The organism is Paraburkholderia sp. MM5496-R1 (assembly GCF_050436205.1).
Classification (GTDB): Bacteria; Pseudomonadota; Gammaproteobacteria; order Burkholderiales; family Burkholderiaceae; genus Paraburkholderia; species Paraburkholderia tuberum.
Genome location: NZ_JBNDLT010000002.1, coordinates 1,259,311 through 1,487,497, shown reverse-complemented (window position 1 = coordinate 1,487,497; position 228,187 = coordinate 1,259,311). Strand labels below are relative to the sequence as shown.

Here is a 228,187-nt window from a genome sequence, read left to right as displayed (position 1 = left end):
GCCGGGCTCACGCCCGCCCTTGACCCGCCAAATCACCCACTCGGGTTTCAAAAGAGGCATTTTTTGCAGATGCTCTTGAACGACAAGACCACCGTAAACGTATTCCTCGTGAACGGTATCAGACTGAGCGGTCAACTGGCCGCCTTTGACCAGTTTGCAGTTCTGCTCGAGTCTGGTCCGGGTGCGCAACTTGTTTTCAAACATGCCATTTCGACCGTGCTGCCGGCCCATGGCAGGAGCCAGGCACGTGACCCGACCGAGGTGCCGGTGAATGGCGACAAGCCGAACCGCGTGCGAGGCCGTGTCCGATGAGAACTGCCATGACATGCTGTCGCTTACGCTTGACCTGCACATAGCCAGACGACGTCCACGTCGAGAAGTTCAGAAAGGCGCGCACAATCCGTGCTCTTCGGAACGGTAACTCCGGCGCGCCAAAGGGTCACCTCGTGTTCCGATACGCCGAGTGACCTGGCCACCCGACCGGAGGTCACCTTGGCGCGCTTGATGGTCATGTCCAGTCGTGCAGCGAAGGCCCGCCTGGAGCCGTTGTGTTTGAGAGTGCCTTGCAGATGGACATCAAGATTCAGACGACGATTCATGACCTGCAATGCTCCGTGTAACTCATCGTGACCAAACCTACGTACTTCAGGCTACGAAGGTGTGACACGACTTCGATGTTGATGCTTGCGGTCGAACGCCATCACTCGGGCTGGCATGTCGTTCGTGTGAACTTCACTGCACCTGAACGCCCGTTGCGGCGCGTCTTCCCCGCTCTGAGTTAACGCTTTAAATGCCCGGTGTAATCGATACGTATGCCGTTTTCGCTATCCCGTACACAGCAAGTCACTCCGCCGCTTTCTTCGAGTGAAGTAGCCGCTCAATGAGAGCGCTCGCAGACGTAGGTGTGTCGGAAAACTTACTTACCCGAAGGTCGGCACCTGTTCGTGCGTCACCGGCGTTGGTCACCAGCGGGTGCCGGAAGTTCCACTGGCGAAATATCTGCTTGCGTGGAAAAGAGCGGCGCGCTGTTCCACGACCTCGTCACACATCGCGATGATGGTCTTCGGCGAAGGCGCCATCGCAATGAGCGTGCAGACGCGTCCAGCAGGTGGCGGCGAGAGAAAAAACATCCTTCTTCAAGGGTGCCCCAGATAGGCAGATTCAATTGGCACCCCGACCGCTACCGTCCTCTAATTGAATTTTCGTCGTTTGTAGCTCGTGCATCTGTTGACGTCCGCAGAGCACCCCTTACGCAGCCCAGCGCTGAGGACGTTGTGCGGGCTCGCGGCCGAGACCAATACGCCTGCGGAGCCGGTGTCGAAAATGCAGCCGACCCGGGAGCTTCCAGACGACGCGCTTCATCAGTTGGTCACCGTTGCGGAACATGCTGGCGTTGGGCATACATCTTCCGGAGGCGAACATGACTGATTTTCAGAGACAGGCTGCTACAACCCAGCAAGCCAATCTTGACTTCTTTTTCGGCCTGGCCAGCAAAATGCTGGAGGGCGAGGAAAGGCTCGTCAGACTGAATCTGGATACGGCGAAAATGACGCTTGCCAATTGGCACCAACACGAGCAGGACGGGCTGGCGAAAAAGGACCGACAGGAAGTTACCGGTCTGCAAGACGCGCTGGCGCTGCACTCGGCGGAGAAGGTCCTGACGTACGAACGTCAGGTTGCGGAGATTGCGTCGACCACGCAAACGCAGCTAGCAGAGGTCGTCAACGCGCGGTACCAGGAGGTCAGCCGCCAGGTTCAATCGTTCGTCGAGAATCTTGCGCAAAACGCCCCGGTCGGCTCCGAAGCCACAATCGCATTTCTGAAACAAGCTATCACGCTGGCCAACACCACTCAGGAAAGCGTGCAAAAGGCCACGAAGCAGGCAGTCGAAGTCGCGCAAAGTAACCTGGACGCCGCAACAAAAGCCGCATCAGAGGTGACCGAAGCGGCTGACCAGGCAGTCGAGAAAGCAGCAAAAGCGGCGAAGCAGTAATTTCAAGGAACGTTGAACCCGGGGTCGCACGGCGCGGCGAGCTAAGGTGAACACGCAATGCGTGGCGCCTTGGCAGCCGTGCGCGCCGGTCTAGCTGCTGGTTAGAGGAACAGACTCACTGTTCCAGTTGCCATCGTCCGTTCCCGACAAAATTCGAAGAGCGCATTTACTTCAGTGAGCGTGAGTGTTGTAAGCCTTAGCCCAATCACAGTTACCAATGTACTTTGATGAAGGAGCCGTGTCTTCAAGGGGCGGCGGCGGCGGGTGAGCTGTCGCCTTGCTTTCCCGGCTCCGATGAATATCTTGTGTGCCCGGATTGCACCGGCATCATGCACATCAACCGGTTCCCCCTCCCATCTCGACGACGACAATCGGCGTCAGATTTGTTCGACATCCAGTTCCCGTCGCTCGGGGGGTCGTCACCTGCATAGCTCACACTTGCTCGATTTGTGCCGAGACGACCGACGCGCCGTGCAGTGGCGCCCTACGTGTCCGTGGACTTCGCCCATCCTGCGAAAATGCGGCTCAATAGCCGTGCACCGGCCCGAAACCAGATTGAATCCCGAGCGCCTCGATTGAGCGCGGCGAACTCGTGACCGTCATCAAAAGGTGGGGGCGGCCACCTGCACCAGAGGGTGCTCTGCAGTTGACTTCCGCCTGTTGGCAGTGGGCGGGAACACGCTCCACCTGCCGTCATCGTGCCTGAAGAAAAACAACGCGCGCGCTCCGGCTGGTGACGACGTTTCGACGCACACGTAGCGTCTCCCATTCCCTGCGGTGCGACTGAATCTGGTTACATGAACGTGCATCGTGGGAGACGGTGCGGGCCACTTTTCGACCTGACAACGCAGGGACTGCTCGTTCGTGTTTTTCATGTTCCCCTCCAGCAAGTTTTCCGTTCAGGTAACGGGACGGTTTTTCACCGTTCATCTCCTTAACGCCGCAGACGCCCGCAATGTTGGCGGGGATTTGTGATTTCTGAAACCGGATATTTCGAGGTGAGTGGGCCTCAGAGAATTGCCAAGAGCTGGACGGCCGACGGCACAGTCCGGCTCGAACCCTGACCATCGACATCCGCGGCGCCCGCGTTGCCTGAGGGCGACTCCTGTCGCCTCGCCATGCATCGGCAGTTCCGGGTTGCTGATAAATTGACAAAATGGACGCTTTGTCAGACAGGTCCGCGGAGAAGTCCGAGTTTTTGCAGCTCGAGGCAAGGCGAAGACCGTCCCTCTCACAGCGCTGCGCGACCGGCGAGCTAGAATTGTGCTTCGACTCACGTAGAGAGAAATGAGCAGATGAATGATGCATTCGAGCGCCGTGCCTTGTTGCTTCACCTCGGGGACGTACTGGAGGTTGTTCACCTCCTCCTGAAATGTGGTGACGGCCACAAGACCGTACGCGAACTGGCCGCAGCGCACGACCCGCTTGGAGGCTTCCCGCTCCTGGAACAGGTATCGCCGCGGATGACAGCAGAGCAGTTTGTTCAGCGAGTGTCAGACGCCTTCCTCGCATGGCCACGGGAACTGCTTGAGCCTGAGCTGAATCGCAAGCGTCTTGCTTCCACTGTTCGACGGACCTTGTTCGCGGACAACGCAGCGGGATGGGGTGCGTACGTCGCTGCGTTGCGCAGTGAAGTTCGGTGGTTCGGCGTGGGCCTGCCGTCGTTGAAAGCTGGCGAGGGCGTGCGCCCGGATTCGACCGATGGCAACTCCGAGAGCTCGCAGGCGGACGAGGCTCCGAGCGCTGGCGATGTCGAGCGCAACGGCGGACAAACCGAGGAGCGCCGGGAGAGCGTTGAAAGCAGCGGGCGAGTCTACCCCTCATGGCCGTGGAAGTCCGACGCGTAAGTTGTGGAGACGGCGTGAGAGTAGATGAACGGTTCTCTTGACCTGACTCCACGTCGCCGGTGACTTCGCTGCGTTCGTCGACGTCCACAGGGTCCGGATTGTGCGCGCCGATGCTCTACGGGAGCGTTACGCTTGGGGCGCTGACAAACCGTGTTGGTAGTACCCCTCGACTGCTTATATCTGTCGTATCGCTCGGAAAGACGTAGTACCAACGGACGCGCCTGGTCCCTCCCGAAATTGGAATTCCTCCTGCAGAGTCAGGGAATTTCGCATGCGACGGGCGCCTTTGGGTGGCCGTTGGTTTTGCGGATTCGTGCCACAGCCGATTGGCTCGTGCATCCTTCTTTCTCGCATATCTCAAACGCACGCCATGTCCAGCCAGTCACCACTTCACGACATCATTAGCCTCGCCGAAATCCAGTCGCTCGCGGACACAAAAACGTTCGGGCGCGGCAAGGCGTATTTTCACGAGGGCGCCGTCTCGCGCCTCGAAGAGCGCGATGGTGTCCTTCGCGCGAACGTACGCGGCACGCACCGGTACAGCGTCGAGCTTGGCGTAGGCGGCGACGGCGAGCTGACCTACGAATGCGACTGTCCGGTCGGCGAGGACGGTATCTTCTGCAAGCACGTGGTCGCGGTCGCCCTGTCGTGGCTCGAGAATACCGGCGCGGAAGTGTTTCATGCCGATGAGTCAGAGCCGGCAAAGCCTCGTAAAAAGCGCAAGACATACGAGGAGCAGATTCGTGAATATGTTGCGACGCTGAATGCGGAAGCCGTGCGCGAACTGTTGCTGGAAGCGGTCGAACGCGACATGGCGCTGCGCGACAGGCTGTTGCTCGCGGCGCGTGCGGCGAACGCCAGTGACCTTCCGAGCATGAAGACTGCGGTACGACAGGCGACGCGCATTTCGCGGCCGCTCGACTGGCGCGAAGCCGGCGCGTACGGCGACGGCCTGATGTCGCTCGCGGACATGCTGCGGCAGCGGCTTGCCAGTCCTCAGGCCGCCCAGGTGGTCGAGCTTGCGATTGCCGGCGCCGAAGCAAGTCTCGAGCAGATTGATGACTCCCGGGGGTGATGTGATGCCGGCCATCATGGAGCTTGCCGCCGTACATCTCGAAGCATGTCGTCAGACGCGACCGGACCCAACGAAGCTCGTGGAGCGACTGTTCCGGTTTCAGACCGACGGCGTGTGGGATACCTTCTACGATGTGTTGCCGGCTTACGCCGAACCGCTCGGCGACCTTGGGATTCATCGGTACCGCATGCTTGTAGAAAACGGGTGGGACGGCCTGCCGGCACTGGCGCCGAGCAATGAATTTCGCCGGTCGTTCGAACCGCTCCGCATGCGACTGGAACGCGCGATGGAGGCGCTGGCCGACCTCGACGGCGATGTGGACGCACTGGTTCGCATCCGGTCAAAGGACCTGTCGAGTCCCTACCGTTTTTTGCTGGTCGCAGAGCTTTGCGCGAAGCACGGGCGCTACGACGAAGGACTCGCGTGGGCCGAACGCGGCCTCACAGAGTCTGGCAAGAACGTGGACCAGCGTCTGCTTGACTTCTGCATCCAGGAGCACCTGCGGCGCGGCGAATTCGAGAAGGCTGATGTGCTCGCGTGGCAGCGTTTCGGGATGCACCCGGGCGCAGAAGCATTCGCCGCCCTGATGGGTGTCGCCAGCGCGACTGGCCAGCATGATATGACACGCGAGCGTGCGCTCAATCATCTGTGGAGTCTTGTTCGCGCTGAAGAGGCGCCGACCAAAGCGAAGCGCAATTCCTGGCAGATGCCGACGCGAACCGAACTGGTCAAAATCTTTCTCACCGGGCGCGAGCACGACACGGCATGGAAGACGTTCTGCGGCGGTCCAGTGGCGACAACTATGTGGGCAACGATGGCATCCATTCGCTCAAAGACCCATCCGCACGACGCCATTGTCCTGTATCACCGCCTGCTGCCCATCGCCGCCGAAAGTGGCACGCGTAACGCCCGTTATGAGGAGGCGTTCGACATCGTGCGGACTATTGGGGGACTGCGAGCGCAACTGAACGAGCATGCGCAGTTTGGCGATGAACTCGAGTCAATCCGACAGACCTATCGCGCCAAGCGCAATTTTATCAAGCTACTGGCAGTGCTCGGTTAGGTTCGCCAGGGCGAATCCTTCCCCTTCGGCGCGACTGTGACCGCTTTCGGCGCGGTCTTGAGCGCAGCAACAATCAACATACGCCAAAGTCCCACGCTGAGCTGCCATGTCGACATGATTGGTGTTCCACCAGCGTAGTGTTAATACTGGCTATGTGGCCGAGGGTTTTGCTGGAAAATGCTCCGAGCGCGTCGAGTCCAGTTCTCGCGCGACGAGGGAGACGTCCGACGTTGCAGCGAGTTCCAGGACGAGCAAGCACCTTGGGCGCGAGCGCGGATGCGATGGTACTCCGCGTAGGTGTTAATCGCGGCACAAAACTGCATGACATCGCAAGGTGAGGCGACTGCCCTCGCGTGTTCTGCATGTTGGAGTACTTTCCGATGAAAGTTCTTCTGGTAGACGACTACAGCGCTACAACTGACCTGCTGGCCGACGTCGCATGCTCGATGGGGCATGCTGTGACGAAGGCGTATTCCGGTGCTGACGCATTGGTTGCGGCCGGCGGTGACGGCGCTTTCGATTTCATTCTCGTGGACATTGGACTGCCCGACATTAACGGCCACGAGTTGTGCCTGCGGCTCCGTGCGTCCGAGAAATATGCGTCCCGGCGCATCTTTTCAATGACCGCGTATGATGACGTCCGCGAGCGCTTCGACATGTCGTGCTTTGATGGCCAGCTTTTGAAGCCGCTATCGCTGGAACAATTCGAGTCTCTGCTCTCAGGTTGAAGCTGGCCACAGCCGTGCTCTTGGTAGACGGCGCGGCGACGTTCACTTTTGCGGCTTCAGTTGTCTCGATAGAGACAACGGTCGTAAGGGTACGCTAGCCGTGTTCTGACAGCCGTCGTGAGTCGACCAACGGCTTCGAGCAGGGGGTACGACGGCTTTGCGAGAATACCCCTGAGTGATGCGCCGCAGAAATTAAAAGAGCGTCGCTCGGGTACTGCGGAGAACGCGTGTGCTTATGACACGAGAGGTTAGAAAATCCGACGCCGCTTCTACCCGTCTAACAGCCCGAGCGCGCGGGCTAGGACGTGGCTGTGACGCACGACGAAGCATACGGGCATCATCGTTCTGCAAGCGCGTCATCAATAAGCCGTTGGGCGGCACTAAACCCCGCCATCAGCGCTTCAGCTTCGGTGGCGAAAGTCGGTTCACCTTCGTCCGAGAGTTGCGCGGGGGGAAACTCGCGCCCGGACAGCCGGTGTCGCACAGCAACCTTCACCACAAGACCTCCGGACGCGACTATCGAGCCCGCGACAATAACAGCCGGCACCGACTCGACTTCAATGGTTGCCTCGAAGCTCCGATAATCATATGCACGCCGCATTGCAACCTCTCGTGACGATTAGTGCGTTCATGGCCAGTCACGCAATATGGGTCCGCTCGCCGGTCTCCAGCGTCACTCATTCCGCGTGAGCGGCGGTTTCGTGACCGCCTCCCCGTCAATTTAAGCCTTGGCGTACGCGGTGGCGAATTTGAGTGCGTGCAAAGTCCGAGGATTATTCGGACAGTTTCCGGCGCGGAACCGCCTCATCGGTTGAGCGCACACCTCTGCGAGCCTGTTCGCCATGCTGGCACGATGCCCTCGCTGCTACGTTACCTTGCCTTGACGCCTGTGCCGGCGGGCGGGACACTCATCCGGAGTCGTTGTGCGGCCGACGTCTTGCAAAGCGCTGGGTAACTCAAACCTCCGATATTCCAACCGGACGGGTTACGTCGAACGCCGACTGGAATATAGGTTGCGAAAAGGAGAAGCTCTGTGGCGTATGCACTGTCATTTTCGCAACTGTATTCAGACGCCGTCGGTGAAAGTCATTTTGCGTCGCTTAGCATCGAGCTGGTCAGCCGCAACTTCGCGCCGCCCGCAGATTCCTTTGACGTGTCGGATTTCGCGGCAGCGACCCACTACGGATTTGTGCGCCTGCCGAGCGGATGGGTCGGCGACGTTCATCCTTCGCCCAAGTGTCTGTGGGTGTTTTTTCTCAACGGGGAGATTGAGTTCGAGGCCAGCGACGGCGAGCGACGTCGTGTCGCCGCAGGAGGCGCGATACTGCTTGAGGACACGACCGGCAAGGGGCATCAGAGTCGTGTCATCGGCGACGGGCCAGCGCTTCTCGCCGTGGTTCAACTTTGACGTCGTGGTTCCCTTTGGCAGCGGCGCGAGCCCAAGCCGTCGCGGTTAAGTCGTGCGCGAGAAGGTGTAGGGTCCGAGCCGTGGATGCGCGCTGTATCTCACGGTCGAGCCGCCCTGAACCCGGCGAGGGCCACTTCGGACACGTGCGCGACGCCCCGCATGACTCTGAAGCGCCGTTTGCTTGTCATCAGAGCGGATAGCGAATAGATACGGCCAGGTTAGTCAGGGACGCTGCTGCGGCGAATTCGACTACTAATGCACACCCTCGTCTCGCGGGGCGATACGAACGCCGAAATTATCCAGCTCGTGTCGAGCTTCAACGGATTCAATCCCGCCTCCGAAAGCAAGGTGAAGGTCAGAGGCGTGTGCGGCTCCATTGTTATCTTTTCGATTTAAACGCGGCCCCCTAGATTGGCGACCGTCCTGCTCGTCGATGACGACCGAATATTCTGCGTCCGCTTCGGCTGCTGGTCGAACGGGAAGGATACCGCGTGCTCAGGGCCGGGTGTAGCGAGACCCATAATTCGAGATTTTTGACCCCGCCAGACAAGGCTTCTTCGACCCTGAGAAGCATCGGTTGAGATTTCTGGAACCAACGGGTGAGATTTCTTTCCTCGCCGTCGAATCTGATAGTCGTCTGGGACCGTCCCGACGAAAATCTCCCATCACCATCGCCCATCATGGCGTAGGCGAGAACCACGCAACCATCGACAAATCAGGAAGAGCGGTAGCGGCGGTCCATATCGCGTACGATGTGAGCCGCGAGACGAACGCCATCGGGTTCACCTCGGCGAAATATGCGAGCGAATACACGGTGCGTCGCGCATTGGCGGGCAGACGTTTCGGGATTTCCGGCCAGGTGTTCAAGCCAATAAGCCGATACCGGGCCATCGAGGGGAAAGCCTGGATTCGTGTTTTGTCGACGCGCCGCCGGGCACGCGTGCCGCCCAACCCATACGCTCGGAATCGGGCGCCTCCTTGCTCATCGCCGTATCATCGTGTCTGTACGCCGCCCGTCGCGGCATTATCCGTTTTTCACCGGTCACCCGATGTCCCAGTCTGCAAAGCTTTCCGAGGTTCTCACTCTTGCTGAAGTCCAGTCGCTCGCCGACACGAAAACCTTTGCGCGCGGCAAGGCCTATTTTCACGATGGCGTCGTTTCCCGCCTGGATGAGCGCGACGAAGCTGTTCGCGCCACCGTGCGCGGCACGCACCGCTACCGGGTTGAACTCGCCGTCGACGATGGCGAGCTCGCGTATGAATGCAACTGTCCGGTGGGCGATGATGGCGTTTTCTGCAAGCACGCTGTCGCCGTTGCGCTCTCCTGGCTCGAAAATTCCGGTGAAGAAGTGTTTCACGCCGAAGAACCGGCGCCGGGGACCCCACGCAAAAAGCGGAAAACCTTCGAAGAAGTGATTCGCGAATACGTGGCGACACTGGGCAAGGATGAGCTTCAGGAATTATTGATGGACGCCGTCGAACGCGACCTGACGCTGCGCGACAAGCTGCTGTTCGCTGCGCGTGCCGCGGGGGCATCCGATTTGCCCGGCATGAAGGCCGCCGTCAGGCAGGCGACACGCATTTCCCGTCCGCTGGACTGGCGCGAGTCTGGTGCATACGGCGATGGCCTGATGTCGCTGGCCGACATGTTGCGTCAGAGGCTTGCCGGGCCACACGCCGCACAGGTGGTCGAACTTTCGGAGCTGGCGATTGCGGGCGCGGAAAAGAGCCTCGAACAGATTGACGACTCCGGTGGGGACGTAATGCCGGCCATCTTCGAGCTGGCGTCTGTTCACCTCGATGCCTGCACGTTGACGGGCCCCGACCCGGTGAAGCTTGCCGAGCGACTCTTCCGCTTCCAGACAGAAGGCAAGTGGGACACGTTCTACAACGTCCTTCCGGCCTATGCGGAGCCATTGGGCAAGAACGGGTTGAGCCGCTATCGCGAACTCGTCAACGAGGCCTGGGAAGCACTGCCCGCGCTCGCACCGGGCAAGGAATATCGACGGTCATACGACTCGCCGCGCATGCAGCTCGAACACGCGATGGAGGCCCTGGCCGAACTCGACGGAGATGTGGATACGTTGATTCGTATTCGCTCGAAGGACCTCTCGAGTCCGTACCGCTTTCTGCTGGTGGCGGAGCTTTGTGTGAAGCACGGTCGCCCGGACGAGGGGCTCGTGTGGGCCGAGCGCGGCATCAAGGAATCCGGCAAGAGCTTTGACCAGCGCCTGCTCGACTTCTGCATTGATGCGTATCTGCGTCGCAGCGAATTCGACAAGGCCGATGCGTTCGCGTGGCGCCGTTTCGAGATGCACCCGACGGCCGAGGCGTTTCCCACCTTGATGAAGGTCGCTACGGCCACCGGCAGGCATGACGAAACCCGGGAGCGTGCTCTCAGGCATCTTTGGGCGCTGGTCAGCGAAGAGGAGTCGGTCGCAAAATCGAAACGCAGTGTCTGGCAGCGCGCGACGCGGACCGAACTGGTCAGGGTTTTTCTGGCCGGGAAAGAGAACGACGTCGCTTGGGAAACGTTCACCGGAGGTCCGGTCGCAACCCAGCTGTGGCCTGAGATGGCGTCTGTCCGCGGCAAAACCCATCCGCACGACGCCATCGCTCTTTATCACCGCCTGCTGCCGGTCGCTGCCGAGAACGGCTCGCGCAACGCCCGATATGACGAGGCCTTCGAAATTGTGCGGGCCATCGGCATGCTGCGGGCAAGGCTGGATGAACGTGCGGAGTTCACCAGCGAACTGGAAGCGATTCGGGCAGCGTATCGTGCGAAGCGCAACTTCATCAAGCTGCTCGCCAAACTGTCCTGAAGTCGACGTCAGGCTTTGACGGGCCGATAGCAGTACAGCGTCGTCGCCGTCGGCATCCGTAGTGCATCAATCCTGCGAGTCTTTGTTTCGAGGAAGTTCGCAATCTCATATTGCTGCTGGATGGGTGGCACAGGCAACAACTGCATCGACGTCCACGCATCCATCCGCAACGCCTTGGTGCCATGTCCGGCCTCATCACGTCGAAGCAACGACTCGTCAGCGGTACCTCGCAGAAGCCAAGCGAGGAATTTACCGTTCAGCCCCTCGAGAGGAATACCCCACTATGAAAGGGTGCGCTGTTGTCGCGCCGTGTGACCAAGCGATTATTTGAACGGCACGCTGACCGATGCGATATCCCGTCCGGTCGTTCGCCAAAGCCCTCAAGACTGCCTAGTCTACAAGGCTTTGTCGCACACATTTGGTGCGTGACTCGATTTCCGAAACGCAATTTTGTTCTCCAAGAGGTGCATGGTTACCGCTCGTTCTGACCTGACCCTTCCGAATTTTGATTGTGAGGCGCTTACAGAAGAAGTGGCACGATTCCTGCTTTTCCTGTGCATAGGTTGGCCGCTATGGCTCGGCAGCACAGCAACTGCCGTGACTAGCCCGACCGCCGAGCGCTCGAATTTGAGTGCGAATAGAAAGAAGGTGCGCAGCGCGGGGCAGCGCATTGTAGTTCGCTTAGCAAAGGCAAGACATGAACGTGTTCGACGATTTGACAGACAACGAGTGGGCGCTGGTTGAGGCTTTGTTCGATGCTCAGCCCGCAACCACTGAACGACGCGGCCGGCCTCGCGCGGAAGCTCGTGCGGTTGCCAATGGCGTGTTGTGGGTTCTGGCGTCGGGAGAAGGTTGGACCAGGCTGCCGGGCCGCTATCCGTCGCCGCCGACCTGCCGCCGCCGCTTTGAAGAGTGGCAAGCCGACGGCACGCTTGCCGAAATAGTCAAACGGCTCGGTACGAGCGGTCGCAAAATTTCGCTGCGTGGCCGAATTGGCGCAACGGCTGCAAAGCCACCGGCACCGCCGCGCCCCGAGCGCATCCGCGGCGCGTTCTGGACCAATCCGGAATCCTGGCGTGTGCCGGCGGCAATGGCCTGACCGAGCTGTCGCCAACCCTATCGACGACGACCGCCCGGAAGGTGCTGCACCACGCACCATGGTCTATGCACTCCGTCGACCGGTTTGCAGATGTCCGATACGGCAGTCGAGAATGCGGGCCGCCTGCATTGGTGCTTCTGCACCAAGCGTCAAGTCTCGCCCGTCATCGCATCTACCGGGCGCACCACGGAAAATGTTTGACTGCCCTAAAGACGACAGCCCCTTCTCGCGCATCTGTTTGAGGACGTCGAAGGAGCCCGACAGTTTTCCCGCCTGGCGCTCAGCGCCGGCGTTGTCATCGTCATCGTCATCAGCGTTAGCGTTAGCGTCGCAACGATGGGGCGCAGGCGGCAGAAGCGGCCTGGTCGGGGTTACAGACGGAGCGCTTTATGCCGGGCGACTCGGGCGGAAGCGAACCTCTTTAACCAGGGCCAATGACGAAACGCCTTCATCAGCGCATTCGATGAGGGAATGCACTTACGCGCAGCGCACGTGCATTACGCGCGCGAGGTTCTCGCGCGACTCTCTTCCGCATTGGCAAGCGACCGTGGCGCCGGCTCCCCTGTGTTTGGCATCACCCGTAGAGATTGCGCGCTTGAATAGCAGCTGGCGGCCAGACAGGGACTCCAGGACGGCAGCGTTTGGGGTGACCGCTTGACACCATGAAAGGCCCTTGATTCGGGGCGTAGTAATCTGATGTGAAGTTGAGGATGAGATGCTTGCAATGAAAGGACGTCCCGGGTTTTTTGCCGAAGGACGGCTGCTGACCTTCACCCTGATGTCACAAGGTCGGGACATCGCGTGCGCGGTAACTCGCGATGCACTGGAGCGACATCTCCTATTGCGGCGGGAGTCGGATGACACGACTTTGGTCGCAGCCTTCGAGCGCGGACTCAGACGAATACTGGAGGTAGCGGACAGAAAGAGTCGGGCATTGCGGGGCGCTCGCGTTCTGGTGACGGCCGCGGACCTGCGTGCAACCTAAAAAAGGTAACCCACGACGGCTTTGGCTCTAGTTCCATCCTGTGGTCATCGCATAGTCAGGTTGTCCGATGGTGGGCAGGTGCCGCTCTCTATGGGAGTGCCGCAGCGGCCCGCGCTGTCACTGCTCGCAACATTCGAGCTGTAATGACCCGCGTGTTCGCAACGCTCGCTCGGCAAGGAGAGTAAGAGTGAGCGAAGGCTGATAGTCAACCAGCTTCGCTGCGGCCAGTTATCAGCGCTTGCTCACATGCCAGCTGACATAACGAAACTGCCGAGACAGTCATGACAACGCCATACGAAAGGACCCTATCACTCCGACGGGCGCGGGCTGCTTTCGGAGTTGTCGTCCGGAACAGCGAAAATAGAGGCCTTGCGGGGAAAAGCGGCGACCATATTGAAGCACTACCCAAATGACATGGACATCGAAATTGCCGCCAGGCAGGCGCCGACAGTCTTTGCTACGAAGTTCTTCGACGCTGACTCTTGAAGCTGCCGAACGAGGTACGACATGGAATCGCACAACGCTTTTGCTGAATGGCTTTTGCGCTTCGCCTCGTCGCAAAAAAATATTGGCCGGGTCGCGCTTCGGCTCGGGGGGACTGTCTCAGTCCCTGCGGCAGCATTTGCCGTCGTAGTCATGGCCACGCCACGCTGCATTTTTGTTCTTGATAAGCTCTGGTCACGGTGCCGAGACCCAAGGTCTGGAACTTAACCGGTGAATACGGCGCTGCGCCCCCCGTTTTCGGGGGCTTTGGCAGTCTGATGTAAAGATGAGGATGAGATGCTTGCAATGAAAGGACGCCCCGGGTTTTTTGCCGGGGGACGGCTGCTGACGTTCACCCTGATGTCACAAGGTCGCGACATCGCGTGCGCAGTGACTCGCGACGCGCTGGAGCGACACTTCCTGTTTCGACGGGAATCCGACGACGCGACGCTTGTCTCAGCGTTCGAGCGCGGAGTAAAGCGGATACTTGAGGCAGCGGACAGAAAGGGCCGCGCGTTGCGGGCTACTCGTATTCTCGTGACAGCCGCGGACCTCCGCGCAGCGTAGAGTAGTCGTCGTTGATGACTTGTATTAGCCGGCCCGGCAGCATGTTCGCTATCGTGTTTGACGAGCACGGAGGCTTCTTCGACCACGTGCGACCTCCGCCAGGTGTGCCGCCGGCGCCAGCGAGAATCCGAGGCTCAAGACGCACAACTTTCCTTTCGACCGCCTCGGTGTGCGTGTCCCGGCTCTCGTTACTTCACCGTATGTTCCGGCGGGGACTATCGACCATACCCAATATGACCACACGTCGATATTGAAAACTGTCGATAAGGTGCCCGGATTGAACGGCTCGCTGAATCTCACTGCCCGCGCGCGTGCTGCCGCCGACTTTTCGAAGATGCTGGCGTTACCGACTGCGCGCCCGGACATTCCAACGCGCCCATCGCCTATCGCTGTTGGAACGGGCCGCCCGTCGAGCGCCGGAGCGCCGCTTGCCAAAGACCCATTCCTGCCGCTCTACGCGCATCGGTAGCATGCGGAACGGTTCGCGGACGTTGGACGTTCGCGTTCGGTTTCAGTTGGCCAAGGCTGCGTGCTCGAGCCGGTCAAGGGGTACATGGCGTACATCCCGGCCTTTGACCACATAGACAACGAACTCAGCGATATTGGTAGCGTGTTCCCCGATACGCTCAATGGCCTTCGCAATGAACATGTATTCCAGGCCAACCGGAATTGTCCGGGGAGCTTCCGTCATCTGCATGACCAGCCTGCGACCGAACGCCCGGAACGAGTTATCGACTGCTCCGTCGTCGCGGACAATCTGCGCGGCCGCCACGGCATCCATCCGCGCGAACGCATCGAGAGCCCTGCGCAGAATCATCAAGGCCAGCTCGCCGGTCCTTCTTAGCTCCGTCGTATTGATGGGCCCTGTCTCGCCGCTCTCATGAATTCGGCGAAGCCGTTTCGCAACCTTGCGAGCCTCATCACCTGCCCGTTCGAGGTTGGTAACACACTTCGAGGCAGCCATCAGAAGCCGGAGGTCACGCGCAGCGGGTTGTCGACGGGCAATGACATTGCAAATCTCTTCGTCGAGTTCAAGCTCCATTACGTTGAGCCGCTTTTCGTCGTCGAGAACCTGCAAGACCAGGGCGGAATCATATGTGTTCATCAATCCGAGCACGCGCTCAACTTGCGACTCGACCAGTCCGCCCGTCTCGAGCAGTCGCGTCGAGAGCAGGTTGAGGTCAACGTCAAACTAAGTGGAAAGATGCTTGTCCGGCATGGGCGCTCCTCACGCAACGTATTCAGTCATACAGGCGCGGTTGCCGGGAATGTCCGGGCGACGTTGCAACGCAAACTCATATAGAGACGTCGGGTCGGCAACAAAAACAATATATACAGTATTATCGTATATCGGCAATTAACCGAACGCAATAATGCAGAATCATTGCCGCCGTAAAATTCCGAGCATTCTGCGCGGCTGACCTGGTTTGTCCCTTGCGGCATAGCCTGACGAAAGGCCACAAGCATCCGACTGTCGCATCTTCCTGCCGCCTTGTTCCTCATCTTTGTTGGCGCGTGCATTGTGATGCCAGTAATATCGCTAGCAAGCAAAGACGGTGGAGTACCGGATGCCTGTCACCGCACTAACCCCGAAGAATTCAGTGACGCGTAGGATTTGTGCTTACAGTTGGCTAGTGGGAAAGCCGGTGCTGGTTATTGCAGTCGCCTACTGTGTACTGTCAAACTTGGCCTTTGAATACTCGTTCGATGGTTCATTGTCGATGCCTCGAGCGGCCCAGCTCGGCCTGGTCAGCGTGCGCTTCGCGATACGACATGCATCGGACGTCGTGCTGTTCAAGCGGATTGGACCTGGTATGTTTGAATATAGGGTACGGCGCCCGCTAGTCGCTTATTCGGGCATCCCGTGGCTGGTCGCGCATCACACCGGGCTAGACCTGCTTGCGATTTGCAATGTCACCGGGAAGGCCGGCTGCAAGATTCAGACTGGCTGAGGCTGCGGCGACGTTACCGCGTGCGTCTCATCGAAATGTTTCTCCAATGCCGCTGGCGCAGCCTGAATACACCTTGCCGCAGTTGAAAAGCACCGCAACGCAATAGCCCCTCGATTTCGGTCGTGAGCGCTGCCGTGGCTGAAGCTAGTCGCCATCTCCAGAACCTGCTCCTGCGTTTTGCCAACAATCCCGTCGGGCGCGCTCGCTGGAACCAGCTGCAGTCCCCAAGGAGGCCCAATCACTACATCCAGTCCGGAAACAACGTCCATAATGGCAGTGCGGGCTCTATTTTGAACACGATTGGTCCATTGTTCTTCCAAATGGAAAGTTTTGGGAACTTGCGACCCATTCGGTCTGGTTCAGGCTCTTTCGGCCTACGGGGTCAGGCAGGTGTCGGCGACAGCTGTCCAAAAGTAAAAAGGGCGTCGAAATCGGCTCGGGCAGTGCTGAGTTCCAGTATCGCTGCTTCGAATCTGACTAGCTCAAGCATCGGTGGCTGTGCGTCGCCATCGGGTGAGAAGTGTTGCTGTAGAGCGACAGACGCCGCTTGCACTTCATGAGCAGCATTCGCGACCCGCTCCAGGGCTCGCGCCTCGTTGAACCGCGTCATCCTCGTAGACATATGGCCTCCCCACACAATTTCGCCCCCGCATGCGTCCCGCTATGTCAATTTACAACTGGCGAACGCATGCGTCTCGGGATAATCGCTGTGTGCAATGCCCCTCTGAACAATCCCGTATGAGAGGGTCTCCAAAGAACACTTCACCCCCTCAGCATCACTGCGCTACTCAAGGACTGCTGGTACAGCCGTCGCCCCCGTGCTCGACGCGGCAACGCTGTCATCGGTTTCGGTAACATCGCCGGCCAGTTTCGCTGTCCCGCGGCTTCCGGTCTGGCGCTGCTTCAACCTCGCTTCTGCGAGCGACGTGACCCCGGCCACGGTGCTGGAGAGGATTCCGTGAACGTGGCGCCAGTATGACTGTGCTTTCTCCAGGGCCGGTGTAGTCTGGGTTGCCTGTTGCAGGAACAGCTGGCGTGGCTTCTTGGCCGAAAGCGCCGTGGACAGGACTTCCTGATTTTCAGCGAGCATCGATTTGACCGCCTGCACGTTCAGCTCGACGAGCTTTGCAACGCCGTCCACTACCTCGTTAAGGACTGCAAACGTCATGTCTACACCAGCTTTCTGGGCGGCAAAGATTTGTTTGGGGGCAAGACTGCTCATCACTCACTCCGCGGAAGGAAAACCTGGCTAAAGCCTGAAAGTCAACTGGACCTCACGGCCTGCGAGTCCAGTGGAATGGTTGGTGCGATGCAGCAATTCCATTCTAGGGACGGGTGGCTGAATGTCAAATTGTTTGTTCCATCGGGCAGCACCGCCGAGCGCAAGCGCAGCGGCATCGCCTTGTCTGCATTGGGCTGCAAACGTTCTCCAGGTGAAAACCCGAGGTATACATCGGACCATCGCACAGCCACACTCGACCGCCCAGCCTTGACAGTGCAGTGCGGAAAAAAGATGCGGTCCTTTGCCGATTGAACATGCGCGGCAGCGATTCGCGTTTATCCAGTCAGACAGCACGGACCAGATTATTTTCCATTTGACGTCGATGCCGCCGCCGTTAAATAGTGACGCAAACGAGTGGCAGGCAAGCGTCTGTTCCAAGGAAATAAAGTCGCAGCAGCAAGGTCACAACGCTGTCACGACCAACATGTAGCTTCATTCGACGCCGCCACCCAAGCGGCGCCGAATTGCATAAAACTAGAAACTAGAGACCTGAGAGCCGCTAAGTATGACGAATCGATATTCAATGAATGGCCACCTCGAGCGCAGCCTCCAGAGTGACCGCCTCAGGCGCGCCCTGGCTGCGCGCCTCGACCGGGGATTCAAGCGCGCTGGCATCAGTTCAGCGCGCGCAGCGAGGTGGCTGGACGTGAGCGAATACGACGTGCACTACTGGCGGCATGGAATCACCGCGCCGCCGCTCAACGTCTGTACGCGTCTGGCCGCAGTCCTGAATCTCGACATTTACTGGCTTTGTACCGGGAAGCATCAGGCCGCGTAATCCGCCTTTCGTGACACCGGCGGCCCATGGAGTCGGTGTGCCTTGCATCCCTATTTTTCCTTGTCAACATGGTCGGACTAACGCGCGACGACGCGCAAGCAGCCATTTGCAAGTCGGCGCGGCATGTGCTTGCCACAAAACCGGGGTATCGATGTGAAGGCAGCTAAACGCAAACGGTCGTCTGATGACGTCTGGCGCTTGACTGGTTGCGAGGTAGAACTGGCGAGAGGCGCTTCGCATATCGCGAGCATGCTGTACGAGCACAGCATTCGCGCGGCGGTTAGGGAAACCCTTCTCCAGTTCGAGGCATGTTACGGACCTCAAGACGTGAAAGCGTTCGCGCATGCCCTTCTCGGCAGACTGGAGGAGCGCGGCAAGCCGGAGGCAGTGAAGGTGCTTCACGACTTTATCGACCATGGTCGCTTGCCAGAGCAGACATCCGGCGCGTCGCCCGGACCTGTGTCTACCCGGAAGCCCGTCGCCCCAAAGCAGCGAGTAGCCCCGTCACTGAGGGGTGGGGTGGCTGCAACCGCTGAAGCTGTTTGATTGCCATCGGACGGCGCGGCGGAAAGAAGCCTCGTCTGACGCGCACATCGGAAACGCGGGTTAGCTACCAGGAAAAAGTATGTTGGTCCTTTAACCGTAGCAAGAACCGGGGGTAGAACATGTCAAAGCGAATCGCTTACGTAACCGGTGGTATGGGTGGGATTGGAACAGCGATATGCCAGCGGCTTTACACAGATGGGCTGACCGTTGTGGCGGGATGCGGGCCCAACTCTCCGAGACGGGAACGATGGCTGGCCAAGCAGGCCGAGCTTGGATTTTCCTTTATCGCCTCGGAGGGCAATGTCGGTGACTGGGAATCGACCGAAGCCGCCTTCGCCAAGGTAAAGAAGGAGGTCGGTGACATTGACGTGCTGGTGAACAATGCCGGCATTACGCGGGACGGGACGTTTCGCAAGATGTCGATGGAGAACTGGAACGATGTCATTGATACGAACCTGACCAGCCTCTTCAATGTCACCAAGCAGGTCATCGAGGGGATGGTTGGCAGGGAGTGGGGGCGAATCATCAACATCTCGTCGGTGAACGGGCAGAAAGGGCAGTTTGGCCAGACCAACTATGCGACTGCGAAGGCGGGCATTCACGGCTTCACGATGTCGCTTGCCCAGGAAGTGGCAACGAAGGGCATCACGGTGAATACGGTTTCCCCCGGATACATCGGCACGGATATGGTTCGTGCGGTGCGTCCTGAAGTACTGGACGCAATTATTCAGGGCATTCCGGTGCGCCGTCTCGGAGAGGCGTCGGAAATTGCTTCAATTGTCTCGTGGCTCGCCAGCAATGAGTCCGGCTTTGCGACCGGTGCTGATTTTTCGCTCAACGGTGGACTCCACATGGGTTGAGACCTCGATGGACGCGTGCTTTACGCGTGCCGCTAGCAGTCCAGGCCCGCGTTCCCGTCGAAGTGACGACGAGATGCAAGCCGTTTTGCGGCACGCACATCGACGGCTCAATACAGGACCATTCGCGACACCTTAACGACCGATGTGACGCGCAGAAACAATGTCAGCGTGGTAAGACTCTTCCTCCTGATTCGCTGCGCTGTGAAATCCAGCAAACGCGAATGCGACATCAAACTTTTGTGGAATGAATATGGCAACCGGAACAGTAAAGTGGTTCAACGACGCCAAGGGCTTCGGCTTTAGCACGCCGGACGACGGCGGAGAAGACCTGTTCGCCCACTTCTCTGAGGTTCAGGGCAGCGGCTTCAAATCATTGCAAGAGAGTCAGAAGGTCAGCTTCGACGTAAAGCAGGGGTCGAAGGGCAAGCAGGCTGCCAACATCAAGCCGCTGTAACAAGCCCGACGCTCGCCGCGTCGCGATGAATGGGCCGTTATGCGGTCCATTTCGCAAAACGTACGGACAACCAGCTGGAGACCCGCATGCACGATGTGCCGCATACCGAACCCTCGTCCTGCCTCGCCACCCGGAAGACGTTGCGCTTTCTCGAACGCGACGCCAAAAATCCCAGCGCAGCCCTGGTTTACTGGCTGGGTGTGATAGAACCTTCATTGGAGTCCAGCTTCTTCCACGCCATGCAAAAGTACGGTCCGCTGATGCAGCTGGTTCTGCCCGATGAACGTCCAGGCGTCTTCGTGAAGCGGGACGCGGTTCAAAAAGTTCAGGATTCCGGAATTCTAAAGCGACTTGTTTTCAAGGACGAGTCATCACTCGACGTTCGATATGGCGGGCCGTGCCGCGACCTCTTCAACGAGTGAATGACGCTGGCGTGCCCCTGTTGTCGCGGGAGACGGATAGCGTCCGTGAATACGGCAACGGAACGGCGATGCGACTTCGCAGCTAGCGGTGCCAGTGCGCTGCGATTGTCCCCGGGTGGCGTAATTGGATGCAGGTGTACTTCCACCGTCTACCATTCGGCGTGCGCACGAACGGCTCGCCCCGACGGTAGAGCAGATGACAAAGGAAAGGCCGCCTAGGTCAGCATGTTACCCGTAGCCTGACCTCCGAAGTCTGTGAGCACGTACATCGGAGCGCGATGAGGATAAAGTGCATTAGATACGCAACGTTTGTTGTTGTCTGCATTCAAATGCGAAGCGTATGATGAAACGGTATATACGGTTTTTGTCCTGTTATGACGACGTGGAACTAGACCGCAATGGGACGCTGGCGCCGGGACGAGTGAACGCATTTTCGCGAGGCGGACACGGCAGGCAACGACAACGACGTCACTGGCGTTTTTTTGGAGAATCGAACATGTCGGAAAAGCACCTTTCCAGCAGGTTCGAGGCGGACCTTGACCTCCTTTCATCGAAGCTGCTCGAAATGGGCGGACTCGTGGAATCACAGACGGCACACGCGCTGGCGGTTCTGAACGACTTCGACCCGGCGCTCGTGGACAACGTCCTCGAGGGCGAACGTCGCCTCAATGCGATGGAAATCGCAATCGACGAAGAAGTCAGCCAAATCATTGCGCGTCGACAGCCCGCCGCTCGTGACCTGCGATTCCTGATGGCCACTTCGAAGTGCATTACGAACCTCGAGCGCGCGGGCGACGAGGCGCGAAAGCTGGTAAAGCGTATGCGCCGAATCCATCGGGATGGCGTTGCCCGAGAGCTCAACATCGCAGAAATCAGGGTCTCCGGCGAAATGGCCTTACACCTCCTGCGCAGAGCGCTGGATGCATTTGCGCGGATGGATGCGGTGGCCGCCGCACAGATTGTCCGGGATGACAAAGCCATCGATAACGAGTTTCGAGCATTCGTGCGCAAGCTCGTCACATACATGACGGGAGACCCTCGAACCATCTCGATTGGACTGGACTACCTGTTCATAGCGAAGGCCATCGAACGCATCGGCGACCACGCGAAGAACATCGCCGAATTTGTGGTCTACGCTGTCAAGGGTGCCGATGTCCGCCCATGTATCGCAAGCACAGCTTGAGCGCGACGCCTCGGGTAGTTAAGACGCGAGCAGGAAATGCAGCCGCCGCAGCAGTCTGATTGTCGAAATGTGGGGGCATCAATAGGACAGGCGGTGACGCCCCGGGGCGGCGGTTCAAGGCACAGAAGCGCTGATGCGCTCAAGCAGTCGTTCCAGTCGCTGCTGTTGGACTGGATGAGTCCGGGTGTCGCGAACGCCTGAATGACTCGCTCATGCAAATAGGCTCTGGGGAAGAACGAATCTGACTGTTTTCCGAGCACGACCCGTTCAAGACGGTTGATTGCGACATCAACGTTTTGCGGCGTGTAAGGGCTCTTGCTTTTTCTGCCTTTACCAGCGGATTTCGCTGCCTCGCCTCCATCGAGGCGAGTACTTCCATCCGAATCGTGGCCACCATCGGTACGGCTTGTCCGGTGGTGGCCACATCGCAGTGTGGCCAAGCTCGTTACCGCGCCGTGCGACAACGCGGTTTCAGAGGTTCTTCAAATTACTGCTTTGCCGCCTTCGCCGCTTTCTCGATTGCCTGTTCAGCCGCTTCGGCTACCTCCGATGCCGCTTTCGTTGCGGCGCTCAGGTTACCTTGCGCGACATCGACTGCCTGCTTCGTGGCTTTTTGCACGTTTTCGCAGGCGGTGTTGGCGAGTGAAAAACCTTGTTGCAGAAATTCGGTTGCGGCTTCGGCTATGCGCACGTCAAGCGTAGGCCACAGCATGTCATGACAATTCTCATCGGACGCGAACTCACAAGTTGTTCGGCTTGTCCCGACTCACCGCCGAGCCGGAACCGCGGCCGGGGCCCTGCCATTGACCGGCATCACGGTCGGAATGGCATGTTTGAAAACAGGTTGCACGCCTGGGCCAGACTCCAACAGAACTGCAAACTGGTCAAAGCCGGCCAGTTGGCCACTCAGTCTGATACCGTTCACGAGGAACACGCTTACGGTGGTCTTGTCCTTTGCGAGCGTCTGCAGAAAATCGTCCTGTACGCATGGAGGTACGGTCGTATTCTGGGTCAAAGCGATAGGTTCTTTGATTCTACCGGCGATACCTGAAGCCGCGAGCCAGTCCCTAAGCGGTGCGTTACAGCGACTCAAGGGCGTCGAGTCGCACTTGCGCAATCTCGCCCGGATGTTGGCCGCGGTATGCATCGAAGAGCTGTGAGCATAGCTGGGCGAGCGAATCAAGGCCTACGGCCTGGTCTGCGTGGTCGACCTCGCCTGTGCTGAGAATGTCGTCGAGAACCGGGGCGAGACGGCGTAGTCGCACGAACGTGGCTGCCTCAAGTTTCATATTGAATCTCCTGTGGTCAGGCGGTAGTGAGCACCCTGAGACCGCCTGTGTTCTGGGGATGCTTTTAGCGAGTCCGAGTCCAACATACATTAACTCCAGCGCGTGTCCGGCACCTGTGCGGGCTTTGACCAGCTCGCTGGCGAGAATCATTGCGTCTCTGTTAAGTGGTATGACTCGTCCGCGGACTCGGGGACGGTAGACTGAGTCGCCCAGATTGATATGCTTGCCGGATAGGGCGCAACACCCTGACGCGCGAGCGAGACACGCCGCCCAGACCTGCTCTTCGTAGTTGCAAAGCGTCGCGTCACGCCAGCGCAGCACGAAGAGACAATTGGACAGTTCCTCAACTACGGTCACAGTGAAGGGTCGCACGTCGCCGCCGCCCGTCTGCCGGGGACGGAACGGCTCGCCCATGGAGCGGGGACGGCCGGACAGGTCCGGAGCAGTTCGCATCGGGTCTGGCGGGGAAGAAAATCGATGGATGGCTGCGAGCGTCGATGCCCAGGGGTCCATGCCATTCGGCGACGAAGTGCCGCAAGCGGACTTTGACTGGGCGAGCCGGCCCGGCCGGTGCGGCGACGGATAGTGGGCTGAAGGCAGCGCGGGGACAATAGACGTACGATTGGAGCCACTCTCTGACAGGATGGTGGAGCCCGTATTCGGTTCAGCGTTCAACATCGTCTTCCTCCCTTTAGCACTGTTTCCGGCGGCTGCGCTTTCTTCGAAAATGCGGTACTCCTCGATGGAGGCAGGAATGGCTTTCCATTGGCGGTATATCGAAGTGACCAGTCACAGCGATTGGGCCTTACTGTGACTGTGCAGTCGAAGCAGTTCGAGCAGGCGCGGGGCCGCGACTGGCTTTCTGAGAAATGCCGCCACCTGCAGGTGGGCCGGTGGTGTCGCCACCGCTGAGTTTAAAAGGACAGGAATAGTTGCGAAGTCCGGCTCGGCCGCGAGCGCACCTATGAGGGTGGGCCCGTCCATGACCGGCATCATGAAATCCGAAACCACGATGTCAGGGCGCCTTCGGCGTGCTGCCTGCAGTTCCTCATCCCCGTTCAACGCAGTCATTACCTCGTAACCTTCTCCGCAAATCAACGTTTCAAGCGCCTGAAGCAGGCTCATGTCGTCATCGACCAGTAACACCATCACCATGACCCGCCCCCGAAGCGGTGGTCTTTCACTTCGTCTGTTTGCCGGCAACAGCTATTCCGCTGCTCGCACGCGTTGAAAGCAGTGCGTTGGACGGGAGCGTTCTCGCGGCAGCTGACGCCGCCGACAGCACAGTCTGTGCTAACGTCTTCATCAGGTGCGCATGCTTGCCCGGTGGGTGCAGCCTGACTCGCGCGCCTTACCGCGACAAGCGATGGCCGACATTCCGACGCTGACTTTCCGGCTGCGAGCATTTTCTGTTCAAACGCCTCTAGCAGAAACTCTGGGACCGCGTCGCTTAGCGCCTGCGACAGACGGTCGAGCGTCCGTTTTCTTCCGTCGTCGAGAGCGGCTGCCAACAGCGCCGCGAGTTCTTCCGTCAGTGCGGTGGCAATGGGCGCGAGCCGTGTTTTGAGGTTTTCGCGTAGAGTCGGAATTCCCGATGGGGTGATGCATCCTCAATGCAGACTTGCGCTTTGCGGCCATTGGTGGCTCGCCAAGGTCTTTCGGTAGCGTGCCTCCGCGCGGTGCGTCAGTGCCGGAAGACGTTGGAATGTCAACAACCTGCACAACAGAGCTTCACAGTACGTGGCTAGAGGTTGAATAATCCCTGACTTGCGGCTACTGGATGCATATTGCGGAGAGGTCGACGGTACGGCGATAGATGTTCCTGTCAAGCCACGGCACGAACGTGTACTCCGCATACGCGTTACTGCCGATATATATCCAGTTGTGCAAAACAGCTGACACGATGAATCCTTGAAGACGTTAAAAGAGCGAACGGGTCGGGCCACCCAAAAGGCGATGTCGTGGTCGGGCCGAACCGCGAGTTTGCACTGTCATAACGGCAACGCTGTCTCGATGAGAGAAGAGTAGGTTTTGCCGAACGGCAAATCTACTATGCGGTCGGATATGTCGATACCGCGTTGGCGTTACCTGGTTATACGGGCGTATAACTTCGCTCTGGGGTGTCCATTTAACCGGAGTTGAGCGTAGACAGGGGCAACGGAAGGTCCCACGCCAGCACCCAATACCCTAGGTTCCTTAGGAGTTTCAGGCTTGGTTCCCGACTGATGCAGGCTGCTGGACTGTGGAATGGCTGCGATGGCCTTGCGGCTTCGTCAGCCCGTCCTGTGGTCATCCGGGAGGATGGCGGAGGCAACGCGGATATCCACCCAGCTTAGAGCGACCTTCCTGAGCCGCCCGCAGAGGCAAATCGCTAACTCCGGTTAAATGGACACACCCCAGACTTCGCTTAGGAGATTTAACGAACGGTGCCCGAACCGTGCATAGTCCAGTCCCGCCTTGACCCTGAAGGCGATGTTGTCGCCGCGGTTAAGGACCCGGGGTCCGGTATTCGCGAGGGAAAGCTTCCGCGACCTTCGAACCGTTCTTCACGACTTGCATTTCCGGCAGGGTGATGGGTCTGCGATTTCCAGTTCTATTCATGCAGCCCATCGTGGGCAAATCTGGGCCCCACGTTGTTCTTAAGGCGGCGCAACATTCTGATTCAGCCTCTCGCCCGCCCTGACACGGGAGGTGGATACTAAGGCGGCATGTAAGCGCTCCGCGCGGGTTGCGTCTACAAGGATGCGAAGAGCAGCGTCTGCGTACTCTCGCGACCGTTCGGGTCAAGCTGAATCTTGCACTCGCGAATAGGCATCCTGCTTGCTCGCCTACGCTCACGAACCGTATTAATTGAAGACGCGCCGCATGTTGCGTCGCATCAGACCCCGGAGCTGGTCATGAAAACGCTGGACGCAACGTCGCGCGGGGCGGCGTCGTTGCGGTGGTGGTCCTGTCCGCAGCTCTGTCCGGTTGCTACTACTACGTGCCCTTCGGCTACGTTCCGTACGGCGAGGTGCCGGCGGCGGCGCCGCGGCAGCAATATCCTTTCTCGATGAGCGACGTAGCCGCGACCGGTGCGGCCGCGTCAGATGTATCTGCATCGACGAACACCTATATCGCACCATCCGCGCCTGTCTTCGTCATGCCTGCGGATTACCCCGTCGCGTATCCGTACTACGGCTGGCCCGCGTGGTGGGGAACATCGGTGTCACTGAGTTTCGGCTATTGGGGCGGCTGCTGTTACGGCGGGGGCCACCATGGCTACTGGGGCCACCACGGCTATTGGGGCCACGGATATCGAGGCGGTTGGGGCGGTCATGGGGACTGGGGTGGCAACGGATACCCCTGGCGTGGTATGGGCGGCGGCCATTACTGGGGCGGTGGCGGCGGCCACGGGCGTTCGCATTGAACGCTAACAGAGATGCGCTCGTGTTCAACAGTTCCCCGACAGTTGAGGCTGTGGGTTCAGTGGACGCAGCTCGCCCACGCGCAGCAGTGTCGGTCCGTGCGGTGACCAGTTTCAGCCTCCATTGCACGTCGACGGGTCTTTCAACACCTCCACTATCAATTCAACTAACGTATGACGATAAGCAGAACTATCTGCCAGCGGAAGAGCGCGGACGCCGAAATTTGACTACAAGGCGAAGCGAAGACCTGGGGCTTTGGGGCTCCGCTGCTTCCATTAGTCCCCGGTTGCATTGTCGACCTTTTCCTTCGCGTCGTATGGCAGGTATTTAAACGCCTGCTGAACGGGTCCGTGGTTATATACTTATGAATTAATCTGCAAGACTAAAATACAGGCAACGCCATTTAATAATATTTTATTACATAAGAAGCATTCTTGGCAGCGCCGCGAACTTCGCGTAATAAGGATATTGAATGAATGTGCTCGTCGTCGACGATAATGAGTTCGTCGCGGACAGTCTGGCTTTCCTGCTGGACTGCATTGGTCACCGCGCCGTTATGGCGCACGACGGGGAGACTGCGCTGGAACTGCTCCATGCCAGCGCTTTCGAACTCGTTTTCCTGGACGAAAACCTCCCCGACATCAACGGCAGCGCCGTCGCGCTGTCGCTGCTGGACAGGCCAGTCTTCCCCCGGCCCTTTGTTGCCTCCATGACGGGTGACAGCGATAGCAACGAAGAGTTTGCCGGGCTCTTCGATGTGTGTCTGCAAAAACCCTTCTCTCCCTCGAAGCACTCATGCAAGTCATCGAAGATGCTCGCTGCAGCAGCGATGCGAGCGCTCTCCTGGCCGCCTAGACTCAAGCCAAGCTGAAGTGTCGACGGCGGCTCTCAGTACGAGTGCCGCTTACGTCGGCGTAGCTCAGCGCCGTGAGTCCCTTTTGGTCGATTGTCTTCGGGTCTTGTTGGCGTCACGTTGCAAGCAGGTTCCGGACAGGACCCTTTTATGCCGGTGCATTCGTTGGCGGAGCTTTCGCTTCCGACCGCGTGAGTCGCCGCTACAGACTTTGAGAAATAGTTAAAACATCATTCGCTAGAGATGTCTTTACATCTTCTTCAATCAAAGACTTGTTCTGACATATAAAGCCATGAGTTGCATGGGACTCTTTTAGCGGGGGACCTCCGCGAGCGCGGGTCTCCCGCGAGCAGGTATCAGAACAGAAAAGAGGTGCTCAGCGATAAATGCGACACCGGATGAGGCGACCAGCGAAACGTTAGGGCACCGACCAAAGTTGCTACCCGTGGCTATCTATCCAGGCCAGCGCCCAGGCAAGTCCGACTTGCCGTGCTTCATTTATCCGAGACTCCAACAGTGACGTTGTAGTCTGCGGTATGACGTGGACAATCCGGGTAAAGCGCCGGTATGGACAACTCGATATTGCAACAGGAACCCGTCGCGGTCGCGTCGAGATACGTCTCAGCCGCAACACCAGAGTTCGTTCGGCCCAAGGCTGAACAAGCCGGCGCCGGCGTCTCGGGCGGCGGCCTGTCTGGGGACAAACTGCGCGCATGCCCGCGCTGTTCATTCGGCGCACAGGTCGCTACACGGCCTGGCATACCGAACAGGAGACGAAATCGCACAGCCGTATAAAAATACGTTCGGGAGCGCACCAACGCAGGGCTGACCCGTATCGCTTTTTGACGGCAGGGTGCGGGAAACTGGGATTACGCGTACGATGGTCTGACCGGTGCGCCGTACTCCTCTTCGCGAGGCCAAAATGAACAGTCCTCAATGGTATGAGCAATCAGAGTTAGGGTCATCATTAGGCACACTAGACCTCGATGCTTATGAAGCTGCGGCACAGCCCTTGCGGCGCAAGCTCGTCGAGGACGGCAAGCTCTTGCCTGTCGAAAAAATCAGGGACAAATGGGTTGCGCGGGCTCCTGAACTCGCCCTAGCAGACGCGCAGCGCTTCTTCACTGTTAACATTGACCAGCGGACCTTCGCGCCCGCATTTTACTTGGACCCTTTAATCGACCCGCGAGAGCTGGCCGCGGTCAGTACACTGCTTGGAGAATTGCACGGTTGGAGCAAGTGGCATTTCTTCACGGCGAAGAACGGGTCGCTCGGGGGTGTCGCACCGCTCGAGGCGCTTCGGGAGGGTCAGGTGGAACGTGTGAAGCGGGCCGCCCGAGCATATGTTGAGTGCTAGGGGGTTCCTTGCTGAGCGCGCCCAATCCACAAAAATTCCCCAGTGCTAATCTAGAGACGGAAACGTTCGACCCAACAACCAAGTTCATCCGCATTTCCCCGAAAAACGTCAATGAGCCGTTTTTCGGTCACACCGGCGCCAACCGGTTTGATGATTCTACGTGCGTGTACGGGACAAGCTACATGGGCTTTACGTTGCACTGTGCTTTCGCCGAAACTGTTCTGCACAACGAAGTCGCTGACCCGGTGAATGGATTTTTGATACCAAGTTATGAACTTGGCCGTCGTTTCGTCATTACATTCGACGGCAGTTCAGTTGTGTTGGCAAAGCTGTGCGGTATCCCTCTTAAGCGGCTAGGCGGCGACGGTTCGTTATCGACAGTTCTGCCGTACGATGTCCCGCAGGCGTGGGGACAGGCGGTGTACGCGCACCCCAAGAAAGTCGACGGGATTTTGTATGTCTCTCGCCACTTGAACACGGAACAGGCTGTTGTTCTGTTTGAGGACCGGGCGAAGTCAAAGGTTCACATGACAAGCGCGACGCCGTTCCCGAAGTATGCGGGCTCAGCGAACGTCCTCGTTGATTTCAATGTCACGCCGAGTTAGTCGGACAGCGTGCGGGAGTCAGCGGCGTTCGTCGGTGTATCTACTTTGTGGTCAGTTGTTGCTGGACGACCAACACCTCCCCCTCGCGGGCCGCTGAATACTGATGTCATCGTCAGCTGAGTTTTGATTTCGTGAGGGAGCTCGGACGATTTTTTGCAAACTGCCATCAGAAGCTTTGTTACGTCCACGTAGCTTGCGACTTTGTCGCACCAGACGCCATGGTTTTCCCACAAAGATTTATCGGCGTCTCCGCGCTTGTAAAGCCGGGTTGCCCAATACAGATGTCCAGAGCCAAGCAACACGCGAGACCTTTTCACGTCGGCAAGAACACTCCGCAGATTCGGGTCGTCGCGAGATAGACCTATCAGCAATGGCGTTGAACTCTGAAATAGGCCGAGCATTTTTTCGCGCCAGGGTTGGTTGACTGACCGGTTTCTTCGTCAAAAATCGAGCACCTTAAATGTGATGGTCTTACTAGACGCGACAAGGGCTGGGGCCACTCGGTATCCGGTCGCCGCTCTCGCAAATCAGCGAGCGAAGTAGCCACCGGTTCCCAGTGACCAGTTTCGTACGTCCGCGCCGACAGGTTTTCCCCACCAGCCATCAATTGCAGAGTCTGCTTGTACGTGGGCTGATTGGCTACGGGGATGTGCTCCACCCAGCGAGCCAAAAAGGTCTGAAAGGTAGTGACGCGACAAGCGTCGTATTTGTAATCAACGGTCTTCAGCACGGTCCTCAGTCGCTCGACCGCTAACTGCAGCAACGAGCGGGTGCTCTTGTCTACCTGCACCCGGTTTAGCTCGCGCATGCCCTCGTTTCGTTTGGTCGATTCGGCTGCCGCCAAAAGAAGCATGAGCAACGACTCTCTCGGATGGCCCATAATGTGTTCACCCGATGGCCGAGCAGGAACAGCCCGGAGATATGAATCGTCAAACGTCTACAGGGAAAAGGGCTCACTAATTTCACGAGGGCAGTTGGTTGAAGAGCCGAATTCCTCCAATTTAGGCCACCCCGCGAGATTCTGCGCGGAGAGTATTATATAAACACGCAAGGAGGCAGTTTCCAGAAATCCGGTGGCGACTCCGTGAGGGCTCCCTTCTCCGCCGCCTTAACTTCTCTGGTGAGGCGGTAGCGCGTTTCTTAGGACCCTCTTGCTCTCATTATTTGTCTTAGCGGCAGCCTCCTCCCAAGGTGCAGCGGCCTTCATCAGCTCAAACACTTCGTAGCCGACAGGAAGCACTACATAGCTGCATAGGTCCAATGGACGTACGTAAAGACAGCAGCAGAGACAAAAGTCAAGGCAACAGTGAAAGCAGTGAATTCGCGCCGGCCACCATCACCCCACGGCTCTCTTGCTATTCCAGTAACCGCGGTTCCAATCGAAATGAAGAGCAACACGACTTCCAAGACACACAAGGCTTCAATCTGTGCCGAAAAAAGATGAGTCTTCGAGCAGCGGTCAAAGAGTTCATACCAACCACCTGACGCCCATCCAGCTGCTAGCCAAGGCAGTCCAAGAACGATAGCGAACAAGCCCGGACTCTTTCTTGACGTGGGCGGCCCTGGAAATAAGCGCCCCACCCAGAACGCGCCAAGGAATGGCAGCAATATCGGCGCGACGACAAATGTCAAAGTCCAACACATGAAGCCCATTTTCCAGCTCCCCTGCTAAAAGGTCATGCAGATAAACCTAGAACCAAATTAAACATCGTTACGATGAATCCCTTCAAGTAGAGGCACCTTCCTAAAGATTAGGTTCAGGTGTTTTTCGTCTGTGTCCGCCGACATACGGCTCCCCTCCCGAAGCGCTAATCGCTGGGAACATAGGTCAAATATGTTTTGAGACTGCGGAAATCGAAAGGCCCTCACCGCGAAGAGCGAGCTTACAGCGGCCGGCGTTCCAACACGTGCCAATTAGAGGCACAGCATCATTGTATTCAATTCACGAATGATAAATGTGACCTCTAACACGAAGTCAAATGGTATGGTCCACCCTCAACGCAAAATCCATTCCAACTCGAATCTACAAATTTACATCTTTCCTTATAAGGATGCTTTTCCATATTCGCTAGAGACAATGATACGCGCGAGTAGACGAAAAGAAGTATTTCTGCCGGGACGATGGTGGAAGAGACAGCAGAAGACGACGAGAGGGCGGAATGGGAGCGTTACTACGACGGCCACGCCAGCGAACCCAGCGGCTTTCGGAATGACGAGGTCTGACCTTGCCCCTGTTTGGCGAATCCCTTAACCGAGGAAATTACGCAGCCTCGCCTTGCTGGGCTGCGAACCAGTTTTTCTCGAATGTCATGGGACTGACGTAGTCGAGTGTCGAGTGTAACCGGCGTGCATTGTAAAAGCCCAGCCAGTCAATCACCTCATCCATTGCGGCACGCCGCGTGGCGAAGTGCCGGCCATGCATGCGTGCTACCTTCAGCGAACCCCACAGACTTTCGGTCGGCGCGTTATCCCAGCAATCGCCGCGTCGGCTCATCGACGAACTCATGCCATAGGCCTTCAACGTGTCCTGGAACAGGCCGCTGCAATACTGGCTACCCCGGTCGCTGTGCACGATTACGCCGGCTTCCGGGTGGCGCCGGAACCACGCCATACGCAGTGCGTCCGTGACCAGCTCAGCCTTCATGTGCGGCTGCATCGACCAGCCCACCACCTGCCGGCTGAACAGGTCGATGATGACCGCGAGGTACACCCACCCCTCGGCTGTCGCCAGATAGGTGATATCGCTCGTCCAGACCTGGTTCGGTGCAGTGGCGGTGAAATTGCGCTCCAGCAGATTCGGCGCCACCGGCAAATCGTGGTTCGAGTTCGTCGTTGCGATGTACTTGCGCTTGTGGCGAGCGCGAATGCCATGCTGCGCCATCAGCTTGCGAACCCGCTCCTTGCCCACGCGCACGCCACGCGCGAGCAGTTCCTTCCACATGCGCGGCCAGCCGTACTCGCCCTTGACCTGCGCGTGAATCGCCTTGATGTTTGCGAGCAGTGCATCGTCGCTCACGCGGCTTCGGTGCGGCCTGCCCTGCGCGGCGAGTTGCCGGCGCTGATGATATCCGCTGGGGCTGACCTCCAGCACTTCGCACAGCACCGAGACCGGCCAGTGGCGTCGATTGCGCTCAATGAATGCGTACTTCACATCGATTCCCTGGCGAAGTACGCAGCGGCTTTTTTTAAAATATCTCGCTCCATCTTCAGGCGAGCTACCTCCGCACGCAGCCGGGCCAGCTCCATCTGTTCCGGGCTTACTGGCCTTGTCCCAGCTCCCGCCAGCTTGCCTTCCCGCTCAGCCTTCACCCAGTTGTACAGCGTCTGTTCAACCACACCCAGTGTCGCCGCCACTGCTGCCATGCTTTGCCCGGCCTTGACCAGTCGCACCGCTTCCAGCTTGAATTCGAGCGTGTACTGTGCCCGCTTTGCCTTGCCTGTCATCGTTCTTCTCCTTGCGTGAGTTTACCTGCTCAGCAAGGGATTCGTTTTTCGGGGGCAAGCTCAGCCGTTGGCTGTATGAAGCACCGGGCGCGGCGTCACTTCTGCTGTCAGCAGCGAGTCGAATCGTTGGTTTTTTGCCTCAATCGCGACGAGCGCGGCCGCTCGCTTGCGCTGGTACCCGAGATACGTTGAGGCCGCTGTTGCTCGATTCTGTCGGCGGGATTCTGGACCGATGGTTCTCCATTCCTTGGTCGCTCGCAGATAAATCGAGGTCGGACAGAGCAGATAGTTGGGACGACCCGGCGCGTACACAAGCGCACTACGCGTTAGTGCAGGCGAGAAAAGCAGGAAGCTTGAAAGACACTGCGGGCGCTGTGCGTACCTAGGAATATGTTCGGTAGTACCGATTTGACAGCTTCGGTGAACACCTTTGCTCCGCTCTGTCGACGGACAGCTGCTGACTGACGAACGTCGCAACCAAAATTAAAAATAGCGCTGTTCTATTGTGAAAAATTGGGCCGTAACGTCTCAAAGCACGTTCAAGATAAACTTTTTCGGGCTAGCTGTCGGTACGGCCAAAGTGAGATTTCACGATAGAAGTGAACGGTTTCAATCCGTCTCTCCGAATGTAGGTTGTTAAGAATGACTGCCGTCATCGGATTCCGACTCCAGTCCGTAGAGAGGCGCACCACCTACGCGGTAGGGCGACTTGACCACAGACCCCCGAGTGAACAATGGATGCCCCCATCGCTCCCCCAGCGCCGAGACTTTCCTACGTGCGGCTGCACGAGCGCCTTTGATATCAACTACGAGACGAGCGGCTTCTCGGAGTTCGCGGCAATGCGGGCAGTTGAGAACGTGGTCATCGTCGTACTGCCCGTAGTCCATCAGATGGCCAAATGATTTATCGTTTTCCATCAAGGACTTGAATCGAGGTCCTAAATCTAGCATTCTCTGAGCGAGCGCGTTGGTTTCTAAATCTATATAGTCAAAATGGCAAAAGAGATTTTCGGCTAATCTGTCAAACTCTGTAATTATCCAAATTGGATTTTTGGTGATATCTTCGTTTTCCGGCATATAAATAACGTAGGTTTCGCGGTGTTGACTGTGGATTTGGTTTTGGTGTTGAAGTACTATCGCCCAAATCGCTCTTGGAACGCTAGTTTCTTCAGGCAGGGTAAGGTTATCTGGTGTATAAAGCAATAGTTTGCGAAAAATATCCAATTATTTATATTGCTGCTACCTTGCATGACTGAATAGTTAAATGGATGTGCGGTGAGATTGAGTAACTTCTCCGCGCGCCGCGCTTGGCCCTTTCTCTTCGTCGCCAATCAACTAATCCTTTTCGCTTTCGGTCGGTGATGCTGCCGCAGCCCGCTTTATGCCTTCTGCAAGTCTTCACAGCAGCCTACCGTGAGATAAATACGACGGCTAGCCGTCATTGCAGTCAATGCTGCGGACTATGGAGTTTCACAAAAGCGAGAGAGAGTCTTCGTCGGCGGGGTACGAGTCGACTGCGGCTCGCTAAGGCCTTTTCCCGCTCCCACCCACAGCTTTAGACGGCTCGTATGGGAGAAGTGGGTCTCGGGCTCATATTGGAAGCGACACAATATCCCGAGCCCGGAATCGGGCACAAAGTCTCGTATCGAGCAATCGATACTCCTCGAGTTCGAGGCAACCGGTCGGGAGCCGAAAGAGCTGCCTTGGCGAACCTGTCGGGACGCGTTTTCGGGGCTCGGCGAACCGGTTCTCGGGTTCAGTCCGTCAAGGCACGAGTTTCGAAGGGGGGCAAGAGCTTATCCCGGGCATGACGGCAGTCTAATAGATGCGCCGTCCAAAGCTCTGAAGGCAGGAACTCATGGAGTACCTGGAGGAGAGAACATGCTTGTCGACAATGGGGGCCGCGTTCGGTATTTCACGATACGAGAAGCTGCAAGATTGCAGGGCATGCCGGATTCATTCACGCCGTCGGGAGCGTGGAGTCAAGCAATGCGACAATTGGGTAACGCGGTGCCGGTGCAGTTGGCAGAAGCCGCTGGTCGGTGGATTCGAAGCTGCCTTGACTGATGTGCTCTGTTACCCTCGCGCCGAAGTAGACCTGCCTGCGAGAGGATGGCGACCTTCTGCCGCCGATGCTTACTCAGTAGCAAGCAGTGGAAATCAAGGTAATGGCAAGACGGGGGAGGGGGCGCGGTCAAAAAAGACGTGACAATGGTCGTCGCTGTCCCAGCGCGGACCTCGTTGTCAAGAACGACACGCTGGAGAAACCACCCGCGGCCCGGAAAATTAGGTTGAAGCATTGACTGCCGCATGGGTGAAGAGCCGGCTCCGATGTAAGATGGTGTCTCTCCCAATCGCACGTTTCGCGAGCAGTTCAACGACATGGACCTGACGAAAGACATATCGCTGGAATCTCTGGAGGAGCGGCTTTTCACCTTGCAGCGTGCCGCGAGCCCAGTGCTGCAGCTCATCACAACTCCGCAGCGGCCGACGCCATTTTGCGTCGAAGCAATGACGCTCCAATACATCGTTACGGCTGCGCGCAAGGTCGGCGAACAGCTTGTTTCTCGCTTCATGGACGTTTCCGCCTCCAGCGAACACCTCAACGAGGTCTTGCGGCGGGCGTTCGGCAACCCTCACGTACTTGTGGCGTGGGTGATGGCTCATGCGGCGGAGGATGCCGGTGGCGTGAAGATTGAACGGTCTGTCGCTGCGCACTTCAATTCGTATCTTGACGCCATGGAGTCCTACGACTTCATGAATACACATGAGACGGCGGAACTGAGGGCCAACCTTATTTGTGTACAGCGCGCGCAACGTGAATACGTCCGCTCGTTGTATGCTCAGGTGGATGGTCGCAATGTCATGCGGCCATACCCGGAAATTCGGCTGGTCGTGCAAGACATCCTGAGTCAGCTCGCTCCACAGTGGAGTGGGCAGCAGCTGCGCGAAATCGCCGGGCCTTTGGCAAGTCTTGTGCGTGAGCTCATGGAGAACGCTGACTGGTGGGCCCGCACCGATGTAAATGGTGGCCTGTACCACAACGGCGTCCGGGCCGTTACTTTTCGCTTGGTCGAACTCGACCAGGGCAATCACGAGGTGTTCGCCGGTACTAACAGCCACCTCCAAGCCTATCTCGCCCATATCCTCGGAGAGAGCGCAAAGCGGACACAGGGCGACCGGCCACGCCGGACGTTTATCGAAATGTCCATAGTGGATTCAGGGCCGGGCCTTGCGAGGCGCTGGCTATCTTCAAAGGCGGATTGGCAGCTTGGTCAGGACCCTCTCGAGGTAAATGATACTCAAGCGGAAAGTCACGCTATAGCGGAATGCTTCAAAAAATGGCGGACGTCGTCTAACGATGCAAACCGCGGCGTGGGACTTTTCTCCGTTGCCCGCATCCTGCGCGAAAGAAACGGGTTCATGCGGCTGCGTACTGGGAGGCTTGCGTATCTCTTCGGAACCGAGTCAGCGATTCGCAATGTCGCGGCACAGGCATCGAAAGCTGCTCGTGAAGGTGACTATGCCTGCCTTAAAGATGGTACGCACGTATTCTTCGAGGGAAGCGACGTCAACTTCTTTTTGCGCCCGTGGAGCGACCGCGAATGCGCCGTCGCTGAAGGAACATCTTATTCGATTTTGTTGCCGGTAAAGAACTAACATGGAAGCATTCTCGGTTTCATCCAAAACGTTTCCCGGCCCCTACTCGACACTGGTGTTGTTCCTGGGGAGCAGAATACTTGATAGCGCAGAGATTGAAGCGCTGTTTATCGGCTGGGCAAATGCCCACATCGTTGAACTCGAAATCATCGTAATTGGCGAGCAAGCAAAGGTTCTCGAGTTTCTGGCGCAAAACACGCATGGTGAGAAGGTTGATGGATTAGAGCGGTTGACTCGGCACAGCGTATTACGGTTCGCCGGTTATAACGGTGACGGCCAGGTGCTTGAGGTCATAGCGTTATACATAAGTCCTTAGCCGAGCCCGTCGCGGAGCGCGCGTAGCGTGTCAGCGGCAGCGAGTACCTGATCGAGCCCTCGCCAGATGGTCTTGGCACCCGGTTCACCGTCGCTCTTTCGGCCGAGGAAACCACCGATTTGCGCAATCAGCCGCACGACCTCATTCACAGTGGGCGGCGGCGTCGGCATCTTCTTTTTGGCCAGCAGGTGGGCGCCACGAATTTCGTCCGGATCGAAGAACAAGGCGGCATCCAGATCCGGACAGGTCCGGCCTTTGCGCATCAGATACGTCACACGCCATGCCACTACCAGGAACAAGGCCAGCGCACGCTCGATCCGGTCGACAGCGGCCAATTGCAGGGTCTCGACTTCGCAGCCGTTCTTGAGCACATGGAAATAGATTTCGATTTCCCATCGGGCCCGGTACCAATTGATCAGTTCGACCGCGTCTTCCTGGGTTGCGACGGCTCGGTTGGTCAGCAAACGCCACTCAATCGGCTTGATGCCAGCGGGCGCCCCCACGTCGCGTGCGATTACGCAGTGAACCTTGAGCTTGCCGCGTTCGCCGTCCACTATCTCGACTTCGCGAGCCCACAGTTGCTGGCGTACGGTGCGGCTCTTCTGAGTCTCGCGGGCGCCGGTCATGAAGGTGATTTCACCCAAGGGCTCAGCGCTGGTTGTACTCGCCCACAGCCTGGCGCCGTCACCGCCGGGCAGGCAGCGGTCATGTTGGGCGCGCACCAGCCAGTCCGCTGGCGTGCCCAGTTCGTGCGCCCGGCGCATCATTTCCACCATGTCCGCCTCGCGGTCGGCCACGTACACCAGTCGCGTGTGCGGCATGTCCGGCGCCATTTCCGCCACGCGCTCGTAGCCTTCGATCCAGCGCGTGCTTTCTTTCGGCCCAGGACGGACACCATCGGCGTCAAGCTCCTCGCGCGCCCACATCCATGCATCGAGCACGCCCAGCGGTTCGCGTTCGGTCGTCACCGCATAGGTCGGGTGCAAGTACAGCCCGCGCCTTGCTTCGTAGTTCAACGGCCCCAGACCGTCGATGTCCTGGCCGTTAAAATCAAGCTCGGTGGTGTCCTGGATGCACAGCACGACCGACTGGCTGCGCATGCGTTCCTGCGTGCTCGCCCAATGCGGCTCCAGGATGGCTTCCCAGGCCACATCCGTATTGCGCAAAAATCGGTACGCCGCGCACGTCTCGCTCCAGCTATCGCACGCCTGGGGGATACTGGCCGTCGGATTGGCCGCAAGTCGTTCCATCAATTTCTTTGCCCTCCTGTCCAGGCGGGCGTCGCCAAGGTCCAGCCCCGCAAATTCCTGCTCGATCCACTGCTGTGCCGCCTTCGTCACCGCGTCCGCCCAAATTACGAGAGTAGACGCGATCCGGCCAAAGTTTACAAGCACGGCTTTCAAGTCATTGAATGTAAACGGCTTGCTGGCGCGGGCGGCTGCCGCAGCGAGATGTGTATAACGCTATGGCTTGAGGTGACGAAGGATGGCGTCAAAATGGACGTCGACTTCACTGAGTGTTACCGAAAAGCGGTTGCTGAGCGTATCGAGCAGGAAGTCCGCCAGAGCGACATCGTCGTACCAGCGCCGCCTAATTTCTGGTTCGAAAAGCTCTCCGGGCGGTACGCCAGCCACTTCATTAGAGCTGAATCTCTACTGCAGAGCACCGCGACCATCGAGTTGCTGGCACTTGCGTTACTTAAGCCGTTCCACGATTGGTGGGCCGCCCAGAAGTCCAGTCAACGTGTGCGGACAAGCGTCTACATTGACACGATGGGTATCTGGCCTCTGGCAGAAAAACTCGCGCAGCTTCATCGCTGTGAAGGCCGTGGCGACACCGAATACATTATCGAAAGTTTTAAATCCTACGAAGGACTCGATAGGTGGACACCGCTTGGGCGACCGGCTTTTGTACTTATTTCTGCTTCTACATCGGGTAGCCTGGAGGCACGGGTCCGCGAGCGCCTAAGTCCGGCAGCGATTCACGTCTACACTCTTGTCAGACTCAAATCCGGCGAGAGAGGCGCGGTTACGGACGGGAGTGATGTACTCTACGAACTACCTGTCAAGCTGGTAGGTGCTCCCGCGCTGAACGACATGCGCAGCGAGTTTGTTGCGTCCGCGAACGCCCTGCCGTTAGGTGATGAAAGTATTCAAATATCGGGTGAGCGTTTTTTGAGCCGGTACGCGAAACCTCGCTTGGTTCGACTTGTTTATAAAGCGCTTTCGGAAGCCACTCGTAGCTCGTTGCCCGAGTTGGCGACGACGAATCAACTCTCGGCAGGACAGGTTAAGTTCGATGGTGCAAGCCGTTGGTCCATCACGTTCGACGGAAAGCTGACGCAGAAGGCTATCTCTAGCGCACCTACGGGCAAGGCGTCATTGCTGAAAGACTGGCTGAAGAACTATGCTTTCCCCGGGCCGGTCGCTGTCGTCTATCCCGCGTCAGGCGGGTCGGCGTCCCGAGAGGTTACAGCCGATGCGAGAGCGGTCGCCGACGCGGCGGCGCTTGAGCTCAATCAGTATCCAGGTACGGATGCTGTTGTGCTCTCAAGCGATGATTTACTCGCAACATCGAAGGTGCAGCAGTATCAGCTGGATTCTCGCGGATTCGTCGTCATCTGCCCGGTCATCGGCAGCGGCTTTGTGTTCAAGCAAATCTCAGCGCTGCTGCGCACGATTCAAAAGTCGGGTCCGCGCCTGTTCTTGAGCTATGTGGCGCTTCCTGAATCGGAAGCGCAGTTCAGCCAACTGAAGCAGGACCTCTCAAGGTCGGACGCGAGCGTTTCCTACACGTTCGTTTGCCAGCACGCATTCCCTGTCGGCAGACTTGAGCAAGCACTCAATTGGCAGGCGGAACTAGAGGTTCTGAGGCAGCTCATCGAAGACTTGAAGGAACAACGTCTCCACGTGCCGACATTGCTTGGAGAGCGCGTTTCGGACCTCGAGGGCGGCGTGCCGTTGGCGGGGAATAGAGTCTTTCTACCTACACTGGCGGGTGTCGCGCCCAAGTTGTCGAGCGGATTCGCGCTTTGGACTGGAAGCGACAAGATTTTTGGGGAACATCTTGGTGCTGCGGTCCTGCTCACGGTCGCAGCGCTCGTTGAAGCGACGCGAGCAGCGAACAGTAAGACGCCTGCGACGACGCTAGGCAAGAGCCTGTTCCAACAGGCGCTGTTGGACCCGGAGAACTTCACTCGATACAACGATGGCGTAATTCAGGCCGCGATGTTGCGCGCCGGGTATCCCTCAGAATTGGACTATCGGTCGCATCCGGGCGCGAGCAACGATATGGCCCGACTCATGACGAAGTGGATTCAGCTGGCGTCGCACCCGATTGGCGACGCCGCCCCGGAGTTCCTGCTCGCAATGGCGACAGGAAAGCTGCGACTTTGCCCTCATCACGAGCGAGCCGTCCTGCAGGAGGCGATGAACTTAGAGACGACGTCTTGGCTAACCGTGCTCGCAAAAATTTGTTGGACGCGCTGGGCGTACGACAAGCAGAGTCCGTCCAGCAAATCGGTGAATGACGAACCTATGGTTGAGCAAGAGCCGGTGTCGAAATTGCAATAGGCATTGCGGCGTGTACTTGCCGGCCCTATTGGGGCCGAGCAACCGACGTTCTCGGCTCGCGCGATGAACGCCAGGCTCCCCGCTCCTGTATCTGCGCCCGTGGCGCACCGCTGGCAAAGCCGAAGTCATATCCCTGCAGCGCCTTGATGAGGGGCAGCGACCCGAGCTTCGTGAGCGTCTGGCGCTTGCGCTCTCGCAGTTCGCGACAATGCGTGCAAGTGAGAACGGGGTCAGCTACTCAACAAAAAAATCGTTTTTGGCGTCCGGGACACGGAGGATTACTTATTTATAAGGGTGAAGGAAGGCAAAAGAGCAAAAAGAATTTTATTTCTTGATTTGTAAAGAAAGCGTCCCCCAATTATCGACTTTACAAATTGAGATTCGAGAATTTGATAATCCTCTGGCGAGGAGGATTTGTCTTGAATTCCGCTGCAAGTGAGTTGCTGTCCATTGACGAGTCGGGACACAAAGACTAGTTTTCCCTATCGCTTGTAGCGTTTGAGTGGAACTGGGACTTGCGCTCACCTTCGTCAAGATTCATGTGAGCAAATGCATGAACGCAGGGATTGGGTAGAAAAAATGGCGACTGTGGACAACTCGGAATTGGAACGGTTACGGAGCCTCGACGCACTGGCTGTACTGGACCGCCTTGCGACGCACGTCAAATTCGACCGAGACTTCGTTCCTCGGCAGTCCATTTCGACGCGGCGGGTCCATGTCAACGCCGCAGGCGCTGATTGGGAGCTGCTGGTCGATGGTCCACGGTTTTACGACACCCGCGCGGACAAGGGCGGAGGGGGGGCCATCGACCTCGTCATGTACTTATGGCGTGTGCCATTTAAGAAGGCCGTTGCCACGCTGCGCGAGGTTAAGACGTGAGACTTGTCTTTACGACTGAGGACTTTGCATATGCCGGGCGTCCTCGCCCCGGATTCCCGGCCATATTGGCGGACGACATGACGCCGGCACAGCCGTTTCACGGGTACCTTCGTTGGCTTCTGTTGGAGCGCGGCAAGGCGCTCGATATTAAGACTTGGGAAAACTATGGCCGACACCTTTGGGACTATGCTTGCTTTCTGCAGGCTAACAGTTTCGCGTGGAATCGCCCGTTCAATTACGCGGGCGAAAGCGTTGTGCGTATCTACCGTGACTGGCAAGCCGAGGATTTGAAACTGGACCCGGGGACCGTTAATCGCCGACTTAAAATCGTCGCCGGCCTCTACCGACGGGCGTTGGAGCTCGGAATGATTGAGCGACTGCCTTTTACGTACTCGGACGTCAAGGTGCACGGAATCGGGCATGACTTGGCTCATGTGACGGGCGGCAAACAAGCGGTAAGTAAGCTGGACCTTCTGCTGGACGAGTGGGAAAAGGAGCCGGTGTTTCTTACTGCTGGGCAAGTAAAAGTAGCGCGGTCGGCCATCCGCTCGACATCACAACGATTGCTCTTTGACCTGATGGCCCGTGTCGGATTGCGGTCTGTTGAGGCTCGAACGTTCCCATTAACGTCTGTGTTCGACCCTGCGACACGACCGGACATTAAACCTGGGTCGCTTATTGATGTGAAGCTAGACCCGCGCTATACGAAAATCAAGTTCGACAAGCCTCGCACGGTACATGTCCCATATAGCCTCATGGAGGAGTTGTGGGCGTACGCACGATTTGAACGCAATCGTCACGTTACCTTAGGGCGGGAGCCAAAAGCGCTGCTATTGACGGTGTACGGCAACGCATACAGCAAAGGGTCGGCGTACAAAGTCATGAAGGACTTAGGAGCCAAGGTCGGTTTCGCCATTCGACCGCTGATGCTGCGCCACAGCTACGCCATCCACACTTTGCTGCTGCTTCGAGCGCATCCAGAAATCGAACTAGAACCTCTGATGTATGTGCGCGACCGTCTCGGTCACGCAAGCGTGCAGATGACGATGGTTTACCTTCAGCAGATTGAACGGCTGATGGGCGCTCACGCGCTGTCGATGATGGACGAGTTCGACCAGCTCTATGACGAATGGCACTTACTTAAGCCTACATGGAGGAGAAGACGCGGGTAAGTGCTTGAAGAGAAAGGGAGGGGGCTGATCCAGGGATTGATACGATGGTTGTTACCAGGCAAACACCGTCTCATTCCAAAGATCAGCCCCCATGGATCGTAATGCACGAAGTCATCACAGGCAAACACGAAGCAGGGTTCAAAGCCGGGCGTGCAGGGCCCAGGCGGTAGACTACTTCAACATACTGACGAGCCCGGGGCTGTTGGGCATAACGGAAGCGTATTTGCCAGAACATCGGGAACGGCTGTATCCGCCGACGGTGACACTGTCGATGTTCATGCGCCAGGCGCTGGAAGAGGACGCCTCCTGTCAGAAGGCAGTCAACGGGTGGGCGGCGCAGCGAGCTGCCGACGGGCTGCGGCCCATGAGTGTGCGTACGGGAGGCTACTGCCGCGCTCGCCAGAGACTGCCGCTGACGATGGTGCGGGAGTTGGCGCGCGAGACGGGGCGCCAACTGCATGAGCAGGCCGAGGCTGCCTGGAAGTGGCGCGGGCGCCCGGTCAAGCTGGTTGACGGCACCGGGATCTCGATGCCCGATACGCCGTCGAACCAGGCCCGTTTCCCGCAGTCCAGTGCTCAGGCCGAAGGAGTGGGCTTTCCATTGGCCTATCTGGTTGCGGTGATCTGTCTGGCAAGCGGCGCAGTACTGGAGTCGGCGGTCGGAACTTACGCGGGCAAAGGCAGCGGGGAGCTGACGGCGTTTCGCATGCTGCAAGGCACGTTTCGCAAAGGTAACGTGATCGTCGCCGATGCCTTGTACTGCCACTACTTTCTGATGGCCTCAATGATCGCCGCCGGGGTGGACGTCGTGATGGAACAGCATGGGGCACGCCGCACCGACTTTCGGCGAGGCCGGTCCCTGGGCACGCGCGATCACATTGTGACGTGGCCCAAACCCCGGCAGCGTCCTGACTGGATGACGCATGAGCAGTACCAGGCCTTCCCCGATGAGCTGATGGTGCGCGAGTCCAGGCTGCATCACCGGGTGCTGGTCACCACGATGCTTGATGCACGCAAGACCAGCAAACAGGACCTCTCGCAGTTGTACGCCAGGCGCTGGAACGTGGAACTGGATCTACGTAACATCAAGACGACGATGGGCATGGATGTGCTGCATTGCCAGACTGCCCACATGAACGAAAAGGAGATCTGGGTCCATCTGCTGGCCTACAACGTGATTCGGCTGCTGATGGCTCAGGCCGCCAGTCACCATGCCACTGACCCGAGAACACTGAGTTTCAAACACGGTGCAGTTATGGACTGAATGGCTGGCCAGAGGTCTGACGGCAACTCACAACCAGAGTCTCCTGTTCAACCTGATCACGCAGTCTTGCGTTGGGAGTCGCCCCGGTCGCATCGAACCACGAATGCGCAAACGAAGACCGAAGTCCTACCCATGGCTGAAAGAGCCTCGTCACATCGCACGTGAGCGCGTCCAAAAATATGGGCACGCTCCACGGGCTTAAGTAAGTGCCATTCCCTCTAGGACGAGACGGTGCAAGTCGCCACACTAGCTTGAGCGATGCAGAGCAGGAGCGTCTGGCGAAGGCAATTAAAACGGACCTTGTCGCCGTTCACCAAGGACATCTGAAGCTCAATCCCGGCGACGTGCAGGCCATGAGACTGTTACTGATTGCGCATCGACAAGGAACCTCTCCTACGCCGCTGTTGGAGTTGCGACGCGATGCCATGGCTCCGGGCCCGTTGCCGGGAACGATACGACTGCGCACAGTGAAGTTTCGCAGTAAAAAAATCAGGTCCAGTGTTGCCCGCGCAGAGGCTAATGATTTAACTCCCACGATTGACTCTGACGGGGACGAAATCGTCTTCAACCTAGCCGAGGGCGCCGTGCTGCAACAGGCCATTACGAGCACCGATGCTCTAGTGCGCGAGGCGCCTGCCCGTTATAAAAGTCGTATATGGCTGTTCCGGTCCCAAGAGCGAGCCACAACGAGGGCGGGCAAGGTCACCTGCCTGACGTCTCGCACCTTGGCAAAGGCCATCAACGCGCTGATTGCCCGGCACAACTTGGTTGGCGACAACGGAAAATTACTGCGACTAAATCTTAGTCGCACCCGCAAGTCGTTCTTTGACCGCGCGTTCCGCCATGCCGATGGGGACTTGGCGAAGACGGCCAACTTAATGGGCAATACGCCACCAGTCGCCGCCCTCAATTACCCGTCAATGAACGAGGCCCGAAAGGCCGAGGCGGCAGGGTTCATGAACGAGGACTATATCGACCGCATGCGCGGGGCGAAAGCGGCATCGACTAAGGCCAAGGGGCGCGTTATCAAGATTAGACCTGGTACGGCCAGCACTGACGGCTCGCCGTCCGTAAGTACACCTGTGTCAGGTTGTCGCGACACGCTTAACGGCGAGCATGCGCCGGGAGACGGGCATAACCACTGTGACCGATACGTGATGTGCCTGTTCTGCTCTAGCTTCGCAATCGTGGGAACGGTCGATGAGCTTTGGAGGCTGTTCAGCTTCCAGGTATTTGCGAAGAACGAGTTAAACAGTCTGGATTCGGCACTTGGCCCTGAACGTACCGGCGACGAGGCGTTAGAAGATTTGCGGGACCGCTACCGTATTGCCATTCCATACATCGACAACTTTACCAAACGCCAATTCGCAGCTCGTATCGTCAAAGAGGCACGAACTAAAACAAAGCAAAACCTGCATCCGTTCTGGGTGCATCAAATGACGATGAGTCGGAGGGCTCGTGCCCACAGATAGGACTTTTTAGAACACCGAACGATGTTGAACGGAAAGGAGGAAAACAGATATGGCTCGCAGCAAGAACACTGAACGCCGACGCGTTCATGACCGCTCCTCAAAGGAGCCTGGGGGCGCTAATAATGTGGCCGCTGAAGCTTTCGAAGCCAAAACAAGGAGCGCTGGACGGCCCCTGGCGCCAATTGTCAGGTTTCCTGTCCATCAACGTCCTAGGGCCTACGAACTCTTGTCTGCGCAGCCCCTGAGTCTGGCGGGGATGTCGCAGGCTGAGCGGGACCTTGTCGTCGTTACCGCTGTCGCAGACGGGCTCGGTAAAGAATACCAGGTGAGCCGATTTGCGGACCCCATTTGGGTCTTGTCATCGGAATCGAAGGCAAAAAACAGAAAGGCTTCACAGCATCGAGTTATCTGGCCTACTGACGCACCGAAATCCCTAGTGGACGATGCGAAAGCAGCGCTTTATTGCGCACTCCGTCGTGGGCCCCTCGGAAAGCCCTGGTCAGGAAGTTCTGTGTCGAGAACTGGAAAAGGACTGGGCGTCTTGCTCCGACATTTGACATCGCTGGGGATTTGCTATTTCAGCCAAGTCCGCGCACTGCATATGTCGGACTACATCACAGACCTGAAACGCAGGCTCGCGCCTACTACAATTAGGCTCCAGCTGGAGATTATCGACTTAGTCTGGCACTTCCCCATGGAGGTGTTTTATCCGCTTCCGGAGCATCCATGGAGCGGGGAGACTCTCCCTGGTGCCTGCGGATGCAACGTCAACGATGGTAGTTCGGCCGCCCGTACCAGCAAAACGCCTGTGATTCCGCGCTCGGTGCAACAAGCCCTGTTTGCGTATTGTGAGGCCGGTCTTGACAACGCGGAAGCCCTGTTTCAGGCCCGAGACGCCGAGAGGATTTCTGCTCAATCAAGTGAGCTTACCGAAGTCCGCGACGTCGTGTTGTACCTTACGCAGATTACGTCGGGAATGCGAAATAGCGAAAGCACGTGTGTCACCAATGATTGCTGGCGAAGCGAGGTTGTGCGGGGAGTGACGTTCCATTGGGTACGTACATATGAGGCAAAGACAGGCAAGGGCTTTGTAGAGTATTTGGTGCCGCCAGAGACAGTGCGAGCGCTCACCATCTTGCAGCGTTACGCTGCGCCGTTGCAGGCGCGTCTTGCTGCGGAGGCCCGCTGGCTAAGAACGCAGCTGCGACGAGTGAGCGATGAAACCGGCGTTTTGGAGAACGGAATGACGGTCGCAGATGCGGTCGAGCGTCTCAACCACATCCGCGAGATTCGTCACCATATGTTCCTCGGTTTGGATAAACGTCGGACTGACCATCTTGGGAGTGGGTCGCGGGTAGAGGTGATGAGTGTGGAGGCTTGCAACGCCCAGCTCAAATCCCTCGCCGTTTCTGCAGGCGTGGACTGGCCCTTGGCAAATCACCAATGCCGCCGTACCTTTGCGTATAACGTGGCCAATTCGCGACTAGGGCGTATGGGTTTGGTGTTCGTGATGTGGCAGCTAAAGCACTCGTCAATGTCTTGGAGTGAACTCTATGCCTCTAACCCGCATCAGGACGTCGCGCTATACCGAGAACTGGAAGACGAACGGATTGAGGCTCGTCTCGAGTTGATGGAAGGCTGGATGCAGTCCGACGCGCCGCTCAGTGGCGGCGCTGGCAGAAAAATTATGCAAACCCGGGCAACGCCGGTCCGAAGTATCAACGACCTGTTGCTGCATACGGCGGAAGCAGTCGATATTCGTAGTACGGGCCATGCATGGTGCCTAAGTGGTACTGAGGGGTGCCACGGGCAAGGAGTGTATGACCCCGCCATGTGTGGCAGGTGCTCCCATGGGGTCATCGACCGCGACCAGGCAACGACGTGGCAGATGATTCATCTCGACAATCTGCGGTTAGCGGCTATTACAGATTGCGGGCCGGCAGTCGTTCAAAAGGCGCAACGCGCAATACGACGTTCCGAATCGGTGCTAAGCGACCTTTGTGTTCCTCTGCCGTCTGCGGCACAAGCTGCAGCTTACGCCAACTCGGGTCAATTCTCGTGAAGCCGTGCGGCACTGCCACAATGAGCAAGTCTCGCCCTCGTAACCGAAAGCAAACAAAAGATGAACTGAAGCGTGCGATTCAGCGGGTCAAGGACGAAGGGCTAAAGATGAGCATAACCGCTGTCGCCGCTGCGGCGGGTGTCAATCCGAGCCTCATCCATAACACATACCCCGACGTTGCCGAAGAAATCCGCGCGCAGATTGGTCGTTCCACACGTAAGCAGCATGATGCCAAGGCAGCGGCATTGTATGAAGCGCAGGCCGTTCTCAAGGATTTAAGAGAGGAGCTTCGCGTAGCAAAATTTGACATTGCCAAACTTACGTCGATTAACGAAACGCTGCGCGAAGAGATAACCTATCTCAAGGCGCAGATAATGGGCAAAGTCCTCACTATGCCTACTCGACAGCGAGAGCCAAAATCGTAATTCCTGTTAGCTAAAGCCACAGGCGTCGTCTTTCCCCCGGCCCCCTATCTGCTGCTCGTCTCGAAGAGACGAAAGACTGACACCATCGGATAGTTCATATTTTGCGAACTAACGACTGCTGATTGACGGACCGTGCAGCACAGTCTCATAATTTTTGTTAGTCGTAAAATATCGTTTAGATACAATGGCTTGGAGCTTGCTAATAGTGAGTAGTATTCAGAACGGTGGGATGCGCAACCGCAATGGCTGACACGCCGCCGCACGCCACCTCGGCACCGTACTCGGTCGAAGCCGACTATGCGGCGCTTGCGCCGCGGGCGCGCGAGGTTCTCGACTGCTGGTTCGGTGCGCCGGGCACGCCGGAGCGCGGCACGGAGCGCAAGTTCTGGTTCAAGCGCGATGACGCCGTCGATACGATGCTGCGCGAACGTTTCGGTAACCTGATCGATGCGGCGAACGCGGGTGAGCTCGACGCATGGCAGAGCACGCCGTTGGGTGCGTTGGCGCTCGTCATCGTGCTGGACCAGTTTTCCCGCAACTGCCATCGCAATACGCCGCGCGCCTTCGCGACCGACGGCAAGGCGCTGCAAACCGCGCAACGGATCATCGCGAGCGGCGCCGATCGGCTGTTGCCGGACGTGCAGCATCGCGCGTTCGCGTATCTGCCGTTCGAGCACGATGAAACGCTCGCGAGCCAGCAGGAGTCGCTGCGTCTGTTCAAACAGCTTGCGGCGGAGCCGGGCGGTGACGGCTACTATCAGTACGCGCTGCGCCACGCAAAAGCGATCGAACGATTTGGCCGCTTTCCACATCGCAACGGGTTGCTCGGACGTGAATCGAGCGACGAGGAGATCGCGTTCCTGCGCGAGCCCGGTTCGTCGTTCTGAATCGACGCGGACGCGCGCGCGAGACACTCGGCCGGCGCGACGCGTTGCGCGGCTCTACTCGTCGCCGTGCAGCTTGCCCGCCATCGGCGTGCGCACGAAGACGCGCAACAGCTCATCCGAATCGCCCGGTCGCGCACCGGACCAGAATAGCCGCCATTCGCCGGCCGGCGGCCGCGCGTTGTCGCGGCGGCTTTCCTCGATCAGCCAGGTGCAGGCGGTCGTGCGCGGATCTTCGCTCGGCTGATGCACGATGCCCGTGTAGTAGAAGAGCATCGGCGCTTCGGATTCGCCGAGTCCGGAGCTTGCCATGCAGTCGCCGTCGTTCCATTCGATATCCATCTTCGCGCCGAGGTCCCGGAACACCGAGCGGTAGCTTTTCGCGTAGTCGAGCCACGGCAGCAACAGCGTGCTGACGAGCCCCCAGACGAGCATCGCGCCCGCGCACCAGCTGAGCGCGCCGCGCCATTTGCCCGCGTACTTGAACGACGGCAGCAGCCACAGCCAGCCGATCGTCAGCAGCAGCGCGCCGACGATCAGCGCGGGCGAAATCGGCAGCACCCAGTCGAGCGGCAGCCAGCGGCCGAGCAGATGCAGCGACGCATGCGTGTTCGCGGGGGTCGTCATGATCGACCAGACGATCCACACGAGCGCGGCCGCGCTGCCGAACAGCACTCGGCTAGTCATATCCCAGCCGGTATGCAGGTGCGCCGGCAAACGTTCGACGCCCTGCATCGCGACCAGCGCGAGCGGCGCGATGAACGGCAGGATGTATAGCTCGCGAACCGTCGCCGAGCTTTGCAGCACCGCAAAACCGATACCCGCGAACAGCACCGGCAACGCGACGCGCGGATCGCGCCAGCGCCGCCATGCGCCACCGGCGAGCGCGGCCAGCGCGAGCGGTACGACCGGAAAGCCGACGCTCAGCACGGTGCGCAGCACGAACAGGTGGCTCTCGTTTTCGGAGCCGAGTTCGGCGACCGAAAAACCGAAGAAACGCCCGACGTTGTTATCCCACAGCCACACCTTGAAGAGTGCCTCTGAGCGCAGGTAGAAGCAGATCGGCCAGATCAGCGCGAACGGCGCGCAGACGAGCGCGGCGAGGCCGAGCGCGCCGGCGAAGCCGCGGCTGCGGCATGCGGGATAGAGCAGCAGCGCCGCGCAGGTGGTGGCGCCGAACACGAGCGGTACGAACAGCCCCTTGGCGAGCAGCGACACGCCGACGCCCGCGCCGAACATCGTCGCGCCGCTGATGATCGCGTGACGCCGCTCGCGGGCATCGAGCGGTTCGGTCTGCCGGGCGGCTTGCGAGTGCATCGGTAAATACGACGCGGCGCGCGGGTCGTCACGCAGATGCACGAGTACGAGTTCGAACAGTCCGCAAAAGCCGAGCGCGGCGCCGGCCATCAGCGCGACGTCGGTCATCATGTCGTGCACGTGCTTGACGACGACGAGCGTGCCGCCGAACAGCGCGAGCGTGCCGATCACGCGCAGGTCGAACCAGCTCGACGCAGCGACCGCGCGACGCGCGACGCGCGCGGTGTAATACACCGTCAGGCCCGCGAACAGCGCGCTCGCGAGCCGTGCCGCATCGTGCAGCGGCAGATAGCGGCCGAACATCCACGCGAGGCCCGTGGCGACCCAATCGTAGATCGGCGGCTTTTCGACGAAGGGCTGGCCGGCATTGGTCGGCACGACGAGGTCGCCGGTAGCGAGCATGTGCTGGACGATGCCGAATGTGTAGGTTTCGTCCTGCTTCCACGGTTCGTGGCCGAGAATGCCGGGGGCGAGCCACGCGCACAGGATCGCCAGCGCGACCAGCCACAGCAGCGGGCGGATCGCCGCGAGCGCGCGCCAACGCTGCAGGCCGCGCGTTGCGCGGTCGGCAGAAACGGCGGAGCCCGATGGATGGGCGGTGTCGGCGCTGTATGCCGCTGCGGCCGAAGCCGCGGGGTCCCCGGCCGCCGGCTGGCTCTGCGCGCCGGCAAACGGGTGCGCGGTGCTGGCGGAAAGCGAAGCCTCGTGCGCGCCACCTGCTGGAGCGGCCGAGGTCGGGGCCGTCGCGTTGGCACTGTGCGCGCGCCAGCGCGTGGACTGCTTGTGTTGCATGAAAGTCTCTGGTCAGCGTACGCGGCGGCGTTGGCCTCGTACTTATGCTTTGCTTACGTCGCCTGCAGATGCATACGATCTGGTCAATTGTAGCGCCGCATTATTACTGAAGATTACACACGAACGAACGCGCGCGCATTCGCTGCGCGGCTGTGCCGGTTTCATGAGAAATCGACCAGGGTTCGTGGGGAAAGAGGAGAGGGGGAGCGGGCTGGAAAGGTGCGGCCGTAGTGGACCGCGCCAGGTGTTTAAGGCTTGCGCCGCGTTGCGTGCGGCGTTCGCTCAGCGGCCGCCGGCGACGTCGAACAGCGCGCCCGTCACGTACGACGACGCGTCGCTGAGCAGCCACACGATGGCCTCGGCGACTTCGTCGGCGCGGCCGGGGCGGCCGAGCGGCGTGGTCGCGCCCAGTTGCGCGGCGCGCTCGGGCTTGCCGCCGCTCGCATGGATCTCGGTGTCGATCAGGCCCGGACGCACCGCGTTCACGCGCACGCCCTGCGGGCCGAGTTCTTTCGCGAGGCCGAGCGTCATCGTGTCGATTGCGCCTTTCGACCCCGCATAGTCGACGTATTCGTTCGGCGAACCGAGCCGCGCCGCCGCCGACGAAACATTGACGATCGCGCCGCCCGCGCCGCCGCGCTGGGTCGACATGCGCCGTGCCGCTTCCCGTGCGCACAGATAGGCGCCGAGCACGTTGACGTCGAACATGCGTTTCAGACGCGCGAAGTCCATATCGGCGAGCTGGCTCGACGGCGCGACGATGCCCGCGTTGTTGACGAGCGCATCGATGCGGCCGAAGGATTGCTGCAGCGTATCGAACATGCCGGTCACGTCGGCTTCGTTCGCGACATCGCCGGCGATCGGCACCGCGCGGCCGCCCGCGTGTTCGACCTCTGCGACCGTCTGCTGCGCGGCGGCGAGGTCACGCACGTAGTTCACGCCGACGCACCAGCCGCGCGCGCCAAGCAGACGCGCGGTGGCACGGCCAATGCCGCGGCTGCCGCCGGTGATCAGAACAGCTTTCGTCATCGCAACCTCGTCGTTGGGGTGGTGCGTGCGCGGCGCGCTTCGCTCGGGTTCGGCGGACCCGGGATTCAGATCGCGTCGCTTTGGACCGCCGCCCATTTGTCGCGCGCGGGCGGCGCGTAGCGTTGCAGCTTGCCGATCAACGCGAGCGGATCGGCGTCGATCTGCAGCATGTCGAGATAGGTCTTGCGCATGAAGCCTTCGTCGACCGTGTGCTGAAGCAGGTCGATCAGCGGCGCGTAGAAGCCGTCGGTGTTCAGGAGTGCAACCGGTTTGCCGTGGTAGCCGAGCTGCGCCCACGTGAAGACCTCGAACAGCTCCTCGAGCGTGCCCGCGCCGCCGGGCATCGCGACGAACGCATCGGACAGCTCGGCCATCATCTTCTTGCGATGATGCATGTCGGGCACCACGTGCAGTTCGGTCAGGCCGTTATGCCCCACTTCCTTGCTGACGAGCAGCTCGGGAATCACGCCGATCGCGCGGCCGCCTTCGGCCATCACGGTATCGGCGATCACGCCCATCAGCCCCACCTTGCCGCCGCCATAGACGAGCGCGAGATCGGCCTCGACCAGCGCACGGCCGAACGCGCGCGCCGCCTGCGCATACAACGGTTTGGCTCCCATCGAGGAGCCGCAATAGACACACACCGACTTCATGCTCAACTGTCCTTCGATTCGTTGCGAGGCGCGGCGCCTTCACGCGGCGGCAGGTAGTCGTAGAACTCGCGCTTGGGCAGCCTGCCCGATACGAGATCGTCGAACAGCTGCCGCGAGCGGCCGCGCAGGTAGGGCGCCATCAGCGAGACGATCTGCACGCTGACCTGATGCAGCTCTTCGCGGATCGCTTCCTGCTCGTTGTATTTGCGCGGATTCATCACGAACTGATATGACAGCCAGTACGTGCCGATCACGCCGACGTTGGTCGCGATCACCTGCATTTCCTGCGGTGTCGCGACCATTTCGCCGTCGGCGACGAGCTGTTCGCAGAACTGGCTCGCGAAGCGCACCTTATGGCTGATGATCTGCTTGAAGTGCGTCTCGAGCGTGCGGTTGCGCGCAAGCAGGTCGTTCAGGTCGCGGTACAGGAAGCGGTAGCGCCACGTGAAATCGACCATGTACTGCAGATACGACCACATCTCGTCGATGGTCGCGCGATGGTCGTCGGGGAAACGCAGACGCTTCTCGATCTCCTGCTCGAACTGGCTGAAGATGCTGTTGATGATGTCGTCTTTGTTGCGGAAGTGGTAGTACAGGTTGCCTGGGCTGATTTCCATTTCCTCGGCGATCGTCGTCGTCGTGACGTTCGGCTCGCCGATTTCGTTGAACAGCTTCAACGACAGTTCGAGAATCCGTTCGCGCGTGCGGCGGGGAGGTTTGGCTTCCATGTCGTCCGGCCCTGGTTATGCCGGGCTGGGCGCGTGGCGGCGTGCCGCTGCTGCGTGTTCCACCCGGATGCGGTTGGTATATTGAGCTCTCCCGAACCCGCCGACACGCGGCGGGCCCCCCGAAAGGGCAGGATGAGGCGAGGCGCGGATCCGTTTGCGCGAGCGCTTTCCTGTGAGACCGTCAAACGATTATAAACCGAGCGTTCTAATCCCCAACCGCCTGCGCGGATTTTCATCCTGTGGGGCGTGGCGAAGCGTGCGCTTCAACCCGCATCGAACCTCAAAGCCACGCGCGAACCCAGCCGACGACCAGCGGCCCGACGATGACTCCCCACGTCATCACACACATGCCGAGCGCGACCATCACGGCCGCACTGCCGAGATCCTTCGCGCGGCGCGACAACTCGTGACGTTCGAGCGAGATCCGGTCGATTGCCGCTTCGACGCTCGAATTGAGCAGCTCGACGATCAGCACGAGCAGTACCGAGCCGAGCAGCAACACGCGCGAAACGGGATCGACGGGCACCACGAGGCCGCACGGAATCAGGATCGCGGCCAACGTGAGTTCCTGACGAAACGCGCTTTCCTCGCGAATCGCAACGCGAAATCCGGCCAGCGAGTTTTTCATCGCGTGCCATGCGCGCGTGAGGCCGCGGTTGCCTTTGTAGGGGTTGAAGGGCAGCGGGGCGAGCGGGTCGTCGGGGCTGAGCGGTTCGTTGGGGGCGTCGTGGCTTGAGTCGCGAGTCGTGTCCTGGGTGGCGTCAGGTTGCACGCCACCCGCGACGCTGGCGCCGCCGGTCATGGTCCTCGCGCCGTTCACCCGATGCACGGTATCCGCATGCCCGGTCATACCCGGCTCGCGTACGTCGTCGAACGGTTCGATGCTGGTGGTGTCGCGGGTAGACTCGACGGCGCGCAGTGCGCCGTTCGACGCGCCTTCGGCGCTGGATCGACTGCTTCGCATGGATGGCTCCGCGCGCCGCATCACGCAGCGGCGCTTTCCTCACGATACGCTGTGTCGCGCAGCGGCTTCAGATGCGCGGCGAATTGTGCGGACGCCGCTGCCCACGAGAAGCGCTCGGCCCATGCGCGCGCATGCGACCGATCGATCTTCAGTGCCTCCAGACACGCTTCGCGCAGATCCTCGTGCATTGCACCGGCGCCGCCGTCGCCGAGCACGTCGATCGGGCCGGTGACCGGATAAGCGGCCACCGGCGTGCCGCATGCGAGCGCTTCGAGCAGCACGAGTCCGAACGTGTCGGTGCGGCTCGGAAACACGAAGACGTCGGCGGCCGCGTAGACCTTCGCGAGTTCGGCCTGCGACAGCACGCCCAGATAGTTGACCTGCGGATAGCGCGACTTCAGTTCGGCGAGCGCCGGACCTTCGCCCGCGACCCACTTCGAGCCGGGCAGGTCGAGCTGCAAGAATGCCTCGACGTTCTTCTCGACCGCCACGCGTCCCACGTACAGGAAGATCGGCCGCGCGGTGTTGAGCACCTTCGAGTCCATCGGATGGAAGATTTCGAGATCGACGCCGCGCGTCCACAGCACGACGTTCGTGAAGCCGAACTTCTCGAGGTCCTGCTTGACGATGGGGGTCGGCGCCATTACCGCGAGCGACGGCTTGTGGAACCAGTGCAGAAACCTGTAGGTCGCCGCGAGCGGGATGCGAAAGCGCGCCTGCACGTACTCGGGAAAGCGCGTGTGATACGCGGTCGTGAACGGCAGCTTGTGGTCGAGCGCATACGCGCGCGCGGCCATGCCCAGCGGACCTTCGGTCGCGATGTGCAACGCGTCGGGCGCGAAACGGCCAATGCGCTCGCGCAGCCGGCGGCGCGGCAGCAACGACAGGCGTATCTCCGGGTAAGTCGGGCACGGGATGGTGCGGAATTCGAGCGGAGTCAGCAGATCGACCTGATGGCCGAGCGCGGTAAGTTCGCGCCGGGTGTTCTTCAGCGTGCGTACGACACCGTTGACCTGCGGCTCCCATGCGTCGGTGACGATCATGATCTTCATCGCGTTGTTCATCGCTGCGGGCCCTGTGGAAGTGGAGAGTGGAAGTGCTCAGGCAGTGGCGCGGGCTTTTTGCGTGCCCGCCTGGGGCGCGCGAAGCGCAGTCCAGAAGATCACCTTGAGCTCGCCTTCATAAGTCTCGACGAGCGCCGACAGGCTCTCGACCCAATCGCCATCGTTGCAATAGAGCACGCCATCGATCTCGCGCATCTCGGCCTTGTGGATGTGGCCGCAGACGACGCCGTCGCAGCCGCGGCGACGCGCTTCGTCGGTCATTACGCGTTCGAACGACGAGATGAAGTTGACCGCGTTCTTGACCTGATGCTTCAGGTATTGCGACAGCGACCAGTACGGAAATCCGAGCTTGCTGCGAATGCGGTTGAACCAGCGGTTCAGCACGAGGATCATCGTGTACAGCGTGTCGCCGAGATAGGCGAGCCATTTCGCGTGCTGGATCACGCCGTCGAACAGATCGCCGTGCACGATCCACAGTCGCTTGCCGGCGAGCGTCGTGTGGAACGCTTCGCCGCGTACGTGGATGTCGCCGAACGCGAGGTCGCAGAACTGGCGCGCGGCTTCGTCGTGATTGCCGGGCACGTAGATGACCTGAGTGCCTTTGCGCGCTTTGCGCAGCACTTTCTGCACGACGTCGTTGTGCGCCTGCGGCCAGTACCAGCCTTTCTTCAACTGCCAGCCGTCGATGATGTCGCCGACGAGGTACAGGTACTCCGATTCGTTGTGGCGCAGGAAGTCGAGCAGATATCCCGCCTGGCAGCCGCTCGAGCCGAGATGGATATCCGAGAGCCAGATCGTGCGATAGCGGTGCGGATCGTCGTGGCCGTCATCGGGATGATCGGCGCGGGCATCGAGTGATGGCGTCGCGGGCAGCGGCAGGCCGTGTTGAGTAGAACCCGGGGCGGGCCGGAACGCGACGGGGTCGACGCTCGGTCCGGTTTGACGAAACAGGGAAGTCGCGGACGTATTGGGGTCCATGGCTCACGCGTCGAGTGGCGGTGCCCGTATTGGGCCGGGGGCGCGTGACTGCGGCGTGACAGTCATGAGAAGTTCTTATTACGGAGGGGCCTTGGCGGGGCCTGTTTTTTCGTTGTTCTGGCTTTGTTGGCCTTTCCTTGTTGTCTTATCGGTCTATTAGCGTTGCCCCTGTGCGGGGCGGCACCTACTTTCTTTGCTGCTGCAAAGAAAGTAGGCAAAGAAGACAGCTCAAACCGCAAACTTTTAAGCGGGTCCCCTTGCTTGGAGGGGGTAGTGGTGCATCTGGAATCCGGGCCCCCGCACATTCCCCCGTTCGTGACAAAGCCATCATCCCTCCCGCTCCGCACTGCGTGCGTCGCGGACGGGTCTGCCAGGGAAACCAATGGTTTTGCCCGCTCAGCGGGGACCCTCGGCTGCGCCTCGGCGACGCGCCGAAACGACCAGTGGTTTTTGAGCGGGGATTCGGCGCGCGTAGCGCCGCCGGAAGAATGACTGCCTTGTCACTAGCGCGGAATGTGCGGGAGCACGGATTCCAGATGCACCACTACCTCACGCGGACCGAGGGACCCGCTTAAGAGTTGGCGGTTTGAGCTGTCTTCTTTGCCTACTTTCTTTGCAGCAGCAAAGAAAGTAGGTGCCGCCCCGCACAGGGGCAACGCTAATAGACCGATAAGTCGGCAAGGAAAGGCCAACACCGCACGAACAAAGGCAAAAAAGGCCTCCCCCGCCCAAGGAGAGCACCGCATTCGGCCCATCGCCCACGCGCGCTAGCGCCCAACCGCTACCACCCGCGTCCCCGCGAACCGATCATGCAAAAACTGCCGCTGCGGATCAAAACGCCCACTCGCGGCCCACACCACGAACCAGACGCCCGCAATAACAAGCGTCTGCGGCACCCGCAACCCAAGAAGTGGATGCAACGCCAGCGGCGGCAAAAACCACAACCAGGCGAACACATACCGCGCAATCGCCCGCCCAACCGAAACCGGCGCGCCATCAGCGCCAACAACCCGTAATCGCCAGGTTTTCATCGGCAGCGTCTGGCCGCCGTGCGTCCAGAACCAGACGAAGTACACGCCAACCACGAGGCCGATCCAGCCGGCGAGCAGGTTGTGATGCGCGAGCCCGTTACGCTGCTGCGTCAGCGTGCTGAACAGATAGCCGGCGACAAACACGACGCCGAACAGAATGACCGCTTCGTAGAGCAGTGCGGCGAGCCGTCGCCGGACGGTGGGCGCCGTGCCGCCGGGTGCGGCGGCAGGCAGGGTGGGGGTGGCGAGCGGCTGGGACACGTAATGGGTTCGGGTCGGAATCAGGAGCCGTGGAAGATTGCCGGCGCTTCGGCAGGCGACACGGGCACCGGCGTCGCCGGTACGAAGCTGCCCGCCGCCGGAATCGCAGGCGTTGCCGGCAGCGAGGCCGCGGCCGGCGCGGAGGCAGCCGGCGCGGCGCTCGCCGCCGCGGCAGCACTGGCGCCGTGCTCGCGCGCATTCACGAACCGGTCGATGCCCTTGATCTCGTTGCGAGCCGATGGCGGCGCGCTGACGACGCTGGGGCGACGCTTGTGTTCGCTCGCGGCGAGCCGCTCCTTCGTTTCTTCGGGCAGTTGTTGGTACGCTTTCCACGCCTTCTGGCGCGCTTCGCGCGGCAACTCCTTCGAAACCTGGTAGTTTTCGCGCGCGACGCGGCGCTGATCGGGCGTCATGCGCACCCATTCACTCATGCGCTCTTGTAGACGCTTTTGCGCATCCGGCGACATCTTTGCGTATCGCGACGCAATCTTGATCCACTTTCGCTTGCGTTCGTCGCTAAACGAATCCCATTGCGATGCGAATGGGGCCAGCGCGGCGTGGTCGGCGGCGCTCAGGCGTGACCACGCGAGGGGGCTATTGCTGCCCGGCAGGCTGGGCAATTCGACGGAAAGTGCGGGGGCGGGCGCGGGCGGGGCGACGTTGACGCCGGGCGACGGATTGCCCGCCGACGATGGGCTCGGGTGAAAGCGCGGATAGGTCGCGACAAACGACACCAGGGCCGCGATCGTGCATCCGAAAACAACGGCCAGGCCGCGCTTGTAACTCACCCGAGGAATCTCCCGCTCAGTGGGCGCGTGAAAGATACGCGTTGAAGCCGTGGTCGAGATAGGCATTGAGCGGCAGGTCGTCGCTTAGCATGGCGGCATCGATATCGGCAAGTTCGGCGGTGCGCTGGTGATCTTCCCAGTAGGCGATGCCGATCAGGCTCACGACCAGCGCGGCCAGCGGCCACGCGAGCGCGAAGCGGCGCAGAGGCCAGCGGCGGCGCGGCTCGAAGCCTCCCTGCGGTAGCCCCGCTATCCCGGCCGGCATGCCGGCGAACGCAGGCACGAACACCGGCGCGCTGACGGCTTCGGGCTTTTTGCGCGCCAACGCGGCACGACGTGCGGCAGCGAGCCGCTCGACGGTGGCGGGAGGGAGGCTGGCGGTGTTTTCGTCAAGCGCGCGGCGCAGTTGACGCGCAAACTCGAGTTCTGTGTTTTCAAGGGAGCTCATAGCGTGATTCCTTTCGCCTTGAGCGCTTGCGCCAGCGTGTGAGTGGCCCGGGAGCAGTGCGTTTTCACGCTGCCTTCGGAGCAGCCCATTGCGGCGGCAGTCTCGGCGACATCCATATCCTCCCAATAACGCATGAGAAACGCCTCCCGTTGACGCGCCGGTAATTTCTGGATCTCGTTGTCGATCGACTGCAGGACCTGCTCTCGTTCGAGCTTCTGTTCGTTGCTCTCGGCGCCAGCCGAACCCGCCTCGGCCTCGAAAGTTTCCAGCGGATCGAACTCGTCGTCGTCGGCATTGCCGAGCGACGAGAATAGACTAACCCAAGTGTTGCGTACTTTGGCACGGCGGAAATAGTCGTGCGTCGCATTCTGCAGAATACGCTGAAACAGCAGCGGTAGCTCGGCCGCCGGACGGTCGCCGTATTTCTCGGCGAGCTTGATCATCGCGTCTTGCACGATGTCGAGGGACGCATCGTCGTCCCGCACGGCGTAGACCGTCTGCTTGAATGCGCGCCTTTCGACGCCCGCCAGAAAATCGGCGAGTTCCTTGTCTGATGCCATCCGGTTGGGGTCGGCGCAGCAAGCGTGCGCGTAATCGGTCGAAAAATGTCGTAAAACTCGCGGATGCTAACAAACTTTTGCTCCGATAGGGGTGAAACCTGCTCAAGCTTGCATTTACATGACGGTCGTCATTCCGTCCGATCGCGCGCTCCTACGCGCGAGCCAATGGCAATATTTTCTTGACCGCGAGCGCGTCAGAAGCTATCGTCGCTGGTTCGCAACATAAGTGAGTTGTCTCAATTGAGGTGTGGCCCAAGAAGCCCGCCTGTCAACTGGACGCGCCGCTTGAACCCGAGCCACAAGCCCGGCAGAGAGCACCCGATCAATTTTTTGCCGAAAATTCGAAAGGTGAATCAATGAATATGCCCAGCGCGGAATTCTCCACGTCGGATACGACCCCCCCACACGAAGCAGACTCTATCGGCGCCACCGTGCTCATGAAGGCACTGGCCGACGAAGACGTCGAGTTCATCTGGGGCTATCCCGGCGGCTCGGTACTCTACATTTACGACGAGCTGTACAAGCAGGACAAGTTCCAGCATGTGCTCGTGCGCCACGAGCAGGCCGCCGTGCATGCCGCGGACGCCTACGCGCGCTCCACCGGCAAGGTCGGCGTGTGTCTCGTGACCTCCGGCCCCGGCGTCACCAACGCGGTGACCGGCATCGCGACCGCCTATATGGATTCGATCCCGTTGGTCGTGATCAGCGGCCAGGTGCCGACTGCCGCGATCGGTCAGGATGCATTCCAGGAATGCGACACGGTCGGCATCACGCGTCCATGCGTGAAGCACAACTTCCTCGTGAAGGACGTGCGCGATCTCGCCGCCACCGTCAAGAAAGCTTTCTACATCGCCCGTACCGGCCGTCCCGGCCCAGTGCTGATCGACATTCCGAAGGACGTGTCGAAGACGCCGTGCCAATACGAGCCGATCAAGAGCGTTTCGCTGCGCTCATACAACCCGGTCACGAAGGGCCACTCCGGTCAGATCCGCAAGGCGGTGTCGCTGCTGCTGTCGGCGAAGCGTCCGTATATCTACACCGGCGGCGGCATCGTGCTCGCGGATGCGTCGCGTGAATTGAACCAGTTCGCCGATCTGCTCGGCTATCCGGTCACCAATACGCTAATGGGTCTGGGCGGCTACCGCTCGAGCGACAAGAAATTCCTCGGCATGCTCGGCATGCACGGCACGTACGAAGCCAATATGGCGATGCAGCACTGCGACGTGCTGATCGCGATCGGCGCGCGCTTCGACGACCGCGTGATCGGCGATCCGAACCACTTCGCGTCGCGGCCGCGCAAGATCATCCATATTGACATCGATCCCTCTTCCATTTCCAAGCGCGTCAAGGTCGACATTCCGATCGTCGGCGACGTGAAGGAAGTGCTGAAGGAACTGATCGAGCAGTTGCAGACGGCCGAGCATGGCCCCGACGCCGCGGCGCTCGCCGACTGGTGGAAGGACATCGAAGGCTGGCGCGCGAAAGATTGCCTGAAGTTCGACCGCAAGAGCGACATCATCAAGCCGCAGTACGTGGTCGAAAAGGCGTGGGAGCTGACCGACGGCAACGCGTTCGTGTGCTCCGACGTGGGCCAGCACCAGATGTGGGCCGCGCAGTTCTACAAGTTCAACAAGCCGCGTCGCTGGATCAATTCCGGTGGCCTCGGCACGATGGGCTTCGGCTTACCGGCCGCGATGGGCGTGAAGATGGCCCATCCGGACGACGACGTGCTGTGCATCACGGGCGAAGGCTCGATCCAGATGTGCATCCAGGAGCTGTCGACCTGCAAGCAGTACGACCTGCCGATCAAGATTATTTCGCTGAATAACCGCTATCTGGGCATGGTGCGCCAGTGGCAGCAGATCGAATACAGCAAACGCTATTCGCATTCGTACATGGATGCGCTGCCGGACTTCGTGAAGCTCGCCGAAGCGTACGGACACGTGGGCATGCGCATCGAGCGCACGGCCGATGTGGAACCGGCGCTGAAGGAAGCGCTGCGCCTGAAGGATCGCACGGTGTTTCTCGACTTCCAGACCGATCCGACCGAAAACGTCTGGCCGATGGTTCAGGCCGGCAAGGGCATCACCGAGATGCTCATGGGTTCGGAAGATCTTTAACGACGGGGCGTCTGGATAACTCCAGCGCCGGCTTCGTGATGCGCGTCTTCAAAAAAGGCGAGGGCAGACGAAGCGGCGCCGCTCCGCTCGCAGACATCGACACATCATCTGGAAGAAGCGAAACATGAGACACATCATTTCCGTCCTGCTGGAAAACGAACCAGGCGCGCTGTCGCGCGTGGTGGGTCTGTTCTCCGCACGCGGCTACAACATTGAAACCTTGACGGTGGCTCCGACCGAAGACCGTTCGCTGTCGCGCATGACCATCGTCTCCGTTGGCTCGGACGACGTGATCGAACAGATCACGAAGCATCTGAACCGCCTGATCGAGGTGGTGAAAGTGGTCGACCTTACCGAGGGCGCCCACATCGAACGCGAGCTGATGCTGATCAAGGTGAGGGCGGTCGGCAAGGAACGTGAGGAGATGAAGCGGATGGCGGACATTTTCCGCGGCCGCATCATCGACGTCACCGAAAAGACCTACACGATCGAATTGACGGGGGCGAGCGACAAGCTCGACGCTTTCATCGAGGGGCTCGATTCCACGGCGATTCTCGAGACGGTCCGCACGGGCAGCTCGGGCATCGGTCGCGGCGAGCGCATTCTGAAGGTCTGACGTCGCGTTTCGCAAGGCCGGGCAACGCGGTATCGCCCGGCTGGCAATAACAACATTCGCAGTACCCGAATTTCTCTGAATCATCGAATCTAGCCAAGGAACCGACATGAAAGTTTTCTACGACAAGGACGCCGATCTCTCCCTCATCAAGGGCAAGCAGGTCACCATCATCGGCTATGGCTCGCAAGGCCATGCGCACGCGCTGAACCTGAAGGAAAGCGGCGTGAACATCACGGTCGGTCTGCGCAAGGGCGGCGCATCGTGGAGCAAGGCTGAAAACGCCGGCCTGCAAGTCAAGGAAGTCGCGGAAGCGGTGAAGGGCGCGGACGTCGTCATGATGCTGCTGCCGGACGAGCAGATCGCCGACGTGTACGCGAAGGAAGTCCACGCGAACATCAAGCAGGGCGCAGCGCTCGCGTTCGCGCACGGCTTCAACGTTCACTACGGCCAGGTGATCCCGCGTGCCGACCTCGACGTCATCATGATCGCGCCGAAGGCGCCGGGCCACACGGTTCGCGGCACCTACTCCCAAGGTGGCGGCGTGCCGCACCTGATCGCGGTTGCGCAGGACAAGTCGGGCGCGGCGCGCGACATCGCGCTGTCGTACGCAGCGGCTAACGGCGGCGGCCGGGCCGGCATCATCGAAACGAACTTCCGCGAAGAAACCGAAACCGACCTGTTCGGCGAGCAGGCCGTGCTGTGCGGCGGTACCGTCGACCTGATCAAGGCCGGCTTCGAAACGCTGGTCGAAGCGGGTTACGCGCCGGAAATGGCGTACTTCGAGTGCCTGCACGAACTGAAGCTGATCGTCGACCTGATCTACGAAGGCGGCATCGCGAACATGAACTACTCGATCTCGAACAACGCCGAGTACGGCGAGTACGTGACGGGGCCGCGCATCGTGACCGCTGAAACGAAGAAGGCGATGAAGGCCGTGCTGACCGACATCCAGACCGGCGAATACGCGAAGAGCTTCATCATCGAGAACAAGGCTGGCGCACCGACGCTGCAATCGCGCCGCCGTCTGACGGCCGAGCACCAGATCGAGCAGGTTGGCTCGAAGCTGCGCGCGATGATGCCGTGGATCGCGAAGAACAAGCTCGTCGACCAGTCGAAGAACTAAGCGTCTCGACGTAACGAGGTCCGGCGCGGCGCTTCGGTGCGGCGGCCGGACCAGTCAAAAAGCCGTCCAAGGGTGCTGAACCCTGGGCGGCTTTTGCTATCCTACGGTTTTACAAAAACACAGAAGCCATCCATGAATTACCCTCATCCGATCATCGCGCGAGAAGGCTGGCCGTTCATCGCCATCGCGGCCGTCGTTGCATTACTGGTTCACGCCTTCGGGGGGTTCGGCTTTGCGTGGCTCTTCTGGCTGATCCTGATCTTTATCGTGCAGTTCTTCCGCGACCCGGCGCGTCCGATTCCGACGCAGGCCAACGCGGTGCTGTGTCCTGCCGACGGTCGTATCGTCGCGGTAGAAACCGCGCATGATCCTTATGCGAATCGCGAAGCGCTGAAGATCAGCGTGTTCATGAACGTATTCAACGTGCACTCGCAGCGCTCGCCCGTCGACGGTGCGATCTCGAAAGTCGAATACTTTCCTGGCGCCTATCTGAACGCGGCGGTCGATAAAGCCTCGCTCGAAAACGAGCGCAACGCGGTCGTGATCGAAATGGCCGGCGGCCAGACGGTCACGTCGGTGCAGATTGCCGGGCTGATCGCGCGGCGGATTCTTTGCTACGTCCGTGCAGGCGAGCCGCTGACCCGCGGCCAGCGTTACGGATTCATCCGCTTCGGTTCGCGCGTCGACGTGTATTTGCCGGTGGGCAGCCGTCCGCGCGTGTCGATCGGCGAGAAGGTGTCGGCGTCGTCCACAATCCTCGCCGAGCTGTAAAGCGGCATACAGGAGGTTGTCCGAATGGCCGCATTCAAACCGCGTCGACCCCGCGGCAGTGGACCGCTGCCGCGGCCGTTTCGTCGCAACAAGCCGCCGGTGGTCACGGAGTCGCCGGTCGCCGACAGCCGGCGCGCGCAGCGTCAGCAGTTCCTCAGAAAACGCGGCATCTACCTGCTGCCGAACGCATTCACCACGGCCGCGCTGTTCTGCGGCTTCTTCGCCGTCGTGCAGGCGATGAACGTGCGCTTCGAGATCGCGGCGATCGCGATCTTCGTCGCGATGGTGCTCGATGGCATGGACGGTCGCGTCGCGCGCATGACGCATACGCAAAGCGCGTTCGGCGAGCAGTTCGACAGCCTGTCGGACATGGTGTCGTTCGGTGTTGCGCCCGCGCTCGTGATGTACGAATGGATCCTGAAGGACCTCGGCCGGTGGGGCTGGCTCGCGGCGTTCGTCTATTGTTCCGGCGCGGCGCTACGGCTCGCGCGTTTCAACACGAATATCGGCGTGGTCGACAAGCGTTTTTTCCAGGGCATGCCGAGCCCCGCAGCGGCGGCACTGATCGCCGGTTTCGTGTGGCTCGCCACCGACAACCGCGTGCCGCTGAAGCTCGTCTGGCTGCCGTGGGTCGCCTTCGTGCTGACCATCTACGCGGGCGTGACGATGGTGTCGAACGCGCCGTTCTATAGCGGCAAGGCGCTCGACGTACGGCATCGCGTGCCGTTCGGCGTGATCCTGCTGGTGGTGGTCGCCTTCGTGCTCGTGTCGTCCGATCCGCCGTTGATGCTGTTCGGTCTGTTCGTGCTGTACGGTCTGTCCGGCTACGTGTTCTGGGCGTATCAGGCGGTGCGCGGCCGGGCCAATCCGGCGCGTTCGATGTCGCACGACCGTTGAGGATTTGAACCGCGCTGCATCGCAGCGACGTACGAAAAACGGCAGCCTGCAGGCTGCCGTTTTTCGTTGGTTGGTGCCGTTACGCGGTCGCTTCGGACAGCGCCGCAGGCCGCCCCGGCGCGCATTGCGCGGTGGCTGGAATGCCGCTATAGTCGTCGGATCAGTGCGTGGGCGTGGCCGATTTTGCCGGGTCGGCGAGGCCGTTCGCTGCGCCGCGCCATCATGCTTCGTTCACGCCCTTATGCGGTTTTGCGTCCCATCCGCACCGGCCGCGATCATCGTGATCGCCCTACCTTGCCAGCGGCGGCGCTCATCGTCCCATTCCAAAACCAAGTCCCACATCTGAACGACTCCCGAGGAGGCCCGACATGTCCGACAAACTGATCATTTTCGACACCACGCTGCGTGACGGCGAGCAATCGCCCGGCGCGTCGATGACGAAGGAAGAGAAGATCCGCATCGCCCGGCAACTCGAACGGATGAAAGTCGACGTGATCGAAGCGGGCTTCGCGGCCAGCTCGAACGGCGACTTCGACGCGATCCATACGATCGCCGGCCTCGTGAAGGACAGCACGATCTGCTCGCTTGCGCGCGCGAACGACAAGGACATACAGAAGGCCGCCGACGCACTGAAGCCGGCCGATCATTTCCGCATCCACACGTTCATCGCAACGTCGCCACTGCACATGGAGAAGAAGCTGCGGATGACGCCCGAGCAGGTATTCGAGCAGGCCAGGCTTGCGGTGCGTTTCGCGCGCAAGTTCACCGACGACGTCGAATTCTCGCCGGAAGACGGCAGCCGCTCGGATTTGGACTTCCTGTGCCGTGTGCTGGAAGCGGTGATCGCCGAAGGCGCGACCACGATCAACATCGCGGACACCGTCGGCTACGGCGTGCCGGAACTCTATGGCCAACTCGTGAAGACGCTGCGCGAGCGCATTCCCAACTCGCACAAGGCGGTGTTCTCCGTGCATTGCCACAATGACCTCGGCATGGCGGTCGCGAATTCGCTCGCCGGCGTGCAGATTGGCGGCGCGCGCCAGGTCGAATGCACGATCAACGGTCTCGGCGAGCGCGCCGGCAATACGTCGCTCGAAGAAATCGTCATGGCGGTGAAGACCCGCAAGGATTACTTCGGACTCGACGTCGGCCTCGACACGACTCAGATCGTGCCGGCCTCGAAGCTCGTGTCGCAGATCACTGGCTTCGTCGTGCAGCCGAACAAGGCCGTGGTCGGCGCGAACGCTTTCGCGCACGCGTCGGGCATCCATCAGGATGGCGTGCTGAAGGCGCGCGATACTTACGAAATCATGCGCGCGGAAGACGTGGGTTGGGCCGCGAACAAGATCGTGCTCGGCAAGCTGTCGGGCCGCAATGCGTTCAAACAGCGTCTGCAGGAGCTTGGCATCGCGCTCGACAGCGAAGCCGAACTGAACACCGCGTTCGCGCGCTTCAAGGAACTCGCCGATCGCAAGGCGGAGATCTTCGACGAAGACATCATCGCCATCGTCAACGAGGAATCGGCGGAAGCGCACGAGAAGGAGCACTACAAGTTTCTGTCGATGTCGCAGCATTCCGAAACCGGCGAGCAGCCGCACGCGAAGGTCGTGTTCTCGGTAGAGGGTAAAGAGATCACCGGCGAAGCGCGCGGCAACGGACCGGTCGACGCCACCCTCAACGCGATCGAAACGGAAGTGGGCAGCGGCTCCGAACTGCTGCTGTACTCGGTCAACGCGATCACGACCGGCACGCAGGCGCAGGGCGAAGTGACCGTGCGGTTGTCGAAGAGCGGGCGCATCGTCAACGGCACGGGCACTGATCCGGATATCGTCGCGGCATCCGCGAAGGCATATTTTTCGGCGCTCAACAAGCTGTATTCGAATGCGGACAAGGTGAATCCGCAGCGCTCGGAGTAACGCGAGCATGGCGCGCCGGTAGCGCGCGATCGCTTGTGTGGATCGGAGGAGAAGCCCCGTGGTGCTCGGCACACGGGGCTTTTTTCTGCCGTCATCGCGCAGCTGCGGTGGCGCGATATGACGAAACTAGTCCGCCGTCGTGCGCCGCAGCGACCAGCCGCGCGTTGCGCGGGCCTGCTCGCGGACTTGAAATCTGACGTCGACGGTAATCCCACGGCGAGGCGCATCGGCGACGAACGCGTCCAGCAGTTCGCGCACGTCGTGGTCGACGAAATCGGCGCGTGTCGCATCGACGATGACGGTGGCGCCATCCGGAATCTGCTGCAGATAGTGCTTGAGCGGCACCTTACCGAGAAACGATACGTCCTTGCGAAACGACAGCAGGTAGTGATCGCCATGCTGCGCGAGCACGATCGGGCCGCGCAGGTTTGCGTACAGCGCGAACAGCATGCTGCATAGGATGCCGAGCACGATACCGATCAGCAGATCGGTGACGAGCACACCGACGACCGTGACGATAAATGGTGCGAACGGCGCGAATCCCTGCCGCGCGAGCCCGGCGAACAACGACGGCTTGGCGAGTTTGAACCCGGTGAAGATCAGGATCGCGGCAAGGCAGGCGAGCGGGATCAGGTTGATCACGCTCGTGAGCGCGAACACGCTGACGAGAAGCAACACGCCGTGAACGATCGCCGAGAGTCGGCTTTTTGCGCCGGCATGGACGTTCGCGGAGCTGCGCACGATCACCGCGGTGATCGGCAGGCCGCCGATCGCACCCGCGATCAGATTGCCCACGCCCTGCGCCTTCAGCTCGCGATCGGGAGGCGCGCGGCGGCGCTCCGGATCGATCTGTTCGACCGCTTCGAGGCTCAGTAGCGTTTCGAGACTTGCGAGGATGGCGATCGTGATCGCAACGCGCCATATGTCGGGATTGACGAGCTGGGCGAACCGTGGGCCGAAGTCGGCCGACGCGAGCACGGCCTGCAGTGCCGCGAACGATTCCAGCGACGGCAACGCGACCCGCCCTTCGGCGGGCGGTGCCAACGATGGCGCGACGAGATTGAGGGCGAGCGTCGCGCCGATGCCGAGCAGCACCACCGCGAGCGGCGCGGGCATGATGCGCACGACAGCGAAGCGGCGCAGCGCGCGCGTTTCCCAGCCGGCGAGGATCGCGAGCGACAGCAGTGTGATCAGCACGGCGGTCAGTGAGATTGGGCCGAGCGGCGTTGCGACCGCCGCCGCCGACTGGCCGGAGTCGGCGGTGCCGGACAGCCCCAGCGCAACGGGAAACTGCTTGAGGATCAACAGCACGCCGATGGCCGCGAGCATCCCCTTGATCACCGGCGACGGCACGTAGGCGGCGAACCGGCCGGCCTTGAGCATGCCGAAGCCGAACTGGATGACGCCCGACAGCAGTACGGCCAGCAGGAAAGCGGAAAAGCCGCCAAGCCGTGCGATGCCGTCGACGACGATCACGACGAGGCCCGCGGCCGGGCCGCTCACGCTCAGACGCGAGCCGCTCAGCGCGGCAACCACGAGCCCGCCAATGATGCCGGACACCAGTCCGGCAAACGGGTCGACGCCCGATGCGTGAGCAATGCCGAGGCAAAGCGGCAGGGCCACCAGAAAAACGGCCGTTCCGGCGAGCACGTCGCTCTGGAGCGCGGAGAAAGAGGTTTGATTATCCATGGTGTCGAAGAGCGAGAGGTGGGACGATGGGCGACGAACAGGTATGGCCCGATGACGATTCCGCTGTCGGCTCCGTCCGCGGTTCGAATGGGACGGGCGACGCGCTTCGCTAGGCCGCGCTGTGCGCCGCGGTCGTGCAGGTCATCGCGTCGTCGGCGGTATAGCCGGAGGTGAGAACCTTGATGCGCCCGTCGTCGAGCGCAAAGATCCAGCCGTGCACGAGCGGCGCCGGCTCAGCCTCGTGCACGATCGGGCTCGCCCGTAGCTGCCGCACCTGTTCGAGCACGTTCAGCTCGGCGAGGCGATTGACGCGATCCGGCTCGGTCGCTGCGCCGTCCAGCTCCGAGTGATGCGTTTTGGCGAGTGCGCAGAGCGGCGCGATACGGCGGTTCACATGGGGCAGCGCGGGGTCCGGCGGCAGCAGCGCGGCGCGCACGCCGCCGCAGCCATAGTGGCCGCAGACGATCACATGGCCGACCTTGAGCACCCGCACCGCGTATTCAAGGACGCTCGCGACGTTATCGTCGCCGGGATGAAACAGGTTGGCGATGTTGCGATGGACGAACAGATCGCCGGGCTCGCAATGCGTGATCGTTTCGGCGGGCACGCGGCTGTCCGCGCAGCCGATCCAAAGAATGTGTGGATTCTGTCCGCGCATCAGGTCGCGAAAAAATGCCGGATTACGCGTCGCGGTTTCATGGGCCCACGCGACGTTGGCGACCAGCAGGTGTTTGGGTCGGTTCATCGTAGCAACTCCGTATGAGAGGCAATTGACCTGGCACCGGACCGAAACCGCGTCTGCACGTGATTGCGAGCCGGTGCTCGAACGGCGTTTACAATAACCTTTCTTTCGCAAAATTGTGGACGTAAACAGGATAAAATTCTGTTTTATGCTTAAACAATAAAAAAGCCGCCTATCGAAGGCGGCTTTTTTGAGATTTGGTGCTTCTTCCGAAGAGGGTGCTCAGTGCTCAGAACAGGTTGCGGCGGTCGGGGTCGTGCAGCGGGTCGGGGGTCTTCTGCGTGAGGCGCAAGATGCCCTGGTCATCGAAGTAGAAGTTGTACATCATGTACCAGACGTTGTCTTCGAGATAGCGATAGGTCCAGACTTCGCGCCTCATCAGCGGGAAGTACGACGTTTCGACCGGGCGGCCGAAGTTCACCAGCACGTCGCCGCGTGTCCATTTGCCGATCTCGGCGCGGTAGAACTCGTTGGGCTGCAGCACCTGGCGCATGTTGATGATCTTGCCGGCTGCGTTGATGTCGGCGGCGGTGGTGGTTTCGCCCATCGGTTGGGTCGGCCACATCAGACGCTTGCCGCCGTCGGGCAGATCATAGGTTTCGCGCGGCGGACCGAGACGCGCGATGACCGTCGATGCGTCCGCTCCCGGTTGATACTGCTGCCACGGCTGGGCGCAGCCGGCGAGCGCGAGCACGCTCAGGCAAACGAGCGCGGCGCGGCGCAGACTGGCGCCGGCCGGGGCTGTGATAGCAGCGGCCGTGGGGTGGTGGCGGTTCGGCATGTATTCCTCCGATGGCGTTTGAATAGCGGTTCTTATCATCGAAACGCACCATTTTGACACGCGCTGTGGCGAAAGAACGGCGTTGCTTGCACGTGCGTCGCCATCAAACGGTAACGGATGCGCCGGCTTGCCTATTCCGTGCGCGTCATCCTATGATCCGCGCTTCGAAGATTCAGGCGGGACGACCATGACGGCGATGTGGCGAGGGGCGGCGGCGGTTGCGCTGACGGCGATTTCGATGGCGGTGGCGGGAGTTGGCGTGGCTGAGGCGGCGAATCCGGCCTCGACGGGCGCGAGTCAGGCGTCCGCGCAGGAGACCGTTCCGCCCACCGGCAAGCCGGGGAGCCGCGCGGCCACGCTGGCGGCAAGCCCGGCCGGTAATCACGCAAGCAAGTTCGCCAGCCTGCCGGCCGGCAAACTCACCGGCACGCCAATCCAGCTCGCGCTGATCGAAGGCATGTCCGGCCCGTTCGCGAACGCGGGCGCGGCAGTCGAGCGCAATCTGCGTTTCGGTGTCGAGCAGGTCAACGCGCACGGCGGCGTGGAACTCGCGGACGGCGCGCATCCGTTCGAACTCGTCGTGCTCGACAGCAAGGGCAGCACGGAGGAAGCGCTGACGCAATTGCGCGCGGCCGCGGATCGCCATATCGGCTACATCCTGCAGGGCAATAGCTCGGCGGTCGCCGCGGCGCTGATCGGCGCGATCGAGAAGCAGAACAGCCGCGAGCCGGACAACCGCGAACTGTTCCTCAACTACTCCGCCGACGACCCCGCGCTCACCAACGCGGACTGCAGCTTCTGGCACTTCCGCTTCGACGCGCACGCCGGCATGCGGATGGCCGCGCTCGCCGAGGTGATCGAGCGCGACAAGGCGGTGAAAAAGGTGTACCTGCTGAACCAGGATTACAGCTTCGGACACGACGTGAGCAGCCTTGCGCGTTCGACGCTCGCGGCGAAGCGTCCCGACATCGCGGTGGTCGGCGACGAATTTCACCCGATCGGCCGCGTGAAGGATTTCGCGCCGTACATCGCGAAGATCCGCGCGAGCGGCGCGGACGCCGTGATCACCGGCAACTGGGGCAACGACCTGACGCTGCTCGTGAAGGCGGCGCGCGAGCAGGGCCTCGACACGAAGTTCTACACGTTCTACGGCAACAGCCTCGGCGCGCCGGCCGCGCTTGGCGACGCAGGCGTGGGTCACGTGATCGCGGTGGCCGAGTGGCATCCGAATGTCGGTGGCGCGGCCTCCGACGCGTGGTACGCGGCGTTCCGCGCGCGCTTTCCGGCCGCCCAGGACGACTATCCGGTGCTGCGCATGCCACTGATGATCGAAACGCTCGCCGCCGCGATGAGCCGCGCCGGCAGCGCCGCTCCGACGGCGGTCGCGAAAGCGCTCGAGGGCATCCGCTTCGACAACGGTATTCACGCATCGTGGATGCGCGCCGATGACCATCAGCTGATCCAGCCCCTCTACGTGATGCAGATGGACAAAGCAGGCACACCCGGCGTGCATTTCGATAACGAAGGGTCGGGCTATGGCTTTCGCACGGTGCTGGCGATACCAGCCGAACGCACCCTATTGCCGACGGTCTGCCGGATGCGGCGCCCCTGAGCGCCCGCGAGCGACACTCAATCCGCCTTGCTGGCCCGGGGTTCGCGGCCGGAATCGGCTGTGCTACAATACGCGTCCCGTTGCTGGGCTGGGTTCTGATTCAGTTAATTCAGCCACGAACGGGACTCAGTAAATTGTGAAACGGGTATCCCACGGCACGGCCTTTCTTCCGTGACCGCCTGTCCAGTTATCAAGGAAATTGACATGTCCGCAGTTGAAGCAAGCAAGAAGTCCGAAGTCGTCGCGCAATTCGCACGCGCAGCCAACGACACCGGCTCCCCCGAAGTTCAGGTCGCGCTGCTCACGACCCGTATCAACGAACTGACCTCCCACTTCAAGGAGCACACGAAGGATCACCACAGCCGCCGCGGTCTGCTGCGCATGGTGAGCCGCCGTCGCAAGTTGCTCGACTACCTGAAGGGTAAGGACGCGGATCGTTACCGCAGCCTGATCGAGAAGCTGGGTCTGCGTAAGTAGTCGGCCAGTCGTTCAGCAAGATGCCTGTGTCAGTTTCGCTGATACAGGCATTTTGTTTTTGCGCGGCGCGCTGCGTGTAACGCGCACCGCCTGTGATCCGCGGCGTATGCCGGTTCGCGCGGCGTCTATGGGCAAGCGCAGTAGCAGTAGCAGAACAGCAGTAGAAGAAGTAACAGGAAACAAGGCCGGGCTTCAGGGCGGAGTTTTGTGTCATTCCAGCGGTTCGCGCGCAGTCGCAGCACGTGACTCTCTGGAATGGCATAGCACGACTCTTCCCATGCGGCGCCGGCCTGGCGTTGCCGCGCCGCTCCGGTCCGCGCGGCATTACGATGAGGAAAAGCAATGACTATGTTCAATAAGATCGTCAAAGAGTTTAAGTGGGGGCAGCACAACGTTCGCCTCGAAACCGGTGAAATCGCTCGCCAGGCGGGCGGCGCGGTGATCGTCGACGTCGAAGATACCGTGGTGCTCGCCACCGTGGTCGGCGCGAAGACCGCGAAGCCGGGCCAGGACTTCTTCCCCCTCACCGTCGATTACATCGAAAAGACTTACGCCGCCGGCAAGATCCCGGGTGGCTTCTTCCGTCGCGAAGGCCGTCCGTCGGAAGGCGAGACGCTGATCTCGCGCCTGATCGACCGTCCGCTGCGTCCGCTCTTCCCGGAAGGCTTCTACAACGAAGTGCAGGTCGTGATTCACGTGCTGTCGCTGAATCCGGAAATCCCCGCCGACATCCCTGCGCTGATCGGCGCCTCGGCGGCGCTCGCGGTGTCCGGTCTGCCGTTCAACGGCCCGGTCGGCGCGGCGCGCGTGGCCTACATCAACAACGAATACGTGCTGAACCCGACGCGTCCGCAGATGAAGGAATCGGCACTCGACCTCGTCGTCGCCGGCACGGAACGCGCGGTGCTGATGGTCGAATCGGAAGCGCAGCAATTGAGCGAAGAAGTGATGCTCGGCGCCGTCGTGTTCGGTCACGAGCAGATGCAGACCGCGATCGACGCGATCCACGAACTCGTCCGCGAAGGCGGCAAGCCCGAATGGGACTGGCAGCCCGCCGCAAAGAACGAAGCGCTGATCGCACGCGTGACCGAACTCGCGCAGGCCGATCTGCTCGCCGCTTACCAGATCCGCGACAAGCAGGCTCGCTCGACCAAGCTGAAGGAAGTCTACGCGGCGACCTCGGCGAAGCTCGAGGAAGAAGCGGCGGCAGCGGGCACCGTGGCGGCCGACAAGGCGTCGGTCGGCAACGTGCTGTTCGACATCGAAGCGAAGATCGTCCGTACGCAGATCCTGAACGGCGAGCCGCGTATCGACGGCCGCGACACGCGCACCGTGCGCCCGATCGAAATCCGCACCGGCGTGCTGCCGCGTACCCACGGCTCGGCGCTGTTCACGCGCGGCGAGACGCAGGCGATGGTGGTCGCGACGCTCGGCACGAAGGGCGACGAGCAAAACATCGACGCGCTCGAAGGCGAGTACCGCGAACGCTTCATGCTCCACTACAACATGCCTCCGTTCGCGACGGGCGAAACGGGCCGCGTCGGTTCGCCGAAGCGCCGTGAAATCGGTCACGGCCGTCTCGCCAAGCGCGCGCTCGTCGCGTGCCTGCCGAGCGCCGACGAGTTCGGCTACTCGATCCGCGTCGTGTCGGAAATCACCGAGTCGAACGGATCGTCGTCGATGGCTTCGGTGTGCGGCGGCTGCCTCGCGCTGATGGACGCCGGCGTGCCGATGAAGGCGCACGTCGCCGGTATCGCGATGGGCCTGATCCTCGAAGGTAATCGCTTTGCGGTGCTGACCGACATTCTCGGTGACGAAGATCACCTCGGCGACATGGACTTCAAGGTCGCGGGTACGGAACAAGGCGTGACCGCGCTGCAGATGGACATCAAGATTCAGGGCATCACGAAGGAAATCATGCAGGTCGCGCTCGCGCAGGCGAAGGAAGGCCGCATGCACATCCTCGGCAAGATGACCTCGGCCGTGGCCGGCGCGAACACCCAACTGTCGGAGTTCGCACCGCGCATGATCACGATCAAGATCAACCCGGAAAAGATTCGCGACGTGATCGGCAAGGGCGGCTCGGTGATCCGCGCGCTCACCGAAGAAACCGGCACGACGATCGACATTTCGGATGACGGCGTCGTCACGATCGCGAGCACGAACAGCGAAGGCATGGCCGAAGCGAAGCGTCGTATCGAAGCGATCACGATGGAAGTCGAAGTGGGCCAGGTGTACGAAGGCACCGTGCTCAAGCTGCTCGACTTCGGCGCGATCGTGAACATCCTGCCGGGTAAGGATGGTCTGCTGCATATCTCCGAGATCGCGAACGAGCGCATCAAGGACATCAACGACTATCTGAAGGATGGCCAGCAAGTGAAGGTCAAGGTCATCCAGACGGACGAGAAGGGTCGTGTGCGTCTGTCTGCGAAGGCATTGCTGAACGACGCGCCGCAAGGCGAGCCGACGCCGCAGTAAGGCGGTAGCGGACAAACGGCCGGCCGTGTCATGCGCGCCGGCCGTTTTTCATGCAGGATGGATTGCGTTGCGCATTCGAATCGCAGCGCGGCGCTACGGCAGACGGCAGCAACGGGTAGGTAACGCAATCCAATCTTGGAGTTGACGCAGATGAAAGCGATCGAAATCACTGAATTCGGTGCGCCGGAAGTCCTCAAGCTGGCGGAGCGTCCGACGCCGCAGCTCAAGGCTGGCGAGGTGCTGATCAAGGTGGCGGCATCCGGCATCAATCGTCCGGACGTGTTTCAGCGCAAGGGCGGCTATGCGCCGCCGCCGGGAGCGTCGGATCTGCCGGGGCTGGAGGTGGCGGGCGAGATCGTCGGCGGCACGATCGACGCGAAGAACAACCCGTTTGGTCTGAAGATCGGCGATCGCGTGTGCGCGCTGCTCGCGGGCGGCGGCTACGCGGAATTTGCGGCCGCGCCGCTGCTGCAATGCCTGCCGGTGCCGACGGGGTTGTCGGATATCGAAGCGGCTTCGCTGCCCGAGACTTTTTTCACGGTGTGGAGCAACGTCTTCAATCGCGCGCAGCTCGGCCAGGGCGAGGGCGGTGCGAATGAAACGCTGCTCGTGCAGGGTGGTTCGAGCGGCATCGGCGTGACGGCGATCCAGATTGCGCACGCGCTCGGCTTCCGTGTGTTCGCGACCGCGGGTTCGGACGAAAAGTGCCGCGCGTGCGAAGCGCTCGGCGCCGAACGCGCGATTAACTACAGGACTGAAGATTTCGTCGAAGTCATCAAGTCGCTGACCAACGATCGTGGCGTCGACGTGATCCTCGACATGGTGGCAGGCAGCTACGTGCCGCGCGAATTGTCGGCTCTCGCCGACGGTGGCCGTATCGTACTAATTGCGCTGCTCGGCGGCGCGAAGGCGGAGCTGAACCTGAACGAAGTGTTGCGTCGCCGTCTGACGGTTACCGGTTCCACACTGCGACCACGGCCGATCGAGTTCAAGGCGCAGATCGCCGCGCAACTGAAGGAGCGCGTGTGGCCGCATCTCGAAGCTGGGCGCATCAAGCCGGTCGTGCATCGCGTGTTTCCGGCCGCCCAGGCTGCCGACGCGCATGCGCTGATGGAAAGCGGCACGCACGTCGGCAAGATCGTGTTGACGTGGGGTCAGGAGGCTTGACGTCATCGGTTTGACCCGATCCACCCCACGCAGTAAAATTGCGCGTTTTGCGCGCGCCGGATCAATCCGACGGGCGGGCCGCGAGCGCAGGAACAAACTGCAGCGAGGCGCGAGCGAAGTCCGCCGGCAGCAGGCCGGACTGGCAAGACAGGACAATACGAGACGATGTCGAATCAACAACGAGCCAAACTGGTAGTCGGTAATTGGAAGATGCATGGGCGGCTCGCCGCCAACGCCGCGTTGCTGCAGGCAGTGGCACAGGGCGCCAGTGAATTGCCGGCCGACGTGCGCGTCGGTGTGTGCGTGCCGAGCCTCTATCTCGGGCAGACTCAGTCGCTGCTCGAAGGCAGCCCGGTCGTGTGGGGCGTGCAGGACGTGTCCGCGTTCACGCATGGCGCCTATACCGGCGAAGTGGCTGCGCCGATGGTGACGGACTTCGGCGCCACGTTTGCGATCGTCGGGCACTCGGAGCGCCGCGCGTATCACCGCGAAAGCGCCGAACTGGTCGCGGTGAAAGCGCAGCGTGTGCTCGAGGCGGGTTTGACGCCGATCGTGTGCGTCGGCGAAACGCTCGAAGAACGCGAAGCGGGTTGCACCGAGCAGGTCGTCGGCGGTCAGCTCGACGAGGTGCTCGCGAAGCTGTCGGCTCAGGAAGCGGCTCGCCTCGTCGTCGCGTATGAGCCGGTGTGGGCAATTGGCACCGGCAAGAGCGCATCGGCGGCACAGGCGCAGGCCGTGCATGGGTTCCTGCGCGCACGTCTCGCGGCCAAGGGTGCGGCGGACGTGCCGTTGCTATACGGCGGCAGCGTTAAGCCGGACAACGCGGAAGAACTGTTCCGTCAGCTCGATATCGACGGCGGCCTGATCGGCGGCGCGTCGTTGAAAGATCAGGATTTCCTGGCGATCTGCAAGGCGGCCGCTGCGACCAGCGTGGCTGGTTAAGCTGGGCGTCTCGGCGAGGATGACTCCATTTCGCGCAACACACAGTGTGCGGCGCGGTTAAATAAAGACTCAGGTGAGTGTGATGCTGTATTTGAAAACATTGATTATCGTCGTTCAGTTGTTGTCGGCGTTCGGGGTCATCGGACTTGTGTTGCTGCAGCACGGCAAAGGTGCCGATATGGGCGCGGCTTTCGGCAGCGGCGCGTCGGGTAGCCTGTTCGGTGCGACGGGTTCGGCGAACTTCCTGTCGCGTACCACGGCAGTGCTCGCAGCGCTGTTCTTTGCCACGACACTGGCACTCACTTACCTTGGTGCGTATCACGTGAAGCCGTCGGCAGGCGTGCTGGGCGCGGCAGCTACTGCGCCGGTCGCGGCTTCGCCGGCTGCGGGCTCGGCCCCGGTGGCGGCAGCACCGGCTTCGCCTGCGTCGGTTCCGGCGACGGGCGTGCCGAAATAAATTTTCGGCGGACGTGGTCTTGTGCGTTGAACAATCTGCTTAAGCAAGTTACAATTCAAGTCTTGAAGCGATTCGCGGGTTTTGCAAGTTGTTTTCCCGGATTGCATATAGTGCCGACGTGGTGAAATTGGTAGACACGCTATCTTGAGGGGGTAGTGGCGAAAGCTGTGCGAGTTCGAGTCTCGCCGTCGGCACCAAATGTTATCTAAATGCCAGCCGTTTGCTTCGCTTCGGCTGGCATTTTCACTTCTGGCGTATCGCTGTACGGCTTACGTCATGCGCGTTGAGGAAGTGATTTCGCGTCAGGGGTGCTATGCTCCTGACGGCACTCAGAACCAACCGATTGAGGATTGTCTTGAACCTCGCAGCCTATTTCCCCGTTTTGCTGTTCCTTATTGTGGGCACCGGTTTAGGCGTAGCACTGGTCAGTATTGGCAAGCTCCTCGGTCCCAACAAGCCCGACACCGAGAAAAACGCACCGTACGAGTGCGGCTTCGAAGCATTCGAAGATGCGCGCATGAAATTCGACGTGCGCTACTACCTCGTCGCCATTCTCTTCATCATTTTCGACCTTGAGACCGCATTCCTGTTCCCGTGGGGCGTGGCGTTGCGTGACATCGGCTGGGCTGGTTTCACGGCAATGATGATTTTCCTGCTCGAGTTCCTGCTTGGCTTTGCCTACATCTGGAAGAAGGGCGGCCTCGACTGGGAATGATGGATTAATCGCCGGTTTGCGTGGGTGGCCAGGCTTGCCGCCCCGTCTGGAGTGGAAAGCAAATGAGTATCGAAGGGGTCTTGAAGGAAGGGTTTGTCACCACTACGGCGGACAAACTGATTAACTGGACGCGCACCGGCTCGCTGTGGCCGATGTCGTTCGGTCTTGCGTGCTGCGCGGTCGAGATGATGCATGCGGGCGCTGCCCGTTATGATCTCGACCGTTTCGGCGTGGTGTTTCGTCCGAGTCCGCGTCAGTCGGACGTGATGATCGTCGCCGGCACGCTGTGCAACAAGATGGCGCCCGCTCTGCGCAAGGTCTACGACCAGATGGCAGAGCCGCGGTGGGTGATCTCGATGGGCTCATGTGCGAACGGCGGCGGCTATTACCACTACTCGTACTCGGTGGTGCGCGGCTGCGACCGGATCGTCCCGGTCGACGTGTACGTGCCGGGTTGTCCGCCCACGGCGGAAGCGCTGGTATACGGCGTGATCCAGCTGCAAGCCAAGATTCGCCGCACTAACACCATCGCCCGTCAATAAGGCCAACGCCTCCCCACAATATGGCAAGCAAACTCGAGACCCTGAAAGCGAACCTCGAGGCGGCCTTTGGCGGCCTCCTGTTGAGCGTGACCGAGTCGGTCGGTGAATTGACGATCGTCGTCAAGGCCGGCGACTACCTCAACGTGGCAAAGCGTCTGCGCGACGATCGCTCGCTCGGTTTCGAGCAGTGTGTCGACCTGTGCGGCGTCGATTATCAGACCTATGCCGAAGGCGCTTACGACGGCCCGCGTTTTGCGGCAGTGCTGCATCTGCTGTCGGTACAGAACAACTGGCGTCTGCGGCTGCGCGTGTTCGCGCCGGACGACGACATGCCGATCCTGCCGTCCGTCGTCGATATCTGGAATTCGGTCAACTGGTACGAGCGTGAAGCGTTCGACCTGTACGGCATCGTCTTCGAAGGTCACCCGGACCTGCGCCGCATTCTGACCGACTACGGTTTCATCGGTCATCCGTTCCGCAAGGATTTCCCGGTCTCCGGCTACGTCGAGATGCGTTACGACCCGGAAGAGAAGCGCGTCGTTTATCAGCCGGTGACGATCGAGCCGCGGGAAATCACGCCGCGCGTGATCCGCGAGGATCGCTATGGCGGTCTGAAACACTAAGAGAACGTCATGGCAGAGATCAAGAACTACACGCTCAACTTTGGTCCGCAGCACCCGGCAGCGCACGGTGTGTTGCGTCTCGTGCTCGAACTCGACGGCGAAGTGATCCAACGCGCCGATCCGCACATCGGTCTGCTGCATCGCGCGACTGAAAAGCTCGCCGAAAGCAAGACGTTCATTCAGTCGGTGCCGTACATGGACCGTCTCGACTACGTGTCGATGATGGCCAACGAGCACGGCTACGTGCTCGCCATTGAAAAGCTGCTCGGCATCGACGTGCCGCTGCGCGCGCAATACATTCGTGTGCTGTTCGACGAAGTCACGCGCGTGTTGAATCACCTGATGGGGATTGGCTCGCACGCGCTCGACGTCGGTGCGATGGCGGTGTTCCTGTATGCGTTCCGCGAGCGCGAAGACCTGATGGACGTGTACGAGGCGGTGTCGGGCGCGCGCATGCACGCGGCCTACTATCGCCCGGGCGGCGTCTATCGCGATCTGCCTGACGCAATGCCGCAATACAAGGCGTCGAAGATTCGCAATGCGAAGGCGTTGTCGAAGATGAACGAAAACCGTCAGGGTTCGCTGCTCGACTTCATCGACGACTTCTTTACGCGCTTCCCGAAGTGTGTCGACGAATACGAAACGCTGCTCACCGACAACCGGATCTGGAAGCAGCGTCTGGTTGGTATCGGCGTGGTCAGCCCGGAGCGCGCGCTGCAGCTCGGCATGACCGGCGCGATGCTGCGTGGCTCGGGCATCGAGTGGGATCTGCGCAAGAAGCAGCCGTATGAGGTTTATGACAAGCTCGACTTCGACATTCCGGTCGGCGTGAATGGCGACTGCTATGACCGCTATCTGGTGCGCGTCGAAGAAATGCGCCAGTCCACGCGTATCGCGAAACAGTGCATTGAGTGGCTGCGCAAAAATCCGGGCCCGGTAATGACGGACAATCACAAGGTTGCGCCGCCGTCGCGCGTCGGCATGAAGTCGAACATGGAAGATCTGATCCACCACTTCAAGCTTTTCACCGAAGGCTTCCATGTGCCCGAAGGCGAGGCGTATGCCGCAGTCGAACATCCGAAGGGCGAGTTCGGCATCTATCTGATCTCGGACGGCGCCAACAAGCCGTATCGTTTGAAGATCCGCGCCCCGGGCTATGCGCACCTGTCCGCGCTCGACGAAATGGCGCGCGGCCACATGATCGCCGACGCAGTAACGATCATCGGCACGCAGGACATCGTGTTCGGCGAAATAGATCGCTAGGACGTATTCATCGACGCGCGTCTGCGGTCGTCGCACCGCCACGCGGGTCAAGCAAAGGAACGCCGGGTCTGTCGCAGTATGACGTGAGCGACAGGTTTTCGTTCGGTAGGAATTGAAAGAGTCGTGTCTGAAAATGATCTCAGCTGAAGGCCTGAAAGAAATCGATCGTGCGGTCGCAAAGTACCCCGCGGATCAGAAACAGTCCGCCGTGATGTCGGCGTTGGCCATTGCTCAAACGGAGCATGGCTGGCTGTCGCCCGAACTCATGCAGTTCGTCGCGGATTATCTCGGCATGCCGGCAATCGCCGTGCAGGAGGTAGCGACCTTCTACACGATGTATGAGACCTCGCCGGTCGGCAAGTTCAAGATCACGCTCTGTACGAACCTGCCGTGCCAGCTCGGCCCGGACGGCGGTTCCGAAAGCGCCGCTGAATACCTGAAGCAGAAGCTCGGCATCGACTTCGGCGAAACCACGCCCGATGGCAAATTCTCCCTGAAAGAAGGCGAGTGCATGGGTTCGTGCGGCGACGCGCCGGTGATGCTGGTGAACAACCATCGCATGTGCAGCTTCATGAGCCGCGAGAAGATCGACCAGCTGCTCGAGGAACTTTCGAAATGACGTCTTTACACGATCGTCACATCAAACCGCTGATTCTCGCCGGCCTGAACGGCGACAACTGGCATCTCGAAGACTATGTGGCGCGCGGCGGTTACGCCCAGCTGCGCCGCATCCTGGAAGAAAAGATCGCGCCCGAGCAGGTGATCGCCGACGTCAAGGCGTCGGGTCTGCGCGGCCGCGGCGGCGCGGGCTTCCCGACCGGTCTGAAATGGAGCTTCATGCCGCGTCAGTTCCCGGGCCAGAAGTACCTCGTCTGTAATTCGGACGAGGGCGAGCCGGGTACGTTCAAGGACCGCGACATTCTGCGCTTCAATCCGCATTCGCTGATCGAAGGTATGGCGATCGGCGCGTACGCGATGGGCATCACGGTCGGCTACAACTATATTCACGGCGAAATCTGGGAAGTCTATAAGCGCTTCGAAGAAGCGTTGGAAGAAGCTCGTCGCGCCGGGTTCCTCGGCGACAACATCATGGGCTCTGGCTTTTCGTTTGAGCTGCATGCGCATCACGGTTACGGCGCGTACATCTGTGGCGAAGAAACCGCGCTGCTCGAATCGATCGAGGGCAAGAAGGGGCAGCCGCGCTTCAAGCCGCCGTTCCCGGCGAGCTTTGGCGTGTACGGCAAGCCGACCACGATCAACAACACCGAAACGTTCGCGGCGGTGCCGTTCCTGCTCGCCATCGGCCCGCAGAATTACCTTGAAATCGGCAAGCCGAACAACGGCGGCACGAAGATTTTCTCGGTGTCGGGCGACGTCGAGCGTCCGGGCAATTACGAAATTCCGCTCGGCACGCCGTTCGCGACGCTGATGGAACTCGCCGGCGGCATGCGTGGCGGCAAGAAGATCAAGGCTGTGATTCCTGGTGGTTCGTCGGCGCCGGTGATTCCGGGCGAGATGATGATGCAGACCGACATGGATTACGACTCGATCGCGAAGGCCGGCTCGATGCTCGGCTCGGGCGCAGTGATCGTGATGGACGAGACGCGCTGCATGGTGCGCTCGCTGCTGCGCCTGTCGTACTTCTATTACGAAGAGTCGTGCGGTCAATGCACGCCTTGCCGTGAAGGCACGGGCTGGCTGTATCGCGTCGTTCATCGTATCGAGCATGGTCTCGGCCGCCAGGAAGATCTGGATCTGCTGAACTCCGTCGCGGAAAACATCATGGGCCGCACGATCTGCGCGCTCGGCGACGCGGCCGCGATGCCGGTTCGGGGCATGCTCAAGCACTACTGGGACGAATTCGAATATCACGTCGCCCACAAGCATTGCCTCGTCGGCGGCCATGCCGGCATGGCGGCGGCGCCCGAAACCGTGGCTGCCTGAGTCGGGCCGACAGGTTTGGCTGACGGATAACTACCAGACGAACACCTCAACCGCAGGATTCATCGCCCGAAGCGGGCGATGAACACGCGAACGATTGAGCGGTAACAGGTTAAGGAAGATTGACCATCATGGTTGAACTGGAAATAGACGGCAAGAAAGTCGAGGTGCCTGAAGGCAGCATGGTGATCCAGGCTGCGCATAAGGTCGACACCTACATTCCTCACTTCTGCTATCACAAGAAGCTGTCGATTGCGGCCAACTGCCGGATGTGTCTGGTCGATGTCGAGAAGATGCCGAAGGCCGTGCCCGCGTGCGCGACCCCGGTGTCGGCCGGCATGATCGTGCGCACCAGGTCGGACAAGGCGGTGAAGGGCCAGCAAGCCGTGATGGAATTCCTGCTGATCAACCATCCGCTCGACTGCCCGATCTGCGATCAGGGTGGCGAATGCCAGTTGCAGGATCTGGCCGTTGGTTACGGCAAGTCGTCGTCACGCTATAGCGAAGAAAAGCGCGTGGTGTTCCACAAGAACGTGGGTCCGCTGATCTCGATGGAAGAGATGTCGCGCTGCATTCACTGCACGCGTTGCGTTCGCTTCGGCCAGGAAATCGCCGGGGTGATGGAACTGGGCATGCTGGGCCGCGGCGAGCATGCGGAAATCACATCGTTCGTCGGCAAGACGGTCGACTCCGAGCTGTCGGGCAACATGATCGACCTGTGCCCGGTCGGCGCGCTCACGAGCAAGCCGTTCCGCTACAGCGCCCGTACGTGGGAGCTGTCACGCCGCAAGTCGGTGAGCCCGCACGATTCCGTCGGTGCGAACCTCATCGTGCAGGTGAAGAACAATCGCGTGATGCGCGTTCTGCCGTTCGAAAACGAAGCGATCAACGAGTGCTGGATCTCGGACAAGGACCGCTTCTCGTACGAAGGCCTGAACAGCCCCGAGCGTCTGACCAAACCGATGCTCAAGCAAGGCGGCCAGTGGGTCGAAACCGACTGGCAGACCGCGCTCGAATACGTGGTCAAGGGTCTGAAGGGCATCAAGAGTGACCACGGCGCGAACGCGCTTGCCGCACTGTCGAGCGCGCACAGCACCGTCGAAGAACTGTTCCTGTTGAAGCAGATCGCGCAAGCGGTCGGCACGCCGAACGTCGACTTCCGTCTGCGTCAGTCGGATTTCTCGGCGCCCGTTACTGGCGCGCCGTGGCTCGGCGGCACGATCGCCGATCTGTCGAACGTCGATGCGGCGCTCGTGATCGGCTCGGATCTGCGCCGTGACCATCCGCTGCTCGCCGCGCGTTTGCGCCAGGTCGCACGAGGCGGTTCGGCACTTACGCTGCTCCAGGCTACCAGCGACGACGCGATGATCCCTCAGGCGCAGCGCGTGGTCGCGGCGCCGTCGGCATGGCTCGAGGTGTTGGCAGGCATCGCCGGCGCGGTGGGCGAAGCGAAGGGCGTCGCGCTGCCGGAAGCATTCGCGGGCACGCAGCCGACGGACGCGCACAAGCAGATAGCGAAATCGCTGACTACCGGCGAGCGCCGCGTCGTGCTGCTCGGTAACGAAGCGGTCCGTCATCCGGACTTCGCGGCGATCCACGCCGCGGCGCAATGGATTGCCGAGGCAACCGGTGCAACGCTCGGTTTCCTGACCGAAGCGGCCAATACGGTCGGCGCGCACCTCGTGAACGCGCTGCCGGGCGAAGGCGGTCTGAACGCGCGCGAAGTGTTCGAGCAGCCGCGCAAGGGCTATCTGCTGTTGAATCTCGAGCCGGAATTCGACACGGCCAATCCGGCGCGGGCGCTTGCGGCGCTGAAGCAGGCCGAAATGGTCGTCGTGATGTCGCCGTTCCAGACCGGCGCCGACTATGCCGACGTGCTGCTGCCGATCGCGCCATTCACCGAATCGGGCGGTACGTTCGTCAACGCTGAAGGCACGGTGCAGGCGTTCAACGGCGTCGTGCGTCCGCTCGGCGACACGCGTCCGGCCTGGAAGGTGTTGCGCGTGCTGGGCAGCCTGCTCGGTGCGTCGGGCTTCGAATACGACACGGTCGAAGAAGTGCGTGCGGCCGCGCTCGGCGACGGCGAGTTGAAGTCGCGTCTATCGAACCGCACCAGCGTCGCGGTGACGCGCGGCCAGGCCGCGAAGGCGGCGGAAGGCAAGTTCGAGCGTCTCGCGAACGTGCCGATCTATCATGCCGATGCGCTCGTGCGTCGCGCGGAGTCGCTGCATCTGACCGCGGCGGCCCGTACGGCGAATTCGGTCGGCCTGCCGGCTGCGCTGTTCGACAAACTGGGTTTGAAAGAGGGCGACGCGGTGCGCGTTCGTCAGGGCGAGCAAGCGGTGCAGTTGCCGGCCGTGCGCGATGCGAATCTTGCGGAGACAGTCGTCCGCGTATCGGCGGCTACGCCTGCCGGTGCAGCGCTGGGCAGCCTGTTCGGTGAACTGGTGGTGGAGAAGGCGTAAATGAGCTTGTTCGATACGATCAACTCGGGCGGCGCCCAACTTCTCGGTGTGGCATGGCCCACGGTGTGGGCGCTCGTGCGCATCCTGGTGGTGGCCGTCGCGATCCTGCTGTGCGTCGCTTACCTGATCCTGTGGGAGCGCAAGCTGATCGGCTGGATGCATGTGCGTCTCGGTCCGAACCGCGTCGGTCCCGCCGGGCTCTTGCAGCCGATCGCCGACGTGCTGAAACTGCTGCTGAAGGAAGTGATCCAGCCCGCTCAGGCAAGCCGCTGGATCTACATGATCGCGCCGATCATGGTGGTGGTGCCGGCCTTCGCGGTCTGGGCGGTGATTCCTTTCCAGGCGGGCGCGGTGCTCGGTGACATCAACGCGGGTCTGCTATACGCGATGGCGATCTCGTCGATCGGCGTGTATGGCGTGATTCTGGCCGGCTGGGCGTCGAACTCGAAGTACGCGTTCCTCGGCGCGATGCGCGCCGCCGCGCAGATGGTCTCGTACGAAATCTCGATGGGCTTCGCGCTGGTGGTCGTGCTGATGACGGCCGGCACGCTGAACCTGTCGGGCATCGTCGGCTCGCAGGAGCAGGGCTTCTTCGCCTCGCACGGCCTGAACTTCCTGTCCTGGAACTGGCTGCCGCTGCTGCCGATGTTCGTCGTGTACTTCATCTCGGGCATCGCCGAAACGAACCGCCACCCGTTCGACGTGGTGGAGGGCGAATCGGAAATCGTCGCGGGCCACATGATCGATTACTCGGGTATGGCGTTCGCGCTGTTCTTCCTCGCCGAGTACATCAACATGATCGTGATCTCGGCATTGGCTGCAACACTGTTCCTCGGCGGCTGGAGCGCCCCGTTCGGGTTCCTGTCGTTCATCCCGGGCATCGTCTGGCTCGTCGCCAAGGTTTTCTTCCTGTTGTCGGTGTTCATCTGGGCGCGTGCCACGTTCCCGCGCTACCGCTATGACCAGATCATGCGTCTCGGCTGGAAGATTTTCATTCCGGTCTGCGTGGTGTGGCTCGTGGTGGTCGGCTTCTGGATCATGTCGCCGTTGAACATCTGGAAATAAAGGGCGGACGAACCTATGACCGCAATCCAAAACTTCTTCAAGACTTTCTTCCTCACGGAACTGCTGAAAGGCCTCGCGCTGACCGGACGCTACGCGTTCCAGCGCAAGATCACCGTGCAGTTCCCGGAAGAGAAGACCCCGATCTCGCCGCGTTTCCGCGGTCTGCATGCGCTGCGCCGCTATGAAAACGGCGAAGAGCGCTGCATCGCGTGCAAGCTGTGCGAAGCAGTGTGCCCGGCGCTCGCGATCACAATCGAATCGGAAACGCGCGCGGACAACACGCGCCGCACGACGCGCTACGACATCGACCTGACCAAGTGCATCTTCTGCGGTTTCTGCGAAGAAAGCTGCCCGGTCGATTCGATCGTCGAGACGCACATTCTCGAGTATCACGGCGAGAAGCGCGGCGACCTTTACTTCACGAAGGAAATGCTGCTGGCCGTTGGCGATCGTTACGAAGCAGAAATCGCCGCCAACAAGGCAGCCGACGCACCGTATCGTTGAAGCGTTTTCCCGCTTGCAGCAAATGCGGCAGTAAAAGCAGTAACACGGCCTGCTGTCGGGCCGACCGCCGCGGCCTGAACGCCGCGGCACGGCGCACCTGTGTGGCGGTTCTGGCGGTTTCGTCCGCTTTTGCCAGCCACGGGTGCCAAAGAACAATGCCTGACGATGGCCTAACGATGAACCGGTAATCATGGAATTCACGACCGTACTGTTCTACATCTTCGCGCTGCTCCTGGTGGTTTCAGGGCTGAAGGTGATCACCTCGCGCAACCCGGTGTCGTCCGCACTGTTTCTCGTGCTGGCGTTCTTCAACGCAGCGGCGATCTGGATGCTGCTGGAGGCCGAGTTCCTCGCGATCCTGCTGGTGCTGGTCTACGTCGGCGCGGTGATGGTGCTGTTCCTGTTCGTCGTGATGATGCTGGACGTCAATCTCGACGTGCTGCGCAAGGACTTCAAACGCTTCGTGCCGATGGCCTCGGCGGTGGGCGCGATCATCGTGATCGAAACCGCGCTGATCCTGTGGCACGGCTACGGCGCGACCACCACGGCGCTGCACGACACGGCCGCGGCCGCCGCTGGCATGGGCGACTGGTCGAACACGCGCCTGATCGGCAAGGTCATCTATACCGACTACATCTTCGCGTTCGAAATTGCCGGCCTGATCCTGCTAGTTGCCATCATCGCGGCGATCGCGCTGACCACGAGCCACAAGAAGGACAGCAAGCGTCAGAACGTCAGCGCACAGGTCAAGGTGCGCGTGCAGGACCGCGTGCGCGTTGTGAAGATGCCGTCAGAGAAAACCGCGGCGACCCTCGCTGCGGAACAAGCGGCTGCCGCGGCAGCAGCAGCAGCAGCCGACTCGGCGCCGGCCAAGAACAGCTGAGCGGACAGGAGATAGAAATCATGTTGACCCTTGCCCATTACCTTGTCCTCGGCGCGATCCTGTTTGCGATCAGCATCGTCGGCATTTTCCTGAACCGCCGCAACGTCATCATCATCCTGATGGCGATCGAACTGATGCTGCTCGCGGTGAACACCAATTTCATCGCGTTCTCGCACTACCTGGGCGACGTGCATGGCCAGATTTTCGTCTTCTTCGTGCTGACGGTTGCGGCAGCCGAAGCGGCGATCGGTCTCGCAATTCTGGTGACCCTGTTCCGTAGTCTCGACACGATCAATGTCGAGGATCTCGATCAGCTCAAAGGTTAATTTCAGGAAAAGCGGTTATGTCCACGATACTCAATGAAAACCTGCTGTTGGCAATTCCGCTGGCACCGCTCGCTGGTTCCCTGATTGCGGGGCTGTTCGGCAAGGCGATAGGGCGGGCGGGTGCGCATTCGGTCACGATCCTCGGCGTCGCGATTTCGTTCATCCTGTCGGTCATGGTCTTTTTCCGGGTGATGGACGGCGCGAGCTTCAACGCGACCATTTATCAATGGATGTCAATCGGCAAGACCCAGCTCGAAGTCGGTTTCCTGGTCGACTCGCTGACCGCGATGATGATCTGCGTGGTGAACTTCGTGTCGCTGATGGTGCATATCTACACGATCGGCTACATGGCCGACGACGACGGCTACCAGCGCTTCTTCTCGTACATCTCGCTGTTCACGTTCTCGATGCTGATGCTCGTGATGAGCAACAACTTCCTGCAGCTGTTCTTCGGCTGGGAAGCGGTGGGTCTCATGTCGTACCTGCTGATCGGCTTCTACTTCAAGCGTGAGAGTGCGATCTACGCGAACATGAAGGCGTTCATCGTGAATCGCGTCGGCGACTTCGGTTTCCTGCTCGGCATCGGTTTGCTGTTCGCGTTCGCCGGCTCGATGAACTACGGCGAAGTCTTCGCGAAGCGTACCGAACTCGCGGCGCTGAACTTCCCGGGTACCGACTGGGGCCTGCTGACGGTGGCTTGCATCTGCCTGTTCATCGGCGCGATGGGTAAGTCGGCTCAGTTCCCGCTGCACGTGTGGCTGCCGGACTCGATGGAAGGCCCGACGCCGATCTCCGCGCTGATTCACGCGGCGACCATGGTGACGGCGGGTATCTTCATGGTCACGCGCATGTCGCCGCTCTTCGAACTGTCGGATACGGCGCTGTCGTTCGTCATGGTTATCGGTGCGATTACCGCGCTGTTCATGGGTTTCCTCGGGATCGTCCAGAACGACATCAAGCGTGTGATCGCTTATTCCACGCTGTCGCAGCTCGGTTACATGACGGTCGCGCTCGGCGCGTCGGCATATTCGGTCGCCGTGTTTCACCTGATGACGCACGCGTTCTTCAAGGCGCTGCTGTTCCTCGGCGCGGGTTCGGTGATCATCGGCATGCATCACGATCAGGACATGCGCAACATGGGCGGCCTGCGCAAGTACATGCCGATTACGTGGATCACGTCGCTGATCGGTTCGCTCGCGCTGATCGGCACGCCGTTCTTTTCGGGCTTCTACTCGAAAGACTCGATCATCGACGCGGTGAAACTGTCGCATCTGCCGGGCTCGGGTTTCGCATACTTCGCGGTGGTCGCAAGCGTGTTCGTGACCGCGTTGTATTCGTTCCGTATGTATTTCATGGTGTTCCACGGTGAGGAGCGCTTCCGCAATCCGAAGCACCCGGAATCGCCGATGGGCGCGGAGGCCGAGTCGCATGGGCATGACGCGCACGGCCACGACGACCATGGTCATGGTCACGACGACCACGCTCACGAGCCGCACGAAACGCCGTGGGTCGTGTGGGTGCCGCTCGTGCTGCTGGCGATTCCGTCGATCGTGATCGGCGCGATCGGCGTCGGTCCGATGCTGTTCGGCGACTTCTTCCAGCACGGCGTCGCGTTCGACAAGGTGATCTACATCGGCGAGAACCATCCGGCGCTGCATGAGATGACCGAAGAATTCCACGGCTGGGCGTCGATGGGTCTGCACTCGGTGTCGGGCCTGCCTGTTTGGCTCGCGCTCGCAGGCGTGGTGGTCGCATGGTTCCTGTATCTGGTCCGTCCGGATCTGCCCGCTGTCGTCAAGCGCGCATTCGGCCCGATCTACACGTTGCTCGATAACAAGTACTACATGGACAAGATCAACGAAGTCGTGTTTGCGCGAGGCGCGGTGGCCATTGGCCGGGGTCTGTGGAAGGAAGGCGACGTGGTCGTGATCGACGGCATCGTCAACGGCAGCGCACGCTTTATCGGCTGGTTCGCGAGCGTGATCCGCTTCCTCCAATCCGGCTACATCTACCACTACGCGTTCGCCATGATCATCGGCATGCTGGGGCTCCTGACCCTGTTCGTAACGCTCGGCGGCAAATAAAGGCGAGGGACACCCATGCACGCTTATCCGATTCTGAGCATCGCGATCTGGTTGCCGATCTTCTTCGGTCTGCTGGTCCTCGCGATCGGCAACGACGAGAACCCCGCCCCCGCGCGCTGGATTTCGCTGATCGGCTCGGTTCTGAGCTTCCTCGTCACGCTGCCACTGATCACCAGCTTCGATTCGAGCACCGCCGAGTTGCAGTTCGTCGAGCAGGCGAACTGGATCGAGCGCTTCCACATCACGTATCACCTCGGCGTGGACGGCATTTCGATGTGGTTCGTTGCGTTGACCGCGTTGATCACGGTGATCGTCGTGATCGCGGCGTGGGAAGTGATCACGAAGAACGTCGGCCAGTACCTCGCGGCCTTCCTGATCCTGTCGGGCATCATGGTCGGCGTGTTCAGCGCGGCCGACGGCCTGTTGTTCTACGTGTTCTTCGAAGCGACACTGATCCCGATGTACATCATCATCGGCGTGTGGGGCGGGGCGAACCGCGTGTACGCGGCATTCAAGTTCTTCCTGTACACGCTGGCGGGCTCGCTGCTGATGCTGGTTGCGCTGATCTATCTGTACAACCAGACCGGCTCGTTCGACATCGCCACGTGGCAGCACGCGCAGATAGCGATGACGCCGCAGGTGCTACTGTTTATCGCGTTTTTCCTGGCCTTCGCGGTGAAGGTGCCGATGTGGCCGGTGCACACGTGGTTGCCGGACGCGCACGTGGAAGCGCCGACCGGCGGCTCGGTCGTGCTGGCCGCGATCATGCTGAAGCTCGGTGCGTACGGTTTCCTGCGCTTCTCGCTGCCGATCACGCCTGATGCGAGCCATTTCCTCGCACCGGTCGTCATCACGCTGTCGCTGATCGCGGTGATCTACATCGGTCTCGTCGCGATGGTGCAGGCCGACATGAAGAAACTGGTCGCGTATTCGTCGATCGCGCACATGGGCTTTGTCACGCTCGGCTTCTTTATCTTCAATCAGCTCGGCGCGGAAGGCGCGATCGTGCAGATGATCTCGCACGGTTTCGTGTCGGGCGCGATGTTCCTGTGCATCGGCGTACTGTACGACCGCATGCACTCGCGTCAGATCGCCGATTACGGCGGCGTCGTCAACGTGATGCCGAAGTTCGCGGCGTTCGTCATGCTGTTCGCGATGGCGAATTGCGGCTTGCCGGGCACTTCCGGTTTCGTCGGCGAATTCATGGTGATTCTGGCTTCCGTCCAGTACAACTTCTGGATCGCGAGTGGCGCGGCAGTCACGCTGATTCTCGGCGCGGCCTACACGCTGTGGATGTACAAGCGTGTGTACTTCGGCGCGGTCGCGAACGACCATGTGAAGAACCTGCTCGACATCGACCGTCGCGAATTTTTCATGCTGGCTGTGCTCGCCGCACTGACGCTGTTCATGGGCCTGTACCCGAAGCCCTTTACCGATGTGATGCACGTATCCGTGGAAAACCTCCTCTCCCACGTTGCCCAATCGAAGCTGCCGTTGCCTCAGTAACGACGAGCGGAGGAATTTAAGACCATGCAAAACGCCCCTATGACTGCTCTGTTGCCCGACGCACTGGTGATGTTCGCCATTGTCATCGCGTGGCTCAACGACACGTTCGTCGGCCAGGAGGGTCGCCGTACCACGTATTTCATCGCGTTTTTCTCGACGCTCGTCGCCGGGATCTGGTTCGCGATCAATGCGTTCGACCCGCAAGTGCATTACTTCTTCGATCACATGTACGTGGTCGATCCGTTCGCCAATGTGATGAAGGCAGTGGTGTCGCTCGGCTATGCGGTGACGATCGTTTATTCGCGTCGCTACCTCGAAGACCGTAGCCTGTTCCGCGGCGACTTCTTCCTGCTCGGCATGTTCTCGCTGCTCGGCCAGATCGTGATGATCTCGGGCAATAACTTCCTGACGCTGTATCTCGGTCTGGAACTGATGTCGCTATCGCTGTACGCGGTGATCGCGCTGCGTCGCGAAGTGGCGTCGTCGAACGAAGCGGCGATGAAGTACTACGTGCTCGGCGCGCTGGCTTCCGGCTTCCTGCTATACGGTGTTTCGATGCTGTATGGCGCGACCGGCTCGCTCGACCTGAACGAAGTGTTCAAGGCGATCAGCACGAGCCACTACGATCCGACCGTGCTGCTGTTCGGCGTCATCTTCATCGTGGCGGGCGTGGCGTTCAAGATGGGTGCGGTGCCGTTCCATATGTGGGTGCCTGACGTGTACCAGGGCGCACCGACGGCGATGACGCTCATCGTCGGCGGCGGCCCGAAGGTCGCGGCGTTCGCGTGGGGTCTGCGTTTCCTCGTGATGGGCCTGCTGCCGCTGGCGGTCGAATGGCAGCAGATGCTGGTGATTCTGGCGGCGCTGTCGCTGATCGTCGGCAACATCACCGGGATCGTGCAGCGCAACGTCAAGCGGATGCTCGCGTATTCGGCGATCTCGAACATGGGCTTCGTGCTGCTCGGCCTGCTCGCCGGCGTGGTCGACCAGAAGACCACGGGCGCCGCGAACGCGTACGGCTCGGCGATGTTCTACAGCATCGTCTACCTGATCACGACGCTCGGCACCTTCGGCGTCATCATGCTGCTCGCGCGCCGCGACTTCGAAGCGGACACGCTGGAGGACTTCAAGGGCCTCAATCAGCGCAGCGCGGTATTCGCGTTCGTGATGATGATCATGATGTTCTCGCTCGCGGGTATTCCGCCGGCAGTCGGCTTCTATGCGAAGCTCGCCGTGCTGCAAGCGACGATGAACGCCGGCCTGACCTGGCTCACTGTGCTCGCCGTGATCACGTCGCTGTTCGGCGCGTTCTACTACCTGCGTATCGTCAAGCTGATGTACTTCGACGAGCCGCAAGACAAGTCGCCGATCGTGGCGGACACGAGCACGCGCGCGTTGCTCGCGTTGAACGGCGTCGCCGTGCTGGTGCTCGGTATCGTGCCGGATCCGCTGTTGCGCGCCTGCTTGCAGGCGATCCAGCACACGCTGCTGCTCTGATGTCCGCTGCGGGCTGGTTTATCGTGCTGTTGGCGCTGGTCGGCGCCAACCTGCCGTTCCTGAATCAGCGCCTCTTCGCCGCGGTGCCGTTGAAAGCGGCGAAGAAAAGCGCCTGGCTCCGGATTGCCGAATTGATCGTGCTGTATTTCGTGGTCGGCGCGCTGGGCTTTTTGCTCGAAGCGCGCGCGGGAAATCGCTTCGAGCAGGGCTGGCAGTTCTACGCGATCACGTTCGCGCTGTTCGTCGTGTTCGCTTTCCCCGGCTTTACCTTCCAATATCTCGTCAAACGCCGCTGACGGCGTCCCGCCGTCGCGCGCGCCTGACTGTTCTGAGGTCCGCACATGGCTGAGCTTCCCAATCACGACGCCGCGCTAACCGAGACTTGTATCGACAGCAAGACGGTCCATCAAGGTCCGTTCATGACGGTCAAGTACGATACGGTCCGACTGCCCGACGGCAAACAGGCAACGCGCGAATACGTTCAGCATCCGGGCGCCGTCATGGTGATCCCCTTGTTCGACGACGCTCGCGTGCTGCTCGAAAGTCAGTATCGCTATCCGATGGGCAAGGTGATGGTCGAATATCCGGCCGGCAAGCTCGACCCGAACGAGGGCGCGCTGGCCTGCGCGGTCCGGGAACTGCGCGAGGAAACCGGCTATACCGCGCGCGAGTACGTGTACCTGACTCGGATTCACCCGATCATTTCTTACTCGACCGAATTCATTGATATCTATCTCGCGCGGGGCTTGACCGCGGGTGAGCGCAACCTCGATGAAGGCGAGTTTCTCGAACTTTTCACCGCGACCGTGGAGCAGGTATCCGAGTGGGTGCGCACGGGCAAGATCACCGATGTGAAGACGATCATCGGTACCTTCTGGCTCGAGAAAGTGCTGTCGGGTACGTGGCCGACCGAGGCGCCCGAAACGGTATAAGTTCGCGTCTGCCCGGTAGCTGATCCGCGTTGCAGGTGAACGGAGCCCCTGTTGGTCGATGACCGGCAGGGGCTTTTCATTGGCTTCGCGGTTTCTTTCTGGCTCGAAAAATAAGCCGTCTCCTATGCCATCTGGCTAGCTCGTCGTGGCGCCGGCGGCCGGCTAATATGAACCTCTCGATCACCGAATTCGTCGTCGATTCTGTTTTGGATGACTGAGGTTAAAGATCGCAGTGATCTCATTTCTGCTCCAGCACAGGTTGTCAATTGACAACCTGTGCTGGAGCGACTAAATTGGAGGTCTCGATGGTTCGAGCAAGGCACATGAAGAAAGAGGTCGAGGCCGCATTGGCATACGCGGAGCAGCACGGCTGGCGCGTTCAGGACGGCGGAAGAGGTCATGCGTGGGGAAAAATCCATTGCCCGTACAGAGACGCCGAATGTCGTTGCGGGGAGTTCTGTATATCGAGCGTCTGGAGCACGCCGAAGAATGCCGGCAAGCACGCCAGGCACTTGCGGCGCATCGTCGGCAACTGCACGGCACGGCGCTAGTGGGTTCGTAGGTATCACGCAGGTATCAAGCAGGTATCAAGCAGGTATCAAGCAGGAATCGCAACAACCTGGGCTCAACGAAGACAGGAGTAACGTATGGAATATGTGTTCACGTTGAAATACCGCCTCGCCGCGGAAGAATGCGATGCAGACGCAATCGTCGAGCGGTTGGGCGAAGCGGGGTGCGACGACGCCACGATTGGCGTCGGGCAACCCGGCCGCCTCGGGCTGCTTTTCACCCGTGAAGGCGCGAGCGCGCTCGCGGCTGTCACCAGCGCGCTCAAGGACGTGAAAGGTGCGGTGCCGTCCGCGCGGCTGGTCGAGGCGGGACCTGACTTCGTAGGGCTGACCGACGTGGCCGAGGTGGCCGGCGTGTCGCGGCAAAACATGCGCAAGCTGATGCTGAACAACGCAATCGACTTCCCGTCACCGGTCCACGAAGGCAGTGCGTCGGTCTGGCATCTGGCGGACGTGCTCGAATGGCTGACCGCGCGCGGCGGGTACGAGATTGAGGTCGGTGTGGCGGATGTCGCAAAACTCGCGAAGCAGATCAATCTGACGAAGGAGGCCCGTCAGATTGAACCGCGTGTGAGCCGTCAACTGAGCAATCTCGTGGCGTAGCAGTGCGCCGCAAGCGGGCCGTAGAGCGGAGCAGATGTGGCACCGCTTACTAGCCGGGCCGCCTTCGGCAGCACCTGCCGTAAAGCGTTAAAATCGCCCACCCGCGTCATATTCCCTTGCGGCCGCTGGCGGTTGCGCGTCGGCTCTAAAGCTTTGCGAACGATCGTTCACAAATTTCCATTTTGCGCTAAACTGGCACGCAAGCCCTGATTCCACATGAAGGTCCTCGATTTACAGTGTCCGCATGGCCATCGGTTTGAAGGCTGGTTCGCTTCGACCGATGACTTCGAGTCGCAGCAGTCCCGCAAGCTCGTCGAATGTCCGATCTGCGGCGCGAACGAGGTGAGCCGTTTGCCTTCGGCACCGCGTCTGAATCTGTCGGGCGCGACCGACTCCAAGGCGCCGGCGGGCGTGGAGCAAATGCAGGCGCACCTGATGCGCGCGCTGCGCGAGGTACTGGAGAAGACGGAGAACGTGGGCGACCGCTTCGCCGAGGAAGCACGACGCATTCACTACAACGAAGCGCCTGTGCGCAGTATTCGCGGTGTCACGACACCGGAGGATGCGCGTGCCTTGGTCGAGGAAGGCATCGAAGTGATGCCGCTGCCGGTCCCAGCTGCGCTGAAGGAACCACTGCAATAGCGCGGTGGCTCCAGGCGGCCGGGCGGTGGCGGCCAGGAGACACTACGCATGAATCTGGACTATTCCCCCGCTGAAGACGCGTTCCGCGCCGACATCCGCGCCTGGCTCGAAGCAAATCTGCCTCGCGAGCTGAGCGACAAGGTTCTCAATCACAAACGGCTTTCCCGCGAAGACTTCGCAAGCTGGCACAGGCTGCTCGGCACGCGAGGCTGGTCGGCAGTCGCGTGGCCGCGCGAATACGGCGGCCCCGGCTGGGACGCGACGCAACGACATATCTGGGAAGAAGAGTGCGCGCGTATCGGCGCACCTTCCGTGCTGCCTTTCGGTGTGTCGATGGTTGCGCCGGTGCTGATGAAGTACGGTAACGAGGCGCAGAAGCGCCACTATCTGCCGCGTATCCTCGACGGCACGGACTGGTGGTGTCAGGGCTACTCGGAACCGGGATCGGGCTCCGACCTTGCGTCGCTGCGCACCCGCGCGGAGCGCGTCGGTGATCATTACGTGGTCAACGGCCAGAAGACCTGGACCACGCTCGGCCAGCACGCCGACATGATGTTCTGCCTCGTGCGCACCGACAGCGGCGCCAAAAAGCAGGAGGGCATCTCGTTCCTGCTGATCGATATGAAAACCCCGGGCATCACGGTGCGGCCCATCATCACGCTCGACGAAGATCACGAAGTCAACGAGGTGTTCTTCGAGGACGTCAAAGTGCCGGACGACAATCTCGTCGGCGAAGAAAATCGCGGCTGGACGTATGCGAAATATCTGCTCGGCCACGAGCGTACCGGCATTGCGCGAGTCGGAGCGTCGAAGCGTGAGCTGGCGTTTCTGAAGCGTGTCGCGCTGCATCAGAAAAAGAACGGCAAGCCGCTGCTGCACGATCCGGTGTTTGCGGCGAAGGTAGCGAGTCTCGAAATCGAGTTGATGGCGCTGGAAGTCACCGTGCAACGGGTGGTAGCCAACGAGGCGGGCGGTCGCGGCCCGGGCCCGGAAGCGTCGATGCTGAAGATCAAGGGCACGGAAGTGCAACAGGGGCTCACCGAGCTGATGTTCGAAGCAATCGGCCCGCTGGCCGCGCCGTTCGACGTGCCGTTCCTCGAAGGCGAACGCGAGCACAGTCTTGCCGGCGACGACGATGCCGCGCCGCTTGCCGCGTACTACTTCAACTTCCGCAAGACGTCGATTTACGGCGGCTCGAACGAAATTCAAAAGAACATCATCGCGCAGATGATTCTCGGACTTTGAGGGGGGCGCATGGACTTCACTTTCAACGACGAACAACAGCAATTTGCCGATGCGCTGCGCCGCTATCTCGACAGGAGCTACGGCTTCGAAGCGCGCCAGCAGATCGTGCGCTCGGAGGCGGGCGTATCGGCTGTGCACTGGGCCGCATTCACCGAACTGGGGCTGACCGCGTTGCCGGTGCCCGAAACGCAGGGCGGCTTCAACGGTGGTCCGATCGACATGCTCGTGGTCATGCAGGAGCTCGGCCGCGCGCTCGTCGTCGAGCCGTTTTGGGCGACCGCGGTCGGCATCGAAGCGCTGCGCCTTGCCGGCACCGGCGACGGCGAAGATGCCGCGCTGCTCGAACGGGCCGCCCAGGGCGAAGCCAGGCTGGCCGTGGCGTTTCACGAGCCGCATGCGCGCTACGATCTGTTCGACGTCGCGACGACCGCGAGCGGGCAGGGTGCGCAGCACGCGCTGAGCGGCACCAAATCGGTCGTGCTGCACGGCGCGCAGGCGGACCACTGGATCGTGCCGGCGCGCCTCGATGGCGAGATCGCACTCTTTGTCGTCGCGCGTGACGCGGCCGGCGTCACGCTCACCGAGTACCGCACGATCGACGGTCAACGCGCCGCGACGCTCGAATTCAATGGCACGCCCGCGCGCCGGCTCGCCGGCGAACACGGGGGGGCGGCAACCCTCGAGCAGATCGCCGACTACGGCACGCTGCTGCTGTGCGCGGAAGCGCTCGGCGCGCTCGACGCGCTCAATCACGCCACCGTCGAGTACACCAAAACGCGCCAGCAGTTCGGCCAGCCGATCGCGCGTTTCCAGGCGTTGCAGCATCGCATGGTCGAGATGCTGATCCACGCGGAGCAGGCGCGCTCGATCACGTATCTGGCTGCGATGCGCTACGCGAGTGAAGACGCGAACGAGCGCCGTCGAGCGATCTCCGCGGCAAAAGTTCGGGTCGGCCAGGCCGCGCGTTTCGTTGGTCAACAGGCGGTGCAGTTGCACGGCGGCATGGGTGTCACGAACGAAGTGGCGGCCGCGCACCTGTTCAAGCGCCTCGCGATCATCGAGACCACGCTTGGCGACGTCGATCATCATCTCGCGCGGTTTGCCACGCTGCCCGGATTTGCGGTCGCCGAAGACTGATCGGGCCGTTCCACCGGACAAAGGAGGTGCACGATGAAAATCAGTTTCGAAGACATGGAAGTGGGCTCGAGCCGCGAAATCGGCAAGCACATGTTCACGCGCGAGGAGATTGTCGAGTTCGCGCAGAAGTTCGATCCGCAACCGTTTCATCTCGACGAAGCCGCCGCGGCCGAATCGCCATTCCGCGGCCTCGTCGCGAGTGGTTGGCACACCTGCTCGGTAATGATGGGCATGCTCGTGCGCAAGGTACTGGCGGATTCGACATCGATGGGTTCGCCCGGGATCGACGAGATCCGCTGGCTCAAGCCGGTACGAGTCGGCGACACGATCACGATGATGAACGTCATCGTCGACAAGCGCGTGTCGCAGAGCAAGCCGGATCGCGGCATCGTGTCGACACGCTGGGAGGGCATCAATCAGCACGGCGAAACGGTGATCACCGTGCGCTCGAACGGCATGTTCGGCCTGCGCAATCCGGGAGCGGCGGCATGACGGCGAGCGCGGCGACGCTAGTCGCTTTCGACAATGCGGGTGCTTTGCGCGCGCTCATCGGCGCCGAGCCGCTCGTCAGCGAATGGCTGAGCGTCGATCAGGAGAGGGTCAACCGTTTCGCCGAGGCAACCGGCGATCATCAGTGGATTCACATCGATCCCGAGCGGGCCAAACGCGAATCGCCGTTTGGCGGCCCGGTCGCGCATGGGTTTTTGACGCTGTCGCTGATTCCGGCTTTGCTCGGCAAAACGGTGAAGATCGAGCAGCGCATGGGAGTCAACTATGGCTTGAACCGCGTGCGTTTCATGTCGCCGGTACTCGTGGGGTCGTCGCTGCGCGGGAAGTTCGCCGTCGAGTCGGTGACCGACGTCGACAACAGCGGCGTGCAACTCGCGTGGAACGTGATGCTGGAGCGTCAGGGCAGCAAACGACCGGTGTGCGTCGCGGAGTTCATCACGCGGCATTATTTCTAGCGTTTTCCCTTCGCAGACGAAATGAAAAAGCGCGAGCCGGCAGGCATGCCGCTCGCGCTTTCTGTTTGTATCGAGCCGCGTCAGCGAGACGGCCGAAACTAGTGTTTCGCGTACTGCGTCGCGCCAAACAGGATCTCTTTCGCCTTGTCGTCCATCAGCGGCGCGCGCGCCGACGCCAGCACGTCGACGCCGCGCACCACCGCCGGCCGCGCAGCGATCTCTTCATGCCAGCGCTTCACGTTCGGCAACGTATCGAGCTCGATGCCCTGATTTTTCCACGAACGGGTCCACGGAAACGCGGCGATGTCCGCGATCGTATAGTCGTTGCCGGCCAGGTAACGCGTCTTGCCGAGTTGCGTGTCCATCACGCCGTACAGACGTCGCGCCTCATTGGTGTAGCGATTGACCGCGTATTCGATCTGCTCGGGTGCATACACGCGGAAGTGATGCGTTTGCCCCAGCATCGGACCGAGGCCGCCCATCTGGAACATCAGCCATTGCAGTGCCGCGTAGCGCGCGGCCGGATCGCTCGGTAGAAACTTGCCGGTTTTCTCGGCCAGATAAATCAGGATCGCGCCCGATTCGAATAGCGCGAAAGGCCGGCCGTCGGCGCCTTTCGGACCTTCGGAATCGACGATCGCGGGAATCTTGTTGTTGGGACTGATGGCGAGAAATTCCGGCTTGAACTGGTCGCCGGCACCGATGTTCACGGCATGCACGTTGTAGGGTAGGCCCGTTTCCTCGAGCATGATATGAATCTTGTGGCCGTTCGGGGTCGCCCAGCTATAGACGTCGATCATCCTGGCTCCTTTGTTCGTCGAAGCGGCGCCGCAAAGAGGGCGCCGCCGTTGCCGAAAATTAGAGCATAGATCGCGCGACGCTGCTTGCCGCGGGCTCAGTCCCCACGCTCACACCGAGCCGAAGCACTCAAACGCGTGTGACCGGCATCTCAACGCGAGCCGCCGCGCCCGCATCCATATGACGCGCAAGTTCGAGCTTGGCGATCGCGTTGCGATGCACTTCGTCGGGGCCGTCGGCGAAACGCAGCGTGCGCGCCGACGCATAGGCATACGCGAGCGGAAAATCGTCGCTGACGCCGCCGCCGCCATGAGCCTGAATTGCCCAGTCGATCACCTGACACGCCATGTTCGGCGCGACCACCTTGATCATCGCGATCTCGCCGCGCGCGCCCTTGTTGCCGACGGTATCCATCATGTACGCGGTCTTCAGCGTGAGCAGACGCGCCTGCTCGATCATGCAGCGCGCCTCGGCGAGACGCTCCTGCGTGACCCCTTGCGACGCCACCGGCTTGCCGAACGCGACACGTTGCAGCGAGCGCTTCGCCATCAATTCGAGCGCGCGTTCGGCGAGACCGATCAGGCGCATGCAGTGGTGGATGCGTCCCGGGCCGAGACGGCCTTGCGCGATCTCGAAGCCGCGGCCTTCGCCGAGCAGCATGCTGGTAGCGGGCACGCGCACGTTGTCGAGTGTGATCTCCATGTGGCCGTGCGGCGCGTCGTCGTAACCGAACACCGTGAGCGGGCGATGCACGGTGATGCCGGTGGCGTCGGCGGGCACGAGGATCATCGACTGCTGCTGATGGCGCGGCGCGTCGGGATCGGTCTTGCCCATCACGATATAGACCTTGCAGCGCGGATCGCCCGCGCCCGACGACCACCACTTGTGACCGTTGATCACGTAATGGTCGCCATCGCGCACGATGCTGGTCTGGATGTTCGTCGCATCCGACGACGCGACCTCCGGCTCCGTCATCAGAAACGCCGAACGGATCTGTCCTTGCAGCAGCGGTTCGAGCCACTCGCGCTTGTTCTCTTCGCTGCCGTAGCGCTCGATCGTCTCCATGTTGCCGGTGTCCGGCGCGTTGCAGTTGAACACTTCCGGCGCCCACGGCACGCGGCCCATGATCTCGCACAGCGGCGCATATTCGAGATTCGTCAGGCCCGCGCCGCGCTCCGATTGCGGTAGGAACAGATTCCATAGACCGGCGTCGCGCGCCTTCTGCTTGAGTTGCTCGACCAGTTCGGTCGGCACCCACGCGTTGCCGTTCTGGCGGTTGCGCGCGATCTCCGCATAGAACGCCTGTTCGTTCGGGTAAATGTGCTCGTCGAAAAAGGCGAGCAGCTTTTCGCGCAACGCCTGGACCTTCGGGGTGTAATCGAAATTCATCTTGGACCTCGCGGGTAACGGACTGCGAATGATGGGGAGCAGGGCGCGCCCTTGTGTCTAGAGAACCTTCTGCGCATAGCGCCAGGCGAGTTCGGCCATCGGCTTCGCGCGCCGGCCGGCGTCGAGCGCCTGCGCGTTCGATGCGGTACCGTCGACGACGCGCTTCATGATCCCTTGCAGGATCGCTGCGATGCGGAACATGTTGTAGGCCAGATAGAAATTCCAGTCGCCACGAATCTCGAAACCGGTGCGTTGGCAATAGCGCTCGACGTACCGCGCTTCATCGGGAATGCCGAGCGCGGCCCAATCGAGTCCCGCGATGCCGCGGAACTGCGTGGGGTCGACATGCCACGCCATGCAGTGGTAAGCAAAGTCGGCGAGCGGATCGCCGAGCGTCGACAGTTCCCAGTCGAGCACCGCGAGCACGCGCGGCTCGTTGCGATCGAAAATCAGATTGTCGAGCCGGTAGTCGCCATGCACGACCGACACGCGCTCGTTCGTTTCGGCCGGCATATGCTGCGGCAGCCATTCGATCAGCCGGTGCATCGCGTCGATCGGCTCGGTCTCGGACGCCAGATACTGCTTGCTCCAGCGGCCGATCTGGCGCGCGAAGTAATTGCCTGGCTTACCGTAGTCGGCGAGGCCGGCGGTGGCGGCGTCGACACTGTGCAACGCCGCGATCACGCGATTCATTTCGTCGTAGATCGCCGCACGCTCGGTGGGCGTCATGCCGGGCAGCGATTGATCCCACAGCACGCGACCTTCCACGAACTCCATCACGTAGAACGCGCGACCGATCACGCTTTCGTCCTCGCACAGCGCGAGCATGCGTGCGACCGGCACGTCGGTGTCGGCGAGCGCGTGCATCACGCGGTATTCGCGTTCGATCGCATGCGCGGACGGCAGCAGCTTCGCCGCGGGTCCGGGCTTCGCGCGCATCACGTACGCGCGCGACGGCGTGATCAGCTTGAACGTGGGATTGGATTGTCCGCCCGCGAATTGCTCGAGCGTGAGCGGCCCCTCGAATCCGCCGACATGTCCGGCCAGCCACGCGGCGAGCGCGTCGTTGTCGAAGCGTTGCCGCTCGTTGACCGGGCGGGTGCCCTCGAAAGCCGAGTAGTCCTGTCTGCGTGCGGGTTCGCCGGTCTGCGTGGCTTGCGCCATGTGTCTCCTCCAGTTCGGTGTCAGCTACGCTGGTATCGGATGAACTGTGCGTAGAGCATTTCCATCGTGGTGTTGCGAACGTCGCGATGCAACGGCGACGGCGGTGAATAGTTGAGCATGCGCAGCACCCAGTCGCGCGGCGCGGCGCCGACGTCGAGCGCATTGATGCAGCCGGTCGCCTGCGCCAGATGACCGAAGAACGTGCGGCCGCCGGCCGTCAGCGCGTGCGACAGGATCGCGCGATTGACGCCGCCGTGCAGCACCAGCAACGCGGTGTCCCACGACGTGTCTTCGCGCAGCGCCGTGACGGCCGGCAGAACGCGATCGAACAGATCGCCGATCGTTTCGCCGTCGAGAAAGCGCATGCTCTCCGGCACGATGCCGTCGAACACGCCGAGAAACGCGGCCTCGATATCGCTCGGCGGAATGCCGCCGAGCCGTCCGCCGCGAATTTCTCGCCACGCGGGCTCGATTTCGGGCTCGATCTGCTGACCCGTTTCGGCAAGCACGCACCGCGCGGTTTCTATCGTGCGCGGCAAGCCGCTGACGATCACGCGGTCAAAGCGCACCTGCTGTTCGGCGAACACGCGGCCCGCCGCGCTCGCCTGCTCGCGGCCGTTCGCGTTCAGCGGCACGGTTTCAGGATCGATCGCGCGGCCGGAGTCGTCGAAGTAGGTGACGTCGCCGTGACGCATCAGGAAGATGCGGCGCCGTTTCGGCAGTTGGTAGTCGGGCATGTCGGGCGGCTCTCTTGTGGCTTATTTGAAGATCGGCGCTCGTTTTTCGAGGAACGCGGTGATGCCTTCGAGACCGTCGCGATGATGCAGCGACGCGACGAAGTTATCTCGCTCGGCGACCAGATGATCCGCGAGCGGCTGCGTACCGGCCGCGGCGATCAGCCCCTTGACGCGCGCGACCGAATTGGGCGAAATCGCGCCGAGCTCGTCGGCCCAGGCGAGCGCGTTATCGAGCGCGGTGCCGGCTTTGGTGAGCCGGTTGACGACGCCGAGTTCGTGCAGACGCGCGGCGCCGATCGGCTTGGCTTCGATCAGTACCTCGGTGGCCAGCTGGCGCGGCAGCGCCTCGGCGAGAAACCACGAGCCGCCGCCGTCGGGCGTCAGACCGACGCGCGCGTAGGACATCGCGAATTTGGCGTTGTCCGCGGCGACGATCAGATCGCAGGCGAGCGCGAGCGAAAATCCGGCGCCTGCCGCCGCGCCTTCCACCGCGGCAATGACCGGCTTCGACGATAGCCGCAGTGCCGAAATCCATTGAGCGAGCATGTCGATGCTATCGGCTTGCACGGAGGGATCTTTGGCGCGATTTTCGAGCAGGCGGTTCAGGTTGCCGCCCGCGCAAAAGAAGTTATCGGCGCCGGTGATCACGACGGCGCGAATCGACGGATCGCGCTCGACGGTATCGAATGCCTCGATGCCCGCGGCGTACATGTCCGGATGCAGCGCGTTGCGCGCACCGGGGTTCGACAGCGTGAGGACCAGCGTGGATTCGCTGCTGGCCGGGCGTGAAGCGAGCAGGGCGGCGCTCATGATTGGGTCTCCGTTGGGATGTCGGCGGCGTCGCGCTGCGTAAGCGCGAGGCCGAGTTGCGCGCGTCTTGCGAGCCATGGCGACGGACGGTAGCGCGGCTCGCCGAGCACGCTGTGCATGTTGCGCAGGATCGTGAGAATGGTGGTGGCGCCGAGCGCGTCGCCGAGCGCGAGCGGTCCGCGCGGATAGCCGAGGCCGAGCATGACGGCGAGGTCGATGTCCTCCGGCGTCGCGATCTGCTTCTGCGCGATGTCGCAGCCGATGTTGACGATCGTCGCGACCACCCGCTGCGCGACGAAGCCGGTCGAATCGCGGATCACGGTGACCGGGATGCCGTCGGCGGCGAACAGCGCATGCGCGCTATCGCGCGCGGCGCGTGTCGTGGCCGGTGTGGTCATCAGCGTGCGGCGTTGCGCGCTGAGGAGCGGGAACAGTGCGTCGACGGCGACGACGCGGCTCGCGTCGAGCGCTTCGTCGACCGCGGCCGTGGTCGCGTCGTGGCCAAACGGCGTGACGACGATCAGCGAACCGGCGGCGGGCGTCGCGCCTTCGTCGAGCTTTACGCCCGCTTTGCCGACCAGTTGCACGACGGCCTCGTACGCGTCGCGGTAGCGTTGGCTGACCCACACGCTTTGCGGCAGCGTGGTCGGCGCGGGCGCTTCGGCGGCAACCTGCTGCTTGCCGTCCACGTAGCGATAGAAACCTTCGCCACTCTTGCGGCCGAGCAGTCCGCCCGATAGCCGCGTGCCCGTGATCGGCGACGGCGTGTAACGCGGTTCTTCGTAGAACTGGTGATAGATCGACTCCATCACCGGATGCGACACGTCGAGCGCGGTCAGGTCCAGCAGCTCGAACGGCCCGAGGCGAAAGCCGGCCTGCTCGCGCATGATGCGGTCGATGTCCGCAAAGCTCGCGACGCCTTCGCCCGCCACGCGCAAGCCCTCGGTATTCATGCCGCGGCCCGCGTGATTGACGATGAAACCCGGCATGTCCTTCGCGCGCACCGGCGTGTGGCCCATGCGGCGGGCGAGATCCATCAGCGCGTCGCCGGCTTCGGGGTCGCTGCGCAGGCCGTCGATCACTTCGACGACCTTCATCAGTGGCACCGGATTGAAGAAGTGATAGCCGACCACGCGCGACGGATCGGTGCAGCCCGCGGCAATCGCGGTGATCGACAGCGACGACGTATTCGACGCGAGGATGCAGCGGCCGCTGACCACGGTTTCGAGCTCGCGAAACAGCGCCTGCTTCACCTCGAGCTTTTCGACGATCGCCTCGATGACGAGATCGCAGCCGACCAGTTCGCTGATCGCCTGCACGCCGCTCACCTTGGCGAGCGCGGCGAGCGAGCGCGACTGCTCCAGCTTGCCTTTGGCCGTCAATTTGGCGAAAGTCTCCGCGAGATAGTCGCGCGCGGCGCCGACGGCGGCCGCGCGGGTGTCGTAGAGCCGCACGCGCAGGCCCGTGAGCGCCGCGATTTGCGCGATACCGCGGCCCATCGCGCCGGTGCCGACGATGCCGATGGTCGCGATGCTGAAATTGCGAGAGTTCATTGTGATGCCCGACTCCATGGTTATTTTAGAATAGCACGATCGTGCATTTTCTTGGATGATTCGATGGAAAGCCGCTGCTTCAACCTCGACGCGCGCTCTCATACACCATGACACAAGGAGACACCCCATGATCAAGCTGTGCGGTTTTGCGCTGTCCAACTACTACAACAAGGTCAAGTTCGTGCTGCTCGAACATGGCATCGAGTTCGAGGAGCAGTTCGTGAAGCCGAGTCAGGAGGAAGCGCTGCTCGAGCATTCGCCGCTCGGCAAGGTGCCATATCTGCAGACCGAGCACGGCGACCTCTGCGAGTCGCAGTGCATCGTCGAATATCTGGCTGCGCGTTTTCCCGACAAGCGGATCTTCTCCGCCGATCCGTGGCAGGCCGCCAAGGAACGCGAAATGATCTTTTTCGTCGATGTACATCTCGAGCTGACAGTGCGTACTCTGTACAAGGAAGCGTTTTTCGGCGGCACGGTCAGCGACGCGACGAAAGGGCGCGTCGAGAAGCTGCTCACGCATCACATCGCCGGTTTCAAACGGATCGCGAAGTTCTCGCCGTATCTGTGCGGCGAGCAATTCAGCGTGGCGGATACCGCCGGCTACGTGAGCCTGCCGCTCGTCGGTATGGCGACACAGACCATTTACGGCCGCGATCTTCTGCTCGAAGCGGGGATCGACTGGAAGCGCTACGTGAAGACGATCAACCCGCGGCCGGCTGCGCAGCGCGTGACGGAGGATCGCAAGGCCTGTCTCGCGGCATCGCGTGCGTCCTGAGGGAATGAGCGCAGTGCCATGAAGCGCGCATGGGTGCGAAGCGCACACCCGTGCCGCGCAGCGCGATGGCAAGTAACGTGGGTTCGTTCGTGGCATCGCGCAAGGCATCCTAGAGCCGCGCGAGCCGTTCGAGCGCGGTAGCGAGCGTGCCTTCCTGCTTGGCGAAGCAGAAGCGCACCACGCCCGACTCGTGCGCCTCGTGATAGAACGCCGAGACCGGAATCGCCGCGACGCCGATTTCGCCGGTCAGCCATTGCGCGAATTCGGCTTCGGGCAGGTCGCTGATCGCCGAATAGTCGACGCACTGAAAATACGTGCCCGTGCACGGTAGCAGCCTGAAGCGCGAATTCGCGAGGCCCGCGTGGAAGAAATCGCGCTTGCGCTGATAGAACGCCGGTAGCTCCACGTACGGCGCCGGGTCTTTCATGTAATCGGCGAGGCCGATCTGCATCGGTGTGTTGACGGTGAACACGTTAAACTGGTGCACCTTGCGGAACTCGGCGGTCAGCGCAGCGGGCGCGGCCACATAGCCGACTTTCCAGCCCGTTACGTGGTAGGTCTTGCCGAAGCTCGACACGACGAAGCTGCGCTGCGCGAGTTGCGGATAACGCGCGACGCTTTCATGCGGCGCGCCGTCGTAGACCATGTGCTCGTACACCTCGTCGGACAGGATCAGCACGTTGGTGCCGCGCACGATCTCCTCGAGCTTGCGCATGTCCTGTTCGCGCCACACGGTGCCGGTGGGATTGTGCGGCGTGTTGATCATGATGAGCCGCGTCTTCGGCGTGATCGCGGCGGCGAGCTTGTCGAACGGGATCGCGTAGTCGGGTGCGTCGAGCGTGACGAAGACCGGCTTGCCACCCGCGAGTTCGATCGACGGCAGATAGCTGTCGTAGGTCGGTTCGATCACGATCACTTCGTCGCCGGGATGGACAGTGCAAAGAATCGCGGTCAGCAACGCCTGTGTGGCGCCCGCGGTCACGGTGATTTCGCTATTGGCGTCGTAGTGGCGGCCGTACAGATTCGCGATCTTGTCCGAAATCGCCTGACGCAGCGGCAGCACACCGGCCATCGGCGGATACTGGTTGTGACCGTTGCGCATCGCGTTCGCGACCGCGTCGACGATGCGCGGATCGCAGGCGAAGTCGGGAAAGCCCTGACCCAGATTCACCGCGCCTTTTTCCGCGGCGAGCGCGCTCATCACGGTGAAAATTGTCGTGCCGACGTTCGGCAGGCGAGACGGAAACGTGGGGCTCGTGGGCGTGTCGTGCGGTGCGTTCATGGCGTCGTGGGTAGCAGGGCGATAAGGTTGGCCGGTTCTCGAACTGTCGTTGCGAAGGGCGAAGCCTGATTGTAGGGAATCGCGACACGCTGTGCGCGCCGTGGGTGTCGCGTTGATCGTCAGAAGCCGCCTGACGATGAACCTTCAACATGCGCTCGGCTCAACGCGCCGCACGGACGGTCGGATTCACGCGTTGACGGGCTCGCCCCCAGCATTCTGCGCGATGCCGATTGCCGCGACGAACGGTGCCGGTTGCGCGATCCTGAAGCCGAAGTCGCGCGCGATCCGTTTCGCGAGCTTCAGCACCGCACGGTCTTTCGACACGAGCCAGTCGGCCTGCGCCGCATGCGCAAGCTCGAGAAACTTCTGATCGTCGCGATCCTTGCATTGGGGCAGCGGCCGCGCGTCGGCGGCGGACTCGGTCGGCTCACACGGCTTGACCAGTTGCGCCAGCCGCGCGACGACCGCGAGCGCAGCGGCTTTGTCGACACTGCGGTGCGCGAACTGCGGATAGTCGAGCACGTAGGCGAGCTCGGCGAGGCAGCGCGCGTCGATCAGCGCGGCGAGCGCGCCGCTTTCGAGCGCGGCGGCGATCGGCCGCGTGTGAGGGTCGTCGAATACGAGTATGTCGATCCAGACATTGGAATCGAGTACGACGCGCAACGCGCCGCTTGAGGCGAGGGAACCGGGCATTCGTTACAATCGGGCTTTCGTCTTTGACCGCCAGGCACGGCGTGCCTGCAAGCCTCTATGATAATCGTTCTGTCGCCGGCGAAATCGCTCGACTACGACACCCCGCCGCACGTCAAAAAGCACACGATCCCCGATTTCGTCGATGACGCCGCCGAACTGATCAGCGGCCTGCGCCGTTTGTCGCCGCAACAGATCGCTTCGCTGATGAGCATTTCCGATCAGCTCGCGCACCTCAATTTTCAGCGTTACGCGGACTGGTCGCCGCAATTCGGCATGCACAACGCCAAGCAGGCGGTGCTCGCTTTCAACGGCGACGTGTACGAAGGTTTCGATGCGAAGACGTTGTCGTCGGCCGATCTCGACTATGCGCAGAATCACGTGCGGGTGCTGTCGGGCCTCTACGGCCTGCTGCGTCCGCTCGATCTGCTGCAGCCGTACCGGCTCGAAATGGGCACGCGCTTCGTCAACCCGCGCGGCAAGGATCTGTACGCGTTCTGGGGCGAGCGGATCACGCACGCGTTGAACGCGCAGTTGAAGAAGAATGCGGCCACCTCGCGCGTGCTGGTCAATTGCGCATCGGGCGAATATTTCAAGTCGGTCAAGCCGAAGCTGCTCGACGCGCCGGTCGTCACGCCGGTGTTCGAAGACTGGAAGGGCGGCCGCTACAAAATCATCAGCTTCCATGCAAAACGCGCGCGCGGCTTGATGGCGCGCTTCGCGGTGGAAAATCGCCTCGATCGTCCCGAGCAGTTGAAGGACTTCGAGACCGAAGGCTACGCGTTCTGTGCCGAAGCCTCGAACGACTCCACTTTCGTATTTCGCCGCCGCGTTGCGGAATAAGCGTGCCGCTGCGCTAAAAAGGCAGCGTGAATTCAGGCAGGGAAGACTCCGATGACGTTATCGATTACGAGCAATTTCGACGCAGGCGCAGTTGATGTGTTGTCCTGCGAGGACGCCGGCAATATTCGCCTGCGCGTACGGCCCGACAGCCATGCCGAGTTCGCGCAGTGGTTCTATTTCCGCCTGTCGGGCGCGGCGGGCGAGCGCTGCGTGATGACCTTCGAGAACGCCGCCGCGTGCGCGTTCGCGGAGGGCTGGCGCGACTATCGGGCGGTCGCGAGCTACGACCGCGTGAACTGGTTTCGCGTGCCGACGTCGTACGACGGCCGCGTGCTGACGATCGACCATACGCCCGATTTCGACAGCATCTACTACGCGTACTTCGAACCGTACAGCGAGGAGCGTCATGCCGAGTTTCTCGGCGCCGTGCAGCAGATGCCGCACGCGTCGCTGACCGAACTCGGCAAGACGGTCGAAGGCCGGCCGATTTCGCTGCTCACGCTCGGCACGCCGCCCGCCAACGATGCCGCCAACGCCGCGCCCAAAAAGAACATCTGGCTGATTGCCCGGCAGCATCCGGGCGAGACGATGGCCGAATGGTTCATCGAGGGGTTCGTGAAGCGCCTCGCCGGTTGGGGCGATTGGGCGGGCGACCCGGTCGCGCGCAAGCTCTACGATCATGCGGTGTTTCACATCGTGCCGAACATGAATCCGGACGGCAGCGTGCGCGGCAATCTGCGCACCAACGCGGCCGGCGCGAACCTGAATCGCGAATGGATGGAGCCGGATGCCGCGCGCAGTCCCGAGGTGCTGGTGGTGCGCGACGCGATTCATGCGATAGGCTGCGACCTGTTCTTCGATATTCATGGCGACGAGGCATTGCCGTATGTGTTCGTCGCGGGCTCCGAAATGTTGCCGGGCTTCACCGAGCGGCAGGGCCGCGAGCAGACGGCGTTCATCGAGGCGTTCAAGCACGCGAGTCCGGATTTTCAGGACCAGTATGGCTATGCGGCGAGCAAGTATCGCGAGGATGCGTTGAAGCTCGCGTCGAAGTACATCGGCAACGAATTCGGCTGTCTGTCGTTGACGTTGGAAATGCCGTTCAAGGACAACGCAAATCTGCCCGACGAGCGGGTCGGCTGGAACGGCGAGCGCAGCGCATCGCTTGGCGCCGCAATGTTGCAAGCGATCCTGCGACACGTGGAGACGTTCGCCTGAAGAAGCGGACGGATGGACACAAAAAACGAGGCGCGCACGGCAAAAGTGCGTGCCTCGTTTTTTATTGGGGCGACTGATCGGACGATGGCGCGGCTCGATCAGCGCCAGATGTCATTGGCTCTTCTTCTTCGAGCTCTTGTTTGCCGATTTGCTCGACGTCGTGCGCGACGATTGGCCCGAGCCTGTCTTTGACGACTTCTTCGACGTCTTGCCGCCGACCGCGTGCTTGCCTTTGCCGCCTTTGTGCTTGCCCGATCCCGCGCTATGCGCGCGGTTTGGCGGTACCGGATCGTTCCAGCTGAATGCGAGCATCTGCGAGCCGACGTAGCCGCAGCGGAATTTCAGATCGGCCGGCTCGCCCGAGTTGTCCTGGCGCACGCCGACGCCCTCGACGGTGACGATGCTGTCCACCTTGACGCGCTGCTTGCCTTCGTCGAACGAGTCGTTCCATGGCGTGACCGACGAGTGCGCACTGTCGAACGAACTGGACGGGAATTCGACGTGGTCGAAAGCGGTCGACGTGCTCGCGACGAAGTTGCCATGCGCGGCGCAGTCCGCGACGAGCGGATCCGCGTGCATTTCGGTGATAAATCTTTTGACGAGGTCGTTGTGCTGTTCGAGTTGATCAGCGAGTGCGGGAGCCGCGCAGATGAGCGAGAGACTCGCTGCGCAGGCTGCCAACCGGCCGATCACCCGCAGCAACCGGCTCGGTACATTGGTGCGATCCATCTAGTTCTTTAGACGCAAATGGGAGATGAGGCAAATAAGATGCCGCGCGCAAGGGTTGAGTTCAATGTTGCTGCAAATATTCTGCCTTGTCCTGATGGGGGCGCCCGGAAAGTCTCCAGTGACGAGGCGCTGATTATCACAGATGCGCCGCAGGCGACGTCAAAGCGCGCATTCTCAGGTGCGCGGGCCGCCCAGACGATAGCGCCGCACGTCGTAGGTGGTCACCCATGCGGGACGGTAGACCGCGATCAGCGCGGTCGCCATGCCAGTGAACCATGCTTCGCCGGTGGCGAGCAGCAGCACGCTGAGCGCGTAGCCGATCGGCACCACGGTCATCGAACCGCCGGACACGACGATATGGATGCCGAGCGCTGCCGCGGCCGTCAACGACACGGCAATGGCGGGCGAAACGAAGCCCTGGCCGAAGATGAACATGAAAAGATTGCGCGGTAGCCACGCGGTGCAGATGCGCTGGAGCAAGGTCGAGATGGCGACGGGCAGGGCTCCGTACACGAGGAACGTCAGCGCGATGCCCTGCCACGGCGCATCGAAGACGACGGCGGCCAGACCCGCGACCACCGCCATCGCGATCAGGGCGAGCCCCCAGTCGAACAGCGTGACGACGAGCGTGGCGCCGAGCAGGTGCATCACGGTGCCGTCGTCGAGCCAGGCGTTGCTCGACCACAGCACCGACACCGCGACGATTATCGCGAGCCAGACATGCTGGAGCGTGCCGTCCTGAAGTCTTTTGAAAGGTTTTTTCCACAGCGCGAGCGCGATCACCATCGCAGTGGCAATCCAGCCACCGACAGCGACCCAAAACGGAAGCGGTGTGTAGAGGAAACCCATGTGTCTCATATTACTCGTTGGACGACAAAAGGTGTGAGCGGATTCCATGCCAGCCCACCCTCGACGCTGCGCGCATGCGGACGTTCCAACCCATGCGCGCGGCGTGCCCCGCGCCCCGCGTCATGCGGAACCCGGCCCGACCGACTTCCGCGCGGGCCGGCCGGGTGGGGCCTCACCGTACGACGTGGCGGGCTCCGCGGCCATCGGTAGCGCGCTGCTGGTGTCGCTGCCCGGCAACGGATACTGGAAGCGCGCACGTGTGCGGCGCCGGAGCGGAACTGGGCCAGGCTGCCCGCGGATGACCGGCCGCGCGCTGTGCTCGCCGTTGTTGCGCAGCACTTGCAAATGATTCGTGAGCCATCCGTTGTAAAGCGCGACCGCGGCGGCGCGATTGGGCGCACCAAGTTGCTGGAATATGCTCGTCAGGTGGATCTTGACCGTACCTTCGCTAATGCCGAGCGTGCGCGCGATCATCTTGTTGGTGCTGCCCATGTGCACGCAGCGCATGATCTGCTCCTGCCGCGGTGACAGCCCGCCCGAGAGTTTGTTGCGGCGGGGCGGCGGACTTTCTTCGTCGAACGTACGGATCGCGGTGTCGGTCGGCAGCGGCGGATCGATCGCCAGCGCGCCGGGCGGCACGTAGTGACCGCCGAGCAGCACCATTTCCAATGCGCGCACGATCAGGCAGGGATCGGTGTCGCGTGGAACAACGCCGAGCACACCTTCGTCCATCAGCGCGCGCACGAGCGCGGGCAAAGTCCCGTCGGTGAGCACGCTGATGCGCAGGTCCGGAAAGTGGCTGAGCAACGCGCGCACCTGCGCAACCGACATCCAGTCCTCCCAGTCGATCACGACGAGATCAGGCCGATAACGCTTGAACGGACGTTCGAGCAGACGCCATTCATCGGCTTCTGTGAAGCGTGCCAGCCGGTCGATCTGCCGCAGCAAGGCCTTGAGTCCATCACGTCGTTCTGCGTTTGAATTGAGAATCGCGAAGCGCATGCATGTCTCCAGATGTATCGGGCGAAATGGCGCGACGCATCTGTGGGACTCGTGGAGCTGACTCGATCACGGCGATGCGTCACCGTGCCTATGATGACAAATTCCCTTCGTTTTGACGGCTGTCCAAAAGGCATAAGAAATGCGGACAATCAACAAAAAAGCCCCGTGTATACGGGGCTTTTTTGCGATAAGGCAGGGATGACGACTTCGAAATCAATGGAAATGGGGTTGCGCGGGCTCGGCGTCTTCGGGCATTTCCGCGTGGACGATTTCGCCGAGCGGGTCCGCATACAGCGGCACGCCGCAGTCGTCGCAATATTCCGGCTCGAAGCGGCCCGCGTGGCGGCGCACATCCGTGATGCCGGTTTCCTTGAGCAGCGCGACGATTTCCTCGAGCGGTTCGTCCGAGCCGGTGATTTCCTCCGGCTCCTCGTCGATGCCCGCCTCGCCGTTTTCGCGGCCGTAGAGTGGCCACACGACACCGTAGATCACGTCGTTGCTGCCCTTGCGCGTGAAGCCGACGCGGTACTCGTCGATGCGCCGTTCGCCGAAGCCGGCGACCACCGCGCGCAGATCCTGCGGCGCCGCGCCAATAGTGTCGAAAAGATAACGCACGGCGGTACGCACGGTGTGCGGACGCACACTTTCATCGGCGTCGCGGCACGCCGAGTAGTACGCATCCGGCAGCAGACATTCGAATTCGCAGCCCGGCAGCACGACCGACAGATTCGCGCCGCCTTGGGTGGCCCATTGTTCGAGACATTGGCCGCGCTCGATGCGAGCGCCGTGCTCTTCTTCCTGCCAGCGGAACGTCGCGTCGCCGACGGGAGCGGCGACTACGGCGAGCAGAAAGCGCGGGTCCGCCAGAATCGGCGAGGTCTCCGGCAGTTCGCCGAAATTGAGCTTCGCGTTGCCGCCGCTGACCGCGGCTTGCGCAAGTTGCTGGGCGATGCGCCACGTTTCGACGTGATGGCGCGGCAACTGGTCGATGCTGAACAGGAACGGAGCCATTGCCACGCGCGTGTTGGCGGCGAGCACGTGCGCTTGCAGGTGTGCGCGCAGGGCGTCGGCGGCGTCGGACTTGAGCGGGCCGGACGGAATCACGTAGCGGGTCCAGGCGAGCACAGGCGCGGCGATCAGCAGCGCTTCATAAGACACGCCTTCATATTCGATCACGAACGATTCGCTGTGCGTTTCCGCCATGTCGGCCAGCGCGCCGTAGGCATCCGGATGGTTTTGCTGCAGATGGTCGAGCGCGGCGTCTAGCGTAGTCTGGTTGGCGTTGCGCACGACTTTGGCCAGCAGCGCGTCGAGCTTCGCTTCCCAGAAGCGATCTTCGGTACGGCTGCCCGAGGCGAAAAGCGCGAGCGAGAGACCGACGAGCTTGTCGGCGTCGGGAGGGAGACGTTTGGTGATTCGCGAGCGCATAAATCCAGAAAAATTGGGGGCACGGAACCTTATATTCTAGTCTTTTCCAGGCAGCTATATGGATTGGCCAGCAATCTCCGGGCAATTTGGGCGCTTTCATCTCAAAAAATGCGGTCGCCACCGGCACAGTCGCAAGCGACTCGCAACACCCTGGCGGGATGGTATAAGACACCCCGGACGCCCAACTCGCTTCTATACTGACGGCGTTCAGCGGGCGCCTGACGGGCGTGTGTCATGTCATTGCCACGGTCTGGTGCAATAGGAGATTCATCGTGAAATCTGACCAACTGATCGAGCGACTTGCCGCGGTATTCGCATTGATTGTGCTCGTGGGTGGGTCGTTGCTGGTGCTGGCGCCATTTACGACCGCGCTGCTGTGGGGCGCCATCCTCAGCTACAGTTCCTGGGGACTCTACCGGCGACTCACCGGCGTGGTCGGCGGGCGGCGCAAGCTGGCCGCGACCTTGATCGTGCTGATTATTCTGGTCGTGGTGCTCGGGCCGTTCGTCTATGCGGGTTTCGCGTTCGGCGCGCATGTTCACGACATCGTTGCGCTGGTGCAAAGACTTTTCGAGTCGGGGTTGCCCGATTTGCCGCCGTGGGTGCAGCGGATCCCGCTGGTTGGTTCGAGCATCGAGGCCTTTTGGGAGCGCTTGACCAGCAGCAATTCCGAGTTGATCGCGCAATTGCACACGCTCGCCGCGCCGGCTGGGAAGTGGATTCTGGCGGCGGCGCTTGCGGTGACGCATGGGCTGGGGCTGCTGGCGTTGAGCATCGTGCTCGCGTTCTTCTTTTATACCGGTGGCGAGGGGGCGGCCGCCTGGCTGAACGCCGGCATGCGTCGAGTAGCCGGTGAGCGCGCCGGGTATCTGCTGGCGCTGGCGGGCAGCACGGTGAAGGGGGTGGTCTACGGGATTCTTGGTACGGCCCTCGTACAGGCGGTTCTCGCGGGATTCGGTTTCTGGATGGCGGGCGTACCGGCGCCGGCGTTGCTCGGGCTCGTGACTTTTTTTCTGTCGGTGGTGCCGGGCGGTCCGGTCATTGTCTGGTTGCCGGCAGCGATCTGGCTGTATCAGGGCGGGTCGACTGGATGGGCGATTTTTGTGGTCATATGGGGCCTGCTGGTAGTCGGCATGGCCGACAACGTCATCAAGCCGATCCTGATTGGCAAAAACAGTGACATGCCGTTGATTCTGGTGATGCTCGGCATCCTCGGCGGCGCGTTTGCGTTTGGTTTTCTTGGTGTTTTCATCGGCCCGACGTTGCTGGCGGTCGCTTATACCGTGCTGCATGATTGGACGATCGGCGCATGCGCCGCCCAGACGCTGGCGCCCGAAGTGAAAACCCCATCGATAGACGATCCGGGCCGTATGGGAAAGATCCCCTAAGGAAAACCCCAGGATTTCGCTTGCAAGTTCGGGCTGCGGCGACTGGAATTCCGGTCTTTCGCGCTCCGGACGCCGGGGTGCGGAGAAGCGGGAAGCCTTTGATGGCGTGGGCTTCGGCGGCGTGGGCAGGTTAGGCGAGTGATAAAAACCTGTTGACGATCCGGTGGAAGTTCTCCATAATCCCGTTTCTCTGCTGCAGACGCAGCGACGCAAACGAAGCGGTGCCGGGTAGTGGTGGTTCAGGCGCGGCGGGTTTGGCGGACCGATCTTTAAAAACTAACAGTCGATAAGTGTGGGCGCTTGATGCGGAATGCGGCGGCGGATTCTCCGGAGTCTGCTGTCAGGCAGAAGTATCAGAAGCCTCACACAGTATTAGAGGAAGGTTTGTCTGTCGAAAGACGGATCAATCATCGTCAGTACGTTGAGTGAGCGACCGGGTTCGAGAGAGCCCGAACACAGTAACAGGTTTGAACTGAAGAGTTTGATCCTGGCTCAGATTGAACGCTGGCGGCATGCCTTACACATGCAAGTCGAACGGCAGCACGGACTTCGGTCTGGTGGCGAGTGGCGAACGGGTGAGTAATACATCGGAACGTGTCCTGGAGTGGGGGATAGCCCGGCGAAAGCCGGATTAATACCGCATACGCTCGGGAGAGGAAAGCGGGGGATCTTTCGGGACCTCGCGCTCAAGGGGCGGCCGATGGCAGATTAGGTAGTTGGTGGGGTAAAGGCCTACCAAGCCGACGATCTGTAGCTGGTCTGAGAGGACGACCAGCCACACTGGGACTGAGACACGGCCCAGACTCCTACGGGAGGCAGCAGTGGGGAATTTTGGACAATGGGCGCAAGCCTGATCCAGCAATGCCGCGTGTGTGAAGAAGGCCTTCGGGTTGTAAAGCACTTTTGTCCGGAAAGAAAACCTCGTGGCTAATATCCGTGAGGGATGACGGTACCGGAAGAATAAGCACCGGCTAACTACGTGCCAGCAGCCGCGGTAATACGTAGGGTGCGAGCGTTAATCGGAATTACTGGGCGTAAAGCGTGCGCAGGCGGTGCTGTAAGACCGATGTGAAATCCCCGGGCTTAACCTGGGAACTGCATTGGTGACTGCAGCGCTGGAGTATGGCAGAGGGGGGTGGAATTCCACGTGTAGCAGTGAAATGCGTAGAGATGTGGAGGAACACCGATGGCGAAGGCAGCCCCCTGGGCCAATACTGACGCTCATGCACGAAAGCGTGGGGAGCAAACAGGATTAGATACCCTGGTAGTCCACGCCCTAAACGATGTCAACTGGTTGTCGGGCCTTCATTGGCTTGGTAACGTAGCTAACGCGTGAAGTTGACCGCCTGGGGAGTACGGTCGCAAGATTAAAACTCAAAGGAATTGACGGGGACCCGCACAAGCGGTGGATGATGTGGATTAATTCGATGCAACGCGAAAAACCTTACCTACCCTTGACATGTATGGAATCCTGCCGAGAGGCGGGAGTGCCCGAAAGGGAGCCATAACACAGGTGCTGCATGGCTGTCGTCAGCTCGTGTCGTGAGATGTTGGGTTAAGTCCCGCAACGAGCGCAACCCTTGTCCCTAGTTGCTACGCAAGAGCACTCCAGGGAGACTGCCGGTGACAAACCGGAGGAAGGTGGGGATGACGTCAAGTCCTCATGGCCCTTATGGGTAGGGCTTCACACGTCATACAATGGTCGGAACAGAGGGTTGCCAAGCCGCGAGGTGGAGCCAATCCCAGAAAACCGATCGTAGTCCGGATCGCACTCTGCAACTCGGGTGCGTGAAGCTGGAATCGCTAGTAATCGCGGATCAGCATGCCGCGGTGAATACGTTCCCGGGTCTTGTACACACCGCCCGTCACACCATGGGAGTGGGTTTTACCAGAAGTGGCTAGTCTAACCGCAAGGAGGACGGTCACCACGGTAGGATTCATGACTGGGGTGAAGTCGTAACAAGGTAGCCGTATCGGAAGGTGCGGCTGGATCACCTCCTTTCCAGAGCTGTGCATTCATCGCACTCAAGTGCTCACGCTTATCGGCTGTGGTTAGAAGAAACGCAGGCAGGCTCAGGGGTCTGTAGCTCAGCCGGTTAGAGCACCGTCTTGATAAGGCGGGGGTCGATGGTTCGAATCCATCCAGACCCACCAGTGTCTTGTCTGGTGAGCTGAAGGGCTGGGGCCGCTGGAGTATCTGTGAGACTGGGGGATTAGCTCAGCTGGGAGAGCACCTGCTTTGCAAGCAGGGGGTCGTCGGTTCGATCCCGTCATCCTCCACCAATCCTCAATGCCAAGGGTTCAGCACGAAGTGATGCTGAGTACTTTGCATTGGCGATTGAGCCAGTCAGAGCGGTATGAGGCACAGGCTTCATACCGGCTGCCGTTCTTTAACAATCAGGAAGAAGTAGTAAAGAGATTCACGAAAGGCACCTGGAGATGGGTGCGGAGTAGGTGAATCAGGGTTGTGATTGTATCGATGTATTTTAAAGGTGATCGAGAGATTGCTTTGGAATACGGCGCAACACGAATACTCAACCTGTAGCGAGTGCGTCTATCCCCTGCGGGGATGGGACCCACGTAAGCGCTAAAGCGCTAGCGTGGGTCGACACAGAGACACACCCGTTATAGGGTCAAGCGAACAAGTGCATGTGGTGGATGCCTTGGCGATCACAGGCGATGAAGGACGCGGTAGCCTGCGAAAAGCTCCGGGGAGCTGGCAAACGAGCATTGATCCGGAGATGTCCGAATGGGGAAACCCACTCCTAATGGAGTATCCGTAGCTGAATCCATAGGCTACGTGAGGCGAACGCGGTGAACTGAAACATCTAAGTAACCGCAGGAAAAGAAATCAACCGAGATTCCCAGAGTAGTGGCGAGCGAAATGGGATCAGCCGGTACACGTTATCTGTATTGTTAGTCGAACGCTCTGGAAAGTGCGGCCATAGCAGGTGATAGCCCTGTAGACGAAAACAGCATGGAAGAACTGGGTGTACGAGAAGTAGGGCGGGACACGTGAAATCCTGTCTGAAGATGGGGGGACCATCCTCCAAGGCTAAATACTCGTGATCGACCGATAGTGAACCAGTACCGTGAGGGAAAGGCGAAAAGAACCCCGGGAGGGGAGTGAAACAGATCCTGAAACCGCATGCATACAAACAGTCGGAGCCTCTGCGAAGGGGTGACGGCGTACCTTTTGTATAATGGGTCAGCGACTTACATTCAGTGGCGAGCTTAACCGATTAGGGCAGGCGTAGCGAAAGCGAGTCCGAACAGGGCGTCCAGTCGCTGGGTGTAGACCCGAAACCAGGTGATCTATCCATGGCCAGGTTGAAGGCACGGTAACACGTGCTGGAGGACCGAACCCACTAACGTTGAAAAGTTAGGGGATGAGCTGTGGATAGGGGTGAAAGGCTAAACAAACCTGGAAATAGCTGGTTCTCTCCGAAAACTATTTAGGTAGTGCCTCGTGTATCACCTTCGGGGGTAGAGCACTGTCATGGTTGTGGGGTCCATTGCGGATTACTACGCCATAGCAAACTCCGAATACCGAAGAGTGCAATCACGGGAGACAGACATCGGGTGCTAACGTCCGGTGTCAAGAGGGAAACAACCCAGACCGCCAGCTAAGGTCCCCAAATATGGCTAAGTGGGAAACGAAGTGGGAAGGCTAAAACAGTCAGGAGGTTGGCTTAGAAGCAGCCACCCTTTAAAGAAAGCGTAATAGCTCACTGATCGAGTCGTCCTGCGCGGAAGATGTAACGGGGCTAAGCCATATACCGAAGCTGCGGATGCACAGTAATGTGCATGGTAGGAGAGCGTTCCGTAAGCCTGCGAAGGTGCACTGGAAAGTGTGCTGGAGGTATCGGAAGTGCGAATGCTGACATGAGTAGCGATAAAGGGGGTGAAAGGCCCCCTCGCCGTAAGCCCAAGGTTTCCTACGCAACGTTCATCGGCGTAGGGTGAGTCGGCCCCTAAGGCGAGGCAGAAATGCGTAGCTGATGGGAAGCAGATTAATATTTCTGCACCATTGTGAAATGCGATGGGGGGACGGATCGCGGAAGGTTGTCCGGGTGTTGGAAGTCCCGGTCCTTGCATTGGAGAAGGCGCTTTGGCAAATCCGGGCGCAGAATTCAAGGGTGCGAGGCGAGCCACTTCGGTGGCGAAGCAACTGGAAGGGGTTCCAGGAAAAGCCTCTAAGCTTCAGTTTCACAGTGACCGTACCGCAAACCGACACAGGTGGGCGAGATGAGTATTCTAAGGCGCTTGAGAGAACTCGGGAGAAGGAACTCGGCAAATTGGTACCGTAACTTCGGGATAAGGTACGCCCTCATAGCCTGACTGGCCTGCGCCAGAAGGGTGAAAGGGTTGCAATAAACTGGTGGCTGCGACTGTTTAATAAAAACACAGCACTCTGCAAACACGAAAGTGGACGTATAGGGTGTGACGCCTGCCCGGTGCCGGAAGATTAAATGATGGGGTGCAAGCTCCTGATTGAAGTCCCGGTAAACGGCGGCCGTAACTATAACGGTCCTAAGGTAGCGAAATTCCTTGTCGGGTAAGTTCCGACCTGCACGAATGGCGTAACGATGGCCACACTGTCTCCTCCCGAGACTCAGCGAAGTTGAAGTGTTTGTGATGATGCAATCTCCCCGCGGCTAGACGGAAAGACCCCATGAACCTTTACTGCAGCTTTGCATTGGACTTTGAACCGGTCTGTGTAGGATAGGTGGGAGGCTATGAAGTTGGGACGCCAGTCTCAATGGAGCCGTCCTTGAAATACCACCCTGATCTGTTTGAGGTTCTAACCTTGGCCCGTGATCCGGGTCGGGGACAGTGCATGGTAGGCAGTTTGACTGGGGCGGTCTCCTCCCAAAGTGTAACGGAGGAGTACGAAGGTACGCTAGGTACGGTCGGAAATCGTGCTGATAGTGCAATGGCATAAGCGTGCTTGACTGTGAGACTGACAAGTCGAACAGGTGCGAAAGCAGGTCATAGTGATCCGGTGGTTCTGTATGGAAGGGCCATCGCTCAACGGATAAAAGGTACTCTGGGGATAACAGGCTGATACCGCCCAAGAGTTCATATCGACGGCGGTGTTTGGCACCTCGATGTCGGCTCATCTCATCCTGGGGCTGTAGCCGGTCCCAAGGGTATGGCTGTTCGCCATTTAAAGAGGTACGTGAGCTGGGTTTAAAACGTCGTGAGACAGTTTGGTCCCTATCTGCCGTGGGCGCTGGATATTTGAAGGGGGCTGCTCCTAGTACGAGAGGACCAGAGTGGACGAACCTCTGGTGTACCGGTTGTCACGCCAGTGGCATCGCCGGGTAGCTATGTTCGGAAGAGATAACCGCTGAAAGCATCTAAGCGGGAAACTCGCCTTAAGATGAGATATCCCCGGGGCTTCGAGCCCCTTGAAGGGTCGTTCAAGACCAGGACGTTGATAGGTCAGGTGTGCACGTACAGTAATGTACTGAGCTAACTGATACTAATTGCCCGTAAGGCTTGATCCTATAACAGGTGTGTCTCGACCCGCGTGAGTGCTTCAGCACTTACGCGGGTCCGATCCCCGAAGGGGATTTGTGTGACCTCCCGCGGGAGCTCACAGAAACGCACGGTTGGGATTCAGTGTTGTGCCAGAAACAACACAACCCCCACACACTCGAATCCTTTACGCTTCTTCCCGATTGGCTGTGGCGCAACCGGTTGACTCCAGCCCTGCGACGCAGCAACCCGTCATGCCTGATGACCATAGCGAGTCGGCCCCACCCCTTCCCATCCCGAACAGGACCGTGAAACGACTCCACGCCGATGATAGTGCGGATTGCCCGTGTGAAAGTAGGTAATCGTCAGGCTCCCCTCCAGTCAGAAACCCCACCCGCCGCGGTGGGGTTTTTGCGTTTACGCGGCCCAAATCAACAGCAACATGCTCGACCGAGCACGAACAACAAGCGTGGTCGGACGCCGTTGCCAGCCACTGCCAAAAGTAGCCTGTTGATCGACGCGTTTTTGCGCATACGACCTGCGCACAAACAAGCGTCTAGCTCGTCCCGAGCGCTGCTCGGTGGCGTTCCCGCGCTCGACGCTAGCCTCCCGCACGTATCTAAGGACACAAGGACTCTCTTACTATATCGGATAGTCTTATGCGTATCAGTAAGCCAAATCACTACGTGGAAAGGGCGGTTTCAAGGTCGAAGCGCAATGGCGGGTTTAATTGTAGTGGTCAAGTTATTTCGGACAGGCTGATAGGTTCTTTTACTGTCGGTTTTGCCTCGTAGGCAACGGGCGACGGATAGCCCAAAGTCGAATGCAAGCGTACTGCGTTGTAAAAACCGACGATGTACTGGTTGATGTCGCGCCGTGCTTCATCGTGGTTGGCGTACTGACCGGTGAAAGACGATCAACAGGTTCAGCAGAAACTCGCCGCCCTGAAGTCCCTGCTCATCAAGTTGCCTATACACCGATTGCTGCTCGATGCTCTTGACCGGCACGTAACGCATGTTCGGCCCCGCGACTGCCTCGCAGATTGCCTCAGCATCCGCCGCGTCATTCTTGTTCGTCTTGACGTACGGTTTGACAAACTGCGGTGCAATCAGTCGGACCATATGGCCCATGGCCTGCAGCTTGCGAGCCCCAATAGTGCGCAGGCGGGGAGGTTGGCTGTGGCGCGACAATCTGGATGAGAGACGCGCGACAATCAAGTTGAGAATGTCGCGGTAGGGATGATGATGCCGACGTTGATTGACGCTGGCAAGCGTTTATTGATTGACGCGCGCGACAATCAAGCTGATGGTTGCTCTTCGGTCGTTTAGGATTGCTGTGTGACGCGTGACGCTGCAGGTATTCTGGCCGCGCGACAATCAGGATAAGAATGTGGTGGCGTGCGTGATGACGCCGATGTTGATTGACGCCGGCGAGCTTTGCCTGCCAGCCGCGCGTCAATCTGGATGAGAACAGCGCGTCAGTCGGTGAGGTCGATGCCGTAACGCGTGATGATCGCCTTGAGCACGCGCTTTACGCTCTCGCGTTTGATCTCGATGAGCATCGTCGAAGTGCAACTGGATTCCAGTGCAGCCAGTGCGTCACCGAGCAGGGCCAGCAAAGTAACGCGTGACGCGATGGCTTCCTCGCCAATGGCGTCAATCACGGTCCGTTTGCGCCGCAAACGATACGCGCGTTGCCGTTGCGCTCCCGTGAGTGCGCGGGGCGTCGCCATCGCACTGTCAGATGTGTCGTCACCCGTTACGCCTGTGGGCTGCGAATTGCCCGTCATTGCTGATCCTCCTGTTTCGGCGGCACGCCGACGTTCTTTGGTGTCGCTATGCTGGCCGGGCGTCCCGGTCCCTGTTGCTTGCGCTGCAGGGCGGTACGGCGACGGTAGCTTTCGACGTTCTGAAGTTGACCCGCAAAAACGGACATCTATCCTTTGGAGAAGGAGGTGCCGATTATGGCCAAGCATCGTACCCCGTACCCGGCGGAATTTCGGGCGCAAATGGTCGGGCTGGTGAAGGCCGGACGCAGGCCGGAGGAACTGGAAAAGGAGTTCGAGCCGACTGCACAGACCATCTACAACTGGGTGGCGCAGGCTGATCGCGACACAGGTGTGCGGCATGACGGTCTGACCACAGCCGAACGCCAGGAGCTCACACGGTTGCGTCGCGAAGTCCGGCAACTGAAGATGGAGCGCGACATACTCTCTCACGCGGCAGCCTGGTTCGCGAGGGAGACGGGATCCATTCCACCGAAGGGCGGTACGGATTCGTGAAAGCGAACCGGGCCCGCTGGCCCATCGCGATGATGGCACGGCTGCTCGGCGTCTCGACGAGCGGCTATTACACGTGGCTGGTGCGGGAGCCCGCGATGCGCACGCGTAGCGATGCGCAACTGCTCGCGCATATCCGCACGCTCCATGCAAGCTCGCGCGGCACGTATGGGGCACCGCGTATTCATGCGCAACTCGCGCGCGAAGGCGTACACGTGGGGCGCAAGCGGGTGGCGCGCCTCATGCGTATGGCGGGTCTGTGCGGGGCAAGCCGGCGGCGCTGGCCGCGCACCACACGGCCACGCGCAGGCGCCCGGCGTGCGCCTGATCTGGTGCGCCGGCACTTCAGTGCCGAGGCGACAAACGTGCTGTGGGTCGCAGACGCGACCTATGTACCCACGGGTGAAGGATTCCTCTATCTGGCGGTTGTGCTGGATGTATTCAGCCGTCGCGTCGTCGGCTGGGCGATGTCCAACCATCTGTACACCGAACTGATGTTGCGGGCGTTTGACATGGCGTTGCAGCAGCGACGCCATGACGGTGTGATTCTACATTCCGATCAAGGCTGTCAATACACCTCCATTGCCTTCGGGCGGCGCTGCCGAGAAGCCGGCGTACAACCGTCGATGGGGACCACCGGCGACGCTTATGACAACGCGATGTGCGAGTCATTCTTCGGCACGCTCGAAGCCGAACTGCTCTGTCGCGAACACTTCGCGACCCACGAACAGGCAAGGCGGCGTCTGTTCTCGTTTCTGGAGAGCTGGTACAACATACGCCGCCTCCACAGCAGCATCGGCCACTGTTCGCCGCTCGAATTCGAAAACCTGCATGCGCAAAATCAAAGCTTATCGTCGCGCGGGTTGCCCACCGCCGGGCAGCGTCGTGGTCTTGACAGGCGACCCGCCGCCCGGCCGTGGACAACCTGCGATTTGATCTTATCGGGAGGTGCCACACCGCATTAAACTCAACTGCAAATCTATCCGTCGAACCGGGTCAACCTCAGACCTTGTCCCATTCGCCGAACGGCTGGTTGGCCGTTATGCAAAGAGAACGGTGCTCATACCTGGCGCTGATGAGCTCGAACAGCACCGACGTCTCGGCCTGATCCTTGCTGACGTATGCGAAATCGTCCAGGATGACTAAATCGAAGCGATCCAGCCGGTTGATGGCGGACTCCAGAGCGAGCTCGCGGCGCGCGACCTGCAACCGCTGCACGAGGTCGGTCGTGCGAGCGAAGAGGACCTTCCAGCCCTTCTCCAGCAGGCTCAGTCCAATCGCCGACGACAAGTGTGATTTGCCACCCCCACTGGGCCCCAGAAGAATCAGGTTGGTGCCGTTACGCAACCAGCCGTCGCCAGCGCAAAGCGCCGAGATGTGTGCCCTGGACACCATCGGCACTGCATCGAAATCGAAGTTCTCCAGCGTCTTGCCCGGCAATAGCCTGGCGTCCTTGAGGTGACGCTCGATCCGGCGTCGATCACGCCCGGCGATCTCGTGTTCGGTCAGCGCCATCAGCAGGCGCGCTGCCGGCCAGCCTTCCGTGTCGGACCGCTCGGCAAAGCTGGACCAGATCTGCTTGATGGCCGGCAGCCGCAGATCGTTGAGCAGCAGCGACAGATCCTATGAGCGAGGGGCGTCGACGAACTGATACTTAAAATCAGCGTGTCAAGTCCCGTTCAAAGGAGGAGCATCATGCGCACGAATCAGACGTTCACGGCGGGTGGCGAAGAACTGGTATTGGCGATGTCACTCGAGCTCGCCGCAGCAACCTGGAAGGTCGCGTTGCACGACGGCCGACGCGAGAAGCCCGCCGTGCACGCGGTCGCGCAGCCACAGGCCGCCGCCCGCCTGCAGGCGGTGCTGGACCTGATCGAACGGCACAAGGAGAAGTGGTCGCTGCCCGCGGGCGTGCGCATCGTCGTCAGCTACGAGGCCGGCCAGGACGCGTTCTGGATCTGTCGCGCGCTGCAGGCGCACGGCATCGAGTGCTACGTCGTCGGTCCGGCGAGCATTCCGGTCGAACGCCACAAGCGGCGCGCGAAAACTGACCGGCTCGATGCCATCAAGCTTGTGATGAATCTGCGCGCGTGGCTACGCGGCGAGCGCGATCGCATGCACGTGGTCCACGTGCCGTCGCCACAGGACGAGGCGTCGCGCCAGCTGATGCGCGATCGCGGCCAGTTGCAGAAGGAAGTGCTGCAGCACCGCGACCGCATGCGCAAACTGTTAGCCACGCTCGGCTGCTGGGATGAGGTCGACCACCGGGCCTTCGCTGGCCGGCTCGCCCGTAACGAGGTGAAGTGCCACGACGGCACGCCGCTGCCGCCCGAGCTGCGTGAGCGGCTGCTGCGCGAGTGCGAACGACTGGCGCTGGCGCAGCAGCAACTCGCAACGCTGGAGAAGACGCGTAAGGCGAGCGTGTCGCCTCCTGCGCGCGAACGAAGCGATGCCCTCGCGCGCCTGAAGGGGATTGGCGAAGTGGGTGCGTCGCGCCTCGCCCTCGAGCTGTTCTGGCGGGAGTTCAGCAACCGCCGCCAGGTGGGCGCCTGCGTCGGACTGGTGCCGCAGCCCTACGACAGCGGCCAGAGCCATACCGATCAGGGCATCAGCAGACAGGGTAACCGGAGGGTACGCGCGTTACTGGTTGAGATGGCGTGGACCTGGCTGCGCTATCAGCCCGGCAGTGCACTGACGCAGTGGTTCGACCAGCGCACCCAAGGCACCGGCGCCAACCGCCGCGCGCGCCGCATCGCGATCGTCGCGGTGGCGCGACGTCTGGCGATTGCGCTATGGCGCTACCTGAAGGACGGCATCATCCCTGAAGGCGCGCAGCTGAAGTCAGTGTGACCAGCGAGATATCGTAATAAGGCAATCATGCAACCCCGCGAAGCCAATGTATGACGGTTTGAAGTGGACATGCCCGCCCACCCGCCGGGTTACCGACGTAGCCGCTTTGACAGATGGGGCATGCTCCCCGGGACAAGGTTCCGGCGTAATGCGCATGCAGGATGAGGCTGGCAAAGTGCCAGCGGATAGAAGGTAGTCGGACGTCAGGTCCGACGCGCGCGACGAGCGGCTTCAGACCAAGGACGCAGACCGGCTTGCATGCTGACGAGCGCAATAACCCGCGCTCACCAGCCTTCGCCAGCATTCCGAACCCTTCGCCGCGTCAAGGGTCCGCTGGCGCCAGGCTGAAGCCCGCCCTTGACCCGATTACGCGCCTCCGCACGCACGTGGAGGCGCAGAAGGACCTGACCGATGATTCATGAGACTGTTCGCGAAAGACGTTGACAACTTCCTGCTCATAGAAGACTGTTCGCGAAAGACGTTGACAACTTCCTGCTCATAGAAGGCGGGTGGCATCGATGTCGTGACTCATGCTGCCACCTCCGTTGCCATGTCAAGCAGAGCTTCATAGTCGCTCAGCGGTGCGAGCTGGACGTTCACCTCCGGCATGGCGCTCGCGGGCTTCGCTTCGAAACGCGAACACAGTGCGTCCAGATCGGGTAACTGCCCATCGTCCAGGCACTGCTGCAGCGCCTGGGCCAGTTGCGCTTCGCAGTTGTGCTCGTGGGCCAGGCTGAGCAATTCAGCCATGGTCCTGCATGCCTGGCGCTCCGGCAGTTGCTCGAGCAGGCGATCGAAGGTCAGGCGATAGGCCTCGCGCGGAAAGATCTGATCGCGGTAGACAAGGTTGAGCAGCGCCATGGGCTTGCGGCGCAACGCATGGATGACGTGCCGGTAGTTGATGACGTGGCCGTGCTTGCCATTGGGACCCGCACGGCCGCGCTGCAGTGTCATCAGGGCCGTACTGCCCAGAAACAGCTCCAGCCGGTCGTCGTACAGGCGCACGCGGAGGTGATGACCGATCAGCCGTGACGGGACGGTATAGAACACCTTGCGCAGGACGAAGCCGCAGCTGGTCGTGACGTACACGCGCGTTTCCTCGTAGTCGCACGTACGCTGGGCCGGAAGCGGCTGAAGCAGTGCCCGCTCGGCCTCAATGCGTTTGCCATTACGTGCGTTGATACGACCGACGATCTCGTCGATAAAGCGGCGATAGGAATCGAGATCGTCGAAGTCGTGACTGCCGCGCAGAAGCAACGCATCACGCACTGCGTTCTTGAGGTGGCCGTGAGGGCTCTCGATGGAGCCGTTCTCGTGGGCAACGCCACGGTTGTTGCGCGTAGGGTGCATGCCGTAGTGAGCACACAGCGCCTCGTAACGCGTGGTCAGATCCTCGCGCGCCTCGGCTTCGAGATTGCGGAACGCCGCCGACAGGCTGTCGCTGCGGTGCTCGCGCGGCACGCCTCCGAGTGCCCAGATGGCGTTCTGCAGCCCCTCAGCCAGCGCGACATAGCTCTCGCCGCCGAGAATGACGTGAGCGTGTTCAAAGCCCGAGCAGGCCAGCCGAAAGTGATACAGGCGATGGTCCAGCACGACGCCCGCCACGGTGACGCCCAGACTGTCCATCTCGGTGAAGTCGGATAACCCGAGACGACCGGGTTCGTGTACCTGACGGAACATGACGTCACGTTCCTCGCCATGGAGTGCGCGCCAGTCGCGAATACGTCGCTCGAGTGTGCGACGCACGTTGCCCGGGAGCTCGGGATGGCGCCGAAGCATCTCGTCCAGTACGGCTATTGGACGGATACCGCGAGCGGACTGGAGCAGTGGCACAATCTCGGCGTCAAAGATCGCGGCCAGGGGATCGGCACGGCGACGCCCGCGCGGGGCCTTCTTCTGCGATGGCAATCGCGGATCCTCTTCGATGCGATAGCCCGTGGCGGCGCTGAAACCAGCGCGTGCCGCCGCCTGGGGCGGCCTCTCCTTGAGTCTGTACTTCATGTAGAGCCTCATCTGATGGTCGTTGACGTGTCGGCCGGGCAACTCAGCCTCCCTTCGCTACATGGAAGTGCTGTTCATACCCGATTTACCGCGACCACCGACAAGGCACCCCGACGACGGGGAGCTCCTCGGCGCGGCGTTGCGGCAGCGGTTCCGGGCTACGCCCCCCACCACTGCCGCAACGCCAGTACTCTCATCCTGATTGACGCGCTGCTCTCATCTTGTTTGACGCGCGGCAGGTTGGCGAAGAAGCCCGCAACGTGATTTCGCTTGAGCACTTTCTTCAGCACCGTTCGACCATGCTCATTTACACCATGGACGGCAAAAACGTTCTTCGCCAGATCGATGCCAACTGTCGTAATCTTCATGATGGGCGCTCCCCTCGGTCAGGTGGTTGCTTCGACACATCCACTTTGGCACATTGATGCCGCTTCGGGTGGGGGCGTCCATCCCATTAGTCTTGACGCTAGCTCGTTCGACGGCAGCGACCACTTCTGCTTGTGCTGCGCGATGAGTTCGAGAACGGCCTGCAGTCGCAAGTTCGCCTGTGGCGCGCTGACCGTGTGGACCGCCGGCTTCTCCCTGAATCCGTCGTGAAGCGCGACCTTCCACTGGGCGGCAGACAGTTCAAGCGACACTGCCAGGATGACGCTCTCAGCATGTGGTCCGGTAACGTGATTTGCGTCCGTGATGACCTCCGTTGAGCAAACCTTGGCACGGTCAATCTTACGACTCGGGCCTTGACGACTCTCACGCTACATAGCTTCCGAAGGCCGCCAATCGTCCCCGGTGTTCCGGAAGAAACGATGATGGGCTATAACACAGGCGGCAGCGCGTGATGACCGGAAGATCACTGGTGCGCGCATGCGACGTCCCCGGACGCCGTGTGGCGAGTCCGGTACATAGCATGGTCCGGGAATCGTCGGTGACATTGGTGAGCGGCGCGAGCTGCATCCCGTTTGAGAGATCGAGTCGATTCAGACGCTTCCCCCTGGTGCTGCCCTGAACCAACCAGCCAGAAGCAGGCCATGGCCATGCGCAAGCGGGAAGACGATGAGGTGTATCCGAACGCCGCCGGGATCGATGTGGGCGCGTCCAGCCACTGGGTGGCCAGTCCCCCGGACGGCCGACGACCAGCCGGTGCGCGAGTTCGGCACGATGACCGGTGACCTGCACGCGATGGCCGACTGGCTGCTCACGTGCGGCGTCGATACCGTGGCACTGGAATCCACCGGCGTCTACTGGATCCCGGTGTATGAGGTGCTCGAGCGGCGCGGGCTGACAGTCTGGCTTGTCGATGCGCGGCAGATGAAGTACGTGCCGGGGCGCAGGCGGCGCGCGTCAAGCAAGTTGTCGCCTCACTCATGCAGCCAGAGGCTGTTTATTTGCGCTGATCGACGCCATCTCGACGACTGAGTCGCGTTCGGGGTTAAGCGTCACGGCACCAACCGGTGTCCAGTTGCGCGTGTGACGCGACCAGCGGGCCGGATTGCACGCGCGCGCCTTCGCGTACAGTGCGTGACGTGCCACGAGAAGCGCACGATCGTCGCCGGCATGACGCTGCGCAGGTGTCACGTAGCGGATGCCGCTATGACGATGCTCGAAGTTGTACCACTGCACGAAGCCGGCAGCCCAGGTGCGAGCAGCGTTCAGGTCCTCGAAGCCTGTGACCGGAAACTCCGGCCGGTACTTCGCGGTTCGGAACAGCGCCTCGGCGTAGGCGTTGTCGTCGCTGACACGGGGGCGCGAGTACGACGGCTTGACACCCAGCCAGTGGAGCATCGCCAGCACGGTGGTGGCCTTGAGCGTCGCACCGTTATCGCCGTGCAGCACCGGCCGGGTCTCAAGGACGGCAATGCCTTCGGAGAGCGCCGTACGACGCACGAGATGAGCAGCGTGTTCGGCCGCGTCGCTGTCGTGCACCTCCCAGCCGACAATCTTGCGGCTGTACAGGTCCAGGATCATGTACAGGTGGAACCATCGCCCTGTTACCGTTGCCGGCAGATAGGTCATGTCCCAGCACCACACCTGGCGCGGTGCCGTGGCGACGTGCGTGGTCGGCGGCCGGGCGCTCGAAGGCGTTCTGGCACGGCCACGGCGCGTCATCTGCCCATGCTCGCGCAGCACGCGTGCAAAGGTCGATTCGCTGGCGATGTACACGCCTTCGTCGGCCAGCATCGGCACGATGCGCGCCGGTGGCATGTCGGCAAAGCGCGGCTCGCTGGCTACACGCAGCACGTTCGCCCGCTCCTGCGGGCTCAGGGCGTGCGCGGGCAGCGGGCGCGTCGCGCCGGGCCTGGCGTCACCCTTGACGAGCCCCTCATGGGCCTTCCAGCGCTGCAGGGTACGCACGTCGATCCCGGCCACCTCGCAGGCCAGGCGCAACCGTGCGCCAGCCAGTCTTGCCGAATCGATTTCCCGGGCCAGGAACTGGCGATCTTCGAGGCCGATCATTCGTCCTCGCCCTTGTCCGTGTTGAAGATCGCCCCGAGTTTTTTTGAAAGAACCAGCAATGCGGCTGCCTCGGCCAGTGCTTTCTCCTTGCGCCGCAGTTCGCGTTCCAGTTCCTTGATGCGACGCTGGTCCTGCTTCGTTTGCTGTGGACTCGCACGGGCCTCTTCGGGCTCGGCCAGCGCCTGCGTGGCCGCTTGCCGCCACTGCGCCAGTTCCTGCGGATACACGCCATGCTCGCGGCACCACGCATTGCGGGCCGTCTCGTCCATCGCTGCCGTGCTCAACACCGCTTCGAAACGCGCGGCCGCTGTCCATGCCCGCTCGCGAGCGGGCATGGACAGCGCATCACTGCGCCAGCGCTCCAGCGTCTGCGCGCCCACACCGATCTCTCGCGCAACCTCTTCCACTGATGCGCTCTCCGGCGGCAACAACCGCGCCACCGCTCTGTCCTTGAATGTCTTTCCGTAACGCGTCAACTTGTTCTCTCTTTATCGCCCCCAGATTCCAATTTTATCCAGGCGACAACCATTGTGACGCGGGGGCAGGAGCGACGTACAAGACTGCCAGTGGCTGCAGAAGCTCATGAGTCTCGGACTGCTGCGTGCGGCCTGGCGCCCCGCTGGCGAGGTCTGCGTGGTGCGCGCGGTGGTGCGGCAGCGCGAGCTGCTGCTCACCGAACAAGGTAGCTGGGTGCAGCGCATGCAGAAGGCACTGCTGCAGATGAACCTCCAGCTCACCGACGTACTCACGGACGTGATGGGTACGACCGGACAGGGGATCATCCGCGCGATCGTGGCCGGCGAACGCGACCCGAAGGTGCTCGCGCGTTTCCGCCACAGTCTCGTCAAGGCCAGTACCGAAGACATCATCAGGGCGCTGACCGGCAACTGGCGCGAGGAGCACCTGTTCGTGCTCGCGCAGGCGCTCGCAATGTTCGACAGTCTCGCCGAGCGCATCCTCGAGTGCGATGCGAAGACCGGGGCGCTGCTGGTCCCCCTGGGGCGTCACGACGTCCAGCTGGCCGGGCCGGACAAGAAACGCCAGAAGAACGCCCCCGGTTCGACGCGCGTACCGCGCTCGCGCGCTGGGCGGGCGTGGGCCTGACGCGCATCAACGGCCTGTCCGTGGCCACCGTGATAACGATCCTCTCCGAGATCGGCCCGGATCTGAGCCGCTTTGCCAGCGTCAAGCACTTCTGTTCGTGGCTGCGCCTGTGCCCCGCCACGAACAGAAGTGCTTGACGCTGGCTTCCGGCAAACGACCCTCCGCCAACCGCGCCCGGCAGGCGCTGAAAATGGCAGCCATGAGCCTGTCGCGCAGCGACTCGGCGCTCGGCGCGTTCTACCGCCGGCTGTGCTCACGCATGGACACGCCGCGCGCCAATACCGCGGTCGCCCACAAGCTTGCCCGCATGGTGTACTTCATGCTCACGCGCGGCGAAGCCTTCGTCGACCAGGGGCAGCAGCGCTATGAGGAACAGCAGCGCCAGCGCAGCATCGCAGCCCTCAGGCGACGTGCTTCCGCCCTCGGATTCCAGCTCCAGCCAAACGCGGATTGTTCGCCGGGTCGCTGCGCGCTGGCCAACGAACTCAACGGTCACGAACCCCACGCATATCTGAAAGACATCGGGACACGGCCTCCCACCCACAGGGCAAGCGACATCGCCGCATTGCTGCCACATAACTGGCAACCTCTTACCGCTGTCGCCTGATTCACCGTTCGTCAACGGGGGTTTGCCAGCCGCTTACCGCACGCACGCAAGGCGCCGGATCATACGGAAGTTGCCTGTCCCTGCCACGGAAACGCGGCCAGCACCTCCCGGATCGCCATATCGAAAGGCGTGCGTCGACCGATTCCGAGTACCTCTAAACGGCTCGATGCCAGATGACAGTTGTGCGGGCGCGGCGTCGCGTCGGTGGGTGTGCGCTGGGGCGTCAGACGCGCGTCGAGTTGCAACGCTTCTGCCAGACGCACGGCGATCTCGTACTTGTTCATCGGTTCGTCGCCCGACCATTGCACGATGCCAGAGACCGTTTCGCCGCGCGCGTGCCGCTCGAGCATCTGTCGGATCACGAAAGCGACATCGGGCGTGAACGTAGGATAGCGGATCGCCCAAGCGTCCATCCTGGCAGCCTCGGCCCCCGGCGCCGCCGCCGCTGCAATCGCCGGCACGAGGCTAGTCACGGCCGATTCCGACCAACTGACGATCGGACCATATAGCAGCGGCAGACGCAGCACGCATCCGCCCTCGGCCGTGTCGGTCAGCGCTCGCTCGCCTTCGAGCTTGCTCTGTCCGTACGCGTTCAGTGGCGCAGGTGTGCTGTCGTGACGATAGGGCGGGTGCGTGCCGTCGAACACGTAGTCGGTCGAGATCGACAGTGTCCACGCGCCGTGTCGGTTCGCCGCCCCGGCGATCATTCGCACGGCATCGACGTTCAGCGCGCGAGCAAGCGCCGGATCGCGCTCGCATACATCGGGACGGCGCTCCGCCGCGGCAATCACGACGGCATCCGGCGCTACGCGGTCGATGAAACGCTCGACCGCGACGCTATCGCGAACATCCAACGCGACCATTCGCGGAGACGTTCGGCTATATGCGGTGGAGACGGTCTGCCAGCCGGTCTGGCGCGCGAGTTCGTCGTTGAGCGCGCGGCCGAGCAATCCGGAACCACCTATTACGGCAACCTTGAACATGCGCGGCACCCTCAGCGCACAGACGTGACCGTGTATCCGGCCTCGTCAATCGCGGCCTTCAGCGCATCGACGGGTTGCGCCGACTCCACGAGCACGCGGCCGGTCGCGAGATCCACCTGAACCTGCGCGGCGGCGTCGTGCTCGCGAATCGCGCTCGTGACAGCGGCAACGCAGTGCTGGCAGCTCATGCCTTCTACATGGAGTTCGGTTGTCATTGCAAAGACCTCGGCGGAATCAGATTGCGGATAGTCGAATTATGCCTGCCGTACCTTGTTTGGGTAGCTGACCTTCCCAGCATGGGAAGGTGTAGGATCGATTGGAGTTCAGCCGCAACCTTGAGGAAACAGTCATGAACATAGGCGAAGCGGCCCGCGTGTCGGGCGTTACGGCAAAAATGATCCGCTACTACGAAAGTGTCGGCCTATTGACTGCGAAGGCGCGCACGAGTGCCGGTTATCGCGTGTATGGCCCGCAGGAAGTGCATTCCTTGCGCTTTATTCGCCAGGCTCGCCGGCTCGGATTTCTGGTCGAGGATATCCGGCGGCTGCTTGCTCTATGGCACGACCGCTCGCGTGCAAGTGCCGAAGTAAAGCGGATCGCGCTCGAACATGTCGCCGAACTCGATCGCCGCATCGCCGAACTCACGGACATGCGCGACACTCTCGCGCATCTGGCCGATCATTGCCATGGTGATGACCGGCCAGATTGTCCGATTATCGAGCGACTGGCGGACACCGATCTTGTATCGGGACAAGGTTGCCGTCCGCTTTAAGCGGCTAATCGAAGTGCAACCGGGCCTGCCGATTCTTAAGGTCGAGCGATTCATGCACCGAAAGTGCGCATAAAAATTGCGAAAATGACGTCCACTTAAAGAACGCCTGGATGAATCCCAATAAAATCAGGAAATGCGTTGCACCTTTCCAGTGCACTATTCCAAAACGGAATGCACACCATGCGGGCATTTCACTATTCAGGTTGCACCTTAAGGCTATAATGCGGGTTAACCCTTTCACGGGAAATCCCTGATGTCAAATCACCGGGGATTCGATCTGATCCTTGGAGAACATCATCTTGGCATTCATTCTTGAGAAGCTCAGCACCTGGTTCGAAACCGCGGAACGTAGCCGTCGTGAGGCATATCTCGCCTCGTCGTCGGATATCGTTCAGCTCGAACAGCGCATCCGTTCGCTCGAAACCAACGGCTATTCGCTGTAAGTTTCCGCTTCGAGTTTGACCTGGCGGCGCTGCTTTTGCGCGGCCGTGCAGTACCAATGTCGAGCCCCGTCAAAGCGGGGCTTTGTCATATCTGGACATCGAAATCCGCGTGTGGCTTCGACGTTTTTCCGAGTGAACGGCGCAAGAAAGCTGCTGATGGCGAATATCGACTAGCTTCGTAACGCGGCCCGCGGTAATGTATGGCGTTTTTCGCGCAAGACGGCATTCATAACCAATCGGGCTGTCCATGTCCTCCGTCCGTTCGCTGCAAACTTTCCGAGCCGTGATGGCCGCGGCCGCCATGGCGACGCTCGCCGCCCTCTGCGCCGCGTCAGACGCATTCGCGGTGTCCGATAACGGGCGTCCCCCCGTGATCCTCGATACGCTTGGCGGCGTCAATAATGGCCAGAGCGGTACCGTACTGCTCAGCTCGCCGCCTGCGCAGGAGCCGATCGTCGCCGCGCCGCCGATCGCGGCACCGGTCGAGCTGCCTACGGAATCGTCGCCGCCGTTCGTGGTCGCGCCGTATATCCAATTGCCGGCGGGTGGTGGCGTGCCGCCGCGGCCGGTGCCTCGAGCGGTGCCCCTTCCGCAATAGGTACCGACGGCGCGAAAGATCGTCGGCGGTGCTTCTGGGCGGTCCCGTTTCTCCCCCATACGCCAGCTTGCCTCGCACCCGACAATCTCATTCGGGTTTGGGCGCATGGCGTCCGTGAAACCGTCCGACGACAATCGTTGCGCGCCTCGCCGCCGTGAGCTTGGATCTCGGCAAGTGCGCCTGCGTCACTGCTTCGAACGGAAAACACAAAAGGAGACGTCACCATGCTCAATCAATGGATGCAGCGTGCGACGCGCGCCTGCGTGATGCTGCTCGCACTGGCTGCGTTGCCGGGCGCTGGGTTCGCGAAGGACACGCCGGAAATGCCGACACTGACGATGGCCGTCGGCGGCTTACCTGGCCTGTACTATCTGCCGGTCCTCGCCGCACAGCAGCTCGGCTACTTCAAGGACGAAGGCCTGAACGTCACGCTCGAAGATTTCGCGGGCGGCTCGAAAGCGCTCGAAGCGGTGGTGGGCGGCAGCGCCGAAGTCGGCGCGGGCGCGTTCGAGCACACGTTGTTCATGCAGGCGAAGGGTCAGCACTATCGCGCGTTCGTGTTGATGGGCCGCGCACCGCAGATCGTGATCGGCGTGGTGAAGTCGAAGGCCGATCAGATCAAGTCGCTCGCGGACTTCAAAGGCGCGAAGGTCGGCGTGAGCGCACCGGGTTCGTCGACGGATCTCGTGCTCACCGTTGCGTTGCGCAAGGCCGGCGTGCAGCGCAGCGACATTTCGGCGATCGGCGTCGGCAGCGGCGCGACGGTGCTGGCCGCGGTGGGCAGTGGCCAGATCGACGCGCTGTCCAATGTCGATCCAATGATGACCAAGCTCACGCGTAGCGGCGCCATCAAGGTGCTTGTCGATACGCGTACGGTGAAAGGTACGCAGGAGGTGTTCGGCGGCATGATGCCCGCGGCGACGCTTTACGCGGCCGAAAGCTTCATCCAGAAAAATCCGAAGACAACGCAGGCGCTGACCAACGCGATCGTGCGTGCGAATCATTGGCTGCAGACTGCGAGCGACGCGGATCTGCTGAAGATGGTGCCGCAAGCCTATCTGTTGGGCGACCCGACGCTCTATCTCGACGCCTTTCACAACGTGCGCGACGCGTATTCGCCGGACGGACTGATGCCCGCTGATGGCCCGGCGACGTCGCTGCGCGCGTTGTCGTCGTTCGATAGCCGGCTCGATCCGAAGAAGATCGATCTGAGTGCTACCTATACGAACCAGTTCGCGAGCAAGGCGGCCGCGCAGTTCAAGTGAGCCTATGCGGAGATCGGGTTGCGCAAGACAGGTGACGGGGAACCGCGCGCGGCACGCTCACGCGCCGCACATCGCGTTCAATTGCCGCGATATTCGACCTTGAACGTCGCAGCCTTGTCCTCGCCGAGCGTTTTGACGAGCCATGGCATCTGATCCTTCAGCGTCTTGGCGAGCGTATACGGCGGATTCAGGATGAACATGCCGCTACCGAACAGCCCATAGCCGTCTTCCGGCGGATTGCTGACGGTCAGGCTGACGTGCAGCCAGTTGTCCTTCTGCAACTGCTTCAGTTGATCGGGAAAGCGCTGCGACTCAGGGCGCTTGACCTGCGGATACCAGACCGCATACGTGCCGGTCGGAAACCGCTTCAGACTTTCCTCGACACAGCGCAGCGTGCGCCCGTAATCGCGCTTGTCTTCATACGACGGGTCGAGCAGGATCAGCGCGCGGCGCGGCGCGGGCGGCAACAGCGTGAGAATCCCGTCGAAGCCGTCGCCCGCATACAGCATTGCTCGTCGGCCCGCGTCGCGAAAATTGTGGCGCAGCACGTCGATTTCGGTGCTGTGCAATTCGAAGAGCCGCATACGATCCTGCGCGCGCAGTTGTCGCCACGCAAGATACGGCGAGCCCGGATAAAAATGCAACTGGCCATCGGCATTGAGCGCGCTGACTTCATCGACGTATTCGGCGAACAGCGGCGGGAGATCGTTGCGGCCCCACAGTTTCGCAATACCCGTCTCGAACTCGCCGGTCTTCGTCGCGTAGCCTTCCTTCAGCGAGTAAACGCCGGCGCCCGCGTGCGTGTCGATATACCAGTAGGCCTTGTCCTTCTGGCCAAGGTAGCGCAGGAGCTGCAACACGACGGCGTGTTTCAGAACGTCGGCGTGATTGCCGGCATGAAAGGCGTGGCGGTAGCTGAGCATGATGAGAGGACGCTGAGAGAGCGCAGGCTGGCCCGAAGGAGCCGGCGACGCGCGGTCGCGTATTGTACGCGACCGCGCGTGACCGGTTAGCCACCCGGTGCGTGGCGCTGCGCGCGCGATTACTCGTGCGCGTCGCCGATGATCTCCTCGATCCGCTGCTTTATCTCCGGTGTGATGCGCTCGGCCACCTCGGCGGACTGCATGTTTTCGCCGATCTGTTCGACCCGCGAGGCGCCCGTGATCACCGTGCTGACATTCGGATTCTTCAGAATCCACGCGATCGCGAGCTGACCGACCGTGCAGCCGAGCTCGTCGGCGACCGCGCCGAGCTGGCCGACCACGTTGTTCCGGGTCGGGTCCGTGAGCTGCTGACGCAGCCAGTCATAGCCCTGCAACTGCGCGCGACTGTCGGCTGGCACGCCGTCACGATATTTGCCGGTGAGCAGACCCGATGCGAGTGGGCTCCACGTGGTCAGGCCGAGGCCGATGTCCTCGTAGAGCCGTTTGTATTCCTGCTCGACGCGTTTGCGGTGAAACAGGTTGTATTGCGGCTGCTCCATGACCGGCTTGTGCAGATGATGCCGCTCGGCGATTTCATAGGCGGCGCGAATCTCGTCGGCGCTCCATTCCGAGGTGCCCCAGTACAGCGCCTTGCCGCGCGCGATCATGTCGCTCATTGCCCACACCGTTTCCTCGACCGGCGTGTTCGGGTCCGGACGATGACAGAACACGAGATCCACATAGTCGAGCTGCAGGCGCTTCAGCGACGCGTCGATCGCGTTCATCAGGTACTTGCGGTTCAGCGTGTGGTACTGGTTCGGCGCTTCGTTGAGTCCCCAGAAGAATTTCGTCGACACGATGTAGCTCACGCGCGGCCACGCGAGCTCCTTCAACGCATGGCCCATGATCTCCTCGGATTTGCCGCCCGCGTAGACTTCGGCGTTGTCGAAGAAATTGACGCCCGCGTCGCGCGCCGCGGCAAGCGATTCGCGCGCGGCGCGGTGATCCACCTGGTTGCCGTACGTGACCCATGAGCCGATGGACAACTCGCTCACTTGCAGGCCCGAGCGGCCCAGACGTCGATAATTCATGCATGTCTCCTGGTTGGTGATGCCACGGGAACGGAGCCCGGATTCAGCCCGAAAGCGTCCAGTTTAAAGAGATACGGTTCGATGTGCGTTTTACCTATGTCGTTCACAGGGTTCATGCACAATAGCGAAGTCGGCCGCCGCGCTGCATCCGCCGAACGGTCTATACCGTTTGGCCGACTTCTCGCCGCGCGCGGTCTCGTGGTCTCATTGCTCATCAACTGCATGGAGGTTCTGGATGTCGTCTCTGAACTCGAATCTGAACGGCAAAGTTGCCGTCGTCACTGGTGCCGCGAGCGGCATCGGCAAACAGATCGCGTTGACTCTGTCGGCCGCGGGTGCTGCGGTCGCGATCGCCGACCTGAACCAGGACGGCGCGAACGCCGTGGCTGAAGAAATCAGAAAGGGCGGCGGTAAGGCAGTCGGCGTGGCAATGGACGTGACGAACGAAGATGCCGTCAACCAGGGGATCGACAAGGTCGCCGAGGAATTCGGTTCGATCGACATTCTCGTTTCCAACGCCGGCATCCAGATCGTCAATCCGATCGAAAACTATTCGTTCTCGGACTGGAAGAAGATGCAGGCTATTCACGTGGACGGCGCGTTCCTGACCACCAAGGCCGCGCTCAAGCACATGTACAAGGACAATCGCGGCGGCGTCGTGATTTACATGGGCTCGGTCCACTCGCATCTCGCCTCGCCGCTGAAGTCGGCGTACGTGACCGCGAAGCACGCTCTGCTGGGCCTGTCGCGCGTGCTTGCCAAAGAGGGCGCTGCGCGTAACGTGCGTTCGCACGTCGTGTGTCCGGGCTTCGTGCGCACGCCGCTCGTCGACAAGCAGATTCCCGAGCAGGCGAAAGAATTCGGCATCAGCGAAGAGGAAGTGATCAAGCGTGTGATGCTGGGCGGTACCGTCGACGGTATCTTCACGACGGTCGAAGACGTCGCGCAGACCGTGCTGTTCCTGTCGACATTCCCGAGCGCGGCGCTGACCGGCCAGTCGTTCGTCGTGAGCCACGGCTGGTACATGCACTAAGGGGCGGCCCATGGCGCAACGCAATCTGAAGCGGGCGCGGGTGGGCGTGTCGGGCGACGGGGAGGGCGCGGGTCCGTCGGTCGCCGCCCGCCCGCGCCGCCATCTCCGGTTGCCCAACTACGAAACCGTCGCGCTGATGCTGCAAGGCGGCGGCGCGCTCGGCGCCTATCAGGCCGGCGTCTTTCAGGGACTTTACGAAGCCGGCATCGAACCGAACTGGATCGCGGGCATCTCGATCGGTGCACTGAATACGGCGATCATTGCGGGCAATCCACCGGAACGACGCGTCGAGCGTCTGCTGCAATTCTGGGAGACGATCTGCCAGCCGGCGTTCGGGGCGCCCTTGCCGGCTCCGATCGAGCACCTGCTGTTCAATTCGAGCGAAGCGGTGCGCAAGGCATTTACGGCAGCGCAGGCAATGAGCGCGATCGTCGAAGGGCAAAAGGGCTTTTTCGTGCCGCGTTTCCCACCGCCGTTGCCCACGGTGTCCGGTCCGCCGCAATTGGCGAGCTACTACGACACCACGCCGCTGAAGGCCACGCTCGAGTCGCTGTGTGATTTCGACCGGATTAATTCCGGCGAAATACGCGTGTCGGTGGGCGCGGTGAATTGCGGCACGGGCAATTTCGCGTACTTCGACAATACCCACACCACGCTCAGGCCCGAGCATTTCATAGCGTCTGGCGCGTTGCCGCCGGGATTCGCGGCCGTCGAGATCGACGGTCAGTTCTACTGGGACGGCGGCCTGATGTCGAATACGCCGCTCTACGAGATGCTCCAGTCCACGCCGCGTCGCGACACGCTCGCGTTTCAGGTCGACCTATGGAGTGCGATCGGGCCGGTGCCGGACAACCTCACCGACGTGCAGGGCCGCATGAAAGACATCCAGTATTCGAGCCGTACGCGTCTCGTGACCGACATGCTGCAGCGCTCGCAGCGTTTCCGCCACGTACTGCGCGAGGTGCTGGACCGTGTGCCAGAAGACCAACGCGACGATCCGTGGTGCAAGCTGGCCGAAGATCTGTCGTGTTCAAAGCGCTACAACGTGATTCACCTGATCTACCGGCACAAGGAATACGAAGGACACTACAAGGACTTTCAATTCGGTCTGTCGACGATGCGCGAGCATTGGCGAAGCGGTCTCGAAGATATTCTCCGTTCTCTCGAGCAGCCCGACTGGCTCGATATGCCGGAAAACGATGCCGGGTTCGTCACGCACGATATTCATCGGGATTCGCGCTGATTCCTCGCGGAGAGCCCCGACGCTGCGCCAACCAAGGCCGAACCGTCAGAAAATAAAAAAACGGCGCCCTTTCAGAAAAGGGCGCCGTTTTTACAGGCGGTGGCAGCGGCGAACCTGCTGCACTTGCACGGCAAACCTCCGCGCTGTGAATCGCCTTACTTCAGCACGTGAGCAATCGCGGTGGCGACGACGTCGAGGTTGCGCGTATTGAGCGCAGCCACGCAGATGCGGCCCGTGCTGACCGCATAGATACCGAACTCTTCGCGCAGACGGTCCACTTGCGGTGCCGTCAGACCCGAGTACGAGAACATGCCGCGCTGGGCGTTCACGAAGCTGAAGTCACGATCAACGCCGCTTGCCTTCAGACGCTCGACGAGACCATTGCGCATCGCGCGGATGCGCTCGCGCATTTCGCCCAGTTCGCTTTCCCACGTCGCGCGCAGTTCCGGCGATGCGAGCACGGCCGCGACCACCGAGCCGCCGTGCGTCGGCGGGTTCGAGTAGTTGGTGCGGATCACGCGTTTCAGTTGCGACAGCACGCGCGCCGCTTCTTCCTTGCTCGCGGTGATGATCGACAGTGCGCCGACGCGCTCGCCGTACAGCGAGAACGACTTCGAGAACGACGAAGACACGAACACGTTCAGTTCCTGCGCCGCGAACAGACGCACGGCTGCCGCGTCCGCTTCGATGTTGTCGCCGAAGCCCTGGTAGGCGATATCGAGGAACGGCACGAGGTTGCGCGCCTTGACGACCTCGACGACCTGCTTCCACTGCTCGACGCTCAGGTCGACGCCGGTCGGGTTATGGCAGCACGCGTGCAGCACGACGATCGTGCCCGCCTCATAGCTGTTCAGCGCGCTCAACATGCCGTCGAAGTTCACGCCGTGCGTCTGCGCGTCATAGTACGGATACGATTCGACGACGAAGCCCGCGCCTTCGAACAGCGCGCGGTGATTTTCCCAGCTCGGATCGCTGATCGCGACCTTGCTATTCGGATTCACGCGCTTCAGGAAGTCCGCGCCGATCTTCAGCGCGCCCGTGCCGCCCAGCGCCTGCGCCGTGACGACGCGGCCGGCCGCGATCAGCGGCGAGTCGTTGCCGAGCAGCAGCTTTTGCACGGCGGCATCGTAAGCGGCGATACCTTCGATCGGCAGATAGCCACGCGGCAGCGCGGCTTCGACGCGAGCCTTTTCCGCCTCGCGCACGGCGCGCAGCAGCGGAATCTTGCCTTCTTCATTGAAGTACACGCCAACGCCGAGGTTGACCTTGGTGGCGCGCGTATCGGCGTTGAAAGCTTCGTTCAGGCCCAGAATCGGGTCGCGGGGAGCAAGTTCGACGGCGGAGAACAGAGACATGATGGGTGGGCAGCAGTAGTGAAAAGAGGGCGGCTTCGCGCGCGAGCGGCTCCATCTGGGGCGTCGGCGGCGTTTCGCGGGTGGGCGTGAGTTCGACGAAACGCGAAAATCGGGGACGGCCTATGGGCAGCGGCGAGCGAGCGCAACTTCGCATTGTAACGAATCCGGGCGCTTTTTTCGGACGACCAGACGGGCAAAAGGCGATTATTTGCTTGAAAAACAGGCACTGGAGAGCCATGTGGCAGTAAGGAATTCGAGCGGGCGTGGCGATGTCGACCGCGCGACCAGGCCGAGGTGCGTTGCCCCTTGGCGCTGACTGCGCCACGATGACGCGTGGCGTGGAGGACAGAGCCCGGCATGGGAGTTCGCGGTAAACCCCGTCAGGGCGCGCAAGTCCGCAAAGGGCCATACACACCGGCGCCTAGGGCGCCCTACGTAAGCCCGCTCGATCTTCGCTTTCCGCAACCCGTTAGAATGATTCTTTGCCCAAGGCCCGGTGCCGCCCCTCATGTCCGAACACCATCTGACTGAAGCCGACGATACGCTCGACGAATCAAAATTCATCGCGTTCGAAGGTTCACCGTTCAAGCTCTACCAGCCGTATCCGCCCGCCGGCGACCAGCCCACGGCCATCGACACGCTCGTCGAAGGCGTCGGCGACGGTCTCGCGTTCCAGACGCTGCTCGGCGTGACCGGCTCCGGCAAGACTTTCACGATGGCCAACACGATCGCGCGGCTCGGCCGCCCGGCGATCGTGTTCGCGCCGAACAAGACGCTCGCCGCGCAGCTGTATTCGGAGTTCCGCGAGTTCTTTCCGCGCAACGCGGTCGAGTACTTCGTTTCGTACTACGACTACTACCAGCCGGAAGCGTATGTGCCGCAGCGCGATCTGTTCATCGAGAAAGACTCGTCGATCAACGAGCATATCGAGCAGATGCGGCTGTCGGCGACCAAGAGCCTGATGGAGCGGCGCGACGTGGTGATCGTCGCGACGGTGTCGGCGATTTACGGTATCGGCAATCCGTCCGAATACCACCAGATGATCCTGACGCTGCGCACCGGCGACCGGCTCGGCCAGCGCGACGTCATCGCGCGGCTGATCGCGATGCAGTACAGCCGCAACGAAGCCGACTTCCAGCGCGGCTCGTTCCGCGTGCGCGGCGACACCATCGATATCTTCCCGGCCGAGCACGCCGAGATGGCGGTGCGCGTCGAGCTGTTCGACGACGAAATCGAAACACTGCAGCTATTCGATCCGCTCACCGGCCGCGTGCGACAGAAAATTCCGCGCTTTACCGTGTATCCGTCGTCGCACTACGTGACGCCGCGCGATACCGTGCTGCGCGCCGTCGAAACGATCAAGGCCGAGCTGCGCGAGCGCCTCGAATTCTTCTATAGCCAAGGCAAGCTCGTCGAGGCGCAGCGCCTCGAGCAGCGCACCCGCTTTGACCTCGAAATGCTGCAGGAGCTCGGTTTCTGCAAGGGCATCGAGAACTATTCGCGGCACTTCTCGGGCGCGGCGCCGGGCGAGCCGCCGCCGACGCTCGTCGATTACCTGCCGCCCGACGCGATCATGATGCTCGACGAATCGCACGTGCTGATTGGCCAGCTGAACGGCATGTACAACGGCGACCGCGCGCGCAAGGAAAACCTCGTCGACTACGGCTTCCGGCTGCCGTCGGCGCTCGACAACCGGCCGCTCAAGTTCAACGAGTTCGAGCGCAAGATGCGCCAGGTCGTGTTCGTGTCGGCGACGCCCGCCGATTACGAGAAGAGGACCGCGGGGCAGGTCGCCGAACAGCTTGTGCGTCCTACCGGCCTCGTCGACCCTGAAATCGAGGTGCGGCCGGCGCGCAGCCAGGTCGACGACGTGCTTGGCGAGATCAACGAGCGCATCAAGGCCGGCGACCGCGTGCTGGTCACGACGCTGACCAAGCGGATGGCCGAGCAGCTCACCGAGTTCCTGGCCGACCATGGCATCAAGGTGCGCTATCTGCACAGCGACATCGACACGGTCGAGCGCGTCGAGATCATCCGCGATCTGCGTCTCGGCGCGTTCGACGTGCTGGTCGGGATCAACCTGCTGCGCGAGGGGCTCGATATTCCCGAGGTGTCGCTCGTCGCGATTCTCGACGCGGACAAGGAAGGCTTCCTGCGCGCCGAGCGGTCGCTGATCCAGACCATCGGCCGGGCGGCGCGTAACGTGAACGGCAAGGCGATTCTGTACGGAGACAACATCACGGACTCGATGCGTCGCGCGATCGACGAAACCGAGCGGCGGCGTACGAAGCAGATCGCGTTCAACGCCGCGCACGGCATTACGCCGCGCGGCGTCGTGAAACGGATTCGCGACATCATCGATGGCGTGTACAACATCGACGAAGCGCGTGCCGAGTTGAAGGAGCAGCAGACTCGCGCGAAGTTCGAGGACATGTCCGAGAAGCAGCTCGCCAAGGAGATCAAGCGCCTCGAAAAGCAGATGATGGAGCACGCGAAGAATCTCGAATTCGAGAAGGCCGCGCAGACCCGCGACCAGCTAGCGCTGCTGCGTCAGCGCGTGTTCGGCGCGAACGTCGGCGACCACGTGTCGGGCGTCGAATAGCTGGCGTCCCTCCACCGCTTTTGTCCACCACGAAAGGGCGCGGCCACTTGCCGCGCCTGTTCACATCGGCCGGCGCTTTAGCTCCCGCTGCAGCCGTCGGCGCGGCCAACTTGGCCGTGACGAATTCCGTCCCTGTTTCCCCGTCGCACGAAGGTTTCTTAAGCGAGCCTTAAGACCCTGCTGACATCAGGCAGAGCGTGCTGACAGGTTTGTTCTCGTCAACGATCGATGATAAACTCGCCCCAATATTGAGAATGGTTCGCATTTAAATTTACATCTGACTTGCGAGCGCAGTGTTTCAACGACATTCAACGAAATCGATTCCCAGTCTGATCAAAACAAGGAGCTTCAATGCGGATTTCTTCGTTTGTGCGCGGTGGCGCGGCAGCGGTAGCTGCTGTCGCGGCGCTGTCGGTCTCGGCCGCCGAATATCCGATTGGCAAGCAGCAGATCCAGGGCGGCATGGAAATCGGCGCGGTCTACCTGCAGCCGGTCACGATGGAACCCGAAGGCATGATGCGCAAGGCGTCGGATTCGGACATCCACCTCGAGTCCGACATCCACGCGGTCAAGAACAATCCGACCGGTTTCGCCGAAGGCGACTGGATGCCGTATCTGCAGGTGCACTACGAACTGACGAAGGCCGGCTCGAACCAGCCGTTGAAAGGCGACCTGATGCCGATGGTCGCGAACGATGGTCCGCACTACGGCGACAACGTCAAGCTGCAAGGCCCGGGCAAGTATCACCTGAAGCTGATCGTCGAACCGCCGATGCAAATGGGCCACATGGCGTTCGGCCGTCACGTCGACAAGGAAACCGGCGTCGGTCCGTGGTTCAAGCCAATCACGCTCGAATACGACTTCACCTTCGCTGGCATCGGCAAGAAGGGCGGTTACTGATCGGCGCGCGGTGCCAATGCGGTCGCTCAACGTATCAGTGAATGCAGCAGACGGCGCGCGGACAGTCGGAGTCATATCTGGCATTGGCGCGTCGCGTTTTCCGGAAAGGGCAATGAGAATAAACCGAAAGATCGCGATGCTTGCCGTCACGTTTTGCCTGGCGGCCACGGCTCATGCAGCCGACCTGCCGACCTTCAAGCTCGAAATGAACGACGGCAAACTGAACCCGGCCCGCATCGAAGTGCCGGCAGGCCAGCGTATCAAGATCGAAGTACGCAACACCGGCAAGGGCGCGGCCGAATTCGAAAGCGTGCAGTTGCGTAAAGAGAAGGTTCTGGCGCCGGGCGCCGATTCGTTCGTCGTGATCGCTCCGCTGGAGCCGGGCGAATACAAGTTTTTCGACGACTTTCACCACCAGGCGCAGGGCGTGATCGTCGCGAAGTAAGCAGTGGTCTCGATCGAATGCGAACGCGAACTCGCCACGGCAAGCGGGCGCTGTCGGTCGCGCGAGGCAACGGATGCGGGCAGTAGAAGGATCGAAGGGAGAGCTTGAATGGGTCAGATTCTGTTCGTCGTGTGGCGGGAGAGCGTCGAGGCGCTGCTGGTCGTCGGCATCCTGTACGCGTGGTTGAAAAATGGCGACGACGACGCCCGCCGCGGCTTGCCGTACCTGTGGGGCGGCGTGGCGGCCGGCGTGATCGCGGCGGTGGCGCTCGGCGCGGCGCTGGTCGGCTTCACCGAGGTGCTCTCCGGTGACGCGCAGGATTACTTCCAGACCGCGATGGTGCTCATCGCCTGCGTGCTGATCGTGCAGATGGTGCTATGGATGAAGCAGCACGGCCGCACGCTGAAGCGCGACATGGAACAGTCGCTGCAAAAGAGCCAGCGCGATTCGAACTGGTGGGGCGTGGCGCTGCTGGTCGCACTGGCGATCGCGCGCGAAGGCAGCGAAACCGTGATCTTCCTGTACGGCCTCGGCTTTGGCCAGTCGGGTCATGTCGACGGCAGTCAGATGCTCGCTGTCGTGATCGGTCTCGCGCTTGCGTTCCTGACCTTCTACGTGTTGCAGCTCGGCGGCAAGATCATCTCGTGGCGGCTCTTTTTTCGCGTCACCGAAATCATGCTGCTGTTCCTCGGCGCGGGGCTGTTCCAGACCGGCGTCGACAAGCTGATCGACAAGGAAATCCTGCCGACGCTCGTCGACCAGCTGTGGAATTCCTCGGCGATTCTCGATGACTCGAGCACCTTCGGTTCGCTCGTCGCGACGCTGACCGGCTACCGCGCGCATCCGGCGCTGATGAATCTGCTCGCCTATGCCGTGTATTGGGCCGTCGTTTATCTGCTCGTGCGCCGCGCCAGTCGCAAGCCCGCGCAGCAGCCGGCAGGGCGCGCGGCATGAGCGCCGTGATGGCTTCCCGGCCGGGCCGCCTCGCGGCGGCCGGCCAGTGGATGCAGCGCCACGGCGCGGTGATTCGCGGCATCCAGTGGGTCGTGGTCGCGGTGTATGCGTTCCTGATCGTCGTGCCCGCGCTGATGCCGCTGCCGGACGACACCGCGCATCTGTGGAACAACCTGACGCTCGCCGCGCAGTTCGTGTTCTGGGGCATCTGGTGGCCGTTCGTGTTGCTGTCGATGGTGATGCTCGGCCGCGTCTGGTGCGGCGTGCTGTGTCCGGAGGGCGCGCTCGCCGAATTCGCGAGCAAATTCGGCCGCGGCCGAGCGATTCCGCATTGGATGCGCTGGGGCGGCTGGCCGTTCGTCGCGTTCGGCATCACGACGATCTACGGGCAGATGGTGAGCGTCTACCAGTATCCGAAAGCGGTGTTGCTGGTACTCGGCGGCTCGACCTTCGCGGCAATCGTGATCGGTCTGCTATACGGACGCGAGAAGCGCGTCTGGTGCAAATACCTGTGCCCGGTCAACGGGGTCTTTTCGCTTCTGTCACGGCTCGCGCCGTTTCACTACAAGGTCGACGAAGACGCGTGGCGCCGCTCGTATAAGAACGGCGAGCATGGGCATCGCGTGATTCCGATCAACTGCGCGCCGCTCGTGCCGTTGCGCAACATGAAAGGCGCGGCGGACTGCCATATGTGCGGCCGCTGCAGCGGACACCGCGATGCGATCGCGCTGACGTGGCGCAAGCCGTCGACCGAAGTCGTGCAGTTGGGCGACAAGAACGCGAACCCGTGGGACACCGCGCTGATCCTGTACGGCCTGCTCGGCATCGCGATCGGCGCGTTCCACTGGACCGCGTCGCGCTGGTTCATCGACCTGAAGATGTTCGCCGCGACGTGGCTCGTCGATCGCGACATCACGTGGCCGCTCGACACCAACGCGCCGTGGTTCCTGTTCACGCATTACCCCGACCAGAACGACGTGTTCTCGTGGCTCGACGGCTCGCTGCTGATCGGCTACATCCTGTCGACGGCGCTTGTCTACGGCACCGTGCTGCTGCTGTTGCTGACGGGCGCGACGCGCATGCTCGGGCGCTTCGACGCAACGCGTCTGCATCACTTGACGCAGGGGCTGATTCCGATCGCGGGCGCGGGCGTATTCCTTGGTTTGTCGGCGACGACGCTGTCGCTGCTGCGCGCCGAGCACGTGTCGCTGTGGTGGGCGTCGGATCTGCGCATCGCAATTCTCGTGATTGCGAGCGCGTGGAGCGCATGGCTCGCGTGGCTCGTCACGCGCCGCTACAGCGAGCGCTTCGTGCAACGCGCGCTGGCGATGCTGTGGTTCGTCGCGGCGCTGGCGGTCGTCAATAGCGCGTGGTGGCTGATGTTCTGGGGCTGGGCCTCGAAGTAAGTCTTCAGCCTGTGTCCGGTGCGAACGCAGGCGCAAACGAAAAGCCGTGGGATGGTGACATCCCACGGCTTTATCATTTTCAGCGATGTACGCCGTTGCGCGCATCGGCTTTCGAGCGAGAACCAAAAAAGCGGCCTGGCTTGCTGCGACGGCTGGCTTGGTGTCTGCACGAAGGGGTCTAGTTCTCGCGTGCAAACCGTCGTGGCTGGCTAATGCCTAACACCTCTCTGGGAGGTGGTCCCCACAATACCCGGTACTTACCTCGTGTTGCCTTGCTACTTCGTCAGGATCAGCTTGCCGAGGCGCGTCGCACGCAGTTGATACGTGTCGCCGTTGTGCACGATGCTGATGTGACTATGGCCTTGCAGCAGCGCGTCGCTGCGCACGACCCGTTCCGACGTCTCGCTCTGGCCGGCGGTGCGTTGCGCGCCGGGTTTCGCCGCGGGCGCGGCCGTCGTCGACGATTTCGGGCGGCTGGTTAGCGCGGCCGCCGAGCGGCGCAGGCTGAGCGTGGAGGAGCGGGTCATATCGGTCATTCGTTTTAGCTTGTTCGTCGATTCGATGTGATTATTCTAAATGATAACCATTCCTATTTACAAGATCGAGAAATTGATCGGATTCGACTTTTGATAGCTGAATGAAAGTGCGTCTAGATGGCGATTCTGGAAGCCATTCTGACATGGCCCCGCGAAAGCGCGGGCAGGGCGCCCGCGCGGTACGTCAGTGCAACGGTCCCGGTTCCTGCCCGGCCGCGACGTACTGGCGGATCAGCCGCACCGTATCGATATCGTTCTCGCGATACGCGGACTTGACGATCTCCTGCGTCTGCACGGCGTCCTGGTCGGTCGAGACGGGCAGCGTGGTCGCGTACTCGAAGCGTAGGAACAACTGCAGCTCATCGGGCTGCTCGATCGTCATCGTCAGTGAGCCGCCGACGTGCTCGGCGGTCGGCAGGATGTCGTAGCGCACGCTTTCGCTTTCCTGCAGCGTGACGCGATCGCGCACGGTGGCCTGGCCGTAGTGCAACTCACGCTCGAGCACATTGCCGTCGCGCGACAGGATCGTGCAGCTGTCGAGACCAATCACGAACAGTTGCGGCTGCTCGGCGCGCAGCACGAGCCCTTCCCACAGCTGCTCGCGGGTCATCGATTCGACGAAGGGATTCAACGGATCGTTGATCTGAATAAGGTGTTCGAAATTCAAGACGACTGCGTCCTATGAAAATATTGCAATACCCGTGACCCGAACGGACGGCGTCCGACCGTCCTATGCGCGTTTGCTGCGGCTGTTAAGCGACCGCGAGCGCGGAGCGGATCGAGATCGTGTGCGTGAGGATCTTGTGCACCGGGCACGCATTGGCAATTTGCAAAAGCCGTTCCCGCTGCTCGCCGGAGAGTTCGCCATCGAGCATGATCTGACGGTCGATCGTCGAGCCTGCGTCGCCGGTTTCCATCGACAGTTTGACGCGTACGCCCGCGAGCGGCCAGCCTTTGCGCTGCGCGTACATCTTTAGCGTGATCGACGTACAAGCGCCGAGGCTCGACAGCAGCAGCGAGACCGGCGTCGGGCCGCGGTCGCCGCCGCCTAGCGATTCGGGTTCGTCGGCAAGCCAGGTGTGCTTGCCGTCATCGAATACGACCTGGAAATTCGTCGAACCGATGTGGGCGGTGACGGTGGGCTCTGCCATGCGCGGCTCCTCTGCTAGGGATCTAATAGCGTCGCGCGCCGCGGACTGTCGAAATCAACGCGGGCCGCGCGACATGAGCCGTTATTGTGAACGAATTTAGCGGCGTTCGCGGCCCGTGGCGGATGATTTGGCGGCGCGCGTGGCTGGTGGCAAGCTTCGCCTCGCGCCGACAGGCGTGACAAACGCGCGGCACGCGCTCGTCTGTCAGTGCGTGATCGCGCCCATCCGCCCGGCCTGATAGTCGATCACCGCCTGACGGATCTCGTCTTCGGTATTCATCACGAACGGGCCATAGCGCACCACCGGCTCCTTCAGCGGCACGCCGCCGAGCAGCAGTACTTCGAGTGGTTCGTCGCCGGCCGTGATGGTCACCGCGTCGCCGTCGTTGGCGAACACCACCATCGTGCGCGCGTCGATGTCCGCGCGCGCGTCGCCTTCGCCATACACGCCCTTGCCGGACAGCCCATACGCGAACACGCGATAGTCGGCCGGTACCGGCTGGCGGATCGGCGCGCCCGGCTGCAACGAGAAATGCTGATACAGGATCGGCGTGCGCGTTTCGATCGCGGCCTTGACGCCGAGCGCTTCGCCCGCGATGACCTTCACGCGCACCTGACCGTCTTCGGACGTCGCGGCCGGAATGCGTGTCGACGGAATTTCCTGGTAGCGCGGCGCGATCATCTTGTCGCGACGCGGCAGGTTCACCCATAGCTGCAGGCCGTGCACGCGACCGCCGGTGCGCGTGAATTCCGGGTCCGGCATTTCGCTATGCACGACGCCCGCGCCCGCGGTCATCCATTGCACGTCACCGGCGTGCAGCGTGCCGGAATGGCCCGCCGAATCCTTGTGGCCGAACTGGCCCTCGAGCACATAGGTGACCGTCTCGAAGCCGCGATGCGGATGATCGGGCGCGCCGATCGCCTCGCCTGGCGCATAGTCGACCGGCCCCATTTCGTCGAGCAGCAGGAACGGATCGAAGTCCATCAGCAGACGCGTCGGAAACGGTCGATGAACGATAAACCCGCCGCCCTCCACTGTGCGAACCGACGGGAACGTGCGTTCGATCGTGCGTGACGTAGTCATCAATATCACCTCGAAAAATGGGGAATAGCGCGATTTCTGAAACATGGGGCTATTATAGGGACCGTTTTTGGCGGTGCCAGACGTCCCTCAGCAATGGATTGTTCTATTCATGGAACGATGAGATGAAGATCGATTCACACAATCTGAACGACCTCATGTACTTTTCGCAGGTCGTCGAACATGGCGGATTTTCGGCCGCCGAGCGGGTGCTGGGCATCTCGAAGTCGCGCCTGTCGCGTCGGCTCACGGAGCTGGAGGCGTCGCTCGGCGTGCGCCTGTTGCAGCGTTCCACTCGCAAGCTCGCACTGACCGAAGCGGGGCAGCTGTTCTACCAGCACTGTCAGGCGATGCTCAGCGAAGCGCAGGCGGCGGTCAATGTCGTGCAGCAGCTGCGCTCGTCGCCGCGCGGCACGGTGCGCGTCAGCGTGCCGGTTACGATCTCGCAGACGATCCTGTCGACGATCCTGCCGGAATTCATGCACCGCTTTCCGGAGGTGCGCGTCGTGATGCGCGTGACGAATCGCGTGGTCGATCTGTTCGAGGATTCGATCGACGTCGCACTGCGCGTGCGTTCGGATCCGCCGGAAAACGCGAACATCGTCGTGCGGCCGCTGTGGCGCACCGAGCAGATGCTGGTCGGCGCGCCGAGCCTGCTGCAGCAGAATGCGCCGCCGCTGACGCCGGGCGACCTGAACCGCTTCGAAACACTCGACGTGCCGACGAGCGACGGCCGCCACGTGTACAACCTGATCTCGCCCGACGGCACGCGCCATGCTCACGAACACGAGCCGCGCCTCGTGACCGCCGATCTGATGACGATTCGCGAGGCGGTGCTCGCCGGCGTCGGCATCGCCGCCTTGCCGGAGATGATGTATGGAGCCGCGTTGAGAGCGGGGCAACTGTCGCCCGTGATGCCGGGCTGGAGTTTTCCGACGCCGCAGTTGTACGCGGTGTTCGTGTCGCGTCAGGGGATGGTGCCGGCCGTGCGCGCGTTCGTCGATTATCTGGTCGAGATGCTCGATCCGGATGAGGGCAAGCACATCATCGGCGAGTGTCCTGAGCGCGCCGAAAAAGCGGTGGCGCAGGGATCGGTGGCGAGGGCGTCCTCCGCTGCGTCGGCGGCGGTTTCATAAGGCTCTGTGGCAACTTAAGGGGGCACGGTGCGCCGCGGGCCGCTAGCGCGCTTCGGAAATCGTTTTTAGCATTTAAGCGCGGCCTGTCATGATTACTTTCAATGGTCGTTTGCTTGAATGCGCGCGCACACAGGCATATAGTGAAATCCCTTTCGCTAAGGAGTGTCCTATGCGAAAACTCATGGCCGCTATCATAGCGGGCCTGATAGGGCTGACCGCGTTGTCCGTGTCGACCACGGCCCTCGCATGCGGTGATAAAAGCTATCAGTCTTCGGCCGATGGCAAATGATCCCGCCGCCCGAAGGCGCCGAGTGCGCACAAAAAAAGGCCTTCATCCGACGATGAAGGCCTTTTACTTTTTGGCCCTGTTTAAAAGGGGTGTTCCCGTGGACGAGCGCGCCGCTCCGCGTGCCACGTTACCGTTTACTTCGCTTTGGGCTGCGTGACGAAACCAATCTTCGTCAGTCCGCCAGCCTGCGCGGCCGACATCACCTGAGCGACCTTCTCGTACGGCACCTTGCGGTCCGCATCGAGATGCAACTCCGGCTGCGGGCTCGCCTGCGCGGCCGCGGCGATCTTCGCGGCGAGCGCCGCATCGTCGACCTTGGTGCTGTCCCACAGCACGTTGCCGTCCGCGTCGATCGACACCGTCACCTGCGCGGGCTTCGTGTCTTCCCTCTGACTGCTCGCGTGCGGCAGATCGATCTTGACCGCGTGACGGATCACCGGAATTGTCACCATAAAGACGATCAGCAGAACCAGCATCACGTCGACGAGCGGCGTCATGTTGATCTCGTTCATCAGGCCGTCGTCATCGTCTCCGGCGAAAGGGCTCATTGCCATTGGAATGCCTCGTCGATCAGTTGGCGCGGGTTGCGAGACGCAGGCCGTCGCCGCGCCTGGTCGACGACAGACGGGCACCGGTCACGAAGAACGCATGCAGGCCGTGAGCGAAGCGGCTCAGCTTCGCGACGATCGCCTTGTTGGCGCGCGTCAGCGCGTTATAGCCGAGCACGGCCGGAATCGCGACGAACAGACCAAACGCGGTCATGATCAGCGCTTCGCCGACCGGGCCGGCGACCTGGTCGATCGACGACTGGCCGCTCGCGCCGATCGCGAGCAGCGCGTGATAGATGCCCCAGACCGTGCCGAACAGGCCGACGAACGGCGCGGTGCTGCCGATCGACGCAAGAATTGCAAGACCGCTCTGCATGCGCGCGACGCTTTCGTCCATCGTGTCTTTCAGGCAGCGCGTGATCCAGTCCGACACGTCCATGCGGTCGTGCAGATGCGGCTGCGTCTGGTGATGATGGTCGGCCGCTTCCTGGCCCGACAGCGCGAGCGCGAGGAACGGGTTGTCATGCGGCGTCGAGGCGCCGCCGCCGAGCTTCTTCACGCCGTCGGCGAGGTCGTCCGAATGCCAGAACGCCTGCTCGGCGTTCTTCGTCAGGCGCTTCAGGCGCATCACGTTCCAGCCTTTGACGACGATCACGCTCCACGACATCACCGACATGATCAATAGCGCGAGCGCGATACCGCGCGTCACGAAATCCCCTTGCGCCCACACGTGTGCCAATCCGTAGTTTTGCATTGCAATCCCTTGTTTTTGAAATCTTGCTTCAGTCGGTCAGATTGAAGTTGAAAGGCTGGGTGTACGCGGCCCTGACGGGCTCGCCGTTCTCGAGATACGGTTTGCAGGCGCTCGCGCGTATGGCGGCCAAGGCCGCGTCGTCGAGACGGCTAAAGCCGCTGCTTTTCTTCAACTCGATGTTCTCGAGCTTGCCGGTCAGACCGACGACGAAGTGCACGTACGCGGTGCCGGATTCGCCGCGGCGCCGCGATAGAGCCGGGTATTCGGGCTGGCTGATATTGCAATCGAGGTGCGACACGTTTTTCGGCGCGCTGATTTCCATCGTCGGCTTGCCGATCGCGGGCGCTGCCGCGGTGGGCGGTGTCGCCGACGCGGCGGGCGCGGGCGGCGTCGGATCGGGCGCCGCGACCGGCGTCGGCGATGGCGCAGCGGCCTGTGGCAACGGAGTTGGCGTCGGCTTGGGCGTTGGAGTCGGCTTCGGCTGGGCTTTCGGTCTTGTATGGACGGGCGGCGTTGGCCGGGGCGGCGGCGGAGCGATCGATTGCAGCGCGACCGGCGCGGCGAGCGGCGCGGGCGGCAGCAGTTCGGCGGTCATCATGTGCGATTCGAGCGCGACCGGCACAGGCTCGTGACGCAGCGTCATGATCACGGCGAGCAGAGCGACGTGAACCGCGGCGACTATGGCAGTGGCTGTCAGCGCGCGGGAATTCGGTCGGGTGGACGACGCCAGCGTGGCGCGGGCGGAAACGGGACGCGGAGCCTGCATGGTCAGTGTGGCAGCGCACCGTGCGGGCGGCGCGTCAAACAGGGCATCGTCATGTTCGGAAAATCAGCAGCGAAATGAACAAAGTAGTCACGAAACCAATCAGCAATTCCATCTCGAACTCCTTTCGAAGGGGGAGCGGGGTAGCTGGCTGGTACGAGTACTGGCTTGCTGACGGCAGTGGGATAACGCAGTACGGCGGACAGTACTGCGGTTGTGTTGCAGACGTGCGGCACATTCAACGTCGCATCGGAGCGCTACATAAAGCGTGCGTGAAGCAGAGGGGCTTTTAGACGCACCGACACGGCCTGCACCGGCCCTGCTAGCTGAGCTCAGGCTGCCTTGCGCTCGTAGAACGCGACTTGCACGACCTCGGCGACGCTCTGCACCTGCCGATGCTCGACCACGCCGCAACGGCTCGCGCACACGCCGCTTTGCAGCATCACGTCACGCACGGATTCCTCGCATTTGCCGCAGCACGAGGCGACGCCGAGTTCAAACTGCAACTCGTCGAACGAGTCGATGCCGTCCGCAATTGAGGAGCGGATTGTGCGGTCGGATACGGATTTGCAGACACAGACGATCATGGCAGGCGTGATAGCTAACGTTAATGCGAATTATTATCATTTTGTTTGGTTCGTTTGGCAAGCGTCCCGTGCGATTTTTTGTAACAAAACCAGACTCTTAGAATGGATTTCGTCGGCAGGAAGGGCGGGGCGCGCGCCGATTGCCGGCGCTAGGCGGCGCGAGAATCCGATGCGGCCGTGCGGCCCGACGGTATCGATACCTGCTCGACCGCGGCCTCGATCCGCAGCAGCGTGGCGGCGAGTTGCTGCTGATGGATGCCGTCGTCGGTGGAATAGAAGCGCGGCAGCGGCGTGCCCCCGGCCGACGCCGCGGCGCACAGGCCGTGCTGCTCGAGCACGCGTTCGAGCTGACGCGCGATCGCCACGCTCGTGTCGATCAGCGCGAGCCGCTCGCCGACGATGTCGCGGATCGCCGCGTCGAGAAAGGGGTAATGGGTGCAGCCAAGCACCAGCGTGTCGGCGCCCGCGTCGAGCATCGGTTCCAGGTAGCTGCGCAGCAGTGCCTGCAGCTCGGCCGAGCCGACGTCGCAACGCTCGACCGCCTGCACGAGCCCGTGGCCGGGCTGGCACAGAAAGCGGCAGTCGGCGGCGTAGCGTTCGAGCAGCCCCTGAAAGCGGGCGCTGCGCAGTGTCGCCTGGGTCGCCAGCACGCCGGCGACGCGGCTTTTCGATTGCAGCGCGGCGGGCTTGACACCCGGCTCGACGCCGACGAGCGGAATCGGCAGCTTTTCGCGCACCAGCGCGATCGACTGCGCGGTCGCCGTATTGCATGCGACCACGAGCGCCTTCGCGCCTTGTGCGGCGAGCCATTCGCCGATGGCCAGCGTGCGGTCGGTGATGAAGTCGTCGTCGCGCTCGCCGTAGGGCGCGTACAGCGAATCCGCGACATACAGCAACGCCTCGTCAGGCAGTTGCGCGCGCACCGCGCGCAGCACCGACAGGCCGCCGAGCCCCGAATCGAAAATGCCGATCGGCGCCCGCGACGCGGCGCCAGCGGCAACACTGCGGACAGTCGGGGACGGCGAAGGGGCAGGCATAGGCGAAAAAAACGAGCGGGAAGTGGCGGTCGGCGAAAAGGGTGAAACCACGGTGAGGCGCGAACAAGCGCGCAAGTATATCGCCCGTGCGGTACGGTCCGGCGCGAATGCCTGCTGGGCAGGCGTCGTGCCGCTACCGCGCGGGATGCTTCAGCGTGCTTCGATCAGGACTCGACCGAGCCCATCGCGCTTTGCTGGTAGTTCTGGATACCGACCTTGTCGATCAGATCGAGCTGGGTTTCGAGCCAGTCGATGTGCTCTTCGGTGTCGTCGAGAATCTTCGTGAAGATTTCGCGCGAGATGAAATCGCGCACCGATTCGCAGTAGGCAATCGCCTCCTTGCAGGTGCCTTGCGAAATCTGTTCGAGCTTCAGATCGCATTCGAGGATCTCTTTGGTTTCCTCACCGATCAGCAGCTTGTGCAGGTCCTGCAGATTCGGCAGACCGTCGAGCATGAAGATCCGTTCGATGAGCATGTCGGCATGCTTCATTTCGCCGATCGACTCGTCGTACTCGTGCTTGCCGAGCTTGTCGAGGCCCCAGTGGCCGTACATTCGGGCATGCAGGAAATATTGATTGATCGCGGTCAGTTCGTTTTTCAACTGCGCGTTCAGATATTCGATGACCTTCTTGTCGCCTTGCATGTTATTTCCTTTTTCGGGAACCTTGAATTTCCAACAACAATAAACGCCATGTCCAAAAAAGCCAAGAGATCCGATACAACTGTTGGCGGCGTTGGCGGCCTCGTGCGTGCGGCGCCTTGCGCGTGCATGACGCACGGAAAGAAAAAGCCGGGATCGCGGCCCCGGCTTTTCGACTGACCTGAGTAGCGTTAATCGCGACTCATCAAGCCGTGGCGACCGGAATCTTGCCGATCTTGGCTTGCCATTCCTTCGGGCCGGTCTGGTGCACGGAGGTGCCGTTCGAATCGACGGCGACCGTGACCGGCATGTCCTGCACGTCGAACTCGTAGATCGCTTCCATGCCGAGGTCTTCGAACGCGAGCACCTTCGCGCTGCGGATCGCCTTCGACACGAGGTACGCCGCACCGCCGACGGCCATCAGATACGCTGCCTGGTGCTTCTTGATCGCCTCGATCGCGACCGGGCCGCGCTCGGCCTTGCCGATCATCGAAATGAGGCCCGTTTGCGCGAGCATCGTCTCGGTGAACTTGTCCATCCGCGTCGCAGTGGTAGGGCCCGCCGGGCCGACCGCTTCGTCGCGCACCGGATCGACCGGGCCGACGTAGTAGATCACGCGGTTCGTGAAATCGACCGGCAGCTTCTCGCCCTTCGCGAGCATGTCGGCGATGCGCTTGTGCGCGGCGTCGCGGCCCGTCAACATCTTGCCCGACAGCAGCAGCGTCTGGCCCGGCTTCCAGCCCGCCACTTCTTCCGGCGTCAGCGTGTTGAGGTCGACGCGCTTGCTGGTTTCCGTGTTCGGTTCCCAGTGCACCTTCGGCCATGCGTCGAGCGACGGCGCTTCGAGCCTGGCGACGCCCGAACCGTCGAGCGTGAAGTGCGCGTGGCGGGTCGCCGCGCAGTTCGGGATGATCGCGATCGGCTTGGATGCGGCGTGCGTCGGCGCGGCCATGATCTTCACGTCGAGAACAGTGGACAGACCGCCGAGGCCCTGCGCGCCGATACCGAGTGCGTTGACCTTCTCGTGCAGCTCGACGCGCAGCTCTTCGATCCAGTCCTTCGGGCCGCGCGCGATCACGTCCTGAATGTCGATCGGGTCCATCAGCGATTCCTTCGCCATCACCATCGCTTTCTCAGCGGTGCCGCCGATGCCGATGCCGAGCATGCCCGGCGGGCACCAGCCCGCGCCCATCGTCGGCACGGTCTTCAGGATCCAGTCGACGATCGAGTCCGACGGGTTCAGCATCGCGAACTTCGACTTGTTCTCCGAGCCGCCGCCCTTGGCCGCGACCTGCACGTCGACGGTGTTACCCGGCACGATCTCGTAGTGGATCACGGCCGGCGTGTTGTCCTTGGTGTTCTTGCGCGCGCCTTCGGGCGGGCTCACGATCGATGCGCGCAGCACGTTGTCCGGATTCAGATAACCGCGGCGCACGCCTTCGTTGATCATGTCGGTGACGCTCATCGTCGCGCCGTCCCAACGCACGTCCATACCGACCTTCACGAACACCGTGACGATGCCGGTGTCCTGGCAGATCGGGCGCTTGCCTTCGGCGCACATGCGGCTGTTGGTCAGGATCTGCGCGATCGCGTCCTTCGCTGCGGGGCTCTGTTCGAGCTCGTACGCGCGGCCGAGCGCTTCGATGTAGTCGAGCGGATGGTAGTAGCTGATGTACTGCAGCGAATCAGCGATGCTCTGAATCAGGTCTTCCTGTTTGATGACGGTCATGGCTAGCTCAGTGGGGAGTGGCGCTTGTTGTCGGATCGCAGCACGGTGCGGTCAGTCTTGCGCCTTCATGGGAGTGGAAACCTTGATGCCGCCCACGGCGTGCAATGCCGCGGGCCCTTCGAAATGTTTGGGGTGCGTGTGCGTTTCGTCGAGCTTCATCGAGTCGGTGACCAGATGCCAGACTTCCTTCAGGAATAGCACGACGTAGACCGCCTGCGCGACGATCAGCCCGAGGTACAGCGGCACCTGCAGCCAGCGGCTCATGAAAACGAGGCGGGGCAGCGCGCGCATGGGGCGGCGCGGACGGGCGCAGGCGGGTCGCGAAGCGGACATAGGCAACGGTCAGATGAAGCGCGGGTGACGGAACAGGGGGCCAGGCGCCGACGGCGGTGCGGGGCGCGGCCACCGAAGGGGCGCGAGACTCGCGTCAGGCGCGCCATTGTACAGCGTCGGTCGAATCTGCTGCTTTGCGGCGGGCAGCGCCCGCCACACCGGAATTACGATGCGATCGGCGGCACGCTGCGCGGACGGCTAGTTCAGTTAGCATTGTAAAAGGCCGTACGAGAGAGCATAAGGGTGCGAAAGCGGGCGTGCTGGCGGTGCGTCGAGTTCGCATCACCGGTATGCAATGTGCTGCGAGTGAGCGTAGAAGGTTCTGTAGAACGGGCGATCTTTTTCGCGCGCATCTCGTCTGATCAACACGTAACTGCATCGATGGCTGGCGGGATCTAAGGGTTTTCGCTTGCAGATCAACACGATGCGCGTAAGTGGCCGGTAAGTTGCAGCGCTTATGGTTAAGCCTTGACGCGGAATAGGATCGCGCAGGGCGCCCGCATGCACGGATGTTGCGATGCCGCACGCACGCGCGTTCGACGGTATCGCGAGGTGGGAGACAGCGCCGCTCGTGGCGGCTCGAACAGGATAAGGCCCGCGCGCGCCGCGCGCCGGTACAGGTTTTACGTTTCATCTTCACCAAGGGGTTGTCGATGTCTGCGATTGAATCGGTTCTTCAGGAACGCCGCGTTTTTCCGCCCTCCGCTGACACTGCGAAGGGTGCCACGATCTCCGGCATGGACGCGTACCGGGCGCTCGCCGCCGAAGCGGAGCGCGACTATGAAGGCTTCTGGGGGCGTCTCGCGAAGGAGACGCTGAGTTGGCACAAGCCGTTTACGAAGGTGCTCGACGAATCGAAGGCGCCGTTCTACACGTGGTTCGGAGACGGCCAGCTGAACGCGTCGTATAACAGCATCGACCGTCACGTCGAGGCCGGCAACGGCGAGCGCGTCGCGATCGTGTTCGAAGCCGACGACGGTAGCGTCACGAACGTCACCTATCAGGATCTGCTGCAACGCGTATCGCGCTTCGCGAATGCGCTGAAAAAACGCGGCGTGAAGAAAGGCGACCCGGTCGTCATCTATATGCCGATGTCGATCGAGGGCATCGTCGCGATGCAGGCGTGCGCGCGGATCGGCGCGACGCACTCGGTCGTGTTCGGCGGCTTCTCGTCGAAGTCGCTCAACGAGCGGCTCGTCGACGTCGGCGCGGTCGCGCTGATCACGTCCGACGAACAGATGCGCGGCGGCAAGGCCTTGCCGCTGAAGAACATCGCCGACGAAGCGCTCGCGCTCGGCGGCTGCGAGAAGGTCAGGAGCGTGATCGTGTACCAGCGCACCGGCGGCAAGGTCGCGTGGGACGCAGGGCGCGACCTGTGGATGCACGAACTCGCACAGGCCGAGTCGGACCAGTGCGCGCCCGAATGGGTCGGCGCCGAGCATCCGCTCTTCATCCTCTATACGTCGGGCTCGACCGGCAAGCCGAAGGGCGTGCAGCACAGCACCGGCGGCTATCTGCTGTGGGCCGCGCAAACGCTGAAATGGACCTTCGACTGGCGCCCCTCCGACGTGTTCTGGTGTACCGCCGACATCGGCTGGATCACCGGCCACAGCTACATTACGTACGGGCCGCTCACGCTTGGCGGCACCCAGGTCGTGTTCGAGGGCGTGCCGACCTATCCGGACGCCGGGCGCTTCTGGCAGATGATCGCGAAGCACAGGGTCACGCTGTTCTATACGGCTCCTACTGCGATCCGCTCGCTGATCAAGGCCTCCGAGGCCGACGCTAAAGTGCATCCGAAGAGCTACGACCTGTCGACGTTGCGCATCATCGGCACGGTCGGCGAACCGATCAATCCGGAAGCGTGGGTGTGGTACTACGAGAACGTCGGCGGCGGCCGCTGTCCGATCGTCGATACGTGGTGGCAGACCGAGACCGGCGGCCACATGATCGCGCCGATGCCGGGCGCGACGCCGCTCGTGCCGGGTTCGTGCACGCTGCCGCTGCCGGGCATCATGGCCGCGGTCGTCGACGAAACCGGGCAGGACGTGCCGAACGGGCAGGGCGGCATTCTGGTGATCAAGCGCCCGTGGCCGGCGATGCTGCGCAACGTGTGGGGCGATCCGGAACGCTACAAGAAGAGCTACTTCCCCGACGAGCTCGGCGGCAGGCTCTACCTCGCCGGCGACGGCGCGGTGCGCGACAAGGAGACCGGCTACTTCACGATCATGGGCCGCATCGACGACGTGCTGAACGTGTCGGGCCATCGTCTCGGCACCATGGAGATCGAGTCGGCACTGGTGGCCAATCCGCTCGTCGCGGAAGCCGCCGTGGTGGGCCGCCCCGATGCGACGACCGGCGAGGCGGTGTGCGCGTTCGTGGTGCTCAAACGTGCGCGTCCGCAAGGCGAAGAGGCCGTGAAGCTCGCGAACGACCTGCGCAACTGGGTCGGCAAGGAGATCGGTCCGATCGCGAAGCCGAAGGACATCCGCTTTGGCGAGAACCTGCCGAAGACGCGTTCGGGCAAGATCATGCGTCGTCTGTTGCGTTCGCTCGCGAAGGGCGAGGAAATCACCCAGGACGTGTCGACGCTGGAAAACCCGGCGATTCTCGATCAGCTCGGCGAGTCGATTTAAAGCGTTGTAAGCGGATCTGCGCGGACGGCGGCGGCGGTGTCGATCGACACGCTTGCGGGCACGCCGCGCAGAACCGTTATTCGAGTGGACGGCTTACGTCACGGCGTTGCGCGGACAATCCCAATTGCCTCGCCGATGCCTTTTTGATACATAGGCGCATGGCCGCGCCGCACCTATCCTCCCACGCCAGGTTGAACCCCCCGCCCGAACCGCCACCGGTCTCGGCGGCGATGGCGCTCGCGCATCGCAAGTACTGGCGTTTCAACCTCGCGCTGATCGCGGTGCTGATGACGCTTGGCTTCTTCGTCTCCTTCGTCGTGCCATTGCTGGCGCCCGCGCTCGCGCAGGTGCACGCAGGCGGCTTCAGGCTGCCGTTCTACTTTGGCGCACAAGGCGCGATCCTGATCTACCTCGCGCTGATCGTCGTCTATATCGTGCTGATGCAGCGCGCCGATCGTCAGTTGCAGCACGCGTTCGAAGCGGATTCGCAGCGCGATGCGGCAAGTGGTCCCGCCGCGGATTCCACCACCGGCGCGAACGATGACGTCGCGATCGGCAAGGCCGCGCCGGCCGCGCGCGGGCGCTGAGCCGATGAAGCTCACGCATCGGCTGATCCGCTCGTACGCGCTCTATACGCTCGGCTTTCTGCTGTTCGTCTACGTGATGTGGCGCATCGAGCGCAGCACCGGTCCCGGGGTGTGGATCGGCTATGTGTTCCTGTTCGTGCCGATCGCGGTGTATGCGGTGATCGGCGTGCTGTCGCGCACGTCCGACCTGGTCGAATACTACGTAGCGGGGCGGCGCGTGCCGTCGGCGTTCAACGGCATGGCGACCGCGGCCGACTGGTTGTCGGCCGCGTCGTTCATCGGTCTGGCCGGCTCGATCTACGCGACCGGCTACGACGGCCTCGCGTACCTGATGGGCTGGACCGGCGGCTATTGCCTCGTCGCGTTCCTGCTCGCGCCGTATGTGCGCAAGCTTGCGCGCTACACGATTCCCGATTTTCTCGGCACGCGCTATTCGAGCAACGCGGTGCGCGGCCTTGCGGCGCTCGCCGCGATCCTCTGCTCGTTCGTTTATCTGGTCGCGCAGATCCAGGGCGTCGGCCTGATCGCGACGCGCTTTATCGGCGTCGATTTCACGGTCGGCATTTTCTGCGGGCTCGCGGGCATTCTGGTGTGCTCGTTTCTGGGCGGCATGCGTGCCGTTACGTGGACCCAGGTCGCGCAGTACGTCATCCTGATCCTCGCGATGCTGATACCGGTATCGATGATCGCGCACAAGGACGGCCTCGGCTGGGTGCCGCAATTCAGCTATGGGCGCCTGATGCAGCGCATGGAAGGGCTCGAGAAACAGGTGCGCGACGCGCCGCTCGAGGAGCGCGTGCGCGACGACTATCGACGCCGCGCCGCGCTGATGCAACTGCGGCTCGATACGCTGCCGCAATCGTTCATCGAGGAAAAGCAGCGGCTCACGCAGGAGGTCGGCGATCTGCGCCGCCATAACGGTCCGTTGCGCGAGATCAACGAGCGCGAGCGCGCGCTCGAACAGTTTCCGCGCGATGCCGCCGCCGCGCAGATCGTCTGGAGTCAGAAGCGAGACGACATGCTGATGCGGGCGAGCGCGCCGGTGCCGATGCAGGAACCGTTTCCTGCTGTCGGTGAGGAAGACCGGAGCACGCACGCGCGTAACTTTCTATCGCTGCTGCTGTGTCTGTCGCTTGGCACGGCGAGCCTGCCGCATATCCTGACGCGCTATAACACGACGACTTCGGTGGCGTCGGCGCGGCGCTCGGTCGGCTGGACGCTCTTTTTCGTCGCGCTGTTCTATCTGACCGTGCCGGTGCTGGCGGTGCTGATCAAGTACGAGATCCTGTCGAATCTGGTCGGCCATCATTTCGCCGATCTGCCGCAGTGGCTGATGCAATGGCGCAAGGTCGAACCGAGCCTGATCAGCCTCGCCGATACGAACGGCGACGGTATCGTGCGCTGGAGCGAGATCCAGATGCAGCCTGATATGGTCGTGCTCGCGGCGCCCGAGATCGCGGGGCTGCCGTATGTGATGTCGGGCTTGATCGCGGCGGGGGCGCTCGCGGCGGCGCTATCGACCGCGGATGGTCTGCTGCTGACGATCGCGAACGCGCTATCGCACGACGTGTACTACCACATGGTCGATCCGAACGCGTCGAGCCAGCGGCGCGTGACGATCTCGAAGATTCTGCTGCTGGGTGTCGCATTGTTCGCGTCGTACGTGGCGTCGCTGAATACGGGGAATATTCTGTTTCTGGTCGGGGCGGCGTTTTCGCTGGCGGCGTCGAGTCTGTTTCCGGCGCTCGTGCTCGGCGTGTTCTGGAAACGCACGACGCGGCTCGGCGCGGTGGCGGGGATGGTCGCGGGGCTTGTCGTGTGCATTTACTACATTGTGTCGACGTATCCGTTCTTCACGCAGTTGACGGGATTCACGGGTGCGCGCTGGTTTGGCATCGAGCCGATCAGTTCGGGCGTGTTCGGTGTGCCGGCGGGTTTTCTCGTGGCGATCGGGGTGAGTTTGCTCGATCGAAAGGCGGACGCTTATACGATCGCGCTGGTCGACTATATCCGGCATCCGTAGGCGGTTTGCGCGGAGCTTTGGCCAGGGTGTGGCGCAGGGCGCGAAGTTTGCTATAATTCGGCTCCCCGCCGGAGAGATGGATGAGCGGTTTAAGTCGCACGCCTGGAAAGCGTGTATAGGTTAATAACCTATCGGGGGTTCGAATCCCCCTCTCTCCGCCAGGACATCCAATGAATACGGGCCTTTCGGCCCGTTTTTCGTTTCTACCCGCACCAGTACCCACACGCGTGCACGCGGTGCAATTTCCCACCCGCCGGCGGCCATTTCGATGCGTCGTCTACGAACAACACAGGTCGGGGTTTTCCGGGGCTCGGCTCGACAAAGAGACTTACCGGGGAACAAATGAAAAGCCCCGCTCGGGGCGGGGCTCATTCAGGCCTATGCCTAAGGCTTTCTGGCAGTTCGATCGGCGAGGCAAGAGAAGAAAATATGTTTGCGAGATCCTGGTAGTCAAGCCTGCCTTCAGCCACGTCAACCATGATCTCTTCGAGCGCCTGAGTACGACGGACTGCGTACCCTTCAATAAGCAAATAGGTTAACGCCGAAACCAGCGCCGTCCTCTTGTTGGCATCCGAAAAAGCGTGTCCGCGCGCGATCGCTTCTGCGTAAAGCCCGGCGATCTCAAAGACATCCTCCAGTCCGCCATAGTGAATGCGGTTCTCAATACGACCAAGGGCACCCTCCAAGGTGCCCCTGTTCGTCGTGCCAACGAGTCCTGGTTCGCGGGAGAGAATAAAGTCGTGCACGATCACGACCATACCCGCATCAAGAATCATCTCTTTGCCAGCGCTTGAATGACAGCATGATGCTGTTCGTACACGCGTTTGGCTGCATTGAGGATCTGCTTACGACCATCCGCGGAGCTTGCATTGACCTTTGTTGTCGGGAGCTGTACGCCTGCCCGGGCCTTGACTTCGACTCCGTGGATGTTCCCGGTCTTTCCTTTCATGACCATAGAATCTCCTTCGGGGTTGGGTTTTAAGGGGCTGTCACATCGTTGTTAACGTCGATTCTACACACAAGTTTAGTTTCCTGAACGGTGCTGTTTACCACATCACCCCTCATCCCTCTCCCGCAACTCCCCCGTATTCCCCCGTTCCGCGCAAGCGCCCGTAACAGGCGGCCGCCCCCGCGTCGCCTCTGACAGCGTCACTCCCTGCTGAATCCCCGCCTTCGCCAGCATATGTGCGCTAATCGGCGCGGTGAGAAACAGAAACGCCGGAATCAGCAACTCATGCAGGCTCGCGAAGTTGTTATGCGCGCTGAAATACACCACCGACGCGAGCACGATGCCGCCCACACCGAGCGTGGTCGACTTGGTCGGACCGTGCAGCCGCATGAAGAAGTCGGGCAGCCGAGCGAGCCCGACCGCCCCGACCAGCGTGAACAGGCTGCCGGCCAGCAGCAGCAAACAAACGATCGCTTCGACAAAAGTTTCCATCGGCATACCCCACGCTAGTTGAGTTCGATGATGTCGCCGCGCTGCAGATACTTGGTGAGCGCGACGGTACCCACGAAACCCATCACGGCAATCAGAAGCGCAACCTCGAAGAGCACCGTCGAGCGCAAGCTGATGCCGTACACGACGATCAACGCGATCGCATTGATGTTGAGCGTGTCGAGCGCGACGATGCGATCGGGCAGCGACGGCCCGCGCACGAGGCGCCACAGCGCGAGCAGGAACGCGATGCCGAGGATCGCGAGCGAGATCGGAATCACGATGGCTAGCATGCGAAGATCTCCATCAATGGGGCTTCATAACGGGACTTGATGAGCGCGATGAGTGCCGCTTCGTCGCCGAGATCGAGCACGTGCACGGAGAGGCGCGTGCGGTCGTCGCTGAGTTCGGCGCACAGCGTGCCCGGGCTCAGCGAGACCACGCTGATGAGTACCGTGAGCGCGATCTCGTGGGTGCTGTCGAGCGGCACTTCGATGAACGCCGGGCGCATCCGCTGCGTCGGGCCGAGCACGAGCAGCGCGACCTCGACGTTGGCCACGATGATATCGACCAACACATGCCAGGCGAGGAGCACGAGCAGCCACGGTCGGCCGAAGCGCACCGGTCGCAGCCACAAGCCTTCGGCGACGCGAAAAGAGATCGCGTAGCCGAGCACGGCGCCGAGCAGCAGATTGCCCGGCGAGACGTCGTTCATCAGCAGCACCCAGCAGATGATCAGGAAGACCGCGAGCCACGGGTGGGGGAAGAGCCTTTTCAACATCGTCAGTTCCCCTGTGCGTCGGCCGTGGTCGCGGCGGCCGCTGGTGGCGAGGAGCGCGCCGCGGGCAGGATCGCGTGCACGTAGGCGGCGCGATCGAATAGCTGTGTCGCCGTATCGGTGAGATAGTGCCGCACCGCGCCGGCGCCGAGCGTGATGGCCACGACACAGCCGAGCAGGACCGCGCAGGCGGCGAGCTTCGCATTACTGCCACGCGGTGCGCGCTCCTCTTTGCCGGCGGCGGCGCGCGCGGCCGGCGCGGCCCACATCAGGCGCGTGCCCGTGCGGCTCAGCGCGACGATCGAGAGCAGGCTCGACAGCAGTACGGCCGGCCATAGCACGACTGCCGCGCCGAGCGGCGTGGCGGCCAGCACCATCGCCTTGCCGAGGAACCCGGACAGCGGCGGCAGGCCCGCGGCGCCCACCGCGGCGATCAGATAGAGCAGCGCGGCGAGGTTCGACGGCCACGGTGCATGCGTGCGCGGCACCGCTTCGACCGTAGCTTCGGCTTCGGTGTGAGCCGGTTCCCCGACCAGCACGGCGAGCGCGCCGGCCGTCTCGACCTGCAGCGGCTGCATCCGCGCCAGCGTCGCCACCGCTTCGCCGTCCGGGGCGGGCGAGATGGCCGCCGCGGCCGCGTCGTCGAGCGCTTCGAGCGAACCGGGCTCGATCGAATTGGCATCGGCGGAAACGGCGGCATGGGCGGCGTGCGGGGTCGGGGCTTGCTCGGGTTCGAGCGTGTCGGCGAGCAGGAACAGCGCGCCAGTGCAGAGCGTCGTGCTGATCAGGTAGTAGAGCAGCGCGCTCCATGCGAGCGGCGTCTGTAGTGCGATCGCCGCGATCAGCAGACCCACCGAAACCAGCACGAGATAGCCCGTCGTGGTCTTGAGACTCGACACCGCCAACGCGCCCAGCGCGCCGAACACGATCGTCGCGATCGCGAGCCACCACGCCCACTGATGCATGAACGCATCGAGCACGCCGCCCGCCGCGCCGAACACGAGCGCGTCGCAGCGCAGCATCGCATAGATGCCGACCTTGGTCATGATCGCGAACAGCGCGGCCACCGGGCCGATGGCGCTGCGGTAGGCCTGCGGCAACCAGAACGACATCGGAAACACGGCGGCCTTGAGGCCGAACACGAGCATCAGCGTCGCGCCCGCGAACTGCGCGAGCGGCAGCGACTCCGGCCCGAGACGCGCCAGACGTTCGCCCATGTCGGCCATGTTGAGCGTGCCCGTGACGCCGTAGAGCACGCCGATCGCGACCAGAAAGAACGACGAACCGACGAGGTTCATCAACAGATAGTGCAGCCCGTTGCGCACCCGTCGCGCGCCGCCACCATGCAGCAGCAGCGCGTACGACGCGATCAGCAGCAGCTCGAAGAACACGAACAGGTTGAAGAGATCGCCCGCGAGGAAGGCGCCGTTCAGGCCCATCAGCTCGAACTGGAACAGCGCACGGAAATAGCGGCCGCGCCTCGCGTCCTCGCTCGAGGTGCCGAGCAGGCAGCAGACCGCCAGCACGGCGGTGAGCACCAGCATCAGCGCACCGAGCCGGTCGAGTTCCAGCACGATGCCGAACGGCGCCGGCCATGCGCCGAGCGCGTAGCTGGCGATCTCGCCTTGCGCGGCGCGCGCCATCAGCAGGCACGCGACGGGCAGCAGCGCGATGATGGCGAGCGCGTTCAGCGCGCGTTGCAGGCGTTTCGCGCGCAGCGGCAGCACGACGATGACGCCCGCGGAAAAGAGCGGAATCAGGATCGGGAGCAGGAGAACGTGGTTCATTCGACGGGCGTCTCCTCGTCATTGACGTGATCGTTGCCCGTGATCGAAAACGAGCGCAGCGCGAGCACCACGGTGAAGGCCGTCATTGCAAAGCCGATCACGATGGCCGTCAGCACGAGCGCTTGCGGCACCGGATCGACGTATTGCGCCGCCGCCGCGATGACCGCTGGCTTGCCGATCGCAAGCCGGCCCATGCCGAGCAGGAACAGGTTGATCGCATACGAGAACAGCGTGATGCCGAGAATCACCGGCAACACGCGTGCGCACAGCAGCAGGTAGATGCCGCACGCGCAAAGCACGCCGATCGCGATGGCAAAGGCGGCTTCCATCAGCTTTTCTCCACGGACTGCATGTCCTTGTCGCGTACGCCGAGGTGCGAGACGATCGTGAGCGTCGTGCCGACTACCGCGCCCGTTACGCCGAGATCGAACAGCATCGCCGTGGACAGTTCGATCTCGCCGATCAGCGGCACGTGCAGGTGCCCGAACGCACTGGTCAAAAACGGCTGGCCGAACGCGAGACTGCCGAGCCCCGTGGCCGCGGCGATCAGAATGCCGAAGCCCGCAAGCGCGCGGTAGTTGAGGTGGATGCGCGACTCGGTCCACAGCACCCCGCTCGCGACGTACTGCAGCAACAACGCGATCGAGAGGATCAGCGACGCGATGAAGCCGCCGCCCGGCAGATTGTGGCCGCGCAGGAACACGAACACGGCGACGAGCACGGTGAGCGGCAGCATCAGCCGCGCGAGGATCGCGAGCATCAGCGGATGCGATTGCGACGACCATGGCCGGCCATCCGGCCCCGCATCGGGGGACTTCAGGCGCAGCCCGCGCAGCAGCGCCTTGACGGCGAGCCCCGCGACCACGAGCACGCTGATTTCGACCATCGTGTCGAAGCCGCGGAAATCCACGAGGATCACGTTGACGACGTTGTGGCCGCCGCTGCCGGGCAGCGCATTGGCGAGGAAGTACGGAGCGATGCCTGGCAGCGGCGCGCTCGTCATGATCCTGTACGACACGGCGCCGAGCAGCGCGCCGCCGCCGAGCGCGAGCACGCCGTTGCGCAGCCGGACGGGGAGCGGCTCGACGGCGCGTTGCAGCGCGGGCAGGAAATAGACGGCCAGCACGAGCAGCAGGATCGTGACCAGTTCGACGGAGATCTGCGTGAGCGCGAGATCGGGCGCGGAGAAGCGCACGAAGGCGAGCGACACGAGCAGGCCGCAGGTGCTCAGCATCACGAGCGCGTAAAGGGTGCGCGCACGCACGCACACCACGCCGACGGCGAGCAACGCCATCAGCACGAGGCCGCCCAGCGTGAACGGATCGGGCGGCAGGCGCGTGTGGCTGCCGCTCCAGGTGTCGAGCGCGACGAGCGGCACGCCCGGCACGATCAGCATCGCCGCGATCATCCATGCGAGGTAGGCCGGCAGCGAGCGCGTCTCGAACAAGCGCACGATCACGCCGGCGCACTGTTCGAGACGCTGCACGAAGCGGTCGAAGATTTCGCTCGCGTTCAACTCGGTGAGCGCCGTGCGACGGTGGCGGAACGCATTGCGGCGCAGGAAAAAGAGCGCCGCACCCGCCGCGAACGACACCGCGCTCATCACGAGCGGCGTATTGACGCCGTGCCACAGTCTCAGGCTGTAGTCGGGCAGCTTGCCGCCGAGCGTGACCCACGCGGCCGATTCGAGCAGCCTGCCGATGCTTTGCTGCGGGAACAGGCCGATCAGCAGGCACAGCGCCACGAGAATCTCGACCGGCAGCCGCATGAAGCGCGGCGCCTCGTGCGGCGGATAGTGCGGCAGATCGCGCGGCGTCTCGCCGTCGAAAAACACGCCCCAGACGAAACGTAGCGAGTACGCCACGGAGAGCGCCGCCGCCACGATCGCGATGACCGGCACGGCGAGGTTCAGCGGCCCGAACATGCTTTGCGCGAGTGTTTCGCCGAAGAACATTTCCTTCGAGAGAAAGCCGTTGAGCAGCGGCACGCCGGCCATCGACAGCGACGCGACGCTCGCGAGCACGGCGGTATGCGGCATGTACCTGCGCAGGCCGCGCAGACGGCCCAGATCGCGCGTGCCGGTTTCGTGATCGACGATGCCCGCGGCCATGAAGAGCGACGCCTTGAACACCGCGTGGTTGACCGTGTGAAAGAGCGCGGCGACAGTCGAGAGCTGCGTGTCGAGGCCGAACAGCAGCACGATCAGGCCGAGATGGCTGATGGTCGAATAGGCGAGCAGGCCCTTCAGATCGCGCTGCAACAACGCCAACCCCGCGCCGCCCACCAGCGTGACGAGCCCGGCCACTGTCGCCGTGTAAGCCCACAGGTGGGTACCTTCGAAGAGCGGATAGAGACGCGCGAGCAGGAACACGCCGGCCTTCACCATCGTCGCCGAATGCAGATAGGCCGACACGGGTGTGGGCGCCGACATCGCGTGCGGTAGCCAGAAGTGAAAAGGAAACTGCGCCGACTTCGTGAACGCCGCGAACAGCGTGAGCAGCAGAATGGCCGGGTAGAGCGGATCGTGCTGCACCTTGTCAAGCTGGGCGAGCACGTCGTTCAGCTCGTAGCTGCCGCATACGTGGCCGAGCAACAGCACGGCCGCAAGCAGCGCGAGACCGCCCGCGCCGGTGATGGTGAGCGCCATGCGTGCGCCGCGCCTTGCGTCGGGCCGCGATGGCCAGAAGCCGATCAGCAGGAACGAGACGAGGCTCGTCAGTTCCCAGAAGATGACGAGCAGCAGCAGGTTGTTCGACAGCACGATGCCGAGCATCGCGCCCATGAAGAGCAGTAGCAGCAGGTACAGACGCGGCAACGAATCGCTGCCGGCGAGGTAGTAGCGTGCGTAGATGAAGACGAGCAGGCCGATCGCGAGTACGAGCAACGCGAACATGAACGAGAGGCCATCGAGGCGCAGCGACAGCGCGAGGCCGATGTCGGGCATCCACTCATGGCGCCATTGCAGCACGTCGTGGTCGCCCATGCCCACGCGCTCGCTCAGCAGCAGCGCGCAGCCGAACAGCGCCGTCGCGAACGCGATCCAGGTGCAGAGCGCGGCGGCGCGCGGCCTCGTGAGCGCAATGAGCGCCGCGGCCATGAACGGAAGTAGGACGAGCCACCCCAGTACCATTCGATGCCCTCCGGGAGTTCGAGTGTTAGACGGTGTGGCTGGCCGGTGGGACTGGGCCGGCGTGCCGCCAGCCGGGCGGCTGCCCACGGGGCACAATCATAGCCGCAAACAGCCCGGCAGTTCACATCGATACATCAAGCATAAATATACGCACCGCGAAGCGCGCGGCGAGCCCGACTGATGCCCAATCATGCCCATTGATGCGGACGCGCGTTCGATTTAACACCCGTCGCGTGACATGCGGCGCGCTGATGCACTGTAATCGGCAAACTTGACGATCAATCGAGGCGCCAAATTGAAAGGAACCGAACTGGATCTGTATACAACTGAAGAGCCAGGCCACAATTGGCTTTCAATCTTTTCGATGGCACATGGGTGTCCGATGTGCCGGGCTACGGTTTAGGTATGGCGTCCCATTTCGACGATGGGCGTCTCCACTGGTTCGAGATCAGCCTCCTTTGTGCATGCCCTCCGGTCTTGCTCTAAACTAGCGCCCGGCCAACCCACGCCCCGATGCGCCCCGTCACGAGCAACAACCGATGCCCCCAGCCTCCATCGATCCCGCCGATTCCCCGCATTTCAGCCTGCCGAAACACCCGCCGTTCCAGCGTTTCTGGTGCACCCGCATCCTGTCGTCGCTGTCGTTCCAGATGCTCGCGGTCGCGATGGGCTGGCATGTCTACGCGCTCACGCATAGCGCGTTCGCACTTGGCCTCGTCGGTCTCGCGCAGTTTCTGCCGATGTTCCTGCTGACGCTCGTCGTCGGCCATGTCGCCGATCGTTACGATCGCCGCCGCATCGCCGCCGTCTGCCAGAGCCTCGAAAGTGTCGCTGCATTGCTGTTCGCGATCGGCACCTTCGGCGGCTGGATCAGCGCGCCGGTCATCTACGTGCTGGCTGCCTGCGTCGGCGCGTCGCGCGCGTTCGAATCGCCGGCCGTGGCGTCGCTGCTGCCGGCCGTGGTGCCGCGCGGCTATCTGCCGAAGGCGACCGCGTGGGCGACGTCCGCCAATCAGACCGCGCAGATCGCCGGGCCCGCGCTCGGTGGTCTGCTGTACGGCATCGGGCCCGGTGCCGCGTATCTCGCGTGCACGCTGACGTTCGCGGCGGCGGCCGCGTCGGTGTGGAGCATTCCGTTGCAGATGAAGCCGGCGAGCCGCGCGCCCGTCACGCTCGAATCGATCTTTTCGGGCATCGCGTTCATTCGTCGCGAGCCGGTGATTCTCGGCGCGCTGTCGCTCGATCTGTTCGCGGTACTGTTCGGCGGCGCGACCGCGTTGCTGCCGATCTTCGCGCGCGACGTGCTGCACGCGGGCCCGCTCGGTCTCGGCCTGTTGCGCTCGGGCACGGCGATCGGCGCGCTCGCGGGCACGATCTGGCTCGCGCATTTTCCATTGCGCAACCGGCCCGGCGCGGCGATGTTCGGCGGCGTGATCGTGTTCGGCATCGCGACGATCGTGTTCGGGCTGTCGCATCAGTTCCTGGTGTCGTTGTTCGCTCTGATGGTGCTCGGCGCGTCGGACACGATCAGCGTGGTGGTGCGGCTGTCGCTCGTGCAATTGCGCACGCCCGATGAAATGCTCGGCCGCGTCAGCGCGGTCAATTCGTTGTTCATCGGGACGTCGAATCAATTGGGCGAGTTCGAATCGGGCCTGACCGCGGGATGGTGGGGCGCGCAGCCGGCGGTGCTGGTCGGCGGTATCGCGACGATCGCGATCGCGCTGTTGTGGATGCGGTTCTTTCCCGAACTGCGGCACACGCGCACGCTCGAGCGCGAAGAGGCGCTCGCGGCGAGCGCCTGATTGCCAGGGCCTGGGCGCCATCGCCCGATCCATGACACGACGAGGAGACGAACCGCATGAGCCAGTCCGAGCTGCACCCCGCCGCGCCGGTCGCGGCGACGATCTATCGTGGTGAATCCGTCGAGAACACGCATCTCGCGCACGTCGCGGTCGTCGATGCGCCGCAGCGCCTCAACACGATGGGCGTCGAGATCGGCCGGATGGACTTCTCGATCGAGCTTGCCGCGCATCGTTGAGCGCGGCGACCCGATTCACTGCTCGACACCCCAGAGCTCAAGCCGCCGCCGCCTTCGCCGGCGCGGCACCCAGCGCATCACGGATCGCATCGGCGAGCTCGCTCGCCGCGAACTTCGCGACATAGCCGTTGGCGCCCGCGTTCTTCACATGCGCCTCGTTGGCCGCGCCCGTCAGCGACGAGTGAATGATCACCGGAATATCGCGCGTGCGTTCATCGGCCTTGATCTGGCGCGTCAGCATGAAGCCGTCCATCTCCGGCATCTCCAGATCGGTCAATACGAGCGCGATGGTGTCTTTCGCGCGCGCGCCGTTTTTCTGCGCTTCGCGCGCGACCTGCTGCAGCGTCTGCCACGCTTCCTCGCCGGTCTTCGTCATGATGTAGTCAGCGCCGATCGCGGCGAGCGCCTGTTCGATCAGCTTGCGCGCGAAGCCGGAGTCGTCGGCGGCGAGGATCTTCGCGCCGCGGCGGATGCCGAGCGCCTGGCCGACCGAGGCCGGATCGACGCTCGGATGCTGCGACGGGAACACGTCGCGCAACACCTGCTCGACGTCGATCACCTGGGCGAGGCGCGAGTCGCCGGTATTGCCGTCGATGCGCGCGATGCTCGTGACGAGCTTGCCGCCCGCCGAGCCATCGGCCGACAGCACCTGGTTCCATTCGAGCCGGACGATGTCGTCGACTTCCTCGACCGCGAAGGCCTGCGTCGAACGCGCGAATTCGGTGACCAGCAGGATGTTCAGGCCGCGCGTCGGCTCGCAGCCCATCAACCGCGGCAGATCGATCACGGGGATGATCTGCCCGCGAATGTCGACCGCGCCCATCACGTAAGGCGACGATCCGGCGATCGGCGTGACGGTCGGCATCGTCGAGATTTCGCGCACCTTGAACACGTTGATCCCATACAACTCGTGCGCGTCGCTGCCCGGCACGTGGCCGAGGCGGTATAGCAGCAGCTCGAACTTGTTGGAGCTCGTCAGGTTGCTGCGTTCGGTGTGGCGCTCGTGATTGGCACGGTGGTCGTCTGCCATCGGAATCGTTCTCCAGAATTGCGGTGCTGAGCGGTGCTGAGCGTTGCCTGTATCTGGTTATCGGCGCCGATGGCAAAAAATTCAGCACTGCGTGGCAGCGTCGAGCGGCGCGCGCGATTCACGCGAATACGGCAAACGTGTGCGCATTCATATGAGGGTTACCTAAGGTTACAGAAGCGACAGCAGGGTTTCACCTGCCCGACGGTGTGGCTTCTAGAATCGGCAGCGATAAAAGCGTGGCGCCGCGCTGGGCTCGCAAGCAGTCCGCAGCGTTTTGCATCGCACGCTTTCGTTCGCGGCGCACACGTGTCCGTCGTTTTGCTTTCAGATGCTTTCACCTCAAGGAGAACGTATGATCCGCCTGCCTTCCGTCCCTTCCGTCGCTTTGGCCCGCATCGCCGCCGTTGCCTGCTTCGGTGGTCTTCTGACGGCCGCCTCGGTGGCCAGCGCGCAGAGCGCCGCGTCCACGGACACGGGCCGCCTGCATGCCGCCGACCAGACCTTCATCGCGGACGGCACGCAAGCCGTCGCGACGCAGCGCGATGCCGCGCGTATCGCCACCGCGCGTTCGGCCGACCGCGACGTAAAGGCCTTCGCCGAGCGCGTGTCGAGCGACGACGCGAAGATCACCGACGCGTTGCGCGCGGCGAGTCCGCGCGGTGTCGACGTGCCGAAGAACGATCCCGATGCGGCCGTGCTCGCAAGCATCAACCATCTGCGCGGCGCGGACTTCGACAAGGTGTACATCGAGCAGGTCGCGCTCGCGGGTGAACAGAAGGCACTGTCCGCTTTCCAGGCGGAAATCGCAGCGGGCCGCGACGAGCAGTTGACGGCCGCCGCGAAACAGGCGCTGCCGACGATCCAGCAGCACTATGCGATGGCGCAGGATCTCGCGAAGCGCAAGCATCTGTCCGTGGCCGCGCAATAAGCGGCGTCAAGTCGCTACGCGGCAGGCGGCGGTACTTCGAACCCGGGCTTTTCGGCGATAATCGTGCGCTTCTTCCGACGATTCTTCTCGCCTCCGATTCCAGGTACCGCATGAGCAAGCACGCCAGTCTGCCGCAACAGTTGGACCATCTGCTTCGACAAGCCGTCGCGCTCCAGCAGAACGGCGCGCTCGTCGAAGCCGAGGAGTTGTATCGCGAGATACTCGAACTGAAGCCGAAGCATGGCGACGCGTTGCGCTGGCTCGGCGAACTTGCGCTGCAAACGGGCCGCTTGCAGGAAGGCATCGATCTGCTGAAGAAGGCACTCGTGGTCAACGCGAGACAGCCGGCCGTGCATTCGAATCTCGCCTATGCGCTGAACGCGTTGCAGCGCCATGACGAAGCGCTCGCGTGTGCCGAGCGGGCGCTCGCGATGCAGCCGAAATTCGCCGATGCGTTGAACCATCGCGGCAACGCATTGGCGGCGCTGAACCGTCCGCTCGATGCGCTCGCGAGCTACGAACGCGCGCTTTCGCTCGTGCCGGAGTTTGCGCCGGCGTGGAACAATCGCGCATGCGTGCTGCGCGATCTCGGCCGCTATGCCGATGCGCTCGATAGCTGCGACCAGGCGCTCGCGTTGCAGCCGAACTATCCGGATGCGTGGAGCAATCGCGGCAACGTGCTCGGCGATCTGAACCAGCCGCACGAAGCACAACACTGCTACCAACGCGCGCTGGAACTTGCGCCTGCTTTCGTCGATGCATGGAACAACCTCGGTCTCGCGCAGATCGATCTGAATCAGCGCGAACAGGCGTTGTCGAGCTATCAGCGCGCGCTTGCGTTGAATCCGGTGTCGGTCGAAACGCACTGGAACCAGGCGCTGTGCCTGCTGCAAATGGGCCGCTTCGATACCGGCTGGCGCGAATACGAATGGCGTTGGGAGCGCAGCCGCATCAAGGCCGGCAGGCGCGCGTTCGCGCAGCCGTTGTGGCTCGGCGATGTTCCGCTCGACGGCAAAACGATCCTGCTGCATGCGGAGCAGGGCCTGGGCGACACGTTGCAGTTCTGCCGCTATGCGCCGCTCGTTGCGAAGCTCGGCGCGAAGGTCGTGCTCGAAGTGCCGGGCGCGTTGTTGCGATTGCTGTCGACGCTCGATGGTGTCGATCAGTTGATCGAAGCGGGGCAGCCGTTGCCGCCGTTCGATTGTCATTGCCCGCTGCTGAGCTTGCCGCTTGCGTTCGGCACGAACGAAGCGAGCATTCCGGCGGCGACGCCGTATCTTTTTGCGCAGCCGGCGGCCGTCAGCGAATGGCGTGAGCGGATCGAACACGACGGCAACTTCAACGCGGATGCCGACGCAATCAGGCCGCTGAAAGTCGGCCTCGTCTGGGCCGGCGAGAACCGCGCGCATATCGCCGAGCTGCGCAAGATCGACGCGCGTCGGTCGCTCACGTTCGAGCAACTCGCGCCGCTCCTCGAGGTGCCGAACGTTCGCTTCTTCAGCGTGCAGAAGGGCGCGGCCGCACCGCAATTAGCCGAAAGCGCCTACGGTGAACGCGTCGCCGATTACACCGGGCTGCTGCACGATTTCGCCGATACCGCCGCGCTCGTCGCCAGTCTCGATCTGGTGATTTCGGTCGACACCTCCACCGCGCATCTGGCCGGCGCGCTCGACAAACCCGTCTGGATCCTGAACCGCTTCGACACCTGCTGGCGCTGGTTGCTCGAACGCAGCGACACGCCGTGGTATCCGTGCGCACGTCTGTTCCGTCAACTGGCGCTCGGCGATTGGGGCGGCGTGATCGATGCCGTGCGCGATGCATTGGGGGATCTGAGCGCCCCGCCTTCGTGACGCCTTTGGGCGCACACGCGTAGACTGAACCTCCGTTCATCGATGGCAATGCCACGGAGAGTTCTTCAATGGAATACAGACATCTGGGTGCATCGGGTTTCAAGGTGCCGGTGCTGAGTCTCGGCACCGGTACATTCGGCGGCAAGGGTGAATTTTTCCAGGCGTGGGGCGCGACCGACGTCGCCGAAGCGCGGCGTCTGATCGACATCTGTTTCGATGCGGGCGTCACGATGTTCGACACCGCCGACATCTATTCGAAGGGCGCGTCCGAGTCGGTGCTCGGCGAGGCGCTGAAGGGCAAGCGCGACAAGGCGATCCTGTCGACCAAGGCGACCTTTCGTTTCGACGACGATCCGAACGGCGTCGGCTCGTCGCGCTTCCATCTGATCCAGGCGGTCGATTCAGCGCTCAAGCGTCTGCAAACCGATTACATCGACCTGTTCCAGCTGCACGGCTTCGACGCGAAAACGCCGATCCCCGAAGTGCTGTCCACGCTCGACGACCTCGTGCGCGCGGGCAAGATCCGCTATATCGGCGTGTCGAATTTCTCCGGCTGGCATCTGATGAAGTCGCTCGATGTCGCCGACCGTTACGGCTATCCGCGCTATGTCGCGAATCAGACCTACTACTCGCTGGTCGGGCGCGACTACGAGTGGGAGCTGATGCCGCTCGGTGTCGACCAGGGCGTCGGTGCGGTGGTGTGGAGCCCGCTCGGCTGGGGGCGCTTGACCGGCAAGCTCAAGCGCGGCCAGCCGCTGCCGGAGACGAGCCGTCTGCACAAGACCGCCGACATGGGGCCGCCGGTGCCGGAAGACTATCTGTTCCGCGTGCTCGATGCGCTCGACGAAATTGCCGCCGAAACCGGCAAGACCGTGCCGCAGATCGCGCTGAACTGGCTGCTGCAACGGCCGACCGTCGCGACGCTGCTGATCGGCGCGCGCAACGAGGAGCAACTGCGGCAAAACCTCGGCGCGGTCGGCTGGAATCTGACGCCGGAGCAGGTCGCGAAGCTCGATGCGGCCAGCACGGTGCGCCCCGCGTATCCGTACTGGCATCAGGAAGGCTTCGCGGAACGCAATCCAAAGGCGGTTTGAGCGGCGGGTCGACCACGTTCCAGGCGCCGCAGCCGGCGCAATGCGCTGGTCCAGCGCGGCCGCACGCTGGACCAGCGCATCCCATCAAGCCAAACCGCCATTGGCCCGCAATACCTGCCCATTGACCCAACCCGCATCCGGGCCGACCAGAAACGCGACCACGCCCGCCACGTCTTCCGGCTCGCCGAGGCGTTGCAGCGGCGGCATCTTCGCGAACGTCTCGATCTGCTCGTCGGTCTTGCCTTCGAGGAACAGCGCGGTCGCGATCGGTCCCGGCGCGACCGCATTCACTGTGATGTTGCGCCCGCGCAGTTCCTTCGCGAACACACGCGTGAACGCTTCGACGGCTGCCTTGGTCGCCGTGTAGATGCCATAGCCGGGCAGGTTCAGCGCGAGCACGCTGGTCGAGAAATTGACGATGCGCCCGCCGTCGTTCAGGCGCGCGGCCGCTTCGCGCAGCGTGTTGAAGGTGCCGCGCACGTTGATGTCGAAGGTTTGGTCGTAGAGTGCGTCGGGCGTGTCGGCGAGCGGCGTGGGCTTCATCACGCCCGCGTTGTTGACGAGCACATCCACCTTGCCGAGTTCGCGTTCGGTGATCTCGAACATGCGACGTACGTCGCCGGGCTTCGACACGTCGGCTTGCACCGCGACCGCCTTGCCGCCAGCTTCGCGGATCGCACTGACGAGCGCGTCGGCTTCGCCCGCGCTCGCTGCGTAGTTGACGGCGACCGCGTAGCCGTCCTTCGCGAGCCGCTGTGCGATCGCCGTGCCGATGCCGCGCGATGCGCCCGTGACGATGGCGATTTTCGGTTGTGGGTTCGTGCTCATGATTGGTTTCCTCATAGAAGGTGGTGGATCGGTGAGGTGAATCATGAACGCTTTGCGCGCTGAGATAATCAGATTACACTCGCCATCATCATTCCATTTGCTTTAATAATCCGCCGCTATGGACCGTTTCGAGGAAATGCGCGTATTCGTGCGGATCGCCGAGCGCCAGAGCTTCACGCGCGCCGCCGACGATCTGCAAATTCCGCGCGCGACCGTCACCAACCTGATGAAGCGCCTCGAGCAGCGGCTGGGCGCGCGGTTGCTCGAACGCACGACCCGCACGGTACGGCTCACGCCCGACGGTGAAGCGCACTACCAGCGCTGCGTACGCCTGATCGCCGATATGGAGGAGGCCGAGGGGGCGTTTTCCAATCTCGCGCCGAAGGGGCTGTTGCGCGTGAACGTGCAGGGCACGCTCGCGCGGCACTTCGTGGTGCCGGCGCTGCCCGCGTTTCTCGCGCGCTTTCCCGACATCGAGCTGATGATCGGCGAGGACGACCGGCTCGTCGACCTCGTGCGCGAGGGCATCGATTGCGTGCTGCGCGCGGGCGTGCTGCAGGATTCGTCGATGGTCGGGCGGCGTGTCGCGCAACTGCAGCAGGTGACGGTCGCGAGTCCTGCCTATCTGGCCGCGTATGGCGAGCCGGCCGATCCTGACGCGCTGTCGACGCATCGCGCGGTCAACTACGTGTCGAGCGCGACCGGCAAGCCGGTGCCGCTCGAATTCCGCGTCGACGGGCGGGATGCCGCGCTCGTGCTACCGTCGGCGGTGTCGGTCAGCGGCGCCGAACTGTACACGGGCGCGGCCCTCGCCGGGCTCGGCATCGTGCAGGTACCGCGTTACCGCGTGGATGGCGAGTTGGCGGCGGGGCGGCTGCGGGTCATTCTGGCGGACTATCCGCCGCCACCGATGCCGGTGTCGGTGCTGTATCCGCAGAACCGGCAGTTGTCGTCGCGCGTGCGGGTGTTCGCGCAGTGGCTGCGGGAGATTTTCGAGCCGGTGAGCTGAGGGAGCGAAAAACGCAAAGGAATGCGTTTTCGTGGTTAACGCCTGGACATGTGCGCCTCGCATAATGTCATTCTCAAGAGCGCAGAAAGCCGCCCGTGATCGAGGGTGGACGCACAGAACGACCGGGGGATCTGATCATGAATCGTTTTCGTTCGCTGGGTGTGGCGACGGGCGCGGCGCAGTTCGCCAGTGCCGACATCCTCAGCCGGATTAGCACGGCGTCGCGCCGGCCAGGCGCCGCGCGCCCCTTCGATCTGATTTTCGAACTGCGCGCGTGGCAGGGGCCCGCCGCGCCCGAGGCGACGGACCCGCAGTTCAAGATCCACGTGTTCGACACGATGCGCGCGTTCGAAAAACGCGGCGTCGACGCGATCGTGCTGCCTTGCTTTCTGAGCCACACCTTCATCGACGAACTCGCGGCCAACGTCACCGTGCCGGTCGCCAATATCATGACCGCGCTGTCCGCGCACGTGCGGCGCACCTATCCGTCGGCGCGCCGAATCGGCGTGCTGACGTCGGCGGCGATTCGCGCGAACGGCCTGTTCGAGCGCTACTTCGAAGCCGGGCGGTTCGACGTGTGCTATCCGCGCAACGACACCGGTTTCGACGGCGTGACGAGCGCCGTCTTTGGTGTCGGGGGCATCCGCGATGGGCGCCTGCACGGGCGGCCCGTCGAGCTGTTGCGCGCGGCGTGCGCGGATCTGGTCGCGCAGGGCGTCGACGTGATCGCGCCGGGGCTCGCGGAGATCGGCCTCGTGCTGCGCGCGCTCGGGCGCATCGAGGTGCCGCTCGTCGATACGAACCAGGTGTATGCGCGCTATGTCGCGGCGGCGCAGTACACGCAGCCGGAGCGGGCGTTCCGCCTGGGCGTGGTCGGCGGCATCGGGCCGGCCGCGACCGTCGATTTCATGGCCAAGGTCGTGCGCAACACGCCAGCCGCGCGCGACCAGGACCATATCCGGATCATGGTCGAGCAGAATCCGCAGATCCCCGACCGCACCGCGGCGCTGCTCGAGCGCGGCGACGATCCCACCCTCGCGCTGTACGCGGCCTGCAAGACGCTCGAGGACGGCGGCGCGGATCTGATCGCGATTCCGTGCAATACCGCGCATGCGTTCGTCGAGCGGCTCCAGCCGGCCCTGCGCGTGCCGATCGTCAATATGCTGACCTGTACCGCCGATTATCTGCGCGAGACCTTTCCGGGTCTGCGCGAAGTGGGCGTGCTGGCCACCTCGGGTACGCTCGCGAGCCGCGTCTACGATCAGGCGCTCGACGCGCGCGGTCTGGTGCAGATCGCGCCGTCCGCCACTGCGCAAGCGCGTCTGATGAACGCGATCTACGGCCCGCGCGGCGTGAAGGCGGGGCACACGGCGGGCGACTGTTGCGACGACCTCGCGGCGGCTGTCGACGATCTGCTCGCGCAGGGCGTGCAGGTGATCGTGCTCGCGTGCACGGAGTTGCCGTTGCTGTTGCGCGAACCGGTGCTCGCGTTTCCGGGCGGGCGCGTGGTGCGGCTGGTCGATCCGACCGACGTGCTGGCGAGGCGCTGCGTTGCGTATGCGCATGGCGACGGTGTCGCGCGTGGCACACCGGCGGGTTGCGCGACGCCGGATGCGGCGGGGTGCTCGCGGGTTGAAAGCGCGCTCGGCTAGTCGGGTGGCGTGACCGCGGCGCAGCCGTTTGCGCCTCGCCGCCGATCCAGAGGTCAAGGCGCGTCTGCGCCCGCCATGGAAAACTGTATAAACATACAGTATAGTATCCCCCTACAGCCAGGCTTCCGGGCGCTCCTCGCGCCGACCCGGCTGCACCGAACTTGCGCGGTCGCGAGAGCCGGCCGTGAGAGGTGACCCACTCCTTCAGACGGTCGGAAAAATTGTCCTCCAACGACGCAACCCTTGACACCCTCGCTGACACTCCCCAAGGCGGCAACCCGAGCGGCAACAAGATCCAGGGCACGATTCGCATTCGCGGCGCCCGCCAGCACAACCTGAAAAACGTCGACCTCGACGTGCGCACCGGCGAAATGACGGTCGTCACGGGGCCGTCCGGCTCGGGCAAGTCGAGCCTCGTGTTCGACACGCTGTATGCGGAAGGCCAGCGCCGCTACGTCGAAACCTTCAGCGCGTACGCGCGCCAGTTCCTCGACCGGATGGATCGGCCGCAGGTCGACCGCGTCGACGGCGTGCCGCCCGCCATCGCGATCGACCAGACCAACCCGGTGCGCAGCTCGCGCTCCACGGTCGGCACGATGACCGAGCTCAACGATCACCTGAAGCTGCTGTACGCGCGCGCGGCCGAGCTGTTCGACCGCCAGAGCGCGTATCTGGTGCGGCACGACACGCCGGAGACGATCTACGCGGAACTGCTCGAGCGCACCGCGCAGGAGGAGCCGCGGCTCGTCGTCACGTTCCCGGTCGAGCTGCCGGAGTCGGCGTCCGCGCAGGAGGTCGAGCAGTGGTTGTCGGCGAGCGGCTATACGCGCGTGCAGGCGCAGCGCGAAGTCGATTCGCCGACCGGCAAGCGCAAGCTGCTCGACGTCGTCGCCGACCGCTTCCGGCTGCGCTCGGTGGATAAAGCACGCGCGATCGAGGCGATCGAGGCATCGCTGAAGCGCGGCGGCGGGCGCGTCAATATTTACGTGCTGCCGGCTACCTCGGACGAGCCGCAGGCCGAAGCCGCCGAGCCGCGCATCTGGCGTTTCTCCACCGGCTTGCACAGCCCCGAAAGCGATCTGCGCTATGCCGATCCGCAGCCCGCGCTGTTCTCGTTCAACTCGGCCTATGGCGCTTGCGATGCCTGCCGCGGTTTTGGCCGCGTGATCGGCGTCGACCTCGGTCTCGTGATCCCCGACGCGCGCAAGACGCTGCGCGAAGGTGCGGTCAAGCCGATGCAGACGCCCGCGTGGAAGGAGTGCCAGGACGACCTGATGCGCTACGCGGCGAAAGCCGACATCCGCCGCGACACGCCGTGGGGCGAGCTCAGCGAGCGCGAACGCAACTGGGTCATCAACGGCTCGCCGGACTGGAACGGCAAGTGGCAGACGCATTGGTACGGCGTCAAACGCTTCTTCGACTATCTCGAATCGAAGGCGTACAAGATGCATATCCGCGTGCTGCTGTCGAAATACCGCAGCTACACGCCGTGCGAAACCTGCGGCGGCGCGCGTCTGAAAACCGAATCGCTGCTGTGGCGCCTCGGCAGCAAGGCCAATGCGAACGACGTGCTCGCGCCCGCGCAGCGCTTCATGCCGCGCGGCGTGAAGTGGTCGCGCGCGCAGCTCGAGGCGTTGCCGGGCCTGACCGTGCACGATCTCATGCTGATGCCGATCGAGCGCATCCGCCGCTTCTTCGACGGCATCACGCTGCCGAGCGCGTTGCTCGACGACGCGCTGAAGCTGCTGCTCGCCGAAGTGCGCACGCGCCTCAAGTATCTATGCGACGTCGGTCTCGGCTATCTGACGCTCGACAGGCAAAGCCGCACGCTGTCGGGCGGCGAGGTGCAGCGTATCAACCTGACCACCGCGCTCGGCACGTCGCTGACCAAGACGCTGTTCGTGCTCGACGAGCCGAGCATCGGCCTGCACCCGCGCGACCTGAACCGCATCGTCGAAGCGATGCACCGGCTGCGCGACGCGGGCAATACGCTGGTCGTGGTCGAGCATGATCCGTCGGTGATGCTCGCGGCGGACCGGCTCATCGACATGGGTCCGGGACCGGGCGAGCGCGGCGGCTCGATCATTTTCGACGGCGCGCCCGAGGCGATCCGCTCGACCGGCACGCTGACCGGCGAGTACCTCGGCGGCCGGCGCCATGTCGCGGATGCCGCGCACTGGTCGCGTCGCGCGGTCGACGCGAGCACGCCGCGCATCGTGCTCGAAGGCGCGAGCGAGCACAATCTGCGCGACGTCGCGGTCGAAATTCCATTGCAGCGGCTCGTCTGCGTGACCGGCGTGTCGGGTTCCGGCAAATCGACGCTGCTGCAGGACGTGCTGTATCCGGCGATGGCGCGCCACTTCGGGCTCGCCACCGAAGCGCCGGGCGCGTTCAAGGCGCTGAACGGCGCGGACCAGGTCACCGACGTCGTGTTCGTCGACCAGTCGCCGATCGGCAAGACCGCACGCTCGAATCCGGCCAGCTACGTCGGCGCGTTCGACGAAATCCGCAAGCTGTTCGCGAAGGCACCGCTCGCGCAACAGCGCGGCTACGGCCCCGGCATGTTCAGCTTCAATTCGGGCGACGGCCGCTGCCCGACCTGTGGCGGCTCGGGCTTCGAGCACATCGAAATGCAGTTCCTCTCCGACGTGTACCTGCGCTGCCCCGATTGCGACGGGCGCCGTTATCGCGCGGAAATTCTGGAGGTGAAGATCGAGCGCGGCCAGCCGGCGCGCGGGTTGAGCATTGCCGACGTGCTCGAACTGACCGTCAGCGAGGCTGCCGCGTACTTCGCGCAGGACGCCGAAGTATTGCGCGTGCTGCAGCCGATCGTCGACGTCGGGCTCGAATATGTGAAGCTCGGCCAGCCCGTGCCGACGCTGTCGGGCGGCGAGGCGCAGCGGCTCAAGCTCGCGGGCTTTCTCGCGGAGTCGGCACAGGCGCGCGGCGCACGCGGCGCGAAGCAGGTGATCGCGAAGCGTCTGTTCATGTTCGACGAACCGACCACGGGTCTGCATTTCGACGACATCGCGAAGCTGATGCAGGCGTTCGGCAAGCTGCTCGCGAGCGGTCATTCACTGATCGTGATCGAGCACAATCTCGACGTGATCCGCGCGGCCGACTGGATCATCGACCTCGGTCCCGAAGGCGGCGACGGCGGTGGCCGCGTATTGTGCGCGGGCACGCCGGACGAAGTGAAAGCGTGCGCCGAATCGCATACCGGCGAGGCGTTGCTGCAATACGACCACGCGATGGACACCGCAACCGCGGCGGAGCCCCAGGGCATCCCCCTGCAGAAGGCCCTGAGCGCGGCCCGCGCACGTCGCGCGATCGAAGGCGAGGACGTGGTGCGCATCGTCAACGCGCGCGAGCACAACCTGAAGGCGCTCGACGTCGACATTCCGCACGGCAAGTTCAACGTGATCACGGGCGTGTCGGGCTCAGGCAAATCGACGCTCGCGTTCGACATCCTGTTCCACGAAGGTCAGCGGCGCTACCTCGAATCGCTGAACGCGTACGCGCGCTCGATCGTGCAGCCAGCCGGACGGCCCGAAGTCGACGCGGTGTATGGCATTCCACCGACCGTCGCGATCGAGCAGCGGCTCTCGCGCGGCGGTCGCAAGAGTACCGTCGCCACGACCTCGGAGGTGTGGCACTTCCTGCGTCTGCTGTACGTGAAGCTCGGCTTGCAGCACTGCATTCACGACGGCACGCCGGTCACGTCGCAAAGCGCCGAATCGATCGCGGCGCAGTTGCTGCGCGATCACAAGGGCCAGCACGTCGGCTTCCTCGCGCCGCTCGTCGTGAACCGCAAGGGCGTCTATACCGACCTCGCGAAATGGGCAAAAGCGCGCGGCAATACGCATCTGCGTGTGGACGGCGAGTTCGTGCCGGTCGATCCGTGGCCGAAGCTCGACCGTTTCCGCGAGCACACGATCGAGCTGCCGGTCGCTGACCTCGTCATCTCGGCCGATCACGAAGCGGAGCTACGCGAAGCGCTCGATCAGACGCTCGACATCGGTAAAGGCATCATGCATCTGCTCGCGCCGCTCGACGGTCTGCACGACGCGCTCAACGGCGGCGAGTCCACCGCGAAGCTCGGCGACGTGAAGGTGCTGTCGACGAAGCGCGCGTGTCCGGTGTGCGGCACGAGCTACCCCGAGCTCGATCCGCGCATGTTCTCGTACAACAGCAAGCATGGCTGGTGCACGAGCTGCGTCGGCACGGGGCTGTCGCTGACGCGCGAGCAGCGGGCCGCGTACGACGACACGATCGTCGACGACGACAATCGCGGTCGCGAGCAGAGCCTGCCCTCGGAGGAGCAGGAACCGGAAGGACTCGTCGACGAGCCGTGTCCGGATTGCGCGGGCACGCGTCTGAATCCGGTCGCGCGCGCGGTCACGTTCGACTCGCAGGCGATCGTCGATGTCGCGCAATGGACCGTGTCCGACACGCGCGCGTGGATCGATACGCTGCGGATGACGGGCCGCGACGCCGAAATCGCGCGCGACGTGGTCAGCGAAATCGGCAGCCGGCTGCAGTTCCTCGAAGAAGTCGGGCTCGGCTATCTGAGCCTCGATCGCGCGGCGCCGAGTTTGTCGGGCGGCGAAGCGCAGCGCATCCGGCTCGCCGCGCAGCTCGGCAGCAATCTGCAGGGCGTGTGTTACGTGCTCGACGAGCCGACCATCGGTCTGCATCCGCGCGACAACCAGATTCTGCTGAACGCGCTGCGCAAGCTCGGCGACAAGGGCAATACGCTCGTCGTCGTCGAGCATGACGAAGATACGATCCGGCGCGCGGATCACATCATCGATATCGGGCCGGGCGCGGGCAAGCGCGGCGGCACGCTGATCGCGCAGGGCAGCGTCGCGGACCTGTCCGCGCAGCCCGATTCGCTGACCGGGCGTTTCCTCGCGCAGCCGATCGTGCATCCGCTGCAGCCGCGCCGCGAGGTCGTCGCGCCGGGCAAGCGTGCGGCCGCGGTGCCGGAGAACTGGCTCACCGTGCATGGCGGCAAGCTGCATAACCTGCGCGACGTGACGGTCGGCATTCCGCTCGCGCGGCTCGTCGCGGTGACGGGCGTCAGCGGCTCCGGCAAATCGACGCTCGCGCGCGACGTGCTGATGACCAATCTGCTCGATGCGGTCGGGCGCTCGGTGCTGTCGTCGCCGGCCACGCGCCGCGCGCGTGCGGCCGCCGGGGAGAAGCCGGCCGCGAACCGGCGTTCGAGCGTGCTCGCGCGCTCGGCGCCGCGCGCGCCGCTGAACGTCACGCACATATGGCAGGGCTGCGATTCGGTCACCGGCTGGGAAAGCATCGACCGCGTGCTGGAAGTCGATCAGACGCCGATCGGCAAGACGCCGCGTTCGTGTCCCGCCACCTACATCGGCGTGTGGGATGCGATCCGCAAGCTGTTCGCGGGCACGCTGGAGGCGCGCGCGCGCGGCTATACCGCGTCGCGTTTCTCGTTCAACACGGGCGAGGGCCGTTGCCCCGCATGCGAGGGCCAGGGCGTGCGCACGATCGGCATGAGCTTCCTGCCCGACGTGAAGGTGCCGTGCGACGTCTGCCACGGCCAGCGCTTCAATCCGGAGACACTCGCGGTCACGTGGCGCGGCAAGAACATCGGCGACGTGCTGACCATGGAAATCGACGAAGCGGTCGAGTTCTTCGCGTCGATTACAAACATCGGGCATCCGCTGCAACTGATGAAAGACGTCGGGCTCGGCTATCTGACGCTCGGCCAGCCATCGCCGACGCTGTCGGGCGGCGAGGCGCAGCGCATCAAGCTCGTCACCGAGCTGAGCAAGGTGCGCGACGACATCACGCGGCGTGGCCAGAAGCCGCCGCACACGCTGTACGTGCTGGACGAGCCAACGGTCGGCCTGCACATGGCGGACGTCGCGAAGCTGATTCGCGTGCTGCACCGGCTCGTGGATGGCGGGCATAGCGTCGTCGTCATCGAGCACGATCTCGACGTGATCGCCGAAGCGGACTGGATCATCGACCTCGGTCCGGAGGGCGGTGTGGGCGGCGGTACGATCGTTGCGGCAACGGATCCGGAAAGCCTGTCGCGCGTGGCCGCGAGTCACACGGGCAAGGCTCTGCGGCCGGTGCTCGCGCGCACGGCCGCTGCGGCGACGCTGGCCGGCGAAGGGACGAATGGCTGAGGCACGGTGACGAGCGGTGGCGCGGCCGTTGCAACCTTCGCAGGTTGCAACGGCCGGCGCCTCGTCGCGTGTCCGCCACATATGATTGCTGCGCTGCATCCAATCATACGAAGTTCGATCAATGCGGCGCATGCGCGCTTTTAAATCATACGAAAGAGGCCAGCGATGTTTCAAAATAGAAACATTTTTAGAACCCCCCATAAATCAGCATTTTGATATTAATTTGTCGTGCGGAGCGAATGCCACGGAAATGCCTAATGCCGCGGGCAATAAATTTACGCTTTGCGAATAAACTACCGAATTGGCCGGACATAATAGGGCGATAAGCAGTTCACAATTGAAACATTTTTGAACCGCGCAAGAAACGTACTCGGTAACGCGCAATGGCCGAGCTTCGCATTATCGGCAACTTTGTCCGAATGCGCGAGAGTGCCGTCCATCAAGGCTTTGCGGTAAGATCTCCTCAAGCTCTTCGCGCGGCTTGCATAGTTGCCCGGCGTGTCGCGCGCTTATATCAATCGCTCAATAACCGCTTTTCCTCAGACATGGGCTGTCCTGATGAAACTCGTTTTTCAAATTTACTATAGCGATCCATTCCGCTAACATCACGCTTAATCCTTTATGCGGCGTGAGTCTGCTTTTTCGCCGTAATAACGCATTCTCTCGTTCCGTCTGATGGCGGGGCAAATCGGGGTCCGCAACGTATGACCGTTTGGGGAAGATCATGCCGCACATGCACCTTGATACAACGAGAATTACGTGGCTACACACGCCCGCTTTGAACGTCCGTACTGCAGCGCGGCGAATCGGCATTCTGCTGTTCGACGGCTTCTGGCTGCTCGGCCCCGGTACCGTCGTGGAAATGTTCCAGACCGCCAACGAGTTCGCGGGCACGCGAGCGGGCGAAGATCCGCCCTACGAAGTGCAGTTCCTGTCGATGGACGGCGGTAATGTCGCCAGTTCGTCGTCGGCGCGCATCTGGACTGACCACATCGACACGCGCTTTGGCGGCGGTTTCGACGTGCTGTTCATCGCTGGCGGCTACGGCGCCCACGTGGCCGCGCGCGACGAACGCCTGCTGAACTGGCTGCGCGCCGTGCAATCGCGCACACGCGCGATCGAAACGATCGGCGAGGGGCGCCTCGTGCTCGAAGCGGCCGGCCCGACCGAGCATGACGGCCTGATGAGCCGCTATCCGGGCGCGAGCGCCAGCGAAGGCGCGTTCAGCGCGGCCAACGACCGTCACGACTGCGCCCGCAGCGCGCTGATGTTCATCAAGCGCGACCTGGGCGCCGAGCTTGCGCGCAGCGTCGCCGATCGCGTGATGCCCGGCATGGCTGCGACGTGGGTGCCGCTGCCGGCCGAGGGCGGCACGCTGAGCGTCGCCGAAAAGATTCGCGCGGCCGCGCGCTGGATGGAGGCCAACTGCGACCGTCCGGTCTCGGTCGCCGATGCCGCGCAGGTCGCCGCAATGAGCGAGCGTAATTTCCTGCGCCGTTTCAAGCACGAGATGCAGATCACGCCGTCGGACTACCTGCTGCAGGTGCGGTTGCGTATCGCGTGCAACTTCCTGACCGAGACCGAATTGCCGGTCGACAAGATCGCGCGCCGCAGCGGCACCGGCAACGGCGATCGTCTCGCGAAAATTTTCCGCAAGCGTATGGCTTTGTCGCCAACCGAGTATCGCGCCCGCAGCCGGGCGGCCAGTGAGGCGTAGCATGTATCTTTAGCAGGCGTTAGGGCGCCCGCGTTGCGGGCGCACCTCGTCTGTCGGACGCGGTCGCGAGAGCGGCCGTATGTTCGCTGGCCAGCCTTTTTACGAGCACAGTGGCGATGGGCAACAGGGTCATGGCGACGGCATTGCCGGAGGTGAAACTCATCGAGCCGGAAGTGTTCATCGACGAGTTCGGCTTCTGCTTCGAGAGTTTCAGCGCGGACGAGTTTTCGGACGACGTCGCGCAAGGTTTCAACTTCGTGCAGGACCGCCATCTGCGCGCCGTGCATGGCGTGCTGCGCGGCTTGCACTACCAGGTGCAGCGTCCCCAGGGGCGGCTGCTGCGCGTCGTGCGCGGCGAGATCTTCGACGTCTCGGTCGACGTGCGCCTGAACTCACCGAACTTCGGCAAATGGAGCGGCGAGTATCTGAGCGAAGCCAACCATCGGCAGATCTGGGTGCCGCCCGGTTTCGCGCACGGCTTCGTCGTGCTGTCCGATGTCGCCGAATGCATGTGGAAGACCACCGAGTACTGGTTCCCCGAACTCGAGCGCTGCCTGCTGTGGTCCGATCCCGACATCGGCATCCAGTGGCCGATCGACTTTCAGCCCATCCTCGGCAGCAAGGATGCGGCGGGCCGTCGTCTGTACGAGGCTGAAAACATCTCGTGAACGACAGGGCCAACCCTACACGTCGGGCATCCAGTCAGTACGAGGTGCTCAACGCGAAGCGTCGCGCAAGCCATCCGCAATCCGTTCCGGTCCGCTATGGGTGTCGCGCGTTTGCGCCGCTCGGCGCGCAGGGGCTCAATTGCACGTGTCATGTCGCGGTGTATGAAGGACACATCGTCGGCACGATGACGCTTTATGCTTCGGATGGCGAAGCATCGTGCGAGCTATACCGGCACGGCGATGTCGCGAGCCTGCGTCAGTTCGCGGTCGATCCCGCATGGCAGAGGCGCGGCATCGGCACGTTACTGATCGCGTTCGCCGAACGTTGGGCCGCGATGCGTGGCTATGCGCAACTCGCACTCGATACGCCGCGACCGGCCACGCAGCAGATCGCGTTCCATGACGCCGCAGACGTATGCGGCCTGAGCAGAATTGAAGCGCCCGATGCTTCGGCAACTATTGCAATATGCTGCGGCAAGTATTGCAACGGCGGAAGCGGCCGCGCAATCCTCAACGCGGTACCCACGCAGCGTGGCCAGTTCGCATCGGGCGAGGCGTGAATTCACCGAACGCTGTATGCAGCCGTCAGCGTCGGATCACGCCCATCAGCAGGGTAACGAGGAAGATCACCAGGAAGATGAAGAACAACACCTTGGCGATTTCGGTTGCGCCCGCGGCAATGCCTCCAAAGCCGAACACTGCGGCGATGATGGCGATGATGAAGAAAATCACAGCGTATCGAAGCATGGTGCCTCCACCGGTGGATTGTTGAAATGACGTTTGAACGGCGCCCCGTTGCGTACGTCACGCGGCTTCACGGGTGAGATGCCGGCGAGCGGATTTCAGCAATAGATGTGCCATCGCTTGATTGCCGCCGACGTTCCAGCGATTCACGATCAGATAGCCGACGAGCGCCGCCCGCCAAGCGCAGCGGTCCGCCGCGCGCGGCGGCTGGCCCGTCGACGACATCGGCGGCCTCGCGCCGCGTCTGCCGGAGGTCGAGACGGGGCGCTATTCCGATGCCCAGGCGAAGGAGGCTTGCCAGCAGTCGCTGCTGAAGTGGCCGGTGCTCGCGCGGCTGATGAACCTCGTGCCGCGCGACGAAGCCGATGCGCCCGCCGCGCGAGGCGAGCCGCAAGAATCGGCGCTGAAATCAGGCCCGCGTCGAACGCTCAACGCAATTGCGTGAACGCGAGCAGCAACACCATGCTGCCGATCGCGCCATCCAGCACGCGCCACGCGGTTGCGCGGCGAAACAGCGGCGCGAGCATGCGAGCGCCATAGCCGAGCGCGACGAACCACACAGCGCTGACCGTCATCGCGCCGAGCGCGAAGGCGACCCGTGCGCCTTCCGGTTCACGCGCGCCGGCCGTGCCGATCAACAGAAACGTGTCCAGATAGACGTGCGGATTGAGCCACGTGAACGCAAGCGTCATCAGGATGATCGGCAGCGCGCGTTGCGCAGGCGGCGCCTGATCGCGGGACGCGCCGGCCGAGCCATCGAGCACCGCGTGTCCGGGCCGCACCGCGCGGCGCAGCGCGCCGATGCCGAACCAGGCGAGATACGCGAGCCCAACATAGAGCATCGCGTGCACGAGGCGCGGGAAACGCTCCATCAGCATCGCGGCGCCGCCGACGCCCGCGCCGATCAGAATGAAATCGGACAACGTACACAACAGCACGATCTTGCCGACATGCGAGCGCATGATGCCCTGCCGCAGCACGAACGCGTTCTGCGCGCCGATCGTAACGATCAGCGACGCGCACAGCGCCGCGCCATGGGAAAAAGACAACCAGTTCATAAATGGTCCGGAAAAAGGAAAGCAGCGGGGATAGACGGGAAAATCCAACAGCGCTAGTCTGCGGGTTGGCATCTCATAAGAGAAGCTAATTTGCTTAATGCCGATTAAGGAACGCTAATGCTCGACTACGCCTTGCTCGACGCGCTGGCCGCCGTGGTCCGTCACGGCTCGTTCGACCGTGCCGCGAGCGAGCTCAATATCACGCCGTCCGCGGTGTCGCAGCGGGTCAAGCTGCTCGAGGAGCGCGTCGGCAGCGTGCTCGTGAAGCGTGGGCAGCCGTGCGTCGCGACCACCTCGGGCGCGCTGCTATGCCGCCATACCGAACGCGTGCAACTGCTCGAAGCCGAGCTGAAAGGCCGCCTGCCGGCACTGCCCGGCGCGCTCGTCGAGCAGTGGCCGGCACTGCGCGTCGCGGTCAACGACGACAGCGTCGGCACCTGGTTCATCGACGCGGTCGCGCCGTTCTGCGTCGAACGCGAAATGCTGCTCGACCTCGTGATCGACGACCAGGACTACACCGCGCAGCGCATTCGCGACGGCAGCGTGCAGGGCGCGATCACGACGCAGGCCGAACCGGTGCAGGGCTGTCGCTCGACGCGCCTCGGCCGCATGCGATACCTGGCGGTGTGCTCGCCGGCGTTTTTCGCGCGCTATTTCGCCGACGGCGTCACGCGCGACAGCCTGCGGCGCACGCCGTGCGTCGACTTCAATCCAAAGGATCAGCTGCAAAAGCGCTTCATGCGGCGCATTACGCGCGCGGAGCTCGATCCGCCGCTGCACTGGATTCCGCACGTCGCCGGTTTTTTGCGCGCGTGCGTGATGAGCCTCGGCTGGGGTATGTGCCCCGAGCGGATGATCGCCGGGCATTTGCAGCGCGGCGAACTGGTCGAGATCGCGCCGGGCAAGCATATCGACGTCGATCTGTACTGGCAGAGCTGGCGTCTGTCGATCGGCTGGCTCGACGATTTCAGCGCGATGCTCAGAAAGCGGGCGGTAGAGTTTCTCGATTGACCACGCGGCGGGCCGCATGAAAAACCGCGCCAGCCGTTACAGCAACAGCTCGATCGAATGAAACAGGCGGCGCTGTGGCGCGTCCTGCGAGCGCGCGCCTTCGTCGATCGTCTCGCGCAGGCAGTCGAGAAAGCAGGCGGCCGCCGGGCTCGTGGGCGCGCCACGCCGCGACGTGATGCTGACGATGGTTTCGTCCAGCGTTTCACGCAGCGGCAGCGCCCACAGGTTTTCCTTCGCGCGTATCACCTCGACGAGCGGCCACGGAAAGACGCTGACCATATCCGTGTGCGCGAGCAAGCCGAGCACGATCGCGAGCGAATGCGCGAGCACGATCGTGTGCGGCACCGGCATGCCGCGCTTGACGAACAGATTGTTCGACATCGACTCGCGGCTCGCCGGGTCCCAGTTCAGTATCCATTCCGCGTCTTGAAGGTCGAGCAACGTGCGGCAACCGGCCTTCGGATGGTCGCGCCGCGCGACCACCGCCGCGTGCGTCGAAAAGAGCGGCGCGTTCTGAAACTCCGACTGCGGCGACGCGGGCGGCGGCCGGCCGATCGAAAAATCGAGGCTGCCGTCGCGCAGACGCGGCTGCACGACCGCGAGCAGGCCTTCGAAAAATTCCAGTTGCACCTCCGGCATCCGCTCGCGAAAGCGCCGCACGGCGGGCGGCAGAAAAGTCAGCGCGACCCACGGCGTGACGCCGATCGACAGCTTGCCGGCGGCAGCTCCGCGCAACGCCTCGATCTCGGCTTGCGCGCGCTGCAACTGGCCGAGCACGAGCCGCGCATGCACGACGAGCGCGCGCCCGAACTCGGTGAACGCGACACCGCTCGCGCTGCGCACGACGAGCGGCGCGTGCAGATCGGCTTCGAGCTCGCGCATCGCCTTGGTCACGGCGGCCGGGGAAAGCCCCAGCGAGCGGGCGGCCGCCCGGATACTTCCGGTATCGGCGATCGCCGCCAAGGTATTGAGCTGATGCAGTTTCATTCGAATGAGAGGCGAGACGGGGGCAACCAAGGGTTGGCACCGCAACGATTCTACGCCTGCCGCCCGAATATCGGCGCCGCTATGCTGGGTTCACGCTGACAGGGGCGCACCCAGTTGCATGGGATCGGACTAAGCGCTGAAGCGCCAGGTCCGATCGACAGGAGACGGCATGAACACGATGGTCATTCCGGCGGGCATCGCCGAAGTCGAACAGGAAATGATCGCGCTGCGACGCAGCATCCACGCGCATCCGGAGCTCGCCTACGAGGAGTTCGCAACCGGCGATCTGGTCGCCGACCGCCTGCGGGAGTGGGGCTACAGCGTCCATCGCGGCTTGGGGCAGACCGGCGTGGTCGGGCAACTGAAGCTCGGCCACGGCACCCGCCGGCTCGGCCTGCGCGCTGACATGGACGCGCTGCCGATCCAAGAAACCACTGGCCTGCCGTACGCGAGCAAGCTGCCCGGCAAGATGCACGCATGCGGTCACGACGGCCATACGGCGATGCTGCTCGCCGCCGCCTGGCATCTGGCGCGCGAAAAAAGCTTCGACGGCACGCTGAATCTGATCTTCCAGCCGGCCGAGGAAGGGCTCGCCGGCGCGAAGAAAATGCTCGACGACGGCCTGTTCGAACAGTTTCCCTGCGACGCCGTGTTCGCGATGCACAACATGCCGGGTTTTCCTACGGCCAAGCTGGGCTTCATGCCGGGGTCGTTCATGGCGTCGTCGGATACGGTGATCATCAAGGTGATCGGCCGCGGCGGCCATGGCGCGGTGCCGCACAAGGCGGTCGATCCGGTCGTCGTGTGCGCGCAGATCGTGCTCGCGCTGCAGTCGATCGTGTCGCGCAACATCGCGCCGCTCGATATGGCGATCATCACGGTCGGCGCGATTCACGCGGGCGAAGCGCCGAACGTGATCCCCGAAACCGCCGAGATGCGCCTGTCGGTGCGCGCGCTGCGGCCCGAGGTGCGTGACCATCTGCAGCAGCGCATCACCGAGGTCGCGACCGGGCAGGCGGCCGTGTTCGGCGCGCGTGCCGAGGTCGACTATCAGCGTCGCTACCCGGTGCTCGTCAACGATGCGGCCATGACCGCGCTCGCGCGCCAGGTCGCGCTCGACTGGCTGGGCGTCGACGGGCTGATTCACGACATGCAACCGCTGACCGGCAGCGAGGACTTCGCGTTCCTGCTCGAACGCTGCGCGGGCAGCTATCTGATCATCGGCAATGGCGACGGCGAGGGCGGCTGCATGGTCCACAACCCCGGCTACGACTTCAACGACGCTTGCCTCGCGACCGGCGCGGCCTACTGGGTCAAGCTCGCGCAGACGTTCCTCGTTTGACGCGGCGGCGGCGCGCGAGCGCCTTGCCGTAGCAGCCACAAGATAATGACGGAGACACAGATGGACTATTCAGCCACACCGCGGTCCGCGAGCGCCAATGGGCTCGATGCGCTCGATGCGCAGCGCCTCGCCGATGAACCTAAAAAGCGCGTCGGCCACGCGAAGGCGATCGCCGCGATCACGCTCGGCAACGGCCTCGAGTTTTTCGACTTCACGATTTACAGCTTCTTCGCGACGATCATCGGCAAGCTGTATTTCCCGGTCGAAGGTCAGCTCGTGCAGCTGATGCTCGCGGTCGGCACGTTCGGCGTCGGCTTCATCATGCGGCCGGTGGGCGGCATCGTGCTGGGGGGCTACGCGGACCGCGCCGGACGCAAGGCCGCGATGAGCCTGACGCTGTGGCTGATGACGCTCGGTTCCGCGATCATCGCGTTCGCGCCGACCTATGCGGCGATCGGCGTCGCGGCGCCGCTGCTCGTGATTCTCGCGCGGCTGATCCAGGGTTTCGCGCTGGGCGGCGAGGTGGGCGCATCGACGGCGCTGCTGCTCGAATACGGCAGCGATCGCACGCGCGGCTTCTACGGGAGCTGGCAGTTCGTGAGCCAGGGGATGAACACGGTGGCGGGCTCGCTGCTCGGCGTTGCCCTGGCCGCGACGCTGTCGCCGGCCGCGCTCGAAAGCTGGGGCTGGCGCGTGCCGTTCGTGATCGGCATGGCGATGGGGCCGGTCGGCATCTATATCCGGCGGCATCTCGACGAGACGCTGCCGGGTGTTGAAGATGGCACGGCAGCGTCTGGCGGCGCTGTTGCGCAGGCTGCTTCGGATACCGCTGCGAAGCCCGCTGCGCAAGTTCCGTCGCTACCTGTGCGCGACCTGTTCCGCGACCACGCGCGCTCGATCACGACCGGCGTGCTGACGACGATCGGCGGCACCGCGGCGAACTACATCGTGCTGTTCTACCTGTCGACGTACGCGATCCGCATCCTGCATCTGCCGATGACGACCGCGCTGTGGGCCGCGTGGACCGGCGCGGTGGTCACGGTGATCTGCTCGCCGTTCGCGGGCGCGCTGTCGGATCGGGTCGGCCGCAAGCGCGTGCTGTGGGTATCGCGCATGCTGCTGATTCTCGCCGTCTACCCGGCCTTCATGACGATCAACGCGTCGCCGACGGTGCCGGTGCTGCTTGCGGTGGTCGCGGGCCTCGCGCTGCTCGTCACGTTCACCGCGGTGCCCAATATCGTGATGCTGCCCGAGCTGTTTCCGCGCGCGATCCGCGCGACCGGCATGTCGATCGTGTACTGCCTCGGCGTGTCGGTCTTCGGCGGCTTCGCGCAGTTTTTCGCGACCTGGCTGATCCAGATTTCGGGCAGCAATCTCGCGCCGGCGTGGTATCTGATCGGTTGCAGCGTCGTGTCGTTGCTGCCGTTGCCGTTCATGCGAGAGACCGCGGGTAGGGCGATCGATTGACGTGATGGCGATCGGGGTCCGCTGAAAAAAGAGGCGCGATCTTTTCGATCGCGCCTCTTTTGCCATTTGCCCTGCTTCACGCTGACTATCGGATCTTGATGACAACCTTACCCTTTGTGCGTCCGGTTTCGACATAAGCCAAAGCCTCCTGGGTCGACTCGAACGGAAAGCCCCGATCGATGACGGGTCGTATCGCTCGCGCGTCGATCAGTGCGGCAATCCGGCTGAGCTGTTCTCCGCTGGCCCGCATAAAGAGAAATGTATAGCTGACGTCATGACGTTTCGCGGCCTTCCTGATGCGATAACTCAGAAAGCGCATCACCGTTTTCAGGAACCACGACGCACCGATCTCTTTCGCAAATTCGGCATCAGGCGGACCGGCGATCCCGATGAGCTTGCCACCCGGCTTGAGCACACGCAGCGACTTCTCGAGCGCATTGCCGCCTTGCGTATCCAGTACCAGGTCGTAGTCCTTCAGGATGGCCGCAAAGTCGTCATTCCTGTAATCGATGACGATATCCGCGCCGAGTTGCTTCACCAGTTCGATATTCCGCGCGCTCGCTGTTGTCGCGACGGTCGCGCCCACATGCTTCGCCAGTTGAATGGCGAAGCTGCCGACACCGCCCGAGCCGGCATGTATCAGCACTTTCTGCCCTTTCTTCAATTGCCCTTTTTCGATCAGCGCCTGCCAGGCGGTCAATCCCACCAGCGGGATTGAAGCCGCTTCCTCCATCGTGAGTGCTGTCGGCTTGAGGGCCACGCCATCCTCTTTGACCGCGATGAATTCCGCGAAAGTGCCGATGCGATCCTTGTGCGGGCGCGCGTAGACTTCGTCGCCGGGCTTGAATCGCCGCACGCGCGAGCCGATGCGCACGACAACCCCTGCCAGATCGTTGCCCAAAATCAGCGGCAAACGATAGGGCAAAATGAGCTTGAACTCTCCGTCTCTGATTTTGGCATCGAGCGGGTTCACGCCCGCGGCGTGGATCTGGATCAATACGTCGTCCTCGCGCGGCTCTGGAACCGGCATATCGCTGGATCGTAAGCCATTCTTGCGTCCATATCGATCGACGACGAATGCTTGCATCATGGTTCCTTGTCAGTGGCTCGCTAAGTCTGGTTGTTTCGCTGGCAATAGCACGGATGCAGAGCCTTTGAACAGGGAGGAGACAGTCACGTCGTCTACGTTGCCAGCCGCAGATCTTTGCGGATACCGGCGTCCACCAGTCCAGCGGGCGCGAATCTGCGCAGCAATCGCAGACGGGCGGCGAGTCCGCCAGCGGTATAGCGGAGTTTCGGACGAGCCGCGACGGCGGCCTGCAGTACGGTTTCGGCCACGACCTCGGGACCGTCGGCGCCCTCGACCACTTCCTTCACTCGCTTGTCCACGGCCGAGCGCACCTCGCGGTATTCGTCGAGAGGGGCGTCGGGCGCGATGAAGTTCGCGTCGAAAGGCGTCTTGATGTAGGCAGGTTCAATGACCGATACGCGGATGCCCAGCGTACGCAACTCATGGTCGAGCGACTCCGAATAACCTTCCACCGCGTGCTTGGTGGCGGAATACAGCGCCATATAGGGCATTGGCAGAAAACCGAGCACGGAACCGATGTTGATGATGCGGCCGCTGCGTTGTCGCCGCATATGAGGCACGACAGCACGCGTCATGCGGATGATCCCGAAGAAGTTCGTATCGAAGATCGTGCGTGCCTGGTCGATCGAACTCTCTTCCGCGGCGGCAGGGGCGACGCCGAAACCGGCATTGTTCACCAGCAGGTCGATGCGGCCCTGCAGGCGCAGCACTTCGCTGACGGCGGCTGCAACGGATGCATCGCTGGTCACATCGAGCGGCAGCATGTCGAACGACTGTTGGCCGGCTCGTTGGCCGCGCCGACTGGTGCCGTAGACCTTGTATCCGGCCTTCGCAAGCCGCTTTGCCGTGGCTTCGCCGATTCCTGACGAGGCGCCCGTCACGAGCGCTATTTTGGTTTGCATGATGTTCTTCCCAAGATGTCTTTGCGTGGTTGGTTGAGCATTCGTTTCACTCAAATATGATGATGGTCATATTTTCGGTCCAACGAAAACCGGCACAGGGCCGGCGTTTTTACGCTTCAGTCGGTGCGAGTTTTTTCAATGCCGCTTCAAGAAAACTCTCCGATAGTTTGGGGTCGTCGACGGCACGCGCCATCACCATCGTGCCAACCATTGTGGCGACCATCAAAAGCGCCTGTTCGTGCGCGCCTGGCTGACCCCAATCGGGCAATTGGCGCGCGACGACATCGATCATCTCCTTGATGCGGCGGGTGGCCGCGCGCCGTACGGCCGGCGCCTGGCGCGGCATCTCCGAGCCGAGGGCAGAGATCGGGCAACCTGTCTCGATGCTCTCGCAATGCTGCTTCGACAGATAGGCGCGCATCATCGCCGGCAACGCCTGTTCCGGCGGCACGGACGCGGCGATACGCTCCGACAGCGCCACGGATTCAGCTCCGGCGCGGTCAGCGGCTTCGGCAAGCAGCACCTCGCGCGACGGGAAATGGGCATAGAAGCCGCCATGCGTCAGACCTGCCTCCTTCATGATGTCAGCCACGCCCGTGCCGTCGTAGCCGCTGCGCCGAATCGCGCGTGCGGCGACCTCGACGATGCGCTCATGCGTGATTTCCTTGCGGCTGGCTGGCTTTCGGGTGATTGATGGATTTTTCATGATGACCATCATATATCATTCCGGCGGGATTTGCAGGGGCCATCCAGAGACCGACGGTTCAGGCGGTAACCGCTAGAATTGCGGCTTTAGCCCGGAATACGCCAATGTCTTTTGCCTCGCTTGGCCTGATCGATCCCTTGCTGCGCAATGTGCAGGACCTCAATTACCAGACACCTACGCCGGTGCAGGCCAAGGCGATTCCTGCCGTGCTCAGTGGCAAGGACGTCATGGCTGCGGCACAGACCGGCACTGGCAAAACGGCGGGTTTTGCGCTGCCGCTGTTGCAACGGCTGGTGCAACACGGCCCTGCGGTGTCCAGCAACCGCGCGCGTGTTCTGGTGCTGGTGCCCACGCGTGAACTGGCCGAACAAGTGCTGCAAAGCTTTATCGCTTACGGCAACGGCCTCGACTTACGATTTCTGGCCGCCTACGGCGGTGTGAGTATCAACCCGCAGATGATGAAGTTGCGCAAAGGCGTGGACGTGCTCGTCGCCACGCCGGGCCGTTTGCTAGATCTCAATCGCCAGAACGCGGTGCAGTTTGATCAGGTACAAACGCTGGTGCTGGATGAAGCCGACCGCATGCTGGATCTGGGCTTTGCGCGCGAACTCAACGCCGTCTTCGCTGCCTTGCCCGCTCAGCGCCAGACCCTGCTGTTCTCTGCCACGTTTACCGATGAGATCCGCGCCATGGCGGCGGGCATTCTGCGCGGCCCGGTCAATATCAGCGTCAGCCCGCCCAATGCCACGGCCAGTAAGATCAAGCAGTGGGTGGTGCCGGTGGATAAAAAGAACAAGCCCGACCTCTTCATGCACCTTGTGGCTGAGAACGACTGGAAGCACGCGCTGGTGTTCGTCAAAACCCGCAATGGCGTGGATTACCTGGCGGCCATGCTGGATGAAGCGGGCTATGCGGTCGACACCATCCACGGCGACAAACCGCAACCCGCGCGCCTGCGTGCGCTGGAGCGCTTCAAGACGGGCGAAGTACATATGCTGGTCGCTACCGATGTGGCTGCGCGCGGGCTGGATATCGACGATCTGCCGCTGGTGATCAACGTTGATCTGCCGATCGTGGCGCAAGACTATGTGCACCGTATTGGCCGTACCGGCCGAGCGGGCGCCAGCGGCGTGGCGGTGTCCCTTGTGTGCGCCGATGAAGCCCCGCAACTGGCCGCGATTGAAGCGCTGATCCGGCAAACGCTGCGCCGTGAAGAAGAGCCGGGTTTTGAAGCCGAACACCGCGTGCCGCAAACTAGCGCCACGGGCCAGATCATCAAGAAACCCAAAAAGCCTAAGAAGCCCAAAGTGCCGCAAGCTGCGCCGGGCGCCATGCAGGTGCTCAGCAAAAAACCGCGCCCGCAAAGTGGCGAAAACAAACGCAAGCCCGCGGCGCAACGCGCTGTGGCCGCGGGTAAAGGCGCAAGCTTGTCCAGCGGTAGCCCATTCAGCGTGCAAAAGCCACGCAGCAAACCGGCCAGCAAGCCAGTTGCGGGTTCACGTAAGCCGGCTGGCAAACCCGCTGGTGGTCGCGGCAAACGCCAACCCTGATCCGTGTGTGACGGCAACGCACGCGCCATTCCATCTCACATCATCCGACCTTAGCGGATTCCGCGTTTGATCAACGGAATGAGCGAGTCGATCGTCGCAGGTGTTTGGACACCTGCGCCGGTGTTGATGGTCAGTCCCGCGAAATGATAAGCAGCCGAGAGCACGCATTGCGTGACCGGCAGGAAGCCTTGCAGATAGAGTTGCTGGTCGAGCGTCGCGGTAATGTATTTGCTCTGCAGCCCCGAAATCGTGGCCGGTGCCAGATCGATGCCACCAATGATGATTTGCCCCGGCTTCTTGCCAGCCTGCTGGAGCGCCTGCGGAATGAACCCGGTTACACCGCCGTGCTGAGTCCCAATCGCCCTCAGATTAGGGTGCGCCTGGATAAAGGCGACCAGGATCGGCACGGCGAGCGATGAATCGGAATCCACCTGAGGTGAGATATTGAGCCTGGTCACCTTTACGCCGGCCTTCTCCAGCGTTTCGGCAAGACCACGGTCAGACTGACTGCGCACACTCTCGTTGAACACACCGTATTCCAGCGCCTCGTCGCCCTTCTTGATCCCAGCGTTGAGCATCGCCTGCGCGGTGATCTGCCCGCCGACGTAGAGTTCGACGCCGGCGTAGCCGAAGCCCTTCGCGTCGTAAAGTTTCTGGTTCTCGGGTAGCGGCGTGTTGCCGACGGTAACGATGATGCCCTGGTCTACCGCCTGCTTGATCAGTGGCGCGAAGGCTGGATCGCCCGGATGGCCCATGATGCCGATGCACGTCGGATGCGCCGCCATCGCCTGGCGAAACTGCGCAAGCATTGTCTCTGGGCTCCAGGCCGAGAACTGCTCGATCACCTTGATGCCTAAGGCATGCGCCGCGTCCGCAGCCCCGGTCTGACGTGGCAGCGTCGCGCCGTCGCCAGGGTTTCCGCCCATCTGCATATACATTGTCATACCGGCCCCGAGCGGCCCCGTCGTGGTCGGCTCGGTGGCACCGGCCGTCTGCGCGAGGCCAAACGCGAGAATACTCGCCCCCAGGAGGGATCCCGTCATGATCTTGATCATTTCTGCTCCTTTCTCCTGATTTAACGGCTTTATCGCCCCCCAAGCCTGAATCTTTCGCGCAACACGCGCAGCTTGGCGGGATTCTCTACCAACAGATGCAGCGTCACAGCGACGATGAACACCACCCCTTCGATCGCCTGTACCCAGAAGCCGGCGATACCTGTCGCAACGATTCCGGCCTCCAGCATGCCAATCACGAAAGTGCCGAAGAAGGTACCCACGATCGTCGCCGTGCCACCAAACACCGAGGTTCCGCCGATGAACACGCCGGCCAGCGCCGGCAGCAGATAGCCCTGCCCCTGGGTTGAAAAATAGTTCAGATTCTCGAGCGTGAGCAGCACCGTGGCGAAACCGGCCAGCACACCCATCAGCGTGAACAATTTCACTGTCTCACGCACGACATTGATGCCCACGACCTTCGCCACGTTTCGGTTGTCTCCGATGAACAGCAGGTGCTCGCCAAAACGGTGACGATTGAGGATGAACCACATGAACGCTGCAAGCCCGAGCGCCCAGAGCGCTTGCATCGGGACCACACCGAACAACGTGCCCGCGAATACTGCATAGGCTGAACCGTTGGCGAGCTCCTGTAGCGCATTGGAGAGCCCGCCGGACAGGATCGAAGCAACCCCAGCCCAGAGGAACTGCGTGCCGATTGTCACGATGATCGAAGGCACACCGACCACCGCGACCAGCACCCCGTTCACCACGCCGACCAGCGCGCCGCCCGCCAATGCCGCGATCACGGCTAGCCAGGCTGATCCGGTGGTGTTCACGCACCAGGCGAACAGGAAGCCCGAGAATGCCATCACGGAGGGGAAGGACAGATCAATTTCCCCCGCCGCAACCACCAGAGTGAGCCCGATCGCCAACACCGCCAGCGGTGGCACGGTGGTCAGGAAGGAGAAGTAGATTGGCCAGCCTAAAAAGACGCGCGGTGCGGTTGCCATGAACAGGCCGACCACCAACGCGAACACGACCAGGCTCGGCACTCCCTCGATGCGTGCAAAATCCGGCAGGCGAAAACGCACCAGCCGCGCCGGCTGTTCGTCTTTTATCGGATCACTCACGTCCTTGCCCCGCAGCCAGCGCCGGCCCGTGCCCGCTCTGCTGTAGCGAAATCAAGAACCGGGTGAGTTCCTCGAGGCTCATCTCACCCGACTTCATATCCGCGACGATCCGGCCACGATCGAGCACGACGAGCCGATCGGCGAGCTCGTGCACATGGGCGAGGTTATGTTCGATGTAGATGCAGGCGCGGCCGGACTCCTTGATCGACCGTACGAAGTCGAGAACCTTACGTACCTCGCTAATGGCAAGCGCAACCGTGGGTTCATCGAGAATGATCAGATCGCTGTCGAAATACATCGCCCGTCCGATCGCGATGCCCTGGCGCTCGCCACCGGAGAGTTTCGCAATCAGCGAATCCGCGTCGATCCCCACGCCGCGGAAACCGAGCTGGCGCTTCAAAATATCGTTGGCAATGCGCCGCTGTTCGGCAACTTTGATGAAGCCGAACCGGTTGGTGATCTGCCGGCCGACAAAAAAATTACGCCACAGCGGCTGCTTCTCGCCCAGCGATTTTTCCTGATAGACCGTCTCGAAGCGCAGTCGGTGCGCCTCGCGCACCGAAAAGCGGTTCCAGTCGACCTCCTCGTCCCGGATGAACAGCTTGCCCGTGCTCGGCCGCACGACACCAGTCAGTACCTTGATGAGCGTCGACTTACCCGCGCCGTTATCACCGATCAGGCCGACGATCTCGTTCCGCCCAATGGCCAGATCGATGCCGGAAAGCGCCCGTATCTTGCCGTAGGACAGGCTGATACCTTGGGCGCGCACGATATGCTGATAGGCGCACGTACTGGGCGCTGCCTGGTTCGGCATCACGCCACGCTCCGGCTCGAATGACCCACAGCGATGTTGTGAACGACGACAGCCATAGATCTTTCCCCTTTGCTTATCGATCGCCGCATCAACTTACATTGGAAGTGTCCCTGAAATTTAGCAAGCCTTAGAGTCCAGTTCAAGAATCGCTTACGAGACCGCTTATATTTCATCGGGAAAATATTAGCCTTGGGCACTTGAACAACGCACAACCTAAGGGATAGAAGAAGCGCGTCAGAAGGGTCCCACAGGACGAGCGGCCACAAACGCCCGGTCAAAAAAGCGCAAAAAGCAGAGGTATCGGCATGCATCCGCCACGCCAGCGGCTATTCTTCAGACGCTACGACTAACGCGTTTCAGGCCGGCTCTGCGGGTCGTCGTTAGCCATTCCGCGCCCCACGCGGAAAGGGGGTATGTCACGTCCAGAACTTCAGATGAGCAAGCCCGTCAGCTTCGGTCCCACATACGACTTCGGACCTGGCGGGGTATGGGCCATGCCCGCCGGAGCAACGCACCCCGTGCTGCGGTGGCAACTGGGTCAGTAGATGGCGAAGGCTTGTCGGCAAGGGGGGAACTCGACACGACGCAGATGCTGTCGTGAAAATCATTTGGGCGGGACAACTCCGGGAGGTCGGCGATGAATTGCTCCATTCGCGCGAGGCTTATCCAGTCTGCCTGGATCATCCTTCTGGCCGTGCCCTGTGCGGCATGGGCGCAATCGCAAACGATAGTCACGATCGCTGGCACTGGGGCGCAAGGGTAGAGAATCAGCGGCCCAACGCGATGGTTAGCCAGGCGATGCATCGCGGGCCCCAGCACTTCGTTGTGCATTTTTGCGGCGCCACGTCGAAACGCTGCAGCCGAAGCGGCCGTTGAACCAGCGGGAAAACGCGCTCAGCGATGAGAAGCCTACCAGCGTAGCCACTTCAGACAGCGGCCGGTCGCCGCTACTGACATACCGCATCACCTGTTCAACCCGCACCGCATCGACAATCGACAGAAAGCTGTCACCCTGACGGGCGAGGTGGCGATTCACGGTCGTGCGATCCACGCCCAGATGCTGCGCGATCCGGTCGGCCGAGCAGGTGCCAGACGGCAAAAGCGCAATGACCAGTTTCCTGACCTTGTCGGACATGGTTGCGTTGGACCGAAGCAGCATCGAATCCAGATACTGGCGCACCTGCTGCGCCATGACCGGATCGTAAGCTGGAATCGCGGCGTCGAGATCCGCTGCGAGGCACACGATGCCGTCGAAATCCTGGTTGAACTCAACGGGCGCGCCAAATACACGCGCATGCATGGCGAGGCTGGCTGGAGCGCTGTACGTGAGACAGATGGTGCGCGGCTTCCAGGCGGCGCCCAGCACCAGGCCCAGTGTCCGGTACAGGACGCCCAGTATCAACTCCGTTGCCTGGCGCATCGAGCCAGGCATGCCGCCCATGAGGTCTTCGCGGATGATGGCGAGTCCTGCCGTCTCCTCGACGCGCATCACCACCGCCTCGTTCTGCAGGCGCAGATAGTGCGCCATCGATTCGAGCGCGCGGCGCAGTGTCGGCTGTTCCCGCATCGCAAAACCGAGAGGGCCAAGGTTGGACAGGTGGCGGGTCTCGGCCATGCGCAGCGCGAAATCCTCGACGGCAGCGGCCCGGGCGGAGGTTTCCAGCAACCGCGCCACTGCCTCGGCCGGAATCATGATGTCGGGGTTCAGCAACGCGGAACGGTCAATGCCGGCATCACTTAACTGCTGGTAAGGATCAAGGCCCACCGATCGGGCCACTTCGACGTAACTGGTCAGGGAGGCACTGCGAAGCAGATAGGACATATGGTTTTCCCTCGTGCATCAAAATGTAAATTTTTTGCCTCAATTTGTCAAACCGCTATTTGCCAGTAGTCCGATACTTGCCTCCAGAGACGCGTAATGACCAACGCGTACGGAAATTCGAGAAGTTCGAGAGGAGGCGAAACAATGAGCAATGAGACGAGCCGCAGCGCGACCCCGGTCTGCGATCAGCTGCGCGCAACCGGCAACTGGAATCCCGCCTGGGATGCCATTGCAGAACTCGATCCTGTCTGGGCCGAGAAATTCATGGCGATGGGCATGCACGCCGTGATGTCGGGTGTGCTGGAACCGAAGGTGTTCGAGTTCCTCGCCATCGCGGTCGACGCGTCCTGCACGCATATGTATGCGCCGGGCACACGCCGTCACATCCGCCGCGCGCTCGAACTGGGCGCCACCAGGGAAGAAATCGCTGCGGTCTTACAGGCGGTTAGCGTCCTTGGCATTCATTCCTCCAGTCTCGGCGCGCCGATCCTGCTGGAAGAACTGGCCGCCTTCGAGAAGGCAAACGTCGACGCTGCGCAGGCCGTTGCCTGACGTCAGCGCCGTCACTTCATTAATTTTCAAAGAGGAACACAGACCATGCATTTCATGGACGACTCCCTGCTGCCTGAAAACCAGGAAAAACTCGTGATCCAGGTGGCGCCCTATGGGCCGCAATGGATCCCCGGCGATTCGGACGATATCCCGGTCACGATGGACGAGCAGGTGCAGAAGGCCGTCGACTGCTACAACGCAGGCGCGAGCGTGCTGCACGTGCACGTGCGCGAGGAGGACGGCAAGGGCAGCAAGCGTCTGTCGAAGTTCAACGACATGCTTGCCCGTCTGCGCGATGCTGTGCCGAAGATGGTGCTGCAGGTCGGCGGCTCGATCTCATTCGCGCCGGAGAATGAAGGCGAAGCGGCCCAATGGCAAAACGATGACACACGTCACATGCTCGCGGAGTTGAACCCCCGTCCGGATCAGGTCACCGTCGCAATCAACACCAGCCAGATGAACGTGATGGAGTTGATGACCGAGGCCGACATCGCGGGTACCTCGCTCATGAACCCGGCGCTGCAGGCTGCCTATCGCGACATGATCGTGCCGTCCAATCCCTCATGGCACGTCGAACACATCAGGCGTCTCGTCGCCAACGGCATCCAGCCGCAGTTCATGCTGGGGAATCTGACGCAACTCGAAACGGTCGAGCGTCTTATTCGCAACGGTGCGTATAGCGGTCCGCTGAATATCAATTACGTGGCAATTGGCGGCGGCGCGGCCGGGTTGCACCCCGCCGACATGATCGAGTTTGCCCGCCGCACCCCGGAGGGCGCGGTGCTTACGTTCGAAACGCTGAACCGGAACGTGGTGCCGATGAATACGCTGGCGATTGCGCTGGGCCTGCATGTACGGGTCGGTATCGAAGACACGCTGTTCGGCCCGAACGGCGAGCGGGCGACTTCAGTGCAGCAGATCGAGCAGATGGTGCGCATTGCGCGCGAGCTCAATCGCGACATCGCGAGCGGCGAGGATGCCCACCGCATCTATCAGATCGGCACCCAGTGGGGTTCGGTCGACGAGACGCTGGACAACCTGCGCATGGTCCCTAATCGCACGCCCGGCCGGCGCGACGTGCCGGCACGCAAGGTCGCCTGAGCGGGGATAACGGGGCGCAACGCGGCAGCGTATCGCGTTGCGCCTCGCTCTGAACCCTCTCAGGCATGGAGACAGATGATGTTCTGGAAGAAAAGCCCCTCTGCGGTTCTGGCGTCGCTACTGGTGATCCACCTGCTGGCCCACATCGACCGCAATATGCTGCTCGGTTTCTCGCCGCAGATCATTAAAGACCTGGCGCTCAGCAACACGCAATACGGCTTTCTCGTCGGCGCGGTATGGGTGCTGAGCTTCGGCGTGATGGCGATGTTCATGGGCACCCTTGCGGACCGCTTCAGCCGCACCCGGGTCATCGCCGCCGGCGTGCTGATCTGGAGCGCCTGCACGCTGGCCTCGGGCCATGCCCAGAGCTTTGAGCAGATGGTGGTGGCGCGCTTTTTCGTCGCTAGCGGCGAGGCGGCGCTGGTACCTGCCGCGGTGGCCCTGCTGGCTGAACTCTTCTCGGAGAAGCGACGAGGCACGGCGATGGGGCTGTTCTTCATGGGGATACCCATGGGCGTCGGCTGCAGTTTCCTGCTCGCCGGCAGCTTTGGCGCCACGCATGGCTGGCGGACCACGTTCTATGTCCTTGGCATCGTCGGCGTCGCCGTTGCCTTGCCGCTGGCGCTGCTCAAGGAAGACCGTAGCCAGCTCGCACCGCAGGAACGCGGCGCGCCGTTCGTAGCCCAGGCGCTCGCGGTGTTGCGCACCGTCGGTGGCAACCGTGCGCTGGGCTTCGTGATCGTTGGTTTCGTACTGGTGCACCTCGTTTTTGCCAGCTTTTCCTTCTCGCAGTTGTGGCTCGTCAACGAGCGCGGCATGAACGCGGCTGGCATTGCCACCAGGATCGGCGCGCTACAGCTGGTGTTCGGCACGCTGGGCGCGGTGATGGGTGGCGTCATGGGCGATCGTGTGGCGAGCAAACTGCGCGGCGGACACGCCAGCTTCATGGCGCTCCTTGTCGTGATCTGCGCGCCGTTGATGCTGGCCTGCCGTTTCGTCCCGGTCAGTTCGCCGCTGTTCTACATCGGCATGTGCGCGGGATTCTTCCTGCCGCTGGCGGTGTACGGCCCGGGCGCGGCGGCGATCATGAGCATGGCACCCCAGAAGATGCGCTCGACGATCTTCGGTTTCACGATGCTCTCGATCAACGTATTCGCCCTTGCCATCGGCACCGTGGTCATCGGGATGGCCGCCGACCATTTCATCAAGGCTGGCGCCACCGCTCCGCTGACGGGTGTCCTGATCGCCACTGACGTGCTGACGATCAGTTCAGCGCTGTTTTTCGCCCTCGCGGCGCGCGCCTCGCGCAGGCAGCGTGCGCTCGCGCTGCACAACATACAACCTGTGAGGTAATGGACATGCAAGACCAACGTCGGAATCTGGAAAGGCGTGTCGCCCTCGTCACCGGTGCCGGTCGCGGGATGGGCGGTGCCATCGCCGTGGATCTGGCCCGCGCCGGTGCACGGGTCGCGATCTGCGATATCGACATGCCGGCCCTCGAAGAAACGCGCGCTGCCGTGGAAGCGGCCGGCGCACCGTGTCTGGCGCTGCGCTGCGACGTCTCGTCCAGCAGCGAAGTCGCCAACCTGTTCGCCGCGATCGTCGAGCGCTTCGGGACGTTGCACATTCTCGTCAACAACGCCGCGCTCGTGCCGAACACGCCGATCGATACGGCGCGCCGCAACAGGCATTACGCCTATCTCACCACGCCCGTGCAGCGGCAATCGCTGGCTTTCACCAGCAGCATCAGCGACGAGGAGTGGCATCGTTACTGGGACGTCAACGTGCACGGCCTCTTTTACTGCACCCGCGAAGCGCTCAGGCTGATGCAGCCGCAGCGCGACGGCAGGATCATCAACATCGCGTCGATTGCGGGCATCTCGGCCATGAGCGCCCATAGCCCGCACTACAGCGCCACCAAGGGCGCGGTGGTTGCCTTCACGAAGTCGGTCGCAGCCGAAGTCGCGGGCGCCAATATCTTCGTCAACGCGATGGCGCCTGGGGGTGTGGCCACTCCCGAATTCACGGAATACTTCGAGGCCGCCGGTGAGGAAAAGCGCAACCAGTTCTGGCAAGTGGTGCCGGCCGGACGCCTGGGCACGATGGAAGAATACGCCTCGACGGTGACCTATCTGGCCGGCGACCACTACCTGGTCGGCCAGGTGATCAGCCCGAATGGCGGCGTGGTGATATGACCGGATGCGCCGCGTGACCTGAAGCGATCACGCCTGAAAATCCTTGCATCGACCTCTTCAGCATCTGCCATAACAATCAGTTCTGCGAATAGGATTGTGAACGCTTCTGGAGATCGGCTTTGACAAAAGACGACTGACCGGCGGTAAAAGACCGCAGGCGCCCAATGGCTCGAATGCTGCCGCGGGCGATGTCGGCTCGTGACTTTGCATTAAAGAATGGACGGACGAAATGAACGGTTTGATGCTGCAAAAGCAGTTGCTGATTTCCTCGCTGATCGTGCATGCCGATCGCCATCATGGGGATACGGAGATCGTGTCGCGGCGGGTAGAGGGTGACATCCATCGCTACACCTTCCGCGACTGTCACCGGCGCGCGCGACAGATGGCCAATGCGCTCACGAGTCTGGGCATCGGGCCGTCCGACCGTGTCGGCACCCTCGCCTGGAACGGCTATCGCCACATGGAGCTGTACTACGGCATATCCGGCATGGGCGCAGTGATGCATACGATCAATCCGCGCCTGCACGCAGACCAGATCGCCTACATCGTCGACCATGCGGAAGATCAGGTCCTGTTCTTCGATCTGACGTTCCTGCCGCTGGTCAAGGCCATTGCCGGCCGCTGCAAGACTGTCAAGGCGTTGGTCGCGATGACCGATCGCGCGCATATGCCGCTGGATACCGGCATTGCCAACCTGCTGTGCTACGAAGATCTGCTCGAGCGCAGCTCGTCGACCTACGTGTGGCCGAATTTTGACGAGGATACCGCCTGTGCGCTGTGCTACACGTCCGGTACCACCGGCAACCCGAAGGGCGTCCTCTATTCGCATCGCTCGTCGCTGCTTCACACCTTCGCTGCCGCACTGCCGGATGCGCTGAACTGCTCGGCGCGCGACGTGATCCTGCCGGTCGTGCCGATGTTCCATGTCAATGCGTGGGGCATTCCGTATGTCGCGTGCATGGTCGGGGCCAAGCTGGTTTTCCCCGGCCCCGGGTTGGACGGCCAAGCGCTCTACGAGCTCGTCGAAGCCGAGCAGGTCACCTTCGCGGCTGGTGTGCCGACAGTATGGCAAGGCCTGCTGACCTGGCTCGAGCAAGGTGGCCTGAACTTCTCGACCCTGAAGCGCACCGTCATTGGCGGCGCAGCCTGCCCGCCCGCAATGCTTCACACGTTCCAGGATGGGTACGGCGTGGAGGTCCTGCACGCATGGGGCATGACCGAACTGAGTCCGCTCGGGACCATCGGCGCGTTGAAAGCAAGGCACCTCGCACTGGGTCCGGAAGACCGTTGCGCCCTGCAATCCAAACAGGGGCGCGCGGTATTTGGCGTCGATATGAAGATCCTCGGTGAGAACGGCCAGGAACTGCCATGGGACGGCGCGAGCTCGGGCGATCTGCTGGTGCGTGGCCCATGGGTGGTGCGCAACTACTTCCGCAATGAAGGTGGCAACCCGCTGCGGATCGATGCCGACGCGCATGGCTGGTTCCCGACCGGCGATATCGCGACCATCGACGCCGACGGCTTCATGCAGATCACCGATCGCAGCAAGGACGTGATCAAGTCCGGCGGCGAGTGGATCAGCTCGATCGAGATCGAGAACCTCGCAGCCGCGCATCCCGCGATAGCGAGCGCGGCCTGCATTGCGGCGAAGCATATGAAGTGGGACGAGCGGCCATTGCTTGTCGCCGTGAAACAGCCCGGTGCACAGGTCACAGCCGAAGAGTTGCTGGCGTTCTTCGAAGGAAAGATCGCGAAATGGTGGACGCCGGATGCAGTCGTATTTGTCGATGCGGTGCCGCTTGGCGCTACCGGCAAGGTGCTGAAGAACCAGCTGCGCGAAGCGTTTCAGGACTATCTGTTGCCGACTTAAGGAAGCAGGTGGCCTGGCGTGTTGAGTATTGAACGTACGTCTTGAACGTACGTCGTTACGGGTGGATTAAAGCTACAAAACTGGAGACGCAATGAAACTGAAATGGGTAGCTGCGGCCGCGGTGGCCGTCCTTGGAAGTCCGGCCTATGCGCAGTCGTCGGTGACGCTGTACGGCGTCGTGGATTCCGGTCTGCTATATCAAAGTACCTCGGCGGCCTCGTTCAGCCCTACGGCGAAGAATCTGGGCAAGGTATATCGCTACAAGGACGGCGGGATCTACTCGAGCATCTGGGGCATGAAGGGGACCGAGGATATCGGCGGCGGCTATCACGTCAACTTCAAGCTGCAGGGGTCGTTCGACAGCGGCACCGGCAAGTTCGGCCTGGCGGATACGCCGGGCGCGGTGGCGCAGTTCAACCAGTTCGCGACGCTCGGCGTGTCGGGACCGTTCGGTACGGTGAACTTCGGTCGCCAGATCGTGCCGATGGCCTACGCGATGGCCGATACCGACGTGCGGGCGGGCCAGTATTTCGGCAGCATCCTGACGGCATGGCTGGGCATGAACCAGGCCGCAGGCTGGTCCGGCACCAGCACCAACGGACCGATCGGCGCGCTGTACGACAGCAATGCGATCGTCTACGAGTCGCCGACATTCGCCGGCGTGTCCGCAGCGCTCGAATATGCGCCCGGCGGTGTGGCAGGCAGCTTCCAGGGCGGCACGCGCGAGTCCGCCGTGCTCAAATACTCGAACTATGGCCTCAATCTGAGAGCCGTCTACTACAACGGTCACGACACCAATCCCGGACCGACGACGGTGCCCACCGGACTCGCCAACAACCGCCTCTACTACCTCGGGGCGCTGTACACCTATCACGCCTTCTCCATTTCCGCGTCATATTCCAACGGCAGGAATCCGGCGCACGCGAATCTGGTCAACCTCGACCTGTATTCGGCCGGCCTCGGCTATCAGTTCTCACCGGCATTCAAGCTCACCAGTGGCGTGTATTACCTGAAGGACGCGAACAATTCGGCCAACAAATCGCTCGAGGTCGCCGGAGGCGCCGAATACAGTCTGTCCAAGGCCACTTTGCTCTATGGCCAGGTGGGTTGGGTGAACAACCACGGAGATATGACGCAGACGATTACGTACGGCCAGCCCGTCGCGCCGGGCCTCGGGACGACGGCGGTCATGCTCGGGATACGCCACTACTTCTAGGGATCCTCCGTATTGGGCTCGAAATGAAGACCTCTGGCCGGTGAAGCGTGCCGGCTCGCCACGCGGTAGCAGAACAGCGATTCCAACGGGGATCCCGCAAGACTTAGGAAGACTGGAGAAAGCAATGAAGGTAATCAGGGCACTCAAACTGGCGGTCGGCGCACTGATCGTGACGACATGGATCAATGCATGGTCCCAGCCTGGCGAATCGGGCAGTGGGCCAGCGTCAACCGTCATGGCGTCGCCGGGCAGCGGCGCTTCGGCGAGTTCCAGACAGGCTGATCGCGCGCTCGGCAGGAAGGTACGCGCTGCGCTCATGAAGGACAAGGAGATCAGTGCTTCAAACATCAGTGTCCGTGCGAGAGGTGGCGCGGTGACGCTGTTTGGCACGGTGCCCGATGCAGCGCAGATCGACAGGGCGGCCGGGGTTGCCGAAGCCGTGCCGGGCGTGACAACCGTGAAAAACAGTCTGACACTCAAACGCGTATTCGGCCAGTAAGTGGTCCTCATAAGTAAGTCCGGACCGCTGCCAGGCTTGCACCGAAGCGACACCGCTCTGCCTACGACGTCAGTCTGCCGGCGCATCTGGTTGGCGGACGGCGCAAATGGATCGATTGCGCAGATGAGCCCGGTTTCGTCGAAGGGGTGACGGCATTCGTCGGGAGGCAAAACACCCAACGTCGACCGAGCGTGCCGCACCGTTCTTGAGCTTTAGCGAATAGACGAACCGACAGAAAAGTGCTGCTGTCGGTAACGTCCTACCTTGAACGAATCTCGGCAGCACAGAGGTCGCGCTGATGTGTGGCAATCTGCCATGTGTTTCCCCACGGATCTCTTACCATTGCTCGCCTGTCGCCGTATGGCATGTCGGTCGGAACTTCGAGTGAGATCGCATTCGCCGCAATCGCTCGCTGGTAGGTCGAATCGGCGTCCTCGACGTAGACATACAGAAATGCCGGCATCGGATCGCGAAGGCCGTCTGCGCCGCTAACCATCACGACGGAATCGCCGATCATGATTTCGGCAGGCCGCCCGTGACGGAATTCGCCCAGTGCCTGAAACACCATCTTGATGAATGTGATCAGGTTTTCCGGATCCCGTACGACGATTCGGGGCGTGACGGTACGCCATCCATCGGGCTGAAATTTAGCCATCTTGGGCAGCCTCGGAAGAGATTCGCAAGGGCATTGTCCTCCGGGCGCCGGATGTCCGCAAAGGGGGGCGAACTCGGCCGAATCGGCATCCGGCTCGGTTCGTCGGCCAGAAGCGGAACTATGCAGCGGCCTCGGAAATTTCTCGTAAGCGGACGATTCCGGTCACGCGAGATTGATTGATCTGGTGAACGACTGCGAGTAGTGTCGCCAGAATCGGAGGACGGAAAGTCAGATCCGAGATACCAGAATGAGCGTCATCTAAGAGCTCGACTCAGTTTCCGGCCACACGGTGTATTTGTCTTGGAAGGGTGGAAGCTATGGCACATGAGCGACAGACCTGCACCGGTGCGCAGCTAGGAACGTGGAAGCTACAGTCCTTCACGACTGAAGACCTGGCCACCGGTCAGAAGACCGATTTGTTCGGCGCTCGCCCAAGCGGTTATCTCAGCTATGGTCCCGACGGCCGGATGTACGCAATTCTGGTCAATGAGGGACGAAAGGCGCCATCCGATCTGGTTCCTACCGACGCGGAACGCGTCGATCTCTACAGCGGGTTTAGCTCATACGCGGGGACCTACAGCATAGAGGGCGACAGGGTTAGTCATCGTATTGATGCATCGTGGAACCAGTCGTGGACAGGAACGACCCAAGTGCGTCAGTTCAGAATCGACGGCAAGTACTTGTACATTAAGACGCTGCCCGACAGGAACCCATTAACTGGCAAGGAAAGCACTTCCGTGTTGGTCTGGGTTAAGGTCGAGTAGAGTGGAAGCACGCCGGGCGTTCTCAACCCATACTTGACACACACGAGAGGCGACCACTCCCTTCCGCGCGCTTTGCGCGTGTTGGAGCGAGCGTTTTGAATGGGCGTCTGTTTTCGCAGATTGGCAACGACTGCTTGCGGCGGTGGCGAAGGACCGCACGGGTCGACTTGCGACGATCCTCCGCTGCGGGCCGGCAAGCGGTTCCATCGAACTATTGCATCGACCGGTTGAATCCGCCGACCGATATCCGAACGTTGCGATATGACAGCGCCTCTTCATCCAAAACAACCAACTTATTTTCGCTCGAAATCTGTCACCATTTCATGCGACACCGACTGTGAGCGTAGCGCTGGTCCTGCATTGCGGAAGTGTGTCCTACCGGGAGAGTCCTGATGAGCAAGAAGTCCGAAACGAGCGGTAAGAGCGGCGCGAATGAGTCGACCGCTGCGACGCTGGCCGCGCTGGCGAATTACATCAGTGAGTTCGTCATCAATGGGACGCTCGACACCAGATGCGCCGCGAAACTAGTTAAGCGCCTGAGAAAGGAAGCCGAAACCATTTTGGAAAATGGAAGCGCGACAAAGCTGGCACAAAAGGATCTGAAGAAAGCGTTCGACACGGTTGACGCTGCAGTCCAGGACCACGATGCGAAACTGCTGGTCACAGCTAACGCCGCACTACGTACAGCAGACGAGGAGAAAAAGGCGGAAAAGTAGCACTGAAGACTCGCACGCCTTGACGCCGTAGTAGCTGCGTCCTCCGCCAAAAGCTGTCTCTCGCGCAGGAGCGTCCGCATGACTGCTGGTGCTGATCAGACGTTCGGCGAAGTGTCAAAAGGTCTCTTGCGACAAGCCGAGCTACACAAAGCGGTTCGCCGGCGCGTACGGCTCGAAGTATCGATCCATCACGCCGATGCACGCATTCAGGCTATGTCCGGCGCATGAATGGCAATGTAGGCGTTTCATGTCTCACCAGTCCGCCCCGCGCCCTCATCCAAACCGAACACAATAAGCAGGCGGCAAATGCGCTGAAATCAAATGCCAGCTTTCGCCGCCGTCGTCGGACGTCCATAGCGCGCCGGTGGTCGACGCCATTGCGAGGCGCGTGCCGGAGTCATCTACAGCGAGCCCGTGCCGATACACGAGGTCATACGCCGGTGCAGGCGGCAACCCGTTCGAGAAACGCTCGAACGTGCGGCCGCCGTCGCGTGTGCGCGTGACGACGAACTGGCCGTCCACCGGGATCCGGCACTGGTCTTTCACGGCGGGCACAAACCACGCGGTGTCCGGCTCGCGCGGATGCACGGCAACCGCGAAGCCGAAGCTCGATGGCTGCGCTTCGATCCGCTGCCAGTGCGCCGCGCCGTCGGTCGAGCGGAAGATCGCGCAGTGATGCTGCGCCCACAGCGCATCTGGATTTGCGGCGCATTGCACGACGCGGTGCGGGTCTTGCACGTTGGCATCGCCGCGCCGCTCCGGCGGCATGTAGTCGGCCTCCATGCCTTCGGCACTAACGCGCCAGGTCGCGCCGCCGTCGGCGGTTTGCCAGACGCCGCCACACGACACGCCGATCGTCACGTGCCGGCTGTCGCGCGGATCGACCATCACGGAATGGATGCCCGGCGCGTCGTAGCCGCCTCCGAACCATTCGCGGCGCTCCGGGCGATCCCACAGCGCCCGGTTGAGCAGCCATGTGTCGCCGCCGTCGTCGGAACGGAAGAGCCCGCCGGGAATCGTGCCGGCCCACAGGACGCCCGGCTCGTCCGGGCCGCCGGTTTCGAGCGACCAGATTTGCTGGAGCGTCCAGGGAGGAGCCGGCGGGCTGGGCACGGCCGCGCTCGGATTGTCCGCGCTCGTGTCCGCGCCGTCACCGGCATGCGTCTCGTCGGCAGGCTGCGGCGGGTAGACGGGGACCGCGCACTCTTCCCAATCCTCTACGCCCGCGCGCCGGCGATGCAGCTTCACGCCGAAGTGGCCTAGATTGAGCGCGGCATACAGCGAACCGTCGCGCGGATCAGGCAGCACCATGCTCACCGGCTCGCCGACGAAATACGGCTCACCGAGCGTCCAGCCGCCCTCGCCGTCGGCTTGCAGAACGAACAATCCCTTGCGGGTTGCAACAAGCAATCGATCGCTCATGTGGAGTGTCTCCTGTCGACCAGAGTTGGCGCATTAGCGCTTACTCTGGTCCCATGCAAAGCTCGAGTAAGAGTGGAACCTTCTTATCCGCCCGACAACGCCTGTATGACGTAAACCCGGCTTTCCTCGCCGAGCGCATCGGACAGATGTTGTCGGTCGCGCACCGGCCGGCCGTCGACAAACACGGCGAGATGTCTTCGCAGTGAGCCCTGATCGTCAAGGATGTAGCCGCGCAGTCGAGGTTGCGCGGCGAAGACGGCCTTCAGTGCTTCGCCGAGCGTGCGCGCGTCGATCTCGCGCTCGGGCGTTGCGATATGCCGTTGAATCGAAGCAGCGAAGAAGATGTGCGCCATGGCGGGGTAGCCGAGCGGGAATGGCCTGTTCGTCGATTCTGCAGTTTAGACGATCCGCCGGGTGCTTCGGGGCATCGCCATACAACAGACGACAGGTTGCGCCTCCGAAGCGGCCGTTGCGGTGTCGCGAGTCCGAAAGTCGGCTCGGGCTCGCGTGCCGCCGAGCGCATCGAGCATCATTGACCAGATACAAACGTCCGCCGCTTGCCCGAATCGTTGCAGCCCGCGTTCTCAAGTCTCGCGATCGATTTCGCGCGGGCTGCAAGCGTCATTACTGGCCGGTTGCGCTCTTCACCGCGCATTGCCCGACGATACTCTCCCCGTCACTGAATTTGAACGTGACGGGAACCGTCGAACCGACCGTCAGCGGCTTCTTTTCCTTCTCGAACATCACGTGATACCCCCCCGGCGCGAACGCGAGTGTCCCGTTGGCCGGGACGGTCACCTTGTCGACCATGACCATCTTCGACGTGCTCCCGGTAGTCTGCGTCTGATGCAGCATGGACATCCCGAACGCATCGGTGCTAACACCTTCGAGATCGACGGGCTTGTCTCCCATGTTCATCAGTTTGAAGTAGCCGCCGGACGGCACGTCGCCCGGCATCGAGCGGATCCAGCAGTCGGACACCATCATGGCGCCCGACGAAGCGGCGAAAGCGGTTAGCGAAGCAGCCGCGAGCGGCAGCGCGATAGCCAGGCGGAAGAAGGGGTGGTGCATGGCATAACCTCCTGTTCTACGTTAAGGAAAATGTGATGGGTTGGCGGGACGTACGTCGCGGCACCGGGGCGCCGCTCGATCGTCATATTCGGTCGCATGTCTATATGGTCGCTCCGCTATCCGCCCGTCGGCGACGTATGGCCCAGCACCGCAGCCAGCGCAAGTACGGCTAGCATGACGAGCGCTTCGACAGAGACAACGCCGTCGAAGCGGCGTTGCGCGGCAGGGTAGTCCGGATCGTTCCGCTCGGCAAGCACGAGCAGATCGGGCAGAATCGCCATCCGGTTCCAGCCGCCGAGCAATGTCGCCAGGACCACACATGCAAGCTTTGCGGCGAGCAACCGGCCCCAGTGTGTGCGCAACAGCGACGCGCTGGCCTGCGCCGTGTCCTGAACGGCGTTGTAGAAACCGGTGACGAGAACAAACACGAGCGCAGTCGTCGCCAGATGAGACAGCGCCGAGCAGAACGCAGCCCTCTGGCCGGGCGGACGGCCTGGTTCGCGTTCGAGCCGGCGCAGCAGGATCGCGGCGACGATGACACTGCCGGCCCAAAGCGCAGTCGCGGAAAGGTGGACGACGTGGATCGCCTCACGCCACGAGAAGTCGCCGGAGTCGGCCGCATGGCTCGCGGCTGCCTTGCCCGCGACCCACAGGACGAACCCCGCAGCAAAGAGCGCTGAGCCGCGCTCTTTCTTGAGGCCACTCAACGCCGCGAGCAGCGCGCCGGCAACGCCGATCGACCATGCCTTACCGAAGTGGGACTGCGTCAGTACTGGGGCGATAGCCGAACCAGCTTCACCGAGCGGCGAACCGCTCATGATTGCGGCCTGAAGCCAGAGGTACGCCAGGGCGGTGAGAGCGAGTGCGACTGACGCGACGGTCCGCCAGACTCGCGTCGTGTCTTGCCCAGGCAATCCGCTACGCGCGCCCAGCACGCCGCATGCAAGAGCGCCGGTAGCAACGGCAAACAGAATGTCCTGCATCGCGGCCAGTGCAATCTGGGCGACGACGAGCGGATCCACCGTTACTTCACCGTGAACGTGTAATGCCCCTGGGTGCGATGGCCGTCGTCGGCAACGGCGACCCACGAGACGGTATAGGCGCCCGGCACTAGGGGATTTAGCCCTACCGACATGTGCTTCCTGTTCGACGGGTCAACCGCAGCTTTGCCGCTCGTCACGGACTTGCCTCGCGAGTCGGTGACGGCGATCGAGCTGAAGGCGGGCTCCAGACCATCGTCGAAATCGATCGCCACGTCCTTCTGCGAGGTCGTGACGGTCGCACCGGCCCCCGGCGCCTCCTGGGTCGGGTAGGCGTGCGCCTGCGCGAGATTGCAGGCGGCGATCATCAGCGCGGCGATGGCCGCGCGTGCAATCGTGTGCAGTTTCATGAGAGGACTCCTTACACGTTAGAACAGCGGCTTGCCGAGCGTTTTCGGCGCAATATCGTCGAAGAAAAGATGGGCCTGTACCAGGATGCCCACATGCGAACCGCTCGCGCTGTTGATTGGTATCTGGGCTTCGACACCGAACTGGCCATAGCGGTTGATCCAGATGAACCCCGGATTGATCGTGCCAGTGGTTTGGCCCTGACTTCGCGATAGCGGAAACTCGACGATGGGAACAATGTTCGAGAGCGGCTGCGGCAAGCCGAAATCATGCACCTGCTGCTGCAGATAGGGCAGGCTGTACTGGACCGTGAAACCGTAGTCGAAAGAATTGGGCTGACCGGCCCCGGTGGTCAACGAAGGCCCAGCTTCGGCGGTAATGGCAACGGGTCGGAGATAGGCCAGTGAGTCGGGCAGATCGCCCATACCCTTGCCCACGTAGATCGTCGGCGAGATGGTCGAAAAGCTGTCCGCAATCGCGTGGCTGCCGGTTCCACCCAATTCCGCATGCACCCCGACTGAAGTCATGAATTCGTGCGGGGCGTTCACATACAGCAGATACTTCAGGCCGACTCCAAAGTTATCGAACCCGCGCGCAGTCGGATTGTTCTGCATCACGTAAGCGCCGTCGACGGACAGGGCAAGCCTTGACGTGATCAGCTTGTCGTACTCGAAGCTGAACGTATTGATGCTTTGATCGCCGTTGTCTCCAGGAACACGCAGATGCCCGTATTCGAAGTTAGCTTCATCGCCGACACCTGGATCATCGACAGCCAACGTTGACGGAAAGACGCGGTCGCCCGCGATGGCATGGGCAGCGGCTGGCGATGAGGCGAGCAGGAGCGCAGTTGCAGCGAACGAGATCGTTGCCGTGGCGAAGAAGGGTTTCCCATGGCGCAAGGTATTGTTATTCATGTTTCATCCATTGATTGAGGTCGTCATCGCGCCGCCGCGAGTCTGTGAAGAGACACGACGACGCCTGGCGATGCGTTCGTGCACGGCATCGCCACCAAGGCTCAATTCAGGATGAAACGGGGGGCGCGCGCGGCTGGGCGGATGCCAGCGGTTCGACGCGACGGATGCTCTCGAACCGCGTCGCAACGCGATGCTGGATGGCCCAGACCGTGACCGCAAATTCAGGCTGGACGCTCGGCAGTACGGGCGTGTGCGCAATCAGGTTGCAGTAGCCGCAAGCATGCCAGTGAGCAGCCAGCGAGTGCGAGGTGTCCTCGTTGCCCGGCGGATTGCCTGGAGTCGAATGTGCGGAGCAGAGCGAGGCTGAAGGAAGCCCAGCCTCGTTGCGGTCAGCCAGTGCGTGCGAAACCGTCGGCGCGAGCGTTGCCATCAGGATTGCCAGCAATCCCAGATAGGAGCCCAATTTCCGGCAGAAGCAGCTCAGCATAAGGCCGACGATTCGATATTGGTCTGGTGAAGGTGAATGCGGCGCATTATGCCATGTGTTGTTACTTGCAGGCATCGACCTATGACAGCTTGCCGCGTTGCCGGAAATCTCAAGTAGCCCTGGAATGAGACGCTCGCAGGCCGCGCCTGACTGACTCCTGAGGGTCGACAACAGCCGAGCGCATCGGGTGGTAGCCGGCCCATCTCCAGCCATTCGCCCGCACCTGCTATTTGCTGATGGGTCTTCGGCTGGCTCGACTGAGCAAAAACCACCACAGCGACCGCGCCAACCACTTGCGCCCAGCTCCGTAGGCCATCCGTGCCGCATCCACCTTGACTCTTCGGATTGACGACCATGAATCAAGCCTTGCCCATTTCCATCCAGATTTACAGCCTGCGTAATGCGGGCGAACTCGACCGGCAGTTCGACATTGCCGCCCAAGCCGGATTTCGCCAGGTGGAGCTGATCGGGTCCTTGCTCGAAAATGCGGCCGACACCCGGAACAAGCTTCAGGCGCGCGACCTTAGCGCCTCCTCCAGCCACCTCGGCATGGCCATGCTGCGTGAGCGTTTGCACGAAGTGAGCGCGGCGTGCGAGACCCTCGGTATCACCCAGTTGGTCATGCCCGCGGTGCCGCCCGCCGAGCGCGACAGTGACGCCGCATACTGGCGGGCGCTCGGCAACGAGTTGGGCAGCCTCGCCCATCGGCTAGCCGCTCAGGGCATCGCCCTCGCTTACCACAACCATGATTGGGAACTCAGCGCCAAGGAGAACGGCGCATCGGCGCTGGAACTGCTGTTCGAGTCCGCCGGGGCAAGCCCGCTCGGCTGGCAAGTGGATGTAGCCTGGCTCGTGCGCGGCGGCGCCGATCCTCTGCCATGGCTTCGTCGTTATACGGGCCGCGTGGTCTCGGCCCATGCGAAAGACCTCGCGCCCGCGGGTGAAAAACTGGACGAGGACGGCTGGGCCGACGTCGGTCACGGCGTCATGGATTGGCCCACGCTGGCCGCCGCCTGCCGCGAAGCGGGGGCGCGTTTTCTCGCCGCCGAGCACGACAATCCCAGCGACGGCGAACGCTTCGCCCGCAATGCCTTTGCCTATCTGCACCAGCTCGGAGCCTGATCCATGAAACCTGTCTTGGTCGGCATCATCGGTTGCGGCAACATCAGCGATGCCTATTTCACCGGCGCGGCGAATTCGGAATTCGTCCGCATCAAGGCCTGCGCCGACTTGCGTCCGGAGGCCGCCCGGGCCAAGGCCGCGCAGCACGGTGTTGCCGCGATGACGGTGGATGCGCTGCTGGCCGACCTCGACATCGAAATCGTCATCAACCTTACGGTGCCGCACGCGCATGTGCCGGTAAGCCTGCAGATTCTGGAGGCGGGCAAGCACGTCTACCTCGAAAAGCCCCTGGGCACCGAGTTCGCGTCCGCACGCGCGATGCTGGCGCGAGCCGAGGCTTCGGGACTACGCGTGGGCTGCGCACCGGACACCTTCTTCGGCGCGGCCCATCAGGCGTGCCGCGCGGCGCTCGATGCGGGCCGCATTGGGCGTGCCATTGGCGGGGCCGTGGCCGTGTTGTCCCGCGGCATGGAGTCCTGGCATCCCAATCCTGAGTTTTTTTTCAAGCCTGGCGGCGGCCCGATTCACGACATGGGCCCGTATTACGTGACGCAGTTGGTCAACCTGCTTGGGCCGGTGGCACGCGTGTCTGCTTGCGCCACCATCGGTTTTCCCCAGCGCATCATCTCCAGTGAGCCGCTGAGGGGGCAGGTCATCGAGGTCGAGGTGCCCACCACGGTCAACGGTATCCTGCATTTTGCGGGTGGGGCCAACGTGGTGATGAGCGCCTCCTGGGACGTGTGGGCCCATCAGCGTGCGCCTATCGAGATCTATGGCACGGAAGGTAGCCTGTTGGGCGTCGATCCCAATTTCTTTGGCGGGAGTCCGCGCGTGGCTGAACGTGATAGCGGCTTCAAGCCGCTCGACACACAGGTCCATGCTTTTGGCGTCGACAACTTAACGTTGAGGAGTGGTGCGCGGGTGGCCAATTACCGCGCTGTGGGCGTGCTGGACATGGCCATGGCGTTGCGTCGAGGTCGGCCGCATCGCGCGAGCGGCGAACTGGCGTTACACGTGCTGGAGGTGCTGGATGCCTTCGAACGCTCGTCGCGCGAGGGGCGGCACGTCGATATCGAGACCGTCGTGCAGCGACCCGTCGTCGTGCCATTGGGTCGAGGCGAAGAGGTGTTTCTCGCCGACTGACTCACCTGACTTCCGCAGTGGTCAAGCCGGTTGCGACGTGATCCGACTGCGACCATCAGATCACGCCCCGGCTCATACAGCTCGCGCGACTCACCTCGCCGCCGACTATCCACGACCGGGCACAGCCGCGCCGTCGCCGTTGCTGGCCGTCGCCGCGTCGCGCGTCTCGGGCATCGCCGCCCACACCAGCAGCACCGCGAGCGCACCGGCCGCCGCGAGGCAGAAAAAGCTCACCGTGTTGCTGAAACGATCGGCGACGAAGCCCGCCGCCGTCGTGCTCAACGTCGCGCCGATGCCGGCCGCGAGCCCGAACAGGCCGATACACAGGTTGTAGCGGCCCTTGTCGCCGGCGACGTCGGCGGCGATCAGCGGCAGCATCACGCCGAACACCGCGGCGCTCAAGCCGTCGAGCATCTGCACCGGCACGAGCAGATAGGGGCTGCTGATGCCCGCGAACAGCAGCGCGCGGATCGGCAACGCGGAGAAGCCGAGCAGCAGAATCGGCCGGCGGCCCCAGCGTTCGGCCGAGCGCCCGACCCACGGCGACATCATCGCGACGATCGCCTGCGGCACGATGATGCATGCCGCAATCACGAGCTGCACGTTGTCTCCCATGCCGGCCGTCACTTCGCCGGCGGCCAGGTTCAGCATCGCCGCGTTCGACAGATGGAACAGCACGATGCAGGCGGCGAACAGCAGCATGCGCTTGTCGCGCAGCAGCTCGCGCAGGCTTTCGCGCCGCTCGAGCTGCTCGGGGGTGGGCGCCGCTTGCGGCAGCTCGATCGTGTCGGTGCGCTGGATCATCGCGAGCGCGATCAGCGCGGGAACCGCGAGGCCCGCGGTCAGGACGAACACCGCGCGCGGCGAGTAGTACTCGCCGAACAGTCCCATCAGACCGGCCGCGACCGCGCTGCCGATCGACGCCCAGCGCGCATTGCGGCCGAGCCGGTCGCCGAGATTCGCGCGACCCACCAGCGCGAACGAGATCGCCGCGAGCGCCGGCGTCAGCATGCAGCTCGCGAAGCCGTGGAACACCTCGGCGGCGATCACCGGCAGCACGGTCGGGCTGATCGCGAGCAGCATCGCGCTGAGGATGATCGCGCCGATCGCCCACGCGGCCGCCGCTTTCTTGTTGCGCAACGCGTCGACCGCGGCGCCGCCGGGCACCTGGCTGACCATCGCGCTGATCGTGCCGACCGACAGCACCATGCCGATCTCGCCCTGGGTCCACTTGTGCGATGCGAGGTAGGACGCGATGAACGGCCCGAAGCCCGTCTGCACGTTGGCGACGAAGAAGTTGAGCCAATCGAGCGCGCGCAGACTTCGCGCCGTGACCATAGTACGGACCGTCATCGGACCGCCCGTGCGTTGGAAACCGCGACGGCCGACGACGCGGCCGGCGGCGCCGAGACCGCCGGCGCGGCGCTGGCGGCAGGCTGCGCGGGCGGCGCCGGCGACACCGCGCGAATCGGCTTGTCGCTCGCGTAGGGCGGCGTCGCGTTGATCTGCGCGTCGCTCAGATCGATCTGCGGATGCAGTTCCTTGTCGCGCGTGACGAAGCGCAGCGCCGACCAGTTCGCGGCGATCGTGCGCCGGTCGGGGCTGACCAGGCCGCCGACGTCGAGGACGATCGCCTGCGGCTGCGCGTTGCCGTCGATCAGCACGTCGACCACACGGCCCACCTTGGCGCCGTTCGCGCGCTCGACGGTCGCATCGAGCAGCGGCAGTTCCAGCGGGTTCGATTTGTTCGCGGTGCTCGGCACGGCCGTCGGGTTCAGCGTGATCGGCGGCCCCTTCGCGGTCGGCGTGAAGTGGAACGCGCCCCACGGGAAGTTCACCTTGCGGTCGCCGACGCCGAGGAAGCCCTGCAGATTGACGACCATCTCGCGCGGCTTGCCGGCTGCGTCGGCGATCATGTCGACCGCGCGGCCGACCACCTTGCCGTCGGGCTTCTGCACCTGGCTGTCGAGCAGCGCGCGCGCGTCGCTGCGCTCGATCGTGCGCAGCACGATCAGCGGCGGCGGCGGCGGGGGCGGCGGCGGAGCCGGCACGACAACGGGCGGCGGCGGTTCGATCTTGTGCGGCTTCACGACCGGCTTCTTCGGTTTCTTCGGCTCCTCGGGCCCCTCGTTCGCCTCGCTCTCGACCGGCTCGGGCGCGGACGCGGCGAGCGGCGCGCTTGCCGGCTCGACCGGCATCACCGTCGCATCGACGATCGGCGCCTGCTGCGTACCCCACAACAGGCTGCTGCAGCCGGACAGCGCGGCGAACGCGAACAGCGCGGCGCACGGTGCACAGCCTGCGGAACAGTCGAAGCACATCGAGCGAATCAGGCGAATCAGGCGAATCAGGCGAATCAGGCGAATCGAGCGGGCGAAGCGATCCAAGCGGTCCAAACGGGACAATCGGCAGGCGCCCGGCGGGGCGCGGAAAACCGCCAGTCATCAGGAAAAACTCCACGGGCAGGTGCGGACGGGCGCGATGAGCCGCCGCGGTTGGATGGGGTACGGCCCAGAGTTTAACCTGCGCTGCCGCGCGGGCAGCCTTTCGCCGGTTGCGTTGCAGGCGGTTTCGCCGATGCGCTGGCGGTATGGCGCTGCACGCCGCGTGCCTGGAACGCGATCGCCGGGGTGGGTTCGGCGCGTTTCGCGGCTGCCCGTATGCCGTAGGTGTATACGCGCGCAGCGCTCGCGCGAGCGACCGTCGCGCCAAAGATATAAGTCGCGCGACATGTCCGGCATGCCATTCATGCGATTGGACACATAGTTCGCTTCACCTACATTTCGACTCAGAAAAGCGTTACCCACACCAACCAATCCACGAGACGAACCTGATGACGGCCGCTTTAGCGGCCGCTTTAGCGGCCGTTTCAGCGCGCTGATAAAGGAGGCACTCATCATGATGGAACCCCAGGCCCTCGCGAATGCCGACGTCGCGAGCGAATCCTTCGACACCGAATCATTCCGCGGTAAGGGCTTTCTCGACCGCTACTTCGACATTTCCGCGCGCGGCAGCACGCAGCGCCAGGAGATCGTCGCGGGCATCACGACCTTCCTCGCGATGGTCTATTCCGTGTTCGTCGTGCCCGGCATGTTCGGCAAGGCAGGCTTCGATACCAGCGCGGTGTTCGTCGCAGTGTGTCTGACCACGGCGTTCGGCTCGCTGCTGATGGGCGTGTGGGCGCGTCTGCCGATCGCGATCGGCTGCGCGATCTCGCTCACCGCGTTCACCGCGTTCGGCCTCGTGCTCGGCAAGGGCCTGCATCCAACCGTTGCGCTCGGCGCGGTGTTCCTGATGGGCGTCGTGTTCACGACGATTTCGGTGACCGGCGTGCGCTCGTGGATTTTGCGCAACCTGCCTGTCGGCATCGCGCACGGCACCGGGATCGGCATCGGCCTGTTCCTGCTGCTGATCGCCGCGAACGACGTCGGGCTCGTGGTCAAGAATCCGGGCGCGGGGCTGCCGGTGTCGCTCGGCAATATTGCGGCGTTGCCGGCGCTGATGTCGGTCGCCGGACTCGCCGCGATCGTCGGGCTCGTGCGGCGGCGCGTGCCGGGCTCGATCCTGATCGTGATCGTCGCGATCTCGGCGATCGGGCTCGCGATCGATCCGGCCGTAGCGTTTCACGGCATCTTCGCGGTGCCGTCGTTGAGCGCGCCGGGGCATGCGTCGCTGATCGGCGCGATGGACGTGAAGGGCGCGCTGTCGATGGCGGTGCTGCCGAGCGTGCTCGCGCTCGTGATGACCGCCGTGTTCGACGCGACCGGCACGATCCGCGCGGTCGCGGGCCAGGCGGGGCAGCTCGACGAAAACGGCCGCATCATCAACGGCGGCCGCGCGCTGACCGCCGATTCGCTGAGCTCGATCTTCTCGGGCCTGCTCGGCGGCGCGCCGGCGGCCGCGTATATCGAGTCGACGGTCGGCGTCGCGGCGGGCGCGAAGACGGGGATGGCGGCGGCGGTCGTCGGTCTGCTGTTTCTCGTCGTGATGTTCTTCTCGCCGCTCGCCGCGCTGGTGCCTTCGTATGCGACCGCGCCCGCGCTGATGTACGTGGGGCTGCTGATGCTGTCGAACGTCAGCAAGCTGCATATGGACGACATGGTCGACGCGATGGCGGGGCTCGTGTGCGCGGTGTTCATCGTGCTGACCGCGAACATCGTGACCGGCATCATGCTCGGCTTCGCGACGCTCGTGATCGGACGCGTCGTCAGCGGCGAGTATCGCAAGCTCAATGTCGGGACCGTGGCGATCGCAGTCGTGCTGGTCGGGTTTTATGTCGGCGGCTGGGCGATCTGAGTTTCGTTGCGGCTCCTTGACTTTCGCGTCAGCGTCTCTAAACCTTAAGCTTGAGATCAAGCCCTGCATCCGCAGGAAAGGAGACGCAGATGGAACCGCAACATCGCATCGGCAGCCAGGAAGAGTGGCTTGCCGCGAGCCGCGCGCTGCTCGCCGACGAAAAAGCGCATATGCGCGCCGGCGACGAACTCGCGCGCAAGCGCCGCGAATTGCCGTGGGTCAAGGTCGACAAGGTTTATACGTTCGATACGCCGGAAGGCCGCAAGACGCTCGCGGAGCTGTTCGACGGCCGCAGCCAACTGATCGTTTATCACTTCATGCTGGGCCCGGACTGGGAAGAGGGGTGCGTCGGCTGCTCGTTTCTGTCGGACCATATGAGCGGCATTCTCACGCATCTGGTCCATCACGACGTCAGCTATGTGACGGTATCGCACGCGCCGCTCGAGAAGATCGACGCGTTCAAACGGCGCATGGGGTGGACCTTTCCGTGGGTGTCGTCGAGCGGCAGCGATTTCAATTTCGACTACCACGTGTCGTTCACGCCGGAGCAGCTGGCGAGTAAAAAGGCGTTCTACAACTTCACCGAGCAGGACGTCGGCATCGACGAACAGCACGGCCACAGCGTGTTCTACAAGGACGCAAACGGCGACGTGTATCACACGTACTCATGCTACGCACGCGGCGACGAGCGCTTCGTGAACACCTACGCGCTTCTGGACATCGCACCGAAAGGCCGCAACGAGAACAGTGGTCTGACCGACTGGGTCAGGCATCACGACCGCTACGACGACCACGCGCGCGCGGCTTGCCCGGCGTGCGGATCGTACACGGTGTGAAGCGGTGAAGTGGTGAAGCGGGCCGACGAAGGGGGCGAGGGGCGCGCGCCGCGCTAGCTGGCGCGGCGCCTCTGTGCTGCACGAGCGCTGCATCAGCTCGCTACAGCGCCATCTCGAAGGCGGGTCTGAGGAACATTTCCATCGCCATCACGATGAGGCTCATCGCCGCGGCCGCGAGCGTCAGCACGCCGTATTCGTCGTAGCGCGTGTCGTACAGACACGCGACGACGAACAGAATCGCCATCAGGTTAGTCAGCCAGTCGAAGTTCAGCGCGAAGCTCATCGGTCGAATCGGGGCGTGTGCGCGACGGTGGAATCGCACCGTCAGGTACCCGCGATTTTATCGAAGGGAGCTTACGGATTCGCAACGACTGCGCTTACACAGCTTACATCGCGAGGCGCGCAAAGCCGCGTCAAACGGTGCTTTGCGGCCCCATCATGTCGCGTTCGATCCATTCGATCACCGACCTGCGCCGCGGTTGCCAGCCGAGCAGTTTGCGCGCGCGTTCGCCGCGCACGCGGCTGTTCGAGCCAAGACCGTACGAGGCCATTTCGTAGCCCCATTCCTGTTTCGCGTCTTCGAGCGGCCAGTCCTGCGGCGCGCCGAGCTTCATCGCGCGTGCGATCGCGGCGCTCATGTCGCGGAACGACGCTTCGCCGCTTTCGACGAAATAGAACGTGCCGGCAGGGGTTTTATCGAGTGCGAGGCGATACAACTCGGCGACGTCGTCGATATGCACGTTCGACCAGACGTTGCCGCCGCTGCCCACATGACGCACGACGCCGCTTTTCTGCGCCTGGCGCACGAGTCGC

204 protein-coding genes, 4 tRNA genes, 3 rRNA genes and 16 pseudogenes (1 of these 227 cut by a window edge) are annotated in these 228,187 nt (G+C 62.2%); 129 read left to right on the top strand and 98 right to left on the bottom strand.

The window, feature by feature from the left end; all coding sequences use genetic code 11:
- Nucleotides 1-69 precede the first annotated feature (69 nt).
- Complete coding sequence (gene hfq, locus OKW38_RS13770; RefSeq protein WP_429363747.1) at nt 70-312, top strand: RNA chaperone Hfq; 243 nt, start codon at nt 70-72, stop codon at nt 310-312.
- Nucleotides 313-335: 23 nt separating this feature from the next.
- Here hfq (OKW38_RS13770) and OKW38_RS13765 read toward each other — a convergent pair whose 3' ends face one another.
- The gene (locus OKW38_RS13765) at nt 336-599 is read right to left on the bottom strand and encodes an XRE family transcriptional regulator (RefSeq protein ID WP_429361891.1); all 264 of its coding nucleotides are present in this window, start codon (nt 597-599) and stop codon (nt 336-338) included.
- A gap of 821 nt (nt 600-1,420) precedes the next feature.
- Between OKW38_RS13765 and phaP (OKW38_RS13760) the strand changes: the two genes are divergently transcribed.
- Complete coding sequence (phaP, locus tag OKW38_RS13760; protein WP_429361890.1) at nt 1,421-1,993, top strand: TIGR01841 family phasin; 573 nt, start codon at nt 1,421-1,423, stop codon at nt 1,991-1,993.
- A 602-nt stretch (nt 1,994-2,595) separates the two neighbouring features.
- On the opposite strand, the gene OKW38_RS13755 is transcribed toward phaP (OKW38_RS13760), so the two are convergent.
- Nucleotides 2,596-2,868, bottom strand: a complete 273-nt coding sequence (locus OKW38_RS13755; RefSeq protein WP_429361889.1) for a hypothetical protein — start codon at nt 2,866-2,868, stop codon at nt 2,596-2,598.
- Between the two features lie 420 nt (nt 2,869-3,288).
- On the opposite strand from OKW38_RS13755, the gene OKW38_RS13750 reads away from it, so the two are divergent.
- The 4 genes from OKW38_RS13750 (at nt 3,289) to OKW38_RS13735 (ending at nt 6,706) form a co-directional block, all read left to right on the top strand.
- Nucleotides 3,289-3,840 carry a hypothetical protein gene (locus OKW38_RS13750; protein ID WP_429361888.1) on the top strand — a complete coding sequence of 184 codons (552 nt, stop codon included), beginning with the start codon at nt 3,289-3,291 and terminating at the stop codon, nt 3,838-3,840.
- 370 nt (nt 3,841-4,210) lie between these two features.
- Entirely contained in the window at nt 4,211-4,915 is a 705-nt protein-coding gene (locus OKW38_RS13745; RefSeq protein ID WP_429361887.1) for an SWIM zinc finger family protein, read from the top strand.
- A gap of 4 nt (nt 4,916-4,919) precedes the next feature.
- A complete protein-coding gene (locus OKW38_RS13740; protein ID WP_429361885.1) occupies nt 4,920-5,978 on the top strand; it encodes a hypothetical protein in 1,059 nt (352 codons plus the stop codon).
- Nucleotides 5,979-6,358: 380 nt separating this feature from the next.
- Complete coding sequence (locus OKW38_RS13735) at nt 6,359-6,706, top strand: response regulator (protein WP_429361884.1); 348 nt, start codon at nt 6,359-6,361, stop codon at nt 6,704-6,706.
- Nucleotides 6,707-7,043: 337 nt separating this feature from the next.
- Here OKW38_RS13735 and OKW38_RS13730 read toward each other — a convergent pair whose 3' ends face one another.
- Entirely contained in the window at nt 7,044-7,307 is a 264-nt protein-coding gene (locus tag OKW38_RS13730; protein WP_429361882.1) for a hypothetical protein, read from the bottom strand.
- Between the two features lie 432 nt (nt 7,308-7,739).
- On the opposite strand from OKW38_RS13730, the gene OKW38_RS13725 reads away from it, so the two are divergent.
- The 8 genes and pseudogenes from OKW38_RS13725 to OKW38_RS13690 form a co-directional block, all read left to right on the top strand.
- Nucleotides 7,740-8,114 (top strand): cupin domain-containing protein, encoded by a 375-nt coding sequence (locus OKW38_RS13725; protein ID WP_429361881.1) that lies wholly within the window; start codon nt 7,740-7,742, stop codon nt 8,112-8,114.
- Between the two features lie 1,049 nt (nt 8,115-9,163).
- Nucleotides 9,164-10,936, top strand: a complete 1,773-nt coding sequence (locus OKW38_RS13720; RefSeq protein WP_429361879.1) for an SWIM zinc finger family protein — start codon at nt 9,164-9,166, stop codon at nt 10,934-10,936.
- A gap of 697 nt (nt 10,937-11,633) precedes the next feature.
- A complete protein-coding gene (locus OKW38_RS13715; protein WP_429361878.1) occupies nt 11,634-12,035 on the top strand; it encodes a transposase in 402 nt (133 codons plus the stop codon).
- A gap of 715 nt (nt 12,036-12,750) precedes the next feature.
- Entirely contained in the window at nt 12,751-13,020 is a 270-nt protein-coding gene (locus OKW38_RS13710; protein WP_429361877.1) for a DUF1488 family protein, read from the top strand.
- Between the two features lie 327 nt (nt 13,021-13,347).
- Nucleotides 13,348-13,506 carry a BPSL0761 family protein gene (locus OKW38_RS13705; protein ID WP_429363745.1) on the top strand — a complete coding sequence of 53 codons (159 nt, stop codon included), beginning with the start codon at nt 13,348-13,350 and terminating at the stop codon, nt 13,504-13,506.
- A gap of 294 nt (nt 13,507-13,800) precedes the next feature.
- A complete protein-coding gene (locus tag OKW38_RS13700) occupies nt 13,801-14,070 on the top strand; it encodes a DUF1488 family protein (RefSeq protein WP_429361876.1) in 270 nt (89 codons plus the stop codon).
- A gap of 14 nt (nt 14,071-14,084) precedes the next feature.
- Complete coding sequence (locus OKW38_RS13695; protein WP_429361875.1) at nt 14,085-14,324, top strand: alkaline phosphatase family protein; 240 nt, start codon at nt 14,085-14,087, stop codon at nt 14,322-14,324.
- Nucleotides 14,234-14,539, top strand: a pseudogene (locus tag OKW38_RS13690) (alkaline phosphatase family protein); the annotation flags it as partial. The gene OKW38_RS13695 and the pseudogene OKW38_RS13690, both read left to right, overlap by 91 nt.
- A gap of 42 nt (nt 14,540-14,581) precedes the next feature.
- Here OKW38_RS13690 and phoU (OKW38_RS13685) read toward each other — a convergent pair.
- Nucleotides 14,582-15,289 (bottom strand): annotated as a pseudogene (gene phoU / locus OKW38_RS13685) (phosphate signaling complex protein PhoU).
- Between the two features lie 349 nt (nt 15,290-15,638).
- On the opposite strand from phoU (OKW38_RS13685), the gene OKW38_RS13680 reads away from it, so the two are divergent.
- Nucleotides 15,639-16,022, top strand: a complete 384-nt coding sequence (locus OKW38_RS13680) for a hypothetical protein (protein WP_429361874.1) — start codon at nt 15,639-15,641, stop codon at nt 16,020-16,022.
- 784 nt (nt 16,023-16,806) lie between these two features.
- Here the strand turns inward: OKW38_RS13680 and phaP (OKW38_RS13675) are convergent.
- Complete coding sequence (gene phaP, locus OKW38_RS13675; protein ID WP_429361873.1) at nt 16,807-17,244, bottom strand: TIGR01841 family phasin; 438 nt, start codon at nt 17,242-17,244, stop codon at nt 16,807-16,809.
- 706 nt (nt 17,245-17,950) lie between these two features.
- On the opposite strand from phaP (OKW38_RS13675), the gene OKW38_RS13670 reads away from it, so the two are divergent.
- From OKW38_RS13670 to phoU (OKW38_RS13650), 5 genes and pseudogenes are all read left to right on the top strand, one after another.
- Nucleotides 17,951-18,082 carry a hypothetical protein gene (locus OKW38_RS13670; RefSeq protein ID WP_429361871.1) on the top strand — a complete coding sequence of 44 codons (132 nt, stop codon included), beginning with the start codon at nt 17,951-17,953 and terminating at the stop codon, nt 18,080-18,082.
- A 665-nt stretch (nt 18,083-18,747) separates the two neighbouring features.
- The gene (locus OKW38_RS13665) at nt 18,748-19,488 is read left to right on the top strand and encodes a 3-ketoacyl-ACP reductase (RefSeq protein WP_429361870.1); all 741 of its coding nucleotides are present in this window, start codon (nt 18,748-18,750) and stop codon (nt 19,486-19,488) included.
- Nucleotides 19,489-19,738: 250 nt separating this feature from the next.
- Complete coding sequence (locus tag OKW38_RS13660; RefSeq protein WP_429361869.1) at nt 19,739-19,942, top strand: cold-shock protein; 204 nt, start codon at nt 19,739-19,741, stop codon at nt 19,940-19,942.
- Between the two features lie 86 nt (nt 19,943-20,028).
- Nucleotides 20,029-20,364 carry a hypothetical protein gene (locus tag OKW38_RS13655; RefSeq protein WP_429361868.1) on the top strand — a complete coding sequence of 112 codons (336 nt, stop codon included), beginning with the start codon at nt 20,029-20,031 and terminating at the stop codon, nt 20,362-20,364.
- 496 nt (nt 20,365-20,860) lie between these two features.
- Nucleotides 20,861-21,569, top strand: a pseudogene (gene phoU / locus OKW38_RS13650) (phosphate signaling complex protein PhoU).
- A gap of 465 nt (nt 21,570-22,034) precedes the next feature.
- On the opposite strand, the gene OKW38_RS13645 reads toward phoU (OKW38_RS13650), so the two are convergent.
- From OKW38_RS13645 to OKW38_RS13625, 5 genes and pseudogenes are all read right to left on the bottom strand, one after another.
- Nucleotides 22,035-22,259, bottom strand: coding sequence for a hypothetical protein (locus OKW38_RS13645; RefSeq protein ID WP_429361867.1), 225 nt, complete (start codon nt 22,257-22,259; stop codon nt 22,035-22,037).
- 54 nt (nt 22,260-22,313) lie between these two features.
- Complete coding sequence (gene hfq, locus OKW38_RS13640; RefSeq protein ID WP_429361866.1) at nt 22,314-22,694, bottom strand: RNA chaperone Hfq; 381 nt, start codon at nt 22,692-22,694, stop codon at nt 22,314-22,316.
- On the bottom strand, nt 22,627-22,836 hold the full coding sequence (locus tag OKW38_RS13635) for a hypothetical protein (protein ID WP_429363743.1): 210 nt from the start codon (nt 22,834-22,836) through the stop codon (nt 22,627-22,629). The genes hfq (OKW38_RS13640) and OKW38_RS13635 overlap by 68 nt, the downstream gene beginning before the upstream one ends.
- 147 nt (nt 22,837-22,983) lie before the next feature.
- Nucleotides 22,984-23,250, bottom strand: a pseudogene (locus OKW38_RS13630) (DUF3331 domain-containing protein); the annotation flags it as partial.
- A 375-nt stretch (nt 23,251-23,625) separates the two neighbouring features.
- Entirely contained in the window at nt 23,626-23,991 is a 366-nt protein-coding gene (locus tag OKW38_RS13625) for a response regulator (protein ID WP_429361864.1), read from the bottom strand.
- A gap of 1,742 nt (nt 23,992-25,733) precedes the next feature.
- On the opposite strand from OKW38_RS13625, the pseudogene OKW38_RS13620 reads away from it, so the two are divergent.
- The 4 genes and pseudogenes from OKW38_RS13620 to OKW38_RS13605 all read left to right on the top strand — a co-directional run bounded on the left by OKW38_RS13620 (nt 25,734) and on the right by OKW38_RS13605 (nt 29,058).
- Nucleotides 25,734-26,245, top strand: a pseudogene (locus OKW38_RS13620) (hypothetical protein).
- Between the two features lie 470 nt (nt 26,246-26,715).
- Nucleotides 26,716-27,114: a response regulator gene (locus OKW38_RS13615; protein WP_429361863.1), complete on the top strand. Its 399-nt coding sequence runs from the start codon at nt 26,716-26,718 to the stop codon at nt 27,112-27,114.
- A gap of 904 nt (nt 27,115-28,018) precedes the next feature.
- Nucleotides 28,019-28,453: a hypothetical protein gene (locus OKW38_RS13610; RefSeq protein ID WP_429361862.1), complete on the top strand. Its 435-nt coding sequence runs from the start codon at nt 28,019-28,021 to the stop codon at nt 28,451-28,453.
- A gap of 8 nt (nt 28,454-28,461) precedes the next feature.
- Entirely contained in the window at nt 28,462-29,058 is a 597-nt protein-coding gene (locus tag OKW38_RS13605) for an RES family NAD+ phosphorylase (RefSeq protein ID WP_429361861.1), read from the top strand.
- 364 nt (nt 29,059-29,422) lie between these two features.
- Here OKW38_RS13605 and OKW38_RS13600 read toward each other — a convergent pair whose 3' ends face one another.
- From OKW38_RS13600 to OKW38_RS13590, 3 genes are all read right to left on the bottom strand, one after another.
- Nucleotides 29,423-29,917, bottom strand: a complete 495-nt coding sequence (locus OKW38_RS13600) for a hypothetical protein (protein ID WP_429361859.1) — start codon at nt 29,915-29,917, stop codon at nt 29,423-29,425.
- Between the two features lie 1,401 nt (nt 29,918-31,318).
- Nucleotides 31,319-32,502 (bottom strand): IS3 family transposase gene (locus tag OKW38_RS13595; protein WP_429361858.1). Its coding sequence is split into 2 segments (ribosomal slippage): nt 31,319-32,232 and nt 32,232-32,502, totalling 1,185 coding nucleotides; the frame shifts between segments, so codons are not numbered across the junction.
- A 636-nt stretch (nt 32,503-33,138) separates the two neighbouring features.
- A complete protein-coding gene (locus tag OKW38_RS13590) occupies nt 33,139-33,726 on the bottom strand; it encodes a hypothetical protein (protein ID WP_429361857.1) in 588 nt (195 codons plus the stop codon).
- 198 nt (nt 33,727-33,924) lie between these two features.
- Between OKW38_RS13590 and OKW38_RS13585 the strand changes: the two genes are divergently transcribed.
- From OKW38_RS13585 to OKW38_RS13575, 3 genes are all read left to right on the top strand, one after another.
- Nucleotides 33,925-34,569 (top strand): DNA cytosine methyltransferase, encoded by a 645-nt coding sequence (locus tag OKW38_RS13585; RefSeq protein WP_429363741.1) that lies wholly within the window; start codon nt 33,925-33,927, stop codon nt 34,567-34,569.
- A gap of 315 nt (nt 34,570-34,884) precedes the next feature.
- On the top strand, nt 34,885-36,162 hold the full coding sequence (locus OKW38_RS13580; protein WP_429361855.1) for a hypothetical protein: 1,278 nt from the start codon (nt 34,885-34,887) through the stop codon (nt 36,160-36,162).
- Nucleotide 36,163: 1 nt separating this feature from the next.
- A complete protein-coding gene (locus OKW38_RS13575; protein ID WP_429361854.1) occupies nt 36,164-36,478 on the top strand; it encodes a hypothetical protein in 315 nt (104 codons plus the stop codon).
- Here the strand turns inward: OKW38_RS13575 and OKW38_RS13570 are convergent.
- Nucleotides 36,475-37,818 (bottom strand): IS4 family transposase, encoded by a 1,344-nt coding sequence (locus tag OKW38_RS13570; protein ID WP_429361853.1) that lies wholly within the window; start codon nt 37,816-37,818, stop codon nt 36,475-36,477. The two genes, OKW38_RS13575 and OKW38_RS13570, sit on opposite strands and share 4 nt — an antisense overlap.
- Before the next feature lie 156 nt (nt 37,819-37,974).
- Here OKW38_RS13570 and OKW38_RS13565 point away from each other — a divergent pair, with 156 nt between their 5' ends.
- Complete coding sequence (locus OKW38_RS13565; protein ID WP_429361852.1) at nt 37,975-40,050, top strand: hypothetical protein; 2,076 nt, start codon at nt 37,975-37,977, stop codon at nt 40,048-40,050.
- Here the strand turns inward: OKW38_RS13565 and OKW38_RS13560 are convergent.
- Nucleotides 40,036-40,243: pseudogene (locus tag OKW38_RS13560) on the bottom strand (ATP-binding protein); the annotation flags it as partial. The gene OKW38_RS13565 and the pseudogene OKW38_RS13560 sit on opposite strands and share 15 nt — an antisense overlap.
- A gap of 356 nt (nt 40,244-40,599) precedes the next feature.
- Between OKW38_RS13560 and OKW38_RS13555 the strand changes: the two are divergent.
- The 7 genes and pseudogenes from OKW38_RS13555 to OKW38_RS13525 all read left to right on the top strand — a co-directional run bounded on the left by OKW38_RS13555 (nt 40,600) and on the right by OKW38_RS13525 (nt 48,211).
- A complete protein-coding gene (locus OKW38_RS13555; RefSeq protein ID WP_429361851.1) occupies nt 40,600-40,929 on the top strand; it encodes a hypothetical protein in 330 nt (109 codons plus the stop codon).
- A gap of 77 nt (nt 40,930-41,006) precedes the next feature.
- Complete coding sequence (locus OKW38_RS13550; protein WP_429361850.1) at nt 41,007-42,101, top strand: tyrosine-type recombinase/integrase; 1,095 nt, start codon at nt 41,007-41,009, stop codon at nt 42,099-42,101.
- A 91-nt stretch (nt 42,102-42,192) separates the two neighbouring features.
- A pseudogene (locus OKW38_RS13545) lies at nt 42,193-43,567 on the top strand (IS4 family transposase).
- A 49-nt stretch (nt 43,568-43,616) separates the two neighbouring features.
- Nucleotides 43,617-44,837, top strand: coding sequence for a hypothetical protein (locus OKW38_RS13540; protein WP_429361849.1), 1,221 nt, complete (start codon nt 43,617-43,619; stop codon nt 44,835-44,837).
- Between the two features lie 601 nt (nt 44,838-45,438).
- On the top strand, nt 45,439-46,899 hold the full coding sequence (locus OKW38_RS13535) for an integrase (RefSeq protein WP_429361848.1): 1,461 nt from the start codon (nt 45,439-45,441) through the stop codon (nt 46,897-46,899).
- Between the two features lie 20 nt (nt 46,900-46,919).
- Entirely contained in the window at nt 46,920-47,324 is a 405-nt protein-coding gene (locus tag OKW38_RS13530; RefSeq protein ID WP_429361847.1) for a TetR family transcriptional regulator, read from the top strand.
- A 242-nt stretch (nt 47,325-47,566) separates the two neighbouring features.
- Nucleotides 47,567-48,211 carry a DUF924 family protein gene (locus OKW38_RS13525; protein WP_187617966.1) on the top strand — a complete coding sequence of 215 codons (645 nt, stop codon included), beginning with the start codon at nt 47,567-47,569 and terminating at the stop codon, nt 48,209-48,211.
- Nucleotides 48,212-48,265: 54 nt separating this feature from the next.
- On the opposite strand, the gene OKW38_RS13520 is transcribed toward OKW38_RS13525, so the two are convergent.
- The 11 genes from OKW38_RS13520 to OKW38_RS13470 form a co-directional block, all read right to left on the bottom strand.
- Nucleotides 48,266-50,317: an ArnT family glycosyltransferase gene (locus OKW38_RS13520; RefSeq protein WP_429361846.1), complete on the bottom strand. Its 2,052-nt coding sequence runs from the start codon at nt 50,315-50,317 to the stop codon at nt 48,266-48,268.
- Nucleotides 50,318-50,599: 282 nt separating this feature from the next.
- Complete coding sequence (locus OKW38_RS13515; RefSeq protein ID WP_429356874.1) at nt 50,600-51,346, bottom strand: SDR family oxidoreductase; 747 nt, start codon at nt 51,344-51,346, stop codon at nt 50,600-50,602.
- Nucleotides 51,347-51,411: 65 nt separating this feature from the next.
- Nucleotides 51,412-51,999, bottom strand: a complete 588-nt coding sequence (locus OKW38_RS13510; RefSeq protein WP_026225698.1) for a TIGR00730 family Rossman fold protein — start codon at nt 51,997-51,999, stop codon at nt 51,412-51,414.
- Between the two features lie 2 nt (nt 52,000-52,001).
- Nucleotides 52,002-52,727: a TetR/AcrR family transcriptional regulator gene (locus tag OKW38_RS13505; RefSeq protein ID WP_090803741.1), complete on the bottom strand. Its 726-nt coding sequence runs from the start codon at nt 52,725-52,727 to the stop codon at nt 52,002-52,004.
- Between the two features lie 280 nt (nt 52,728-53,007).
- A complete protein-coding gene (locus OKW38_RS13500) occupies nt 53,008-53,691 on the bottom strand; it encodes a diacylglycerol kinase (RefSeq protein WP_090805653.1) in 684 nt (227 codons plus the stop codon).
- Nucleotides 53,692-53,711: 20 nt separating this feature from the next.
- Nucleotides 53,712-54,743 carry a glycosyltransferase family 4 protein gene (locus OKW38_RS13495; protein ID WP_429363739.1) on the bottom strand — a complete coding sequence of 344 codons (1,032 nt, stop codon included), beginning with the start codon at nt 54,741-54,743 and terminating at the stop codon, nt 53,712-53,714.
- A gap of 48 nt (nt 54,744-54,791) precedes the next feature.
- Entirely contained in the window at nt 54,792-55,733 is a 942-nt protein-coding gene (locus OKW38_RS13490; protein WP_090803742.1) for a UDP-2,3-diacylglucosamine diphosphatase, read from the bottom strand.
- Nucleotides 55,734-56,500: 767 nt separating this feature from the next.
- Nucleotides 56,501-57,025 carry an RDD family protein gene (locus tag OKW38_RS13485; protein WP_429361844.1) on the bottom strand — a complete coding sequence of 175 codons (525 nt, stop codon included), beginning with the start codon at nt 57,023-57,025 and terminating at the stop codon, nt 56,501-56,503.
- Nucleotides 57,026-57,045: 20 nt separating this feature from the next.
- On the bottom strand, nt 57,046-57,813 hold the full coding sequence (locus tag OKW38_RS13480) for a DUF3106 domain-containing protein (protein WP_429361843.1): 768 nt from the start codon (nt 57,811-57,813) through the stop codon (nt 57,046-57,048).
- Nucleotides 57,814-57,829: 16 nt separating this feature from the next.
- Nucleotides 57,830-58,261 (bottom strand): DUF3619 family protein, encoded by a 432-nt coding sequence (locus OKW38_RS13475; RefSeq protein ID WP_429361842.1) that lies wholly within the window; start codon nt 58,259-58,261, stop codon nt 57,830-57,832.
- Complete coding sequence (locus OKW38_RS13470; protein ID WP_090803748.1) at nt 58,258-58,821, bottom strand: RNA polymerase sigma factor; 564 nt, start codon at nt 58,819-58,821, stop codon at nt 58,258-58,260. The genes OKW38_RS13475 and OKW38_RS13470 overlap by 4 nt, the downstream gene beginning before the upstream one ends.
- Nucleotides 58,822-59,177: 356 nt before the next feature.
- On the opposite strand from OKW38_RS13470, the gene OKW38_RS13465 reads away from it, so the two are divergent.
- The 6 genes from OKW38_RS13465 to OKW38_RS13440 all read left to right on the top strand — a co-directional run bounded on the left by OKW38_RS13465 (nt 59,178) and on the right by OKW38_RS13440 (nt 66,264).
- A complete protein-coding gene (locus OKW38_RS13465; RefSeq protein WP_429361840.1) occupies nt 59,178-60,941 on the top strand; it encodes an acetolactate synthase 3 catalytic subunit in 1,764 nt (587 codons plus the stop codon).
- A gap of 124 nt (nt 60,942-61,065) precedes the next feature.
- Nucleotides 61,066-61,557, top strand: coding sequence for an acetolactate synthase small subunit (gene ilvN, locus OKW38_RS13460; RefSeq protein ID WP_018420000.1), 492 nt, complete (start codon nt 61,066-61,068; stop codon nt 61,555-61,557).
- 106 nt (nt 61,558-61,663) lie between these two features.
- Nucleotides 61,664-62,680, top strand: coding sequence for a ketol-acid reductoisomerase (gene ilvC, locus OKW38_RS13455; protein WP_008920617.1), 1,017 nt, complete (start codon nt 61,664-61,666; stop codon nt 62,678-62,680).
- A 132-nt stretch (nt 62,681-62,812) separates the two neighbouring features.
- Complete coding sequence (locus OKW38_RS13450) at nt 62,813-63,451, top strand: phosphatidylserine decarboxylase (protein ID WP_184059342.1); 639 nt, start codon at nt 62,813-62,815, stop codon at nt 63,449-63,451.
- A 24-nt stretch (nt 63,452-63,475) separates the two neighbouring features.
- Nucleotides 63,476-64,348 (top strand): CDP-diacylglycerol--serine O-phosphatidyltransferase, encoded by an 873-nt coding sequence (pssA, locus tag OKW38_RS13445; protein ID WP_429361839.1) that lies wholly within the window; start codon nt 63,476-63,478, stop codon nt 64,346-64,348.
- 368 nt (nt 64,349-64,716) lie between these two features.
- On the top strand, nt 64,717-66,264 hold the full coding sequence (locus OKW38_RS13440) for a 2-isopropylmalate synthase (RefSeq protein WP_018420003.1): 1,548 nt from the start codon (nt 64,717-64,719) through the stop codon (nt 66,262-66,264).
- Between the two features lie 126 nt (nt 66,265-66,390).
- Here the strand turns inward: OKW38_RS13440 and OKW38_RS13435 are convergent, their stop codons facing one another.
- The 3 genes from OKW38_RS13435 to OKW38_RS13425 all read right to left on the bottom strand — a co-directional run bounded on the left by OKW38_RS13435 (nt 66,391) and on the right by OKW38_RS13425 (nt 69,476).
- Nucleotides 66,391-67,953: a SulP family inorganic anion transporter gene (locus OKW38_RS13435; RefSeq protein ID WP_090803753.1), complete on the bottom strand. Its 1,563-nt coding sequence runs from the start codon at nt 67,951-67,953 to the stop codon at nt 66,391-66,393.
- Between the two features lie 109 nt (nt 67,954-68,062).
- On the bottom strand, nt 68,063-68,698 hold the full coding sequence (locus OKW38_RS13430) for a carbonic anhydrase (RefSeq protein ID WP_018420005.1): 636 nt from the start codon (nt 68,696-68,698) through the stop codon (nt 68,063-68,065).
- Between the two features lie 226 nt (nt 68,699-68,924).
- Nucleotides 68,925-69,476: a hypothetical protein gene (locus OKW38_RS13425; protein WP_090803756.1), complete on the bottom strand. Its 552-nt coding sequence runs from the start codon at nt 69,474-69,476 to the stop codon at nt 68,925-68,927.
- 187 nt (nt 69,477-69,663) lie between these two features.
- Between OKW38_RS13425 and OKW38_RS13420 the strand changes: the two genes are divergently transcribed.
- The 30 genes from OKW38_RS13420 to OKW38_RS13275 all read left to right on the top strand — a co-directional run bounded on the left by OKW38_RS13420 (nt 69,664) and on the right by OKW38_RS13275 (nt 98,116).
- Complete coding sequence (locus tag OKW38_RS13420; protein WP_429361838.1) at nt 69,664-71,088, top strand: branched-chain amino acid ABC transporter substrate-binding protein; 1,425 nt, start codon at nt 69,664-69,666, stop codon at nt 71,086-71,088.
- Between the two features lie 204 nt (nt 71,089-71,292).
- On the top strand, nt 71,293-71,565 hold the full coding sequence (gene rpsO / locus OKW38_RS13415; RefSeq protein WP_008920609.1) for a 30S ribosomal protein S15: 273 nt from the start codon (nt 71,293-71,295) through the stop codon (nt 71,563-71,565).
- Nucleotides 71,566-71,907: 342 nt separating this feature from the next.
- Nucleotides 71,908-74,043, top strand: a complete 2,136-nt coding sequence (gene pnp, locus OKW38_RS13410; RefSeq protein ID WP_176078899.1) for a polyribonucleotide nucleotidyltransferase — start codon at nt 71,908-71,910, stop codon at nt 74,041-74,043.
- A gap of 150 nt (nt 74,044-74,193) precedes the next feature.
- On the top strand, nt 74,194-75,210 hold the full coding sequence (locus OKW38_RS13405; protein ID WP_184028504.1) for an NAD(P)H-quinone oxidoreductase: 1,017 nt from the start codon (nt 74,194-74,196) through the stop codon (nt 75,208-75,210).
- 165 nt (nt 75,211-75,375) lie between these two features.
- Nucleotides 75,376-76,152: a triose-phosphate isomerase gene (tpiA, locus tag OKW38_RS13400; protein ID WP_090803761.1), complete on the top strand. Its 777-nt coding sequence runs from the start codon at nt 75,376-75,378 to the stop codon at nt 76,150-76,152.
- An 82-nt stretch (nt 76,153-76,234) separates the two neighbouring features.
- Entirely contained in the window at nt 76,235-76,609 is a 375-nt protein-coding gene (gene secG / locus OKW38_RS13395; RefSeq protein ID WP_090803763.1) for a preprotein translocase subunit SecG, read from the top strand.
- A 112-nt stretch (nt 76,610-76,721) separates the two neighbouring features.
- Nucleotides 76,722-76,806, top strand: a tRNA-Leu gene (locus tag OKW38_RS13390).
- 158 nt (nt 76,807-76,964) lie between these two features.
- The gene (locus tag OKW38_RS13385) at nt 76,965-77,324 is read left to right on the top strand and encodes an NADH-quinone oxidoreductase subunit A (RefSeq protein WP_018420012.1); all 360 of its coding nucleotides are present in this window, start codon (nt 76,965-76,967) and stop codon (nt 77,322-77,324) included.
- Nucleotides 77,325-77,386: 62 nt separating this feature from the next.
- Nucleotides 77,387-77,866 (top strand): NuoB/complex I 20 kDa subunit family protein, encoded by a 480-nt coding sequence (locus OKW38_RS13380; protein ID WP_187627007.1) that lies wholly within the window; start codon nt 77,387-77,389, stop codon nt 77,864-77,866.
- 20 nt (nt 77,867-77,886) lie between these two features.
- Nucleotides 77,887-78,489 carry an NADH-quinone oxidoreductase subunit C gene (locus tag OKW38_RS13375; protein ID WP_090803764.1) on the top strand — a complete coding sequence of 201 codons (603 nt, stop codon included), beginning with the start codon at nt 77,887-77,889 and terminating at the stop codon, nt 78,487-78,489.
- A gap of 9 nt (nt 78,490-78,498) precedes the next feature.
- The gene (locus OKW38_RS13370; RefSeq protein ID WP_187627005.1) at nt 78,499-79,752 is read left to right on the top strand and encodes an NADH-quinone oxidoreductase subunit D; all 1,254 of its coding nucleotides are present in this window, start codon (nt 78,499-78,501) and stop codon (nt 79,750-79,752) included.
- A 133-nt stretch (nt 79,753-79,885) separates the two neighbouring features.
- Entirely contained in the window at nt 79,886-80,371 is a 486-nt protein-coding gene (gene nuoE, locus OKW38_RS13365) for an NADH-quinone oxidoreductase subunit NuoE (protein WP_090803767.1), read from the top strand.
- Nucleotides 80,368-81,696: an NADH-quinone oxidoreductase subunit NuoF gene (gene nuoF / locus OKW38_RS13360; protein WP_090803768.1), complete on the top strand. Its 1,329-nt coding sequence runs from the start codon at nt 80,368-80,370 to the stop codon at nt 81,694-81,696. The genes nuoE and nuoF overlap by 4 nt, the downstream gene beginning before the upstream one ends.
- Nucleotides 81,697-81,824: 128 nt before the next feature.
- Nucleotides 81,825-84,158, top strand: a complete 2,334-nt coding sequence (nuoG, locus tag OKW38_RS13355) for an NADH-quinone oxidoreductase subunit NuoG (RefSeq protein ID WP_429361837.1) — start codon at nt 81,825-81,827, stop codon at nt 84,156-84,158.
- Nucleotides 84,159-85,223: an NADH-quinone oxidoreductase subunit NuoH gene (gene nuoH / locus OKW38_RS13350; RefSeq protein WP_187610967.1), complete on the top strand. Its 1,065-nt coding sequence runs from the start codon at nt 84,159-84,161 to the stop codon at nt 85,221-85,223.
- Nucleotides 85,224-85,238: 15 nt separating this feature from the next.
- Nucleotides 85,239-85,727, top strand: a complete 489-nt coding sequence (gene nuoI / locus OKW38_RS13345) for an NADH-quinone oxidoreductase subunit NuoI (protein WP_090803773.1) — start codon at nt 85,239-85,241, stop codon at nt 85,725-85,727.
- A 190-nt stretch (nt 85,728-85,917) separates the two neighbouring features.
- Entirely contained in the window at nt 85,918-86,610 is a 693-nt protein-coding gene (locus OKW38_RS13340; RefSeq protein WP_090803774.1) for an NADH-quinone oxidoreductase subunit J, read from the top strand.
- Between the two features lie 20 nt (nt 86,611-86,630).
- The gene (nuoK, locus tag OKW38_RS13335; protein ID WP_187610965.1) at nt 86,631-86,936 is read left to right on the top strand and encodes an NADH-quinone oxidoreductase subunit NuoK; all 306 of its coding nucleotides are present in this window, start codon (nt 86,631-86,633) and stop codon (nt 86,934-86,936) included.
- Between the two features lie 17 nt (nt 86,937-86,953).
- On the top strand, nt 86,954-89,020 hold the full coding sequence (gene nuoL, locus OKW38_RS13330; protein ID WP_429361836.1) for an NADH-quinone oxidoreductase subunit L: 2,067 nt from the start codon (nt 86,954-86,956) through the stop codon (nt 89,018-89,020).
- A gap of 15 nt (nt 89,021-89,035) precedes the next feature.
- Complete coding sequence (locus tag OKW38_RS13325; RefSeq protein WP_090803779.1) at nt 89,036-90,526, top strand: NADH-quinone oxidoreductase subunit M; 1,491 nt, start codon at nt 89,036-89,038, stop codon at nt 90,524-90,526.
- A gap of 24 nt (nt 90,527-90,550) precedes the next feature.
- Nucleotides 90,551-92,023, top strand: a complete 1,473-nt coding sequence (gene nuoN / locus OKW38_RS13320; protein WP_035470481.1) for an NADH-quinone oxidoreductase subunit NuoN — start codon at nt 90,551-90,553, stop codon at nt 92,021-92,023.
- Nucleotides 92,023-92,319 carry a DUF2818 family protein gene (locus tag OKW38_RS13315; protein WP_018420024.1) on the top strand — a complete coding sequence of 99 codons (297 nt, stop codon included), beginning with the start codon at nt 92,023-92,025 and terminating at the stop codon, nt 92,317-92,319. Before nuoN ends, OKW38_RS13315 begins: the two co-directional genes overlap by 1 nt.
- Before the next feature lie 45 nt (nt 92,320-92,364).
- Complete coding sequence (locus tag OKW38_RS13310; protein ID WP_090803782.1) at nt 92,365-92,955, top strand: NUDIX domain-containing protein; 591 nt, start codon at nt 92,365-92,367, stop codon at nt 92,953-92,955.
- A 305-nt stretch (nt 92,956-93,260) separates the two neighbouring features.
- Nucleotides 93,261-93,506, top strand: a complete 246-nt coding sequence (locus OKW38_RS13305) for a hypothetical protein (protein ID WP_429361834.1) — start codon at nt 93,261-93,263, stop codon at nt 93,504-93,506.
- 96 nt (nt 93,507-93,602) lie between these two features.
- On the top strand, nt 93,603-94,127 hold the full coding sequence (locus tag OKW38_RS13300) for a helix-turn-helix transcriptional regulator (protein WP_429336039.1): 525 nt from the start codon (nt 93,603-93,605) through the stop codon (nt 94,125-94,127).
- A gap of 216 nt (nt 94,128-94,343) precedes the next feature.
- Nucleotides 94,344-94,769: a DUF1178 family protein gene (locus OKW38_RS13295; protein WP_184072125.1), complete on the top strand. Its 426-nt coding sequence runs from the start codon at nt 94,344-94,346 to the stop codon at nt 94,767-94,769.
- Between the two features lie 48 nt (nt 94,770-94,817).
- Complete coding sequence (locus tag OKW38_RS13290; RefSeq protein ID WP_429361833.1) at nt 94,818-96,014, top strand: acyl-CoA dehydrogenase family protein; 1,197 nt, start codon at nt 94,818-94,820, stop codon at nt 96,012-96,014.
- A 9-nt stretch (nt 96,015-96,023) separates the two neighbouring features.
- Nucleotides 96,024-97,151, top strand: coding sequence for an acyl-CoA dehydrogenase family protein (locus OKW38_RS13285; protein WP_429361832.1), 1,128 nt, complete (start codon nt 96,024-96,026; stop codon nt 97,149-97,151).
- A gap of 33 nt (nt 97,152-97,184) precedes the next feature.
- Nucleotides 97,185-97,643, top strand: coding sequence for a MaoC family dehydratase (locus tag OKW38_RS13280; protein ID WP_090803790.1), 459 nt, complete (start codon nt 97,185-97,187; stop codon nt 97,641-97,643).
- Entirely contained in the window at nt 97,640-98,116 is a 477-nt protein-coding gene (locus OKW38_RS13275) for a MaoC family dehydratase (protein ID WP_429361830.1), read from the top strand. The genes OKW38_RS13280 and OKW38_RS13275 overlap by 4 nt, the downstream gene beginning before the upstream one ends.
- A gap of 98 nt (nt 98,117-98,214) precedes the next feature.
- Here OKW38_RS13275 and OKW38_RS13270 read toward each other — a convergent pair whose 3' ends face one another.
- The 6 genes from OKW38_RS13270 to OKW38_RS13245 all read right to left on the bottom strand — a co-directional run bounded on the left by OKW38_RS13270 (nt 98,215) and on the right by OKW38_RS13245 (nt 104,567).
- Nucleotides 98,215-98,916 carry a glutathione binding-like protein gene (locus OKW38_RS13270; RefSeq protein ID WP_018420032.1) on the bottom strand — a complete coding sequence of 234 codons (702 nt, stop codon included), beginning with the start codon at nt 98,914-98,916 and terminating at the stop codon, nt 98,215-98,217.
- 127 nt (nt 98,917-99,043) lie between these two features.
- On the bottom strand, nt 99,044-100,303 hold the full coding sequence (locus OKW38_RS13265; protein ID WP_429361829.1) for an acyl-CoA dehydrogenase family protein: 1,260 nt from the start codon (nt 100,301-100,303) through the stop codon (nt 99,044-99,046).
- A gap of 57 nt (nt 100,304-100,360) precedes the next feature.
- On the bottom strand, nt 100,361-101,467 hold the full coding sequence (locus OKW38_RS13260; RefSeq protein WP_429361827.1) for a phosphotransferase: 1,107 nt from the start codon (nt 101,465-101,467) through the stop codon (nt 100,361-100,363).
- A gap of 20 nt (nt 101,468-101,487) precedes the next feature.
- Entirely contained in the window at nt 101,488-102,204 is a 717-nt protein-coding gene (locus OKW38_RS13255; protein ID WP_429336044.1) for a histidine phosphatase family protein, read from the bottom strand.
- A 21-nt stretch (nt 102,205-102,225) separates the two neighbouring features.
- A complete protein-coding gene (locus tag OKW38_RS13250) occupies nt 102,226-103,014 on the bottom strand; it encodes an oxepin-CoA hydrolase, alternative type (protein WP_429336045.1) in 789 nt (262 codons plus the stop codon).
- On the bottom strand, nt 103,011-104,567 hold the full coding sequence (locus OKW38_RS13245; protein ID WP_429361825.1) for a 3-hydroxyacyl-CoA dehydrogenase: 1,557 nt from the start codon (nt 104,565-104,567) through the stop codon (nt 103,011-103,013). The genes OKW38_RS13250 and OKW38_RS13245 overlap by 4 nt, the downstream gene beginning before the upstream one ends.
- Nucleotides 104,568-104,694: 127 nt before the next feature.
- Between OKW38_RS13245 and OKW38_RS13240 the strand changes: the two genes are divergently transcribed.
- Nucleotides 104,695-105,342 carry a glutathione S-transferase gene (locus OKW38_RS13240; RefSeq protein ID WP_429361824.1) on the top strand — a complete coding sequence of 216 codons (648 nt, stop codon included), beginning with the start codon at nt 104,695-104,697 and terminating at the stop codon, nt 105,340-105,342.
- 109 nt (nt 105,343-105,451) lie between these two features.
- Here the strand turns inward: OKW38_RS13240 and OKW38_RS13235 are convergent, their stop codons facing one another.
- Complete coding sequence (locus tag OKW38_RS13235) at nt 105,452-106,624, bottom strand: pyridoxal phosphate-dependent aminotransferase (RefSeq protein ID WP_429361823.1); 1,173 nt, start codon at nt 106,622-106,624, stop codon at nt 105,452-105,454.
- A gap of 186 nt (nt 106,625-106,810) precedes the next feature.
- Entirely contained in the window at nt 106,811-107,317 is a 507-nt protein-coding gene (locus OKW38_RS13230; protein ID WP_429361822.1) for a putative toxin-antitoxin system toxin component, PIN family, read from the bottom strand.
- A 57-nt stretch (nt 107,318-107,374) separates the two neighbouring features.
- On the opposite strand from OKW38_RS13230, the gene yaaA reads away from it, so the two are divergent.
- On the top strand, nt 107,375-108,157 hold the full coding sequence (gene yaaA / locus OKW38_RS13225) for a peroxide stress protein YaaA (RefSeq protein WP_429346865.1): 783 nt from the start codon (nt 107,375-107,377) through the stop codon (nt 108,155-108,157).
- A gap of 51 nt (nt 108,158-108,208) precedes the next feature.
- On the top strand, nt 108,209-109,375 hold the full coding sequence (locus OKW38_RS13220) for a M14 family metallopeptidase (protein WP_429361820.1): 1,167 nt from the start codon (nt 108,209-108,211) through the stop codon (nt 109,373-109,375).
- Between the two features lie 111 nt (nt 109,376-109,486).
- Here OKW38_RS13220 and OKW38_RS13215 read toward each other — a convergent pair whose 3' ends face one another.
- From OKW38_RS13215 to OKW38_RS13200, 4 genes are all read right to left on the bottom strand, one after another.
- Complete coding sequence (locus OKW38_RS13215; protein ID WP_429361819.1) at nt 109,487-110,104, bottom strand: BspC domain-containing protein; 618 nt, start codon at nt 110,102-110,104, stop codon at nt 109,487-109,489.
- 174 nt (nt 110,105-110,278) lie between these two features.
- The gene (locus OKW38_RS13210) at nt 110,279-110,953 is read right to left on the bottom strand and encodes an energy-coupling factor ABC transporter permease (protein ID WP_184028785.1); all 675 of its coding nucleotides are present in this window, start codon (nt 110,951-110,953) and stop codon (nt 110,279-110,281) included.
- A 120-nt stretch (nt 110,954-111,073) separates the two neighbouring features.
- A complete protein-coding gene (locus OKW38_RS13205) occupies nt 111,074-111,955 on the bottom strand; it encodes a response regulator transcription factor (protein WP_090803814.1) in 882 nt (293 codons plus the stop codon).
- Between the two features lie 213 nt (nt 111,956-112,168).
- A complete protein-coding gene (locus tag OKW38_RS13200; protein ID WP_429336052.1) occupies nt 112,169-113,383 on the bottom strand; it encodes a DUF2863 family protein in 1,215 nt (404 codons plus the stop codon).
- 272 nt (nt 113,384-113,655) lie between these two features.
- Here OKW38_RS13200 and OKW38_RS13195 point away from each other — a divergent pair, with 272 nt between their 5' ends.
- The 6 genes from OKW38_RS13195 to rrf all read left to right on the top strand — a co-directional run bounded on the left by OKW38_RS13195 (nt 113,656) and on the right by rrf (nt 120,626).
- Complete coding sequence (locus tag OKW38_RS13195) at nt 113,656-114,771, top strand: AI-2E family transporter (protein ID WP_429361817.1); 1,116 nt, start codon at nt 113,656-113,658, stop codon at nt 114,769-114,771.
- A gap of 469 nt (nt 114,772-115,240) precedes the next feature.
- Nucleotides 115,241-116,773, top strand: a 16S ribosomal RNA gene (locus OKW38_RS13190).
- 75 nt (nt 116,774-116,848) lie between these two features.
- A tRNA-Ile gene (locus OKW38_RS13185) sits at nt 116,849-116,925 on the top strand.
- Between the two features lie 53 nt (nt 116,926-116,978).
- Nucleotides 116,979-117,054, top strand: a tRNA-Ala gene (locus tag OKW38_RS13180).
- A 348-nt stretch (nt 117,055-117,402) separates the two neighbouring features.
- Nucleotides 117,403-120,284 (top strand): 23S ribosomal RNA (locus tag OKW38_RS13175).
- A 228-nt stretch (nt 120,285-120,512) separates the two neighbouring features.
- Nucleotides 120,513-120,626, top strand: a 5S ribosomal RNA gene (rrf, locus tag OKW38_RS13170).
- The 16S, 23S and 5S rRNA genes sit together here with 2 tRNA genes alongside, the layout of an rRNA operon.
- Nucleotides 120,627-120,994: 368 nt before the next feature.
- On the opposite strand, the gene OKW38_RS13165 is transcribed toward rrf, so the two are convergent.
- From OKW38_RS13165 to OKW38_RS13155, 3 genes and pseudogenes are all read right to left on the bottom strand, one after another.
- Complete coding sequence (locus OKW38_RS13165; protein ID WP_429363737.1) at nt 120,995-121,111, bottom strand: hypothetical protein; 117 nt, start codon at nt 121,109-121,111, stop codon at nt 120,995-120,997.
- A 118-nt stretch (nt 121,112-121,229) separates the two neighbouring features.
- A pseudogene (locus tag OKW38_RS13160) lies at nt 121,230-121,416 on the bottom strand (IS110 family transposase); the annotation flags it as partial.
- A gap of 316 nt (nt 121,417-121,732) precedes the next feature.
- The gene (locus OKW38_RS13155; protein WP_429361816.1) at nt 121,733-122,044 is read right to left on the bottom strand and encodes a hypothetical protein; all 312 of its coding nucleotides are present in this window, start codon (nt 122,042-122,044) and stop codon (nt 121,733-121,735) included.
- A 174-nt stretch (nt 122,045-122,218) separates the two neighbouring features.
- Between OKW38_RS13155 and OKW38_RS13150 the strand changes: the two are divergent.
- Nucleotides 122,219-123,366: pseudogene (locus tag OKW38_RS13150) on the top strand (IS3 family transposase); the annotation flags it as partial.
- 172 nt (nt 123,367-123,538) lie between these two features.
- Here the strand turns inward: OKW38_RS13150 and istB are convergent.
- A pseudogene (istB, locus tag OKW38_RS13145) lies at nt 123,539-124,153 on the bottom strand (IS21-like element helper ATPase IstB); the annotation flags it as partial.
- A gap of 75 nt (nt 124,154-124,228) precedes the next feature.
- Here istB and OKW38_RS13140 point away from each other — a divergent pair.
- Entirely contained in the window at nt 124,229-125,383 is a 1,155-nt protein-coding gene (locus OKW38_RS13140; protein WP_429361815.1) for an IS110 family transposase, read from the top strand.
- A gap of 528 nt (nt 125,384-125,911) precedes the next feature.
- Here the strand turns inward: OKW38_RS13140 and istA are convergent.
- Both istA and OKW38_RS13130 read right to left on the bottom strand, forming a co-directional pair.
- The gene (gene istA / locus OKW38_RS13135) at nt 125,912-127,426 is read right to left on the bottom strand and encodes an IS21 family transposase (RefSeq protein ID WP_429361813.1); all 1,515 of its coding nucleotides are present in this window, start codon (nt 127,424-127,426) and stop codon (nt 125,912-125,914) included.
- Nucleotides 127,427-127,617: 191 nt separating this feature from the next.
- Nucleotides 127,618-127,752: pseudogene (locus OKW38_RS13130) on the bottom strand (IS110 family transposase); the annotation flags it as partial.
- 693 nt (nt 127,753-128,445) lie between these two features.
- Here OKW38_RS13130 and OKW38_RS13125 point away from each other — a divergent pair.
- A pseudogene (locus OKW38_RS13125) lies at nt 128,446-128,716 on the top strand (IS110 family transposase); the annotation flags it as partial.
- A gap of 30 nt (nt 128,717-128,746) precedes the next feature.
- Here OKW38_RS13125 and OKW38_RS13120 read toward each other — a convergent pair.
- Nucleotides 128,747-130,314, bottom strand: a protein-coding gene (locus OKW38_RS13120) for an IS3 family transposase (RefSeq protein WP_429361812.1) whose coding sequence is annotated in 2 segments (ribosomal slippage) — nt 128,747-129,876 and nt 129,876-130,314 — 1,569 coding nt in all. Because the reading frame shifts where the segments join, the coding sequence is not laid out codon by codon here.
- A gap of 61 nt (nt 130,315-130,375) precedes the next feature.
- Between OKW38_RS13120 and OKW38_RS13115 the strand changes: the two are divergent.
- Nucleotides 130,376-131,387, top strand: a pseudogene (locus tag OKW38_RS13115) (IS110 family transposase); the annotation flags it as partial.
- A 5-nt stretch (nt 131,388-131,392) separates the two neighbouring features.
- Nucleotides 131,393-131,549 (top strand): annotated as a pseudogene (locus OKW38_RS13110) (transposase domain-containing protein); the annotation flags it as partial.
- Nucleotides 131,550-131,608: 59 nt separating this feature from the next.
- Here the strand turns inward: OKW38_RS13110 and OKW38_RS13105 are convergent.
- Together OKW38_RS13105 and OKW38_RS13100 are read right to left on the bottom strand one after the other, a co-directional pair.
- Nucleotides 131,609-132,532 carry a dTDP-4-dehydrorhamnose reductase family protein gene (locus OKW38_RS13105; protein ID WP_429361811.1) on the bottom strand — a complete coding sequence of 308 codons (924 nt, stop codon included), beginning with the start codon at nt 132,530-132,532 and terminating at the stop codon, nt 131,609-131,611.
- Nucleotides 132,533-132,543: 11 nt separating this feature from the next.
- Nucleotides 132,544-132,747: a heavy-metal-associated domain-containing protein gene (locus OKW38_RS13100; protein ID WP_429336054.1), complete on the bottom strand. Its 204-nt coding sequence runs from the start codon at nt 132,745-132,747 to the stop codon at nt 132,544-132,546.
- Between the two features lie 134 nt (nt 132,748-132,881).
- On the opposite strand from OKW38_RS13100, the gene cueR reads away from it, so the two are divergent.
- The 4 genes from cueR to OKW38_RS13080 all read left to right on the top strand — a co-directional run bounded on the left by cueR (nt 132,882) and on the right by OKW38_RS13080 (nt 135,610).
- Nucleotides 132,882-133,304: a Cu(I)-responsive transcriptional regulator gene (gene cueR, locus OKW38_RS13095; RefSeq protein ID WP_018418651.1), complete on the top strand. Its 423-nt coding sequence runs from the start codon at nt 132,882-132,884 to the stop codon at nt 133,302-133,304.
- Nucleotides 133,305-133,600: 296 nt separating this feature from the next.
- Nucleotides 133,601-133,747 carry a DUF3563 family protein gene (locus OKW38_RS13090; protein WP_429363735.1) on the top strand — a complete coding sequence of 49 codons (147 nt, stop codon included), beginning with the start codon at nt 133,601-133,603 and terminating at the stop codon, nt 133,745-133,747.
- Between the two features lie 247 nt (nt 133,748-133,994).
- Nucleotides 133,995-134,345, top strand: coding sequence for a hypothetical protein (locus OKW38_RS13085; RefSeq protein WP_429361809.1), 351 nt, complete (start codon nt 133,995-133,997; stop codon nt 134,343-134,345).
- Nucleotides 134,346-134,569: 224 nt separating this feature from the next.
- The gene (locus tag OKW38_RS13080; protein WP_429361808.1) at nt 134,570-135,610 is read left to right on the top strand and encodes an ABC transporter substrate-binding protein; all 1,041 of its coding nucleotides are present in this window, start codon (nt 134,570-134,572) and stop codon (nt 135,608-135,610) included.
- 77 nt (nt 135,611-135,687) lie between these two features.
- On the opposite strand, the gene OKW38_RS13075 is transcribed toward OKW38_RS13080, so the two are convergent.
- Both OKW38_RS13075 and OKW38_RS13070 read right to left on the bottom strand, forming a co-directional pair.
- Nucleotides 135,688-136,533 (bottom strand): 23S rRNA (adenine(2030)-N(6))-methyltransferase RlmJ, encoded by an 846-nt coding sequence (locus tag OKW38_RS13075; RefSeq protein WP_184032566.1) that lies wholly within the window; start codon nt 136,531-136,533, stop codon nt 135,688-135,690.
- 119 nt (nt 136,534-136,652) lie between these two features.
- The gene (locus tag OKW38_RS13070; protein ID WP_429361806.1) at nt 136,653-137,624 is read right to left on the bottom strand and encodes a potassium channel beta subunit family protein; all 972 of its coding nucleotides are present in this window, start codon (nt 137,622-137,624) and stop codon (nt 136,653-136,655) included.
- A 235-nt stretch (nt 137,625-137,859) separates the two neighbouring features.
- Between OKW38_RS13070 and OKW38_RS13065 the strand changes: the two genes are divergently transcribed.
- Together OKW38_RS13065 and OKW38_RS13060 are read left to right on the top strand one after the other, a co-directional pair.
- Nucleotides 137,860-138,657, top strand: a complete 798-nt coding sequence (locus tag OKW38_RS13065; RefSeq protein WP_429361805.1) for a 3-hydroxybutyrate dehydrogenase — start codon at nt 137,860-137,862, stop codon at nt 138,655-138,657.
- A gap of 10 nt (nt 138,658-138,667) precedes the next feature.
- Nucleotides 138,668-139,900: a DUF3734 domain-containing protein gene (locus OKW38_RS13060; RefSeq protein WP_090803834.1), complete on the top strand. Its 1,233-nt coding sequence runs from the start codon at nt 138,668-138,670 to the stop codon at nt 139,898-139,900.
- A gap of 155 nt (nt 139,901-140,055) precedes the next feature.
- Here the strand turns inward: OKW38_RS13060 and OKW38_RS13055 are convergent, their stop codons facing one another.
- The gene (locus OKW38_RS13055; protein ID WP_090803836.1) at nt 140,056-141,255 is read right to left on the bottom strand and encodes an amino acid aminotransferase; all 1,200 of its coding nucleotides are present in this window, start codon (nt 141,253-141,255) and stop codon (nt 140,056-140,058) included.
- Nucleotides 141,256-141,763: 508 nt separating this feature from the next.
- On the opposite strand from OKW38_RS13055, the gene uvrB reads away from it, so the two are divergent.
- The 5 genes from uvrB (at nt 141,764) to OKW38_RS13030 (ending at nt 147,562) form a co-directional block, all read left to right on the top strand.
- Complete coding sequence (gene uvrB, locus OKW38_RS13050; protein ID WP_187619690.1) at nt 141,764-143,857, top strand: excinuclease ABC subunit UvrB; 2,094 nt, start codon at nt 141,764-141,766, stop codon at nt 143,855-143,857.
- A 351-nt stretch (nt 143,858-144,208) separates the two neighbouring features.
- Nucleotides 144,209-144,757, top strand: coding sequence for an iron transporter (locus OKW38_RS13045; protein WP_090803840.1), 549 nt, complete (start codon nt 144,209-144,211; stop codon nt 144,755-144,757).
- A gap of 112 nt (nt 144,758-144,869) precedes the next feature.
- Complete coding sequence (locus tag OKW38_RS13040; RefSeq protein ID WP_429361804.1) at nt 144,870-145,202, top strand: cupredoxin domain-containing protein; 333 nt, start codon at nt 144,870-144,872, stop codon at nt 145,200-145,202.
- Between the two features lie 108 nt (nt 145,203-145,310).
- A complete protein-coding gene (locus OKW38_RS13035) occupies nt 145,311-146,156 on the top strand; it encodes an FTR1 family iron permease (protein ID WP_429361803.1) in 846 nt (281 codons plus the stop codon).
- The gene (locus OKW38_RS13030; RefSeq protein ID WP_429361801.1) at nt 146,153-147,562 is read left to right on the top strand and encodes a 4Fe-4S binding protein; all 1,410 of its coding nucleotides are present in this window, start codon (nt 146,153-146,155) and stop codon (nt 147,560-147,562) included. Before OKW38_RS13035 ends, OKW38_RS13030 begins: the two co-directional genes overlap by 4 nt.
- 275 nt (nt 147,563-147,837) lie before the next feature.
- Here the strand turns inward: OKW38_RS13030 and hemP are convergent, their stop codons facing one another.
- The 4 genes from hemP to OKW38_RS13010 all read right to left on the bottom strand — a co-directional run bounded on the left by hemP (nt 147,838) and on the right by OKW38_RS13010 (nt 150,332).
- Nucleotides 147,838-148,098 (bottom strand): hemin uptake protein HemP, encoded by a 261-nt coding sequence (gene hemP, locus OKW38_RS13025; protein ID WP_090803846.1) that lies wholly within the window; start codon nt 148,096-148,098, stop codon nt 147,838-147,840.
- A 184-nt stretch (nt 148,099-148,282) separates the two neighbouring features.
- Entirely contained in the window at nt 148,283-148,765 is a 483-nt protein-coding gene (locus OKW38_RS13020) for an SRPBCC family protein (protein WP_090803848.1), read from the bottom strand.
- Nucleotides 148,766-148,850: 85 nt separating this feature from the next.
- On the bottom strand, nt 148,851-149,249 hold the full coding sequence (locus OKW38_RS13015) for an OsmC family protein (protein ID WP_184044399.1): 399 nt from the start codon (nt 149,247-149,249) through the stop codon (nt 148,851-148,853).
- 204 nt (nt 149,250-149,453) lie between these two features.
- A complete protein-coding gene (locus tag OKW38_RS13010) occupies nt 149,454-150,332 on the bottom strand; it encodes a pirin family protein (protein WP_429361800.1) in 879 nt (292 codons plus the stop codon).
- Between the two features lie 122 nt (nt 150,333-150,454).
- On the opposite strand from OKW38_RS13010, the gene OKW38_RS13005 reads away from it, so the two are divergent.
- Nucleotides 150,455-151,465 (top strand): LysR family transcriptional regulator, encoded by a 1,011-nt coding sequence (locus tag OKW38_RS13005; protein ID WP_429361799.1) that lies wholly within the window; start codon nt 150,455-150,457, stop codon nt 151,463-151,465.
- A 423-nt stretch (nt 151,466-151,888) separates the two neighbouring features.
- Here the strand turns inward: OKW38_RS13005 and OKW38_RS13000 are convergent, their stop codons facing one another.
- From OKW38_RS13000 to OKW38_RS12965, 8 genes and pseudogenes are all read right to left on the bottom strand, one after another.
- Nucleotides 151,889-152,308 carry an ExbD/TolR family protein gene (locus OKW38_RS13000; RefSeq protein WP_090803854.1) on the bottom strand — a complete coding sequence of 140 codons (420 nt, stop codon included), beginning with the start codon at nt 152,306-152,308 and terminating at the stop codon, nt 151,889-151,891.
- Between the two features lie 16 nt (nt 152,309-152,324).
- Complete coding sequence (locus OKW38_RS12995; RefSeq protein WP_018418631.1) at nt 152,325-153,056, bottom strand: MotA/TolQ/ExbB proton channel family protein; 732 nt, start codon at nt 153,054-153,056, stop codon at nt 152,325-152,327.
- A gap of 28 nt (nt 153,057-153,084) precedes the next feature.
- A complete protein-coding gene (locus OKW38_RS12990; RefSeq protein WP_429361798.1) occupies nt 153,085-153,822 on the bottom strand; it encodes an energy transducer TonB in 738 nt (245 codons plus the stop codon).
- A 329-nt stretch (nt 153,823-154,151) separates the two neighbouring features.
- Entirely contained in the window at nt 154,152-154,406 is a 255-nt protein-coding gene (locus OKW38_RS12985) for a (2Fe-2S)-binding protein (protein WP_090803857.1), read from the bottom strand.
- Between the two features lie 149 nt (nt 154,407-154,555).
- On the bottom strand, nt 154,556-155,443 hold the full coding sequence (gene murI / locus OKW38_RS12980; protein ID WP_429361796.1) for a glutamate racemase: 888 nt from the start codon (nt 155,441-155,443) through the stop codon (nt 154,556-154,558).
- A gap of 164 nt (nt 155,444-155,607) precedes the next feature.
- On the bottom strand, nt 155,608-156,087 hold the full coding sequence (gene bfr / locus OKW38_RS12975) for a bacterioferritin (RefSeq protein WP_018418627.1): 480 nt from the start codon (nt 156,085-156,087) through the stop codon (nt 155,608-155,610).
- A 202-nt stretch (nt 156,088-156,289) separates the two neighbouring features.
- Nucleotides 156,290-157,813 carry a fumarate hydratase gene (locus OKW38_RS12970; protein ID WP_429361794.1) on the bottom strand — a complete coding sequence of 508 codons (1,524 nt, stop codon included), beginning with the start codon at nt 157,811-157,813 and terminating at the stop codon, nt 156,290-156,292.
- A gap of 138 nt (nt 157,814-157,951) precedes the next feature.
- Nucleotides 157,952-158,104, bottom strand: a pseudogene (locus OKW38_RS12965) (YqhA family protein); the annotation flags it as partial.
- 695 nt (nt 158,105-158,799) lie between these two features.
- Here OKW38_RS12965 and acs point away from each other — a divergent pair.
- The 4 genes from acs to OKW38_RS12945 all read left to right on the top strand — a co-directional run bounded on the left by acs (nt 158,800) and on the right by OKW38_RS12945 (nt 163,553).
- Nucleotides 158,800-160,782 (top strand): acetate--CoA ligase, encoded by a 1,983-nt coding sequence (acs, locus tag OKW38_RS12960; protein WP_429361792.1) that lies wholly within the window; start codon nt 158,800-158,802, stop codon nt 160,780-160,782.
- 158 nt (nt 160,783-160,940) lie between these two features.
- Nucleotides 160,941-161,369: a DUF4212 domain-containing protein gene (locus tag OKW38_RS12955; RefSeq protein WP_429336066.1), complete on the top strand. Its 429-nt coding sequence runs from the start codon at nt 160,941-160,943 to the stop codon at nt 161,367-161,369.
- A gap of 4 nt (nt 161,370-161,373) precedes the next feature.
- Entirely contained in the window at nt 161,374-163,392 is a 2,019-nt protein-coding gene (locus OKW38_RS12950; protein WP_429361790.1) for a sodium:solute symporter family protein, read from the top strand.
- A gap of 70 nt (nt 163,393-163,462) precedes the next feature.
- Nucleotides 163,463-163,553, top strand: a tRNA-Ser gene (locus OKW38_RS12945).
- 207 nt (nt 163,554-163,760) lie between these two features.
- Here OKW38_RS12945 and OKW38_RS12940 read toward each other — a convergent pair.
- From OKW38_RS12940 to OKW38_RS12905, 8 genes are all read right to left on the bottom strand, one after another.
- Nucleotides 163,761-164,168 carry a type II toxin-antitoxin system death-on-curing family toxin gene (locus OKW38_RS12940; RefSeq protein ID WP_208524329.1) on the bottom strand — a complete coding sequence of 136 codons (408 nt, stop codon included), beginning with the start codon at nt 164,166-164,168 and terminating at the stop codon, nt 163,761-163,763.
- Entirely contained in the window at nt 164,165-164,341 is a 177-nt protein-coding gene (locus OKW38_RS12935) for a hypothetical protein (protein ID WP_167368631.1), read from the bottom strand. Before OKW38_RS12935 ends, OKW38_RS12940 begins: the two co-directional genes overlap by 4 nt.
- Before the next feature lie 105 nt (nt 164,342-164,446).
- On the bottom strand, nt 164,447-164,839 hold the full coding sequence (locus tag OKW38_RS12930) for a Na+/H+ antiporter subunit G (RefSeq protein WP_429361788.1): 393 nt from the start codon (nt 164,837-164,839) through the stop codon (nt 164,447-164,449).
- Nucleotides 164,840-164,847: 8 nt separating this feature from the next.
- Nucleotides 164,848-165,123 (bottom strand): K+/H+ antiporter subunit F, encoded by a 276-nt coding sequence (locus OKW38_RS12925; protein WP_018418609.1) that lies wholly within the window; start codon nt 165,121-165,123, stop codon nt 164,848-164,850.
- Nucleotides 165,117-165,611: a Na+/H+ antiporter subunit E gene (locus OKW38_RS12920; RefSeq protein ID WP_429292575.1), complete on the bottom strand. Its 495-nt coding sequence runs from the start codon at nt 165,609-165,611 to the stop codon at nt 165,117-165,119. The genes OKW38_RS12925 and OKW38_RS12920 overlap by 7 nt, the downstream gene beginning before the upstream one ends.
- Nucleotides 165,612-165,613: 2 nt before the next feature.
- Entirely contained in the window at nt 165,614-167,395 is a 1,782-nt protein-coding gene (locus tag OKW38_RS12915) for a monovalent cation/H+ antiporter subunit D (RefSeq protein ID WP_429361787.1), read from the bottom strand.
- On the bottom strand, nt 167,392-167,724 hold the full coding sequence (locus OKW38_RS12910) for a Na+/H+ antiporter subunit C (RefSeq protein ID WP_429361785.1): 333 nt from the start codon (nt 167,722-167,724) through the stop codon (nt 167,392-167,394). Before OKW38_RS12910 ends, OKW38_RS12915 begins: the two co-directional genes overlap by 4 nt.
- On the bottom strand, nt 167,724-170,525 hold the full coding sequence (locus tag OKW38_RS12905) for a monovalent cation/H+ antiporter subunit A (protein ID WP_429361783.1): 2,802 nt from the start codon (nt 170,523-170,525) through the stop codon (nt 167,724-167,726). Before OKW38_RS12905 ends, OKW38_RS12910 begins: the two co-directional genes overlap by 1 nt.
- A gap of 539 nt (nt 170,526-171,064) precedes the next feature.
- On the opposite strand from OKW38_RS12905, the gene OKW38_RS12900 reads away from it, so the two are divergent.
- On the top strand, nt 171,065-172,327 hold the full coding sequence (locus OKW38_RS12900; RefSeq protein ID WP_429361782.1) for an MFS transporter: 1,263 nt from the start codon (nt 171,065-171,067) through the stop codon (nt 172,325-172,327).
- 56 nt (nt 172,328-172,383) lie between these two features.
- A pseudogene (locus OKW38_RS12895) lies at nt 172,384-172,500 on the top strand (asparaginase); the annotation flags it as partial.
- Between the two features lie 100 nt (nt 172,501-172,600).
- Here OKW38_RS12895 and OKW38_RS12890 read toward each other — a convergent pair.
- Nucleotides 172,601-173,593 (bottom strand): chemotaxis protein, encoded by a 993-nt coding sequence (locus tag OKW38_RS12890; protein ID WP_429361780.1) that lies wholly within the window; start codon nt 173,591-173,593, stop codon nt 172,601-172,603.
- A 352-nt stretch (nt 173,594-173,945) separates the two neighbouring features.
- Between OKW38_RS12890 and OKW38_RS12885 the strand changes: the two genes are divergently transcribed.
- From OKW38_RS12885 to OKW38_RS12875, 3 genes are all read left to right on the top strand, one after another.
- On the top strand, nt 173,946-174,521 hold the full coding sequence (locus OKW38_RS12885; protein ID WP_429361778.1) for a DUF4142 domain-containing protein: 576 nt from the start codon (nt 173,946-173,948) through the stop codon (nt 174,519-174,521).
- A gap of 110 nt (nt 174,522-174,631) precedes the next feature.
- Nucleotides 174,632-176,371 carry a tetratricopeptide repeat protein gene (locus OKW38_RS12880; RefSeq protein WP_429361777.1) on the top strand — a complete coding sequence of 580 codons (1,740 nt, stop codon included), beginning with the start codon at nt 174,632-174,634 and terminating at the stop codon, nt 176,369-176,371.
- Nucleotides 176,372-176,439: 68 nt separating this feature from the next.
- Nucleotides 176,440-177,465, top strand: a complete 1,026-nt coding sequence (locus tag OKW38_RS12875; protein WP_429361775.1) for an aldo/keto reductase — start codon at nt 176,440-176,442, stop codon at nt 177,463-177,465.
- A gap of 84 nt (nt 177,466-177,549) precedes the next feature.
- Here OKW38_RS12875 and OKW38_RS12870 read toward each other — a convergent pair whose 3' ends face one another.
- Entirely contained in the window at nt 177,550-178,293 is a 744-nt protein-coding gene (locus tag OKW38_RS12870) for an SDR family oxidoreductase (protein WP_429361773.1), read from the bottom strand.
- 118 nt (nt 178,294-178,411) lie between these two features.
- Between OKW38_RS12870 and OKW38_RS12865 the strand changes: the two genes are divergently transcribed.
- From OKW38_RS12865 to OKW38_RS12840, 6 genes are all read left to right on the top strand, one after another.
- Nucleotides 178,412-179,302: a LysR family transcriptional regulator gene (locus OKW38_RS12865; RefSeq protein ID WP_184070136.1), complete on the top strand. Its 891-nt coding sequence runs from the start codon at nt 178,412-178,414 to the stop codon at nt 179,300-179,302.
- Between the two features lie 137 nt (nt 179,303-179,439).
- Nucleotides 179,440-180,954 (top strand): amino acid racemase, encoded by a 1,515-nt coding sequence (locus OKW38_RS12860; protein WP_429361772.1) that lies wholly within the window; start codon nt 179,440-179,442, stop codon nt 180,952-180,954.
- Nucleotides 180,955-181,175: 221 nt separating this feature from the next.
- Complete coding sequence (gene uvrA, locus OKW38_RS12855) at nt 181,176-187,124, top strand: excinuclease ABC subunit UvrA (protein WP_429361770.1); 5,949 nt, start codon at nt 181,176-181,178, stop codon at nt 187,122-187,124.
- A 724-nt stretch (nt 187,125-187,848) separates the two neighbouring features.
- Entirely contained in the window at nt 187,849-188,841 is a 993-nt protein-coding gene (locus OKW38_RS12850; protein WP_090803900.1) for a GlxA family transcriptional regulator, read from the top strand.
- 116 nt (nt 188,842-188,957) lie between these two features.
- Nucleotides 188,958-189,509 carry a dTDP-4-dehydrorhamnose 3,5-epimerase gene (gene rfbC / locus OKW38_RS12845; protein ID WP_090803902.1) on the top strand — a complete coding sequence of 184 codons (552 nt, stop codon included), beginning with the start codon at nt 188,958-188,960 and terminating at the stop codon, nt 189,507-189,509.
- On the top strand, nt 189,506-190,069 hold the full coding sequence (locus tag OKW38_RS12840; RefSeq protein ID WP_429361768.1) for a GNAT family N-acetyltransferase: 564 nt from the start codon (nt 189,506-189,508) through the stop codon (nt 190,067-190,069). Before rfbC ends, OKW38_RS12840 begins: the two co-directional genes overlap by 4 nt.
- Before the next feature lie 25 nt (nt 190,070-190,094).
- Here OKW38_RS12840 and OKW38_RS12835 read toward each other — a convergent pair whose 3' ends face one another.
- The 3 genes from OKW38_RS12835 to OKW38_RS12825 all read right to left on the bottom strand — a co-directional run bounded on the left by OKW38_RS12835 (nt 190,095) and on the right by OKW38_RS12825 (nt 191,311).
- Nucleotides 190,095-190,256: a DUF1328 domain-containing protein gene (locus OKW38_RS12835; RefSeq protein WP_013089029.1), complete on the bottom strand. Its 162-nt coding sequence runs from the start codon at nt 190,254-190,256 to the stop codon at nt 190,095-190,097.
- Between the two features lie 57 nt (nt 190,257-190,313).
- Nucleotides 190,314-190,478: a hypothetical protein gene (locus OKW38_RS12830; protein ID WP_184062126.1), complete on the bottom strand. Its 165-nt coding sequence runs from the start codon at nt 190,476-190,478 to the stop codon at nt 190,314-190,316.
- A gap of 203 nt (nt 190,479-190,681) precedes the next feature.
- The gene (locus OKW38_RS12825; protein ID WP_429361767.1) at nt 190,682-191,311 is read right to left on the bottom strand and encodes a LysE/ArgO family amino acid transporter; all 630 of its coding nucleotides are present in this window, start codon (nt 191,309-191,311) and stop codon (nt 190,682-190,684) included.
- Nucleotides 191,312-191,428: 117 nt separating this feature from the next.
- On the opposite strand from OKW38_RS12825, the gene OKW38_RS12820 reads away from it, so the two are divergent.
- Nucleotides 191,429-192,322 carry a LysR family transcriptional regulator ArgP gene (locus tag OKW38_RS12820; RefSeq protein ID WP_184062124.1) on the top strand — a complete coding sequence of 298 codons (894 nt, stop codon included), beginning with the start codon at nt 191,429-191,431 and terminating at the stop codon, nt 192,320-192,322.
- Nucleotides 192,323-192,358: 36 nt separating this feature from the next.
- Here OKW38_RS12820 and OKW38_RS12815 read toward each other — a convergent pair whose 3' ends face one another.
- Nucleotides 192,359-193,309, bottom strand: a complete 951-nt coding sequence (locus tag OKW38_RS12815) for a LysR substrate-binding domain-containing protein (RefSeq protein WP_090803908.1) — start codon at nt 193,307-193,309, stop codon at nt 192,359-192,361.
- A 169-nt stretch (nt 193,310-193,478) separates the two neighbouring features.
- Between OKW38_RS12815 and OKW38_RS12810 the strand changes: the two genes are divergently transcribed.
- Nucleotides 193,479-194,651, top strand: coding sequence for a M20 aminoacylase family protein (locus OKW38_RS12810; RefSeq protein ID WP_090803910.1), 1,173 nt, complete (start codon nt 193,479-193,481; stop codon nt 194,649-194,651).
- 60 nt (nt 194,652-194,711) lie between these two features.
- Nucleotides 194,712-196,118: an MFS transporter gene (locus OKW38_RS12805; protein ID WP_429361765.1), complete on the top strand. Its 1,407-nt coding sequence runs from the start codon at nt 194,712-194,714 to the stop codon at nt 196,116-196,118.
- 85 nt (nt 196,119-196,203) lie between these two features.
- Here OKW38_RS12805 and OKW38_RS12800 read toward each other — a convergent pair whose 3' ends face one another.
- The 3 genes from OKW38_RS12800 to OKW38_RS12790 all read right to left on the bottom strand — a co-directional run bounded on the left by OKW38_RS12800 (nt 196,204) and on the right by OKW38_RS12790 (nt 198,828).
- On the bottom strand, nt 196,204-197,205 hold the full coding sequence (locus tag OKW38_RS12800; RefSeq protein WP_429361764.1) for an NADP-dependent oxidoreductase: 1,002 nt from the start codon (nt 197,203-197,205) through the stop codon (nt 196,204-196,206).
- Between the two features lie 95 nt (nt 197,206-197,300).
- Entirely contained in the window at nt 197,301-198,110 is an 810-nt protein-coding gene (locus OKW38_RS12795; RefSeq protein WP_429361763.1) for an oxidoreductase, read from the bottom strand.
- A gap of 109 nt (nt 198,111-198,219) precedes the next feature.
- Nucleotides 198,220-198,828 carry a TetR/AcrR family transcriptional regulator gene (locus tag OKW38_RS12790; RefSeq protein WP_429361762.1) on the bottom strand — a complete coding sequence of 203 codons (609 nt, stop codon included), beginning with the start codon at nt 198,826-198,828 and terminating at the stop codon, nt 198,220-198,222.
- Between the two features lie 92 nt (nt 198,829-198,920).
- Between OKW38_RS12790 and OKW38_RS12785 the strand changes: the two genes are divergently transcribed.
- Nucleotides 198,921-200,366 (top strand): DEAD/DEAH box helicase, encoded by a 1,446-nt coding sequence (locus OKW38_RS12785; RefSeq protein WP_429361761.1) that lies wholly within the window; start codon nt 198,921-198,923, stop codon nt 200,364-200,366.
- A 50-nt stretch (nt 200,367-200,416) separates the two neighbouring features.
- Here OKW38_RS12785 and OKW38_RS12780 read toward each other — a convergent pair whose 3' ends face one another.
- The 4 genes from OKW38_RS12780 to OKW38_RS12765 form a co-directional block, all read right to left on the bottom strand.
- Nucleotides 200,417-201,421 (bottom strand): substrate-binding domain-containing protein, encoded by a 1,005-nt coding sequence (locus tag OKW38_RS12780; protein WP_429336090.1) that lies wholly within the window; start codon nt 201,419-201,421, stop codon nt 200,417-200,419.
- 29 nt (nt 201,422-201,450) lie between these two features.
- Nucleotides 201,451-202,491 (bottom strand): ABC transporter permease, encoded by a 1,041-nt coding sequence (locus OKW38_RS12775; RefSeq protein WP_429336091.1) that lies wholly within the window; start codon nt 202,489-202,491, stop codon nt 201,451-201,453.
- Nucleotides 202,484-203,305, bottom strand: a complete 822-nt coding sequence (locus tag OKW38_RS12770; protein WP_429361759.1) for an ATP-binding cassette domain-containing protein — start codon at nt 203,303-203,305, stop codon at nt 202,484-202,486. The genes OKW38_RS12775 and OKW38_RS12770 overlap by 8 nt, the downstream gene beginning before the upstream one ends.
- Nucleotides 203,306-204,092: 787 nt before the next feature.
- On the bottom strand, nt 204,093-205,127 hold the full coding sequence (locus OKW38_RS12765) for an AraC family transcriptional regulator (RefSeq protein ID WP_429361757.1): 1,035 nt from the start codon (nt 205,125-205,127) through the stop codon (nt 204,093-204,095).
- A 144-nt stretch (nt 205,128-205,271) separates the two neighbouring features.
- Between OKW38_RS12765 and OKW38_RS12760 the strand changes: the two genes are divergently transcribed.
- The 7 genes from OKW38_RS12760 to OKW38_RS12730 all read left to right on the top strand — a co-directional run bounded on the left by OKW38_RS12760 (nt 205,272) and on the right by OKW38_RS12730 (nt 212,560).
- A complete protein-coding gene (locus OKW38_RS12760) occupies nt 205,272-205,679 on the top strand; it encodes a carboxymuconolactone decarboxylase family protein (protein ID WP_090803921.1) in 408 nt (135 codons plus the stop codon).
- 45 nt (nt 205,680-205,724) lie between these two features.
- Nucleotides 205,725-206,780, top strand: a complete 1,056-nt coding sequence (locus OKW38_RS12755) for a 3-keto-5-aminohexanoate cleavage protein (RefSeq protein WP_090803923.1) — start codon at nt 205,725-205,727, stop codon at nt 206,778-206,780.
- 75 nt (nt 206,781-206,855) lie between these two features.
- The gene (locus OKW38_RS12750; RefSeq protein ID WP_429361756.1) at nt 206,856-208,133 is read left to right on the top strand and encodes an MFS transporter; all 1,278 of its coding nucleotides are present in this window, start codon (nt 206,856-206,858) and stop codon (nt 208,131-208,133) included.
- A 5-nt stretch (nt 208,134-208,138) separates the two neighbouring features.
- A complete protein-coding gene (locus OKW38_RS12745; protein WP_429361755.1) occupies nt 208,139-208,975 on the top strand; it encodes an SDR family NAD(P)-dependent oxidoreductase in 837 nt (278 codons plus the stop codon).
- 229 nt (nt 208,976-209,204) lie between these two features.
- A complete protein-coding gene (locus OKW38_RS12740; protein WP_429361754.1) occupies nt 209,205-210,845 on the top strand; it encodes a 3-(methylthio)propionyl-CoA ligase in 1,641 nt (546 codons plus the stop codon).
- Nucleotides 210,846-210,936: 91 nt separating this feature from the next.
- Nucleotides 210,937-212,061, top strand: coding sequence for a porin (locus OKW38_RS12735; RefSeq protein WP_429361752.1), 1,125 nt, complete (start codon nt 210,937-210,939; stop codon nt 212,059-212,061).
- A gap of 124 nt (nt 212,062-212,185) precedes the next feature.
- Nucleotides 212,186-212,560 carry a BON domain-containing protein gene (locus OKW38_RS12730; protein WP_429361751.1) on the top strand — a complete coding sequence of 125 codons (375 nt, stop codon included), beginning with the start codon at nt 212,186-212,188 and terminating at the stop codon, nt 212,558-212,560.
- A 259-nt stretch (nt 212,561-212,819) separates the two neighbouring features.
- Here OKW38_RS12730 and OKW38_RS12725 read toward each other — a convergent pair whose 3' ends face one another.
- On the bottom strand, nt 212,820-213,215 hold the full coding sequence (locus OKW38_RS12725) for a VOC family protein (protein ID WP_429361750.1): 396 nt from the start codon (nt 213,213-213,215) through the stop codon (nt 212,820-212,822).
- 317 nt (nt 213,216-213,532) lie between these two features.
- Here OKW38_RS12725 and OKW38_RS12720 point away from each other — a divergent pair, with 317 nt between their 5' ends.
- Nucleotides 213,533-213,979: a lipocalin-like domain-containing protein gene (locus OKW38_RS12720; RefSeq protein ID WP_187611995.1), complete on the top strand. Its 447-nt coding sequence runs from the start codon at nt 213,533-213,535 to the stop codon at nt 213,977-213,979.
- Between the two features lie 392 nt (nt 213,980-214,371).
- On the top strand, nt 214,372-214,695 hold the full coding sequence (locus OKW38_RS12715) for a hypothetical protein (RefSeq protein ID WP_090803934.1): 324 nt from the start codon (nt 214,372-214,374) through the stop codon (nt 214,693-214,695).
- 273 nt (nt 214,696-214,968) lie between these two features.
- Here the strand turns inward: OKW38_RS12715 and OKW38_RS12710 are convergent, their stop codons facing one another.
- From OKW38_RS12710 to OKW38_RS12680, 7 genes are all read right to left on the bottom strand, one after another.
- Nucleotides 214,969-216,117 carry a WD40/YVTN/BNR-like repeat-containing protein gene (locus tag OKW38_RS12710; protein ID WP_429361748.1) on the bottom strand — a complete coding sequence of 383 codons (1,149 nt, stop codon included), beginning with the start codon at nt 216,115-216,117 and terminating at the stop codon, nt 214,969-214,971.
- A gap of 83 nt (nt 216,118-216,200) precedes the next feature.
- Complete coding sequence (locus tag OKW38_RS12705; protein WP_090803938.1) at nt 216,201-216,470, bottom strand: MoaD/ThiS family protein; 270 nt, start codon at nt 216,468-216,470, stop codon at nt 216,201-216,203.
- 271 nt (nt 216,471-216,741) lie between these two features.
- Nucleotides 216,742-217,188, bottom strand: a complete 447-nt coding sequence (locus tag OKW38_RS12700) for a copper chaperone PCu(A)C (protein WP_244145121.1) — start codon at nt 217,186-217,188, stop codon at nt 216,742-216,744.
- Between the two features lie 116 nt (nt 217,189-217,304).
- A complete protein-coding gene (locus tag OKW38_RS12695; RefSeq protein WP_429361747.1) occupies nt 217,305-218,210 on the bottom strand; it encodes a CopD family protein in 906 nt (301 codons plus the stop codon).
- 2 nt (nt 218,211-218,212) lie between these two features.
- The gene (locus OKW38_RS12690; protein WP_429361746.1) at nt 218,213-218,578 is read right to left on the bottom strand and encodes a copper resistance CopC family protein; all 366 of its coding nucleotides are present in this window, start codon (nt 218,576-218,578) and stop codon (nt 218,213-218,215) included.
- Between the two features lie 18 nt (nt 218,579-218,596).
- Nucleotides 218,597-219,490: a hypothetical protein gene (locus OKW38_RS12685; RefSeq protein ID WP_429361744.1), complete on the bottom strand. Its 894-nt coding sequence runs from the start codon at nt 219,488-219,490 to the stop codon at nt 218,597-218,599.
- A 106-nt stretch (nt 219,491-219,596) separates the two neighbouring features.
- Nucleotides 219,597-219,977 (bottom strand): DUF2946 domain-containing protein, encoded by a 381-nt coding sequence (locus OKW38_RS12680; RefSeq protein ID WP_090803944.1) that lies wholly within the window; start codon nt 219,975-219,977, stop codon nt 219,597-219,599.
- Between the two features lie 354 nt (nt 219,978-220,331).
- Here OKW38_RS12680 and OKW38_RS12675 point away from each other — a divergent pair, with 354 nt between their 5' ends.
- Both OKW38_RS12675 and OKW38_RS12670 read left to right on the top strand, forming a co-directional pair.
- Complete coding sequence (locus tag OKW38_RS12675; RefSeq protein ID WP_429361743.1) at nt 220,332-221,099, top strand: sugar phosphate isomerase/epimerase family protein; 768 nt, start codon at nt 220,332-220,334, stop codon at nt 221,097-221,099.
- 3 nt (nt 221,100-221,102) lie between these two features.
- On the top strand, nt 221,103-222,242 hold the full coding sequence (locus OKW38_RS12670; protein ID WP_429361742.1) for a Gfo/Idh/MocA family protein: 1,140 nt from the start codon (nt 221,103-221,105) through the stop codon (nt 222,240-222,242).
- A gap of 105 nt (nt 222,243-222,347) precedes the next feature.
- Here OKW38_RS12670 and OKW38_RS12665 read toward each other — a convergent pair whose 3' ends face one another.
- Nucleotides 222,348-223,595: an MFS transporter gene (locus tag OKW38_RS12665; protein WP_090803946.1), complete on the bottom strand. Its 1,248-nt coding sequence runs from the start codon at nt 223,593-223,595 to the stop codon at nt 222,348-222,350.
- Nucleotides 223,592-224,563 carry a PRC-barrel domain-containing protein gene (locus OKW38_RS12660; protein WP_429363733.1) on the bottom strand — a complete coding sequence of 324 codons (972 nt, stop codon included), beginning with the start codon at nt 224,561-224,563 and terminating at the stop codon, nt 223,592-223,594. Before OKW38_RS12660 ends, OKW38_RS12665 begins: the two co-directional genes overlap by 4 nt.
- A 580-nt stretch (nt 224,564-225,143) precedes the next feature.
- Between OKW38_RS12660 and OKW38_RS12655 the strand changes: the two genes are divergently transcribed.
- Nucleotides 225,144-226,538 (top strand): NCS2 family permease, encoded by a 1,395-nt coding sequence (locus tag OKW38_RS12655; RefSeq protein WP_410451371.1) that lies wholly within the window; start codon nt 225,144-225,146, stop codon nt 226,536-226,538.
- 89 nt (nt 226,539-226,627) lie between these two features.
- The gene (locus OKW38_RS12650) at nt 226,628-227,374 is read left to right on the top strand and encodes a DUF899 domain-containing protein (protein ID WP_090803951.1); all 747 of its coding nucleotides are present in this window, start codon (nt 226,628-226,630) and stop codon (nt 227,372-227,374) included.
- 100 nt (nt 227,375-227,474) lie between these two features.
- Here the strand turns inward: OKW38_RS12650 and OKW38_RS12645 are convergent, their stop codons facing one another.
- Nucleotides 227,475-227,657, bottom strand: coding sequence for a hypothetical protein (locus OKW38_RS12645; RefSeq protein WP_018418561.1), 183 nt, complete (start codon nt 227,655-227,657; stop codon nt 227,475-227,477).
- Between the two features lie 130 nt (nt 227,658-227,787).
- Nucleotides 227,788-228,187, bottom strand: the end of a protein-coding gene (locus OKW38_RS12640) for an NAD-dependent epimerase/dehydratase family protein (protein ID WP_187612004.1). 515 nt of this gene lie beyond the right edge of the window; 400 of the gene's 915 nt are visible here — the last part of the coding sequence; the start codon falls outside the window, past its right edge; it ends in the stop codon at nt 227,788-227,790.

Excerpts from the sequence above, each read along its gene's own strand:
- hfq (WP_429363747.1), top strand. The coding sequence starts at position 70 with ATGCTCTTGAACGACAAGACCACCGTAAACGTATTCCTCGTGAACGGT.
- OKW38_RS13765 (WP_429361891.1), bottom strand. The coding sequence starts at position 599 with ATGAATCGTCGTCTGAATCTTGATGTCCATCTGCAAGGCACTCTCAAA.
- phaP (WP_429361890.1), top strand. The coding sequence starts at position 1,421 with ATGACTGATTTTCAGAGACAGGCTGCTACAACCCAGCAAGCCAATCTT.
- OKW38_RS13755 (WP_429361889.1), bottom strand. The coding sequence starts at position 2,868 with ATGAAAAACACGAACGAGCAGTCCCTGCGTTGTCAGGTCGAAAAGTGG.
- OKW38_RS13750 (WP_429361888.1), top strand. The coding sequence starts at position 3,289 with ATGAATGATGCATTCGAGCGCCGTGCCTTGTTGCTTCACCTCGGGGAC.
- OKW38_RS13745 (WP_429361887.1), top strand. The coding sequence starts at position 4,211 with ATGTCCAGCCAGTCACCACTTCACGACATCATTAGCCTCGCCGAAATC.
- OKW38_RS13740 (WP_429361885.1), top strand. The coding sequence starts at position 4,920 with ATGCCGGCCATCATGGAGCTTGCCGCCGTACATCTCGAAGCATGTCGT.
- OKW38_RS13735 (WP_429361884.1), top strand. The coding sequence starts at position 6,359 with ATGAAAGTTCTTCTGGTAGACGACTACAGCGCTACAACTGACCTGCTG.
- OKW38_RS13730 (WP_429361882.1), bottom strand. The coding sequence starts at position 7,307 with ATGCGGCGTGCATATGATTATCGGAGCTTCGAGGCAACCATTGAAGTC.
- OKW38_RS13720 (WP_429361879.1), top strand. The coding sequence starts at position 9,164 with ATGTCCCAGTCTGCAAAGCTTTCCGAGGTTCTCACTCTTGCTGAAGTC.
- OKW38_RS13715 (WP_429361878.1), top strand. The coding sequence starts at position 11,634 with ATGAACGTGTTCGACGATTTGACAGACAACGAGTGGGCGCTGGTTGAG.
- OKW38_RS13710 (WP_429361877.1), top strand. The coding sequence starts at position 12,751 with ATGCTTGCAATGAAAGGACGTCCCGGGTTTTTTGCCGAAGGACGGCTG.
- OKW38_RS13700 (WP_429361876.1), top strand. The coding sequence starts at position 13,801 with ATGCTTGCAATGAAAGGACGCCCCGGGTTTTTTGCCGGGGGACGGCTG.
- OKW38_RS13695 (WP_429361875.1), top strand. The coding sequence starts at position 14,085 with ATGACTTGTATTAGCCGGCCCGGCAGCATGTTCGCTATCGTGTTTGAC.
- OKW38_RS13680 (WP_429361874.1), top strand. The coding sequence starts at position 15,639 with ATGCCTGTCACCGCACTAACCCCGAAGAATTCAGTGACGCGTAGGATT.
- phaP (WP_429361873.1), bottom strand. The coding sequence starts at position 17,244 with ATGAGCAGTCTTGCCCCCAAACAAATCTTTGCCGCCCAGAAAGCTGGT.
- OKW38_RS13665 (WP_429361870.1), top strand. The coding sequence starts at position 18,748 with ATGTCAAAGCGAATCGCTTACGTAACCGGTGGTATGGGTGGGATTGGA.
- OKW38_RS13660 (WP_429361869.1), top strand. The coding sequence starts at position 19,739 with ATGGCAACCGGAACAGTAAAGTGGTTCAACGACGCCAAGGGCTTCGGC.
- OKW38_RS13655 (WP_429361868.1), top strand. The coding sequence starts at position 20,029 with ATGCACGATGTGCCGCATACCGAACCCTCGTCCTGCCTCGCCACCCGG.
- OKW38_RS13645 (WP_429361867.1), bottom strand. The coding sequence starts at position 22,259 with ATGCTGTGGCCTACGCTTGACGTGCGCATAGCCGAAGCCGCAACCGAA.
- hfq (WP_429361866.1), bottom strand. The coding sequence starts at position 22,694 with ATGCATACCGCGGCCAACATCCGGGCGAGATTGCGCAAGTGCGACTCG.
- OKW38_RS13635 (WP_429363743.1), bottom strand. The coding sequence starts at position 22,836 with ATGAAACTTGAGGCAGCCACGTTCGTGCGACTACGCCGTCTCGCCCCG.
- OKW38_RS13625 (WP_429361864.1), bottom strand. The coding sequence starts at position 23,991 with ATGGTGATGGTGTTACTGGTCGATGACGACATGAGCCTGCTTCAGGCG.
- OKW38_RS13615 (WP_429361863.1), top strand. The coding sequence starts at position 26,716 with ATGAATGTGCTCGTCGTCGACGATAATGAGTTCGTCGCGGACAGTCTG.
- OKW38_RS13610 (WP_429361862.1), top strand. The coding sequence starts at position 28,019 with ATGAACAGTCCTCAATGGTATGAGCAATCAGAGTTAGGGTCATCATTA.
- OKW38_RS13580 (WP_429361855.1), top strand. The coding sequence starts at position 34,885 with ATGGACCTGACGAAAGACATATCGCTGGAATCTCTGGAGGAGCGGCTT.
- OKW38_RS13575 (WP_429361854.1), top strand. The coding sequence starts at position 36,164 with ATGGAAGCATTCTCGGTTTCATCCAAAACGTTTCCCGGCCCCTACTCG.
- OKW38_RS13565 (WP_429361852.1), top strand. The coding sequence starts at position 37,975 with ATGGACGTCGACTTCACTGAGTGTTACCGAAAAGCGGTTGCTGAGCGT.
- OKW38_RS13555 (WP_429361851.1), top strand. The coding sequence starts at position 40,600 with ATGCATGAACGCAGGGATTGGGTAGAAAAAATGGCGACTGTGGACAAC.
- OKW38_RS13550 (WP_429361850.1), top strand. The coding sequence starts at position 41,007 with ATGACGCCGGCACAGCCGTTTCACGGGTACCTTCGTTGGCTTCTGTTG.
- OKW38_RS13535 (WP_429361848.1), top strand. The coding sequence starts at position 45,439 with ATGTCGGACTACATCACAGACCTGAAACGCAGGCTCGCGCCTACTACA.
- OKW38_RS13530 (WP_429361847.1), top strand. The coding sequence starts at position 46,920 with ATGAGCAAGTCTCGCCCTCGTAACCGAAAGCAAACAAAAGATGAACTG.
- OKW38_RS13525 (WP_187617966.1), top strand. The coding sequence starts at position 47,567 with ATGGCTGACACGCCGCCGCACGCCACCTCGGCACCGTACTCGGTCGAA.
- OKW38_RS13520 (WP_429361846.1), bottom strand. The coding sequence starts at position 50,317 with ATGCAACACAAGCAGTCCACGCGCTGGCGCGCGCACAGTGCCAACGCG.
- OKW38_RS13515 (WP_429356874.1), bottom strand. The coding sequence starts at position 51,346 with ATGACGAAAGCTGTTCTGATCACCGGCGGCAGCCGCGGCATTGGCCGT.
- OKW38_RS13510 (WP_026225698.1), bottom strand. The coding sequence starts at position 51,999 with ATGAAGTCGGTGTGTGTCTATTGCGGCTCCTCGATGGGAGCCAAACCG.
- OKW38_RS13505 (WP_090803741.1), bottom strand. The coding sequence starts at position 52,727 with ATGGAAGCCAAACCTCCCCGCCGCACGCGCGAACGGATTCTCGAACTG.
- OKW38_RS13500 (WP_090805653.1), bottom strand. The coding sequence starts at position 53,691 with ATGCGAAGCAGTCGATCCAGCGCCGAAGGCGCGTCGAACGGCGCACTG.
- OKW38_RS13495 (WP_429363739.1), bottom strand. The coding sequence starts at position 54,743 with ATGAAGATCATGATCGTCACCGACGCATGGGAGCCGCAGGTCAACGGT.
- OKW38_RS13490 (WP_090803742.1), bottom strand. The coding sequence starts at position 55,733 with ATGGACCCCAATACGTCCGCGACTTCCCTGTTTCGTCAAACCGGACCG.
- OKW38_RS13475 (WP_429361842.1), bottom strand. The coding sequence starts at position 58,261 with ATGAGCTCCCTTGAAAACACAGAACTCGAGTTTGCGCGTCAACTGCGC.
- OKW38_RS13470 (WP_090803748.1), bottom strand. The coding sequence starts at position 58,821 with ATGGCATCAGACAAGGAACTCGCCGATTTTCTGGCGGGCGTCGAAAGG.
- OKW38_RS13465 (WP_429361840.1), top strand. The coding sequence starts at position 59,178 with ATGAATATGCCCAGCGCGGAATTCTCCACGTCGGATACGACCCCCCCA.
- ilvN (WP_018420000.1), top strand. The coding sequence starts at position 61,066 with ATGAGACACATCATTTCCGTCCTGCTGGAAAACGAACCAGGCGCGCTG.
- ilvC (WP_008920617.1), top strand. The coding sequence starts at position 61,664 with ATGAAAGTTTTCTACGACAAGGACGCCGATCTCTCCCTCATCAAGGGC.
- OKW38_RS13450 (WP_184059342.1), top strand. The coding sequence starts at position 62,813 with ATGAATTACCCTCATCCGATCATCGCGCGAGAAGGCTGGCCGTTCATC.
- pssA (WP_429361839.1), top strand. The coding sequence starts at position 63,476 with ATGGCCGCATTCAAACCGCGTCGACCCCGCGGCAGTGGACCGCTGCCG.
- OKW38_RS13440 (WP_018420003.1), top strand. The coding sequence starts at position 64,717 with ATGTCCGACAAACTGATCATTTTCGACACCACGCTGCGTGACGGCGAG.
- OKW38_RS13435 (WP_090803753.1), bottom strand. The coding sequence starts at position 67,953 with ATGGATAATCAAACCTCTTTCTCCGCGCTCCAGAGCGACGTGCTCGCC.
- OKW38_RS13430 (WP_018420005.1), bottom strand. The coding sequence starts at position 68,698 with ATGAACCGACCCAAACACCTGCTGGTCGCCAACGTCGCGTGGGCCCAT.
- OKW38_RS13425 (WP_090803756.1), bottom strand. The coding sequence starts at position 69,476 with ATGCCGAACCGCCACCACCCCACGGCCGCTGCTATCACAGCCCCGGCC.
- OKW38_RS13420 (WP_429361838.1), top strand. The coding sequence starts at position 69,664 with ATGACGGCGATGTGGCGAGGGGCGGCGGCGGTTGCGCTGACGGCGATT.
- rpsO (WP_008920609.1), top strand. The coding sequence starts at position 71,293 with ATGTCCGCAGTTGAAGCAAGCAAGAAGTCCGAAGTCGTCGCGCAATTC.
- pnp (WP_176078899.1), top strand. The coding sequence starts at position 71,908 with ATGACTATGTTCAATAAGATCGTCAAAGAGTTTAAGTGGGGGCAGCAC.
- OKW38_RS13405 (WP_184028504.1), top strand. The coding sequence starts at position 74,194 with ATGAAAGCGATCGAAATCACTGAATTCGGTGCGCCGGAAGTCCTCAAG.
- tpiA (WP_090803761.1), top strand. The coding sequence starts at position 75,376 with ATGTCGAATCAACAACGAGCCAAACTGGTAGTCGGTAATTGGAAGATG.
- secG (WP_090803763.1), top strand. The coding sequence starts at position 76,235 with ATGCTGTATTTGAAAACATTGATTATCGTCGTTCAGTTGTTGTCGGCG.
- OKW38_RS13380 (WP_187627007.1), top strand. The coding sequence starts at position 77,387 with ATGAGTATCGAAGGGGTCTTGAAGGAAGGGTTTGTCACCACTACGGCG.
- OKW38_RS13375 (WP_090803764.1), top strand. The coding sequence starts at position 77,887 with ATGGCAAGCAAACTCGAGACCCTGAAAGCGAACCTCGAGGCGGCCTTT.
- OKW38_RS13370 (WP_187627005.1), top strand. The coding sequence starts at position 78,499 with ATGGCAGAGATCAAGAACTACACGCTCAACTTTGGTCCGCAGCACCCG.
- nuoE (WP_090803767.1), top strand. The coding sequence starts at position 79,886 with ATGATCTCAGCTGAAGGCCTGAAAGAAATCGATCGTGCGGTCGCAAAG.
- nuoF (WP_090803768.1), top strand. The coding sequence starts at position 80,368 with ATGACGTCTTTACACGATCGTCACATCAAACCGCTGATTCTCGCCGGC.
- nuoG (WP_429361837.1), top strand. The coding sequence starts at position 81,825 with ATGGTTGAACTGGAAATAGACGGCAAGAAAGTCGAGGTGCCTGAAGGC.
- nuoH (WP_187610967.1), top strand. The coding sequence starts at position 84,159 with ATGAGCTTGTTCGATACGATCAACTCGGGCGGCGCCCAACTTCTCGGT.
- nuoI (WP_090803773.1), top strand. The coding sequence starts at position 85,239 with ATGACCGCAATCCAAAACTTCTTCAAGACTTTCTTCCTCACGGAACTG.
- OKW38_RS13340 (WP_090803774.1), top strand. The coding sequence starts at position 85,918 with ATGGAATTCACGACCGTACTGTTCTACATCTTCGCGCTGCTCCTGGTG.
- nuoK (WP_187610965.1), top strand. The coding sequence starts at position 86,631 with ATGTTGACCCTTGCCCATTACCTTGTCCTCGGCGCGATCCTGTTTGCG.
- nuoL (WP_429361836.1), top strand. The coding sequence starts at position 86,954 with ATGTCCACGATACTCAATGAAAACCTGCTGTTGGCAATTCCGCTGGCA.
- OKW38_RS13325 (WP_090803779.1), top strand. The coding sequence starts at position 89,036 with ATGCACGCTTATCCGATTCTGAGCATCGCGATCTGGTTGCCGATCTTC.
- nuoN (WP_035470481.1), top strand. The coding sequence starts at position 90,551 with ATGCAAAACGCCCCTATGACTGCTCTGTTGCCCGACGCACTGGTGATG.
- OKW38_RS13315 (WP_018420024.1), top strand. The coding sequence starts at position 92,023 with ATGTCCGCTGCGGGCTGGTTTATCGTGCTGTTGGCGCTGGTCGGCGCC.
- OKW38_RS13310 (WP_090803782.1), top strand. The coding sequence starts at position 92,365 with ATGGCTGAGCTTCCCAATCACGACGCCGCGCTAACCGAGACTTGTATC.
- OKW38_RS13305 (WP_429361834.1), top strand. The coding sequence starts at position 93,261 with ATGGTTCGAGCAAGGCACATGAAGAAAGAGGTCGAGGCCGCATTGGCA.
- OKW38_RS13300 (WP_429336039.1), top strand. The coding sequence starts at position 93,603 with ATGGAATATGTGTTCACGTTGAAATACCGCCTCGCCGCGGAAGAATGC.
- OKW38_RS13295 (WP_184072125.1), top strand. The coding sequence starts at position 94,344 with ATGAAGGTCCTCGATTTACAGTGTCCGCATGGCCATCGGTTTGAAGGC.
- OKW38_RS13290 (WP_429361833.1), top strand. The coding sequence starts at position 94,818 with ATGAATCTGGACTATTCCCCCGCTGAAGACGCGTTCCGCGCCGACATC.
- OKW38_RS13285 (WP_429361832.1), top strand. The coding sequence starts at position 96,024 with ATGGACTTCACTTTCAACGACGAACAACAGCAATTTGCCGATGCGCTG.
- OKW38_RS13280 (WP_090803790.1), top strand. The coding sequence starts at position 97,185 with ATGAAAATCAGTTTCGAAGACATGGAAGTGGGCTCGAGCCGCGAAATC.
- OKW38_RS13275 (WP_429361830.1), top strand. The coding sequence starts at position 97,640 with ATGACGGCGAGCGCGGCGACGCTAGTCGCTTTCGACAATGCGGGTGCT.
- OKW38_RS13270 (WP_018420032.1), bottom strand. The coding sequence starts at position 98,916 with ATGATCGACGTCTATAGCTGGGCGACCCCGAACGGCCACAAGATTCAT.
- OKW38_RS13265 (WP_429361829.1), bottom strand. The coding sequence starts at position 100,303 with ATGAATTTCGATTACACCCCGAAGGTCCAGGCGTTGCGCGAAAAGCTG.
- OKW38_RS13260 (WP_429361827.1), bottom strand. The coding sequence starts at position 101,467 with ATGGCGCAAGCCACGCAGACCGGCGAACCCGCACGCAGACAGGACTAC.
- OKW38_RS13255 (WP_429336044.1), bottom strand. The coding sequence starts at position 102,204 with ATGCCCGACTACCAACTGCCGAAACGGCGCCGCATCTTCCTGATGCGT.
- OKW38_RS13250 (WP_429336045.1), bottom strand. The coding sequence starts at position 103,014 with ATGAGCGCCGCCCTGCTCGCTTCACGCCCGGCCAGCAGCGAATCCACG.
- OKW38_RS13245 (WP_429361825.1), bottom strand. The coding sequence starts at position 104,567 with ATGAACTCTCGCAATTTCAGCATCGCGACCATCGGCATCGTCGGCACC.
- OKW38_RS13240 (WP_429361824.1), top strand. The coding sequence starts at position 104,695 with ATGATCAAGCTGTGCGGTTTTGCGCTGTCCAACTACTACAACAAGGTC.
- OKW38_RS13235 (WP_429361823.1), bottom strand. The coding sequence starts at position 106,624 with ATGAACGCACCGCACGACACGCCCACGAGCCCCACGTTTCCGTCTCGC.
- OKW38_RS13230 (WP_429361822.1), bottom strand. The coding sequence starts at position 107,317 with ATGCCCGGTTCCCTCGCCTCAAGCGGCGCGTTGCGCGTCGTACTCGAT.
- yaaA (WP_429346865.1), top strand. The coding sequence starts at position 107,375 with ATGATAATCGTTCTGTCGCCGGCGAAATCGCTCGACTACGACACCCCG.
- OKW38_RS13220 (WP_429361820.1), top strand. The coding sequence starts at position 108,209 with ATGACGTTATCGATTACGAGCAATTTCGACGCAGGCGCAGTTGATGTG.
- OKW38_RS13215 (WP_429361819.1), bottom strand. The coding sequence starts at position 110,104 with ATGGATCGCACCAATGTACCGAGCCGGTTGCTGCGGGTGATCGGCCGG.
- OKW38_RS13210 (WP_184028785.1), bottom strand. The coding sequence starts at position 110,953 with ATGGGTTTCCTCTACACACCGCTTCCGTTTTGGGTCGCTGTCGGTGGC.
- OKW38_RS13205 (WP_090803814.1), bottom strand. The coding sequence starts at position 111,955 with ATGCGCTTCGCGATTCTCAATTCAAACGCAGAACGACGTGATGGACTC.
- OKW38_RS13200 (WP_429336052.1), bottom strand. The coding sequence starts at position 113,383 with ATGCGCTCGCGAATCACCAAACGTCTCCCTCCCGACGCCGACAAGCTC.
- OKW38_RS13155 (WP_429361816.1), bottom strand. The coding sequence starts at position 122,044 with ATGACGGGCAATTCGCAGCCCACAGGCGTAACGGGTGACGACACATCT.
- OKW38_RS13140 (WP_429361815.1), top strand. The coding sequence starts at position 124,229 with ATGCGCACGAATCAGACGTTCACGGCGGGTGGCGAAGAACTGGTATTG.
- OKW38_RS13105 (WP_429361811.1), bottom strand. The coding sequence starts at position 132,532 with ATGTTCAAGGTTGCCGTAATAGGTGGTTCCGGATTGCTCGGCCGCGCG.
- OKW38_RS13100 (WP_429336054.1), bottom strand. The coding sequence starts at position 132,747 with ATGACAACCGAACTCCATGTAGAAGGCATGAGCTGCCAGCACTGCGTT.
- cueR (WP_018418651.1), top strand. The coding sequence starts at position 132,882 with ATGAACATAGGCGAAGCGGCCCGCGTGTCGGGCGTTACGGCAAAAATG.
- OKW38_RS13085 (WP_429361809.1), top strand. The coding sequence starts at position 133,995 with ATGTCCTCCGTCCGTTCGCTGCAAACTTTCCGAGCCGTGATGGCCGCG.
- OKW38_RS13080 (WP_429361808.1), top strand. The coding sequence starts at position 134,570 with ATGCTCAATCAATGGATGCAGCGTGCGACGCGCGCCTGCGTGATGCTG.
- OKW38_RS13075 (WP_184032566.1), bottom strand. The coding sequence starts at position 136,533 with ATGCTCAGCTACCGCCACGCCTTTCATGCCGGCAATCACGCCGACGTT.
- OKW38_RS13070 (WP_429361806.1), bottom strand. The coding sequence starts at position 137,624 with ATGAATTATCGACGTCTGGGCCGCTCGGGCCTGCAAGTGAGCGAGTTG.
- OKW38_RS13065 (WP_429361805.1), top strand. The coding sequence starts at position 137,860 with ATGTCGTCTCTGAACTCGAATCTGAACGGCAAAGTTGCCGTCGTCACT.
- OKW38_RS13060 (WP_090803834.1), top strand. The coding sequence starts at position 138,668 with ATGGCGCAACGCAATCTGAAGCGGGCGCGGGTGGGCGTGTCGGGCGAC.
- OKW38_RS13055 (WP_090803836.1), bottom strand. The coding sequence starts at position 141,255 with ATGTCTCTGTTCTCCGCCGTCGAACTTGCTCCCCGCGACCCGATTCTG.
- uvrB (WP_187619690.1), top strand. The coding sequence starts at position 141,764 with ATGTCCGAACACCATCTGACTGAAGCCGACGATACGCTCGACGAATCA.
- OKW38_RS13045 (WP_090803840.1), top strand. The coding sequence starts at position 144,209 with ATGCGGATTTCTTCGTTTGTGCGCGGTGGCGCGGCAGCGGTAGCTGCT.
- OKW38_RS13040 (WP_429361804.1), top strand. The coding sequence starts at position 144,870 with ATGAGAATAAACCGAAAGATCGCGATGCTTGCCGTCACGTTTTGCCTG.
- OKW38_RS13035 (WP_429361803.1), top strand. The coding sequence starts at position 145,311 with ATGGGTCAGATTCTGTTCGTCGTGTGGCGGGAGAGCGTCGAGGCGCTG.
- OKW38_RS13030 (WP_429361801.1), top strand. The coding sequence starts at position 146,153 with ATGAGCGCCGTGATGGCTTCCCGGCCGGGCCGCCTCGCGGCGGCCGGC.
- hemP (WP_090803846.1), bottom strand. The coding sequence starts at position 148,098 with ATGACCGATATGACCCGCTCCTCCACGCTCAGCCTGCGCCGCTCGGCG.
- OKW38_RS13015 (WP_184044399.1), bottom strand. The coding sequence starts at position 149,249 with ATGGCAGAGCCCACCGTCACCGCCCACATCGGTTCGACGAATTTCCAG.
- OKW38_RS13010 (WP_429361800.1), bottom strand. The coding sequence starts at position 150,332 with ATGACTACGTCACGCACGATCGAACGCACGTTCCCGTCGGTTCGCACA.
- OKW38_RS13005 (WP_429361799.1), top strand. The coding sequence starts at position 150,455 with ATGAAGATCGATTCACACAATCTGAACGACCTCATGTACTTTTCGCAG.
- OKW38_RS13000 (WP_090803854.1), bottom strand. The coding sequence starts at position 152,308 with ATGGCAATGAGCCCTTTCGCCGGAGACGATGACGACGGCCTGATGAAC.
- OKW38_RS12995 (WP_018418631.1), bottom strand. The coding sequence starts at position 153,056 with ATGCAAAACTACGGATTGGCACACGTGTGGGCGCAAGGGGATTTCGTG.
- OKW38_RS12990 (WP_429361798.1), bottom strand. The coding sequence starts at position 153,822 with ATGCAGGCTCCGCGTCCCGTTTCCGCCCGCGCCACGCTGGCGTCGTCC.
- OKW38_RS12985 (WP_090803857.1), bottom strand. The coding sequence starts at position 154,406 with ATGATCGTCTGTGTCTGCAAATCCGTATCCGACCGCACAATCCGCTCC.
- murI (WP_429361796.1), bottom strand. The coding sequence starts at position 155,443 with ATGCCTGCCCCTTCGCCGTCCCCGACTGTCCGCAGTGTTGCCGCTGGC.
- bfr (WP_018418627.1), bottom strand. The coding sequence starts at position 156,087 with ATGCAAGGCGACAAGAAGGTCATCGAATATCTGAACGCGCAGTTGAAA.
- OKW38_RS12970 (WP_429361794.1), bottom strand. The coding sequence starts at position 157,813 with ATGACCGTCATCAAACAGGAAGACCTGATTCAGAGCATCGCTGATTCG.
- acs (WP_429361792.1), top strand. The coding sequence starts at position 158,800 with ATGTCTGCGATTGAATCGGTTCTTCAGGAACGCCGCGTTTTTCCGCCC.
- OKW38_RS12955 (WP_429336066.1), top strand. The coding sequence starts at position 160,941 with ATGGCCGCGCCGCACCTATCCTCCCACGCCAGGTTGAACCCCCCGCCC.
- OKW38_RS12950 (WP_429361790.1), top strand. The coding sequence starts at position 161,374 with ATGAAGCTCACGCATCGGCTGATCCGCTCGTACGCGCTCTATACGCTC.
- OKW38_RS12940 (WP_208524329.1), bottom strand. The coding sequence starts at position 164,168 with ATGATTCTTGATGCGGGTATGGTCGTGATCGTGCACGACTTTATTCTC.
- OKW38_RS12935 (WP_167368631.1), bottom strand. The coding sequence starts at position 164,341 with ATGAAAGGAAAGACCGGGAACATCCACGGAGTCGAAGTCAAGGCCCGG.
- OKW38_RS12930 (WP_429361788.1), bottom strand. The coding sequence starts at position 164,839 with ATGCCGATGGAAACTTTTGTCGAAGCGATCGTTTGTTTGCTGCTGCTG.
- OKW38_RS12925 (WP_018418609.1), bottom strand. The coding sequence starts at position 165,123 with ATGCTAGCCATCGTGATTCCGATCTCGCTCGCGATCCTCGGCATCGCG.
- OKW38_RS12920 (WP_429292575.1), bottom strand. The coding sequence starts at position 165,611 with ATGTTGAAAAGGCTCTTCCCCCACCCGTGGCTCGCGGTCTTCCTGATC.
- OKW38_RS12915 (WP_429361787.1), bottom strand. The coding sequence starts at position 167,395 with ATGAACCACGTTCTCCTGCTCCCGATCCTGATTCCGCTCTTTTCCGCG.
- OKW38_RS12910 (WP_429361785.1), bottom strand. The coding sequence starts at position 167,724 with ATGGAAGCCGCCTTTGCCATCGCGATCGGCGTGCTTTGCGCGTGCGGC.
- OKW38_RS12905 (WP_429361783.1), bottom strand. The coding sequence starts at position 170,525 with ATGGTACTGGGGTGGCTCGTCCTACTTCCGTTCATGGCCGCGGCGCTC.
- OKW38_RS12900 (WP_429361782.1), top strand. The coding sequence starts at position 171,065 with ATGCCCCCAGCCTCCATCGATCCCGCCGATTCCCCGCATTTCAGCCTG.
- OKW38_RS12890 (WP_429361780.1), bottom strand. The coding sequence starts at position 173,593 with ATGGCAGACGACCACCGTGCCAATCACGAGCGCCACACCGAACGCAGC.
- OKW38_RS12885 (WP_429361778.1), top strand. The coding sequence starts at position 173,946 with ATGATCCGCCTGCCTTCCGTCCCTTCCGTCGCTTTGGCCCGCATCGCC.
- OKW38_RS12880 (WP_429361777.1), top strand. The coding sequence starts at position 174,632 with ATGAGCAAGCACGCCAGTCTGCCGCAACAGTTGGACCATCTGCTTCGA.
- OKW38_RS12875 (WP_429361775.1), top strand. The coding sequence starts at position 176,440 with ATGGAATACAGACATCTGGGTGCATCGGGTTTCAAGGTGCCGGTGCTG.
- OKW38_RS12870 (WP_429361773.1), bottom strand. The coding sequence starts at position 178,293 with ATGAGCACGAACCCACAACCGAAAATCGCCATCGTCACGGGCGCATCG.
- OKW38_RS12865 (WP_184070136.1), top strand. The coding sequence starts at position 178,412 with ATGGACCGTTTCGAGGAAATGCGCGTATTCGTGCGGATCGCCGAGCGC.
- OKW38_RS12860 (WP_429361772.1), top strand. The coding sequence starts at position 179,440 with ATGAATCGTTTTCGTTCGCTGGGTGTGGCGACGGGCGCGGCGCAGTTC.
- OKW38_RS12850 (WP_090803900.1), top strand. The coding sequence starts at position 187,849 with ATGCCGCACATGCACCTTGATACAACGAGAATTACGTGGCTACACACG.
- rfbC (WP_090803902.1), top strand. The coding sequence starts at position 188,958 with ATGGGCAACAGGGTCATGGCGACGGCATTGCCGGAGGTGAAACTCATC.
- OKW38_RS12835 (WP_013089029.1), bottom strand. The coding sequence starts at position 190,256 with ATGCTTCGATACGCTGTGATTTTCTTCATCATCGCCATCATCGCCGCA.
- OKW38_RS12830 (WP_184062126.1), bottom strand. The coding sequence starts at position 190,478 with ATGTCGTCGACGGGCCAGCCGCCGCGCGCGGCGGACCGCTGCGCTTGG.
- OKW38_RS12825 (WP_429361767.1), bottom strand. The coding sequence starts at position 191,311 with ATGAACTGGTTGTCTTTTTCCCATGGCGCGGCGCTGTGCGCGTCGCTG.
- OKW38_RS12820 (WP_184062124.1), top strand. The coding sequence starts at position 191,429 with ATGCTCGACTACGCCTTGCTCGACGCGCTGGCCGCCGTGGTCCGTCAC.
- OKW38_RS12815 (WP_090803908.1), bottom strand. The coding sequence starts at position 193,309 with ATGAAACTGCATCAGCTCAATACCTTGGCGGCGATCGCCGATACCGGA.
- OKW38_RS12810 (WP_090803910.1), top strand. The coding sequence starts at position 193,479 with ATGAACACGATGGTCATTCCGGCGGGCATCGCCGAAGTCGAACAGGAA.
- OKW38_RS12805 (WP_429361765.1), top strand. The coding sequence starts at position 194,712 with ATGGACTATTCAGCCACACCGCGGTCCGCGAGCGCCAATGGGCTCGAT.
- OKW38_RS12800 (WP_429361764.1), bottom strand. The coding sequence starts at position 197,205 with ATGCAAGCATTCGTCGTCGATCGATATGGACGCAAGAATGGCTTACGA.
- OKW38_RS12795 (WP_429361763.1), bottom strand. The coding sequence starts at position 198,110 with ATGCAAACCAAAATAGCGCTCGTGACGGGCGCCTCGTCAGGAATCGGC.
- OKW38_RS12790 (WP_429361762.1), bottom strand. The coding sequence starts at position 198,828 with ATGATGGTCATCATGAAAAATCCATCAATCACCCGAAAGCCAGCCAGC.
- OKW38_RS12785 (WP_429361761.1), top strand. The coding sequence starts at position 198,921 with ATGTCTTTTGCCTCGCTTGGCCTGATCGATCCCTTGCTGCGCAATGTG.
- OKW38_RS12780 (WP_429336090.1), bottom strand. The coding sequence starts at position 201,421 with ATGATCAAGATCATGACGGGATCCCTCCTGGGGGCGAGTATTCTCGCG.
- OKW38_RS12770 (WP_429361759.1), bottom strand. The coding sequence starts at position 203,305 with ATGCCGAACCAGGCAGCGCCCAGTACGTGCGCCTATCAGCATATCGTG.
- OKW38_RS12765 (WP_429361757.1), bottom strand. The coding sequence starts at position 205,127 with ATGTCCTATCTGCTTCGCAGTGCCTCCCTGACCAGTTACGTCGAAGTG.
- OKW38_RS12760 (WP_090803921.1), top strand. The coding sequence starts at position 205,272 with ATGAGCAATGAGACGAGCCGCAGCGCGACCCCGGTCTGCGATCAGCTG.
- OKW38_RS12755 (WP_090803923.1), top strand. The coding sequence starts at position 205,725 with ATGCATTTCATGGACGACTCCCTGCTGCCTGAAAACCAGGAAAAACTC.
- OKW38_RS12750 (WP_429361756.1), top strand. The coding sequence starts at position 206,856 with ATGATGTTCTGGAAGAAAAGCCCCTCTGCGGTTCTGGCGTCGCTACTG.
- OKW38_RS12745 (WP_429361755.1), top strand. The coding sequence starts at position 208,139 with ATGCAAGACCAACGTCGGAATCTGGAAAGGCGTGTCGCCCTCGTCACC.
- OKW38_RS12740 (WP_429361754.1), top strand. The coding sequence starts at position 209,205 with ATGAACGGTTTGATGCTGCAAAAGCAGTTGCTGATTTCCTCGCTGATC.
- OKW38_RS12735 (WP_429361752.1), top strand. The coding sequence starts at position 210,937 with ATGAAACTGAAATGGGTAGCTGCGGCCGCGGTGGCCGTCCTTGGAAGT.
- OKW38_RS12730 (WP_429361751.1), top strand. The coding sequence starts at position 212,186 with ATGAAGGTAATCAGGGCACTCAAACTGGCGGTCGGCGCACTGATCGTG.
- OKW38_RS12725 (WP_429361750.1), bottom strand. The coding sequence starts at position 213,215 with ATGGCTAAATTTCAGCCCGATGGATGGCGTACCGTCACGCCCCGAATC.
- OKW38_RS12720 (WP_187611995.1), top strand. The coding sequence starts at position 213,533 with ATGGCACATGAGCGACAGACCTGCACCGGTGCGCAGCTAGGAACGTGG.
- OKW38_RS12715 (WP_090803934.1), top strand. The coding sequence starts at position 214,372 with ATGAGCAAGAAGTCCGAAACGAGCGGTAAGAGCGGCGCGAATGAGTCG.
- OKW38_RS12710 (WP_429361748.1), bottom strand. The coding sequence starts at position 216,117 with ATGAGCGATCGATTGCTTGTTGCAACCCGCAAGGGATTGTTCGTTCTG.
- OKW38_RS12705 (WP_090803938.1), bottom strand. The coding sequence starts at position 216,470 with ATGGCGCACATCTTCTTCGCTGCTTCGATTCAACGGCATATCGCAACG.
- OKW38_RS12700 (WP_244145121.1), bottom strand. The coding sequence starts at position 217,188 with ATGCACCACCCCTTCTTCCGCCTGGCTATCGCGCTGCCGCTCGCGGCT.
- OKW38_RS12690 (WP_429361746.1), bottom strand. The coding sequence starts at position 218,578 with ATGAAACTGCACACGATTGCACGCGCGGCCATCGCCGCGCTGATGATC.
- OKW38_RS12685 (WP_429361744.1), bottom strand. The coding sequence starts at position 219,490 with ATGAATAACAATACCTTGCGCCATGGGAAACCCTTCTTCGCCACGGCA.
- OKW38_RS12680 (WP_090803944.1), bottom strand. The coding sequence starts at position 219,977 with ATGCTGAGCTGCTTCTGCCGGAAATTGGGCTCCTATCTGGGATTGCTG.
- OKW38_RS12675 (WP_429361743.1), top strand. The coding sequence starts at position 220,332 with ATGAATCAAGCCTTGCCCATTTCCATCCAGATTTACAGCCTGCGTAAT.
- OKW38_RS12670 (WP_429361742.1), top strand. The coding sequence starts at position 221,103 with ATGAAACCTGTCTTGGTCGGCATCATCGGTTGCGGCAACATCAGCGAT.
- OKW38_RS12665 (WP_090803946.1), bottom strand. The coding sequence starts at position 223,595 with ATGACGGTCCGTACTATGGTCACGGCGCGAAGTCTGCGCGCGCTCGAT.
- OKW38_RS12660 (WP_429363733.1), bottom strand. The coding sequence starts at position 224,563 with ATGTGCTTCGACTGTTCCGCAGGCTGTGCACCGTGCGCCGCGCTGTTC.
- OKW38_RS12655 (WP_410451371.1), top strand. The coding sequence starts at position 225,144 with ATGGAACCCCAGGCCCTCGCGAATGCCGACGTCGCGAGCGAATCCTTC.
- OKW38_RS12650 (WP_090803951.1), top strand. The coding sequence starts at position 226,628 with ATGGAACCGCAACATCGCATCGGCAGCCAGGAAGAGTGGCTTGCCGCG.
- OKW38_RS12645 (WP_018418561.1), bottom strand. The coding sequence starts at position 227,657 with ATGAGCTTCGCGCTGAACTTCGACTGGCTGACTAACCTGATGGCGATT.